The sequence below is a fragment of the Clostridium sp. 10cd* genome (genome assembly GCF_044336395.1).
Classification (GTDB): domain Bacteria; phylum Bacillota_I; class Bacilli_A; order Erysipelotrichales; family Erysipelotrichaceae; genus Clostridium_AQ; species Clostridium_AQ innocuum.
Window position 1 is genome coordinate 2935943 of sequence record NZ_CP172347.1, and the last position, 230686, is coordinate 3166628.

Annotated in this window: 236 protein-coding genes, 1 tRNA gene, 3 rRNA genes, 2 pseudogenes, 2 riboswitches and 1 other annotated feature (2 of these 245 cut by a window edge); of the genes and pseudogenes, 66 read left to right on the top strand and 176 right to left on the bottom strand. The window is 44.6% G+C overall.

The features are described from left to right. The 3 genes from leuA to ACG3M1_RS14560 form a co-directional block, all read right to left on the bottom strand. Window positions 1-625: the start of a 2-isopropylmalate synthase gene (gene leuA, locus ACG3M1_RS14550; protein ID WP_009271011.1), read on the bottom strand. It extends 1076 nt beyond the left edge of the window; 625 of the gene's 1701 nt are visible here — the first part of the coding sequence; the start codon lies at window positions 623-625; the stop codon falls past the left edge of the window. A gap of 45 nt (window positions 626-670) precedes the next feature. Further along, window positions 671-928 (bottom strand) — a binding site (T-box leader). Between the two features lie 165 nt (window positions 929-1093). Beyond that, window positions 1094-1813, bottom strand: a complete 720-nt coding sequence (deoC, locus tag ACG3M1_RS14555; RefSeq protein WP_009271012.1) for a deoxyribose-phosphate aldolase — start codon at window positions 1811-1813, stop codon at window positions 1094-1096. 144 nt (window positions 1814-1957) lie between these two features. After that, entirely contained in the window at window positions 1958-3598 is a 1641-nt protein-coding gene (locus tag ACG3M1_RS14560) for an AAA family ATPase (RefSeq protein ID WP_008817579.1), read from the bottom strand. A 145-nt stretch (window positions 3599-3743) separates the two neighbouring features. Between ACG3M1_RS14560 and ACG3M1_RS14565 the strand changes: the two genes are divergently transcribed. Beyond that, a complete protein-coding gene (locus ACG3M1_RS14565; RefSeq protein ID WP_008817580.1) occupies window positions 3744-4664 on the top strand; it encodes a class I mannose-6-phosphate isomerase in 921 nt (306 codons plus the stop codon). A 74-nt stretch (window positions 4665-4738) separates the two neighbouring features. Here ACG3M1_RS14565 and ACG3M1_RS14570 read toward each other — a convergent pair whose 3' ends face one another. The 15 genes from ACG3M1_RS14570 to hrcA all read right to left on the bottom strand — a co-directional run bounded on the left by ACG3M1_RS14570 (window position 4739) and on the right by hrcA (window position 19770). Further along, window positions 4739-5296: a GNAT family N-acetyltransferase gene (locus ACG3M1_RS14570; RefSeq protein WP_008817581.1), complete on the bottom strand. Its 558-nt coding sequence runs from the start codon at window positions 5294-5296 to the stop codon at window positions 4739-4741. Window positions 5297-5425: 129 nt separating this feature from the next. Beyond that, a complete protein-coding gene (locus tag ACG3M1_RS14575) occupies window positions 5426-5698 on the bottom strand; it encodes a PD-(D/E)XK nuclease domain-containing protein (RefSeq protein WP_009271013.1) in 273 nt (90 codons plus the stop codon). A gap of 111 nt (window positions 5699-5809) precedes the next feature. Beyond that, a complete protein-coding gene (locus ACG3M1_RS14580) occupies window positions 5810-6160 on the bottom strand; it encodes an AAA family ATPase (RefSeq protein WP_257269470.1) in 351 nt (116 codons plus the stop codon). Then, window positions 6054-6356 (bottom strand): AAA family ATPase, encoded by a 303-nt coding sequence (locus ACG3M1_RS14585; RefSeq protein ID WP_009271015.1) that lies wholly within the window; start codon window positions 6354-6356, stop codon window positions 6054-6056. Before ACG3M1_RS14585 ends, ACG3M1_RS14580 begins: the two co-directional genes overlap by 107 nt. Window positions 6357-6417: 61 nt before the next feature. After that, a complete protein-coding gene (locus tag ACG3M1_RS14590) occupies window positions 6418-7602 on the bottom strand; it encodes a HAMP domain-containing sensor histidine kinase (RefSeq protein ID WP_009271016.1) in 1185 nt (394 codons plus the stop codon). Then, a complete protein-coding gene (locus ACG3M1_RS14595; protein WP_009271017.1) occupies window positions 7586-8269 on the bottom strand; it encodes a response regulator transcription factor in 684 nt (227 codons plus the stop codon). Before ACG3M1_RS14595 ends, ACG3M1_RS14590 begins: the two co-directional genes overlap by 17 nt. A 15-nt stretch (window positions 8270-8284) precedes the next feature. Then, the gene (locus ACG3M1_RS14600) at window positions 8285-9046 is read right to left on the bottom strand and encodes an ABC transporter ATP-binding protein (protein WP_009271018.1); all 762 of its coding nucleotides are present in this window, start codon (window positions 9044-9046) and stop codon (window positions 8285-8287) included. 66 nt (window positions 9047-9112) lie between these two features. After that, entirely contained in the window at window positions 9113-11302 is a 2190-nt protein-coding gene (locus ACG3M1_RS14605; protein WP_395814279.1) for an ABC transporter permease, read from the bottom strand. Window positions 11303-12271: 969 nt separating this feature from the next. Beyond that, window positions 12272-12565, bottom strand: a complete 294-nt coding sequence (locus ACG3M1_RS14610; protein WP_009588085.1) for a zinc ribbon domain-containing protein — start codon at window positions 12563-12565, stop codon at window positions 12272-12274. A 5-nt stretch (window positions 12566-12570) separates the two neighbouring features. Beyond that, window positions 12571-13476 (bottom strand): RNA-guided endonuclease InsQ/TnpB family protein, encoded by a 906-nt coding sequence (locus ACG3M1_RS14615; RefSeq protein WP_257324534.1) that lies wholly within the window; start codon window positions 13474-13476, stop codon window positions 12571-12573. 433 nt (window positions 13477-13909) lie between these two features. Beyond that, entirely contained in the window at window positions 13910-15025 is a 1116-nt protein-coding gene (gene dnaJ / locus ACG3M1_RS14620; RefSeq protein ID WP_008817590.1) for a molecular chaperone DnaJ, read from the bottom strand. Between the two features lie 13 nt (window positions 15026-15038). After that, the gene (locus ACG3M1_RS14625; RefSeq protein ID WP_009588362.1) at window positions 15039-16232 is read right to left on the bottom strand and encodes a polysaccharide deacetylase family protein; all 1194 of its coding nucleotides are present in this window, start codon (window positions 16230-16232) and stop codon (window positions 15039-15041) included. A 55-nt stretch (window positions 16233-16287) separates the two neighbouring features. Next, window positions 16288-18102 carry a molecular chaperone DnaK gene (dnaK, locus tag ACG3M1_RS14630; RefSeq protein ID WP_008817592.1) on the bottom strand — a complete coding sequence of 605 codons (1815 nt, stop codon included), beginning with the start codon at window positions 18100-18102 and terminating at the stop codon, window positions 16288-16290. A 20-nt stretch (window positions 18103-18122) separates the two neighbouring features. After that, the gene (gene grpE, locus ACG3M1_RS14635) at window positions 18123-18743 is read right to left on the bottom strand and encodes a nucleotide exchange factor GrpE (RefSeq protein ID WP_008817593.1); all 621 of its coding nucleotides are present in this window, start codon (window positions 18741-18743) and stop codon (window positions 18123-18125) included. A gap of 10 nt (window positions 18744-18753) precedes the next feature. Then, a complete protein-coding gene (gene hrcA / locus ACG3M1_RS14640; protein ID WP_002610201.1) occupies window positions 18754-19770 on the bottom strand; it encodes a heat-inducible transcriptional repressor HrcA in 1017 nt (338 codons plus the stop codon). 278 nt (window positions 19771-20048) lie between these two features. Here hrcA and pgeF point away from each other — a divergent pair, with 278 nt between their 5' ends. Further along, the gene (gene pgeF / locus ACG3M1_RS14645; protein WP_395814282.1) at window positions 20049-20810 is read left to right on the top strand and encodes a peptidoglycan editing factor PgeF; all 762 of its coding nucleotides are present in this window, start codon (window positions 20049-20051) and stop codon (window positions 20808-20810) included. Window positions 20811-20896: 86 nt separating this feature from the next. Here pgeF and spo0A read toward each other — a convergent pair whose 3' ends face one another. Together spo0A and ACG3M1_RS14655 are read right to left on the bottom strand one after the other, a co-directional pair. Continuing rightward, the gene (spo0A, locus tag ACG3M1_RS14650; protein WP_002610197.1) at window positions 20897-21676 is read right to left on the bottom strand and encodes a sporulation transcription factor Spo0A; all 780 of its coding nucleotides are present in this window, start codon (window positions 21674-21676) and stop codon (window positions 20897-20899) included. A 102-nt stretch (window positions 21677-21778) separates the two neighbouring features. Then, a complete protein-coding gene (locus ACG3M1_RS14655) occupies window positions 21779-22588 on the bottom strand; it encodes a MerR family transcriptional regulator (protein WP_008817596.1) in 810 nt (269 codons plus the stop codon). A gap of 209 nt (window positions 22589-22797) precedes the next feature. Between ACG3M1_RS14655 and ACG3M1_RS14660 the strand changes: the two genes are divergently transcribed. Continuing rightward, complete coding sequence (locus ACG3M1_RS14660; RefSeq protein WP_161129064.1) at window positions 22798-24282, top strand: GntR family transcriptional regulator; 1485 nt, start codon at window positions 22798-22800, stop codon at window positions 24280-24282. A gap of 457 nt (window positions 24283-24739) precedes the next feature. Here the strand turns inward: ACG3M1_RS14660 and ACG3M1_RS14665 are convergent, their stop codons facing one another. Further along, window positions 24740-25933, bottom strand: coding sequence for a cation diffusion facilitator family transporter (locus ACG3M1_RS14665; protein WP_008817599.1), 1194 nt, complete (start codon window positions 25931-25933; stop codon window positions 24740-24742). A gap of 106 nt (window positions 25934-26039) precedes the next feature. On the opposite strand from ACG3M1_RS14665, the gene ACG3M1_RS14670 reads away from it, so the two are divergent. Together ACG3M1_RS14670 and ACG3M1_RS14675 are read left to right on the top strand one after the other, a co-directional pair. Then, the gene (locus ACG3M1_RS14670; protein ID WP_065531708.1) at window positions 26040-26933 is read left to right on the top strand and encodes a hypothetical protein; all 894 of its coding nucleotides are present in this window, start codon (window positions 26040-26042) and stop codon (window positions 26931-26933) included. 36 nt (window positions 26934-26969) lie between these two features. Next, complete coding sequence (locus ACG3M1_RS14675) at window positions 26970-27827, top strand: NAD(P)-dependent oxidoreductase (RefSeq protein WP_009271039.1); 858 nt, start codon at window positions 26970-26972, stop codon at window positions 27825-27827. A 361-nt stretch (window positions 27828-28188) separates the two neighbouring features. On the opposite strand, the gene ACG3M1_RS14680 is transcribed toward ACG3M1_RS14675, so the two are convergent. The 5 genes from ACG3M1_RS14680 to ACG3M1_RS14700 all read right to left on the bottom strand — a co-directional run bounded on the left by ACG3M1_RS14680 (window position 28189) and on the right by ACG3M1_RS14700 (window position 33748). Continuing rightward, window positions 28189-28866 (bottom strand): transaldolase family protein, encoded by a 678-nt coding sequence (locus ACG3M1_RS14680; protein WP_009271041.1) that lies wholly within the window; start codon window positions 28864-28866, stop codon window positions 28189-28191. Window positions 28867-28888: 22 nt separating this feature from the next. Then, window positions 28889-29833 carry a glycyl-radical enzyme activating protein gene (locus ACG3M1_RS14685; protein ID WP_395814285.1) on the bottom strand — a complete coding sequence of 315 codons (945 nt, stop codon included), beginning with the start codon at window positions 29831-29833 and terminating at the stop codon, window positions 28889-28891. Continuing rightward, window positions 29796-32141: a glycyl radical protein gene (locus ACG3M1_RS14690; protein WP_008728764.1), complete on the bottom strand. Its 2346-nt coding sequence runs from the start codon at window positions 32139-32141 to the stop codon at window positions 29796-29798. Before ACG3M1_RS14690 ends, ACG3M1_RS14685 begins: the two co-directional genes overlap by 38 nt. Window positions 32142-32272: 131 nt before the next feature. Continuing rightward, window positions 32273-33040 carry a DeoR/GlpR family DNA-binding transcription regulator gene (locus tag ACG3M1_RS14695; RefSeq protein WP_008817604.1) on the bottom strand — a complete coding sequence of 256 codons (768 nt, stop codon included), beginning with the start codon at window positions 33038-33040 and terminating at the stop codon, window positions 32273-32275. A 327-nt stretch (window positions 33041-33367) separates the two neighbouring features. Continuing rightward, on the bottom strand, window positions 33368-33748 hold the full coding sequence (locus ACG3M1_RS14700; protein ID WP_002610177.1) for a desulfoferrodoxin family protein: 381 nt from the start codon (window positions 33746-33748) through the stop codon (window positions 33368-33370). Window positions 33749-33900: 152 nt separating this feature from the next. Here ACG3M1_RS14700 and ACG3M1_RS14705 point away from each other — a divergent pair, with 152 nt between their 5' ends. After that, on the top strand, window positions 33901-34782 hold the full coding sequence (locus ACG3M1_RS14705; RefSeq protein WP_022300440.1) for an RluA family pseudouridine synthase: 882 nt from the start codon (window positions 33901-33903) through the stop codon (window positions 34780-34782). Window positions 34783-34794: 12 nt separating this feature from the next. Here ACG3M1_RS14705 and ACG3M1_RS14710 read toward each other — a convergent pair whose 3' ends face one another. After that, window positions 34795-36114 (bottom strand): sensor domain-containing diguanylate cyclase, encoded by a 1320-nt coding sequence (locus ACG3M1_RS14710; protein WP_022300441.1) that lies wholly within the window; start codon window positions 36112-36114, stop codon window positions 34795-34797. Window positions 36115-36418: 304 nt separating this feature from the next. Between ACG3M1_RS14710 and ACG3M1_RS14715 the strand changes: the two genes are divergently transcribed. Beyond that, a complete protein-coding gene (locus ACG3M1_RS14715; RefSeq protein ID WP_008817607.1) occupies window positions 36419-37741 on the top strand; it encodes a class II D-tagatose-bisphosphate aldolase, non-catalytic subunit in 1323 nt (440 codons plus the stop codon). Window positions 37742-38105: 364 nt separating this feature from the next. Here ACG3M1_RS14715 and ACG3M1_RS14720 read toward each other — a convergent pair whose 3' ends face one another. From ACG3M1_RS14720 to ACG3M1_RS14745, 6 genes are all read right to left on the bottom strand, one after another. Then, window positions 38106-39413, bottom strand: a complete 1308-nt coding sequence (locus tag ACG3M1_RS14720) for a patatin-like phospholipase family protein (RefSeq protein WP_009271045.1) — start codon at window positions 39411-39413, stop codon at window positions 38106-38108. A gap of 194 nt (window positions 39414-39607) precedes the next feature. Beyond that, window positions 39608-40045: a MarR family winged helix-turn-helix transcriptional regulator gene (locus ACG3M1_RS14725; RefSeq protein WP_002610167.1), complete on the bottom strand. Its 438-nt coding sequence runs from the start codon at window positions 40043-40045 to the stop codon at window positions 39608-39610. A 13-nt stretch (window positions 40046-40058) separates the two neighbouring features. Continuing rightward, a complete protein-coding gene (gene rplT / locus ACG3M1_RS14730; RefSeq protein WP_002610165.1) occupies window positions 40059-40421 on the bottom strand; it encodes a 50S ribosomal protein L20 in 363 nt (120 codons plus the stop codon). A 17-nt stretch (window positions 40422-40438) separates the two neighbouring features. Further along, entirely contained in the window at window positions 40439-40633 is a 195-nt protein-coding gene (gene rpmI / locus ACG3M1_RS14735; RefSeq protein WP_002610163.1) for a 50S ribosomal protein L35, read from the bottom strand. Between the two features lie 25 nt (window positions 40634-40658). Further along, window positions 40659-41219 (bottom strand): translation initiation factor IF-3, encoded by a 561-nt coding sequence (gene infC / locus ACG3M1_RS14740; protein WP_002610161.1) that lies wholly within the window; start codon window positions 41217-41219, stop codon window positions 40659-40661. Between the two features lie 178 nt (window positions 41220-41397). Then, the gene (locus ACG3M1_RS14745; protein WP_009271046.1) at window positions 41398-42546 is read right to left on the bottom strand and encodes a DUF6348 family protein; all 1149 of its coding nucleotides are present in this window, start codon (window positions 42544-42546) and stop codon (window positions 41398-41400) included. A gap of 419 nt (window positions 42547-42965) precedes the next feature. Between ACG3M1_RS14745 and ACG3M1_RS14750 the strand changes: the two genes are divergently transcribed. After that, window positions 42966-43316 carry a hypothetical protein gene (locus ACG3M1_RS14750; RefSeq protein ID WP_008817610.1) on the top strand — a complete coding sequence of 117 codons (351 nt, stop codon included), beginning with the start codon at window positions 42966-42968 and terminating at the stop codon, window positions 43314-43316. Between the two features lie 459 nt (window positions 43317-43775). Here the strand turns inward: ACG3M1_RS14750 and ACG3M1_RS14755 are convergent. The 7 genes from ACG3M1_RS14755 to rimO all read right to left on the bottom strand — a co-directional run bounded on the left by ACG3M1_RS14755 (window position 43776) and on the right by rimO (window position 50988). Continuing rightward, a tRNA-Lys gene (locus ACG3M1_RS14755) sits at window positions 43776-43851 on the bottom strand. A gap of 179 nt (window positions 43852-44030) precedes the next feature. Then, window positions 44031-44387, bottom strand: a complete 357-nt coding sequence (locus tag ACG3M1_RS14760) for a sporulation initiation factor Spo0A C-terminal domain-containing protein (protein WP_008817611.1) — start codon at window positions 44385-44387, stop codon at window positions 44031-44033. A gap of 594 nt (window positions 44388-44981) precedes the next feature. After that, window positions 44982-45872, bottom strand: a complete 891-nt coding sequence (locus tag ACG3M1_RS14765; RefSeq protein WP_008817612.1) for a glycoside hydrolase family 25 protein — start codon at window positions 45870-45872, stop codon at window positions 44982-44984. 74 nt (window positions 45873-45946) lie between these two features. Then, entirely contained in the window at window positions 45947-47812 is a 1866-nt protein-coding gene (locus ACG3M1_RS14770; RefSeq protein WP_224727393.1) for a GGDEF domain-containing phosphodiesterase, read from the bottom strand. Between the two features lie 207 nt (window positions 47813-48019). Beyond that, on the bottom strand, window positions 48020-48523 hold the full coding sequence (locus tag ACG3M1_RS14775) for a GNAT family N-acetyltransferase (RefSeq protein ID WP_008817614.1): 504 nt from the start codon (window positions 48521-48523) through the stop codon (window positions 48020-48022). Between the two features lie 681 nt (window positions 48524-49204). Next, entirely contained in the window at window positions 49205-49693 is a 489-nt protein-coding gene (locus tag ACG3M1_RS14780) for a DNA-deoxyinosine glycosylase (RefSeq protein ID WP_021420436.1), read from the bottom strand. Next, complete coding sequence (rimO, locus tag ACG3M1_RS14785) at window positions 49687-50988, bottom strand: 30S ribosomal protein S12 methylthiotransferase RimO (protein WP_008817616.1); 1302 nt, start codon at window positions 50986-50988, stop codon at window positions 49687-49689. Before rimO ends, ACG3M1_RS14780 begins: the two co-directional genes overlap by 7 nt. 150 nt (window positions 50989-51138) lie before the next feature. Here rimO and ACG3M1_RS14790 point away from each other — a divergent pair, with 150 nt between their 5' ends. The 6 genes from ACG3M1_RS14790 to ACG3M1_RS14815 all read left to right on the top strand — a co-directional run bounded on the left by ACG3M1_RS14790 (window position 51139) and on the right by ACG3M1_RS14815 (window position 55532). Continuing rightward, window positions 51139-52386, top strand: a complete 1248-nt coding sequence (locus tag ACG3M1_RS14790; RefSeq protein ID WP_008817617.1) for a hypothetical protein — start codon at window positions 51139-51141, stop codon at window positions 52384-52386. A gap of 159 nt (window positions 52387-52545) precedes the next feature. Continuing rightward, window positions 52546-52986: a DUF1307 domain-containing protein gene (locus ACG3M1_RS14795; RefSeq protein WP_008817618.1), complete on the top strand. Its 441-nt coding sequence runs from the start codon at window positions 52546-52548 to the stop codon at window positions 52984-52986. Between the two features lie 63 nt (window positions 52987-53049). Continuing rightward, window positions 53050-53514 carry a lipoprotein gene (locus ACG3M1_RS14800; RefSeq protein WP_008817619.1) on the top strand — a complete coding sequence of 155 codons (465 nt, stop codon included), beginning with the start codon at window positions 53050-53052 and terminating at the stop codon, window positions 53512-53514. 475 nt (window positions 53515-53989) lie between these two features. Beyond that, a complete protein-coding gene (locus ACG3M1_RS14805) occupies window positions 53990-54553 on the top strand; it encodes a hypothetical protein (protein WP_008817620.1) in 564 nt (187 codons plus the stop codon). Further along, window positions 54554-55021 carry a GGDEF domain-containing protein gene (locus ACG3M1_RS14810; RefSeq protein WP_074748679.1) on the top strand — a complete coding sequence of 156 codons (468 nt, stop codon included), beginning with the start codon at window positions 54554-54556 and terminating at the stop codon, window positions 55019-55021. It abuts the gene before it with no gap. Between the two features lie 55 nt (window positions 55022-55076). Continuing rightward, entirely contained in the window at window positions 55077-55532 is a 456-nt protein-coding gene (locus ACG3M1_RS14815) for a DUF1307 domain-containing protein (protein ID WP_009271052.1), read from the top strand. A gap of 343 nt (window positions 55533-55875) precedes the next feature. On the opposite strand, the gene ACG3M1_RS14820 is transcribed toward ACG3M1_RS14815, so the two are convergent. The 19 genes and pseudogenes from ACG3M1_RS14820 to ACG3M1_RS14910 form a co-directional block, all read right to left on the bottom strand. After that, window positions 55876-57060 carry a MalY/PatB family protein gene (locus ACG3M1_RS14820; RefSeq protein ID WP_009271053.1) on the bottom strand — a complete coding sequence of 395 codons (1185 nt, stop codon included), beginning with the start codon at window positions 57058-57060 and terminating at the stop codon, window positions 55876-55878. After that, entirely contained in the window at window positions 57050-58129 is a 1080-nt protein-coding gene (locus tag ACG3M1_RS14825; protein ID WP_021420439.1) for a M24 family metallopeptidase, read from the bottom strand. Before ACG3M1_RS14825 ends, ACG3M1_RS14820 begins: the two co-directional genes overlap by 11 nt. Before the next feature lie 100 nt (window positions 58130-58229). After that, window positions 58230-59564, bottom strand: a complete 1335-nt coding sequence (locus ACG3M1_RS14830; protein WP_008817625.1) for a PTS sugar transporter subunit IIC — start codon at window positions 59562-59564, stop codon at window positions 58230-58232. A 154-nt stretch (window positions 59565-59718) separates the two neighbouring features. Then, complete coding sequence (locus ACG3M1_RS14835; protein ID WP_002610128.1) at window positions 59719-60051, bottom strand: PTS sugar transporter subunit IIB; 333 nt, start codon at window positions 60049-60051, stop codon at window positions 59719-59721. A 1-nt stretch (window position 60052) separates the two neighbouring features. Then, window positions 60053-60376 (bottom strand): PTS lactose/cellobiose transporter subunit IIA, encoded by a 324-nt coding sequence (locus ACG3M1_RS14840; protein WP_021420440.1) that lies wholly within the window; start codon window positions 60374-60376, stop codon window positions 60053-60055. Between the two features lies 1 nt (window position 60377). Next, the gene (gene ypdE, locus ACG3M1_RS14845; protein WP_008817626.1) at window positions 60378-61424 is read right to left on the bottom strand and encodes an aminopeptidase; all 1047 of its coding nucleotides are present in this window, start codon (window positions 61422-61424) and stop codon (window positions 60378-60380) included. Between the two features lie 12 nt (window positions 61425-61436). Beyond that, complete coding sequence (locus tag ACG3M1_RS14850; RefSeq protein WP_008817627.1) at window positions 61437-63314, bottom strand: BglG family transcription antiterminator; 1878 nt, start codon at window positions 63312-63314, stop codon at window positions 61437-61439. Between the two features lie 187 nt (window positions 63315-63501). Then, window positions 63502-64455: a 3'-5' exoribonuclease YhaM family protein gene (locus tag ACG3M1_RS14855; protein ID WP_008817628.1), complete on the bottom strand. Its 954-nt coding sequence runs from the start codon at window positions 64453-64455 to the stop codon at window positions 63502-63504. After that, window positions 64445-66424, bottom strand: a complete 1980-nt coding sequence (locus tag ACG3M1_RS14860; RefSeq protein WP_008817629.1) for a glycosyltransferase — start codon at window positions 66422-66424, stop codon at window positions 64445-64447. The genes ACG3M1_RS14855 and ACG3M1_RS14860 overlap by 11 nt, the downstream gene beginning before the upstream one ends. Further along, a complete protein-coding gene (locus ACG3M1_RS14865) occupies window positions 66421-67494 on the bottom strand; it encodes a lysylphosphatidylglycerol synthase transmembrane domain-containing protein (RefSeq protein ID WP_008817630.1) in 1074 nt (357 codons plus the stop codon). Before ACG3M1_RS14865 ends, ACG3M1_RS14860 begins: the two co-directional genes overlap by 4 nt. 45 nt (window positions 67495-67539) lie before the next feature. Further along, a complete protein-coding gene (locus ACG3M1_RS14870) occupies window positions 67540-68592 on the bottom strand; it encodes a glycosyltransferase family 4 protein (RefSeq protein WP_008817631.1) in 1053 nt (350 codons plus the stop codon). 102 nt (window positions 68593-68694) lie between these two features. After that, window positions 68695-69201, bottom strand: coding sequence for a hypothetical protein (locus ACG3M1_RS14875; RefSeq protein ID WP_055201104.1), 507 nt, complete (start codon window positions 69199-69201; stop codon window positions 68695-68697). Window positions 69202-69260: 59 nt separating this feature from the next. Beyond that, a complete protein-coding gene (locus ACG3M1_RS14880; protein WP_242408133.1) occupies window positions 69261-70097 on the bottom strand; it encodes an inositol monophosphatase family protein in 837 nt (278 codons plus the stop codon). A 265-nt stretch (window positions 70098-70362) separates the two neighbouring features. Next, window positions 70363-70664, bottom strand: a pseudogene (locus tag ACG3M1_RS22845) (hypothetical protein); the annotation flags it as partial. 421 nt (window positions 70665-71085) lie between these two features. Beyond that, complete coding sequence (locus tag ACG3M1_RS14890) at window positions 71086-71832, bottom strand: amino acid ABC transporter ATP-binding protein (RefSeq protein ID WP_002610107.1); 747 nt, start codon at window positions 71830-71832, stop codon at window positions 71086-71088. Further along, entirely contained in the window at window positions 71825-72607 is a 783-nt protein-coding gene (locus ACG3M1_RS14895) for an amino acid ABC transporter permease (RefSeq protein ID WP_055201103.1), read from the bottom strand. The genes ACG3M1_RS14890 and ACG3M1_RS14895 overlap by 8 nt, the downstream gene beginning before the upstream one ends. 22 nt (window positions 72608-72629) lie before the next feature. Then, window positions 72630-73466 carry a transporter substrate-binding domain-containing protein gene (locus ACG3M1_RS14900; RefSeq protein ID WP_002610103.1) on the bottom strand — a complete coding sequence of 279 codons (837 nt, stop codon included), beginning with the start codon at window positions 73464-73466 and terminating at the stop codon, window positions 72630-72632. A gap of 119 nt (window positions 73467-73585) precedes the next feature. Then, a riboswitch (Lysine riboswitch) is annotated at window positions 73586-73751 on the bottom strand. Between the two features lie 57 nt (window positions 73752-73808). Next, complete coding sequence (locus ACG3M1_RS14905; RefSeq protein ID WP_008817635.1) at window positions 73809-74276, bottom strand: VanZ family protein; 468 nt, start codon at window positions 74274-74276, stop codon at window positions 73809-73811. 90 nt (window positions 74277-74366) lie between these two features. Further along, window positions 74367-75677, bottom strand: coding sequence for an immunoglobulin-like domain-containing protein (locus ACG3M1_RS14910; RefSeq protein ID WP_002610099.1), 1311 nt, complete (start codon window positions 75675-75677; stop codon window positions 74367-74369). Window positions 75678-75923: 246 nt separating this feature from the next. Here ACG3M1_RS14910 and ACG3M1_RS14915 point away from each other — a divergent pair, with 246 nt between their 5' ends. From ACG3M1_RS14915 to ACG3M1_RS14930, 4 genes are all read left to right on the top strand, one after another. Next, the gene (locus tag ACG3M1_RS14915; RefSeq protein WP_008817636.1) at window positions 75924-76103 is read left to right on the top strand and encodes a hypothetical protein; all 180 of its coding nucleotides are present in this window, start codon (window positions 75924-75926) and stop codon (window positions 76101-76103) included. Between the two features lie 20 nt (window positions 76104-76123). Then, entirely contained in the window at window positions 76124-76522 is a 399-nt protein-coding gene (locus ACG3M1_RS14920) for an AAA family ATPase (RefSeq protein WP_395814291.1), read from the top strand. 164 nt (window positions 76523-76686) lie between these two features. Continuing rightward, window positions 76687-76842 (top strand): hypothetical protein, encoded by a 156-nt coding sequence (locus tag ACG3M1_RS14925; protein ID WP_227761449.1) that lies wholly within the window; start codon window positions 76687-76689, stop codon window positions 76840-76842. Window positions 76843-76895: 53 nt separating this feature from the next. Further along, on the top strand, window positions 76896-77408 hold the full coding sequence (locus ACG3M1_RS14930) for a PD-(D/E)XK nuclease domain-containing protein (RefSeq protein ID WP_008817638.1): 513 nt from the start codon (window positions 76896-76898) through the stop codon (window positions 77406-77408). Between the two features lie 105 nt (window positions 77409-77513). Here the strand turns inward: ACG3M1_RS14930 and ACG3M1_RS14935 are convergent, their stop codons facing one another. From ACG3M1_RS14935 to ACG3M1_RS14960, 6 genes are all read right to left on the bottom strand, one after another. Next, window positions 77514-79121 (bottom strand): NAD(P)/FAD-dependent oxidoreductase, encoded by a 1608-nt coding sequence (locus ACG3M1_RS14935; protein ID WP_008817639.1) that lies wholly within the window; start codon window positions 79119-79121, stop codon window positions 77514-77516. Between the two features lie 14 nt (window positions 79122-79135). After that, window positions 79136-80182: an acyltransferase family protein gene (locus ACG3M1_RS14940; protein WP_008817640.1), complete on the bottom strand. Its 1047-nt coding sequence runs from the start codon at window positions 80180-80182 to the stop codon at window positions 79136-79138. 38 nt (window positions 80183-80220) lie between these two features. Continuing rightward, window positions 80221-81369 (bottom strand): alanine racemase, encoded by a 1149-nt coding sequence (alr, locus tag ACG3M1_RS14945; protein WP_021420451.1) that lies wholly within the window; start codon window positions 81367-81369, stop codon window positions 80221-80223. A 14-nt stretch (window positions 81370-81383) separates the two neighbouring features. Further along, window positions 81384-82451: a D-alanine--D-alanine ligase family protein gene (locus ACG3M1_RS14950; protein ID WP_008817642.1), complete on the bottom strand. Its 1068-nt coding sequence runs from the start codon at window positions 82449-82451 to the stop codon at window positions 81384-81386. A gap of 13 nt (window positions 82452-82464) precedes the next feature. Further along, a complete protein-coding gene (locus ACG3M1_RS14955) occupies window positions 82465-83853 on the bottom strand; it encodes a UDP-N-acetylmuramoyl-tripeptide--D-alanyl-D-alanine ligase (RefSeq protein ID WP_009588356.1) in 1389 nt (462 codons plus the stop codon). A 290-nt stretch (window positions 83854-84143) separates the two neighbouring features. After that, on the bottom strand, window positions 84144-84968 hold the full coding sequence (locus ACG3M1_RS14960; protein WP_008817644.1) for a MerR family transcriptional regulator: 825 nt from the start codon (window positions 84966-84968) through the stop codon (window positions 84144-84146). 77 nt (window positions 84969-85045) lie between these two features. Between ACG3M1_RS14960 and ACG3M1_RS14965 the strand changes: the two genes are divergently transcribed. Then, complete coding sequence (locus tag ACG3M1_RS14965; RefSeq protein WP_153810618.1) at window positions 85046-85216, top strand: hypothetical protein; 171 nt, start codon at window positions 85046-85048, stop codon at window positions 85214-85216. 46 nt (window positions 85217-85262) lie between these two features. On the opposite strand, the gene pepD is transcribed toward ACG3M1_RS14965, so the two are convergent. From pepD to ACG3M1_RS14980, 3 genes are all read right to left on the bottom strand, one after another. Further along, entirely contained in the window at window positions 85263-86696 is a 1434-nt protein-coding gene (gene pepD / locus ACG3M1_RS14970) for a beta-Ala-His dipeptidase (protein ID WP_009271066.1), read from the bottom strand. A gap of 112 nt (window positions 86697-86808) precedes the next feature. Next, window positions 86809-87360, bottom strand: coding sequence for a chromate transporter (locus ACG3M1_RS14975; RefSeq protein ID WP_008817646.1), 552 nt, complete (start codon window positions 87358-87360; stop codon window positions 86809-86811). Then, window positions 87357-87932, bottom strand: a complete 576-nt coding sequence (locus ACG3M1_RS14980; RefSeq protein ID WP_009271067.1) for a chromate transporter — start codon at window positions 87930-87932, stop codon at window positions 87357-87359. Before ACG3M1_RS14980 ends, ACG3M1_RS14975 begins: the two co-directional genes overlap by 4 nt. Window positions 87933-88013: 81 nt before the next feature. On the opposite strand from ACG3M1_RS14980, the gene ACG3M1_RS14985 reads away from it, so the two are divergent. Beyond that, on the top strand, window positions 88014-88901 hold the full coding sequence (locus ACG3M1_RS14985) for a LysR family transcriptional regulator (RefSeq protein WP_008817648.1): 888 nt from the start codon (window positions 88014-88016) through the stop codon (window positions 88899-88901). 321 nt (window positions 88902-89222) lie between these two features. On the opposite strand, the gene ACG3M1_RS14990 is transcribed toward ACG3M1_RS14985, so the two are convergent. The 14 genes and pseudogenes from ACG3M1_RS14990 to ACG3M1_RS15055 all read right to left on the bottom strand — a co-directional run bounded on the left by ACG3M1_RS14990 (window position 89223) and on the right by ACG3M1_RS15055 (window position 105357). Beyond that, on the bottom strand, window positions 89223-90380 hold the full coding sequence (locus ACG3M1_RS14990; protein WP_247230695.1) for an IS4 family transposase: 1158 nt from the start codon (window positions 90378-90380) through the stop codon (window positions 89223-89225). A gap of 360 nt (window positions 90381-90740) precedes the next feature. After that, window positions 90741-92372, bottom strand: coding sequence for an AAA family ATPase (locus tag ACG3M1_RS14995; protein ID WP_008817650.1), 1632 nt, complete (start codon window positions 92370-92372; stop codon window positions 90741-90743). Between the two features lie 363 nt (window positions 92373-92735). Next, entirely contained in the window at window positions 92736-94631 is a 1896-nt protein-coding gene (locus ACG3M1_RS15000) for an extracellular solute-binding protein (protein ID WP_008817651.1), read from the bottom strand. Continuing rightward, complete coding sequence (locus tag ACG3M1_RS15005) at window positions 94628-95476, bottom strand: ABC transporter permease (protein WP_002610062.1); 849 nt, start codon at window positions 95474-95476, stop codon at window positions 94628-94630. Before ACG3M1_RS15005 ends, ACG3M1_RS15000 begins: the two co-directional genes overlap by 4 nt. Window positions 95477-95987: 511 nt before the next feature. After that, a pseudogene (locus ACG3M1_RS15010) lies at window positions 95988-97055 on the bottom strand (ABC transporter ATP-binding protein); the annotation flags it as partial. Window positions 97056-97068: 13 nt separating this feature from the next. Continuing rightward, complete coding sequence (locus ACG3M1_RS15015) at window positions 97069-97602, bottom strand: helix-turn-helix domain-containing protein (protein ID WP_002610059.1); 534 nt, start codon at window positions 97600-97602, stop codon at window positions 97069-97071. 770 nt (window positions 97603-98372) lie between these two features. Next, on the bottom strand, window positions 98373-98663 hold the full coding sequence (locus ACG3M1_RS15020) for a hypothetical protein (protein ID WP_008817652.1): 291 nt from the start codon (window positions 98661-98663) through the stop codon (window positions 98373-98375). A gap of 71 nt (window positions 98664-98734) precedes the next feature. Then, the gene (locus tag ACG3M1_RS15025; RefSeq protein ID WP_002610057.1) at window positions 98735-99145 is read right to left on the bottom strand and encodes a winged helix-turn-helix transcriptional regulator; all 411 of its coding nucleotides are present in this window, start codon (window positions 99143-99145) and stop codon (window positions 98735-98737) included. Window positions 99146-99442: 297 nt separating this feature from the next. After that, window positions 99443-100534 carry an ArsR/SmtB family transcription factor gene (locus tag ACG3M1_RS15030; RefSeq protein WP_008817653.1) on the bottom strand — a complete coding sequence of 364 codons (1092 nt, stop codon included), beginning with the start codon at window positions 100532-100534 and terminating at the stop codon, window positions 99443-99445. Between the two features lie 19 nt (window positions 100535-100553). Then, window positions 100554-101786, bottom strand: a complete 1233-nt coding sequence (locus ACG3M1_RS15035) for an MFS transporter (protein ID WP_002610055.1) — start codon at window positions 101784-101786, stop codon at window positions 100554-100556. Window positions 101787-102008: 222 nt separating this feature from the next. Then, on the bottom strand, window positions 102009-102764 hold the full coding sequence (locus ACG3M1_RS15040) for an esterase family protein (RefSeq protein ID WP_009271071.1): 756 nt from the start codon (window positions 102762-102764) through the stop codon (window positions 102009-102011). A 35-nt stretch (window positions 102765-102799) separates the two neighbouring features. Continuing rightward, complete coding sequence (locus ACG3M1_RS15045; protein ID WP_008817655.1) at window positions 102800-103393, bottom strand: hypothetical protein; 594 nt, start codon at window positions 103391-103393, stop codon at window positions 102800-102802. Between the two features lie 47 nt (window positions 103394-103440). Then, on the bottom strand, window positions 103441-103698 hold the full coding sequence (locus ACG3M1_RS15050) for a hypothetical protein (RefSeq protein ID WP_008817656.1): 258 nt from the start codon (window positions 103696-103698) through the stop codon (window positions 103441-103443). A 345-nt stretch (window positions 103699-104043) separates the two neighbouring features. After that, the gene (locus ACG3M1_RS15055; protein WP_008817657.1) at window positions 104044-105357 is read right to left on the bottom strand and encodes a polysaccharide deacetylase family protein; all 1314 of its coding nucleotides are present in this window, start codon (window positions 105355-105357) and stop codon (window positions 104044-104046) included. A gap of 127 nt (window positions 105358-105484) precedes the next feature. Here ACG3M1_RS15055 and typA point away from each other — a divergent pair, with 127 nt between their 5' ends. Further along, entirely contained in the window at window positions 105485-107320 is a 1836-nt protein-coding gene (gene typA, locus ACG3M1_RS15060) for a translational GTPase TypA (RefSeq protein WP_008817658.1), read from the top strand. A 459-nt stretch (window positions 107321-107779) separates the two neighbouring features. Here the strand turns inward: typA and ACG3M1_RS15065 are convergent, their stop codons facing one another. Further along, the gene (locus ACG3M1_RS15065; protein ID WP_002610044.1) at window positions 107780-108172 is read right to left on the bottom strand and encodes a hypothetical protein; all 393 of its coding nucleotides are present in this window, start codon (window positions 108170-108172) and stop codon (window positions 107780-107782) included. A 362-nt stretch (window positions 108173-108534) separates the two neighbouring features. Then, a riboswitch (FMN riboswitch) is annotated at window positions 108535-108649 on the top strand. An 83-nt stretch (window positions 108650-108732) separates the two neighbouring features. Between ACG3M1_RS15065 and ACG3M1_RS15070 the strand changes: the two genes are divergently transcribed. Beyond that, window positions 108733-109347: an ECF transporter S component gene (locus ACG3M1_RS15070; RefSeq protein WP_009271074.1), complete on the top strand. Its 615-nt coding sequence runs from the start codon at window positions 108733-108735 to the stop codon at window positions 109345-109347. 108 nt (window positions 109348-109455) lie between these two features. Here the strand turns inward: ACG3M1_RS15070 and ACG3M1_RS15075 are convergent, their stop codons facing one another. The 9 genes from ACG3M1_RS15075 to spx all read right to left on the bottom strand — a co-directional run bounded on the left by ACG3M1_RS15075 (window position 109456) and on the right by spx (window position 119598). Further along, complete coding sequence (locus tag ACG3M1_RS15075) at window positions 109456-109935, bottom strand: GNAT family N-acetyltransferase (RefSeq protein ID WP_008817660.1); 480 nt, start codon at window positions 109933-109935, stop codon at window positions 109456-109458. A gap of 71 nt (window positions 109936-110006) precedes the next feature. Next, a complete protein-coding gene (locus ACG3M1_RS15080) occupies window positions 110007-110732 on the bottom strand; it encodes an ABC transporter permease (protein ID WP_008817661.1) in 726 nt (241 codons plus the stop codon). Then, window positions 110729-111337: an SOS response-associated peptidase family protein gene (locus ACG3M1_RS15085; protein ID WP_008817662.1), complete on the bottom strand. Its 609-nt coding sequence runs from the start codon at window positions 111335-111337 to the stop codon at window positions 110729-110731. The genes ACG3M1_RS15080 and ACG3M1_RS15085 overlap by 4 nt, the downstream gene beginning before the upstream one ends. Window positions 111338-111354: 17 nt before the next feature. After that, window positions 111355-112860: a tetratricopeptide repeat protein gene (locus tag ACG3M1_RS15090; protein ID WP_008817663.1), complete on the bottom strand. Its 1506-nt coding sequence runs from the start codon at window positions 112858-112860 to the stop codon at window positions 111355-111357. A 70-nt stretch (window positions 112861-112930) separates the two neighbouring features. Next, window positions 112931-113776 (bottom strand): putative manganese transporter, encoded by an 846-nt coding sequence (locus tag ACG3M1_RS15095; RefSeq protein WP_008817664.1) that lies wholly within the window; start codon window positions 113774-113776, stop codon window positions 112931-112933. Window positions 113777-113887: 111 nt separating this feature from the next. Next, window positions 113888-114001, bottom strand: a 5S ribosomal RNA gene (rrf, locus tag ACG3M1_RS15100). A 92-nt stretch (window positions 114002-114093) separates the two neighbouring features. After that, window positions 114094-117000: ribosomal RNA gene (locus ACG3M1_RS15105) — 23S ribosomal RNA — on the bottom strand. Window positions 117001-117236: 236 nt separating this feature from the next. After that, a 16S ribosomal RNA gene (locus tag ACG3M1_RS15110) occupies window positions 117237-118776 on the bottom strand. Together the 16S, 23S and 5S rRNA genes form the textbook arrangement of a ribosomal RNA operon. Window positions 118777-119166: 390 nt before the next feature. After that, entirely contained in the window at window positions 119167-119598 is a 432-nt protein-coding gene (spx, locus tag ACG3M1_RS15115) for a transcriptional regulator Spx (RefSeq protein WP_002610030.1), read from the bottom strand. A gap of 372 nt (window positions 119599-119970) precedes the next feature. Between spx and trpS the strand changes: the two genes are divergently transcribed. The 4 genes from trpS (at window position 119971) to ACG3M1_RS15135 (ending at window position 122801) form a co-directional block, all read left to right on the top strand. Further along, the gene (trpS, locus tag ACG3M1_RS15120; RefSeq protein ID WP_009270693.1) at window positions 119971-120957 is read left to right on the top strand and encodes a tryptophan--tRNA ligase; all 987 of its coding nucleotides are present in this window, start codon (window positions 119971-119973) and stop codon (window positions 120955-120957) included. Window positions 120958-121093: 136 nt separating this feature from the next. Then, window positions 121094-121807 carry an AAA family ATPase gene (locus ACG3M1_RS15125; RefSeq protein ID WP_008817666.1) on the top strand — a complete coding sequence of 238 codons (714 nt, stop codon included), beginning with the start codon at window positions 121094-121096 and terminating at the stop codon, window positions 121805-121807. A 50-nt stretch (window positions 121808-121857) separates the two neighbouring features. Then, complete coding sequence (locus ACG3M1_RS15130) at window positions 121858-122343, top strand: GNAT family N-acetyltransferase (RefSeq protein ID WP_009270694.1); 486 nt, start codon at window positions 121858-121860, stop codon at window positions 122341-122343. 128 nt (window positions 122344-122471) lie between these two features. Next, window positions 122472-122801 carry an ASCH domain-containing protein gene (locus ACG3M1_RS15135; protein WP_242406541.1) on the top strand — a complete coding sequence of 110 codons (330 nt, stop codon included), beginning with the start codon at window positions 122472-122474 and terminating at the stop codon, window positions 122799-122801. Between the two features lie 287 nt (window positions 122802-123088). Here the strand turns inward: ACG3M1_RS15135 and ACG3M1_RS15140 are convergent, their stop codons facing one another. The 5 genes from ACG3M1_RS15140 to ACG3M1_RS15160 form a co-directional block, all read right to left on the bottom strand. After that, the gene (locus tag ACG3M1_RS15140) at window positions 123089-123961 is read right to left on the bottom strand and encodes an undecaprenyl-diphosphate phosphatase (protein WP_008817670.1); all 873 of its coding nucleotides are present in this window, start codon (window positions 123959-123961) and stop codon (window positions 123089-123091) included. Window positions 123962-124116: 155 nt separating this feature from the next. Then, window positions 124117-125430 carry a UDP-N-acetylmuramoyl-L-alanine--D-glutamate ligase gene (gene murD / locus ACG3M1_RS15145; RefSeq protein ID WP_009588219.1) on the bottom strand — a complete coding sequence of 438 codons (1314 nt, stop codon included), beginning with the start codon at window positions 125428-125430 and terminating at the stop codon, window positions 124117-124119. A 1-nt stretch (window position 125431) separates the two neighbouring features. Beyond that, the gene (gene mraY, locus ACG3M1_RS15150) at window positions 125432-126394 is read right to left on the bottom strand and encodes a phospho-N-acetylmuramoyl-pentapeptide-transferase (protein ID WP_002610019.1); all 963 of its coding nucleotides are present in this window, start codon (window positions 126392-126394) and stop codon (window positions 125432-125434) included. Next, the gene (locus tag ACG3M1_RS15155; RefSeq protein ID WP_050783712.1) at window positions 126385-127809 is read right to left on the bottom strand and encodes a UDP-N-acetylmuramoyl-L-alanyl-D-glutamate--2,6-diaminopimelate ligase; all 1425 of its coding nucleotides are present in this window, start codon (window positions 127807-127809) and stop codon (window positions 126385-126387) included. The genes mraY and ACG3M1_RS15155 overlap by 10 nt, the downstream gene beginning before the upstream one ends. Continuing rightward, window positions 127793-129712, bottom strand: coding sequence for a penicillin-binding transpeptidase domain-containing protein (locus ACG3M1_RS15160; protein ID WP_002610016.1), 1920 nt, complete (start codon window positions 129710-129712; stop codon window positions 127793-127795). Before ACG3M1_RS15160 ends, ACG3M1_RS15155 begins: the two co-directional genes overlap by 17 nt. Before the next feature lie 229 nt (window positions 129713-129941). Here ACG3M1_RS15160 and ACG3M1_RS15165 point away from each other — a divergent pair, with 229 nt between their 5' ends. Together ACG3M1_RS15165 and ACG3M1_RS15170 are read left to right on the top strand one after the other, a co-directional pair. Further along, a complete protein-coding gene (locus ACG3M1_RS15165; protein ID WP_257363425.1) occupies window positions 129942-130832 on the top strand; it encodes a MerR family transcriptional regulator in 891 nt (296 codons plus the stop codon). 539 nt (window positions 130833-131371) lie between these two features. Further along, window positions 131372-131608, top strand: coding sequence for a hypothetical protein (locus ACG3M1_RS15170; RefSeq protein WP_035303444.1), 237 nt, complete (start codon window positions 131372-131374; stop codon window positions 131606-131608). A gap of 610 nt (window positions 131609-132218) precedes the next feature. On the opposite strand, the gene ACG3M1_RS15175 is transcribed toward ACG3M1_RS15170, so the two are convergent. The 24 genes from ACG3M1_RS15175 to ACG3M1_RS15290 all read right to left on the bottom strand — a co-directional run bounded on the left by ACG3M1_RS15175 (window position 132219) and on the right by ACG3M1_RS15290 (window position 158925). Next, window positions 132219-134123, bottom strand: coding sequence for an FtsX-like permease family protein (locus ACG3M1_RS15175; RefSeq protein ID WP_009270698.1), 1905 nt, complete (start codon window positions 134121-134123; stop codon window positions 132219-132221). Window position 134124: 1 nt separating this feature from the next. After that, window positions 134125-134874, bottom strand: coding sequence for an ABC transporter ATP-binding protein (locus ACG3M1_RS15180; RefSeq protein ID WP_009270699.1), 750 nt, complete (start codon window positions 134872-134874; stop codon window positions 134125-134127). 85 nt (window positions 134875-134959) lie between these two features. Further along, on the bottom strand, window positions 134960-135967 hold the full coding sequence (locus tag ACG3M1_RS15185; protein WP_008817676.1) for a sensor histidine kinase: 1008 nt from the start codon (window positions 135965-135967) through the stop codon (window positions 134960-134962). Then, window positions 135964-136632: a response regulator transcription factor gene (locus tag ACG3M1_RS15190; protein ID WP_008817677.1), complete on the bottom strand. Its 669-nt coding sequence runs from the start codon at window positions 136630-136632 to the stop codon at window positions 135964-135966. Before ACG3M1_RS15190 ends, ACG3M1_RS15185 begins: the two co-directional genes overlap by 4 nt. Window positions 136633-137171: 539 nt before the next feature. Then, window positions 137172-139340 (bottom strand): penicillin-binding protein, encoded by a 2169-nt coding sequence (locus ACG3M1_RS15195; protein WP_009270700.1) that lies wholly within the window; start codon window positions 139338-139340, stop codon window positions 137172-137174. A gap of 49 nt (window positions 139341-139389) precedes the next feature. Next, window positions 139390-141558, bottom strand: coding sequence for a penicillin-binding protein (locus tag ACG3M1_RS15200; RefSeq protein ID WP_142419913.1), 2169 nt, complete (start codon window positions 141556-141558; stop codon window positions 139390-139392). 15 nt (window positions 141559-141573) lie between these two features. Continuing rightward, window positions 141574-141885 (bottom strand): hypothetical protein, encoded by a 312-nt coding sequence (locus tag ACG3M1_RS15205; RefSeq protein WP_009588214.1) that lies wholly within the window; start codon window positions 141883-141885, stop codon window positions 141574-141576. Between the two features lie 5 nt (window positions 141886-141890). After that, on the bottom strand, window positions 141891-142826 hold the full coding sequence (gene rsmH, locus ACG3M1_RS15210) for a 16S rRNA (cytosine(1402)-N(4))-methyltransferase RsmH (protein ID WP_395814294.1): 936 nt from the start codon (window positions 142824-142826) through the stop codon (window positions 141891-141893). Next, complete coding sequence (gene mraZ, locus ACG3M1_RS15215) at window positions 142823-143254, bottom strand: division/cell wall cluster transcriptional repressor MraZ (RefSeq protein ID WP_008817682.1); 432 nt, start codon at window positions 143252-143254, stop codon at window positions 142823-142825. The genes rsmH and mraZ overlap by 4 nt, the downstream gene beginning before the upstream one ends. A 194-nt stretch (window positions 143255-143448) precedes the next feature. Continuing rightward, window positions 143449-144483: a GrpB family protein gene (locus ACG3M1_RS15220; RefSeq protein WP_008817683.1), complete on the bottom strand. Its 1035-nt coding sequence runs from the start codon at window positions 144481-144483 to the stop codon at window positions 143449-143451. Between the two features lie 177 nt (window positions 144484-144660). After that, window positions 144661-146244: a ClC family H(+)/Cl(-) exchange transporter gene (locus tag ACG3M1_RS15225; protein WP_008817684.1), complete on the bottom strand. Its 1584-nt coding sequence runs from the start codon at window positions 146242-146244 to the stop codon at window positions 144661-144663. 225 nt (window positions 146245-146469) lie between these two features. Continuing rightward, on the bottom strand, window positions 146470-150816 hold the full coding sequence (locus ACG3M1_RS15230; RefSeq protein WP_008817685.1) for a PolC-type DNA polymerase III: 4347 nt from the start codon (window positions 150814-150816) through the stop codon (window positions 146470-146472). Window positions 150817-150883: 67 nt separating this feature from the next. Continuing rightward, window positions 150884-151015, bottom strand: coding sequence for a hypothetical protein (locus tag ACG3M1_RS15235; protein ID WP_257319928.1), 132 nt, complete (start codon window positions 151013-151015; stop codon window positions 150884-150886). Window positions 151016-151196: 181 nt separating this feature from the next. Continuing rightward, window positions 151197-151589 (bottom strand): FMN-binding protein, encoded by a 393-nt coding sequence (locus ACG3M1_RS15240; RefSeq protein WP_009270702.1) that lies wholly within the window; start codon window positions 151587-151589, stop codon window positions 151197-151199. Continuing rightward, entirely contained in the window at window positions 151579-152070 is a 492-nt protein-coding gene (locus ACG3M1_RS15245) for a flavodoxin domain-containing protein (RefSeq protein ID WP_009270703.1), read from the bottom strand. Before ACG3M1_RS15245 ends, ACG3M1_RS15240 begins: the two co-directional genes overlap by 11 nt. A 90-nt stretch (window positions 152071-152160) precedes the next feature. Continuing rightward, window positions 152161-152778 (bottom strand): TetR/AcrR family transcriptional regulator, encoded by a 618-nt coding sequence (locus tag ACG3M1_RS15250; protein WP_008817688.1) that lies wholly within the window; start codon window positions 152776-152778, stop codon window positions 152161-152163. After that, window positions 152762-153418: a hypothetical protein gene (locus ACG3M1_RS15255; protein ID WP_008817689.1), complete on the bottom strand. Its 657-nt coding sequence runs from the start codon at window positions 153416-153418 to the stop codon at window positions 152762-152764. Before ACG3M1_RS15255 ends, ACG3M1_RS15250 begins: the two co-directional genes overlap by 17 nt. Continuing rightward, window positions 153406-153894, bottom strand: a complete 489-nt coding sequence (locus ACG3M1_RS15260) for a flavodoxin family protein (RefSeq protein ID WP_002609990.1) — start codon at window positions 153892-153894, stop codon at window positions 153406-153408. The genes ACG3M1_RS15255 and ACG3M1_RS15260 overlap by 13 nt, the downstream gene beginning before the upstream one ends. Window positions 153895-154192: 298 nt before the next feature. Continuing rightward, window positions 154193-155149: a sodium:calcium antiporter gene (locus ACG3M1_RS15265; RefSeq protein ID WP_008817690.1), complete on the bottom strand. Its 957-nt coding sequence runs from the start codon at window positions 155147-155149 to the stop codon at window positions 154193-154195. 60 nt (window positions 155150-155209) lie between these two features. After that, window positions 155210-156397 (bottom strand): MalY/PatB family protein, encoded by a 1188-nt coding sequence (locus ACG3M1_RS15270; protein ID WP_008817691.1) that lies wholly within the window; start codon window positions 156395-156397, stop codon window positions 155210-155212. A gap of 480 nt (window positions 156398-156877) precedes the next feature. Next, window positions 156878-157576, bottom strand: a complete 699-nt coding sequence (locus ACG3M1_RS15275) for an ABC transporter ATP-binding protein (RefSeq protein ID WP_008817692.1) — start codon at window positions 157574-157576, stop codon at window positions 156878-156880. Continuing rightward, window positions 157560-157928, bottom strand: a complete 369-nt coding sequence (locus ACG3M1_RS15280; RefSeq protein ID WP_002609983.1) for a GntR family transcriptional regulator — start codon at window positions 157926-157928, stop codon at window positions 157560-157562. Before ACG3M1_RS15280 ends, ACG3M1_RS15275 begins: the two co-directional genes overlap by 17 nt. A 17-nt stretch (window positions 157929-157945) precedes the next feature. Continuing rightward, entirely contained in the window at window positions 157946-158143 is a 198-nt protein-coding gene (locus tag ACG3M1_RS15285; protein ID WP_002609981.1) for a hypothetical protein, read from the bottom strand. Next, complete coding sequence (locus tag ACG3M1_RS15290; protein ID WP_002609979.1) at window positions 158143-158925, bottom strand: hypothetical protein; 783 nt, start codon at window positions 158923-158925, stop codon at window positions 158143-158145. The genes ACG3M1_RS15285 and ACG3M1_RS15290 overlap by 1 nt, the downstream gene beginning before the upstream one ends. A gap of 706 nt (window positions 158926-159631) precedes the next feature. Between ACG3M1_RS15290 and ACG3M1_RS15295 the strand changes: the two genes are divergently transcribed. Next, entirely contained in the window at window positions 159632-160912 is a 1281-nt protein-coding gene (locus ACG3M1_RS15295; protein ID WP_100933673.1) for a helix-turn-helix domain-containing protein, read from the top strand. 465 nt (window positions 160913-161377) lie between these two features. On the opposite strand, the gene ACG3M1_RS15300 is transcribed toward ACG3M1_RS15295, so the two are convergent. After that, window positions 161378-161983 carry a 4Fe-4S binding protein gene (locus ACG3M1_RS15300; protein WP_395814297.1) on the bottom strand — a complete coding sequence of 202 codons (606 nt, stop codon included), beginning with the start codon at window positions 161981-161983 and terminating at the stop codon, window positions 161378-161380. A 17-nt stretch (window positions 161984-162000) separates the two neighbouring features. Then, on the bottom strand, window positions 162001-163356 hold the full coding sequence (locus ACG3M1_RS15305; protein ID WP_224727402.1) for a putative bifunctional diguanylate cyclase/phosphodiesterase: 1356 nt from the start codon (window positions 163354-163356) through the stop codon (window positions 162001-162003). A gap of 431 nt (window positions 163357-163787) precedes the next feature. On the opposite strand from ACG3M1_RS15305, the gene ACG3M1_RS15310 reads away from it, so the two are divergent. The 18 genes from ACG3M1_RS15310 to ACG3M1_RS15395 all read left to right on the top strand — a co-directional run bounded on the left by ACG3M1_RS15310 (window position 163788) and on the right by ACG3M1_RS15395 (window position 182418). Then, window positions 163788-164678 carry a DUF6017 domain-containing protein gene (locus ACG3M1_RS15310; RefSeq protein WP_002610284.1) on the top strand — a complete coding sequence of 297 codons (891 nt, stop codon included), beginning with the start codon at window positions 163788-163790 and terminating at the stop codon, window positions 164676-164678. A gap of 19 nt (window positions 164679-164697) precedes the next feature. Next, on the top strand, window positions 164698-164916 hold the full coding sequence (locus ACG3M1_RS15315; RefSeq protein WP_002610290.1) for a DUF5348 domain-containing protein: 219 nt from the start codon (window positions 164698-164700) through the stop codon (window positions 164914-164916). Between the two features lie 82 nt (window positions 164917-164998). Further along, a complete protein-coding gene (locus tag ACG3M1_RS15320; protein WP_002610294.1) occupies window positions 164999-165475 on the top strand; it encodes a PcfB family protein in 477 nt (158 codons plus the stop codon). Further along, window positions 165472-167259, top strand: a complete 1788-nt coding sequence (locus tag ACG3M1_RS15325) for a VirD4-like conjugal transfer protein, CD1115 family (RefSeq protein WP_003529196.1) — start codon at window positions 165472-165474, stop codon at window positions 167257-167259. Before ACG3M1_RS15320 ends, ACG3M1_RS15325 begins: the two co-directional genes overlap by 4 nt. Beyond that, window positions 167252-167419: a hypothetical protein gene (locus ACG3M1_RS15330; protein WP_002610319.1), complete on the top strand. Its 168-nt coding sequence runs from the start codon at window positions 167252-167254 to the stop codon at window positions 167417-167419. Before ACG3M1_RS15325 ends, ACG3M1_RS15330 begins: the two co-directional genes overlap by 8 nt. Before the next feature lie 198 nt (window positions 167420-167617). Continuing rightward, a complete protein-coding gene (locus tag ACG3M1_RS15335; protein WP_002610321.1) occupies window positions 167618-167833 on the top strand; it encodes a Maff2 family mobile element protein in 216 nt (71 codons plus the stop codon). Window positions 167834-167849: 16 nt separating this feature from the next. Continuing rightward, window positions 167850-168719 (top strand): VirB6/TrbL-like conjugal transfer protein, CD1112 family, encoded by an 870-nt coding sequence (locus tag ACG3M1_RS15340; protein WP_003533371.1) that lies wholly within the window; start codon window positions 167850-167852, stop codon window positions 168717-168719. A 21-nt stretch (window positions 168720-168740) separates the two neighbouring features. Continuing rightward, on the top strand, window positions 168741-169145 hold the full coding sequence (locus ACG3M1_RS15345; protein WP_003529188.1) for a PrgI family protein: 405 nt from the start codon (window positions 168741-168743) through the stop codon (window positions 169143-169145). Next, window positions 169093-171528 (top strand): VirB4-like conjugal transfer ATPase, CD1110 family, encoded by a 2436-nt coding sequence (locus ACG3M1_RS15350; protein WP_002610325.1) that lies wholly within the window; start codon window positions 169093-169095, stop codon window positions 171526-171528. Before ACG3M1_RS15345 ends, ACG3M1_RS15350 begins: the two co-directional genes overlap by 53 nt. Window positions 171529-171577: 49 nt before the next feature. Next, window positions 171578-173614 (top strand): CHAP domain-containing protein, encoded by a 2037-nt coding sequence (locus ACG3M1_RS15355; protein WP_395815453.1) that lies wholly within the window; start codon window positions 171578-171580, stop codon window positions 173612-173614. A 32-nt stretch (window positions 173615-173646) separates the two neighbouring features. After that, window positions 173647-173904 carry a DUF4315 family protein gene (locus ACG3M1_RS15360; RefSeq protein WP_002610330.1) on the top strand — a complete coding sequence of 86 codons (258 nt, stop codon included), beginning with the start codon at window positions 173647-173649 and terminating at the stop codon, window positions 173902-173904. Then, window positions 173894-174622, top strand: coding sequence for a DUF4366 domain-containing protein (locus ACG3M1_RS15365; protein ID WP_002610332.1), 729 nt, complete (start codon window positions 173894-173896; stop codon window positions 174620-174622). The genes ACG3M1_RS15360 and ACG3M1_RS15365 overlap by 11 nt, the downstream gene beginning before the upstream one ends. Further along, window positions 174619-174807, top strand: coding sequence for a hypothetical protein (locus ACG3M1_RS15370; protein WP_002610333.1), 189 nt, complete (start codon window positions 174619-174621; stop codon window positions 174805-174807). The genes ACG3M1_RS15365 and ACG3M1_RS15370 overlap by 4 nt, the downstream gene beginning before the upstream one ends. A gap of 16 nt (window positions 174808-174823) precedes the next feature. Then, the gene (locus ACG3M1_RS15375) at window positions 174824-176914 is read left to right on the top strand and encodes a DNA topoisomerase 3 (protein WP_002610336.1); all 2091 of its coding nucleotides are present in this window, start codon (window positions 174824-174826) and stop codon (window positions 176912-176914) included. 154 nt (window positions 176915-177068) lie between these two features. After that, entirely contained in the window at window positions 177069-180902 is a 3834-nt protein-coding gene (locus tag ACG3M1_RS15380) for an antirestriction protein ArdA (protein ID WP_002610337.1), read from the top strand. A gap of 3 nt (window positions 180903-180905) precedes the next feature. Further along, complete coding sequence (locus ACG3M1_RS15385) at window positions 180906-181850, top strand: hypothetical protein (RefSeq protein ID WP_002610339.1); 945 nt, start codon at window positions 180906-180908, stop codon at window positions 181848-181850. A 2-nt stretch (window positions 181851-181852) separates the two neighbouring features. Beyond that, window positions 181853-182059 carry a transposon-transfer assisting family protein gene (locus ACG3M1_RS15390; protein WP_002610341.1) on the top strand — a complete coding sequence of 69 codons (207 nt, stop codon included), beginning with the start codon at window positions 181853-181855 and terminating at the stop codon, window positions 182057-182059. Continuing rightward, window positions 182056-182418 carry a cysteine-rich VLP domain-containing protein gene (locus ACG3M1_RS15395; protein WP_002610343.1) on the top strand — a complete coding sequence of 121 codons (363 nt, stop codon included), beginning with the start codon at window positions 182056-182058 and terminating at the stop codon, window positions 182416-182418. The genes ACG3M1_RS15390 and ACG3M1_RS15395 overlap by 4 nt, the downstream gene beginning before the upstream one ends. A 179-nt stretch (window positions 182419-182597) precedes the next feature. On the opposite strand, the gene ACG3M1_RS15400 is transcribed toward ACG3M1_RS15395, so the two are convergent. The 4 genes from ACG3M1_RS15400 to ACG3M1_RS15415 all read right to left on the bottom strand — a co-directional run bounded on the left by ACG3M1_RS15400 (window position 182598) and on the right by ACG3M1_RS15415 (window position 185103). After that, entirely contained in the window at window positions 182598-182855 is a 258-nt protein-coding gene (locus ACG3M1_RS15400) for a hypothetical protein (RefSeq protein WP_002610344.1), read from the bottom strand. A gap of 2 nt (window positions 182856-182857) precedes the next feature. Next, window positions 182858-184204 carry a relaxase/mobilization nuclease domain-containing protein gene (locus tag ACG3M1_RS15405; RefSeq protein WP_002610346.1) on the bottom strand — a complete coding sequence of 449 codons (1347 nt, stop codon included), beginning with the start codon at window positions 184202-184204 and terminating at the stop codon, window positions 182858-182860. Continuing rightward, window positions 184165-184494, bottom strand: a complete 330-nt coding sequence (locus tag ACG3M1_RS15410) for a plasmid mobilization protein (protein WP_002610348.1) — start codon at window positions 184492-184494, stop codon at window positions 184165-184167. Before ACG3M1_RS15410 ends, ACG3M1_RS15405 begins: the two co-directional genes overlap by 40 nt. 243 nt (window positions 184495-184737) lie before the next feature. After that, the gene (locus ACG3M1_RS15415) at window positions 184738-185103 is read right to left on the bottom strand and encodes a helix-turn-helix transcriptional regulator (RefSeq protein ID WP_002610350.1); all 366 of its coding nucleotides are present in this window, start codon (window positions 185101-185103) and stop codon (window positions 184738-184740) included. 154 nt (window positions 185104-185257) lie between these two features. Here ACG3M1_RS15415 and ACG3M1_RS15420 point away from each other — a divergent pair, with 154 nt between their 5' ends. The 16 genes from ACG3M1_RS15420 (at window position 185258) to ACG3M1_RS15495 (ending at window position 197474) form a co-directional block, all read left to right on the top strand. Further along, complete coding sequence (locus ACG3M1_RS15420; protein ID WP_003533355.1) at window positions 185258-185443, top strand: helix-turn-helix domain-containing protein; 186 nt, start codon at window positions 185258-185260, stop codon at window positions 185441-185443. Between the two features lie 105 nt (window positions 185444-185548). Beyond that, entirely contained in the window at window positions 185549-186331 is a 783-nt protein-coding gene (locus ACG3M1_RS15425; protein ID WP_002610352.1) for an ABC transporter ATP-binding protein, read from the top strand. Then, window positions 186321-188471: an ABC transporter permease gene (locus ACG3M1_RS15430; RefSeq protein WP_002610354.1), complete on the top strand. Its 2151-nt coding sequence runs from the start codon at window positions 186321-186323 to the stop codon at window positions 188469-188471. The genes ACG3M1_RS15425 and ACG3M1_RS15430 overlap by 11 nt, the downstream gene beginning before the upstream one ends. Before the next feature lie 16 nt (window positions 188472-188487). Next, window positions 188488-189192, top strand: coding sequence for a response regulator transcription factor (locus tag ACG3M1_RS15435; protein WP_002610355.1), 705 nt, complete (start codon window positions 188488-188490; stop codon window positions 189190-189192). Then, window positions 189189-190217: a sensor histidine kinase gene (locus ACG3M1_RS15440; protein ID WP_002610358.1), complete on the top strand. Its 1029-nt coding sequence runs from the start codon at window positions 189189-189191 to the stop codon at window positions 190215-190217. Before ACG3M1_RS15435 ends, ACG3M1_RS15440 begins: the two co-directional genes overlap by 4 nt. Before the next feature lie 22 nt (window positions 190218-190239). Continuing rightward, the gene (locus tag ACG3M1_RS15445) at window positions 190240-190737 is read left to right on the top strand and encodes a hypothetical protein (protein ID WP_002610362.1); all 498 of its coding nucleotides are present in this window, start codon (window positions 190240-190242) and stop codon (window positions 190735-190737) included. A gap of 492 nt (window positions 190738-191229) precedes the next feature. Further along, window positions 191230-191670 carry an RNA polymerase sigma factor gene (locus ACG3M1_RS15450; RefSeq protein WP_002610364.1) on the top strand — a complete coding sequence of 147 codons (441 nt, stop codon included), beginning with the start codon at window positions 191230-191232 and terminating at the stop codon, window positions 191668-191670. Continuing rightward, window positions 191654-191905, top strand: a complete 252-nt coding sequence (locus ACG3M1_RS15455; RefSeq protein ID WP_002610366.1) for a helix-turn-helix domain-containing protein — start codon at window positions 191654-191656, stop codon at window positions 191903-191905. The genes ACG3M1_RS15450 and ACG3M1_RS15455 overlap by 17 nt, the downstream gene beginning before the upstream one ends. A 409-nt stretch (window positions 191906-192314) precedes the next feature. Continuing rightward, a complete protein-coding gene (locus tag ACG3M1_RS15460) occupies window positions 192315-192518 on the top strand; it encodes an excisionase (protein ID WP_002610370.1) in 204 nt (67 codons plus the stop codon). Window positions 192519-192598: 80 nt separating this feature from the next. After that, entirely contained in the window at window positions 192599-193792 is a 1194-nt protein-coding gene (locus tag ACG3M1_RS15465) for a site-specific integrase (RefSeq protein ID WP_002610375.1), read from the top strand. Window positions 193793-194006: 214 nt separating this feature from the next. Further along, a complete protein-coding gene (locus ACG3M1_RS15470; protein ID WP_008787628.1) occupies window positions 194007-194432 on the top strand; it encodes a hypothetical protein in 426 nt (141 codons plus the stop codon). Window positions 194433-194463: 31 nt separating this feature from the next. Then, complete coding sequence (locus tag ACG3M1_RS15475; RefSeq protein ID WP_008787629.1) at window positions 194464-194688, top strand: hypothetical protein; 225 nt, start codon at window positions 194464-194466, stop codon at window positions 194686-194688. A 279-nt stretch (window positions 194689-194967) separates the two neighbouring features. Beyond that, complete coding sequence (locus ACG3M1_RS15480) at window positions 194968-195396, top strand: RNA polymerase sigma factor (RefSeq protein ID WP_008787630.1); 429 nt, start codon at window positions 194968-194970, stop codon at window positions 195394-195396. After that, window positions 195386-195628 (top strand): helix-turn-helix domain-containing protein, encoded by a 243-nt coding sequence (locus ACG3M1_RS15485; protein WP_008787631.1) that lies wholly within the window; start codon window positions 195386-195388, stop codon window positions 195626-195628. Before ACG3M1_RS15480 ends, ACG3M1_RS15485 begins: the two co-directional genes overlap by 11 nt. 374 nt (window positions 195629-196002) lie before the next feature. Continuing rightward, entirely contained in the window at window positions 196003-196206 is a 204-nt protein-coding gene (locus ACG3M1_RS15490; protein ID WP_004613735.1) for an excisionase, read from the top strand. 77 nt (window positions 196207-196283) lie between these two features. Continuing rightward, entirely contained in the window at window positions 196284-197474 is a 1191-nt protein-coding gene (locus ACG3M1_RS15495) for a site-specific integrase (RefSeq protein ID WP_009271880.1), read from the top strand. 162 nt (window positions 197475-197636) lie between these two features. Here the strand turns inward: ACG3M1_RS15495 and ACG3M1_RS15500 are convergent, their stop codons facing one another. The 3 genes from ACG3M1_RS15500 to ACG3M1_RS15510 all read right to left on the bottom strand — a co-directional run bounded on the left by ACG3M1_RS15500 (window position 197637) and on the right by ACG3M1_RS15510 (window position 199860). Beyond that, on the bottom strand, window positions 197637-198173 hold the full coding sequence (locus tag ACG3M1_RS15500) for a hypothetical protein (RefSeq protein ID WP_395814301.1): 537 nt from the start codon (window positions 198171-198173) through the stop codon (window positions 197637-197639). A gap of 1038 nt (window positions 198174-199211) precedes the next feature. Beyond that, on the bottom strand, window positions 199212-199592 hold the full coding sequence (locus ACG3M1_RS15505; RefSeq protein WP_008817696.1) for a hypothetical protein: 381 nt from the start codon (window positions 199590-199592) through the stop codon (window positions 199212-199214). Between the two features lie 25 nt (window positions 199593-199617). Next, a complete protein-coding gene (locus tag ACG3M1_RS15510) occupies window positions 199618-199860 on the bottom strand; it encodes a hypothetical protein (RefSeq protein WP_008817697.1) in 243 nt (80 codons plus the stop codon). Window positions 199861-200153: 293 nt separating this feature from the next. Between ACG3M1_RS15510 and ACG3M1_RS15515 the strand changes: the two genes are divergently transcribed. From ACG3M1_RS15515 to ACG3M1_RS15525, 3 genes are all read left to right on the top strand, one after another. Next, window positions 200154-200324: a hypothetical protein gene (locus tag ACG3M1_RS15515; protein ID WP_008817698.1), complete on the top strand. Its 171-nt coding sequence runs from the start codon at window positions 200154-200156 to the stop codon at window positions 200322-200324. Between the two features lie 6 nt (window positions 200325-200330). After that, window positions 200331-200834, top strand: coding sequence for a hypothetical protein (locus ACG3M1_RS15520; protein ID WP_008817699.1), 504 nt, complete (start codon window positions 200331-200333; stop codon window positions 200832-200834). A 277-nt stretch (window positions 200835-201111) separates the two neighbouring features. Further along, a complete protein-coding gene (locus ACG3M1_RS15525) occupies window positions 201112-201492 on the top strand; it encodes a hypothetical protein (protein ID WP_009270708.1) in 381 nt (126 codons plus the stop codon). 153 nt (window positions 201493-201645) lie between these two features. On the opposite strand, the gene ACG3M1_RS22850 is transcribed toward ACG3M1_RS15525, so the two are convergent. The 46 genes from ACG3M1_RS22850 to ACG3M1_RS15750 all read right to left on the bottom strand — a co-directional run. Continuing rightward, window positions 201646-201870, bottom strand: a complete 225-nt coding sequence (locus tag ACG3M1_RS22850) for a hypothetical protein (RefSeq protein ID WP_009270709.1) — start codon at window positions 201868-201870, stop codon at window positions 201646-201648. Window positions 201871-202940: 1070 nt separating this feature from the next. Next, entirely contained in the window at window positions 202941-203462 is a 522-nt protein-coding gene (locus ACG3M1_RS15530; protein WP_224727417.1) for a hypothetical protein, read from the bottom strand. Continuing rightward, window positions 203455-204168 (bottom strand): DUF3800 domain-containing protein, encoded by a 714-nt coding sequence (locus ACG3M1_RS15535; RefSeq protein ID WP_008818040.1) that lies wholly within the window; start codon window positions 204166-204168, stop codon window positions 203455-203457. Before ACG3M1_RS15535 ends, ACG3M1_RS15530 begins: the two co-directional genes overlap by 8 nt. 203 nt (window positions 204169-204371) lie before the next feature. Next, window positions 204372-205292, bottom strand: a complete 921-nt coding sequence (locus ACG3M1_RS15540; RefSeq protein ID WP_009270710.1) for an N-acetylmuramoyl-L-alanine amidase — start codon at window positions 205290-205292, stop codon at window positions 204372-204374. Beyond that, window positions 205292-205747, bottom strand: coding sequence for a phage holin family protein (locus tag ACG3M1_RS15545; RefSeq protein WP_002607677.1), 456 nt, complete (start codon window positions 205745-205747; stop codon window positions 205292-205294). The genes ACG3M1_RS15540 and ACG3M1_RS15545 overlap by 1 nt, the downstream gene beginning before the upstream one ends. A gap of 66 nt (window positions 205748-205813) precedes the next feature. Continuing rightward, entirely contained in the window at window positions 205814-205939 is a 126-nt protein-coding gene (locus ACG3M1_RS15550; protein WP_008817705.1) for a hypothetical protein, read from the bottom strand. Next, window positions 205939-206370 carry a hypothetical protein gene (locus tag ACG3M1_RS15555; RefSeq protein WP_009270711.1) on the bottom strand — a complete coding sequence of 144 codons (432 nt, stop codon included), beginning with the start codon at window positions 206368-206370 and terminating at the stop codon, window positions 205939-205941. The genes ACG3M1_RS15550 and ACG3M1_RS15555 overlap by 1 nt, the downstream gene beginning before the upstream one ends. An 18-nt stretch (window positions 206371-206388) precedes the next feature. Next, on the bottom strand, window positions 206389-207015 hold the full coding sequence (locus ACG3M1_RS15560; RefSeq protein ID WP_009270712.1) for a hypothetical protein: 627 nt from the start codon (window positions 207013-207015) through the stop codon (window positions 206389-206391). A gap of 17 nt (window positions 207016-207032) precedes the next feature. Continuing rightward, on the bottom strand, window positions 207033-207674 hold the full coding sequence (locus tag ACG3M1_RS15565; RefSeq protein ID WP_008728357.1) for a hypothetical protein: 642 nt from the start codon (window positions 207672-207674) through the stop codon (window positions 207033-207035). An 11-nt stretch (window positions 207675-207685) separates the two neighbouring features. Then, complete coding sequence (locus ACG3M1_RS15570; RefSeq protein ID WP_009270713.1) at window positions 207686-209386, bottom strand: phage tail spike protein; 1701 nt, start codon at window positions 209384-209386, stop codon at window positions 207686-207688. Between the two features lie 10 nt (window positions 209387-209396). Then, the gene (locus tag ACG3M1_RS15575; protein ID WP_009270714.1) at window positions 209397-210047 is read right to left on the bottom strand and encodes a hypothetical protein; all 651 of its coding nucleotides are present in this window, start codon (window positions 210045-210047) and stop codon (window positions 209397-209399) included. Between the two features lie 3 nt (window positions 210048-210050). Then, a complete protein-coding gene (locus tag ACG3M1_RS15580; RefSeq protein ID WP_009270715.1) occupies window positions 210051-212906 on the bottom strand; it encodes a phage tail tape measure protein in 2856 nt (951 codons plus the stop codon). Next, window positions 212903-213127, bottom strand: coding sequence for a hypothetical protein (locus tag ACG3M1_RS15585; RefSeq protein ID WP_050811600.1), 225 nt, complete (start codon window positions 213125-213127; stop codon window positions 212903-212905). The genes ACG3M1_RS15580 and ACG3M1_RS15585 overlap by 4 nt, the downstream gene beginning before the upstream one ends. An 89-nt stretch (window positions 213128-213216) precedes the next feature. Next, window positions 213217-213516 carry a hypothetical protein gene (locus ACG3M1_RS15590; RefSeq protein ID WP_009270716.1) on the bottom strand — a complete coding sequence of 100 codons (300 nt, stop codon included), beginning with the start codon at window positions 213514-213516 and terminating at the stop codon, window positions 213217-213219. After that, complete coding sequence (locus ACG3M1_RS15595) at window positions 213513-214079, bottom strand: hypothetical protein (protein ID WP_009270717.1); 567 nt, start codon at window positions 214077-214079, stop codon at window positions 213513-213515. Before ACG3M1_RS15595 ends, ACG3M1_RS15590 begins: the two co-directional genes overlap by 4 nt. A 3-nt stretch (window positions 214080-214082) precedes the next feature. Next, window positions 214083-214430: a hypothetical protein gene (locus tag ACG3M1_RS15600; protein WP_009270718.1), complete on the bottom strand. Its 348-nt coding sequence runs from the start codon at window positions 214428-214430 to the stop codon at window positions 214083-214085. Further along, the gene (locus ACG3M1_RS15605) at window positions 214430-214906 is read right to left on the bottom strand and encodes an HK97 gp10 family phage protein (protein ID WP_009270719.1); all 477 of its coding nucleotides are present in this window, start codon (window positions 214904-214906) and stop codon (window positions 214430-214432) included. The genes ACG3M1_RS15600 and ACG3M1_RS15605 overlap by 1 nt, the downstream gene beginning before the upstream one ends. Beyond that, complete coding sequence (locus tag ACG3M1_RS15610) at window positions 214899-215216, bottom strand: hypothetical protein (RefSeq protein ID WP_009270720.1); 318 nt, start codon at window positions 215214-215216, stop codon at window positions 214899-214901. Before ACG3M1_RS15610 ends, ACG3M1_RS15605 begins: the two co-directional genes overlap by 8 nt. After that, a complete protein-coding gene (locus tag ACG3M1_RS15615) occupies window positions 215213-215530 on the bottom strand; it encodes a hypothetical protein (RefSeq protein ID WP_009270721.1) in 318 nt (105 codons plus the stop codon). The genes ACG3M1_RS15610 and ACG3M1_RS15615 overlap by 4 nt, the downstream gene beginning before the upstream one ends. 30 nt (window positions 215531-215560) lie before the next feature. Beyond that, window positions 215561-216664: a major capsid protein gene (locus tag ACG3M1_RS15620; RefSeq protein WP_009270722.1), complete on the bottom strand. Its 1104-nt coding sequence runs from the start codon at window positions 216662-216664 to the stop codon at window positions 215561-215563. A 15-nt stretch (window positions 216665-216679) separates the two neighbouring features. Further along, the gene (locus ACG3M1_RS15625; protein ID WP_009270723.1) at window positions 216680-217243 is read right to left on the bottom strand and encodes a phage scaffolding protein; all 564 of its coding nucleotides are present in this window, start codon (window positions 217241-217243) and stop codon (window positions 216680-216682) included. Window positions 217244-217515: 272 nt separating this feature from the next. Continuing rightward, window positions 217516-217716 (bottom strand): hypothetical protein, encoded by a 201-nt coding sequence (locus ACG3M1_RS15630; RefSeq protein ID WP_009270724.1) that lies wholly within the window; start codon window positions 217714-217716, stop codon window positions 217516-217518. Next, a complete protein-coding gene (locus ACG3M1_RS15635; protein ID WP_009270725.1) occupies window positions 217706-218968 on the bottom strand; it encodes a minor capsid protein in 1263 nt (420 codons plus the stop codon). The genes ACG3M1_RS15630 and ACG3M1_RS15635 overlap by 11 nt, the downstream gene beginning before the upstream one ends. Next, window positions 218955-220397 carry a phage portal protein gene (locus tag ACG3M1_RS15640; protein WP_009270726.1) on the bottom strand — a complete coding sequence of 481 codons (1443 nt, stop codon included), beginning with the start codon at window positions 220395-220397 and terminating at the stop codon, window positions 218955-218957. The genes ACG3M1_RS15635 and ACG3M1_RS15640 overlap by 14 nt, the downstream gene beginning before the upstream one ends. Window positions 220398-220422: 25 nt before the next feature. Then, the gene (locus ACG3M1_RS15645; protein WP_009270727.1) at window positions 220423-221709 is read right to left on the bottom strand and encodes a PBSX family phage terminase large subunit; all 1287 of its coding nucleotides are present in this window, start codon (window positions 221707-221709) and stop codon (window positions 220423-220425) included. Then, the gene (locus ACG3M1_RS15650; RefSeq protein WP_009270728.1) at window positions 221693-222091 is read right to left on the bottom strand and encodes a terminase small subunit; all 399 of its coding nucleotides are present in this window, start codon (window positions 222089-222091) and stop codon (window positions 221693-221695) included. The genes ACG3M1_RS15645 and ACG3M1_RS15650 overlap by 17 nt, the downstream gene beginning before the upstream one ends. Beyond that, window positions 222088-222333, bottom strand: coding sequence for a hypothetical protein (locus tag ACG3M1_RS15655; RefSeq protein WP_009270729.1), 246 nt, complete (start codon window positions 222331-222333; stop codon window positions 222088-222090). The genes ACG3M1_RS15650 and ACG3M1_RS15655 overlap by 4 nt, the downstream gene beginning before the upstream one ends. 21 nt (window positions 222334-222354) lie before the next feature. Beyond that, on the bottom strand, window positions 222355-222747 hold the full coding sequence (locus ACG3M1_RS15660; protein WP_395814303.1) for a hypothetical protein: 393 nt from the start codon (window positions 222745-222747) through the stop codon (window positions 222355-222357). After that, the gene (locus ACG3M1_RS15665) at window positions 222744-223112 is read right to left on the bottom strand and encodes a hypothetical protein (RefSeq protein WP_009270731.1); all 369 of its coding nucleotides are present in this window, start codon (window positions 223110-223112) and stop codon (window positions 222744-222746) included. The genes ACG3M1_RS15660 and ACG3M1_RS15665 overlap by 4 nt, the downstream gene beginning before the upstream one ends. 148 nt (window positions 223113-223260) lie before the next feature. Beyond that, window positions 223261-223554 (bottom strand): hypothetical protein, encoded by a 294-nt coding sequence (locus ACG3M1_RS15670; protein WP_009270733.1) that lies wholly within the window; start codon window positions 223552-223554, stop codon window positions 223261-223263. Between the two features lie 535 nt (window positions 223555-224089). Further along, on the bottom strand, window positions 224090-224536 hold the full coding sequence (locus ACG3M1_RS15675) for a hypothetical protein (RefSeq protein ID WP_009270734.1): 447 nt from the start codon (window positions 224534-224536) through the stop codon (window positions 224090-224092). Then, on the bottom strand, window positions 224536-224688 hold the full coding sequence (locus ACG3M1_RS15680; protein WP_008815981.1) for a hypothetical protein: 153 nt from the start codon (window positions 224686-224688) through the stop codon (window positions 224536-224538). The genes ACG3M1_RS15675 and ACG3M1_RS15680 overlap by 1 nt, the downstream gene beginning before the upstream one ends. Before the next feature lie 186 nt (window positions 224689-224874). Then, a complete protein-coding gene (locus ACG3M1_RS15685; protein WP_009270735.1) occupies window positions 224875-225153 on the bottom strand; it encodes a hypothetical protein in 279 nt (92 codons plus the stop codon). Window positions 225154-225412: 259 nt separating this feature from the next. Next, a complete protein-coding gene (locus ACG3M1_RS15690; protein WP_008815985.1) occupies window positions 225413-225634 on the bottom strand; it encodes a hypothetical protein in 222 nt (73 codons plus the stop codon). Beyond that, entirely contained in the window at window positions 225612-225770 is a 159-nt protein-coding gene (locus ACG3M1_RS15695) for a hypothetical protein (RefSeq protein ID WP_008815986.1), read from the bottom strand. The genes ACG3M1_RS15690 and ACG3M1_RS15695 overlap by 23 nt, the downstream gene beginning before the upstream one ends. Then, window positions 225767-226951 (bottom strand): DnaB-like helicase C-terminal domain-containing protein, encoded by a 1185-nt coding sequence (locus ACG3M1_RS15700; RefSeq protein ID WP_008815987.1) that lies wholly within the window; start codon window positions 226949-226951, stop codon window positions 225767-225769. The genes ACG3M1_RS15695 and ACG3M1_RS15700 overlap by 4 nt, the downstream gene beginning before the upstream one ends. A gap of 219 nt (window positions 226952-227170) precedes the next feature. After that, window positions 227171-228052 (bottom strand): hypothetical protein, encoded by an 882-nt coding sequence (locus ACG3M1_RS15705; RefSeq protein ID WP_008815989.1) that lies wholly within the window; start codon window positions 228050-228052, stop codon window positions 227171-227173. Window positions 228053-228058: 6 nt separating this feature from the next. Further along, the gene (locus ACG3M1_RS15710; RefSeq protein WP_008815990.1) at window positions 228059-228412 is read right to left on the bottom strand and encodes a phage replisome organizer N-terminal domain-containing protein; all 354 of its coding nucleotides are present in this window, start codon (window positions 228410-228412) and stop codon (window positions 228059-228061) included. 3 nt (window positions 228413-228415) lie between these two features. Further along, window positions 228416-228700, bottom strand: a complete 285-nt coding sequence (locus ACG3M1_RS15715; protein WP_008815991.1) for a hypothetical protein — start codon at window positions 228698-228700, stop codon at window positions 228416-228418. Next, window positions 228690-229022 (bottom strand): hypothetical protein, encoded by a 333-nt coding sequence (locus ACG3M1_RS15720; RefSeq protein ID WP_009270736.1) that lies wholly within the window; start codon window positions 229020-229022, stop codon window positions 228690-228692. The genes ACG3M1_RS15715 and ACG3M1_RS15720 overlap by 11 nt, the downstream gene beginning before the upstream one ends. Next, entirely contained in the window at window positions 229010-229405 is a 396-nt protein-coding gene (locus ACG3M1_RS15725; protein ID WP_008815993.1) for a helix-turn-helix transcriptional regulator, read from the bottom strand. Before ACG3M1_RS15725 ends, ACG3M1_RS15720 begins: the two co-directional genes overlap by 13 nt. Before the next feature lie 49 nt (window positions 229406-229454). Further along, window positions 229455-229583, bottom strand: coding sequence for a hypothetical protein (locus ACG3M1_RS15730; RefSeq protein ID WP_009270737.1), 129 nt, complete (start codon window positions 229581-229583; stop codon window positions 229455-229457). Further along, complete coding sequence (locus ACG3M1_RS15735; RefSeq protein WP_009270738.1) at window positions 229580-230020, bottom strand: hypothetical protein; 441 nt, start codon at window positions 230018-230020, stop codon at window positions 229580-229582. Before ACG3M1_RS15735 ends, ACG3M1_RS15730 begins: the two co-directional genes overlap by 4 nt. Beyond that, entirely contained in the window at window positions 230007-230234 is a 228-nt protein-coding gene (locus ACG3M1_RS15740) for a hypothetical protein (RefSeq protein ID WP_008815996.1), read from the bottom strand. Before ACG3M1_RS15740 ends, ACG3M1_RS15735 begins: the two co-directional genes overlap by 14 nt. Then, on the bottom strand, window positions 230231-230554 hold the full coding sequence (locus tag ACG3M1_RS15745; RefSeq protein ID WP_008815997.1) for a hypothetical protein: 324 nt from the start codon (window positions 230552-230554) through the stop codon (window positions 230231-230233). The genes ACG3M1_RS15740 and ACG3M1_RS15745 overlap by 4 nt, the downstream gene beginning before the upstream one ends. Then, on the bottom strand, window positions 230547-230686 hold the 3' end of the coding sequence (locus tag ACG3M1_RS15750) for a hypothetical protein (protein ID WP_009270739.1). It continues 154 nt past the right edge of the window; only the last 140 of its 294 coding nucleotides appear in the window; the start codon falls outside the window, past its right edge; it ends in the stop codon at window positions 230547-230549. Before ACG3M1_RS15750 ends, ACG3M1_RS15745 begins: the two co-directional genes overlap by 8 nt.

Below are 230686 nucleotides of genomic sequence, written 5' to 3' on the forward strand. Positions count from 1 at the left end.
AATTGATGATGACCTTGTTGTCCGCAGTTGGCTGCCATATATCCAATACGGCATTGCAGACCTCCAGGGCATAGTCCACCTCTGTTCCGGTAAAGCTTTCCGGTGAGTATTCAAAGCGGTAATTGCCGCCGTCCTCTTCTGTCAGCTTCTTTAACAGCTTGGCCCCCTCCACAGCGATATTCAGAATTTCTTCCTTTGATTTTTTGAACACCTGCTCGCGCTGTGCCAGAGATGTGGAATTGTATAAATGAATCACCGCATTTTTTGCGCCCTTAACAGCTTCAAAGGTTCTGCGGATGATATGCTCTCTTGCCTGTGTCAGTACCTGAACCGTTACATCCTCCGGAATCAAATCCTCATCGATCAGCTTGCGCAGAAATTCAAATTCCGTCTGACTGGCTGCCGGAAAGCCGATTTCAATTTCCTTAAAGCCAACCTCTACAAGCAGCTGGAAAAACTCGATTTTTTCATCCAGACTCATCGGTATGATCAATGCCTGATTGCCATCCCGCAAATCCACGCTGCACCATTGGGGTGCTTTTTCTATATATTCTTTCCCTGCCCAGTCCATGCATGGCTCCGGTGGTAAAAAATACTGTCGTTTGTACTTCTGATATCCTTCCATCATCCTGTCCTCCTTTTTGTAACAAAAAAAACTTCCATCTCTATCCTAAGAGACGGAAGTTTATCACCAATTCCGCGGTACCACTCTTGTTGAATGATGAAAAGCATCATTCCCCTCACATATCCAGACTTCGAATATGTTCTCACGATAACGTGTGAGCAGACGGTAACGTTTACTGACATCGTGTGATGTGTTCAGGTTACAGCTTACGGGTGAGTGGATAAGATTTCTGCTCCGCTTTTCACCAGCCAGCGGCTCTCTACAGCAGAAGGTTCCTATGCTGGTCCCGATCCTTGCCTTTGGTTTTGTAGTCACTAACAAAAGGATATAGCATTTTTTGTAAATTGTCAATGTATTTCTGTAATTCCGTTACATTATTTTGTGAAAATATTTTCATATTTTTTTCATCACGGCTTGCTGTTTTATCACAGAAGACAGCTGTGCTCATATCATGGAACCACAGGGATACTAATATTCTTCCGGTATTGCGATATAACCGCTGTGCTTGAAGGCCTCCGTCTGCAGCTCCCTGACAATGGATACCCCTGCACTTGTCCCAATACGCAACGCTCCACTGGAAACCATTTTTTTGAATGTACGTGCATCCCGTATTCCTCCGGAGGCTTTTACCTTGACTGCGGTACCGACACACCTGCGCATCAGTGCCACATCCTCTGCAGTAGCTCCTGCGCTTCCAAAGCCGGTTGAGGTTTTCACAAAATCCGGTTTGACAGCCACCGCAATTTTACACATCTGTTTGATTTCATCCTTTGTCAGATAACAGGTTTCCAAAATGACCTTGCACAGCTTTCCATTGTTTCTGCATACCGTGACGATTTGCTGCATTTCCTCTTTTACATACTCCCAGTTTCCGGCCTTAACTTCCGTTAAATTGATCATGTAATCAATTTCATCCGCTCCGTTTTGTATGGCATCCTCCGCTTCAAACACCTTGGCAGCGATTGTTGTCTGTCCCAGCGGAAAGCCGATTGCAGCTCCCACATGAATATCACTGTCCCGTAAGTATTCCGCACATAATGCGGTTTGTGAGGAATTGATGGCAGCCATCGCGAAATGATATTCTCTGGCTTCCTTACACAGCTTTTCCATCTGTTTGCGTGTTGCATCTACCTTGACATAGGTATGATCAATCATCCTTGCCAGTTCTTCTACTGTCCATCGTTTCATAAGTATCTCCTATCCAGAAAAGTCCTGCCTTTTCTTATTGATATATCACACCCCTGTTGTTACCTAGAAGGAAGGGGGATCCTGTAGATGAAATGCTTACTTCAATGCGATATGCTGATTTCAATTCTTATAAATCTAAGCATTTTACTTCGCCAGCATAATTACGCAGGTTTTCTTATAAAAAGCAATCCCATATCCTATAATATCCGTATATCCTCTTTCCTGTAAACCATCGATATAGTTCATTTCCCTGATCTGATGACATGCTCTTTGTGCGGTTATTTCTATATCCTTTTCTTTTGTTGCAACCTTAACTTCAAGCACAAGTCCTCTTTTTTTCTTATAAGCCGGTAGTACCATGATATCACTACGGCCATTACCGGTTTCCTGATTGGATACGATTTGATAATCACTGAGCATACCGACCAACATTCCATGATAAAATTTTTCATCATAATCGAAATAGCTTATGGATTTAAACAATATGGTATTCAAAACTTCATTTGCGGTTTCCACATCTTCTTTCATGAATGCATCAACCAATGTTCTGCTCTTTGCTTTAACCTGCTCCTGAAACCATTCTTCAAATATCAAGGTATAGATTCGGTTGATTTCCTTATTCGGTATCATAAGCTGATATACTGCTTTATCTTTATCGACACACGCTATCGCTTTCAGATAGCCTGTGAACAGCAGAAAACTGTAAATGTTGTTTATCTGATCCATCTCACGATAGGTTAGTTCATATCTTACCGTTTGTGTAATCCTTCCACCAGATGTCAGCGTATCAAAATCCGTTCTCATTTGTGAATCGGCTTTCTGAATGTATTGATATATAATATCATTCCCACTCGTATTCGCCCAGAAAGATTCCGGTACATCATTTCCCTGCAGGATTTTCAGCACATATTTCAGTACGCTCCATGGATTGTATATCTCTTTGTTTCCAAACAGATAACCGTCATACCACTCTTTTACGGTTTGTCCATATGATTTTAAATGATAGTACTCTAAAAGCTTTAGTGTTTCTTCCGGTGTGAACCCAAAGCAGGTACTGGATGGTTCTTCCGTAATGGAATACACATTGAAATTATTTAATCCTGTGAAAATACTCTCTTTCGCAATTCTCAAGCATCCGGTAAGGATTCCCTTCTCCAGAGCATCATTTGTTTTTAAAGCAGCACTGAATATACCGCTTAAAAAGTCTGCCATTTCATCATAATATCCGTTTAAATATGCACTTTGTAATGGAACATCATATTCATCTATTAAAAGAATCACATTCTTATGGTAATGCTGCTTCAGGCATACACAAAGAAATTTTAATGCATTCTGTAAGTCCACATCACTCTGTGTGCGGCGTGAGTAAGCGACAAGCTGCTCTTTATCGAAGGTGCTTACTTCCTCACTATCGAGTAATTCCTTATTATTTCTGACAATCTCCTGAATCAGGATTGCGAACATTGCTTTTTGATTTTCGAAAGAGACTTGTTTCATATCTTTCAGAGTTATGAAGATGACCGGATACTGATTCTGATATCGTAGAATCTCTGCATCCTTTGTGATATGCAGACCATCAAAAAGATAAGCATTCTCCTTCTGCTTTAATGAGAAAAAATAATAAAGCATATTCATATTCAGAGTTTTACCAAAACGTCTGGGTCTTGTATATAATGCGACCTTTTCTTTGCACACATCCTTTATAAACAGTGTCTTATCTACATAATAATATTCACCATCAATCAATTCTTTAAAACTTTCAATGCCAATTGGTATATGCTTCATAGGTATCAGCTCCTGTAGCTATATTATATCACGGCAGCTGTGACAGATAAAAGAGAATTACGTTCTTTATGTTGGTACCACTATATTCTGATAGTGAGATATGCTACAATCACTGTAGATATGGAAAAGTTAGGAGGTTCTTGTTATGTATATTGTACGTCCCGTTACAATGGAAACCCTATGGGGAGATACACGTCTGCATGCCTATCAGGGAGATCGTGCTGCTCAGACGATTGGCTGTGTGTATACACTGAGTGGAATCGATGGAATCGACTGTGAAATTTATAATGAAAAGGAGGAAACAACCCTTCGCAGGGCAGTCAAGGAGAATCCTGCTGTCTTTGGTCTTGAAGATGGTGAGGAATTTCCTTTGATCATCGCTTTTGATTCCTGTGCACAGGATGTCAGCTTTCAGATTCATCCAACCGATACCTATGCAAAGGAGCAGCTGCAATTGCCCTATGGAAAAAGCGAGGCCTGGTATTTCATAGAGAAGCCAAGTGAGGGTTGGGTGTATGCCGAGAACAAAGCGGGTCATCGAGCAGCTGTTGAAGCTGCGCTGCAAAAGAGAGATTTTCATGGTGTCATTGATCACATACCCGTTTCTGAAAATGACCTTGTGTATATCCGAAGCGGCATGATGCATGCCCTTACCGCAGGGTCCTTGATCTATGAGATTCAACAGTCCACCAACATCACCTACCGCTTATATGATTATGAGCGAAAGGATATGCATGGTCATACAAGACCACTCCATGTGAAGGAAGCACTTGCGAATCTGGATTCCTCCCTGCATGTCCAAAAACAGAACTTTTCAGAAGGAAGCAGCTTCGACCAGCGGGAGTTCTCTTTGCGACACCTCACCTTATCCGGCAGCTATACGAATACATATTCCATCGCATCCGTGATATCCGTGGTTTCCGGCAGTCTTCAGGTAGATACCTTTACCGTGTTACGGGGTGGTAGTATCCTTGTTATGCCAGAGGAATGCATTCAGCTTACAGGAAGTGCAGAATGCATCATTGCGGCAGCCCATCCGTATTGGAGAGCGCAGGATCAGGAATGAAAGAAGCTACAAAAAACGTGTATATCAGAACTTTGGTTCCAGTATACACGTTTTCGTTTTTTATATTAGACCTCTTATAGCTTTCGCAGATAATAATTCTGATAAAGTGTGCCATCCCAGCCGACCAGCGACTCCTTTGATGGGGAAAATCCCATTTCCAGCAATACAGCCCTGCGTTTTTCTGCTTCCTGTACACATTTGGTTATAACCTGTGTACACTGAAACAAATCACGGATATGCGGCAGAATCAAAGAAAGGATCTCTTGAAGACAGGATTGTTCTTCATATTTGCTTAAAAGATCAAGACGCAGTACAGCTGTATTGTCATAGGCGTCATTCGCCGAACGTTTAAAAAGCTCCATCGTCCCGATTGCAGTCGAGGAAGTACAATCCAGAATACTCCAGCGAACAAACCCTTCTCTATGGTATTCCATAATCCAGTAATTGATTGCCTGTTCCATCCGTACTCTGCTCGTATAATAAAAATCATCTTCACAATTATCACAATTGCAAAGAGCAACTGTTTTTGGATCGCTGTATACCTTTAATAAATCATTCACATCACTCTGTTTTACGAATCGAATACGATAATTTTCATTTTGATAGATAGGACATTGTCTATATGGATTCATTGCATTCTCCTTTCTGTCACATAATTGTTATGCTTGTGACAAAACCATCATAACAAAAAAACTGCGACAGCGTTATGTCTCAGTTTTCATGAACTTCAGATTATTCACACATTGCATAGTAAATAAACATTATGGAAGTGCTACAATCAAACATGACTTCTTATAAAATGCAATTCCATATCCTACGATATCTGTATATTCTTTCTTTTGCAAACCCTTTAGATACTGCTTTTCCTTTATCTGCTCACATGCCTGAACTGCTGCATGTTCCATCTCTTCCTCTTTTGAGGCTACTTTTAATTCCAGCAGGAACCCCCGTTTCTTCTTATAGAACGGAAGCACCGCAAGATCGAACCTTCCCAACCCGGATTCCTGATTTGAAAGAATCTGATAGTTGTTCATTTGTTTTCAATGCTGCACTGAAGATACCGCCAAGAAAATCAGTCATTTCTTCATGATAAGCATTTAAATACGCATTTTGCAAAGGTACATTACGCCTTGGGCGGGCAGCGCCTATTCATCTATCAGAATAATTACTTTCTTCTGATAATGTTTATATAGACATTGACTTAAAAAGCGCAATCCATTTTTTAAGTCAGCAATGTTCACATCACCTTCCTGATAGCATATGAGAAGTTTTTTATCAATATCATCCAGTCGCTCACTTGTAAGTAAATCCTTATATTTACCTATCAGCTTCCGTATGATCACTTTGAAAATATCGATCTGATTTTGAAACCTGATTTCCTTCATATCCTTAAGTGTTATCAGGATAACCGGATACTGATTTTGATATTGCACTGCAATCTTGTTTTTGGTAATGTTTAACCCGTTGAAAAGGTACGCGTTTTCTTTTTGTTTGATTGAGAAAAAATAATAGAGCACGCCTGGGCGGGCAGCGCCTACTCATGTTCAACGTTTTCCCGAATCTTCGCGGTCTGGTATACAGAACAACTTTTTCTTTCAGTACATCCTGAATAAACATGGTTTTATCTATGTAATAATATTGATGATCGACCAATTCTTTAAAGTCTTCTACACCGATCGGCAAACGCTTCATGTCATCAGCTCCTTAATGGTATTATACCAAGTGATTGGAAAATCTCAATCCTGTTACTGGCCTATAATGTACCAAGCACAAGATGAAAGCTCACACTCCCCTGTTCCTGTGTCATAAAAATATCGCCATCCATTTTCTGCATCAGCTGCTTGCAGATATACAAGCCCAGACCGTTTCCTGCATGGCTGTTAACATTGTTTCCCCGATAAAAGCTTTGAAAGATAGCACCGGCATCACTTTGCTCAATATAGGAGCCGGAATTTTCTAGTTTCAGTATACTGTGATGATCTTCTTCATAAAAGGACACGTGAATCCATTTTCCATCTCCGTATTTCATCGCATTATCAACAATATTGCCAATAACTTCACGTAACCTTGTCAAGTCTGTATAGACCAGCTGATCCTTACAGGGGGATTGCTCATAGGATATCAGTGCCAGTTCAATGCGCTCTTGTTCCCGCCTCAGCAAGACTTCCACATCATGGAGATAGACCTCTTCCATATGTACATCAAAATCAAACAAATCTTCATTGCTCGTATGCATGATTTCCTTTACATACTGATCGATTTTATCACAATTTTCATACAGACGCTCACAGATCAGCTCTTCCGAATACAGGTGCTCCTTCATTGCGTCCGTATACAGGCGGATGTTGGAAAGCGGTGTCTTAATATCATGGGAAAGAGAGGCAATCATTGTCTGCTTTTCCTTCATCAGCGCTGTTTCTTTTTCCTCATGATGGCGCAGCTCCTCCTTCATCACATCAATTGCCCAGATGAATTTGCCGAAGAATCGATGCTTCTGCTGGGGCAGCTCATACGTGAAATCTCTGTTTTTCAAAGCTGTTGCCATAGCCTCCATATTATGAAAGGGCTGTATAATCTGCCGGCGGATATAGAATAGAAGATAGACAACAAGCAATATGACACCAAGCAGGGTGGTATTGATAATCCAGAAGATTGAGGACGGTATGCGCTGTACACGATAGGTAAAGCGATAGAAGCTGCCCTCCTGCTTTGCCGGAAGAAGCACACTTCTTGTACGGGAGCGGTCCATATAGGATTGCATGGAGGTCTTCTTCAGTTCAAGCAGTTCAACCTGAATTTTTGCCATGCGATTGATTTCTACCAGTGCTTCATCCGGGATTGTTTCATCCCGCAGCCATAAGAGTAGTCCGTTTAATCCTACCAGAAGCAGCAGAAGCAGTGCCGGGACAAGCACGGTCAGCCTATTCCATGCCTTCATAGCGGTAGCCTACTCCCCATACAGTAATCAGCCGCTTTGGATGACGCGGATCGGTTTCTATTTTTTCACGCAGTGTATTGACATGTGTCGTCAGCGTGGACAGCTCACTTTCAGAGGCATCAGTCCAGATTGCGGAAAATATATAGTCCTTACGCAGCGTTGTATGCCTTTTTCTCAGCAGCAGAACCAGCAACTCAAACTCCTTTACAGAGAGGGCCAGCTGCTTTCCTTTCAATGTCACATTTCGCCGCTCGATGTCTACCAGAAGATCATCGTCCTTCAGCACATTGCGCTCCTCCTGCATTTCATAGCCTCTTCTCAGCTGAGCTTTGATTTTAGCCAGCATAACAGCCATGGCAAAGGGCTTTTCCACATAATCATCCGCTCCCAGCTCATAGCCCAGCAATTGATCGCTTGTCTGCGTTCGTGCACTCATGATGATAATGGGAAGATTGCTGCTTTGTCTGGCCTGCGTACAAATGCGAAAGCCGTCCATATCCGGCAGCATGATATCAACGAGAAGAAGACGCACCTTCTCCTGCTGTAAGAGTGTAAGTGCGTCATCTCCCCGCTGTACACAGCGTGTCTGATATCCCTCATGCAGCAGAAACCGCTCTAATACATCCCGCAGTTCATCATTATCCTCAACAACAAGAATATCAATCATACACACGCCCCCCTTCTACCAGCCCTTTTCCATCAGCCAGTTGTATACCTTTTTTTCCCGTTCCTTCAACTCATCCGCATGCTTCAGCATACCGATATCGAGATTGCTTTCAATTTTCCCATCATTGATATAGCAGATGCGCTGTGCATAGGAAGCCACCTTCACATCATGGGTTACCATCAGAATCGTCGTTCCCTGCTCGTGTACCTTTGAAAACATATCCATGACTTCCTTCGCATTGGAGCTGTTTAACGCACCTGTAGGCTCATCCGCAAACAGAATCTGCGGCTGATTGATCATTGCTCTGGCGATACAGGCACGCTGCAGCTCTCCACCGCTTACTTCCTGAATGCTATGCCCTGCAATCGAGGTAATCTGAAATTTCCGCAGCAGCTCATCCGCATAGGCATTGATTTCCTTATGCTTTCTTTTCTTTGCCATATAGCCGGGAAGTATCACATTGTCATAGATGTTCAGATTGTTTAGAAAATGCATCTGCTGGAAGATAAAGCCCATTTCATGCAGGCGCAGCTTCGCCATTTCCATTTCATTATACCTGCTGATTTCTTTATGGTCAAATTCCACTGTTCCCGAGTTGATATGATCCATACCGCTGATGGTATACAGCAGGGTGGATTTACCGCTGCCGCTTGGTCCCATGACGGCGATGAATTCTCCTTTGTGAATGGAAAGATCCACATTGCGCAGGACATGATTCTGCTTTTTATTTACGACAAAGCTTTTGCATAGCTGTCTGACCTCTATTATTGTTTCCATACATATTCTCCTCCTTATGAATCACACCGCTGTATTTATATGCTTTTAATACGGTACCGAAAAATTTTATTCCTCACTCAAATCTTTAATATTCCATGCCGGTATGGTGCGATTGACAATCCATTGCGCTGTTATAGCGGACATGATGAACAGCAGCGGATACAGGACATACATATTGAGTCGAGCACTTCTCAGTTCTATGCTCCCCATACCCATGGATTCCATATACGTCTCCAGCAGTCCGTTCGCACAGAAGATGTGTAACAAAATTCCCAGCACTAGACCGCATAGTATCTGAATCATACAACGAGCAAACAGCCATTTGCGGATATTGCGTTTGGCATAGCCCATACTGCGCATCAGAGCAATCGCTTTTTTTGCACGCAGCATGTGCAGCTTGGAGAACAGTATTGTCAAAGCGAAGGTAATGACCAGAATGATCGTAATAATCAGATCCGACATCATGGTAATCTGCTGTGGCATATCTCCGCTGAAGGATTTCGTCATCTGCTTGCTGTCAATCAGCTTCAGACCCTTATACTCCTTTTTAATAGTTTCTGCGACCTGATGGCTGGTTAGCTCGTCCTGGGAAAGGTGAATCACCAGATAGCCGGTATATGCATACTCATATTCAATATCACCTGCGAGAATGTTGTTTCCCAGATTCATCATACTGCTGTAAATGCCGCTGATGAGGTAGGTATTTTTCTTTCCTTCGTATTCCATACTGATGGAGTCGCCGACAGTTTTTCCATAACGCTTTGCCAGTGTAGTGGAAAGTGCAAGCTCATTGGACAGCTTGGGAGCCTTGCCGTAATCAAAGGTGATTGTATTCCCATCGGCGCGTTTCATGAGGAAGACCGAGGTATTCAGACCATCATCGCTGAGAGATGCACTGGTCATGGTTTCAATATCAACGCGGATCTTCTCATCGTATACTTTCAAATCGTGGAGCACCATGGCACGCTTTTCTTCCAAATCCTTTACGCTGTTTCCCCCGTTTTGCTGGGAGTAGAGATCACCGATCGATATCTTCAGAATTTGCAAAAAAGTATCCTTCTGGAAGGCATCCTTAAGGGTTAGAGGGACGAGTACCAATACCATGCAGAAGGCATAGATAATGACCATCATGAGAAAGTGCTTTCTCTGTGCCATGAGATCGTTGAAGGCCAGAAATCTGTGAAGGCTATGAAGGCGGGTCTTGGCAAGTGTGAAGCGGGTGTGTTCCTTATAGGTCTCTCCTTCATTTCCTTTGCGGATGGCATCCATGGTGCTTTGTTTTTTTAGCTTTCGCAGTACAAGAGTCGTCACGGTATAGACAAGTGCCGGGATCAGGATAACAATGACCAGGGACAGATAGGTGCCTGTGTTCCCCGGCATAACAGGTACGACGCTGGCCTGCATGCTTTCCAGCAGCTCAGCAAACGGAATGGAGGCAAAGAACCCGATGATAACACCAATAAGCGTGATACTCATATATTTCATCAGATAGAGCGGCTTGATTTGAGAGTGCTGGAAGCCGATTGCTTTCATGATACCGATTTCTGCGTAGTTGCTTTCAATCTGAAAGAGGATGGTGAAACGAATGATGAGAAAGGACATGCATAGCAGAATGATGCCACTCATGAGAAGCATTGCACTGGTGCCGAGGCTGACTCCCATAAAGGAGAGTTCTGCAGTTTCTTTGTCTACGAGAATCGCATTGGGCAGGCCGGCCTTCTGCATGTCATATTCCAGCTGCTTTGTGTTTGGTCCGTCGTTCACCGAGAGTACCACAGCATGATCAATGTCCTGCGTGATATCATATTGAATTTGATAATCTGCAGGGTGCAGGATGATGCGTTTTTGTCCCATCATATCAGAGCCGTATACGGAATCACGTACAAAGCTGGTAATTTTATAGGTGTAGGTCCTGGTACCGCGCAAAATCTGGAAGGTGTCATTCAGCTGTAGATTCAGCTGATGCTTTATAGATAGCGGGATGCCGACCTCACCCGGTTGGATGTCCGGGGTTTTGTTGTTTTCATCGAATAGAAAATTATAGGTCTTTGGCAAGGTTGTCGCAAAGCAACCGGAGCTTTCCAGGTCGTTGGTACCATTGAAGCGCATAACACTCAGCGGCAGGGTGATAGCATGCTCGATTTGATATGCATCAATGTCTTTTGCTTTCATAAAGGCTCTGATTTTCTGTACATCTTTTTTTGTAATATTCATCATGGAAAAGTTATAGTCTGCCACCTTTCCCATATCGTCCATGAAGTAGGATATCTGGTTTTGTGATGAGTAGATCAGGGATATACTGGCACAGGACAGCATGGTGGATACGGCAAGGAATATCATTAACCATGAAGTTGGTCAGCTTGCCATGCAGCAGGTCGTTTTTTAGTAGTCGCAGCAACATTTTGATTACCTCTCATTTCTGTATGTTCAGTATATCGCAGGAATTCTAAAGAAATCCTAAAGTTGGATGAATTATGAGAGAACATGGGTATTATTATACAGGAATGTAGGGATGGATGCTATAAATATGGAAGATGTGATGATTTCAGAGGTTTGTAATTTATGTAAATTTCTGACAGAATAATCAAGCAAGCGGTCTAAAATCAGCATATGTTCAAAAGAAGAGGCAGATACGCTGATTAGGTATCTGCCTTCTTTGCTCTACATGATTTCTGTACATCCTAGTGCTATGGCATTAGTCATTCTATCTCATATTTACCTTCCTCTTCTATTTTCGGGAGTTACTATAATAGATAATTTAGGTAACGCCTTGGTATCAAACTGTTTTTCTTAAATATTTCTACTAGGTTGTTCTCGACTGTGCTACTTTTTTCACCATTCACACCTATTAGCATATAAATATAAGCTTCTGACTGTCTTCTATCTGATTACATATCAGTTCCAGTTAATTAATGTATATTTAACCCCTTCCATCATTTTACATTTATGGATTCAATTAATTTTATATCTTATATAAAGGGTATGCAAAGGCTTATCTCATTCCATTCTACACGTTGCTATTCTACTACAATAGGTTATTACAATCAATGAATTTATGCAAAAAAGTTCGAATTATTAGATTTTTATTTATTTTACAAAGTAATCATTTATCTCAAAACTGTCACGCTCAAAAATGTTAACGATTACAAAGTGAACTACCGCCAGCTAAAGAGCAAGCGGTTTCTAATGAATGCTTGCACATTCATCAAAACTTTTTGTTCGTGTTCAGATACACGTAACTGGTACGTTCACCGTACCTCTACTCCATCGCTCTCGCTTTGGCATACATGGATATACTTTTCGTATGATATTGCTTGCTCCATTGATATCGGCATTCATTAGAATGCCGTTTTTGCTTCTGTACAATCCTCGATTGATTCTTTTTCCTGTGAAGGTATGCGCTACATCGTTTCCATAGACTGGTATTTGATCCTCGTCAATGGAACTAGCCTTCGATTGTATTGCTTCTTCACAGACCACGACTCTGATTCCTGCCGCTTCTCCTTTGTATTTGATCATTTCGATCAGGTATGAAACGGTATCTGCACAAATGTCTGATTGTTCTTCTTCCCCATATGGATACGCTTCTTCCAACCCGCATTATTCCCTACGACGATAACTTCGATTCCTTCCTCCACACATAGATCTATTATTTTTCTTGATGCTTTGTGCAGGATATCCTTTACACGTCGATTTCGCTTTTCGCTGATACGTTTCATTCGTTTTGTTTGATGGATGCCTTTGCTATCCTTCTTTCCAGTTCTTAGCAGTGAGCGATAATGTGCAATCTGTTTGTTATAGAATTGATTGACTGCTTTTATTTCATTTCCTTTTATCAGCACAGGGTGGTGTCCACTCGTAAACGCAATCGCTGTCAGATTATCGACACCAATATCTATGCCGGCTACTCTGGTTGCCTCATGGATTGTAATCGTCGGTTCCTTGATTTCTATCTCGCATACGATTTCAAGCTTGATAGTATCTCCATTGGGAATCAGGCGTACTTCCTTCAGCTTCTGTTCATGCAGATCCATCTTACCAAGATCATATCGATCACGTACACACCCTGCCTGCAGCACTGCCTTGGGAAATTTTACATACCATCCATGCTTGTCTTTTCTCAGTTTGCATATCTGATTGGTAAAGATCAAGGGTTTATAACCGTCTTTATCTGCATATCGAGGGATATGGGGAATTGCTTCATATTTGTCTGGATGTGCTTTGTAATCCGCTAAAGCAGCAAAAAAGCTTTTCCAGTCACGATACAGCATATGCAAAACATTCTGATTTGCCTGTGCAGGAAGAGCACGGTAATCGATCTGGTCACGCAATTTAAAAAAACCATCCAGATGCTGCATGGAAACAAAGCGATGTTCATGATCAATGATGTGGATTGGTGTGCTATGATGCTTTTGACGTATGACATTCAATTCATCAACGACACCATTGAGTTCTTCCAGGACCTGTATCTCATGTGGAAAGCGATCCTCATTTGATTTGATGGAAGCACTGTACGCATTTCTTATATAGAACGAAGCAACGTTGTACAGATTTTTAGCACGATGCGTAAGAGCAGAAAAGCCGGGGGTTTTGCGGGTGATTAGCAGATAGGATACTAGAATATGTACGATATGATTTCATGTTGGAAACCCTCCTTTTGTTGACATCATTATACCACGAACGCAAGAGAAATTTAAGGAAAGCTTCGTGAAAAACAGCAAGAAAACAAGGATGAAAAGAAAGATGGCTGCATTCATCTCCCACCTGTTCATCGGCCACTGAGGTGGGGGTATTCTGCCTGCTTTTTAGATAAACAAAAAAGCGACAGCATTACTGAAATCAGTAACAACTGCCGCAATATTCTTATTTAAAAGCCTTCTTAAACTTATCAAACGGAGACTCATGAGACTTCTTATTGCGAATTTTCTCATACAGCTCCTTTTCATCGCGTGTAATCTTGGTAGGTACCTCCACCTTGACCTCGACATACTGATCACCCTGACCACCGCGGGAAGAGGCAGACTTGACACCCTTTCCTTTTAATCGGAACTGCTGCCCAAACTGTGTACCTGCCGGAATCGTCAGCTCCACATCACCGTAAACGGTCGGAACATCCACCTTACATCCAAGAATCGCATCCACAGCACTAATCGGCACTGTGATACGGATATCATTGCCGTCTCGTACAAACTGCTTGTGACGGCTCACCAGAATCTCGATATACAGATCGCCGTTCGGCCCGCCATTCACACCGCGCTCTCCCTTATTCGGTACACGCACCTGCTGACCAGACTGAATGCCTGCCGGAATCTTGATATCCAGCTTCACACGCTTATGCTCATAGCCCTTGCCATGGCACTTCGGACACTTGTTCACAATCGTCTTACCCGTTCCGTTACAGTCCGGGCACACCGACTGACTCTGGAACACGCCAAACGGCGTTCTCTGCTGAGTCGTTACCGTACCGGTACCATTACAATGCGGACACGATTTAATATCGGACTTGCTCTTCGCACCGCTTCCCATACACTCATCACACTGCTCATCAACCTCAATCGTAACTGTTTCCGTTTTTCCGAAAATAGCATCCATGAACTCGATGCGCATCTGCATGAAGCGGTCATTCCCCTTACGCGGTCCATTGCTTGCACGACGATTTCCACCGCCGCCAAAGCCTCCGCCGAAAAAGGAACCAAAGATATCTCCGAAATCCTCAAAACCGCCAAAGCCTCCGGCACCGCCGCCAAAATTGGCACCATCCATACCTGCATGACCGAATTGATCATATGTCGCTTTCTTCTGCGGATCACTCAGTACCTCATATGCTTCGTTTACTTCCTTGAACGATTCCTCAGCCCCCGGATCCTTATTGACATCCGGGTGATACTTTTTCGCCATCTTCCGATAGGCTCTTTTTATTTCATCATCGCTGGCACCCTTGCTGAGTCCCAGGACCTCATAATAATCTCGTTTGCTCATGTGGATCACCCTCCTAACTTTCCAGACTGTATATGAACTGCTGTATGTCTGCATCTCCGAAAATACGCACTCTCGGCAGCTGCAGCTTATCCATACCGGGTTCTATTTTACCATAATTTGTCGTAAAAGCCATATGCACACCTGCATCTTTCATAATCTGCAGTGCACTGTCTGTAACATCACCATACGGATAACAATACACATTGCCTCCGCCGATGATGGAAAATGACTTTTCTGTATCTGTGACACCCTCATCATGTGCCACACAGCGCAATGCACCGCCATGACCGCCTTCACAGCCGCCGGTATGCATGCCATAGGAATGCGACTGCAGCTCCATGCCGTTTTGCTTCATTTCCTGAAAGCTTTGTGGCAGCTTATCATCCTTCAGATGATTCCCGATCAGAAAGAGCGTTGCACTATCACCATATTTCTTCAGCAGCGGATATGCATATTTATATATGGAAGCTGTCCCATCATCAATCGTAATGGAAACACTGTTCTTCGGCAGCTGTACCTTTCCATCCAGAAAATTCTCCACATCCTGCATGCGCAGCGTCACATAGTTATGCTCCTTCAAATACTTCAGCTGTGCTTCAAAATCATTGACCTCCAGCCAGTTTCCATTTTTCGAGACCTCTCCATTTTCTTTGGAATAGAAATAGTGATACATGAAAACCGGAATCTGTTTTGCAATCGGCTCGCTGGTATTGTCGGCATGCCTTGTAGCTGCTACCGCGTATTTCGGAATATACACAAGGGCATTTCCCAGCTGCACACCATAACGATCCTCATCCTTTACATAAATAGGATAAGATGCCTTCCGTGTTACTTCCGCCAGCTTGTTTCCCGCTTCATTCTGAATAACATAGCTGTCTCTGGTGACGATATTTTCATTAAACGGCAGATACACACTGGCCTTTTTGACACTGTTTTCTTCTGTTTGCTCGGGTACCACATGATCAGTCAGGATGTAGCAGTCATCCGTTTGCAGCCTGAAATACTTTTCCTTCATGTTCTGCGCGCCTTGCTTGTCAAACTTCAGCACTGTCCCCTTAAAGATACGGCCAATCTCTCGGTATTCTCCATCCTTCTTTTCAAACAGCGGTGTTTCCTTTTCGACACGCACCGTTTGTGCATAATGCGAAGAGACATCAACAGCAGCCGTTTGCTCCTGCTTGGGATACATCCAATCGATGGCCAGCATCACACAACATACAAAACCTAGCGCAAGCACTAGGAATTGTAGTCGTTTCGTTTTCTTACTTCTTTTCTTCAAATTCAGCGTCTACAACGTTGTCATCGTTGTTTGCGTTGTTTGCACCTGCTCCTGCATTTGGATCCGCACTCTGCTGCTGGTACATCTGTGCACTAGCTGCCTGTGCAGCCTTTTCCAGTGCCTCCAGTTTTTCCTTTACAGCATCCATGTCATTTTCATCCAGGGATTTCTGCAGATCATCACGCAGCTTCTGTGTTTCTTCCTTCTGCTTCGCATCAATCTTATCACCGTTGTCAGCCAGCATGGAATCAATCTGAGCAATGAAGCCCTCTGCACGGTTACGCAGATCGATTTCTTCCTTGCGTTTTTCATCCTCAGCCTTGTGCTCCTCAGCCTCACGAACCATACGATCGATTTCCTCATCGCTCAGTCCGCTCGTATTCTGAATCGTGATAGACTGTTCCTTACCGGTACCCTTATCCTTTGCGGATACGTGCACGATACCGTTTACGTCAATATCAAAGGTAACTTCAATCTGAGGTACACCACGGCGAGCCGGAGCGATACCATCCAGCTTGAACATACCAAGCTCCTTATTGTCATTTGCCATCGGACGCTCACCCTGCAGAACACGGATATCTACAGCAGGCTGGTTGTCCGCAGCCGTTGAGAACACCTGAGATTTGCTAGTCGGAATGGTTGTGTTACGTGGAATCAGCACAGTCATGACACCACCCATTGTCTCGATACCAAGGCTCAATGGTGTAACATCCAGCAACAGAACATCCTTTACATCACCGGCGATAACACCACCCTGAATAGCGGCACCCATAGCAACGACTTCATCCGGATTTACGGATTTGTTTGGTTCCTTGCCCAGAACGCTCTTAACAGCTTCCTGTACAGCAGGAATACGGGTAGATCCACCGACCAGCAGTACCTGGTGAATATCATTTTTTGTCAGACCGGCATCGCGCAGTGCGTTTCTTACCGGTTCCATTGTACGCTCAACCAGAGATTTTGTCATTTCATCAAATTTTGCACGTGTCAGTGTAGCCTCAAAGTGCAGAGGTCCATCTGCTCCAGCAGAGATAAACGGCAGGGAAATCTGTGTCTGTACAACTCCGCTCAGATCCTTCTTCGCTTTTTCTCCAGCCTCTTTCAGACGCTGCATAGCCATGGTATCCTTGCGCAGGTCAACCCCGTTTTCCTTCTTGAAGGTATCAACCATCCAGTCAACAACAACGTTATCGAAGTCATCTCCACCTAATTTTGTATCACCGTTTGTGGACAGTACCTCAAAGGTTCCATCCGCAAGCTCCAGGATAGATACGTCAAACGTACCTCCACCTAAGTCATATACCAGAACCTTCTGTTCTTTTTCAGTTTTATCAATACCGTAAGCCAGAGCTGCAGCTGTCGGCTCATTGATGATACGCTCTACTTCCAGACCGGCGATTTTCCCTGCATCCTTGGTAGCCTGACGCTGGGAATCGTTGAAGTATGCAGGTACGGTGATAACTGCTTTCTCAATCTTTTCTCCAAGATAATCCTCGGCATAGGATTTCAGATACTGCAGAATCATCGCGCTGACTTCCTGCGGTGTATACTGCTTGCCTTCCAGTTCAACCTTTTCATTTGTACCCATCAGACGCTTGATTGAGCTGATGGTGTTCTTGTTTGTAACAACCTGACGCTTTGCGGCATCACCGACAATACGTTCACCGTTCTTGTATGCGACAACAGATGGTGTTGTACGGTTTCCTTCCGGATTTGTGATGACCTTGCATTCACCACCGTCCATAACGGACACACAGCTGTTTGTTGTTCCTAAGTCAATACCAATAATTTTACTCATAATCGTTATCCTCCTTTTATCTATTCGCTAACCTTTACAAGTGTTGCACGTAATACACGATCCTTCAGCATATATCCCTTTTGCAGGACCTCGATGACCATACCGCTTTCCACGCCATCCTTGGCCTCCTGCATCAGGGCCTGATGGAAGTTTGGATCAAACGGCTTGTCCAGCGCTTCGATTTCCTTTACACCCTCCTGATTCAGGATGTGTACCAGCTGCTGGTAAATCATCTCAAAGCCCTTGGCGTAGTTTTTGACATTCTGATCATCGACCTTGACATCCAGCGCACGCTCCAGGTTATCCAGAACCGGCAGGATTTCCATCGCAAAGCTTTGAATGCGGTACTTGCGCACATTGTCGCTTTCACTCTGCAGACGCTTCTTCAGATTTTCTGTATCTGCATACGCCTTGAAGTAGGCATTCTTGTTTGCTGCCGCCTCTTCCTTCAGCTTTACGATTTCTTCTTCCAGTTCCTCGATTTTTTTCTTCTTACCGAATTTTGCGGATTTCTTATCTTCCTTTTCCGCTTCCTTCGCATCCTTTTTCTCTGCCTTGGCAGCATCCTGCTCTGTCTTTGCTTCTTCGCTTTGCTCGGCAGCCTTTGCTTCCTCGTTTACAACTTCTTTTTCTTCCTGCATGATGACCTCCTTATCGATTTTCACTTCTGTATAAATCTTCGATTACTTTGCTCATATATTCCATAAGGGCAACGACACGGCTGTACTGCATGCGGGTAGGTCCCACGATCATCAGTTCCCCTTCTTCATCCTCGTTCAGCTTGAACTTGCTGGATACCACGGCAACATTATTGACCTGAATCAGTTCATTGTCACCGCCGATTTCAATGGCGACATCACCCTCGTGATTGGCCAGCTGGCGAAACAGACTGCTGTCCTCCAGCATCTTCATAAGCTCCTTCAGCTTTTCGATATCTGCGAATTCCGGCTGATACAGCATATTGCTCTGTCCGCTGCAGTATACATGGTCGGTTGCAAACCGCATGAATGCATTAACGAAGGCTTCAAACAGCACCTCGTGACGGGCAATATGGCTGGCCAGCAGCGGCTCAATCTGCTGCATGCGCTCCACCACCTCATTGATCGGTGTGCCGCTCAGCTTGTCATTGAGCAGATTACAGCAGGTTTTGATATCCTCAACGCTCACGGCCGTATTGAAGTGAAATGTCTTATTTTCCGTATGCCCGTGATCGGTGATGAAGACTGCAACCGCACTGGTGTCACTGAGTGGAAACAGCTGTATGTGCTGCAGTGTCTGGTAACGGCTTTCCGGCCCCAGCACCACGGAAGTCAGCGAGGTCATCTGAGATAGAATATCACAGCTTTTCTTAACGATTTCATCCATTGAATAATGACGCTCCTGAAATACAGCCTGCAGAGAATGCTTGACTCCATCATCCAGTTCACGCTCCATCAGATTTTCAACATAGAACCGATAACCGCGACTGCTTGGTATACGACCGCTGGAGGTATGTGTTTTCTCCAGCAGACCCAGATCCTCCAGTGCAGCCATCTCATTGCGAATGGTGGCACTGGAACAGTTGAAATCCAGCAGGTCCATCAGTTTCTTGGAACCGACAGGCTCGGCAGTCCGGGTGAACTCATCTACTATCGTTTTAAAGATCGCCGTCTGGCGTTTTGTAAGCATATGGTTCACTCCTTTCTAGCACTCAACCTCTATGTCTGCTAATAGTATATTCCAATATTTTAGCACTGTCAACACTTTAGTGCTAAAATCCATAAAAATTGTTATCAGTTTCTGGAAATATTAGGAAAGTGCTCTGTTTTGCCCAGCGTTGGAAAAATGCATATATTCACGCAAATGGATTGCCAAGAGCCGCAGCTTGCTATATACTTTTCCCAGGGCAAACCCGGATACTCACACATATACTATAAATATATAAGAAAGAAAGAAGGAATGATCATATGAATTATATACAATGGAACTACGAGGATGATTTGCTTGCAGGTACGACGCTGCGCGATTCATCCCTGCCGGAAAACAACAATATGGCACTGCACGCCTGTTTACGGAAAGAGGATGTTTTAAATAATCGTGATACTCTGTCAAAAGCACTCCATATAGCATCGTCACAGTGGACCTTTGCTATGCAGACGCACTCCGATCATATCCATGAGGTAACCGCCGCAGATGCCGGCAGAGGCTATCGTGTTTATGAGGAGGGGATTGCGGATTGTGATGCCCTTTACACAAAGGAAAGAAACATCGCAATCGGTGTCTTTCATGCAGATTGCGTGCCGGTACTTCTATATGACCCCTTTACCGGTATCATTGCCGCTATTCACAGTGGCTGGCAGGGAACCGTGCAGGAAATCACACGCAAAACCGTGACCCTGCTCATGCAGAAGGAGCATGTCGATCCTGCTCACCTGATGGCTTATATCGGTCCGGCTATCGCATATCGCAGCTTTGAAATCCAGCAGGATGTCATTGACCGCATCCGGGCAATGAGCTTTGACACCCATGACTATCTGACAATGCTGCCAAACGGCAGGGCAATCGCAGACAACAAAGGGCTGAATATGCAGATGCTGCTGAATCTCGGTGTTGAACGCGATCATATCACAGTGAATCCAAACGATACCTTTCTGAAAAACGATGCTTTTTTCAGCTATCGAAGAGAGCCTGCATGCGGAAGACACCTCAGCTTCATTCTACGCAAATAAATCCAAATAAAAAGGCGGAGTATTCTGATCATTTGAATAGTTGACCATTCCGCCTTTTTTTATTTCCGGATGCATTATGTGCATGTTCAGACACGTGTTTCCTCCATATGGATTTTGTCAGACAGCATTGCAATGAATTCGGAATTTGTAGGTTTGCTTCGTTCCATGGAAATCGTATAGCCGAAAATCTTATGTATCACATGTGCATTTCCGCGATTCCAGGCCACTTCGATTGCATGCCGTATACCACGCTCCACTCGGGAGGGTGTTGTCTGAAACTCCAGCGCAATCTTCGGATATAATGTTTTGGTAACCTTACCAAGCAGATCCATATCACGGTAGGTCTGCATAATTGCACAGCGTAGATACTGATACCCTTTCAGGTTTGCAGGAACTCCAAGCTCGTGCAGCAGCTCGGTGATCGTTCCCTCCAGATGCTGGTTCTGACTGCGTCCCAGCTTTTTCTGCAGTTCCTCATTCAATGAATAATCCGGCTGATAATTCCTGATGAAATGAATCTTGCGAATCAGATCAGGAATCTCATAGGGCTTCATCATGATGTAGTCGACACAATAGCGGTTGAACTCAGAAAGAATCATTTCACTGAGATATGAGGATATGCAGATAATATGATCCACCTGCAGCCTTCTGCTGCGTATTTCCTCTAATACATAAAACCCATCTTTCTTTGGCAGGATCATGTCCAACACCAGAACATGTACATGTTTCCCCTCCAGCTGTCGGATACATTCCTCACCATCGCTTGTCATTCCGGCCAGTTCAAATTCCTCAACGGAAGAAATGGCCCTTTCTAAAGCAGATAACTGATTTCTATTCTCATCTACTAAAAAAATCAAGCTCTTCATCTTTCATTCCTCCAACTACCTAGGCAGGAACCATCATAAACCCTAAAGTATTTTTAGAGTCAAGTATTTATTAAAAATATTTAAGAAAAACATTAAATTATTTTATATCACTCTCTTGTAAGGGACCCATATCATATGGCGCATCTGATAATGATGATTCTCGCAGGCACTGTACAAGACCTGAGACAGGATATCCCCGTCAAGCATCAGGTGTTGTGCCTCCATAAACTGCAGCAGCTTTTCCTTTTCCTGCAGAATCGTATGCTGGGCATCCGCTTCAAAGCAGTAGGCAAGAGCCGGACATTCGGCATACTGTCTTACCACATCATTTATCCGAATACCGATGAAATCCCCAATCGTCTCGTACATACAAAAGCCGTAATCAAAGTGCTCCTGTCCGCTGATAAAATCCTTGGCACAGATTCGTGCACTCAGAAACTGAAGCTCGCTGCTTTTCGACCACATCCTGAGCTCCTCATTCAGGGATGCATCATCCGCTAAAATCACATCATCCTGCATATAGGAAATGCGATACAGGGCAGGTCTTGTTACAAACTGTATGGCATGCTGTGCACGTTCTGCCAGCGCAATGCATTCCAAAGAAAGATGAATGCTGTGAAGACGAAGACTCATCGACACACTTTCCTGCAGCAGCTCCTTCTCCTTTTGTTCCATCAGCTCAAGAAACATATCATTTCCCCTGCTTTCAAACAAATCCATCAGCTCATACAGTGTAAAGCCAAGCTTCTGATACTTCTGCATATTCAGAAGATGGTTGATTTGTGAAGCATCGAAATAACGGTAATTGGATACACTGTCCTTATGCGGCACGATGAGCCCTTTACGTTCGTAGTACCGCAAAGCTTCCGTGCTGAGACCCAGCAGTCTGGCAGCCTCTCCGATTTTGTACATAAAAAAAACTCCTCCCTTTTCCATTCTTCACAAACAATACTCTTTCCAAATCTGCATACGTATGCATATAGGTCTTTTCTATTTTAGTATACTTTTGTGCTGCGTGCAACCTTATTACCGTCTTATTTTAGATTTTATGGAAAGAACGGATTGCTTCTGTATAAATTTCCATGCTATACTAGGATTAACATTTCCCTGGAGGATCCATTTTGAAAGGACAAACATTCTACAGCAGTCTCTACGATTCGCTTACATCCTTGATCATAACGAGGCGGCTTCCCTATGGGAGCCGTCTTCCATCCGCTAAACAGCTGTGCAGCACATATCAGGTAGGAATACGTACCGTACAGGACGTCCTGCGCGATATGCGGGATGCCGGCTATATTTCTTTAGAGGCACGCAAGCGTGCACAGGTGATCTGGCAGCCCTCACAGGCGCACGATGAGCAGACGGATTTCTATATTCTGCATACACACCGGCAGATGATTGACGTTTTGGAAAGCATGCGTCTGTGCCTGCCTCCCCTCTGCAGCGGGTTGTGCGATTTACTGCAGGAAAAGGATATCCGCCATTTATATAAAATGCTGTCGACGCTGGAGGATAATAAAAATCTGGAAAAACGCCGACTGCTGATCCGGGATTTTAATGTGTATCTGCTGCAGCGTTATCATAATGATATGATTCTCGATTTGTATCTGACGACCTTTTCCTATATTGAATATCCCCTGTTGTATCATACAGATCTGTTTTCCTCCTATCATGGCACTCTGAAGCACGATTATGAGCAGCTGCTTGCCGCCTATACAGATAAAAACCGCCGCTTTGTATATGATTTTTATGATCACACGATCTGCTACACCATACAGCGCATCCGTGAGCACGCAGCGCAGATACAGCTTTGCGGCAACCACTGTATACCGGAAGCAGCCCCCTTTTTCTGGCAGCCGAAGCATTCTCATGATTATGTTTACACACTTGTCTTCCGGGATATTATTCGCAGCATCGCCTGCAAAACCTATGCCGATCAGCAGCTGCTGCCGCCCATAGAGCAGCTGTCCAGAACCTATCAGGTATCCTACGCAACGATTCGCAAGGTTTTGAAGCAGCTGAATGATATCGGGCTCGCAAAGACCTATAACGGACTGGGGACCCTTATTCAGCTGAATAAGGGGGTTGCACATGCACATCTGGAGGACAGTACAATGATACGTGACGCCGTAAAATTCATCGGGGCTGTACAGTTTATCACCATCACGATCGGCCGCTGCTGCCTGGAATATTTCGACCAGCTGCTCGTGCTTGCCCCTGTTATGGAGGAGCGGATTAAAAAACGGCATTATGATGGCGTCGGTTTCCTTGATGCCCTGCTGGTGATCCTTCCCAAGGCCAATCTGAAACAGATTCTGCAGGAGTTTCGCAGCATTTTGTCATGGGGCTTTTATTTCACACTGCTGCAGCTGGATGAACAACTGGTCGATCTATATTACAAGCGCTGTGAGGAAGCGGTTGGCTTTCTGGTGAAACGGGATGCCGCCGGCTATTGCCGCTGTATACAGCAGGTCTACATGCAGCTGTTCCATATCATCATCCATTGTGCCAAACGCATCGGCATCCGTCAATGTGATGCCATTCAGCTGCCCGATATCGATTCCCTTCCTCTGCAGGAAACAAAGAATGTCTGCGCTAACCCTTGACTCCTGATGAAAAGACGGCTGCTTTCTGCAATAAGAATGGTAGCGTGCGATTCTCACACCATGTCGGTATGACTGAATGCTGCAGCTTCGTAGGAAAACAGATATGGAAGGAAGTGCTTTCCGTCAGGGAAAGCTTTATCGGCAACTCTTTTCCATGGTGACCATATGCGCTTGTGGATAACCGCCTGTACAGAAAAATAACATCGGATTATAAAAAACCTGCAAAACCATATCCACGGGTTTTCTGTGCAGATTACCGGCACTTTCCTATCAGGGATTTCCTGCTATGGGTATGCAGGCATAGACAAATTCCTTTATTGACTGGCTCAACAGGAATACATCAAAATCCTCCGGAGTCCGGTGGATATTTTCTATATTCTATTGAATGCGCCTATAAGCTGTCCTGCTTCCCTGCTGTATCTGTATCAGGATAGAAAAGGATTTCTTGTTGCAGATTTCAGGCAGATTCCTGTGAATGGTGGGTCGTATAGGCACGATCAAAGGTAACAACCAGATAGTAATGATCGCCCTTACGCTCCCGGATCCGCTGTGCAAGGGCATCCAGAATCTGCTGATTACTCATCTTAATATGGAAGGGCACGACAACATCGAAAATCATATTCGTATGGGTTTCTCCCGGAACGATACGGAAATCGTGCATGCTCAGGTCTTCATCAATTTCCTTTACGATTGCTGCTGTCAGTGTTCGCAGCTCGTTGGTCAGCGGATCGTCAATATTGATGGGATCCATGTGGATAACCATCTCCAGTCCCATATTCTCCTGAAAGTCGCGTTCGATATTATCGATCATATCATGAGATTTCAGTACATCTTCCTTATAATCCACCTCCACATGCACAGATGCAAAGGTACGGTGCGCACCATAATCGTGGATCATGAGATCATGCATACCCAGCACTCCATCATAGCTGTTAATCTTATCTTGAATCTGTTTCACCAGATCCTCATCCGGAGCCTGTCCCAGCAGCTCATCCAGCGCCGATTTAATGATGCCTCCACCTGCCATCAAAATAAAGATGGCAACAACAACCCCCATATAGCCGTCCAGATTAAAATGAATAATAGGAGAGAGCACTGTGGAAACAAGAACAGCTCCCGTCGCCATAACATCACTGATGGAATCTGCAGCAGTCGCCTCCATTATACTGGACTTCAAAAGCCTCCCGTATTTCTTATTATAGCTGTACATCCACAGCTTTACGGAAATGGAAAACAGAAGAATAATCACACTCAACCAGCTGAAGGACACTGCCTCCGGTTGAAGAATCTTATGAAAGCTGGTGCGGATCAGCTCAAAGCCAAGCAGCAGGATGGCTACAGCAACGATCATTGATGCAATACATTCGTAGCGCGCATGACCAAAGGGATGCTTTTCATCTGCCGGCTTGCTTGACAGCTTAAAGCTGAGCAGGGAAATCACAGAGCTTCCGGCATCGGAAAGGTTGTTGACAGCGTCTGCCGTTATGGACACACTGCGTGCCAGGGTACCGGCCAGAAATTTAAACAGAAACAAAATCACATTGTTTGCAATCCCCACCGTGCTTGTAAGGTTTCCATATGCCTTTCGCACAGCAGGATCTTCCAGCTCGTTATAGTTGTGTATCATTTTTTTCGCAAGATAATTTATCATTATATCACCCACTTCTTTTATGAATATCTAGTTTAACACATTTCACCAAAATGGGAAAGATTTACATGAAAGTTTTCGTTTCATCATATAGTATATCGGTGATAACATGAAAAAATTCACGGGCTTTCTGCTGTTTGGTCTTCTCTTATTGACACTTGGCTTTGGAACCCTGACGCTGCAAAGTGCACAAAACGCACTTTCCATCTGGTTTGAAAAGCTGGTTCCCTCCATGTTTTTATCTATGGTTCTGGTTCGTCTCCTCTATAAGGAGCATGCGTTTGACCATCTTCCCTCTCTAGGTCTGCCTGCTTTGCTGGGGATGGATCAGGGGGCATGGAATCTGGTTTTATGCACGATGTTCCTTGGCTTTCCCACCGGCTCTGTCTTTGTGGATGAAGCCGTACGGGATGGTGTCCTTTCCCGGCAGGATGCAGCACGCCTGCTGTATTGCTGCTGTTTTCCTACACCGGGCTTTGTCATTATCTCCTGTGGTATCGTCTTTTTCAAATCTCTGCACATCGGCATGCTGCTGTTTGCTTTGCAGCTGCTCAGCGGTCTGCTGTTGCTGCTGTTCACCCGCAGACACACGATTCATACCTTTCCTGCAGCTGTTGCTTCCTCACAATCCTTTATGCGGAATCTTAGCAGTGCAGTTACGGAAAGTGGAATTTCTCTCTATATGATCGGGGGATATCTGATGCTTTTTATGAGTGTTACCGCTGTGCTGTTTTCCTTTCTTCCGGAATTTCCTGCGCTTATCATACGCAGTCTTGCGGAGTTTTCCAGCGGCATCGTTTTGATCAACGTCACACCGTTTTCCACTATGCAGAGATTACTCCTTACCAGCTTTCTGCTTGGGTTTGCAGGCTTCTGTGTACATATGCAGATCATGAGTATGGTGGAACAGGTTCCTCTGCGTTATCCCGTCTTTCTGCTTTACCGGATTCTGCAGGGAATGATTTCTGTCCTTCTGCTGATCCTTTGCGTGCAGTTTCTATAATCTTCCTGTATAATAATACAAAAGGAAGGTGATCATATGAAGATTGCATGGATTGGCTGCGGCGTGATGGGGACCAGCATGCTGCTGAACCTGAAAAAGGGCGGTCATACGGTGAGTGCCTATAACCGCACCTATGAGAAGGCCGCTCCCCTGCTCGAGCAGGGAATCCGGGTGGAGCGTACCATTCGGGATTGTGTAAGTGATGCGGATGTTGTCTGTACCATGGTCGGTTACCCAAAGGATGTGGAAGAAATCTATGAGGGGGATGACGGTATCTTTGCACATGCCAAAGCGCATGCCGTACTGATTGATTTTACAACCTCTTCGCCCGCGCTGGCAAAAAAGCTGTACACAGCAGCAAAGGCAAAGGGATATGCCATGCTGGACGCTCCGGTATCCGGTGGTGACAGCGGGGCAAAAGCCGCATCCCTGTCTATTATGACTGGCGGGGATGAAGAAGTGTTCGAACAAATGCGTCCGCTATTCTCCCTATTGGGGACGGGAATTCAGTATATGGGAGAAGCAGGGAGTGGTCAGCATACAAAGGCCTGCAATCAGATTGCCGTGGCAGGCGCTGTGGCAGCGATGAGTGAAGCACTGGTATATGCAAGAGCGGTCGGACTGGATGAGCAGAAGATGCTTACCGCTATCGCCAAAGGAGCTGCAGGCAGCTGGCAAATCGACAATACCGCACCGCGTGTTCTCGCAAACGACTTCGCTCCCGGCTTTTATATCAAGCATTTTATTAAGGATATGCACATTGTTCAGCAGGAGATGGAGCAGCAGGACGTCCATCTGGATATGCTGGAGGCTGTCTGCAATATGTACGAAGCACTGGCAGGCATAGGAGAGGAAAACAACGGTACACAGGCACTGGTGCATTATTATAAATAAATATGAGATGCTGTGACAATTTGGCTAGAATCCTGACGTCACAGCTTTCTATAATATCACGTTTATCGAACATTTACTCAATCAGACTTAAGCTGAAACAGAGTTTCTAAAAATGTATATTGTGCTTACGCATTTTTATGGCTATGTCAAAAATTTTCTGGAATTTGTAATGGCATACATGACTGTAATGCGCTATTCACCGGATGCCATGGAGCAATGTAAGCAATCGATCTGCATCCTATTCATATTTATCCGTGCTTTTGAGGTATGGCAAAAAAAACACGCTTACTCTCTGTTTGAGTGCGTGTTTTTTTATTATCTATGCTAATCAGTTGTGCAGCACCCTTCAGATGGGCGCCTTTTAGATGTTCAGCATGGTGTTGCCCTCACCACACAGCTCCTCGAAATCTCTGGTGAACGCATCCACTGCCAGAACGGCGGCATCGACCTTAATCAGACCTTCGATCACATCCGGAGCAATCGTACTTGCACCAAGACCATACTTGGCAAGCTCCAGTACCTGCTGTGAATTTTTGAAGCTGGCCGCAATCACCTCGGTCTTTAAACCGGCATGCTTCAGCATATCGTGGATATCCTTGGCAACCTGTACGCCATTATAGCCCAGATTATCAATACGGTTTACATACGGTGCCACATAGGCAGCCCCTGCCATACCGGCAAGATAGCCCTGCATCTGGTTATAGATTGCCGTTCCGGTGATGTTTGCACCCTCTGCATGCAGCAGCTTCATCGCCTTCAGACCTTCCCTGACTACCGGAATCTTGATATAGGTGTTCTTTCCCAGCACCTCCTGAATTTTATGGGCTTCCACAACCATATCCTCAGCTTTCGCACTTACGACCTGTACATGCAGATCGCCGTCCGCACCGATAAATTCACGAATTTCCTTCAATACATCGTATGGATTTCTTCCTGTTTTTTTCAGGATTGTCGGATTGCATGTAACTCCCGTAATCGGAAAATACTCGTAAGCCTTTTTGATTTCCTGAATGTCTGCGTTGTCAATTAAAATTTTCATCTCTATGTCCTCCCTGATTTTTTTATTCTATAATCAAATTGCGGATACCCTGATCCCTTGCAATCCGATAGAATGACTCCATTGCTTCCTTTGTATATAGCTTCGGATTCTCGTCAAAACAATATTCCATATCCAGATAATCATACTTCGCCTTTGCCAGCGGATTATAATTCAGCAGTTCATAACGCACACCTTTATAGCATTGCTGCAGAAACTGTGCTATGGCCGTAATATTTTCACTGCGTGCCGTCATTTCCGGAATCAGCGGTGTGCGGATGATCACACGATCACGAAGCTCCTCAGTGCACAGCAGATAGCGGATATTTTCCAGAATCTGTGCATTCTCCACTCCAGTATAGGCTTTATGCACCGCACGGTCAAATATTTTCAAATCCGCATAAATATGATCCAGATAGGGCAGCAGCTGCCGCAGCGTATCCTGCGGTGCATACAGGGATGTTTCTATCGTTGTATGTATCCCCTCTGCCTTACATGCCTTTAGAATTTCCAGTGCGAAGTCCGCCTGCAGCAGTGGCTCACCTCCGGATAGGGTAACCCCTCCGCCATAGCGGAAAAACGCACGGTCTTTTTTTACTTCCCGCAGGATATCCGAAACATCATAGCAGGACGCATCATAGCGCAGCGCACCTGTCGGACAGATATCAATCAGACCTTCCCAGTCCTCAACAGCATCCCGCACAAGCTTTATTCGCCCATCCTGCATAGAAACACCGCCATGGATGGCTGCTGCCGCACAGCTTCCACAATGCATACATTTCGTTTCCATATAGAGAAGCTGCAAAACCGGATGCAGTCCCTCTGGATTCTGGCACCATGCGCAGCGCAGCGGGCAGCCCTTGAGAAAAATCGTTGTCCGGATTCCTTCTCCATCATGCGTAGCGAAGCGCTTGATGTCAAACACATAGCCGCTAGATGCCTTCATAGCTCGTTCTGGCAATGATTTCATTTTGCAGCTCCTGTGCCAGCTCCACAAAATATGCCGTATAGCCGGCAACGCGCACGGTTAAGGATGCATACTGCTCGGGATGCTTCTGAGCAGCCAGCAGATCCTCTTTACGCACAACATTAAACTGGATATGCGGTATTCTCAAATCGACGAAGGTTCGTAAGAAACCGGCAAACTTATCAATGCCCTGCTCATTCTGAAAAAATTCCGGCAGAAATTTCATATTCAGAAGACCGCCGTTGGTCGTGCAGTCACAGGACAGACGGGATACCGATTTCAAAACGGCAGTAGGCCCATGCAAATCTCTTCCATATACTGCAGACATACCGCCATCCGCAAGCGGTGTACCGGCCAGTCTGCCATCTGCACTCGCACCGACATGCTCTCCCATCGGCACATGGGCGCTTACGGTATACATACCGGTATGATATGGTCCCTTGCGGTAATTGGTAAAGGAGCGCAGCTTATCACGGAATGCCGATGCCCACTTCGCCCCCAGCATATCCACCCATTCCACATCGTTGCCATACTTGTCCACCTTGTTCAAAAGACGCTGCCGCAGCATTTCATCCTGTGCAAAATTATGCTCCAGTGCATACTGCAGAGCTTCTCCTGTTACGCTTTTCCTATCATAGACCAGAGCCTTGATCGCCGCCAGAGAATCGGCCAGATTGGCAACCTGGATCATCTGTATACCGCTCAGATTATAATGAGCACCTCCACGTGTCACATCCATTCCCTGTTCCATGCAGTCATCGATAACGCTGGATAAAAACGGTGAGGGAAGGATGTCAATATGCGCCTTTTCCACCTCTTCACAGGCCGGAATCATGCGCTGCAGAAAATGATCAATCATGGCATCAAATGCACTTTCCAGCTCCTCATAGCTTTCATACGTATCCAGACCGCCCAGATCCGGCCCCAGCTGCTGATTGGTAAGCAGACATCTGCCATGATGCAGCGTCAGCTCCAGCACCTTGTTCAGATTGAACATTGCAGCATCGCTCCAGCCCAGATTATTCCCCTGCGTCGTCAGCTCAACACAGCCGACAATGGCATAATCCATTGCATCCTGATGGGAAATCCCCAGCTTCTCCAGTTCAGCTATAATTGCTTCATCATTGAAAAACTGCGGCATACCGCTTCCCTTTGCCACGACGCGAACAGCCTTCTTTAAAAGAGCATCCCCTGTTCCCCTGTGCAGGCGCACAGACAGATTGGGCTGCGGCAGGCCGATGTGCTCCTGTGCCAGCAAAAACAGAAAGCTCAGCTCATTGCATACATCCTCACCATGGACATCCTGTCCGCCGACAGCGATATTGAAGCCGATTGGAAAGCCGGCAAAGTACTTTGCGCTGTTTTTATTACGCAGATAGACGATCTGATTGAATTTCAGCCACAGGCATTCAATGATATCCAGCGCTCTTTGCGCATCCAGACGTCCAAGCTCCCTGTCCTTGCGATAATACGGATACAGTATTTCATCCAGACGTCCGGGAGAGAAGCTGGAGGCATTGCTTTCCATATGCAGGACGACAAACAGAATCCACATGGACTGTACCGCCTCATGAAACGTTTCAGCCGGCCGTTTGGACAGCGCCTTACAGATTTCTGCCGTCTCTATCATATCCTGCTTCCAGTCCGGATGCTGCTTTGCTTCCTTTTGCAATTCATCATGATACCGCATCAGAAAGCGGCATACACCATCCATCACAAGAAGAATGCTTTCATAGAAGGGTCTTTGCTCCTCCTTACAGTCCAGCAGGTGCTGCTGTGCCTCCTCTTTCAAGCCGGCCGGTCCCTTTTCCAGCCATTCACGGACATTGGGGCAGATATGTCCCTGTGCATGATCCTTCTGATTGATTTTTACAACCGTTGACAGGGCACTGATTTCTTTTCCATAACGCTTTTTCAGCACATCCTCCAATGATTTCCCCTTCCAGTACGGTTTGATGACCTCGCGAAATGTCTGCACATCCTCAGGACGTACAAGAAACTTATCCTGCGGACGTGTCGGCAGCGTCTCCAGCTCCTGATCCACCCAGGAAATACCGCTTTCTGGAAATACCACCCCATAGCGTACCCCCTTTGTCCGGTTTCCTACAATCAGCTCCTGTGGCTCGATTCCGATTTCCAGCTCGCACAGAGCATCATGGAGTGCATATGCACGTTTTAAAATGACCGGCTCCTCTTCATGCCTCTGGTAGGCTCTGGTAATGATCATCGCCTGTTCCATACTCACATAACGCGGCTGGGACAGCATACGTTCCTTTAGAAGATCGATTCGAGCAGTTTTTTTCAGTTCCATGGCAGATACCTCCGTTTACATCTTCATTATAATATGCTTTTACCGGTTGTCAACACTTTTATTATTATTTCTTATTACTTTTTATCAAACAATAGAAAAAAATAAAAAAAGCCGGGATACCATTTCCCGACCTATTCTGCCAGCTGTATACATAGCTGCATGTTTTTCATCAGCTTTTCATTTTCCCTGTCCAGCTTATGATCCGTTATGATCCCGGTGAATTCATCCGCTCCAGCATAGCGGTAATTGCCGATCTGCATGAATTTATCCGATTCACATACCATAAACGCCTGCTTACTGCTGGACAGGATCGCACGCTTTGTCGCCCCGTCATTGGCCATATAGGTATATACGCTGTTATCGTGTACATCAATACCGACAACACCCAGAAAGGATATGTCGAATCGGAATTTCATTATTTGCTCCATTGCCAGACTCCCCACAAAGCCGTCCCTGCCATAATCGAATTCTCCACCGATGAAAATCACAGGAAGACTGCTGTCTGCCAGTATGGATACAACCTCCAGCATATTGGTAACGATCGTTGCCTGCTTCTCCCGTTCCACCAGCTCCCTGGCCACCCGTATATTGACGGTGGAGATGTCCAGAAAGACCACATCTCCTTCCTGAATCAGATCCACAGCGGCTTTTGCGATACCGCGCTTCTCCTCCTGATTCACATCCTTGCGCTGCGCCGCAATCTTGCGATGAATATTCTCACGAATCAGCACAGCACCTCCGTATGCCTTTTTCAGCAGTCCCTTTGCTTCCAATGCGCTGAGGTCTTTACGAATCAAGTCCTCACTAACGGAAAACCGCTCACTCAGCTCCTTGACCTTTACCTTTCCATTGGCATGCAGCTCCTCCATAATGGCACTCTGCCGCTCCTCTACAAACATGTGATCGACCTCCTGTTTTTCAATAGTATACCATAGTTTTCATGAATTCTTCGTTTTTCATAAGAAATTGTACGCACAAAGAAAGGGCAGCCATATTGTGATCAACGATGCAAAATGTCTCGGTTGTCCTCGCTGCATCGCTTGCATATACCGGTAGGCCGTACCCTGAACTGGCAGCTGCCTGAATTCTCACGCACAAGAGCACTCATTCTTCAACTATGGATTCATCCTCCACGGAAACCCTCCAGGTGCTTATGTAATGCTTTCCTTATTTATACAAAGTGATAAAAAAAGAAGCACGATCCGGTGCTCCTTATTCTGTATAGGTTATGCCTCGATGTCAGTCTTCCATAAACCGTGCAGGTTGCAGTATTCATATACATGCACTTTCCCCTTGTAATCACCAAGCGGGAAGACACCCTCCGGTTTTTCACCGGGCTTCAGGTTTTTACGCATAATGTTGTCTCCGGCCTCAACCAGAATCATTGTGATATAGTGCTCTGCAAGCATCGGATGCTCCATGGAACCAACCTTTACATGCAGATTTCCATCTGCGATTTCAGCAACCGGAACATGTTTTTCCAGTGCGCCGTCTGTCGTATTTGCCTTTAATTCATCCATTGGCTTTCCGCAGCACATTACCGGAACTCCTTTGTCCTCGATCATTTCAACGATGTTGCCGCATACTGAGCATTTTAATAATTTCATGTTTATTTCCTCCTTGTTTTATGTTATCTTCATAGTAGCGTTTGCTGCTATGGATCATCCTTTACAACCAGTTCCTCCTGGCTCAATGCCAGTATAGCATGACCCATATAGGAAATTCTATTCATTTGACCGAAAAATTATGAGGTGATTTTATGAAAATCGAATTGAAAAACAATATACTGCAACTACGCGGCATTTCCTTTTCGGATACCGATGCTGTTTTCGCATATTTCCATACCGCAAAAAAGAAACGCTATGAATATTATCAAACAAACCGTGTTTCCATAAATAACCGCATCATCCACGGCAATCATATGCTGCAGGAGCAGGATACCGTACGCATCTTTCTTGCGATGGAGGAAGATACGATAGAGCCCTGGTACGAGGATTTGGAGATACTGTTTGAGGATGAACTCTTTTGCATCGTGAATAAGCCTGCGAATCTTCTGGTACACAGTGACGGTATCGAACATGCACACACCGTCTGTAATCTGGTCAAGGCACATTATCTTCTGGAGGGACACAATACCTGTGTTCGCCCGCTTCACCGCCTGGATTACGAAACCAGCGGAGCCATGATATTCTGCAAAGTTCCCTTTCTGCAGCCACTGCTTGATGCCATGCTGAAAAACAAGCAGATCTATCGGGAGTATGAGGCATTTGCCAGGGGATACATTGCACAGAAGCACTGCACCATCACCCGGGGAATCGCCAGAGATCGACACGATGCGCGAAAGATGCGCATATCCGAGCATGGCAAGAGTGCCAGAACCGATGTGTTTGTAAAGCAGAACTTCACGGATTTCACATGGATTCGCTGCCGGCTGTATACCGGGCGAACGCATCAGATCCGTGTCCATCTGGCCGCAATACAGCACCCCCTGCTCAGTGATCCGCTATATGGAATCCGCGACAGCAGATGTCCCCGCCTCGCACTGCACGCCTGTCGTGTAAGCATCCCTCACCCCCTTTCCAACGATATGCTGCGCGTGGAATGCCCGCTTCCGCAGGATCTTCGCCAGCTACTGGATTAGATTAGGCCTGACTCACTTTAAAACACATACCTTATTGCGCCCGGCCAGCTTTGCCTTATAGACACTGCGGTCGGCTCTTTTTAATGCATCCTGATAATCATGATCACTCTTATAATAATACGCTGCACCGATAGACAGGGTCACCTGCACACGGTTGCCGTCGAAAATAAAATCTGAGCTTTCAATCAGACGGCGCAGACGCTCGATATAGGCATAGATATTTTCCTTGCTGATTCCGCTGCAGATGAGCAGAAATTCATCACCGCCCCAGCGAAACAGCATGTCACTGCTTCGAATTTCCTTCTCGATCTGTTCACAGACATGGCGCAGAACATAGTCTCCCATATCATGTCCATAGCGGTCATTGACCTTCTTAAAATCATCCACATCGAAAAATATGATGGTATAAAAATCCTCCCCGTTCTGAAATTTCTGAAACGTGGAGACCAGCGTCATATCGCCGCTTCGCCGGTTAAAACAGCCGATGAGCGGATCCCTGCTGGCGCTTGTTTTCAAAAGCTCCTTTTCCGTTATATCATTCATAGTGCCGAGTACGACCTTGATATTGCCGTTTTTATCCGGTAATCCCTTGAAATTCGTCTCAAAAATCAAATCGAAACTGGTTTGAATATTCTTCAGATGAATGACCGCATGCTCCGATAACGCCTTTCGCTCGATACGTTCCAGCAGGACCGGCATCTGGTGTATCTGCAGCAGCTCATTCAGCTGCTCCACCGTATACGAACGCATGGGAAGTCCCAGCTTGTCGCACAAAGACTGATTCGCGGAAAACTCTCTTTTTCCGACATCGTATTCCCATATATACATATTGGCCATGCTCAGCAGTAAATCGAATTTCTCCTGCTCATGCAGAACACGCTCGATTCGCTCCTCCATCGCCCGTACAGACCTCGTAACACCGATGATATGCAGATTGCCGTTGATCCAGTATGCATGAGCTCCAACCTCATAAAACCGGATTTCACCGCTCCTGCATTCGCGCTGATAGGAAAAATACTCCTTTTCACTTTCTCCCAGCATGATGCGATGCACAGCTTCCTTGATTCGCTTATGGTCCTGCGCATTAACTCCCTGCATAAGCATGCGAAAGGAATTGATGATTACGCGTCCGTCCTGACAGGTTATACTTACCATCTGTGTCAATGGATCAAACTCCCATATATTTTTGCAGGACAGCTGTAACAGTGTACGGTATCTGTCATCCTTATTCTCCGGTTTTTCTTCATCTTTCTGTTTTGTCTGCCGTTCATCCAGCTGCTTCAACAGAATGCGAATCTGATGGAGGAGAAATTGTTCCTGTTCGTCAAGCATCATCCCCACCGACCTTTCTTGTATACGATTTGTTCGCTCATCTCACTATAGTATATCACACCGGAATCACAAAAGAACACCTTTTCAGATAAAGTATTTCTAAATTTCCACTTACTTTTCTATTTTCATTTTTCCTGATTTATCATAGCTGATTTCTGTATTCTTTTCTGTCGTTTTTGCGCGTTTAAAATATCTCTGTTTGTATTTTTGTACAAAACTTTTATACAAACTAGCATTCCGTTTCACTTCCGTTTACTTTCCCTCGTTTCGTGCTATAATTTTAATATATAAGGAGGGTTTTGAAATGCCACAAGCTAATCCATTAAAACAGATTGTTGTTAAACAGAAGGAAGGAAAACCGGTTGGAATTTATTCCTGCTGCAGTGCGAATGACTACGTTATCGAGGCTGCACTGGAATGTGTAAAACGCGATGATTCCTGCGTACTGATTGAGGCAACAGCCAATCAGGTTGACCAGAACGGCGGTTACACCGGAATGACACCCAAAGACTTCCGTGAATTCGTATTAAAGAAAGCAAAGGCGATCGGTGTGGATGAAAGCCGTATATTCCTGGGAGGAGATCATCTGGGTCCTCTGACCTTTGCCGCTTTACCGGAAAAGGAAGCGATGGAAAAGGCAGAAGAGCTGGTACGCTGCTATGTAGCTGCCGGATTTACAAAAATTCATATAGATACAAGCATGAAGGTTGCGGATGATGATCCAAACATTCGTCTGAGTGACGCGGTTATCGCAAAACGCGGTGCGCATCTGGCACGCATCTGTGAGGAAACCTATCAGGAGCTGCTGAAGCAGAATCCAAATGCCGTACGCCCGGTATACATCGTGGGAAGTGAGGTACCGATTCCAGGAGGCGCACAGGAAGAGGGTGCCGGTATGCAGGTTACCCGTGTTGAAGATTTCAAGGCTACTGTCAAAACCTTTGAAGAGGCCTTTGCGGCTGAAGGGCTTAAGGAAACCTGGAAGGATGTTATGGGTGTTGTTGTACAACCGGGTGTCGAGGAAAAGGATGACGGATGTACCGAGTATGACCGCAGCAAGGCCAGGGATCTGATGGCATCCATCAAGGAGTATCCAAACCTTATTTTTGAAGGGCACTCCACAGATTATCAGACAAAATTCAAGCTGCGCGAGCTGATCGAGGATGGTGTCGGTATCCTGAAGGTTGGCCCGGGGCTGACCTATGCCATGCGGGAAGCACTGTTCGCACTCGCAAACATCGAAACGGCCGTATATCATGGAAAAGAAGAAGCGCTCAGCAACTTTATCGATGTTCTGGAAGAAGCGATGATGGAGGAGCCGAAGAACTGGAAAAAGCACTATCACGGAGATGACAATGCCCTGTGGTTCAAGCGTAAATACAGCTTCTCTGACCGCAGCCGCTATTATATGCCAAATCCTAATGTTGCCGCAGCCAAGGATAAGCTGATTGCCAATCTGCGTAAGAGCGGTATTCCTTTGAGCGTACTGTCCCAGTTCATGCCGATTCAGTATACAAAGGTTCGCGAGGGACATTTGGAAAATGATCCGGAGGCACTGATCAGGGATCGCATCATAAACACGATTGACGAATACCTGTACGCAACGCATCAGGAAACATTATTCTAAAAACGGAAGTGGAATTACAATATTAAGGATAAAAGAAGCAATTGCAGGTTAAAAAGACAGGCGCTGGATATCATTCATATCCACACCTGTCTCTTTTTGCTTTCTCCCTGACCTTCTTCCTGTTTGCACAGCTTTCAGGAAAGGGCAGGCAGTTTCCATATGGGTGTATAACGGGTTCCTTATATATGCGGTTGCGTAAGGAAAGCCTGCAGGCGTTTTTTCACAAATGAGAGGCAGCTTTTGTGAAAAAGAAGCAAATCGCCTTGCATGGCTGCGTTAGCAGCGTATATCCGCAGTAGCTTGAAATATACAATCGGACTATGAGTTGCATCATAGGCTGTACGGAAAACGCAAACTGCCCATATCAAGAAAGTCTGTATCCCTTCCCCTTATCGACCAGCTGTTCCAGCGCGAACAGAAGATACGCCATAACAAAGGAATCATTCATAAGAAGTGCGACCGCCTCCAGCTCCTTGCGGCTTGCAGCTCCCGCAGTCCGCATATAATAATAGATGGAGCATATGATTTCCTTTGTGCTCTGCTCCTTTAAAGACGCTGCGGCATCCAGCAGATGCAAGGAGTCACGGTCAGCCCGTTCTGCGATACTCACATGCTTCTGTGCACAGGCAAGCACCTGCTCTGCAAATTTCGGAAAGCTCCAGATGCCGATATCATCTATTTGAAATGCCAGGGCAGTCATTTCCAGCATACGTAAGAACGGCCAGTCATACTCCTGAAAATGAGAAAAGCTGGCAATCATTTGATGGTGGAATGCCTTTTTTACGAGCCTGCTCATATAGCGGCGGTCCACCAGATCATCTATCTGTTCCAGCTGCATGTGGATTCGTTCCTCAAACGCGATGATGTGCGCCTTGTCCTGTAGAGAAAAGGTATAAATACTTCCCAGACAGCAATCGAATTTCTTTAGGGTGTCCTGATATCCACGCTCCATATTGTGGTGAATCCGCACCTGATCAAACAGCAGAAAGCTGCCAAGGGATACCTGCGGCTCAATGTAAATCACATCCTTCTGCGGCCGGTGTATTTTCCTTTTTCCCACAGACTTCAAATCAACCGCCACGATTTGCTGAGCTCCCATGCTGCGTGCCAGCTCAATGGGAACGTTGTCATAATAGCCGCCGTCGACGAAATGCTCCCCCTCGATTTCCTTCATGGGAAATGCAGGAAAGCAGGAGGCAGAGGCAATGATGTAATCCAGCGCCGTATCCCTGCTCATATCTCGGCGATAGACCGGCTGTGGCTGCTTTTTCGTGACATTCACACACATGCAGGCATACTCGATATCCGAAGAGAAAAAGCGCTCCGCATCAAAGTAATGCTGCAGCTTGTTCACAAAGGGGGTGATATCCGCTCCCCTGTTTTTCACATAGCTTTTCAACAGTGTCTTATACTTTCCCTTTTGTGACATCAACAGCTCGATATCCATATCCAGATTCACACCATTGGCAATTATGTCATCGACAGACAGCTGCTCCCACAGCTCTAAGCATCGCTCAAACTGCTTCTGCACATACATGGCACCAATCATCGCACCGATACTGGTTCCCGTTACAATATCAAAGGAAATTCCCAGCTCATCCAGAGCCCTCCAGACCCCCAGCTCATAGGCACCCTTACTGCCTCCTCCACCTAGCACAAGTGCACGTTTCATCTGCATCCTCCTCTCATCGCATACCGTTATCTTCACCTTTAACCTTCATAGCTTTTCATGCTTTCGCTTTGATACCACATAATGCCGCTGCTTTCCCGCGCCTACAGCATCCGTTCTTTCCTGTACCTTTTGTCCCTATTATAGCACCATTCCCCTGCCTGCATACAGAAAAAGCCTGCTAACAAGAACAGGCTTTAGTATTTTCCTTTAAAAAATTCCATTAGATTACGCAGTGACTGAATCAGCTCCACCTCTTTATCAAGCTCAAGCTCATTCAACAGACGCTCAATCATTTCCTCATGGAAGCGATTATGAATGTCCAGGATACTCACTGCCTTTTCGGTAAGCTTCAGACGCACGATTCTCTTGTCCCGCTCATCCTTAACACGCTCTACATATCCTTTTTTCACAAGCTTGGAAGTTGAAACGGTCAGTGTCCCCTGTGTTACCATCAAACGCTTGGCAATCGCGGACATCATATTGGATTCACTCTTTTCGATTGCTTCCAGAATATGTACCTCGGTCATGGACAGCTTTACTCCCTGATCGCGGAGATTTTTCTCCTCAATCAAGAGAATGTAGTTGAACAGATCTACCAGAAGTTCATTCAAAGTATGACGTGTGTCATCCATAAAGCTTCCTCAATTAAGCTTTTTCTAATGCTGACTTAGCAGTTTCTACGATTTTTGTAAAGCCCTTAGGATCGTGAATAGCGATCTCACTCAGCATTTTACGATTGATCGTAACGTTAGCCAGCTTCAGGCCGTGCATCAGCTTGGAATAAGAAATCTCATTCATTCTGGCAGCTGCATTGATACGTGCGATCCACAGCTTACGCATGTTGCGCTTCAGATCCTTACGGTCATTATATGCATATTTGAAAGAGTGCATAACCTGCTCATGAGCAGTCTTATACAGAATGTGCTTTGCACCATAGTATCCTTTCGCTAACTTTAATACTTTTTTTCTTCTCTGACGTGTTGTATATCCACCTTTTACTCTTGCCATCTCATATTCCTCCTATATTATTTCACTAACATCTCTTTGATACGCTTGTAGTCTGTACTGTGTACCGTACCGGATTTTCTTAAATGACGTTTCTGTTTCTGTGTTTTACCATGGAAACGGTGAGAAGTATATGCATGACTTCTTTTCAGCTTTCCAGATCCAGTCTGTTTAACTCGTTTCGCTAATCCTCTATGTGATTTCATCTTTGGCATAAGTAGTACCTCCTATAATTTATATCTATTTTTTCTTCGGTGCCAAAACGCATGACATCGTGTTACCTTCCAGAATTGGTCTCTTTTCGATAATCGCGATATCTGAGATTTCCTCTGTGAAGCTATTCATAATCTTTTTTCCAACTTCCAGTCTCGTAATCAGTCTTCCTCTGAAGCGCATGTCCACCTTGACCTTCATGCCGTCCTCAATCCATTTGCGTGCATGACGCATTTTTGTATCAAAGTCATGCTTGTCGATAACCGGGGACAGACGAATCGGCTTGATTTCTGTAACATGCTGTTTCTTTTTGGCTTCCTTCGCTTTTTTCTGCTGTTCAAAACGATAACGGCCGTAATCCAGCACCTTACATACCGGCGGTTGCCCTTTCGGAGCCACACACAGCAGATCCAATTCCTGTCTGTATGCAATTTCCAGAGCCTCACGACGCATCTTGATTCCAAGCTTGTCTCCATTGGCATCAATCACCATGACTTCCTTGAAGCGGATTTTTTCATTTACCAGATCGTCGTTTACGTTGTTAGGAATAACTTTCTTGTTTATAATAGACACCTCCAATGTTGCCATAAGAAAAGCGGGTACTCATATGCACCCGCTCAAATATCTCATCAACAATTTCGTCTTTTCGATATGTTGTAGCTTTTACCTATGCCTTCGGACATCAGGTGAGAAGGGGTGCTTCTAACTTTCCACTAACTTTTCTGCTTGGTTATCATATCACAGTTAAAGACCTGTGTCAAGGATATTAACGCATGATATAATCATTTCTGGCATAATAGCCGATTCCCGGTATCATGAGCTCATCCAGAGCATCCCCGTTGTCCATCGCTTTTTGGATAGCCCGGGCATTTGCACTGAAGCTGATCACGTTTTCGACAATGCTGCGATTTACATGATCCCTTTTCAAATGCTCCATAACCGTTTCTTCGATATAGGAGAAGGATTGCAGCTGACTCTGATACAGCTCCCGCGTTTTCTGATCCTTCTGAATCAGAAACAGACGTGCTCCGTATTCAACCTTCGGATATGCATATTTACAATAGATTTCCGGAACGAAGGAAAAGATTTCATATGCCAGGGAATCATCCTTGCATAAACGAATCAGCTGTTCACGCAGCTTTCTGTGCTCCTCCTTGCTTCCGCATTTCTCATACCATTTGATAGCCTTACGCGTATACTGACGGATGTTGTCCCCTGTGAAATCCGAGGGTTCATAGCTGCGTTCCTCCTGAATAAGCAGAAAGTTCTGCTTTTCCGTATGATAGCTTCCGATACAGTCCCAGTTTTGTGCATAGGGCAGAAGCAGCTCACTCAGCTCACTGTCTTCCCTGCCGTTGATTCGTACCTCGCACAATACTTTGCTACGGGTTTTGGATGCAAACACCTTGATCCAGTATGCCTTCTTATTGCCAAGACGCAGCTGCAGCTTCTGCTTCAGCATTTCCCAGAAGTCCTGCTCTATCAGACCTTCCCGCTTTCCGATGCCGTGTATCTCATTCCTGTACACCTGAAAGTAATGACGAAGCTGGGTAAAGCCGAAAACAGTTTCCTCCGCCTTTCCCTGCAGAGCCCGCAGATACAGCTGCAGGGTATGCCGGTAAAAATCCTCACATGCCAATGTAACCGCCTCCTGCGCATTTGAACCGCTTGCTGCTACAGATTCCAGAATGGCATCATCCAGCCATTCATGGTGGAGCTGAAAAACGATCTGTGCCACATTATGCTCAACCGATATCACGTCTGCATATATATAGATATCCTGTGCTTCCAGCACAAAGGCATCATCAAGAATCTGTCCTTCCTCACACATATGCTCCAACTGTTCCAGCACTAGTGCATGAAAATCAATCGATTCCTCTGCTGTGTTTTTATGTTTTTTTCTTCGAAATACCATAGACACCATCTTCCTTTTATTGTCATTGTAGATTGTAAACATTATATAACAAATTTCAGTTTCTTTCCACCTTCCCTTATCGGATACCGTCAGTTTCACATAATTGTTTTTTCTATGTTTACCTTTCTGTTCTATCACCTAAAGGAAATAATCGTATCGTTAGATTCATCTGTATCTGTAGGAACCACTTACACAACTGCTGCCTATCCGGAAACCTGCAGTATTATAAAGAGTCTCGCTTGAAAAAGCTTTACCTTTACTATATAAGGGCAGGCAAACACAGATCACCTGCATGGGACTTTCACCTGAAGCATAACATGATCTGCACATCCAATAAATTATTTTCATGAACAGGTGTATCAGCTATTTACATAAACAGCAGTATAACCTTTGCATAGTTTATATCGGAGGTGAGTGAAATGACAGGTGCGTTAACAGTTGAGGCTATGGAAGCAAATGGTTCTCCCGTCAATGCGGCAGCTGTACGAGTGTATGGAAGAACAGAGGATACTTCCACATTTATTATGTGCTGTTATACCGATGAAAATGGTTTAAGTGAACCGATTTTTCTTCCTGCCCCAAACAGCATACATTCCATGCAAAGCAATCCGCAGGTATGTCCCTACGCAGCGTATGATGTACATGTTACGAAGGATGATTACGATAAAGAAGTAATTAACGGTGTACAGATATTTCCTGACACGACTTCATCCTTGCGTGTAATTATGCAATGCTGTAATGGCAGACCGCCAAAGACAAACACGATTTAATCGAACACCATAAATTATACGACTATGAATAAACAAAAGGTAAAAAGATTCCCTATCCCCCGAGGAATGGCGTAGGTTATCATACGATAGGATTTCTGTAGCACTGAGATACAGCCATAATGGATAACACGCCGGTAGCTGTGAGAGCTTCGCAATCCAGGAAATGAAAGCCAAGCTCAAAGCTATAGCGTGTAAGCGAAGGAAAATGGTTACAGGAAAGCTAGATTTTCAGTCTTCCCATAACCTCGGATATATGCAGGGTTCCTTGATTCAGGGCATCCTGTTATCCGTGCTTTCAGCATTCGAGCATCCTAGCCCGTAACGTTTTGAGCATTGTTTCATCCAAAATGTAAGAGGGATGTGCTGAATCCGGAAAACAACAAAACTGATTTCATAAAATATTAAAAATATACAATAAAGGCTTTCCTCGAAATTGAAGAAAGCCTTTCAAATTTACAATGGTGACCCCTCAGGGAATCGAACCCTGGACCCACTGATTAAGAGTCAGTTGCTCTGCCAGCTGAGCTAAGGAGTCATTTGTAACTTGCTCAATTATAATACCAAATGATTTGGATAATTGCAATACCTAAATTGCAGAAAAATGCATTTTTTTCATTCTTTTTTTAGAAAAGAGCGAAATTCATAGAAAAATATATCAAAATTCCTCATTTTATCATGTAAATTCCTTTACAGCATTGCAATTAAGAACTTTTATCATCCCACCTGCTCCGCAGATCTAATATATTTTAATGACATTTCTATGAATTCCCGCAATGTCGGCTGTCTGTAATGCAGGGTATGCAGTACCTTCTGCAGCATGACACGATCTCCGGATAATAGGGTTGCCAGAAGTACATGCTCCAGTTCTTCCTCCACATGCGCCACAGTCGTTTTATGCTTGTTCGCAACCACCACATATAAGCATTTTATGATACTGCCAAGCAGGTCCGGTTGTTCATAGACGCTCATAATTGCCGTATGTAAAAAGCTGTAGCCTGCAGTGTAATCGGGAACTCCCATACGATTCAGCAATTCGGATACTCTTGTATTCAGATTCACTATCCCATTCATGTTTACATCCCTCCCAAAATCTATAGTGTACATACGGTCCAGCTTTGGCAGAGTCTATATATGTCGAATTTCATAAAATATCTGCATGCCGCCCTTCCTGTGTTGCCGCATATCCTGCCTTTCTGATGAGGGTATGGAAATCTCTGCCTCTTATTCCATTATTCGACAGACAACGACACTGTGTGTGATGTCTGTGTGATTATAATGATACCGTTGCCGCCCTGATATAGAAAGATACCTAGGCAGTATTTTGCGGCATGGTCACCCTGCGGTGACTTTTTTTATTATGTATACGTTATACCATCACGATATCCTATCCATGCCCCTTTGTATACATTCATACAGCTATAAAAAAGCGCTGCCATCTGAACAGGCTTCCCTTACGACCAGCGCCGTACACAGGCATGGACAGATGCCTCTTTCAAAGCGGTTCACATCCTGCCACAGCCAGCATTCAGGGCAGTCATTCATCCATATCGATACCTTGCAGCGCCGCCATTTATCAATACACGGATTACTGAAAATCTGCTATCATCCGGAGGTATCGCAGGAAAAGGGATGCTGCAATCAACATCCCCTGCCTAATACATCGAACTAATATCCACTTGGTCGTGTCGGTTCATCATCAATTGCACGATCATTTGTCCATCCGGTACCATCATTGATCAAATACGGATGCTCAGCTCCTTTTATAATACGTGTGATGATACCCTCTTTTACAGCCAGAAGTCTTCTGGGATACCAGTTTCCACCATTTGCCTGTGTCCACAAGCCGGTATAGGTTACCGGAGTTCCAACCTTATACTTCGGATTCTTTGACGGATTCGGTTTTGGATCCGGCTTCGGCTGATCGGGTGCCTTGCCATAGCCGTTCAGTCCTTTTTCCTTCATAATGGCCGGATAATCCTTATATGCATAGTCCAGATCCATTCTGCCATTATAGCCGTGAATGGAGCCGTCACTGGTAAACTGCCACATTCCGTACAGCTTACGGTAGGTATTTACACTGGCCCATTGTGCCACCCATTTATCAAAGCGATCCAGGCGGGATGAATTGATATGGTTTGTAAGCCAGTCCAGGTTAGCATAGATACCGGCATAAAAGCCGGCTTTTTCCAATTCCCGACAGGTATAATAGCAGGTTTCCACATTCATGGCATCACTGACTCCGTTACGCCGTTTCCAACCGTCCGCATCCTCCATATCTATATAGCATGGATAGCTCGGTTTGCAGGTTTTACACAATCTGATGAAGCCGGAAGCCTCCTCCCTCATCTGTGCATCATTGGCAACATAGGAATAATGATAGAGTCCATAGGGCATTTTGACACGCTCACATTCCCGTACATTCCTTCGAAACTGCTTATCTTCTTCAAAATGTCCCCAGCTGGAACGGATGATGGCAAATTCTATCCCGCCCTTTTTTATCGCATCCCAATCCAGTATGCCATTATGCTCGGATACGTCAATTCCAAGTCTTCGCATACACACACCTCCTTTCTCTTTCATACTACGCATTTTAAAAGCACCTGTACAGGCGTTCGCCAAAAGAAAAGATGTCACCCGGACATCTCCTCCTGTTTCTGTATCAGCAACTTGTAAACCTGCTCCTGCGGAAGTGGCGCTGCGTAGTAATATCCCTGAATATAGCGGCAGGCACAGTCTCTCACAAAGGCAGCCTGTTCCTCATTCTCAACACCCTCCACCAGCAAAAGCTGATGCACCTCATGAAAAGCCTCACACATTTTGCGCAGAACGACAGCACCTTCAGTAGACACCATCGCTTTCCAAAGCAGGCTCTTATCAATTTTGATCGTTTGTATCGGCAGGCTGAGTACATTGGATATATTGGAATACCCTGTTCCAAAATCATCCAGAAGAAATTCAATTCCCTGCTTGCGCATACGCTGAATAAAAGCAATGATCATATGGTAATCCCTGCTCAGCATACTCTCCGTGATCTCAATCTGCAGCATATGTGCCGGTATTTTATATTCCTCTATAATCTTCAGAATGTTATTTCCGAGATCCTGCTGTAAAAACATGACGGCAGAGAAATTAACACTGATGCTTTTCAGGGTTGTAGCGGTATGCTGCAGCTGCTGCAGAAATAAACAGGTCTTTCGCAGCACCTGATATGTGATTTCTGTAATCAATCCGTTTTCCTCAGCAAGTGGTATAAACTCATCCGGACCAAGCTGCCCCAAATCATGCGGCGGCAGACGAAGCAGTGCCTCCGCCTTTGTATATGCCTGTTCCTTTACATCGTAAATCGGCTGGTAAACCACGATAAAGCTGTCCTCCCGGATACATTGTCGTAAAAGCTCAAGCACCCGCTCATTCCGATGGAGTCGTTCGATCATATCTGCAGTGCAGACGCAGGTTCTGTTTTCTTCTGAACGCTTGGCCAGCATGACGGCATATTCCAGACCCTTAATGATTTCATCCTTATCGCGGTTATGCGCCTCGACATGCAGAATGCCTATGCCATACTGTATCCGAAAATCAAAATTCTCAACAGACCATGACTGCTGCATACGCGCAATCAGCTGCGTATGGCACTGCCTGCATGTTTCTGCATCCTTACAGACAATCGCAAATTCATCACCGCTGAAGCGAAAAACACGTACTGCCGGCAGCTCCTTTTCAAGGAAGGCACAGATTCTCATCAACAAAACATCCCCGGCTTTCTGAGAAAAGTGATCATTGATAAAGCGAAAGCCCTTCAGCGACAGCACCATCATGGAATATGGGTCTGTATCCTTCATGCGGATTTCCAAAAGACGGTTGAATTCCTGACGGTTTAAGATACCGGTCAGCGGATCTGTAAACAGCTGCTTGTTCTGCAAATACAGATATATAATCAGCAGCGCACTTGTTGCGGCAGTTCCGGTAAGGATATAATTTGGATACAGAAGCTGAAACAGGATGACGGCTGCAGAAAGCACCGGGAAGAAATTCAGAATGATAAAAACAGCGGTATCCAGATTGCGGCGCTTGGAAATCGTAAAGAATACAGAAAATAATACATAGATATAAAAGACGATGTAGGTCAGAGATACCCAGGATCCCCGCACATAGCCAGCTATCGGATCCAGCGTAAACAGCAGATGCGTCAGCGGATTGCTCGGCAGACACAGCAGATAGAACAGAGCCGGTATCCCTGCAAACAGAATATGCTTTTTGAGCTTATCCGCGTCCTGTTCAAACACAGTAGTCAATGTATAAATAAAATATACAACCCCCATAAGCGGAGTGGACATATAATTCAGATGTAGCAGCACCTGATTGATGAGATACGTTGAAGCGGAAAGCTGTGTCAGCAGCAGCGTTGACAGGATATTTGTCAGAATGGAGAGATAGGTTATCAAAAGACAGGCGCGAAAGGCCTGGTTTTTCGCGAGGGAAGCAGATTTCCCTTCCATGAATATACCATAATGATGTTGAGCATGATGACAGATACACACACTGCCGAAATATCCCATTCCATAAATTATCACCTATGTAGATATTGTATCACATAACCATCACAAAGGGCTATGCAGGATGGACATCAAATGTGAAAAAGATGAAAAAAAGGCATTGATCGGCAGCTTTTTTCTTAACATCATCACTGTAAAGAGCGTGGTTTTCTATTTTCCGTCGTCAAGCTCCAGCTGGAGGATGTAGTCATCCATAATAAAGCCTTGTCCGATATCCGTCTGCACAGAGTCGATATCCTTGAAGCCCTTCGCACGGTATACATCCAGACTGTGCTGATTGAATTTGTTGCAGGTCAGATAAATGGCTTTTTTATCCTGCTCCCTCGCAAAGGAAATTGCCCGCTTCAGCAGGATACTGGACAGCCCCTTTCCTCTGGCCTTCTTATGCAGATACAGCTTGCTCAGAAACAGACGATCCTTTTCCGGCTTCACACCGCAGAATCCGATCATAGCACCCTCCTCATAAGCCAGAAAATAGGTGTAGTTCTCCTCCTCGATTGCTTTTTTCAATACCGGATAGCTCTGGAATTTCTCAACCATATAATCAATCTGTTCCTTTGAAATGATGGCTGTAAAATACTCATGCCAGATTTCTGTGGCAAGTGCTGCCAATGCACGGATATCCGCATCGCAGCTGCAGATACGCAGTTCCATATACATTCCTCCCTTGTTTTTTACCATTATAGAGCAAGGCTTACGGTTTGTAAATGTATTTTCGATATGCCAATACGACACTCAGGCAGCCGTCGTTCCCTTTTCAATGCGCTTTTTCCAAGAGAAAGCAGAACCCTTTGCCCGGATCATCATCCATATACAAAGAGTTGTGCATTATACAAAGCATAACAGGGCTCTTGATTTTTATGTTCTGGTTTTCCTTACGGTATCACAGCTTTATGATTTCTTTAGGATATATCAGTAAATAGATAGGATGCTTTTATGCATAGACAGCACCTGAAGCGTCTGCTGTACTTTTTTCCTGCAGGTTACGCTAACTGTCAGTCAAAGCCTCTCTGTAACAGACGTTTCACTTTTTTTTACCGTACCTGGAAACTGCATGGATAAAAACGCCCTTTACATTCTTGGAATGCATTATGCAAAGAAATAACACAGCGGTGAGGTATGGTTCTTTCTTACTTTAGGGTGTTTGCAAAAGGGAGACTTCCATACGATTGATAACTACAATCGTATGGAAGTCCCCCTATGTTAAATTAACCCACAATCGAGAAAAAACCTGAGATATCATTTGCGTTGTTTTGCAGCATACTTCCCCTGTATGCGTGGTTGATGTACAGGATCGTTCCATATGCACGAGCTCTTTGATGCTTGCCTGTCTCCTCACATATCACCCTCATGTTCCATCAGAGCCTGCTTCCACTGCGCAAACAGAACCTCCTCACGGATACTGCGATTTGCATTGCTCGTACTCGGCAGATAGCTGCAGGGCAAAGCGATATTCGGAAAATGCTTCTGATACAGTTCATAGGCTTTTCTGCCGTTGCAGATCACCCTGTGCAGGGTTGGGTACACCGCTGTCAGGTGTGCGATATCATTTACCCTTTCCTTGCGGATTGCACTGTCCAAACTGCCCTCTCGCTCACATTCTCCAATCACATCCCAAAGCAGAATGTGCTGCTGAAACAGAATTTCCTTTTTCTGAGCATAGGTATCAATCGGCATTTCAAATACCGCATGCAGAATCTTCCAGAAGCGGTTGTGGGCAAATCCGTAATATTCCTGCTTATCCAGAGAAGTCACACTGGGCATAGAACCCAGAATCATGAGTCTTGGCTTTTCCGGGATGATGGGATCAAAGCCCTTCAGCACACTTCCACACCCTTGAAGTCATGGGGCAGTGCCTCAGTGATCCGCACCTTAACAAAGCTGCCGAATTCGATAAAGCGCTCACTTTTAAACATCACAATGCCGTCCACCTCATCCGGTGCAGAGCTGGCCCCGCGTCCGCGATACACGCCGGTAAGACCTTCCTGATCCTCAACAAGAACCTCAATGATCTCACCTACCATACGTCTCTGATTCTCCAGTGATATTTCCTCCTGACGCTTCATCAGCTGCGCCAGACGCGCTTCCTTTACATCCTCGTCCACGGCCCCATCCATAGAATAGGCAGGGGTGTCCTCCTCCGGGGAATAGGGAAAGGCTCCCATACGGTCCCAGTGGATATCCTCTACAAACTGCATAAGCTCGCTGAAATCTGCTTCCTCCTCTGTCGGGAATCCGACAATAAAGGTTGTACGCAGGGTTGGGTAGGAAAAGGTTTCCCGAATCTTCTTCACCAGAGTGGCAACATCTTCTCTGCTTCCTCTTCGATTCATCAGCTGCAGCATGCGATTGGAAGCGTGCTGCATTGGAATATCAAAATATGGCAGCACCTTTGGCAGCTTTGCCATTCCCTCAATCAGCCGGGCATCGATTTCATCCGGATACATATACAGAATACGGATCCAGTGGAAGCCTTCGATTTCATGCAGCTGCTGCAAGAGATCAAGCAGTGCTCTTCTGCCATACAGATCGACGCCGTATTTTGTCGTATCCTGTGCAATCACCACCAGCTCCCTGACACCGCGCTGCGCCAGCTGTTTCGCCTCTTCCACCAGCTGCTCGATGGGAAAGGACACATTATCCCCGCGAATCAGCGGAATCGCACAATAGGTACAGTGATTGCTGCAGCCCTCGGCAATTTTCAGATATGCCGTCCACGGCTTGCTGGACACCTTCCGCTCACATTTGTCATAGCTTACCAGATCATGCCCGTCCAGCAGCTTTGGTAAGAGTTCATGCAGGTGCGGATATTCGCGAATACTGATCACTGCATCAATTTCCGGGATATCCTGCTCCAGCTGTTCCTTATAACGCTGTGCCAGACAGCCGACAACAATCAGCTTTCTGCACCTGTGCTTTTTATACTCCGCCATCTGAAAAATCGTCTGAATGGCCTCTTCCTTTGCGGAATTGATAAATCCGCACGTATTGATAATGATTGCCTCTGCCTCATCCGCATTGTGAACGAGCTCATGGCCGCCGCTATTGATCATACCCATCATTTTTTCACTGTCTACCAGATTTTTACTGCAGCCCAGTGATATAAACCCAATTTTCATATAAAACACCTCGATTATTACTATACCATGAAGACCGGCTTCATGAAAGCCGCAAATTATGTAAAATTTTGTTATTGTCATGCTGGAATCATATAAATTCTTTCCGTTCTCTGGTATAATTATATACAGACTATCACAGGGAGGTAACGTATGTACGGACGAGTGGAAATCGATGATGAAACGAAAAAGAAGCTGTCGCTTCTATTAAAATATTATCGCAAAAAAGCAAATCTGAACCAGCGTGACTTCATCACTTACAACGGGGCAACGATCTGTTCTGCCGATACCTACAGTAAAATAGAAAATTGTAAAATCATTAAAAGCAATTCCATCTATCATTATCTGCTGGTACAGATTCATGCTGAACTCAATCTTCCTTCCAGTTGGTGGGAGCCCTGGAGCACCTGTTTTCAGGAGCTGCTGGAGCTGGTGACGCGCTATGACCTTGCAGGACTGGCAGAGCGGTGTGCCGCCCTTTTCGCACAGCTCCGGGAAAAAACCGATATCTTTGCGGTTGAGTATCGAGAACTGCTGATGCTGATGGCTTCCTATTATGAACACTGCAGCGAAATGAGTGAGGAGCAGTTTCATAAATATATGGAGCTGCTTCCTATCTTTGATGTGAGCATACAGGAGATTTTAAAGGATATGCTTTATACATATACCGTACACAGACACCGTGATGCCAGAAAAAACGGTGCTGTCTTCACCCGCCTGCACATGGCGGAAAGCACCTCGCTGCTCAATATATTGAACCGCAGCTATCAGGCCTATTATGAGGAACGCTTTCTGGACTGCTTCCGGGATTCCCTGTATCTGGAGCAGACATTTTTGAAGCAGGGTAATTACAACCGTCTGCTGGATGTATACGATGCCATTGTCCTTCTGTATGCAGATGTACAAAAGGATGCGGCCAATCATGAATATGTCGAAAAGCTCTTTGCCATTGTTAACGAGCATCCTGAACAGCTGCACCGCAATAAATATCTGCAAAGCCTGTATCAATGCGGGATGCTGTATTATGAAATAGGACAATATGAAAAAGCATGCGACTATTTCTGTGAGCTGGCAAAGCAGGACGACTACCATTTTCTGCCGGCAGCACTGCTTGCCTGTATTCTCTGCGAGCAGCTAGAGCGTGTAATCCCTCCTGAAATATTACAGGAGCCGCGCTATCCCGAGCGTTTTCCGAAGCATGTGACCGCTTACCATCAATACTGCCTATTCAAGCAGAAGGAACGAGATCCCTTTCAGCGGGAGGAGTATTTTTTGAAGTATGTGCTGCCCCAAATATCCAATGAGGATCAACTGATTTGGGAGCCTGCCTGCAGAGAGCTGGAACAGCTGATCCGATCCACACGCCATTATCACCTGAAAAAACGCATACAAAGCAGTTGAATTCAGAAATTATACAATTTTATACCGAATATCTGACAAAAATCACATATTTTTTCTAAATTTCAAATTTGTAATCTTTTCTTCTTTATTTCATGATATAATTTCTACATACAGGATACGTTTATCCTGTGCAATCAATCATTTGATAGGGAGGACAATATGAAAAAATTACTTTGCGCTGCATTTGCCGTACTGGTATTAGCAGGATGCTCCGGCGGAGCAAAAACAGAAACAAAGACCTGTTCAATGGAACAGAGCGGTATGAAAATGGATGCCACTTTCACCGCTGAGGATGATAAAATCACTAAAACCTCAGTAAAGGTTACCATGGATCTTTCCGCTGCCGGTCTTGGAGACACTGAGCTGACAGATGATCAGAAAAAACAGCTGGAAACTGCTGTATTAAGCCAGTTGGGTGTTGAAGAAGGAAAAGGTGTCAATGTCAGTGCTGAATTCAAGGACAAGAATATCATCGCAACCGTTGACGTTGATATGAAAGACGGAGATTCAGCTACATTGAAGAAGCTGGGATTCGGTGGAGAAGCAAGTCTGTCCAAGACGCTGGAAGAAGCAAAAGACGGCGGAGCTACTTGTAAATAATCTTTGAAACTCAGGGCTAAGCTCTGAGTTTTGCCATTATAATCTGAAGGAAGGGAAAATACAATGAAGAAATTATTATGTGCTGCTTTTGCGGTTGCCATGCTGGCAGGCTGCTCCGGCGGTAAAGAAGAAACAAAAACAATGACCTGTACGGCAGAACAGAAATCCAATGGTTCCACCATTTCACAGACAATCAAGTTTGACTATCAGGGTGACAACATCACCAAGCAGGATCAGAAAACAGTGATTACTGCACCGGATAAAAAAACCTATGAAGCAATGCTGCCGACACTGAAAAGTGCTTCTCTGGAAAGCAAGGCAAAGGGTGTTGAAGGCATGAGCTATAGTCTGACGGAGGATAAGGACAAATTCTCAATTACGGAATCCATTGTTTTTGATATCAAAGAAATCGATCCGAAGGACTACGGTACCTTTACCAACCAGAAGCTGAGCGGTAAAAAAATGGTAATGGATCTGGAAAAGACAAAAGAAAACATCGAAAAAAGCGGATTAACCTGTAAAAAATAATCAGTCCATGACATGATACACGCTGAAGAGCTCTCTGTTGGAGAGCTTTTTTTATTTTTCTTCATCCAAATCCATGAGAAATAGAAAAGACTGTATCAGTAAGGTGGATTTTCAACCTAACTGCACATTGATCCGTCCTTTTATTTTCTTATCCCGCCTGAATAATTCTGAAAAGGCAACATTTTTAGTCGAACTTATAGAATATATCTGCTTTTCCCTATCATAAAGTGATATAATTACAATATCAAAAATCATAAGATATACGAACAGACAGCGTGTCCTTTGGCTATCTCAGATGTATCGCGCAATGCAGCACTGCCTAAATCGACGGCTATCAGGCAAACAGGCTCCATAAGGGAGTCTGCCGCAGCAGAATCCCATACACAGCACTGTTTTTTCGGCTATTCACAAAGCGGTGTAATGCAGTATAGAAGCTTGCTTCACGGCAGGAATGAAAAGACAGGAGGTTTACAGTATGCCAATGAAACTTAATGAAAATAATTACAGCTATTATATTTACCGCAATCTGATATGTCTGGCAATCCTTCTGCATTTCGGCTATACATTGCTTATGGGAATTCTGCATTATGGCGTCCCTCTTCTCTATAATATCTGCAGTGTGCTGTTTTACATCGGTATGCTTTTGCTGGTCATGAAAAAAAAGCGATATGCGCTGGCCGTTTCCCTGATTCATTTGGAAACCATCTGCTTTGTTGTGTTACACACTGTGCTGTTTGGCTGGAACGCTTCCTTCTTTCTCTTTCTGATCGCAATGGCTTCTCTTGTGTATTTCTGTCCCTACCGCAGTCCCTACATCCCCTATCTGTTTTCCATCCTGCATATGCTCACCTTTTTTCTATTGCATGAACAAATACAGGGAACGATGTTCTCTTCTCTGCCGGCTGCTTCCTTACAGCTGCTATTTCTCTGCAACAGCTTTGGTTCATTTCTCACAATCCTTTATGTTGCCTATGTTTCCAATGCCAGTGCCGATATTGGAAAAGAGGTTTTAAAAAAGCAGAATGAAAGTCTTTTGTAGATTGCTAATTACGATTCCCTCACAGGGCTGTACAACCGTACTTATTTGAAAAAAACAGCATCCCAGCTGTGCCTTGAGAATTGCTGTCTTGCAATTGGCGATATTGATGATTTCAAGCGGATCAATGACACCTATGGTCATTTGTGCGGGGATGCCATATTAAAGCAGCTCGCTGAGCATATGCGAACCAGACTGGATCCCGCAATCTTTATCTGCCGCTGGGGCGGTGAGGAATTTGTCTTCCTTTTTCATGATATCAGGGAGCAGGATGCACTGCAGCAGCTGCAGGATTTCTGTCACTGGATGAATCACACAGAATTTCAATACGGCGAACAAAATATCCCAGTCACCATGACATTCGGCATCTGCTGTCATCAGCGGCTTTCTCTGGATGAGTTAATCAATAAAGCCGATCAGCTCCTGTACCAGGGGAAACAAAAAGGGAAGCACACAGTCGTAAGCGGGTAAAGCTGCTGCATGAAGCAATGATCCCTGTACCATAATACCAATAGGAGTGGATGCTATGAGAAAACAGATCCTGTTGATAAGTCTATTGCTTCTGTTAAGTGGCTGTTCGAAAAAAGCAGAAGCAGGCATAAGTAAAACGACATGCCGGGGAACCCTGATGGATACCTTTATTGAAACAACCATGGATTCAGAAAATCAACGAATTTCAACACAGAGCATACAGCTGCATACAGACCATCGTACACTAGGCTATAACAAGCAGCAGGCACAGGCCTGTGTTAAACAGTACCAGAAAGATTATGCAAATATCAGGGGCTTGACCTATCAGGCATCCGTGACAGATAAAGAAATGAAGCAGCTGCTCGTTCTAAAGCTGACGGACATTGACACCGCACAGCTGAAAAAGCTGGATTTCATCCAGACCTTAGAAGACGCTGTATTCGATGTACATACCGCGGTAGTCGTTTATGAACAGCAGGGACTTACCTGCAGTACGAAGCCGGCGGCATAACGCCAGGGTATCCAAGGATACGGCTAACGCACAGTCTGTATTCCTTGTACGAAGCATACAGCCTTCATAAGGCACCGGCATTGCTTTCGGCAATACGTGATAAAGAAAGTAAATCAGCAATAAAATCCTTTGTTTTCCCTTATAAGGATACGGTGATTAAACAGACCGTTTCAAACACAACTGCTTTTTTCTATTCCCGCTGATTCCTTTCCTGCCCCTGTTTTATGCTTATATTATACAGCAGTTCTTTTCTGCCAAAATCATCGATATGAAAAAGATCAGACGATGTATCTGACCCTTTCTGCTGCCTATTCCGGCAGCTTTTTTATGTTGTAATTTCCTTTTATTCCCATGCTTCCCATGTTACAGCGATACGGCGCAGCGCCTCCTGCAGAATCGACTTCTGTGTTCCGATATTCAGGCGCACCCAGCCATAGCCGTCCTGCACAAAATAGCTGCCGACAACCATGGATACATTTGCCCTGATAAAGAAGGCACGCATTTCATCCTCATCCGCAAACACGGAACGCATATCGATCCATGCCAGAAAGCTGGAATCGCTTTTCATGACCTTAGCCTGCGGCATGTGCTGTGCAAACCAGTCATAGACCATGGTGAAATTCTCCCCGATATATGCAGTCAGCTGATCCAGCCATTCCTCTGAATCATTATAAGCCGCAATGATGGCAGGAACAGCATATACATGCGGACTGGTCACATAGACCTTTTGTAAATATGCCAGCAGGCGTTCCCGAATCTGCTTATTCTTAACGATGATGTAGGAGGATTTTAAACCACCCAGATTAAAGCCCTTGTTTGGGGATACACACATAATCGATGCATCCGCAATATCCTCATGCGCATTCCACAGCGTGGTAAAGCTTTCCCGATCAAAAATCACATCACGGTGTATTTCATCACAGACCAGCAGAACATCATGCTTCAGACACAGTGCACTGAGCTGATGCAGCTCCTCCTTCGTCCAGACGCGTCCGCTTGGATTTTGCGGTGAACAGAAGATAAACAGCTTGACATTCTCTTCGACCATCTGATGCTCCATCTCTTCAAAATCAAGATAATAGCGCATATTTTCCAGCTTTAGGGAATTGCAGATCAAACGACAGCCGCCGCGCTCTACCGCTTCAGCGAAGGGATCATAGGCAGGGGTGTTGATCATAACAGCATCTCCCTCGTTACAGAAGCACTGTACGATATAATGCAGAGTGCCGCAGGTTCCAAAGGTCAGCTTGATCCATTCCTTTTTAATATCCACATGAAAACGGCGCTTGTTCCAGTCAATCAGCGCATCATAATATGCATCATACGTATACGTATAGCCATAATCTCCCAAAGCGGCACGCTCTATCATCGCCTGCTTGATTGCCGGTGCACATTCAAAATCCAGATCGGCAAGATCCATAGGAATCGCATCCTCATTTAAACCGAATTTTTCCTTCAAAATGGTATTGTCCCATTTTCTGCATTTTCCAAGCTTTCGATTGATTACATGATCAAAATCATACTTCATATCCGTTACCCTCCAAAATAATGAGTTCCTTTGTTGTGGCATTCAATGGGACACCACGGCCGTTTTCGATAAGGACATCATCCTCAATTCGCACACCGCCAAGTCCCGGAACATAGATACCCGGCTCACAGGACATGATCATGCCTTCCTCCAGCACGGTGTCACTGCCGGCATTCAGCAGTGGAAGCTCTCCATCTCCCATGCCGATGCCATGCCCCAGACCATGCGTGAAATACGGACCATAGCCATGCCCCTGAATGATGCCGCGCACATAGCTGTCCACATCGTTTCCTCTTATACCGGCTTTGATAAAGTCAACACCCGCACACTGTGCTTCCAGCACGATATCATAGATTTTCTTCAGCTCCGGCTTTGGTTCCTGAATACACACCGTTCTGGTCATATCGGACTGGTAGCCCTGATAGGTGATACCGAAGTCGATCGTGATGAATTCATGGGCTTCAAAGGTTTTTTCACTCGGACGCCCATGCGGCATGCTGCCGCGGACACCGCTTGCGACAATCGTATCAAATGCCATGGCACTGGCTCCGTTTTTGATTGCCAGATACTGCAGCAGTGCACTGACCTCCGTTTCCTTCATCCCGATGCGAATCGTGGAAATCGTTTCCTGAAAGATCGCATCCGTGATTTCACATGCCTTACGTACCAGCGCGATTTCCTGGGCATCCTTACAGCGGCGTGCCTCCTCCAGTTCATGCTCCAGAAGCACGGTTTTCAACCCGTATTCCTGCATGCTCAGATATTCCTTCACGAGAACCTGTTGCGCTTCTATCCCAATGCGGGCATGGCTTCCCAGAAGCCGGACCACCTCATCCAGATAGCTGTTGCCCTGTTCATGCACCACCGGGATAAAGCCGCTTGTTGTTTCTCTTGCTTCATTGCTGTAACGCCCGTCCATAATCTGATACAGCTCATCTCTTGTCACCAGCACCTTGACGCCGCTTCCGGTTAAGGCACCGAGATAGCGCTTGTTGGAACGGCTTTTGATCAAGATGGCGTCGATTTGTTTTTCCTCCAGAATGGAGCGAATTTTTTGGATTCTCTGCATACTGCTTCCTCCTTTTTATGAGATACCTCTGCACCTGCATTTCTCTTTTTGCGCAGCTGTATGGAAAGCGGCACCCGCAAACGGATGCCGCTGGCTATTGCTAGAAATCAAGATCCAGATCGTTCAGTAAAGCCTCCTCATCATCCGAGAAGATGTTTTTTGCCTCCTCTGCTTTCTTCGCTCTTGCTTCTTCCTCACGCAGCTCCTGACGCTCCATGATTTTAAAGAATGGCAGATAGAGCAGAATTGCCAGAATCAGCTGTGCACCGCAGGCCAGGATCACTCTCCAGTCACCGTTTGTCAGGAATCCCTCCAGGAAGACACCGACATAAGGCGGATCGAAGAACGGCTTGTCCAGCAGACCGTAGTGCATCAAAAACATTGGCATGGTACCGATGATGGCACCACCGAAGACGAATGGGATAAACATTATCGGATTCAGAATAATCGGAGCACCGAAGAGAATCGGTTCATTGATACCGAACAGTGACGGGAACAATGCGACCTGCCCGATTTTACGATAGCGCTTGGATTTGGACAGCATGCATGCCACAACGCATCCGATGGTGATACCGGCACCGGTGAATCCAAAGAACGCACTGGAGGTACCTGCCGTATAAAAGTGTGGCAGAGGTTCTCCGGCCTGTCTTGCGATGATGTTTTCCGCAATGAAGGTAGCCATGATCGGACGTGTAATCGGTCCGAAAACAGATGAATGGATACCGAAGAAGAAAATCAGACAGATCATGAAGTGCAGGAACAAGACTGCCCACGGGTTGTCCATGGAACCAACCAGCGGTGCCAGAAACTGTGTCAGAATCTGCGGAGGCAGTGCTCCGAAAATCTGCTGGGAGAAGAAGCGTACAGCGATGAAGGTTCCGGCAACGATGATGGTTGTAGGAATCAGCTCAAAGGATTTGGATACGAAGTCCGGTACCCCCTCCGGCATGCGGACCGTCAGATTCTTTTCCTTACAGAAGCGATACAGCTCCGTAGCAGCCATACCGACCAGCATGGCACAGAACAGACCCTTTGCACCGAAGTTGGTGATGCTGATACCGCCCTCTACGTTTTCAGCAGCCACAAACAGGAAAGCAAAGGTGGACAGAGTGATACAGCCCGGAATATACAGCTTGTAGTGATTCCCCAGATTGTATGCAATACACATCGTTACATATACACTCATCATACCGATGGATAGGGTAACCGGCAGGTCAAGCAGCTCCGCATTGTTCAAAATGAACTGACTGAATGCGTTATTTTCTCCAATCATGTTTGGTAAAGCGGGGATGATGGCGAAGAAGCTCCCCAGAATCGTAAATGGTGTCATGGCCACCATGGATGCCTTAATGGCACTCAGATGACGCTGTTTATCTACTTTTTGAGCAATTGGCATCAGCCATTTGTTCATAAAGGCCTCAAATTTATTAAACATACTAGGTTCCTTTCTATTTATTTATGCTGTCTTCACAGGACACGCGAGCGGGATTCCTGAAAGTATACCCCTGCTCATTCATCTCACAGTCTGATTGAACAATACAAGACTGACTGCAAATGAAGCATAGTCTTTTATAATTCCAAATCAGGGATTACTTTCCCATTTCGTGTTTCTTGCGTGTAACCAGAGCGAGCTTCAATACGGTGGCTCCGTCCATCTGTCCGTATACATCCTTGTCAATGACTGCAAACGGCACGTTTTTCGGTTTGCATACAGCCTCGATGAAGTCAATCTTATGCGATACCTGCGGTCCGACCAGAACCACGTCCCAGTTATCGATTTCCTCCTCCAGAGAGTCTGCGGGAATCGCCGTAAATTTAAAATCCTCTTCGTTCAGCTTCGCGCTTTCCTTTACGACCTTTTTCATGTTCTGCATCAGCATATTGGTGGAAAAGCCACCTGCACAGCATAATAAAATTCTCATGTCAGTTTCCTCCTTCTTTTGCTTCAAATACATCTACCAGCGACTCAATGACGTCTCTTGCCAGCTGGCTGGTCATATAATGATCCTGCGCATGAACCATGAGCAGTGACAGCTCCGGCTTTTCAGCCTCCGGATCCATTTCCGACTGGATCAGCTTGGTCTGGATTTTGTGTGCCTCCAGATCGATTTTTCTGCTTTCCTCAAGCAGTGCGCGAGCTCCCTCATAATCGCTTTCCTTTACCTTGCGAAGGGCTTCAAACGCCTTCCCCTTACTGTCACCGGCAGCGGAAATGATACCGATGATCTGCTGTTCTAATTCTGTCATGCTAGACTCCTTTCAAAAAATTTATTGATGCACGATACGCTGCTTCGTCAAAATTGACAATCAGCTCTGTAAAGATGTCGATGGCGTCCGCAATATCCTGCAGATGTGCAATCGAATAGGCACAGTGTCCATAACGCACAGGCAGGCAGCTGACAGCGGTCGGTTTACCATCCCTACTCTTGTGAGCCTCGCCGCCATCGGTTCCTCCTCCATTGAACATATCCAGCTGCAGTGGCTTATGCAATGTATTTGCCGTGTCCTTGATACGACGAATCAGGGCACGATTGGGAGCAAGTGTGCGATCGAAGTTTGTCAGCATCATCCCCTTGCCAATCTGGCGCTGATTGGTATGATTGCGAACAAATTCATCGTTAAAGCAGGCAACATCGATTGGAAATACCACATCCGGATTCACCCTGTATACAGCGGTTTTTGCCCCGCGTATTCCGACCTCCTCACTGGAGGTGCCCACCATGTAAACGGTATTGGGATGATCAATGCCTTGCAGCCGTTTTAATACCTCCCCCATAATGAAGCAGCCCAGACGGTCATCAAACGCCTTTCCTGCCACAACATCCGCTAAGGCGAAGTGCTCAAATTCTGTCGTATATGTCACCATATCCCCGACCTGAATGCCCAGATCATAGACCTCCTGTGCAGTCTGTGCCCCCAGATCCACATAGACTTTGGTGGCGGCGTTGCTCTCATAGGTTGCCTGGATGATACCGTGAATCTTCTTACCATCCTCTGTCGTAATACGTACCTTCTGCATAAACTGTGCCAGCGGCTTTACACCGCCCACACTCATCAGCATGACCTGCCCCATATCGGATATACTGCGCACGATGAAGCCAACCTCATCGATATGAGCGCACAGCATGATCTTCGGCCCCCTGTTCCCCTTTTTGAAGATAATACTGCCAAGATGATCCGTGGAAACTTCATCGGCATACTCCTTCAGCTCCGCAACCAGAACATCCCGTACCTCCTGCTCATTGGATGCGATGCCGTCCGCATTTGACAGCTTTTCTAAAAATTGTATATTCATAGAGTCCCTCCTTTAAAATTTCAGATGCGATATGCATTTCATGAAATCCTCATACGATTCTGCACGCCGCAGCTTTTCAATCAGTGCCGTATCGCTCATAACCTCAAACAATACTCTAGTTATATTCTGATGCAGCTTTAAATCCCCCTTCTCCAGATCGACCAGAAAGATGACCTGAACCGGCAGCTTATGTACCGATGCTTCCTGCTTCACAATGCCCACCGACAAAATATTTCCTCTGCCGCACATCTCCAGGGGATGCGGAATCGCAATACCATTGTTATACACGGTGGACAATACTTCCTCACGCTGTTTCACGGAAGCCGCATAGCCCGGATCACAATATCCCTCCTGTTCCAGCTTTGCAGCCATACAGGAAACCATGTCCGCATAGCTTCCTTCCTGAAAGATGTGGAATGCATTTTTGCGAAACAGGGAGGTGAAGGAGCGCTCCTGCAGGACAAGGGATGCATCTGTTTCCAGCATATTCTTGATTTTCTGAATATCCGCATCATCCAGCAGCTCCTTGATGAGAACAATGGGAACATCAAAGACTTCATCCAGCTTTTTAATGGTGAAGATGATATCCGGCTCATAGGAGCGAACCTCATCCAGCTCCAGCAAGGAGAAGGTTTCAATATTGCTGGAGGAAAAGATCGTTTCCAGCTTCAGCTTGATCAGAAAGGCACTTCCACCACCGCTGGAACAGATGATGGCAATGCGGTGATACAGATTCAGCTTGTGATGCAGCTCCTTTTCCATATGGGCGGCAAAGTGTGTTGCGATGAATCCGATTTCATCCTGTGTGGTCTTCACATGATATTTTTCCTCCAGCATACCGGCAAAGCGGATACAGATATTGAAAATCACCGGATACTTCACACTGATTTCGTGAACAAGCGGATTGGAGAAGGAAATGCTTTGATGCAGCCGGTCCAGCAGCAGGGATACATGCGCCAGAAGGCTCTTTTTAAATTCCACATCGGCATTGAACTGGGTATGATACTGTTCATCGGCATCCTGCAGAAAGATCTCGATATCCTGAATCAGACCCTCATCATACAGATAGACATCACTCGGCTTTGTCTTTTGCTTCAGATAATTGCCGATATCACAGATATCACCGCTGCTCAGCGTCACCTGATAGATTTCCTGAATCACATCTGCCAGCTCGACTGCCATCTGCTTATGGACACTGCTGTCTATCACCCCTCCAGCGGATTCAATGCCCTTTTCCGCCAGAAGCACGCTGACCTTCAGGAACAGGTCGATTTTTTTCAGCTCGATATAATTGGTGTTCAGCCGGTACTGCTTCAGCAGGGCAATCAGCCGCTTTTCCAAATGCTGTATGTGCTGCTGGGACAGATAATGATCCATGGTCTTCTTCATATAAAGATTGTCTTTTTCCTGCAGCTCCAGCAGATACAGCTTGCGCATCATGCCCTCACACGATAAGCTGATGCCGTAATGGGCTTTTTTAATCAGGGAAATGCTGTGCTCAAACAATGCCTTTTCTACCTTGGCCATATCAACCTTAATGATGGATTTGCTGACTGCCAGTGTGTCGGCGATTGTTTCCTGCGTAATATAGTCACTTTGCAGAAGCAGCAGAGCGATGATGGTGTCAACACGCTCCTTGCTGCTGATGGCCATACTGTCTTCATCGCTTTGCATATACTGTTTGAATTTCTGCGGTGCCGTGATTTCCAGATAGTAGCCGAAGCGCCGCTTCAGATGGATGCGAAAGCCGTTTCGCTCACCATCCTGCATCAGATATTTGATATCATTGCTGATGGTTCTGGTCGATACCTGCAGCTGTCTGGAGAAATGCTCCAGACTGCAATACTGATCTGCATGCATGAGCTCTTCCAGTATTCGTTTTTCTCTCATTTGGCTGTTTCCTCCTTTCCTATGGTTGGGATTGCTGGCGCTTATGTGAAAGCGTTATCAGCTTGCATGGTTAGTATATCGAAAGTTTCTAAAAATAAAAAGATTAACTATTTCACAAGAAACATGAAAAATTTATCCACAAACTGGAAAAGTGCCGAAAAAAAGCGGTAAATAAGCGCTTTTGCGTCTATTTACCGTCTGAATTTTTGTATCTGCTTTTATAAAACGAACGATTTTCCAATGCAAATACTCGTTGTGTGAACTCTCCGGCCTGTACCGGCTCCAATGCCTTGTGCAGCGTATTCATGCGTGCATCAATGTTATCGATCATATGCAGCATTTCTGCCTCCGGTATCATCGGCAGCACAGGGGAACCGTATTCATACACCCCATGATGGGATAAAATCATATGGCGAAGCAGCATGGCTTCCTCACAATCCTCCAGCCCCAGCTGCTCTGCTTTGGCCAGTACCTCAGCCTGCATAATGGAAATATGTCCCAGCAGCTTTCCCTGTGTGGTGTATTCACTGACAATGGCACCACTCAGCTCCACAGTCTTTCCTACATCGTGCAGGATGACACCGCTGTACAGCAGATCTCTGTCCAGCATCGGGTACAGATGACACAGCTGCTCTGCCAGCTGCAGCATCCCCAGTACATGCGTTGCGAGTCCGGCATAGAAATCATGGTGATTTCGTGTCGCCGCAGGATATTCAAAGAAATCCTTTTCATGATCCTTCAATATTCCGCATACCAGCTGCTTCATGACCGTATTTTCAATTTCATCGATATAAAGCTGGATGGTTTCATGCAATGCCTGCTGGGAATACGGTCCTTCCTTTACATAATCGGAAATATCCGCAGCTTCCTCCAGCTCCTTCATCTGCTGCACACGAAACTGCAGCTGCTTTTGATGACACAGCACATCCCCGCTCATTTCCACCAGCATACCGGGTTGAAATTTATGCAGCAGCTCCTCGCTTACATTCCAGTATTTCGCATCAATGCTGCCGCTTTTATCCTGAAACACAAAGGACAGGTACGGTGCTCCCTTTGCTGTTACACCGCGGTTCATACTGATAATCAGCGCTGTCAGCTCTCCCTTGTATCCGTCGTATAAATCTTTAATTTTATTGCTCATCACGCCACTCCATTTCATTTAGATGGTTCATGATATCCTCATGCAGAAAGCCCTTCTGCATGCAGTATACCAGAACCTTGTTTTTCAGCGGCTGCCCGCTCAGCTTGCGGCTGTATGTACGGATTGCCTTGGCAATCGTCTTGTTCAGCGCTTCACTGTCATCCTCTTCTTCAAAATTCAAGCGCTCCGAGGTACTTCTGGCGATATCACTGTCAAAGCCAAGCGATACCAGCTTTTGTACGATGGTCTGCTTTTTCATTTTTCTGGATTTATCCTTAATGGTTGCCATCAGCTTTTCTGCCATTTTCAAGGCACGCAGACGCTCCTCCTCATCATCCAGACCGGACAATGCCTCATCGACATCCTCCGCAGATATTCCTTTATTGATCAGGGTCCGCCGTATATTCCCCTTGCCGCTCAGAGAAAACTGCATCTTTTCGATTTTCTGCTGCATATACAGGTTATCATTGATATAACCCTTTTCCTCCAGCTCACTTAACAAGCCCTCCACATCCTCAACGGATAAGCCCGGCTGCCGATGCAGCCAGGTGCCCATTTCCTTGCGGGTATAGTCGCGCATGCGAAGCTTGCGGATCGCTCCGCGATAGGCCTCCAGCACAATTTCCTTCCGCTGAAAATGCGCAACGGTGTAGCGGTCAAGCATTGTATGCAGACGGATTTTATAGGTGAAGTAATCATCCAGATCTATCAGAAGCTTCTGCGGCTGATCCTCCTTGTCGTTCTGCACATAGATGCGCACATAATCATCCAGCGTTTTGATTTTGATAACCTCGTAGGCATCCTCAAAGTCATTGATTGCCTGATAATATACACTGAGCACCTTGGAATAAAACACTCTGGAATCGTATTTGACGATTTTGCTCAGCGCACGCCGGGAAAAGGCCTTTCGCTCCTCGGCACTCCGGTGCATGAAGTCCGTCAGCTTCTCTGCAAATTCCTGCGGTGTTTCAAACAGAAAGCCGCTGTCCTCCTCGATGACGAGATCCTTTAACACATCATCATAGCGGGCGAAGACCGGTAATCCGCACGCCAGTGCTTCAATATAGGTCATCCCCTGCGTTTCCGTCAGGGATGCAGATACAAAGCAGTCCGCACACGCATAATAGGCCGGTATTTCCTCCGGTAGCTTTTTGTCTGTAAAAATCACCTGCCGCTCCAGATGATGGCGCTGCACCAGCTTCTGCAGCTCCTCCAGCTGCGGTCCTCCCCCGACAATCATCAGCTTGATTTTCGTATCACTTACATAGCGAAAGCCCTCGATGGGAATCTCAATGCTTTTTTCCTGTGCAATCCGGCCGACAAACACGATCAGGCGTTCATCCTCCTGAATACCGTATTGTCTGCGGATTTCCTGCACCCGGGCAGGATCGATATTATCCGGATGAAATTTCTCAAAATTCAGTCCGGTCGGTATGACATAGATCGGTGTCTTCACCCCGTACTTCAACAGCGTTTCCTTCGTTTTTTCACTTGGTGAAATCACTGCCTGCGCACTGTCGGATATCGAACGGGAAAAGGTGGAGACCACCTTCTTCGTCACCTTATCCACCTCGTCGATTTCAAAACGGTTTACATAATGCGTATAATCCTCATACATTGTATGATAGGTTGTCACAACTGGGATATTCAGATATTTTGCAACGATACGGCCAAACATGCCCACACCGAACTCCGTATGCACATGAATCAAATCCAGCTGCATTTTCCTGATTTCATCACGGGCACTGAAATGATAGGGTGTAGACAGCTTATAGCCGTACAGCCATTTCAGCTCGAGTCCGGGAAGCCGCAGTACATTGCCTTCCTTTTTCATCGTCATTGCCTTGTGATTGGTGATGACATAAACGTCATGTCCGTTTTTCTCCAGCTCCCTTTGCAGGGTTACAATGCTGGAAACCACACCGTTGATATCCGGTGTATACGTATCGGTAAAAAGCCCGATTCTCATGAATCCACCTCCCTGATGTCTTTCGGTTTCTTCCGTCTTCCATATTTTTCATCATCGTAGGTTCGTTTCAAATGCAGAAACACAAATGCCCCTACCAGAATTACAATGTGATACGTGGAAAATCTCCACAGGATCATAATACCGCTGGCCTTGAGTCCGCCGACCAGATATTTGAACAGCTGTACGAATACCAGCTCGGTACCGCCACTTGCCCCAGGTATCGGAATAAATGCATTTGTCATCAGCACGAAGCTGGCCAGCGCCAGACAATCCACGAACTTATCCAGCCCCAGATTCAGGTTCAGCGCATAGGCGATGAAAAACGGCAGGGAAAACTGAACCGTCATACGAATCACATTCCACAGCACGGTTTTGCATATGATTTTCTTTTCGTGCTTCATTTCCTTGATTTCTTTGGTAAAGCCTTCAACCTGAATGGTCCAGGCGGCAAGTGTCTTTTCCTTGTTTTTCACGATATGCAGCTTCGCCAGCAGCGTCACGGCATGCCCGCTCAGTTTTACATAGACACGTGGAAACAGCGCCATCGTCCACAGGATACTGATGACACATACATTTACGATATAGCCGATCAGAATCCCCAGAAACGCCGGCCCAATAATCGTCATGTAATGCGTATAGCGCAAAAGAAACAGAATCGTGACATAGACCATCATCGTCGTCTGATAAACGATAAAATCCGCCCACAGAATACTCGCTCCGTCACTGTATTTGATTCCCTGCTTTTTAAATACGTACGCCTGACCGAACTGTCCGCCCGTGGCACTTGGTGTAATCCCGCTGAAAAACGTTCCGACAAGCGCATTGCTCAGCCCCTGCCGGTACGTGTAGTCCTTTTTGTAACGCCGGGCAAAAATCATGATGATCTGCCCTAAAATCATGACATAGATCATTCCCCAAAGGAAAATGATAAGCAGCCAGTACCAGGAGATACTGCTGATGAGATGCATGATTTCGTGATAGTTATCCTTCAGTGCAAACCACAGAGAAACAGCGGTCAGTCCGATGATGACTACAAAATTTAAGATATAACTCCGTAATGAACTTTTCATGAACCCTCAACTGCCTTCCTGCCAAAGCGCGAACGCTGCGCTTCTCTACCCCCGTTTGCGTTCCTGCAGCTCCTCATATACACGCGTATAAAATTCCTTCCAGATGCTGAGCACATTCTCCTTGGAATAATATTCGCTGATATAGGCACTGTCAGCTGCACAGCGCGCATAATAGGCCGGATCCTCATGCAGCCTTCGAATCAATTCGGCAAAGCTGTCATTATCATCGGCCATCTGATATTTCTTAAATAAGATATCCTCATACAGCTCCAAAGAGCGCAGAACCATTGGTCTGTGCAAATTGACCGCCTCCAGTATCGCCATTGGAAACAGCTCATTATAGGATGGCATAAACAGCACATCCGCCATATTGTAAATATCATTCATATCACTTCTCGGGATAATGCCTGGAAACTGTACGTTTGCCGGCGGATTCTCCACAACCTTCTTCAGCTCCTCATAGCCGTCTGTAATTTTTCCAAACGAAAAGCCTCCGCACCAGACAAAGCGCACATCCGGCAGCTTTTTCGCAACGTCAACAAAGTCCAGAACGCCCTTTCGTGTCTGTACCTGTCCGACACCGATGACAACAAAATCATCCGCTTTGATCCCATACTGCTCACGGATGGCATTGCGCTGCTCCACCGGCTTCACATGAAACTGCTCCTTGGATACATAATTCGGAATATAGATCATCTTCTCCCGGGCAATTCCATATTTCTCCAGCTCCTTCATAAAAATCGGATTTACAACGATCAGATAATCCGCTGTTTTATAGAAGCTGATCACATATTTTTTAAACACCGAAAACAGTGCCTTGGGTAACTGGATACTCCCATTCAGCGTATCCGGTAGAAAATGCACATAGCATACATTGGCATTTTTATTATTCTTCATCTTCAGATAATTCTGCGGATCAATGGTATGAGAATGAATGATATCAGCCTTCTTTCCGCTGTTGATTTCAACGGTAAACAGATCACTCGCACCTTCCTTAACCAGATTTACCTGCTCCAGATAGGCACTCCCCACACCCTGTCCTTCCACCTTGTCGGCACTGGACAGCATATTGATTACGATTTTCTTATCCAAATCCATTCCTCCGCTTCCTGTTCACATGGTTTTCATAACCACCTTAAATTATTATACCATAAACCTGTAGACGTTGAAACTCATAATGCAAGTATTACAAGTTTGTAACTAAGAGCATTCCTTTAAAACCTGCAGATGCAGCAGAGCAGCAAGGTGCAGACAGGCACGGCGAAGCCTTCGATTCAGCGTGCTTTCCACAATGTCTCCCTGATGGCGCAATACCAGCTCCCGTTTCAGGCCTCGCACGTATACATCCAGCAGCAGCTCCTTTTCCTGCTCCTCCAGCTGTAGAATTCCCTGTAAGAGAACATAGGCCCGCTGGTCCTGCTCCATCACCTTTTCCCTTGCTCTTCGCTGACGCTCCATCGCGTCCAGCACGGGATCCCTATGTACATATCCGCTGTTTCTCGATGTCTGGACAATGCTGCGGGTATAGTTCAGATAATCACTTAGTTCATCCTCCACCTGCAGCTGTACACAATCCTCTCCATACAGCACGCTGTGCAGACGCAGCGAGGCCGTATACTGCTTCAAAAACAAAAGCTGGCGTTTCATATTGCGAATTGTCTGTGCTTCATCGACACAGGGCTCATAAAAAAATTCAGTCTCCTTCATCCGTTTACCTCCTATATATTCTTATATACGAATGAAAAGTACCGAATTCCTAAATTTTATTAAAATATTTGATTTTTTTCAAAAATACTGAAGACGATTTCCTTTTGTCGTCCATGGGAAGCCCAGCGTGCTGCATTGCCAGCATAGTCATAGGCGTGTCCATTTTCCAGCTTGGATAGGATTGCCCCGAGCAGAATATCGCGAATATTGCGGGTATCGGAGAAATAAGCAAGTGCTTCCCCTCTCATACAGACAAGAATGGCATCGGGACAGCCCAGCTCCTGTTCACTGTCATCAACGACCTGAAATCCGCGCTCCCAAAGCTGCTGTACGATATCCTGTGACAGACGGCTGTTTTTGTATACGACAGAGGGTGTATTGTCGCATTGTACAGACAGCACTTCGCCATCAGCCGCCGTACACTGCTTCAGCCGATGATATACCCGGCAGCCAACCCCTTCCACATACGTGTACATGATATCACGCTTTGGAAAATAGACAATAGCCAGACGGACATCCTGCTCATGAAGAATGGCACTGCAGATCGACCAGGTATCCTTCTGGTGCAAATAGTCCAGAGTTCCATCGATCGGATCCAGTACAAGCGTATAATCATAGTCCTGTTTCAAAAAACAGGTGCGGCTTACCGTATCCTCCTCCACATCCAGACTCAGTACAGCCTGATATTCCGGTAACAGAGACTGCAACAGAATTTCCTGAACAATTTCATCGGCTCTGGTTTTGGCTTCCCGCATACGCAGATGGCGTTCATCCTCATCCTCCACCACTTCCACCTGTTTGCCCTCATTGACAATGGTTGCCTGCATCATGTTCGCAACAATGCCGGCAGTTCGTACAGCACAAAACAGGCATTCATACAATTTTTGATAGTTCATTTTTTCTCCCTTCTCCATGACTTATCATCTTATAATTCAGCGTTCAAAGCTATATTTTCATGATTCTGTATGCAGTTCAGTATACTATCGCTTATCGTAAAAAACAAGTCCTCGCGAATGATTGATTTACAATTCGTCCCATCATCTGCTTATCATCGCAGAGGTGGGAGACTTCTGTCTGTTATGAATTACATACAGAAAAGAGCTGAGACTGCACAGCCCCTTTGATTATGCTTGTTATAGCTTTTCAGGATAGATGTAGGGACTACAGAATCGCAGGTCGAATATCATCTTCAACATCCAGTATATTCATAGCGTCCATTGCACTGACATTGATTCTCTGCACCAGTTTTTTACATGTAGAAATGTTGCTTCCACTTTCCCTTCTACCTTGCCTTCAGCTTTTCCCTGTAATAAGCTCTGTTCAATACCTCTTTGTTCTATGAAATCACGAAAGTTACACATATCCATAACCTCCTGATCTATCTCCTTCTCCATCAGTATACCATACGTCCTTTGTAATTGTTCCTTTTTATCCTCTACTGCGGAATTTTTTATAGACAAAATCTATAATAGCATATAGAGGTACACCTGCTGCTTCGTTTCATACGCAGGAACGGATGCAACAAACACAAGGCAGTCCTTACCGCAGACAAGCGGTGTTCAGCTGTAAGCTACTTAATCATTGTAAAGAATGAACGAAAGCATAAGAAAAAACGCTTCTAGCAAGCGGTTGATCTACTGAAAGGCCGGAGCCTTTGCGGATGGATACCATGTGAATGGGTTGTAGTATTTATATAGTTATTCATATACCAGCCTCTCCTTTTTTGTATCTACAGTGTAGCACAAAACCTACCAAACATAAGAAAATAAAATATACATACTTGAAAAGAGCAGACGATTCTTTTTCATTAGGTGCACAGGATTTTGAAAACCGCAGACATATGATAAAGAGTGTCCTTTATCATAAGATAAAAAAAGCCAGCCGCTAGGACTGACTGCTGATACGGTAACGCTTTAAGAATTCTTTGGTACGCTCCTGCCTTGGATGCTCAAACAGCTGCTGTGGAGTACCCTCCTCTGCAATCACACCCTTGTCCATAAATACGACACGGGAGCTGATATCATGAGCAAACTGCATCTCATGGGTCACGACGATCATCGTCAGACCTTCTCTGGCCAGATCCTTCATCACATCCAGAACATCGCCAACCATTTCAGGGTCCAGTGCACTCGTCGGCTCATCAAACAGCAGAACCTCCGGCTCCATGCACAGGGCACGGGCGATGGCTACACGCTGCTTCTGTCCGCCGGACAGCTGCATGGCACTCGCATTCGCAAAGGACTCCATACCAACCTTTTTCAGGAACAGCATCGCCTTTTCCTTCGCATCCGCCTTGCTTCGCTTCAATACCTTGATCTGTCCGAGCATACAGTTTTCCAGCACACTTTTATTATTAAACAGATTGAAGGACTGAAACACCATACCAACATGCGTTCGATGTTCATTGATATTGATTTCACCCTTCAGAATATCCTTGTCATGATACAGGATTTCTCCGGCATCCGGAGTTTCCAGCAGATTGATGCAGCGAAGCAGCGTGGACTTGCCGCTTCCACTGGAGCCGATAATGGTAATAACCTCACCCTTGTCACAATGAAAATCAATGTCATTCAAAACCTCCAGCGAACCAAAATGCTTTTTCAGATGCTTGATTTCTATGATGCTATTCATATACTTCACTCACCCTTTCTACCGGTACGCTCTGAGAAGACGGCCCGGATGATCTCGGCATATTCATGCGCCCCTCAACAAAGGAGAGAAGCTGGGTTGCCAGTGTCGTCAGCATTAGATACAGAATAGCCGCTACGATAAAGGTCGGTACATACAGCATCAGACTTCCTGCAACGGAGCTGGACTGGAAATACAGTTCAATCACACCGATGACATTCAGCATGGAGCTGTCCTTGATATTGACAATAAATTCATTTCCGATCGAAGGGAAGGAATTACGAATCGCCTGAGGTAAGATAATGCTCATCATCGTCTGTGTGGAGGTCATCCCCAGACTGCGGGCTGCCTCATTCTGTCCCTTGTCAATCGACTGGATACCGGCACGGATGATTTCTGCCATATATGCCCCTGTATTGATGGAAATAATCGTAATACCGGCAGTTACCGGTGACCAGTTCAGTACCGGACGAAGACCGTGATAGATGATCAGCGCCTGTACCATCATCGGTGTTCCACGAAAAATCCATACATACAGACCGACAAAGCCGTGCAGTATCTTTTTAATTATGCGGGATACCGGTGCATCGCGCTCTTCTATACGCACAGCACGGATACCTCCCAACAGCAAACCGATCAGTAATCCGATCAGTGTACCGCACACCGCCAGAAGCAGTGTTATCTTAATCCCATACCAGAACAGCGGAATGTTGTCCTGAAAAATCCACCAGGCCTGGGCAAACATCCCATCCGGTTTTGCGGATGCTACTATCATCATGGTAATCTCCTATTCTGTTTTGTTATTCTGTTTTCGGCTGACTCTCTCTTGCTTCCTTCATCCACTGATCTCTTGTTTCCTTGGAAATTCCATCCAGTGATTTCTGTACAGCATTGAACAGCTCGGAATCACGGCTTCCCTCTTTCAGACCGACAGATACGGACGTGTCAATATCAAAGCCCTTGCCCTTCGCAAAGTGAACGATCGTTAAATCCTTATTCGCTTCCACGGCCCCCTCGGCAACCGGAAGCTCTGCTGTAATGCCATCCACTTCCTTGTTCTGCAGGGAGAGGATCATTTCCGGATACGTTGCCTTTGGTGTCGCATGCTTTACACCCTTGATCTGATCGATAATCGTATCATAGTTCGTGCTCTTCTGTCCGATGATGGTCTTACCCTTGAACTGCTGGATATCATTGAATTTCGCAGCCTTGTCCCCCTTGCGTACAATCATAACCATTTCGGATTCATAGTACGGGGATGTGAAGTCAATTCCGTTTTCACGTGTTTCATCCTTTGTCATACCGGCAATAATCGCATCGATTTCACCGGATTCCAAAGCCGGCTGCAGGCCGTCCCAGGATACCTTTTTGATGACGATCTCACGATCGAGATCCTTTGCAATCTGACGTGCAACACGTACATCATAACCGTCACAGAAGCCGGCACCGCCAATGGAAACACTCGTTTTCGTCTGTTCCTTCGTCTGCCAGTTAAACGGCGCATAATTGCACTCCATACCAACCGTAAAGGTTTCCTTTCCTGTATTCTTTGAAACATTCTTGTCGTCATCACTGCTGCCGCATCCAGTCAAAAGCAGTGTCATGGCAAAAGCTGCCGTTACTAATTTTTTCTTCATAAATAGTCCCTCTTTCTTTTTTTCTTTTCACATATACCGCCTGTGTATACACCATCGGTGAAATACCATGGAATAACAAAAAAGCCGTGCTATTACACGACTCTCACACATAAAGCAGAGTTGTTAATAGCTCCTCTTCTTAACGAAGGAGTGCCATGAGTATTTCCCATGACCCCAGAAGTGCATCCGCCAATGCAGCCTCTTCGGCGATGATTACCTTTCAAAGCTATCCCGGTCTGCCGACTCCAGCTTTTACTCTGACGCATCGCTGCCTCTATACGATTTTTCTGTCTTATATACTTTAGCTTAAATCCCGACATTTGTCAATGGCCCCTGAATATTTCATGAAAGTTTTTCAGTTTCTTTCATTTTCCGTCTGCGCTTCAGATATAGAATAAGAGCAAGCAGAACCAGCCCGAGGGCACCACCTGCCGTATCAATCAAAACATCCTTGAGCTGTCCGCTTCTGCCAGGGACAAACAGCTGATGAAATTCATCCGTTGCCGCATAGGCAGCCGTAGCCGCCAGTGCCAGAAGCAGCCATGGCTCCTTTTTGTATTCCCGTATCGTAAGACCAAATAAAATGGCCAGTACCGCATATTCACTCATATGTGCCGCCTTGCGTACCAGAAAGCTTGTCATATCCCGAATGATTTCATTCCTCATGATATCCAGAGAGAATACAGCATCCAGAAGGTGCACAAAGAAATCGCTCATTTCCTGAGAATCATCCGCAACCTGTGCGGAGAACCAGAAAATTACAAGCATCCAGATAATGCACAGGATGGCATAGCAGTGTTTCTTTTTCATGCATATCACCCTGTGCATCATTATAGAATAAGATCGGTAAAAATACCAGTATATTTTTACCTCAGCATCATGTTTATGGATAGAGTCGTATCATTTCTCCTGAGCATCCGATGGTATGGTATCCACGGTTTTAAAGTCATAGCCAAGATCCTTCATATTTTTGATAAAGGTATCCATCGCTTCATAATTCCCCTTATTGCTCGGATGCAGCAGATAAATCGCCCCCTCATGGTAATGCTCCATCATCGTCTTCAATGCCTCACTCCCCGAAACATCACTCGCATAATCGTAATAGGCATGACTCCAGAAATAATTGCTGTAGCCAAGGTCCTTTACCAGCTTCATCGCACGCTCACTGCTGCCGCCCTTCGGAAAACGGAAAACCTTTTTCATCGGCTGCCCGGTAACCTCCATATACGTTTTTTCTGTCTCCGTAATCTCTGCAACAAATTTATCGATGCTGGAGGCATTCGCCAGTGTTGTCATATCGTAATGATGCCAGCTGTGATTTCCGATTACATTGCCATCCTGAACAAGCTGCCGGATGAAATCTGCTTCTGTTTTGATATAATTTCTGGTCAAAAAATAGGTTGCCTGCACATCATTCTTTTTCAGGACCTCCGCAATCTGCTTGATATAGGTGATATCATTGCCGCCCTCATCAAAGGTCAGATAAATTACTTTTTCTTTCGGTCCCTGATAATAGGAATCGTATTTCTTTAACAGCTTTTCATCCTTGGCACCTGTTGTCCGCTGATGATCCTTGCTTTTATTAAACCACCATTCCTCCATGGTGTTGTCATAGCTGTCATGATCATAATACAGCTTTGTATTCGTTGGATCAGCACATACCTGAACACTGCGCTTTACACTTGTGGTATTGCCGCTGGCATCCTTTGCCGTATAGGTCAGCGTATACGTACCCTGTTTTTTCATATTTACACTGCCTTTTCGTTCCACGCTTTTGCTTACATCCCCGTCATAATTATCACTCGCCTGATAGCCCGGCTCCTGAAAGCTTCCATTTTCAAACACTCGGATAGACGAGCCGCCCTTCAAATTGATCTTCGGCGGTGTCGTATCAATGACATTGACCTTGCGCTCCACTGTTTTCTGATATTTATCAAAGGTATAGGTCAGCGTATAGGTCCCCAGCTTCTTCGTATTCAGATTCCCCTCTACCTTTACCTCATCACTGTAATCGGAGAAACGAAACCTTGCCCGGGCCCCCGGATCCTGAAAGCTGGTATTCACTTCCATCTCCATCGTCTTTGCACCGTTTAATGCCAATAGCGGCGTAAACAGTCCGCTGAAAAACAGCAGCTTTATCAGCAGGGCCGCCACCATGACCCCAATCAATCCCATAATTCCATATATAATATTCTTGCAGCGTCTGCTCACATGCATCACCTCTACACTAACGATATGATATGCAGCCGTGATTTATGCCGTATACAGGTATTGGATAACAATACTTATAGCAGCTGTTTCTTTGACAAATCCAGTCCCATACATTTGTAAGGAAACACACATGCAATATAGGAAAGCATCTAAAACTACATCCTGTAGCTGATGAAAAATATCCGCTCCGCATACTGTATTCTGTAAATAACCATGAAATAATAAAACATATGGCAGGTGATGAGCATGAAGAAAATCCCCATTGGGTTGAAGGATTACCGCAAGCTGAAGGAAGAGAACTATTATGTCGTGGATAAGAGTCTGATGATTTATGGATCGGGGCAGCGAAGTCACCTTAATCACACGGCCAAGGCGCTTTCACCGAAATATTGCCATACCTTTGGTATCCGACAAGAGGCACGCTAGTAGCGGGAAAAACAATCAATATGAGTAGGCGCCTGCCCTCCCATGGCGTGCTGGCAGAATTTTTTGATGTCACAAAGGATTCACGGAACATTTTCAAAGACACTGCCATTATGCAAACAGAATATACAAGGGATATCAATTCATATCCGACTATTTTTCTATCCTTCGCAGATGCAAAGGGTGATAAGGATAATATCGTCATGCAGATGAAGCTCCAACTGTTAAAGGAATATAAAAAAAATGAGCAGGTACTTGAACATATCGATCGGTTTGAAAAGCCCGGATTTGATTTAGTTATGGATGGTATGTCCCATTTACAGGATGGCTCTTTACAGGCAGTTGTAAATGCTATCAGCTTTCTGATGACAAAATGCCATCAATATTACGGAAAACAGGTAATGCTGTTCATAGACGAATAGGCGCCTGCCCGCCCATGGCGTGACGGGTACAATATGGGAGGCATCGACATCTACACTGCTAGTGGGCAGAGCCTAATCCATGGTCAGTTATAAATTACCTGGATAGAAAGCAGTTAATTCCTTTCTGGGTGAATACCAGTTCAAATAAAATGATAAAAGCTGCTATGCGTGAGTGTGATAAAACCTTCAAAGAAGGATATGAAGAGCTGATCGAACGTGGGACAGTCACAGCTTTGGTTAATTATGAAGCTTCGTTCTACGAAATCAAAAATACCAGCAGCCTTTGGGGATTGTTTGCGCCTCAGGCAGGCAGTGCCTGAACGCCGGTTACCTGACAACAAAAACTACGCTGGATGCGTTAGAAGGCAGATATGTGTTAAGAATACCAAACAAGGAAATAAAAAGAGAATTCCAATCACTGACAGCCTATTATTTTCATACAGACGAAAGCAGTGTAACTATGCTGCTGGAGGATCTGTTACAAGGAAATCTGGAGAAGTTCGCCTTACGCTATCAAGCCATATTGGAGGATACTGCCAGCTATTATGACCTTGTGAATAAAAACTCCTATCAGGCCCATTGGCCCGCAGTGCGTACGTTACTTTTAGGTATGCTTATGCCTTTAGAAAACAGCTATAAGATCATCAGCAATCGTGAAAAGGGGCAGGGCAGATTTGATATCTGTTTAGAAAGCAGAAAGCAGGACAAACCATCCTTTCTTTTTGAATTGAAGTATACAAAGGATGATTCTGTAAATCTTAAGAAACTGGCCATGCAGGGATATGAACAGATCCTTGCTAAGCAATATGATCATGGCTTGCATCATGTGATACGAATCAGGCTTGCCCATCGCGGCAAACAGGTGGAATTATACACAGAGAAATAATCTGTAATAACACGTAAAAACGCAGTCTGAGAGCAGACTGCGTTTTTTACTTATATCATGAATCTCTATCATGAGAATACTTCCTTCATACTTATGTCTACAAATTCAATCACAAGCAGCTTCATTTGTATAATGAAACATTGCAATAATCTGCTCTGCACATCGGATACCGTCAATTGCCGCTGAAACGATTCCACCGGCATATCCCGCTCCTTCTCCGCAGGGATACAGTCCGGAAACGGATAGACTCTGCAAATCCTCTTTCCCTCGTTCCAGGCGAACGGGGGAGCTGCTTCTTGTCTCCACTCCGGTCAAAACAGCATCTCCCATCGCAAAGCCCTTCAGTTTATGATCCATAGCAGTGATTGCCTCTTCCATTGCGCTTGTCACATAAGCAGGAAGCACCTCATGCAGATCACAGGGAGTTACACCCAGTGCATAGCTTGGCTGAACACTGCCCATCGCTGTGCTTGCACGATGCTTCAGAAAATCTTCAACCCGCTGTGCAGGTGCACGATATGCTCCACCGCCAAGTACAAACGCTTTCTTTTCCAATGCCTCCTGATAGGCGATTCCATCCAGTGCATGCTCCCCATAATCCTCCGGACGTATCTGTACAAGCAGCGCACTGTTGGCATTTTCCCGGTCACGGGCATGTTCACTCATTCCATTGACGACCACACCGCCTTCCATGGAAGTGGATGGAACGACGCTTCCCCCCGGACACATGCAGAAGGTATAGACGCCACGGCCGTTGGATGCGGTATGTGTTAATCTGTATTCTGCCGCAGAAAGCCGCGGATGTCCGCAAAGCGTCTTATACTGCGCTTCGTTGATCAGCGTCTGTGGATGCTCAATTCTGGCACCGATTGCAAACGCCTTGGGTTGCATGGTCACACCGCGCGCATGCAGCAGCCGGTAGGTATCCCGGGCGCTGTGTCCAATGGATAAAATTAACTGATCCACCGGTATTTCCTCATCGTTGACAACAATCCCGCGCAGTTCCCCCTGTTCAATTATCAAATCCTGCAGGCAGCTTGAAAAGCGCACCTCTCCACCCAGCGCTATGATTTCCTCGCGCAGGCGCTTCACAATGTCACGCAGCAGATCTGTTCCGATATGCGGATGTGCCGTATACAGTATATCCTGTGGCGCACCAAAGCGGACAAGCTCCTCCAGAACCTTATGTACACGCAGATCCTTGGAGCGGGTAGTCAGCTTTCCATCGGAAAACGTACCGGCTCCCCCCTCACCAAACTGCACATTGCTCTGCGGGTCCAGCTTACCGTTTTGCCAGAAATCCTCTACACTCCTGACTCGATCCTCCACACACTGTCCGCGTTCAATAACAAGCGGATAGTAGCCCATCTGTGCCAGCAGCAGCGCCGCAAACATACCGGCAGGACCAAAGCCGACAACTACGGGACGATGCGTTAAGCCGATGACACCCTTTTTCGGATATGCATAATGGTACTCCTGCACGCGACTGACATCCTTAAAGTGCTTTCTAAGCACCTGCTCCTCATGCTTTACTCTGCAATCAATGCAATATGTAAAATGCACATCCTTCGCCCTGCGAGCATCCAGACTCTCCCGATAGATTCTCCATGATAGCAGGTCTTCACTGGAGATATGGAGTTTGTTTATAATTTTATCCGGCAGCTGATCCAGTGATTCTGAAAGTGTCAGCTTGATTTGTTGTATACGCAGCATGATATTCCTCCTATTCAGGCATAAAGATGCTTTAAAAACTTAACTTTTCTGGAACATATAATTATAATGCAGGACATAATGAGCGTCAGCAGCATAACAAGTCCGTAAACAGCCAGAGAATTCATCAGCGGCCATACCCGAAGCAGCAGATTAACAAACATAATATGCATGACATAAATCAGCAGTGATAAAACACGCAGTGTCTTGTATACCTTGCTTTGCGGCAGATGAATACGAAGCAATCCCAGAAACAGAAAGAACATACATGGCAGCAGCATGGCATACATACTTGTCAATTCATGCATGAAGCCGTTATCTTTCAGTGCGAAGCATTCCGCAAACAGCAGTCCGGCGCTGAGCAGGAATCCCAGCAGTACCTGCCAGTTTTTCAGGTACAGTGTCCGCTGTGCAAACAGGGCCCCCATAGCGATAAACATCACGCCGAAGAACAGGCCGTTGCGTGTTGTGGAAAATACCTGCAGATATGCCTGATATACGCTTTGTATCCCAGGAATCTGCATCAGATAACCACCGTAAACATTACCAGCCATGCCGATCAGATACAGGAGAAATCCAAAAAGAATCGTTTTGCCAAGACCCAGCTTAAACAGGCAGATGTAAACAACAGGCACTGCAACCAGCAGCGCAGGCAGAAACCAGAGGTGGTAAAAGCTTCCGGTAAAAAAGAAATCACGAACGTACAGCAGCACACTGTTTACGGTAATACCATCCTGCCCCTTCAACAGCAGATAGGTAAAGGGCAGATACAGAATGGTCCAGATGATATAGATTTTACAGAGCCTCCACAGATAGTGCTTCAGCTGTGCTTTGTTTTCGTAATCATTGTATTCGCGTTTGAAATCCAGCTTACGGAAAAACAGAAAGCCGCTCGCCACAAAGAAGAACGGTACCGCCAGTCTGGCCAGAATCTGTACAAGGATAAAGTTGCCGGTGGCATCCACATCCAGCAGCGGCCCGGTGTGAATGCAGACCACCAGAAATGCACTTATGAATTTTGCAACATCCAGCGCGTAGTAAGTTTTTCGTTCCACGTTAATCATCCATCCCTTCTCTTGAAAAATAGCCACACCTGCTGTGGCTATTTGTATATTCTCGGTACCCGCTGTGAAATCCAGCAGAGTGTTTCATTGTTTATGGTATGTGCAAGTCTGCTGAGCTCATCAACGGAAAGAACCTCATCACCGTCACACCCGATCAGAGTAGCGACATCGCCTTCACTCACACCATCAAGTCCGGTGATATCCACCATCATCTGATCCATACAGATATTGCCGATAATGGGAACACGCCTGCCATGCAGCAGCACACAGGCTCCCTGATTGGATACACTGCGCGGAAAGCCATCCGCATATCCGACAGCCAGTGTTGCCACCCTCGTACAGACTTCCGCCTTGAAATGACGGCCGTAGCTGACCGTAACACCGGGCTGGATATCCTTTACCAGGGAAACATTTGCCTTCCATTCCATGATGGGCTGAAACTGCGGTGCCGTGCGAATTGCCAGTGCATCATCGCTGGTAACTCCCATCCATAATAGACCCGGACGTACATAATCATAATGCAGGTTCGGATAATTTAAAATTCCATAGCTGTTCTGCAGATGCGTTGTACCGGGGTCAATCCCTTCTGCACGCAAATCCGCCAGAACACGTTCAAACAACGCAATCTGGTGATTGGTGAAGGCACAATTTTCCTCATCCAGACAGTCACTGACACTGAAGTGGGAGAAAATACCGCAGACATCCAGATACTCCAGACGGTACAGCGCTTTGATATCCTCGATATGATATGCATGATCCTGTGCAATAATACCGATTCTGGACATACCGGTATCCACCTTGGCATGTGCTTTGACAACAACATTCTGCTCTTTAGCATATGCGTTCAGCTTTTCTGCATACTCCTTTGATACCAGCGTCTGGATCAGGGAAGCCTCATTCAGATAATGAAAATGAACAGGCGGCGTATACCCCAGCACCAGAATCGGACTTTGGATGCCGTTTTCACGCAGTCGAACGCCTTCGTCAACACTGCTTACTCCAAAAAAGTCAATCCCCTGCTGTTCCATCATTCGGGAGCATTCCACATCGCCGTGCCCATAGCCGTTCGCTTTGACGATTGCCATAATCTTGCTTGTAGAGGGAATCAGCTTCTGTACTTCCTTTATGTTATGTGAGATCCTGTTCAGATCAATTTCCAGCCAGGAACGCGTATTGCTCTTCAGCACATTTTCCACCTTCTTCATTCTTCCATTGCCAGTGCAACAAGCTTGTCAATCAGTTCCGGAAACGGAATACCGGCCTCCTTCATCATAGTCGGATAACGGGAGGTGTCGGTAAAGCCCGGAATGGTATTGACTTCATTCAATATGATGGTATCCTCCGGTGTCACAAACATATCAACACGGGTCATTCCCTTGCAGTTCATGGCACGATATGCCTTTTTTGCGATTTCTCTTGCTTCCTCAAACAGCTTCGGACTGATTCGTGCCGGACAGTAGATATGGGAATCCACCATCTCATATTTCCCCTCATAATCGAAGAAAGGCGCAGCTGTTTCGATTTCATCCACACTGCCCGCAAAAAGCTCCTTGTTTCCCATCACAGCTACTCCGATTTCAAAGCCCTCAATGGTTGTTTCCAAAATAACCTTGCCCTTGCCGTCATGATAGAAGGCATCCTTCATCGCTTCCTCAAAGCCGTCAAAGGACTCCATCCTGTGAATTCCAAAGCTGCTTCCGGCATTGGCCGGCTTGATGAAAATCGGAAGTCCCAGCGTTTCCTTCGCATGCTCGTATACTTTGCGATAATCCAAATCATCCGCCTCATATACGCATACAAACGGCGCACATGATATACCGGCATGCTCCATGACGATATGTGCCATTTCCTTATCCATACAGATCGCACTGCTCATGTGCCCGCAGCCGACGTATGGGATGCCACTCAGCTCAAACAAGCCCTGAATCGTTCCGTCCTCTCCGTTTTTTCCATGCAGAATCGGGAAGATGCAATCCACCTCAATGCGTGTAAAGGTTCCATCCGCATGCAGCTTCAAAAAGCCCCTGCAGCCTTCACTGCTGGACAATACACACGGTGTACAGTGCTCCTCACACAGCCAGGTATCATGCTCGATACCATCCACATCACCATCATATGCATACCATTTCCCATCCTTGCTGATTCCGATGAAAATAAGCTCATAGTGCTCTTTATTGATTTTGTGAATCAGACTTCCCGCAGAATGCAGGGATACCGGGTATTCACTTGACTTTCCTCCGAATATAATCGCTAATTTTATCTTTTCCATATATATGTACTCCTTACTGTTGTTCCTTTACCAGTTCATCCACCACTTCATCCAGCTTCATTCCGCGGCTTCCCTTCACCAGCAGCATGCATTCCTTATGCATATAGGGTCTCAGGTAGTTCAAAAGCTCTTCCTTATCTGTAAAATGACGCACCAGTGTATGCTCCATATTATCTCTAGCCCCCTGTGCAATATAACATGCCATGTCTCCGATTGTGAGAACCTCCTGCAAATGATAGCTGCTGATATCCTTACCCAGTGTGTAATGAATCATATCACTCGTTTCTCCAAGCTCCAGCATATCGCCCAGCACCGCCAGTTTATAGGGTATGTCAAATTCCTCCATGGTATCCACCGCAGCCAAGGCACTCTGCGGATTGGATTTATAGGAATCATTCAAAATCAGACACTGATTCACCCTGACAAGCTCATTGCGCAGTCCGGTCTTCTCCACGCTTGCAAAGCCCTGCGCTATTTCTTCCTCATCCAGTCCAAGTGCCCTTGCAGCGATCCATGCCGCTGTGGCATTCATCGCCTGATGCTTTCCAATCATGTCCAGGTGGTACACCTGATCTTTGATGGAAAAACACAGACCGTCTGGCAGCTGACGCACCTGATGCACGACTACATCATTTTGCTCATCCTTACCAAACGTACGGATTTTAATGCAGCCCGGTATCTGTTTTTCAATGGCGGCATTGCGCAGAAGCTGCTGATCTCCATTATAAATCAGCAATCCATGCTCCCCAAGCCCCTCTGTAATCTCCATCTTCGCTCTGGCTATATTCTCCATGGTTCCAAGGTTTTCCAGATGTGCAGTACCGACATTGGAAATAATAGCGATATCCGGACGCACGATCTGTGTCAGAAAGGAAAGCTCCTGCAGATTCTCCATTCCCATTTCCACAACCGCAGCCTCACAGTTTTCCGACAAAGAAAGAAGTGTTAACGGTACACCGATTTCATTATTGTAGTTTCCAAGTGTTTTCTGCGTAATAAAATGCTTTGCAAGTACGGAGGCAAGGATATCCTTCGTACTCGTTTTTCCATTGCTGCCGGTAACTCCGACAACCTTCATATTTAGTTGATCACGATAAGCCTTAGCCAGCTGCTGCAAAGCTGCTGTTGTATCATCTACTAGAATGACGACAATCTCCTTGGGAGGATTCGCTTCCCTTCGTTCCCACAAGACAGCCCTCGCACCGTTATCAATGGCCTGCTGCACATAGGCATGCCCGTTGTTGTTCGCTCCATGAATCGGTATATACAGGTTTCCCTCTACCACCTTTCTGGAGTCAATGCAGACACCCTGTATTTTTTCCTCAATATCTGCATTTTCTATGTAATCCGCATCCAGCATGCGGATAATAGCGTCTATCGATCGGATAATCATATGGTTCATCCCTTCTGTTTCCTATTTTCCTAAGCGCTTCTATTCTCATGAAACGAAATAGGACTATATACACGCTAAATATTATATCATAAGCATCAGAAGTTGAAGCAAAGAATTTCGTAAAATTCATCAGCTTACGTAAATCGTAAGAATGTAAGCCTTTAACGAACTACACGGCAAAAAAAAACCACCGGAGTCAACACTGCAGCACCGTGGTTTATGAAACAGGGTATTGTGAGAATGGAATCACCCTGCACGCTTTTTTATACCGGCATCCACCCTGTAAAATGCACAGCTGCCTAGCGCTTCATGATCGGAGAATAGATTTCAGTGATATTCTCTTCCATATCTGCCACCTCATCCGGATGCGTGATGTAGACATCATACGGCGGAAGCCGATAGGTATAGCCTTCCGTTTCCATCCATTCCTGATGCCTTGCATAGACGGAAGGAATCTGGTGATAGCTTCCTCTGCATACGGTGCGGATACACAGCCCCGGTGAGAAATCACGCGTACCCGTAACCCGCTCCTTTACCGGAATTGCAAATTCCATATCGAAGCCTTCATCCTGATACTCCTTGCTGTGATATATGGAAAGCGGCGCCTTGCAGATGGTCAGCCGTCCTTTGCGAATTTTTTCAAACAGCGGCTCATAAAAAGAAATAAAGCCCTTTGCACAGTCCTCCATATTTACCATGCGCCGTGTCGATAAAAGAAACATCTCCGGTTCCTCGACCAGCTGTATATCTATATCATCCAGATATGACATGATCATCTCTTCTTTCTGCACTGTCGCTACATCCGCTTCCAGCTCATGAAGAGTCTGCTGCATCCAGAGTATCTGCTCCTGCAATACTTTGCGATGGGAAAGCAGGGCATTTTGCAATAGCTTTGATTCTCCCTGCTCCTCCCATTTCAGCAGTGTACGGATTTCATCCAGTGAAAAGCCGTATGTCTTCATGCGGTTGATAAACAGCATATTCTTCAGCTGTTCGATGGCATAATAGCGGTATCCGCTTTCTGCCTTGATACAGATCGGATTCAAAAGATCAATCGTTTCATAGTATCGTAGCGTTTTGGTGGAAACCTTGCATATTTTGGAAAACTCACCGATTGTCAGCATATTTATTCCTCCTGTTAACCTTTATATTAAACCCTTACCCCGGGGACAAGTCAACCCGCAAAATACGTGCTCACTGAATGGATGAGATGCAGATCTGCCATGCGGATGCACAGATAAGACGCGATTACGTTGTGTTCCCCAAGCCTGCAATCATCGTTATCGTCTGCTGTATGAAAAAGGAAAGCCGGTTATCCTATAGACAGCCACAGCTTTCCTTTTCTACTGGTAAAACAGAATTATATGCTTGATATCAGATTCACCTAACCGGTAGGTCAAAATAACGCATATCTTATCTTACAGCTCCTCCAGATAAGCCCTTAAAAGTGTAAAGGTCGCATCGAAGGATGCCAGATCCAGCGCTTCCTGCGGTGTATGAATATCCTGCATCTTCGGTCCCATGGTAACGATATCCATATCCTCATCCATGGCTTTGAAAACACCGCATTCCAGACCACCATGCACAGCCACCAGCTGCAGCTCTTTTCCCAGCACCTTTTGACATACTGCTTTCAGGCATTCACGCATAGGAGAATCCGCACGATAGCTCCATGCCGGATATCTTGCCTCATGCTCGCTGTGAAAGCCGAATACCTCCGCAAGTGCATCCATCTCCATCGCCAGTGTATCCACATAGGATTCCATAGCTCCGCGTAAGGAAGCGTTGATGATGATTGCCTCCTCTTGCGTTGTCACAACACCGATGTTGCTGGACGCTGTACTCAGTCCTTCAATGCTCATGGAATGATGACGCAGACCGTTTGGCAGTGTCATCAAAAGCGTGATCACCTCTTCACTGTCTTCAATGCATAAGACACCGTCACAAGCCACTTCCTTTACAGCGACGTCAACACCGGCATCACTGAACTCCAGCTCCTTAGCAAAGATGGTTTTCATTTCCTGTACACAGGCCGCAACTGTTTCCAAATCCGCCTGACACACAAATGCCGCAGATGCTTCCCGAGGAATCGCATTGTCCTTGATCCCCCCCTGTATCCAGCTCAGCTGTACACCATACCGTCGGTTCAGCGTGAACAAGACCCGTGCCAGCAGCTTATTCGCATTCCCATGCTCCTTGTCGATTTCTCCGCCGGAATGTCCGCCGTGAAGTCCGAACACATCAATCTGATAGCCGTTTCCATCATGCGGCACCAGAATGCGTTCCTTTTGCATAATGACATTCACACCCCCTGCACTTGTTGTACAGGTGGCATTTTCTCCGCCATCATCCAGATTGATCATTCGCTTTGCCTGAAAATATTCCTTTTTCAGTGCCATGGCACCAAAGAGTCCCACCTCTTCCTGTACTGTAAACACGCATTCCAGAGGCGGGTGCTTTGCATCCGGATCGCTGAGCAGAGCCAGCATATAGGCAACACCGACGCCGTCATCTGCGCCAAGTGTTGTTCCTCTTGCCTTTAGAAAGCCGTCTTCAATATACAGCTTCAGTGCATCCTTTTCAAAATCAAAATCCGTATCCTTGTTCTTTTCGCATACCATATCCGTATGTGCCTGTAGCAGCACAGGGGCATGATCCTCATAGCCGGCTGAAGCATCTTTATAGATGATGACATTATACAGTTCATCCTGTATCCATTTCAGTCCGTGTTCCTTTGCAAACGCCACCAGATACGCACTGTATGCCTGCTCATGATAAGAGCCGTGCGGAATTGCCGTCATTTCTTCAAAATACTTCTGATGAGCCTTTTCATGATTCAAAATATGTTCCATAGATTACCTCCGTATGTTCCCTGCTATTGTACCACATTTCATGAAGAAAACTCTATTTCACACCCTAAAAAGCCCTGATTTTTAAAACGGCATAGAACTGCTGAAACTAGAGCTACTGATAGATCCATACGCCAAGCAGACCGGACAGCAGCATCAATGCAATCGGATTGATTTTCCATTTTCTGCTGATCCATAGCACGATGGTAAAGATAGCGACTGCCGCAGGCTGCAAAGAGGACAGCTTCAAATCCCCGTTTTTGAAAAACGCGATTGCAAGCAGAATCAGTGCAGCGGACATGATCAGCCCCAGCGAGGCTGCCTTCAGGCCCTTCAGTATTTCCATGAAAAAGACGGAGGAAGAAAACCGCTGAAAGATATGATAGAGCACATAGGAAATAAGCACGCCCATACAAATGCAGCCAATGGTGGCTGCCAGTGCTCCGCTGACACCGGCTACCCGCATACCGACAAAGGTCGAGGTATTGACAGCCAGAGGCCCCGGCGTCATTTGAGAAATGGTTATGATATCCGTAAATTCCCGCATGCTCAGCCAGTGATTGGACAGCACCACCTGATCACGAATCATCGGGATGATGGCATAACCGCCACCAATGCTGAACAATCCGATACGGAAAAATGCAAAGAACAGCTGCAGCAGCTTCATATTCGCACACTCCTTCTCTTACAGTAAACACGCATCACACAAAGCAGCGCACTGGCGATGATAAGGATCGCCACGTTGATCTGAAAAAAATAATTCAGCATGCAGACAAGCGGTGTCATGAGTGTAAAAAAGAATTCCTTTTCCTTACAAATCAGTGCGTACATATCCACAATCAAATCCACGATCAGCGCTGCCACACCAGCCTCCATTCCATGCAGGACAGCCTGTACGACCGTATTGTTTTGAATAACGGCATATAGCGTTGAAACTACCGCCAGAATCACTAACGGCGGTAAAATCGCAGCGATACAGCTGATGATCATTCCGCTTACCCCTTTGACACGATAGCCTGCCAGGGCACTCATGTTAATTGCAATCGCACCTGGTGAGGATTGTGCAATCGCCGCAATCTTCATGAGCTCATCCTCGTCAAAATAGGCTTTTTTCTCCACATAATATTTTCGTATCATCGGTATCACCACATAGCCTCCGCCAAAGGTAAAGGTGCTGATAAATACATTGATACTAAACAGCCAGACAATATCTTTATAGCTTTTCATTTTTATCACCATGTTTATGATAGCATTTGACACCGGATACATAAAATTATATTATTTTATAAGATAGATAACCAAATGGTTATGGAGGTGGACATGGATATACGCAGATTCCGAATTTTTCAGGCAGTGGCTCAGGAAAAAAGCTTCACAAAAGCAGCACAGAAGCTGTATATGACGCAGCCTGCCGTATCCAAAGCAATTCATGAGCTGGAGGAAGAACTGCAGCTTCCTTTATTTGAACGGTTTCCAAAGAAGACGATTATGACGCCGGTTGGTGAACAGTTTCTCCAGCAGGTACAGCAGCTGCTGCAGCTATATGACAGCATGAAACAGGATGCTGCTTTGTTACAGGAAGCCTCCATATTACAAATCGGCTCCAGTATTACGATTGCCAATGAGCTGCTTTGTCCGCTGATGAAGCAGTTGCAACAGGCTTACCCGAAGCTGCAAATCCGTGTCACAGTAGCAAGTACCTCAGCGATTCTGGAACAGCTGCAGCAGCATGCGATTGATATTGCGTTTCTGGAGGGTGTCATACAGCAGGATTCTCTAATTGTCCAGCCGCTTTCCTTCTACCAGCTCAAGGCAGTCTGCAGTCCGGATTTTCTTGTCCATCATACGGTAGACAAGCTGAATACCCTGGCAGAGCTTCCTCTTCTCTTACGGGAAAAAGGAAGTGCAATCCGCGAAACCTTTGACAGCTTTATGCTATTGCACGATCTATGTCCGCAAGCCGCTTGGACATCGACCAATTCCACAGTTTTGATGAAGGGGGCGCAGGAGGGCTTTGGAATCGCCATATTGCCGGAGCGAATGGTAAGAAAAAAACTGAAGCAGGGAGAATTATGTGAAATCCAATTGCCGCAGCTAAAGCTTATGAATGTCAATCATATTGTCTATAAGAAGCATAAGCATCTCAATGCCCCTATGCGTGAGCTGTTGAAGCTAGCAGAAAAACAGGAAGCTTATCAATATCATTAAGTTAAGAGGATGAAAACAAACAGGATGCGGTTTTATTTTATCTCATTCTGATAGGATTAAGAGTATTCTGAAAAAAATGCATGACAAAAAGAAGATTTTTCAAGCAATTTATAAACTTTTGAGTTATAATTATATCGTATTAAGAAAAGCGGTAGTTGAAACATACTAGCGTTTGTGATTTCATAAGCCTCTTACATTTTCGATTTTGGCGGATTGGTAAGATATCTTGTGAAATGAGATTTTCAAGATCAGGCGGGTGACCGCCTTTTCTTTTATAATGCTGGATAAAATAGCGACAATGATGTATCGCCATTTTTTTGTTTATCGCATAAGAATACTTTTTTTCTTACCCTTTCCCTTTGGCTTTTTATTTATTATATGATGAGCCATAATAAAAGATATATTATACAGTATCATCCTTGCCCAAATCTCCTGTTGGATGCTTTCTCGTTTTTTCGCATGAACAGCACACAGATCCGCTGAAAATTTAAGGTCACGGAACGATAATTCTATACCCCATCGAGTATTGTATATTTCTTTTATTTCATCCTTACTAAATTCATCCCGGCTTAAATTTGTGATGATGGATTCATATTCTTCACTACCATCCAGCTTAAATCGAACTACACGGAAATGAAGTACATACTCAGGATTATGTTCATCAATAAAATCAAACGTAGATGTAGTAGATAAGAAACGATATTTCTCTGGTTGAGATTTTATATCTTTGGTCTGTTTTCTTGTCAATGTGATATGTAAATCCAAATCAAATTCTTCATCTGGCAGATTGAATTTTCTTAAAAGACTGGAAATCGAGTGTATATCTTTCACACGTATCAGGAAGGACTTACCCGACTGTATGATATGTGCCATAGTATTCCAGGTTGCATAATTTCTATCTGCGATAAAAATAGCATTATCATCGTGAAAACGTTCAACTATTTTCCACATGGCTTCGACCTCGTTCTTACTATGAATCCCTTGAACGATCGTATCTAAATAACGATGGTTTAAAACATCATAGCTGACATTAAGATGAAAAGCAGATAGAAATTTTCCTTTCGATGCACTTTTATGTAACGTATCGGGATCACTAAAATCAAGTGGTATTTGCATTTCAGACCCATCGACCGCAATAAGATGATAGCCCTTATATAAATTATCAGGTGGAAATGCTTTATTCAGTTCATTCAAAATATATTGAAAAACACGTGAAGAAATTTTAGAACGTGCCTGGACAAGTGCAGAGGCAGTTGGGGTGTTATTTGAGTAATGGAAAAAATCAAGTAGTTCTTCCCGGATAGGCTTACCCGCCATTGATAAGATGAATGAAACAGTATCTTTAAAAGATAGCTTTCTAGATTTACGAGTGAAATCAGAACTTTCATGTGTGACAAAATGTTGATCATATTTCAAACGATCCGCCTTATTTAAAATCTTATCCAAAGAATTGAAAAGTGTTTTATGGATAGAGATCATACCACAATCCCCTCAATTCTTTTATCAGATATGAAGGTAGAACAAGCATTGAAATTATTACTAAGGATCATATAAGATCACCTCCTACACCTTACAAAAGCGCGAAGTGTAACGGAGCGCACGATTTTTCTGATTTTGTCAAGCCTAAATAAAAAAGACACCTATACTTTTTGTATAAATGTCTCTCATCTATTTTTCTTTAACTTAATGACATTGGGAAGCTTATATGTAAATTTTACAATATAATACCTGATTGTCATTTAGACATACTTCCTTTCATCAATGATGGTTTTCCATTTTCCGGCAATAAAAGCTCGATTATTTAGAAACCTCTATATCAAAAGCAAAAGGACTGCATAATCAGTCCCTTTGTACGTACATTCTTGCCTGTTTCCCACAATGCGCCAGTCCTATTTTTATCACCTTCTGCATAGGATAGCCATATTGCTTTTCTGTAATCTGGATACATGCCTGATGTGCTAAATCCTGTAAACCTTTGCTTACATCCTTCGTATATTTTAATTCAATGATGATGGATGGATCTTCTGCATTCCTGTTTTTTAAACAAATATCGAATCTTCCCTCTCCCTGTTCCCGATTACTGATAATCTCATAACGGTTATCTAAACGTATGAGCATTCCCAGTAACAGCGTTTGATATGAATTTTCATTAATTAAATCGAAATAGCTCATTGTTTTCATCAGTATTTTCTGATAACCGTCTAAAAATGCATCCCAATTCTGTTGAAGGAATTTATCTAGTAAAATATCCAGACTATTCTCGTCTATATGAAGATAATGTGCTGTAAGCGAACTAAATTCGCTTACAATTTCTTTATTTGGTATCCGTAGTATATATTTCCCCAATAGTGGATCAACAACTTTTTCCACTGTTAAATAACCGGCATTCACAAATAATCCCCACAGACTGCTTGTTTCTCTGATTTCAAAAAAGGAAGTTTCAAAATTAACGAGAGTATTCACAGTTTCTGTTCTTATCAGCTCTTCATATCCATCTTTGAAAGATGCCTCGCAGTCCTGCATCGCTGATTTTATCATTTTGTTTGAACTGGTATTCACCCAGTAAGGGATAAGCTCCCCACGATTGACATAATTAATAATCGACCAGGGATTGTAAATATCAATTCCTCCCATATTGTAGCCATCATACATCTGTCGCACTGCATCGTCATATACAAAACCATAGGCTTCCAGCAGTTCCTTAACCTCTTGTTTCGTAAAACCAAAATATTCAGCATATTCTCGATCCTTAACGGTACATACAAGCGGATTATTCAAATCAGAGAAAATATTCTCTTTCGCAACCCGCTGAATACCTGTGAGCATGGCATACTGCAAATCATTGCTTGTTTTCAATGAAGTGTGCAGCATGGATGCAAGTCCACCACGTAATTCATCATAAAAACCAAGAGCATGCGCTTCGATAAACGGTGTATCATACTCATCGATAAACAGCATAACCTTTTTTCCATAATACTGATGGCACTTTAACATCAGAAAGCTAATGGCATTTGTTAATTTATCTAAACTGACATTTTCCTCCTCCATCAGTCCTGTGGATATCCGCTCAAGCTTTACCCTCTCAAATGTCCTTAATTCCTCATAGACATGTGCATACGTGTCATATGCCGTCATTAGCTGGCTTTTGATCTGATAAATAATGTTCTCCTTTGAACCTTTCGCATCCGCAAATGTTAGAAAAATCGTAGGATACCTATTTATTTCATCCGCTGTAGATGTATGCATGACAGCAGTATCTTTGAATATCTCTCTGGAGTCTTTCGTAATATCAAAAAACTCCGCAAGCATACTCATATTGATTGTTTTTCCAAAGCGCCTAGGCCTTGTGATTAACGTAACCTCACTGCCCCGATCCATATATTCCTTTATCATAAGGCTTTTATCTACAACATAATAGTTTTCATCCTTCAGCTTTTTATAATCCTTTAGCCCGATTGGAATCCTCTTCATAACATCACCTGCCATTTTCTTTATTATACCATAGAAATATCAAATCCAGTCCTTCACAGCATGAAAACATAAGGAATCACAGAAATCATCCTTTGTAGGATTCAGCCTACATAATTAAAAATATCAATAGCGTATCCTCTACATCTATTGATATTTTTATTCATAATCATCTTTTGTATAGAACTTATTTTGTGACAAACAATTTATCATTTATAACATGTAGGAAATAGAATCTCTTTTTATCCAGCATATCTAAAAATCGCCACTGCAATTCTTAAAAATGCAGTACAGATAACACAACCATCACGGCGACGACCATAAGTATCAGAATGCGATAGATTGCTTTTTTCATGAATTCCACCTCTATTTCGCTATTTTCACCTTAGTCCAGTAATCAGAAATCAGCTTCTTCGTCTTTTCATTATATTCAAAGATCTCGTCCTTCGGATACCCGACACGCGGCATATACGCATTGTTTCCATAAAATTCGCCATCCTTGCCGCTCAGCTCATCCAATACCTCGCCATTGCTTGAAGCATAGCCGACAAACAATGAATTTTTCATACTCTGCTCATATTCCAGAACAAAGTTGATATATTCATTTGCCAGCTTCGGATTTTTGGCATCCTTTGGAATTACCATGGCATCACTCCACAGATTGGTTCCTTCCTTCGGCATGAAATATTCCATATCCTCATTCTCTGACAGTATGAAGGCTGCATCACCGCTGTATACCAGGGCCAAATCCTTATTGCCGTTGATCATCGCATCGATGACCTCATCTGTCACGATTTCCGGATCCATCGTGGATACGGCTTTCACCAGCCACTCATAGGCCGCATGCAGCTCCTTTTCGCTGGAGGTATTCATGGAATAGCCCAGTGCCTTAAGAGCCATCATGAAGCTGTCGCGTTCCGAATCATACAGATACAGTCTTCCCTTGTATTTTGTATCCTGGAAAATATTGAAGCCCTCTTTTTCCAGATCGGCTTTTGCCACGTTGTTTTTATTATAGACAATACCGACCGTACCCCAGAAATACGGTGCGGAATACGTGTTATCAGGGTCATAGGACAGTCCCTTGACACCGTCTGCCAGCACTGCCAGATTCGTAACAACACCTTTATCCAGCGGCTGCAGCTTTTCTTCCTTGATCAGACGCTCAATCATATAATCACTCGGTACGAGAACATCATAGCTTTCGCCCCCCTGCAGCTTGGTATACATCAGCTCATTGGAATCAAAGGTATCGTAAATCACCTTTACCCCATACTGCTTTTCAAAAGCCGCATTGACATCCGGATCCATATATTCTCCCCAGTTGTACACCTTCAGCGTATCGCTGCCATATTTCGCAATGGCATCCTCTGTCGAGGTGCTGCCGACACCGCCCTTTAAAGCGAATAAAAGTCCTCCAATCACCAGTACAAAGCACATACCGACAATGCCGCTGACCTTATAGGAAATCGGCTTATTGTTGCGGGCTGCCTTCTCACGCACCAAAGGAACAATGTTCACAATGAGCAGCGTAATGGTAATCATAATGACAATCAGTGTGGATAAGGAGTTGATGCTCGGATTGATCCGCTTACTCATCGTCCAAACCAGTGTGGAAATATTTTTCACTCCGTTGCCGGTCACAAAATATGAGATAATGAAATCATCAAAGGACATCGTAAAGGCAATGAGCGCACCGGATACCACTCCCGGCATGATCTGTGGAACAATGACCTTCCACATTGCCTGCGTCGGTCTTGCGCCCAGATCCATAGCCGCCTCTGCCAGGTTGGGATCCAGCCCGCGAAGCTTCGGCATGACACTTAAGATCACATACGGCGTACAAAATGCGATATGTGCCAGCAGCATGGTCAAAAAGCCCTTTTCCATATGCAGGGACACATAAAACAGCATCAGTCCCACCGCAGTAACGATTTCCGGATTCATGATAGGAAGATCGTTGATCTGCTGTACAACCTCCCGCACGATACGGCGCGATTTGCTCAGCCCGATGGCGGTAATCGTTCCGACAATCGTGGATACAAACGTCGCCACCACCGCGGTAACCAGTGTATAATAGATGGCCTCCATCATATTGCGGTCATTGAACATCTTGTGATACCACTGCAGGGAGAAGCCGTCAAAGCTTGTCAGGGAGCGGCTGCCGTTGAAGGAAAAAATCAACATATATAATATTGGAAAGTAGAAGAACACCATCACACAGCCGAGGATGAGTCTTCTGGAAAGCTTGCTGTTTTTCATTGCACATTCCCTCCCCGTTTTGCACGGACGCTGTCATCTCCCTTATCCAGACGCCGTGTTACATACATACTGATCATGATAATCACTGCCATGATCATGGAAATGGCACTTCCGAAATTCCACTCACCTACCGTAATAAACTGATTTTCAATGACATTTCCAATCATCATGTAGCCGCCGCCACCCATCAGCTTGGGAATGACAAAGCTGGACACTGATGGCAGAAACACAAGCGTAATCCCGGATATCACACCGGGCAGTGATAAGGGAAAGGTGATCTTACGAAACCGTTCCACGCGGTTTGCGCCAAGATCATTTGCCGCATCCAGCAGCGAGCGGTCCATTTTCGCCAGTGAGGATTCAATCTGCAGAATCATAAACGGTATAAAGTTGTATACCATTCCAAGCACCACGGCACCATCCGTATACAGCAGCTTCGCAGGCTCCATACCGAAGTAGGTCAGAATGTGATTGATCAGCCCGTTATCTGCCAGAATACCAATCCATGCGTACGTACGCACCAGCATGTTGATCCACATCGGCAATGTAACAAGCAGAATCAGAAGATTGCGCTTGCTGGACTGGGATATTGCATATGCTACCGGATACCCGATCAGCACACACAATACCGTTGTCATTAAGGCAATCCTGAGGGAAAGCCACAGCGTTTTTAAGAAATCAGGGTCTGTAAAGAATTTTTTGAAATGCTCCAGTGTAAACTGCAGCGTTGCCACATCATTTCCCTGCTTCGTAAAGGCATATACGATAATCAGAAGCATGGGAATAACGATCATGGCAGTAATCCATATGATATACGGATATGTTAATCGCTTAAAGGTCTTCATATCAGTATCCCATCTTGCTCATGACATGGATATCCTCCGGATAGAAGCTCAGACCCACTTCGGCTCCTTCCTCGGCAATATCCGTTGTATGAACCTTAAATTCCCTACCCTGTGTGGAGAAGGTTACCTGATAGGTTCCCGCAGTAATATTATCCGGATCAAAATCATAATCCACATCGGAAATTTCCACATCGCTTTCATCACTCAGCTTCCAGCTCTGTGCATTTGCCCAGGTTTTCAAATCGGTATCAATGGCTGCACTCTCCTTCAGCTCGTCCACGGTTTTAAAGAAATTGAAGGCGGAAATCGCTTCGTTCGCCTTTGGATTCTCCACGTATTTCTGCTGCACCACAAACACCTTGATGGATACACTCGTTCCGGAGCTTGTGGAGAAGGTAACCGGATACGTACCGATCTCCTCCGGTATATCATATTCAATTTTATTGATGGAAATATACTCATCATCCTGCGGGCTCCATGCCTGTGCATCCGCACGGGCGATGATTTCCGCATCGTTGAGCTCCTTCACATCCTCGATATCCACATAGAAGTCATTGGCGGAAATACGCTCTTTGGCATCACTGCTGGAAACGTCGTGCTCCTCCGTTACATTCATCATGACACTAACAGTGGTTCCCGGAACGGTTTCCACCATGATTTCATAATGCACACCCTTAAACAGCACACTTTTCACGATACCTGTCATTTTGCCGTCCTCTTCCTTCACGATATCCAAATCCTCCGGACGTATGACGACATCCACCTTTTCGTTTTTCTTAAAGCCGAAATCCACGCAGTCAAAGCTGATATCATCAAACATCACCTTGTAATCATCCAGCATGACGCCCGGTATGATATTGCTTTCCCCGATAAAATTCGCAACATAGCGGTTCTCCGGCTCATTGTAAATATCCGTCGGTGTTCCTACCTGCTGTATTTCGCCATCCTTCATGACCACGATTTTATCCGACATCGTCAAGGCCTCTTCCTGATCATGGGTTACATAGATAAAGGTGATGCCAACCTCCTGCTGAATCTTCTTCAGCTCGTACTGCATTTCCTTACGCAGCTTCAGATCCAGTGCACCAAGCGGCTCATCCAGAAGCAGCACCTTCGGTTCATTCACCAGAGCACGCGCAATTGCGATACGCTGCTGCTGTCCCCCAGATAACAAGGTGACATCCTTTTTCTCATAGCCCTCAAGACCGATCAGCTTCAGCATCTTCAGCACCTTCTGCTCAATGACATCCTTACTCATCTTCTTGATTTTCAAGCCGAACGCAATATTGTCATATACATTCATATGCGGAAACAGTGCGTATTTCTGAAATACCGTATTCAGCTCCCGTTTATAAGGAGGCACATCCGTGATATCCTCCCCGTCGAAAATCACATGCCCCTCGCTTTGATTCAGAAATCCCCCGAGAATTCGCAAAAGTGTTGTTTTCCCGCATCCGCTGGGTCCCAGCAGTGTCACAAATTCATTCTCATAAATATCGAGATTGATTCCCTTCAGCACCAGTGTACCGTCAAAGTCCTTTACGATATTCTGAAACTGTATCAGCTTTTTCTCTTCCATTGCTTACGCCTCCTTAAAACAGCGGCGGTGTGGTGATCCACAATACCCGCGCCTCATTCTTTCCGTTGTTTTTCAAATAATGCCGGTATTTCCCGTTAATATAAAAGGTTTCCCCCTTTTTTACAGGATATTCCTTATCGCCGTTCACCAGCGTGATCCTGCCCTCCAGCACGTAGCCGAATTCCTCCCCGTCATGCGGGTCAAATTCCTTGCTGCTGCCCTGTGGGGACAGCTCCAGCAAAATCGGCTCCATTTCATTTTTCTGCGCATTCGGTACGATCCAGTGGATACAATACTCCTCATGCTCATCCACGAAATAATCCTCCTTTTTAAAGACGACCTTGTTCTCCTTGCTGTCTTTAAAAAAAGACGCCAGGTCGGTACCCAGCGCCTCTAAAATATCCTCCAGAGTGGAAACGGAAGGGGAGGTAAGGTTACGTTCAACCTGCGATAAAAAGCCCTTCGTTAATTCACTCCGCGACGCGAGTTCCTCCAAAGTAAGATTGTTCTGTGTTCGCAACTGCCTTATCTTCTGCCCGATATCCATACATACCTCCCTTTGTTTAGTAATACTAAACTTTCCGTATGATATTTGAAACAGGATGATTATATCATAAAACCGGACATATGCAATACCCTGTATGAAAAAAGTTTAATATTTTAAACTTTTTGTTTAATAGAATAACAAAACCAAAAAGTTTCCATTGGTAAACAGGAAAAATTCCGGTTTAATCACATATTTTCACATAATTTACATATCTTTTAACTATATCTTTTTATTATAGTAACTGTGGGCAAAGATATTCTTCGCCTAGATAGAAAATAACTCCCCTAATTATTTTCTATACATTCTATCCCCTTAATAATTTATTGTATTAAGAAAAAAGGCGTATCCCTAGCGCCTTTTTTCTTGTTTCAGCCTTTGCATAAAGGCATATTGCCATTCTATTCATCACAAGCTATGCGGCATTCTCTATACGAAAAGACCGCATTTTGATACAGCAGACATATCCTCCCCCATACAAACACATAATTCATATGCAAAGGGGGATCACCTGCTATGTTAATCGCTTACATCCTAAAAACATGTATCATGCTTATGCAAATATAAACTTTTCATTAACTTGGATTTTTCTGCCGCTATGAGCTTTACAAACACGGTGCCTTCCCTCTATAATGTTACTGTTGCCGCCTGTAAAGAAAGATACCTAGGCAGTATTTTTGCGGCATGCCACCAATGGGTGGCTTTTTTTATCTCATGAAGAAAGAGTTGAGCATCCTGCTTTACATGCAGGGCAAAGGCACTGTACGGATACTTCACCATAAGGGAAACTGCATAAGCAATTCGTCCTGAAGCTGTCTGAATTCCTTCTCAGTGAGCATACCGCTGTTTCTTCTAGCCTCCAGAATGCGGCGCTCATACTGCATAACCTCCTCATCCAGAAGCTTTTGGTCATTGGCATATTTCCCAAACCGGCAGACCCTCGCATATTCCTGTCGATGTGCCTTCCAGATTTTTGAGCGATACATGGGATCCCCCTCCCACAGTCTGCTTTGAAACCGATACCGTTTTTTTTCCATGAAATCCGGAAATGACAGATAAGCCATACAATCACCTCAATGCTAGTATAGACTATATTGTTACATAATATATGTCACAATAAAAAAACTGCAGAGCTTTATGCATTCTGCAGCGTTTCAGCATCGGATTCTGATGCTACCTCCACCCGTTCGATATAGCCCTCCTGTATCAGAATCTCCTCCATATGATAATCCATCATGATACCGATACCGACATCCATCATTTTTCGCAGACACTTCAAAAGCATTGCTCCGCGGTTTGTCAGCGCATATTCAATCATGGTCGGCTTTTTATGAACATGGACAATCCGGGAAACAAGTCCCAGGGCAATCAGCTCATCCAGTTGCTCCATGATTTCTTTTTTCAGCATGGAAGGGATGGCTTTACACAGCTCCTCCAGCCGTTTTTTGCGTTTTTCCATTTCCCAAAGCACCAATGCCTTTTCCCGCTCCTGCGCGATATCCACACTCAGGGTCAGCGGGTCTTTATATGCAGTTACCTTCATCATCAACACCTCTTGCGTACATCCTATCAGAAACATGCAGTTTGTGCAACAATGCCTCTGCAACTTGACACTTTTTAGGAAAAAACGGCTTTACATACAAAAAATGGAAAAAGCCGGTTAAGGGGTTCCGGCTTTTCCAAAAATTATGTTATTTAAGGGGATAGAAAATTGTATGAATTATCATTAGGGAGAATGATGAGTACATACAAGCAAGGTTAACTTCCCTGCTCGTGTAATAGTATATGATATTTATTTGGATAAAAAATGTTTGAAATACGTGAAAATATGTGAAGCATTTTACTAGGAATTAGACAGCAGCTTCTGCTTTGTCATCTCCAGAAATTCCTCCAGATATTCCCGGTTCAGAGAATAGTACAGGCGGTTGTTTTCCTTGCGGAATTTAATGAATCCGGCATTCATCAAAGCCTGCATATGATAGCTGATGGTTGGGGTTGTGAGCTGCAGCTCCTTGGCAATCTGCGCCCCATAGGCACATTGCCGGGATACATAGCACAAAATTTCAAACTTGCTTTTATCACTGAGCAGCTTCAGACTGGTGCAGATGGTATCCACAGACATGCCCGCCTTCTTATATTTCAGAAGAGACAGTATATCCAGCCCCCAGATGAGGGTTGCCTTTCCATGCTCATTCAGATCCTGTGTCAGAAAGGACAGGGAACGAAAACCCGAAAAGGCTGGCAGGATCAACAGCTCCTCGGATTTGAACAGAACCTCGTCCAGCTTCATGCCGGTAAGCTCACTCAGTTCTTTCAGCAGTTCCTCATGATTCTCTATCATATCCTCAAACTGCCTTGCTGCCTCAGCATATTCCTTCTGATACCGGTCCAGCACTGCAAGCAGCTTAATAAAAAGCTCCTCCCATCGATCCAGTACGGCCGTCATATCCTGTGCCTTCATCAACAGCTCCCATTTATCCTCAGCTGATAGTGAGGTGGCATTGAGATCCTGCAGAAGAACCGCATCCTCCACATTTTTATAATCCTTATCTTCATCGAAATTGCTGATATACGCACGGATCAGACAGAGGCGGTCTTTCTCGCAGACCCTGCGCAGCCTCTGCAGCTGCAGCTTCCAGTCTGTTTCCTCCATATCCAGATAACTGATGAAAAAGCTGCGAAAAGGAGTGACTTTCCCGTTTTTCTTATCTTCAAACAAAAGTGACAAATCTTTATAGTCCTGCAGAAATACAGCATCCACCTCGGAACGAATATCGGTCAAAACGTCGATATGAGACTGGATACGTTTCTCCTCCTCAATCGGCAGATGCTCTCCCCGCAAGGTCTCCTCATAGCGTTCCTTTCTGAGGCAGTCCTCCAGTAGCTCACAGCATTCCAGCATAGGCTGAAAATGGTTTTTAAACAGGATTTTCACTCTCGCCAACTCCTTTACATTACAGATTTTTCAACTGTTTCAGGAATATCATACCAGTAAACACCACGAAAGTAAACAAAGCAAAGGATGCGAAAATTACAGGGAGAGACACATACAGACAGACAACGCTCATTGCAAAGGAGGTCAGCGGAGTAGCAATGGTTGCCGAAGCATTAAAGATGGCACTGACTCTGGCTAGATAGCACTGCTCCACATGCTTCATAAAGGATATCGTAACGATGTTCATCAGAATAGCGATACAGAACCCGAACAGGAAGGCAGCTACTGCCATTGTGCAATAAATCACCACGGTACCCTGCAGATGTGCAATCTGCGTCAGCGCCAGATAATAAAATCCGGTGGAAACACCGCCAGTTAACAGCAGCGGCCGGTTGCGCATATGCTTGTGCAGATACGGATATACGAAGGATCCGATGCCCATACCGACGGAAAGAGCCAAAGAGGATACGGATAATAAATCCGCCCCCTGATGCAGAATTCCGCTGATATAAGGAGCCTGAAAGGAATTATACGGTACCAGAAGCATATTCATCAGCATTGCACAGGCGCAGATGACGATTAACAGCGGCATGCCCTTTACATAACGAAAGCCTTCCTTCAACAGGTATATACTTTTGTGGATATCCACTTCTGCTTTCTCTGTTATTTCCTTGCTGTGAATACAGCAGATGATGAGTGCAGAGAGGAAGAAGGAGGCCACATCAAACAGAATTGCACCCGACAGTCCGATTGCCGCAATCAGGATACCGCCCATCCCTGTACCGATGAGTTCACAGATTCGGGATGAGGATTGAGAAAAGGAAAGACCGAAATCATAATATTCACGTTCAAGAATCAGTGGCGTAAAGGCTGTGGATGCCGGATTGCGAAAGGATTCCAGTGTGTTGTTCAAAAACGTGATCAGCAGCAGCATCCACGGCTGCAGAGCTGACAGCATATACAATACGGCAATGCCTGCTGTAAGGATTCCCCGTAAAATGTCACAAGCAATCATGATGTTCTTTTTCTCCATACGCTCCACGATCGCTCCTGCGAAGGGCTGAACGAGCACATTTGGTATCATATTCACACCCAGCATAATCGCAGACCAGCTTGCGGAGCCTGTGAGTTCAAATATCAGCCAGGTGAATGCAATCATATCGATGGAGTCACCAAACCGGTTGATAAAATTCGCTCCCGTCATTTTCATAAACTCTCTCTGTTTGAAAATCTGTCGATAACCTTGTTCCATATATATCTATCTCCTTTATTAGATGAATATATAATACAATATAGATAGATAATTGTCAATCAGTATATTAGACATACATCTAATATATAAATATTTACAAGGATGCTCTGCAACAACCAGACTTGCAGATAAACCATATACATATGCGGTATCCGGATGTAGATGCACTAGGCTTTCTATTTGCGGCAGTCTTCCGAAAAAAAAGACCTGATGAACAGGTCCCTATACCATAAACTGCAAAAAATAATCAATTTGTTTTTTCCACCAGTACCAGTCATGGGATACATCATATCCCCAGAAATCGATCCAGACATCAATATGCTTGTCAGCAAATATCGCCTCCATCTGATGCATGCTGTTTTCCATTTCCTGTTCCCAGGCCCCCTGTCCGCAGCATAAGACGATTTCCGAATTGCGATACAGCTCCATATACGGATGATCCTGCGGCATATTCGGCAGATAATCACTCGGTGAATTGCGATAGGTTAGCTCGTCATGATAATCATGAAAGAAATAATCGGCATGATACAAGCCGCTCATTGCCAGCACCCGATTGAATAAATCCGGTCTTCGCAGGAAGAAGTTCAATGCATGAAAGGCTCCCAGACTGCAGCCGCAGGTCATCATATCGTGCGGCTCTTTTCCGCTGTTCGCATAGGTGCTGATTTCCTGAATGCGGGGGATCAGTTCATCGATGATGTAATGATAATAGCGCTCATGCTGCTCCATACGTTCTCTTGGATTTCCGTCGACATTGCTCCATGTTTCATTATCAATGCTGTCACAGCAGAAAAACTGAATTCTGCCGGCATCCACATACTCATGTGCAGCATCAATCATTCCAAAGTTTTCAAAATCATAAAACCGTCCGTTCTGGGCAGGAAATACCAGACAGGGAATGCCTGTGTGTCCATACACCTTAAATTCCATATCCCGATTCAGCTCATGACTCAATTCCTTATAATACTCCACGTTCATAAAGATACCCTCCTTCTTCTTGCGCCATCATCACTTCATTTTTTTTGAGCACTCGCACGCTCCATCTCTTCGCACATTCCATCCGCCCACAGCTGGTAGATATCTGGGTATTCCTTCAGCAATACACATCGATCTGCCCCGCTACGTATGTCCAAAAGCTCCCAATGCCCCTGCCGCTTCCATATCAGCATATGCAGGAAGCCGCAGCTCCACTCATCAGCACACAATTTTGCGCATGCCTCTTGCGCAAACACAGTCAGCTCTTTTTCTTCCTCTTTCGAAATCCGATACTGTTTTCCCCCGGAAAGACGCCCTGCGGCTGTTGCGCGTGAAGCACCTGTATGATCCAGCAAAGCCTCCCATATATAAAGACTTCCCTCCATCTTTGGCACCAGCAGCTGTTGACATCCATACTTCCATGCATCCGCAAGCTTCTTGGCATCCTCGTATGCATACAGCTGTTCCTTCTGTACGTTATACAGTGCGCCATGCTTCTGTGCAAATAACAGCTCCTGTGCCTGCGGAAGAGATAACGCCCGTCTTGCCGGAGTGACTGTACACCACATGCCCGGATCCACGCACGCCGTGTCCCGCTGCCCAGAAATCGCTGAACATTGGAAACCGTACATCCGCTCTCCACATGAAAATTCGTACGCAGCCGTGCATCGAAAAACAGTCATCCTTCCTGAAAGGATTCCATACCGTTTAACCGCCCATAGCGATATGTGAAAAACGCTGCTGCCCGCAATGCTGCATCATAGGATTGATATTGTTGTATTTGTATGTAGTCCTGCAACGCATGCCTGACCTCGATCCGCAATTCCTCATACGGTTCATAACCGATTCCCAGGGTATTGATACCGTTCAGCTTCAATCGATCACAAAAGTTCCAGTTTGTCGCAGGAAATTGCGGGGATAGGATAAGAAAATTCATACATTCCCAGCTTTCTCTTTTGATTATTATACCATATAAAAAGCAATTTTGAAAGACATGTATTTTTTTCTTTCTGAAACAGAATGAAAAGAAGGTCAGCTTTTTTCTGATCTTCCTCCTGCCTCCTGCTGATAAGGTGATACAGAAATCGCATCCGCCTATACACAGGGACTGTCGCAGGCACTCATTGATAACTTCTGTAACAGTCCTGTCATCATAACGGCATATGGTTACTGGTTTCCTGATTTTCCCTCCAGCCTGTAGCCGGTGCCTCTCTCTACAGCCCAGCTGTCTACGTAAATAACCGCCGTCATCATACTGCCCATGCATATTTCTCTGCAGCCCTCAGGAATGGCGGATATGCCTGCTGTACGTATACAGATCAGACACGGTCACCAGCTGATACCCCTGCTCCTGCAGCCTTGGCACCAGCTCCTGCACAGCAGAGGCTGTAGAGGCGTATAAATCATGCATCAGGATAATGTCTCCGTCCTGTACCTGCTTGAGAAGCCGTTCCACCACAACCTTTGCATCACGATCATGCCAATCCCTCGTATCCAGTGACCAGGTGACGATACGTTTTCCCTTTGCACAGTCCATAACCGTTTTATTCTTACTGCCGTAAGGCGGCCGTATGACATCCGGATAGCGATGTGTGATATCATAAATGGATTCCTGCGTCGCAATGATTTCCTCCTCGATGTTTTCCTTTGACAGCGTCGTCAGCTGCTTGTGTGAATACGTATGATTTCCGATTTCATTCCCCTCCAGCACCATGCGCTGCAGAATATCCGGAAAATTATCCGCATTGCTGCCAAGGACAAAGAAGGTCGCATTTGCACCATACTCCTTTAAAGCATCCAAAATCGCAGGTGTATAGCGCTTGCTCGGTCCGTCGTCAAAGGTGAGGGCGATCATTGGTTTATTCGGATCGATATTCTTGATGGGCTCATTGAGAATATCCTCATAGGGGACGATTGTCTGCTGTGCTTCATTCTTTAAATCTACGGCATCCCCGAGGCTGTCATAGCCGCATTCAAACGTGGCCGCCTCATCAAACAGGGTTTTTTGTGGAAAGTAGAATACCATACGGTCCTTTTTCAATACAAAACGGTCGAAGTTATCCTCTACTGCGGAAATATGGGTGCGAAAACGGTCATTATCGCATTCCTTGGGAAAGCGTTTCTGAAAATAGTCAGATGCTTTTGCGGAAAGGAGCTGTATCCTATCCGCGTCAAAAATATCGTATAGATGAAGAAAATCCTGTTTCTTTGTATCGTATACGATCGTTTCCACATACTCCTGCTTCTGATAAATGCATTGATAGATGGCAAGCTTTACCGAAACATATCGATCATCCTTATAAAAGGATTGCCAGGTTATATTGAATTCCGCCTTGCGTTTTTCCTTATACGGCTTCACCGCCTCCAGAAAATGCTTTTGATAGGTATCCACCGTATCCTTGATTTTCTTGTCCAGCTTTGCAATGTCTGTTTTCGGATACATGATGCTTTCCAAATAGGTATCCTTATATTGGATATCCTGCACGGTCGTTCCAATTTCCTGATTCGGATTCTTATTCTCATCCAGCTTCTCACATCTGCAGCCGCAAAGCAGCAGCAGACAAAGGAAAGGGCATACAATACGTCTAACATTCATGAATTATCACCTGCTCCTTCAAGTATATGGAAAAACAGGCGAAAATAATGCATTATTCTGCGAAAAAAATTGTAATTCAGGCGATTTCGTATTATCATTATAGTTGGTCTAAAAGGTGGAATTAAATATGAATGAAAAAGAAAAGATTATAAATATCGCGGTCATTGCCCACGTCGATGCAGGAAAGTCTACTCTGGTAGATGCCTTCCTTCGTCAGAGTGATGTATTTCGCAGCAATGAAGAAGTTGTCGACTGTGTTATGGACAGCAATGATCTGGAACGGGAACGTGGTATCACCATCTATTCCAAAAACTGCAGTGTTATCCATGATGGTGTTAAAATCAATATTGTAGATACTCCGGGCCATGCGGATTTCTCCAGTGAAGTAGAGCGTATCATTAAGACCGTTGATGCCGTTATTCTGCTGGTGGATTCCAGTGAGGGCCCGATGCCGCAGACGCGCTTTGTATTAAGCAAGTCTCTGGAGATGGGGCTTCGCCCGATTCTGTTAATCAACAAGATTGACAAAAAGGACGCCCGTCCACAGGAGGTTGTGGATGAGGTGTATGAGTTGTTTTTGGATTTGAATGCAACGGATGCACAGCTTGACTTCCCGATTTTATACGGTGTGGCCAAGCAGGGAATCGTTCAGTATGATATGGATACACCAAGTGATTCCATTGAACCGCTGTTCAAGACGATTCTGAAGCATTGTGAAGCCTATCCGGATTTGGATGAGGAGCCTTTGCAGATGCAGATCAGTGCGCTGGCCTACGATGAGTATATCGGGCGTCTGGGCATCGGACGTATTTATCAGGGTGTGCTGAATGCACAGCAAAGCGTTGTAATCTGTGATTCGTTTGGACATGAGCGTACCAATACAACCTCACAGGTCTTTGTCTACCGTGGATTGAGCCGTGTTTCTGTAAAAGAAGCGAGAAGCGGTGATATCGTTGTGGTAGCCGGTATTCCGGATATCATGATCGGAGAAACCCTGTGTGAAAAGGATCATGTCATGCCGCTGGAAAGCATTCATGTGGAAGAGCCTACCCTGAGCATGAACTTTATCGTCAACAAATCTCCGTTCGCCGGAAAGAGCGGGAAATATGTAACCTCACGTAATCTGAAGGAGCGTCTGGAAAAGGAGCTGGAGGTCAATGTCGGACTGAAGGTGGAGCCGACAGACAGCGGAGACTGCTTCAAGGTCAGCGGCCGCGGAGAATTACATATCTCTGTTTTGCTGGAGCAGATGCGCCGGGAAGGCTATGAGGTAGCCGTAAGCAAGCCAGAGGTTATTCTGCACAAGGATGAAAACGGAAAGACGGTAGAGCCTGTGGAGGAAGTTGTTGCACTGGCTCCGGAAGAATACAGCGGAACAATCATCAATAAGCTGAACCTGCGAAAGGGCGTCATGGTGGACATGGTGGAAGAAAACGGCTATTGCCGTATCACCTATGAGGCACCGACAAGAGGATTACTCGGATACCGCAGCGAGTTCATCAATGATACACGCGGAGAGGGTACCTTGGTTCGCCGTATCAAGGGATATACGCCTTATAAGGGAGAAATCACACAGCGTGCAAACGGTGCCATGATCTCCACAGAAACCGGAGGAGCTATGACCTATGCCCTTTGGAATCTGCAGGAGCGCGGTTCCCTGTTTATTTCTCCACAGACCGAGGTCTATGAGGGAATGATCATCGGCGAATCCGCTAGAAACGTTGACATGGATGTCAATCCGTTGAAAAACAAAAAGCTGACAGCGATTCGTTCCAGTGGAAATGATGAGGCAATGCGTCTGACGCCGCCAAGAGACATGACGCTGGAGGAAGCTCTGGAATGGATCAATGATGATGAGCTGGTGGAAATCACACCGGACAGCATCCGTCTTCGCAAGAAGGGGCTGAAGCCGCATGAGCGCCGTCAGTATTATCGTGAAAGAGTATCCGATGAAGTAAAATAAACAAACAGAAAACGCCAGCATCTGGCGTTTTTTTATGATGCTTTCTGCGGCTTGCGAATACCGGACGATGCATCCAGCCTTATACAGATCCGAACAGTCTGAAAGAGAAACAGCGCTGCTGAACGCGAATACCACCAGAGGAAAGCTGCACGGTTCTTCCTTGGTCATGGGAAATAAAGCCTGAATCATAGGTATGGACCCCGGCTTACTAGGCTTTTTCTGTGCGTTCACTAATAAGAATAAAATTGGAAGAACCATGGAAACTCTGTTGATGTACCTAAAAAGGCTTTATCATAGGTTGAGGGACGCGAGGGTAGGCTGGATGTAGAGAGCTCAGACTAATCACGCAGGTGTGAATAAGCAGAGAAATGGCTGTTTCTCCCATGAACAAGAAGCTTCCCTCGGGAATCTGCCTGTATGAAAAAAACTGCCGTGAGTATGTTCCTTCGGCAGTAACTGTTACGTACGCTTGTCAAACTTTGTTTTACATTTCGGGCAGGTAATCGTAATTGTACCCCTCCCCTTCGGAACACGCAAACGCTGCTTACAGTTGGGACAGTTGTAATACTTATGTGTCTTGCGATCCTGAAATTCGCGTTTCTTTGTTCTCCATTTATTCTGAATCGGGTAGATCCACCCCATAAATTTCGCATTTTCCTGTGAGCGCTTATATGTATTTCTGCTCAAAATACGAAACCAGCACCATACGATCAGCAGCAGCGCCACATAGCCGATATATGGGATACGGAAAGCAGTGCCCAGAATCGTGATTACAAAATACAGAATCAATAACGCAAAAGACAGCTGATCCACACCGTATCTCCCGCGCATAAAATTCTGAAACCATTTCATATTTCAAAACTCCCTTCGATTGTGACATATTATATCACGTTCCCTTTCCAATTTCCAGCCTGTCGGAATTTTACGACAATATCACACAAAAAGCCCATGTTTTACCAGCTTCCCGCAGGAATTGCACAGCAATCGGAGATTGCGCCTATAGCCCACTGTGTGGAAGATGATATACAGCGTTGTGTAGTGTGAAAAGTAAACAGATGTATAACAACACAGGATATAACCGTCTTTCTCTCAATTGCTTTTTTTTACTGAGGGCTCATAAAAAGCTGACAACAGTAAGACGGAAATTACTGACATATAGTTTATGGAGCGTTTGTGTTGACGGAATGAGAAAAGACTGCTATGATATACTCGACAAAAAACTTCAGGGTCGGGTGAAATTCCCAATCGGCGGTATACCCCGCAAGCCATAAGGCAGAACCGTGTGAAACTCCGGTGGCGACAGTATAGTCTGGATGAAAGAAGTTAAGTTTTTTTCGATATGTCCCTAAAGGTTTTTGTTGAAAACCTTTTTTCTTTTGAAAAAAGGCTGACACAGACAGGAGGAATCGTATATGTCAGCATATGTTTCAACAAAAAGCAGGATGAGTGTACAAACCATCGCCAAAATCAGTATTCTGGGAGCACTGGCCTTTCTGGTCATGATGTTTGAAATCCCCCTTCCCTTTGCGCCTGATTTTTATAAGCTTGGCTTCGATGAGGTTATCGTATTGATTGGAGGATTTGCTCTTGGCCCCTGGGCAGCCGTCTGCATTGAAGCTCTGAAAATCGCATTGAATCTGCTCATCGGAGGAACCATTACGATGGGCGTCGGAGAGCTTACCAACTTTCTGATTGGTCTTTCCTTTGTACTTCCGGCCACAATCATCTATCAAAGGGATAAAACGAGAAAGCATGCCCTGTTCGGTCTGATTGCAGGAACGATCTGTATGACGATACTGGGAGGACTTCTGAATTATTTCGTAATGCTGCCGGCTTATTCCTATTTTATGAACCTGCCACTGGATCGCATTATCGAATTTGGCCATGCAGTAAATCCAAACATTAACGGATTGCTTGCACTGGTGCTGATGGCAACCACCCCATTCAATGTGTTAAAGGGTGTCCTGTGCAGCATTGTTGTCTTCTTATCTTATAAAAAGGTATCCCCGGTTATAAAGAAACAGTAACAAGCATCCGCTCGGTCTGAATTCAGATAAAGCGGATGCTTTTTTTATTATGCAAGCCATACCCTGATGGAAAGCAGCTGCTATCGATTCATGTATCAAGGGATTACTTCATCCTTTCCAACATACCAAAGGCCTACTCCTCATGCTTTTTGATGATCTTTTTGAAGTTGAGCTGGCGCTTCTCACGCACATAGCCCCTTGCTTCATAAAAGGCATGTGCCCCTGTACGTACTCGCCGGAAACAAGACGAATCATACAGACATTCTGATTTTCTGCCCATCGCTCTACCTCCGCAAGCAGCCTGCTTCCAATTCCCTGCTGCTGGTAATCCGGATGTACTGCAATTCCCAAAATATCTATCATTGGCGCTGCATACAGAATATCATAATCCTGTGCATGCACATAGCCGATAAGCTCCCGCTTTCTTTCAGCCACCACAAGGAGATGCTGCGGCATGTGTAACAGACGACGCAGCTGCTTTTGTGTATCTGACAGCGAACAGTCATAGCCTAGCACATCAGCATTCAAACACTGTAATGCAGCCGCATCCTCCTGCCGTGCAGGCCGCAGTTGAATGTGATCCTTCATGATATTTCTCCTTCCCGTTTTTATCATTGCATAGCTTCAATTCCTAAAGAAAATATTCTCAAAGCAATTCTTCAGACCTTTTGTCTGCCTGCGAAATGAAGCAGAGCATCCATAAGCAGCAAGATCAGTATAATCCATCCGGTCCATGCAAAGACACCGGTCATATCCGAGGTCAGCCTGCATAAATTCATCTGCCGTCCGATCCCCATCGGTACCTGCCCCATGATTTCCGACATGACACCCACCTTAAAGGTCAGCGAAATCCCGTTGGATAACGATGCCTGTATAGAGGAAGAAAGCAGCGGCAGATAGACACGGCGCAGCAAATACCAGCGACTCTCCGGATATAGCTGAACGACTCGCTTCAGGTTTTCATCCATATGCTGCAGACCACTGTACAGACTGCTGTATATCGTTGGGAAAATGATGAGAAAGCTGACGATTGCCGCACTGCTCTCCGAGCCGAACCATAATAGGATAACGATGATATAGGAAATATTGGGAACACTGCGGGTCAGCAGCAGGATTGGATAAAACAAATCATGAAAGGCAGGAATGCGGTAGGATAGGAATGCACAACCCCCGGCCATTACAAATGCCGCCAATAGTCCGCCCCATGAGCGAAGCAGCGTCACCAGTGTACTCTGATAAAATGCCGCAGACTGCAGCTGCGCTCCCATCAGCTTCAAAACATCGAGGGGATAGGGAATGATAAAATCATTATCCATCCAGACAGCCAGCAGCCACCAGAGAAGAAACAGCAGAAACGCCGATGACAAAATTCTGGCCTGCCTCATCGCTCATCCTCATCAAACAGTGACAGCTGGCTGTTTTTAGCCGGTACAGGTGCTTTCCTGGTATCCACTGCCGTAAATGTCAGTCGTTCGTTATCTACCTGAAATTCCAGTTCGTCCTGCAGATACAGCGGAATCTGATCCTCGAGCATCAGAATGGGAGTACGATCATGGATATCCTTCATTTGTCTAACGGATTCCCCTGTCACAATCACGAATTCCTTATGCTCATTATAAATTCCTGCCAGATAAAACAGAGGAGCATCCTCGCGCTGGATCAGTATTTTCTGCTTCTGCTTTCCTTCCTTCACCCATTCATAAAATCCGTTGCAGGGAATCAGACATTTCTTAGAAAGCATGGGGCGAAAGGTCTTTTTCTTTTCAATACCTTCACTTCTTGCATTGATCAGCTTACCATACGGTCCCTCAATTCCCCATTTCATCACATCCAGCGAAAACTCATCCTGTCCGTTGACGAGTACCAGTGCCTGATTGCCGGGAAATACTTCCTCTCTGGCAAACTCAAACAGCGCCTGCTGCTCGATTTTATGCTTCAGCCTTGCGAATGCAGGCAGCTCTCGTAATTCAAAAAAATATCTTCCGCACATATGCAAGCCTCCTGTCCTTATGCTTTTTCGTTTCGTTCCTCCAGCAGTCCTTCAAGCTGTGTAATCTCTTTTTTTATCCAATTTTCATTATAGCCCTGTTCCAGGGCTTTCTGATAATGCTCCAGAGCCTGCGCATATTTCTGTTTTTCCGTATACAGCTCCCCAAACGCGGAATGCAGCCAGCCGTCATCCCTTCCCAGCTGACGAGCTTCCAAAAGAAATGATAAGGCCGCATCCAGTTGATTCAGCCGCAGATTACACCACCCCAGCATGGAACAGTTTAACGGATTCTTCGGTTCCAGATCATAGGCCTTTTTAAAGCAGCGAATCGCTTCTTTATAGTCTTCCAGCTGTGTATAATTCCAGCCCAGCTCGCTGAAATTCCAGGCTTCACCTCCGAAGCGCTCAATCCGCTTCTTCAAAACAGCAATGGCTTTCTCCCCCTGAGAGCTTCTTCCCAGATTCCACGCATACAGATCCTGCATTTCCCTGCCTTCCTCTCCATGCTGCAGACAGAACTCACAGGCTGCAATAGCCTTAACATGGTCATGCAGATCACTGTAGCATCGGGCATAATGAAACATCAGCCAAAGATCATCCTTTTTTACTTCACTGGCTCGCTCCAGATATTGAAGCTTTTTTGTCCAGTCCTGCTGCTTATGCGCAATCCAGACCATTTCCTGATAGATCCAATAGGTATCCGTTTCCTTCTGCAATGCCTTTTCAAAGTACTCCAGAGCCGTGTTATACTGCTCATCCGATTCCCTGATACGTTGCAGGGAACGATACACATCTCCCAGCAGCGTTCGCTCGCTTGTATCATCTCTTCCAAGCTCCAAAGCCTTTAAAAGATGCAAAAGTGCCTCCTGCGGTTCATTCTTCTGGAAATAAGCAAATCCAAGCTCAAATTCCCTCCAGTCCTGGTAATGCTCATGTTGAATCTCCTGCAGGATTTGGATCTCCTTATCATATTCCCCACAGGCCTTGTAAAACCTCGCCAGATCAAAGCGTGCATCCTCATCCGGCAGGATACGGTAGCTCCTCACATAGTATTCCTCAGCTGTTTCCTTGTCACCAAGCCCGTAATATGCCTCGGCAGCCTGCGAAAGCAGCCAGACATTTCGTTCATCATCCAGCAAGCCGTTTTCAAAATATGTAATTGCGTCTTTTAGAATGCCCAGCTCCTTATAACACCAGCCAATCTCACCATGCAGCCAGGGCTCATCAAAGCCAAGCTGCAAAGCCTTCAGCAAAGCATCCAGTCCATCCCTGATATTCCCCTGCCGATCCAGTGAAAAGCCCAGCTGAGAATATATCCAACCATCCTCCGGGAAATAAACAAGCCCTTTTCGCAGAAATACCTCCGCCTCCTGATAGCGCTCCATATGATTCAGAATCCATCCCATATTCCCATAATAAAAAGGCTCCTCACTCGCGTACAGCTTGTGCTTCTCCAGCAGTATACGTGCATCGTCCAGCCTGTTTTCCTCGATCAGCTGTGTAAATTCTTCCTTATAATCCATAGTCTGCACCCCTTTGCACCTATTATACTATACTTTCGTACTGAAAAAAAGAAGACCATGCTTCCATGGCCTAAAACAGCTGCAATACAATCCCACTTGTGATTGCTGTCACAAAGAGAATGGCAAAGATGCGCAGGATATCCTTTTTGTTGTCATACATACGAAGCAGCACCAGCAGTCCAAGTCCTGCACTGGTAATCAGTCCGGCGGTTAGTGCCCCAAAGGACAGCACACCGTCCATAAACAGCTGTGCCAGAATCACACTGGCTGCACAATTGGGAATAAATCCTGCCAGAGCCGCAAGCATTGGCTGCAGATAAGAGCCCTGTGCCAATATGGTACGCAGTGTATCCTCCCCAATGTAGTAAATGAAAACAGACAATGCAAAATTTACAGCAAAGACAAAAATAAAGATTTTAATGGTACGAATCATAGCAATATAGACGATGGAATGATGTTCCTCCACACTCTCTTTCTCACACTCCGCATGAATATCATGCAGCGGATGGTTTTCCTTTAACCGGTGTCCGCGTACAAGCAAATCTACAATATATCCAACCAGTACTGCGATAACAAGCTTTACTGCGATAACAGAGAATAGGACATTGATTTGCTTCGGCTGTGCGACCAGAATCGGAATAGCCTCATCACTGGTTGAAATAAAAACAGCCAGTAAGGTTCCAAGTGAAATGGAACGGTTCATATACAAACCGCTTGCCAGCACAGAAAAGCCGCATTGCGGCACAATGCCTAAGATACCACCAATCAGCGGTCCCAGAGCTCTTGCGGATTCCAGCCGCTTCTGGAAACGGTCATTGCTTTTATGTTCCAGGTACTCCATAAGTAGATACGTCAGAAATAAAAACGGTATCATTGGTAACGCATCATGGAATACATCCTGTAGTACATCCTGCATAAAACTCCTCCTTCACATACTAGAGAATTTTACCATTCTTTCGAATTTTATACCAGCAAAACAATCATTCGTCAACGATTAAAAAAGACCCATCAAAAGATGAGTCAGATTACCTGGCAGCGTGCTATCTTCACTGGAGCCAGTCCAGATATTGTCGCCGCTGATATGCTTAACTTCTGTGTTCGGGATGAGAACAGGTGTGTCCACATCGCTATCGCCACCAGATCACTTTGAGGTCCATACCACTCCGGGTATGCTTCGCTATCCCTCAAAACTGAATAACAGTTGACAGTTTCTTTTTGTACCATCTGGTACGTGTGATTAAGTCCTCGACCTATTAGTATCAGTCAACTCCATGTATCGCTACACTTCCATCTCTGACCTATCCACCTCGTCGTCTTCAAGGGGTCTTACTTCGTTATACGAATGGGAGATCTCATCTTGGAGTAGGCTTCGCGCTTAGATGCTTTCAGCGCTTATCCCTTCCCTACTTAGCTACCCAGCTATGCTCCTGGCGGAACAACTGGTGCACCAGCGGTAGGTCCATCCCGGTCCTCTCGTACTAAGGACAGCTCTCCTCAGATCTCCAACGCCCACAACAGATAGGGACCGAACTGTCTCACGACGTTCTGAACCCAGCTCGCGTACCGCTTTAATGGGCGGACAGCCCAACCCTTGGAACCGAATTCAGCTCCAGGATGCGATGAGCCGACATCGAGGTGCCAAACCTCGCCGTCGATGTGAACTCTTGGGCGAGATCAGCCTGTTATCCCCAGGGTAGCTTTTATCCGTTGAGCGACGGCCCTTCCATTCGGCACCGCCGGATCACTAATCCCGACTTTCGTCCCTGTTCGACTTGTTTGTCTCACAGTCAAGCACGCTTCTGCATTTGCACTCGTCGATTGATTTCCATCCAATCTGAGCGTACCTTTGGGCGCCTCCGTTACTCTTTAGGAGGCGACCGCCCCAGTCAAACTGCCCACCTGACACGGTCCCTCACCCAGTTCATGGGTGCAGGTTAGAACTTCAATCAAACAAGAGTGGTATCCCAACAGCGGCTCCTCGTATACTGGCGTACACGTCTCTTCGCCTCCCACCTATCCTGTACATCTTTGATCAAAATTCAATATCAGGCTACAGTAAAGCTCCATGGGGTCTTTCCGTCTAGTTGCGGGTAACCTGCATTTTCACAGGTACTAAGATTTCACCGAGTCTGCTGCCGAGACAGCGCCCAAATCGTTACGCCTTTCGTGCGGGTCAGAACTTACCTGACAAGGAATTTCGCTACCTTAGGACCGTTATAGTTACGGCCGCCGTTCACTGGGGCTTCAATTCATTGCTTCTCCTTGCGGATGACAAATCCTCTTAACCTTCCAGCACCGGGCAGGCGTCACCCCCTATACTTCGTCTTGCGACTTTGCAGAGAGCTGTGTTTTAGTTAAACAGTCGCTTGGGCCTCTTCACTGCGGCTCTCTTTTACAAGAGCACTCCTTATCGCTAACTTACGGAGTCATTTTGCCGAGTTCCTTGGCAACAGTTCTCTCGCTCACCTCAGGATTCTCTCCTTGCCCACCTGTGTCGGTTTTGGTACGGGCCGCTATGGAATTATCACTAGAAACTTTTCTTGGAAGCTGGCATCATGTGCTTCAGTACTTGTCCGAGGACGTTCCCTTACCTGTCACATCTTACATCCCGCTGACGCATTTCACTGTCAGCCTGCTATATGCTTCGACCACAATCCGTTCAGTGGCTCACACTAGCCTTCTCCGTCATTCCTTCATTTCCATCGCGGGTACAGGAATATCTGCCTGTTTTCCATCCACTACGCCTTTCGGCCTCGCGTTAGGTCCCGACTTACCCAGGGCGGACGAACCTTCCCCTGGAATCCTTGGGCTATCGGTGTGTAGGATTCTCACCTACATCTCGCTACTCACACCGGCATTCTCTCTTCCATGCTCTCCACCGCTCCTTACGGTACGGCTTCTACGTGCATGCAACGCTCCCCTACCACTCAACTCTGAAGTTGAATCCGCAGCTTCGGTAGTATGCTTAGCCCCGGTACATTTTCGGCGCAGGGTCACTCGACTAGTGAGCTGTTACGCACTCTTTGAAGGATGGCTGCTTCTGAGCCAACCTCCTAGTTGTCTGTGCATCCCCACATCCTTTTCCACTTAGCATACATTTTGGGACCTTAACTGACGGTCTGGGCTGTTTCCCTTTTGACCATGGACCTTATCACCCACAGTCTGACTGCCGAGTACGTCATCATGGCATTCGGAGTTTGATTATACTCAGTACCCCGGGATGGGGCCATCGTACATTCAGTGCTCTACCTCCATGCGACTCTGCCTCGACGCTAGCCCTAAAGCTATTTCGGGGAGAACCAGCTATATCCGTGTTCGATTGGAATTTCTCCCCTAGCCACAACTCATCCGCCAACTTTTCAACGGGGGTCGGTTCGGTCCTCCATTCAGTTTCACCTGAACTTCAACCTGGTCATGGCTAGATCACACGGTTTCGGGTCTACATCATCGTACTGTCGCCCTATTAAGACTCGCTTTCGCTTCGGCTCCGTATCTTCTACTTAACCTCGCACGATAACGTAACTCGCCGGTTCATTCTACAAAAGGCACGCCATCACCCTTTAACGGGCTCTGACTTCTTGTAAGCATACGGTTTCAGGTTCTATTTCACTCCGCTCCCGCGGTTCTTTTCACCTTTCCCTCACGGTACTGGTCCACTATCGGTCACTTGGGTATATTTAGCCTTGACGGATGGTCCCGCCTGCTTCCGACAAGATTTCTCGTGTCTCGCCGTACTCAGGATACCACTAGGCTTCACATTGCTTTCAGTTACGGGACTTGCACCCTCTCCGGTCGGCCTTTCAATGCCGTTCTCTTAGCCATGCTCTTGCCATTTCGTGGTCCTACAACCCCAGATCAAGATCTGGTTTGGGCTCCTCCGCGTTCGCTCGCCGCTACTTACGGAATCATTCTTATTTTCTTTTCCTCCGGATACTTAGATGTTTCAGTTCTCCGGGTACCTCCCTCATGAGCTATGTATTCACTCATGGGTGACAGCTCATTACTGCTGCCGGGTTTCCCCATTCGGATATCGACGGATCTTTGTGTACGTACCACTCCCCGTCGCGTTTCGCCGTTTGTTGCGTCCTTCTTCAGTTCCAAGTGCCTAGGCATCCACCGTACGCCCTTATTCACTTAATCACGATTAAGTTTTAAAGCGTTCATTTCTTTGCTTAGGTTTTTGCTTGAGTTTCTGTTTTTGTTTAACTATCTACTCGTGAATATCTATGTTGTTTACAACTTTCGTTATAGACCTTCATATGTCTTCTGTTATTCAGTTTTCAAAGATCGACTTCTTTTCGTTTGGAAGATCAGTCTTCCAAAACTGAACAGGAAATGTTCGATAACTCTTTACTTCTTTTGTACTTTCTCCTTAGAAAGGAGGTGATCCATCCCCACGTTCCCGTAGGGATACCTTGTTACGACTTAACCCCAGTCATCGGTCCTACCTTCGACGGCTCACTCCTTACGGTTATGCCACCGGCTTCGGGTATTACTGACTCCCATGGTTTGACGGGCGGTGTGTACAAGGCCCGAGAACGTATTCACCGCAGCATGCTGATCTGCGATTACTAGCGATTCCGACTTCATGAAGTCGAGTTGCAGACTTCAATCCGAACTGAGACGACCTTTATGAGATTCGCTTCACATCACTGTGTCGCTGCTCTTTGTGGTCGCCATTGTAGTACGTGTGTAGCCCAGGCCATAAGGGGCATGATGATTTGACGTCATCCCCACCTTCCTCCGGTTTGTCACCGGCAGTCTCGCATGAGTCCCCAACTTGATGCTGGTAACATGCGACAAGGGTTGCGCTCGTTGCGGGACTTAACCCAACATCTCACGACACGAGCTGACGACAACCATGCACCACCTGTGTGATCCATAATTATCCCCCTATCTCTAGGGTATTTGTTTCCATGTCAAGGCCTGGTAAGGTTCTTCGCGTTGCTTCGAATTAAACCACATACTCCACCGCTTGTGCGGGCCCCCGTCAATTCCTTTGAGTTTCACACTTGCGTGCATACTCCCCAGGCGGAGAACTTATTGCGTTAACTGCAGCACTGAATTCCTCCAACACTTAGTTCTCATCGTTTACGGCGTGGACTACTAGGGTATCTAATCCTATTTGCTCCCCACGCTTTCGTGCCTCAGTGTCAGTTACAGACCAGGCGACCGCCTTCGCCACTGGTGTTCCTCCATATATCTACGCATTTTACCGCTACACATGGAATTCCATCGCCCTCTTCTGCACTCCAGCATACCAGTTTCCATAGCTTACAATGGTTGAGCCATTGCCTTTTACTACAGACTTAGTACGCCACCTACGCACCCTTTACGCCCAATGATTCCGGATAACGCTTGCCACCTACGTATTACCGCGGCTGCTGGCACGTAGTTAGCCGTGGCTTTCTGGTAAGCTACCGTCACTCCCATAGCATTTCCTCTATGAGCCGTTCTTCACTTACAACAGAGCTTTACGATCCGAAGACCTTCTTCACTCACGCGGCATTGCTCGTTCAGGGTTTCCCCCATTGACGAAAATTCCCTACTGCTGCCTCCCGTAGGAGTTTGGGCCGTGTCTCAGTCCCAATGTGGCCGTTTACCCTCTCAGGCCGGCTACGCATCATCGCCTTGGTGGGCCGTTACCTCACCAACTAGCTAATGCGCCGCAGGTCCATCCATGTTCACGCCTTGATGGGCGCTTTAATATACTGAGCATGCGCTCTGTATACCTATCCGGTTTTAGCTACCGTTTCCAGCAGTTATCCCGGACACATGGGCAGGTTACCTACGTGTTACTCACCCGTTCGCCACTAAGTCTCTTTGGAAGCAAGCTTCCTCGAAACTTCGTTCGACTTGCATGTATTAGGCATGCCGCCAGCGTTCATCCTGAGCCAGGATCAAACTCTCCATTTGATTTAGCTCTAACGCATGACTTGCGTTTGAATTTCATTTTAGTTATCGTTATACCGAGAATATTGTTTTCTCAAATAATTGACGTTTCCTGTTCAGTTTTCAAAGACCGAAATTTCTATTTCGTGCGCCCTTGTTTCTCATCAGCGCTCGTATATAATACAACGAATCATACCCTGTGTCAACGATAAAATTCACTTTTTTCATCTTTTTTTTAACATTATCAATCGTAAACGGTTACATCCTTTGTTTACAGCTGTTTCTCTATTCTATAGGAGCTTTTCCATCTCCGTTTATAAAATAAAATGCGATGAAAGGTAATAAAAAGCTGTGACAACCTGCCTGAAGACAGTCTGTCACAGCTCTTTTAGTTGCTTCCATTTTGTAAAGCTCTTATGCTTCCTCGCGAACCCTGCCGCAGATCGGATAGTTTGCACAGCTTGGATTACATGCCTGCTGTGCGGTAAGCCGCAGCTTCGCCGGAACAAGTGCCGTGATTTCATCATCGTCATATCCGACAACGAAGCTCTTCTCATTGATCATAATCGGACGCTTCAGAATGGATGGATTTTTCTGTATTATATCCACCAGCTCCTTGATAGAGATATCATCCAAATCTCTATGCAGCTCCTGAAACGCCTTGGAACGCGTGGATATGATATCCTCTGTACCATTCTCTGTTCTCTGCAAAAGGTATTTGATTTCATCCTCCTTCAGCAGTGTTGTAAAAATATTCTTTTCAATGTATTTCATATCATTGTCTTTTAACCATTGTTTCGCTTTTCTACAGCTAGCACACCCAGGCGAAGTATATAAAATAATCATCTTCTCTGCCTCCTTCACATATATCTATTATAATTCATTGTATTTTAATAGGAAAGCAATTTTTGCAGATTTTGCTTTTTTCCTTGTTTTTCATATTTGATAATAGTATGATAATAAGGAATCAGAAATGCAGAGATGAAGATATAGTAGTTTTACGGCAGTTCCTCAACAGAGAGCTGATATATGGTGCAAGTCAGCAGGAGCCTGTAAAATGAATTGGGTCTTTGGAGCATGTTCCTGCGGGAACCGTAAAAGCCTTTAACGTTACAGGCAAGTGATTCCCTTGTGCGAAAAGCAATGGAATAAGTCGGGTGGTACCACGCTGTCAGCGTCCCTACATGGTACTTTTTTTATTTTATGGAGGTGTTTTATATGAAAAGAATGCTAAGCGGCATCAAACCAACCGGGCGTTTAACACTCGGAAACTATATCGGAGCCATACGGAATTTCGTAGCTTATCAGGACGATTATGAAATGTATGTCTTCATTGCGAATATGCATGCAATCACGGTTCCACAGGAGCGTGCAGAGCTGAAAAAGAACACAAAGGATTTAATTGCCCTGTACCTGGCTGCCGGACTGGATCCAAAAAAAGCTACCATCTTTTTACAGAGCGATGTGCATGAACATGCGGAGCTTGGATGGATAATGACCTGCAATTCCTATATGGGCGAGCTGCAGCGAATGACACAGTATAAGGATAAGACCGCAAAGGGTGAAACAGGTATTACCGCAGGACTGTTTACGTATCCTTCTTTGATGGCTGCGGATATCCTGCTGTATGATGCGGATTATGTACCGGTAGGTCTGGATCAGAAGCAGCATGTGGAGCTGACCAGAAATCTGGCAGAGCGCTTCAACAACCGTTATGGTGATACCTTTGTCATTCCGGAACCGCTTGTCAGTAAGGTAGGTGCAAAAATTTATTCCCTGCAGGATCCTACAAAGAAGATGTCCAAATCTGAGGAAAATCCAAAGGGTACCATTGATCTGCTGGATGAACCGGCAGTAGCACGAAAGAAAATTATGTCTGCAGTTACTGATTCATTGGGTATCATTCAGTATGACCCCGAACATCAACCGGGTGTTTCCAATCTGTTAACTATCTTATCATCCTTGAATGGGGAAAGCATCGAAAGCATTGTTGAGCGCTATAAAGGTAAGGGCTATGGCGATTTCAAGAAGGAGGTCGGCGCTGCAGTCTTTGATTTCCTGAGTGAGCTGCAGGCAAAGTACAAAGAGATTCTCTCCAGCGGTATGGTGGAAAAGGTTATTACAGAAGGAAATGAAAAAGCAAGACACAGTGCGCACAAAAAGCTGATGAAGGTCAAGAAAAAAGTTGGTTTCCAGCTATTTTAAATAAACGCATTGCTTATAATTTTTCAATTGTTCGAATAAGAAGCATTCCCCGTAATGCTTCTTTTCTCTTCCAGCAGCTTATTTGCTGGTTTTCCTGCTAATGTATGATATGATACATATAGAAGGAGGGGGTTGTATGCATAGCTTATTTCTACGCGAAGTATCAATAGATTGGGATGCTGTTAGCGACTATACGCAACATATTGCGGCACTGCACTCCTTTGACCGGCTAATCTTTCAAAAACAGATTACCTTTTTTACAGGAGAAAACGGCTCCGGCAAATCAACGCTTCTGGAGGCGATTGCTGTTGCTTATGGTTTTAATCCGGAGGGTGGTACCAAAAACTACCGTTTTTATACAAAGGATACGCATTCCTCCCTGCACGAGGGGATTCATTTAAGCCGCGGTTTCTGTCAGCCCTCCTGTTCTTATTTTTTACGGGCGGAAAGTTTTTATAATCTTGCGACCAAGGCTGAGGAGTATGCGTCCATCTATCAGGGAAGAGAACTGCATTCCTGTTCCCATGGTGAGAGCTTTCTATCCTTTATACAAAGCTTTCGGGACATCGGCTTGTTTTTACTGGATGAGCCGGAGGCCGCATTGTCCCCACAGCGCCAGCTGACCCTGCTGATACAGCTGTCAACGATGGCTTGGGAGGGCTCACAGTTTCTCATTGCAACAAACTCTCCGATTTTGCTTGGTATTCCCAATGCACAGATTTTAAGCTTTGATGATGGAATCATTGAAGAAATCACCTATGAGCAGACCGCATCCTATCAGATCACCGAAATGTTTATCAATAACCGTGAGTATATGCTCGACAAGCTGTTACGGGAAAACGAGAAATAAAAAGCGATGAATACAAAACAAGCTGCTACCATACAGCAAAGGAGATGTTGATGATAACACTACGCAAGGTTGACAAACGCAATATCTGGTCCATTGTTCGGCTGAAGGTGCATGATGAACAGCAAAGCTTTGTGGCAACCAATACAGAGAGCATGCTGCAGGCATATACAACGATGACAGAAGGTGGTGTTGCTTTGCCGTTTGGCATCTACGATGAGGAAAGTCTGATTGGTTTTGTCATGTTTGGCTACGGACGACAGGAAGAAAGTGATCCACCGATCGCACAGAATAATTATTCCATTTGGCGGTTTATGATTGATAAAGCCTGGCAGGGAAAAGGACTAGGCAAGCAGGCGCTGCAGACTGCCATTGATTTTGTAAAAACGATGCCCTGTGGTAAAGCAGAGTTCGTATGGCTTTCCTATGAGGCAGAGAATACAGCTGCCCGTGCCTTATATTATGCAGCAGGCTTTCGTGAAAACAACGAGCTGTGTGACGGTGAAACCGTAGCCGTTTTGCGGCTAAAGGAAGCATAGCAGTATGGAAATACAGAAATTTTGGGAATCCTTTCTGAAAGAGGCGCAAGCTTCCCTTTACCACCACGTATCAGGAAGCCTTTCATTTTGAACTGACACAAACGCTTGCGGACAGCCTGCTAAAGCTGGTGCTTGATAACATAAAAAGAGCGACTGCAAGCAGCTTCTATGCATATGAAATACAGCAGGAACGGCTGCCGCAGGTCAATGACTTCAATATTCTGACCGACTGGGCAGGCACTCCCTTCTGTGTGATCAAAACCACAGCCGTTACGATCCTTCCCTTCCATAAGATAACCTTCGCGCTGTGTTTGCGGGAGGGTGAGGACGATACACTGGAATCGTGGCAGAAAACCCATCCTTCCTTTTTCACAAAGGAAGGAAATGCTTTGGGCTATTCGTTTTCTGAGGATATGCCGGTTGTATTCGAGGATTTTGAGGTCGTCTACAGGCGATAGAGAAAAGGGATGCGTCTTTTTGAGGGTTCATTCTCTATTGCTGGTAAACTTAAACAGGGAGATATCAACACGATTGTATTTATCAATAGATTGAGATCTCCCTTTTTCAAACAGACGAAAGTAAGAAAGAACCCTTTTGAGAAGCATCCTTCTCTATGTACATTATCGTCGCACGGCTTCTGTTTGAGAATAGCATGAGCTGGAAACAAGCCATATCAGCGTCAGATATATTATGCATAACAAACAAGGCAGAAGCTGAAACAGCCTCTGCCCTGTATACGATTGGATTAAATTGCACTTAAATTTAATACGCCGAGGAAGTAACAGATCAGCACTGCAACACCTACAACGATTCGATAATATCCGAAGATTTTGAAATCATGGTTGCGGATATAATTCATCAGGAAGCGGATGGCAAACATGGATACCACAAATGCGATAATGCTTGCGACAACGAGCAGTGCAATATTTCCCCCGCTCATGGAGAATCCGTAATGCATGAAGTATTTTAGGAATTTTAATCCGCTGGCACCCGCCATGGCAGGAATTGCCATAAAGAAGGAAAACTCACTGGCCGCAAAACGGGAACACCCCAGAATGGAAGCTCCTAAAATGGTTGCCCCACTCCGTGAGGTTCCGGGAACCAGAGCCGCAATCAGCTGGAACAAACCAATCAGAAAGGCCGTTTGATAGGTGATTTCACCAACCCTACGGTATTTGGGATGATGCTTGGTGCTTTCCAGTACAATAAATCCGATACCGAATACGATCAGTGCAATTGCCACAACAATGGCATTGTTCATATACTTTTCAACATAGTCATTCAGAAAGATTCCGATAATACCGGGAATGGAGGCTACAAGAACATGAAACCACAAATCCCATGTGGAACGTTTTTCACTGATGGATTTTCTTGATGAAAATGGATTCAGCTTATGAAAATACAAAACGCAGACTGCCAGAATGGACCCCAGCTGGATAACAACCAGAAACAATCCCCAGAATGCAAATTCCGGAGTATCCGGTTTGGCCAGTGATGAGCTCATCGGAAAGAAGCTGTTGAACAGAATCATATGCCCGGTGCTGCTGACAGGAAGCCATTCCGTAATCCCCTGAATGATTCCCAGCAGAACCGCTTTTATCATATCAAATAGAAACATAGTGTAATCTCCTTTTTTTCATTCTTTACCATTGTAAACCACACGGAGGTAAAGCACAACCTTTCCCCTTGAAAAAACAATAACAATTGTGTAAGAAATAAGCTTTTTTCAGGACCAAAACAGCTAGGGCGTATGCATAAGCTCCTTTTTCAGACCTATGCCTGCAGCCACTTTCTTACCATTTCCTTAAACAGGGCACCGCGCACCTCATAGTTTGGAAACTGGTCATAGCTCGAGCATGCCGGTGACAGCAGGACGATATCCTGTTCCTTACTGTTCGCAACTGCCGCATCCAGTGCCTCCTGCATGGTTTCCACAACCTGAACACAGGAGAAGATATCCTGAAACTGCGGTCCGGTTTCTCCAAAAGCCACACACAGCTTGACGCGTTCATCATACTGCTTCAAATCTTCAAAGCTGATGCCCTTGTCATGCCCGCCGGCAAGCAGAATGATGTTTTTATCAAAGGAGTTCAATGCCGCAGCAACCGCATGGGTATTGGTTGCCTTGGAGTCATTGTAAAATTTTACACCGTTTTTCTCTCCGATATATTCCAGACGATGCTCCACCGGCGAAAAGGCGGCAATCGCCTTTTGAATATCAGAAACGGATACGCCCAGCTTATAGGCCATGCAGGATGCAATCATGGCATTGGACAGATTATAGTCGCCGACGACATGAAAGTTTTTTTCTTCAAACAGCGCAAGCTCATGCAGATATACCGTACCGTCTTTACGATACAAATCAACATCCTGACGTGTCAGGGAAAAATCAATCACTTTACATGGAATATGCTGCGCATACTGCATGACGGTTGCATCATCCACATTGCGCAGGAACCAGTCATCCTCTGTACAGTTCTCATAAATGCGCATTTTGCTTTCATAATAGGATTCCACACTCGGCATATAGTCCAGATGATCCGGTGCGAGGTTGCATACCACGCTGACATGCGGCGCAAAGTGTTCAATGCCCAGCAGCTGAAAATTACTCAGCTCCAAGGCGACATCCTTTTCTTCATCTTCATAAGCAAGCGCAAGCTCACTCAGCGGCCAGCCGATGTTGCCGGCTACGATTGCCTTATGGTTATATTTCAGCATTTCATACAGCATGGTGGTGATGGTTGTTTTTCCATTCGTCCCCGTCACAGCACCATACTTGAATTTTGTCGCATACCGGTAGCCGATTTCCACCTCTGTCAGAATCTTCACCTTGTGCTCCACAAAGTAGCGGACAAAGGGAACCGTGTATTTGATCCCCGGATTTTTCACAACGAAGGCATAGTTTTCGCGCTTTAGTTCTTCCGGATGTCCCTTTTCAAACACATGAATGCCCAGGGTCTGCAGCTCTTCCAGCTCACGGATCGCATTCATATCCGTAATCGTAACATCATAGCCATGCCGCTGTAACAGCTTTGCGACCGCAACACCGCTTTTTGCGGCTCCAATTACCAGTACATGTTCCTTCATATTACATTACCCCCAGCCATAAGCCAAGTGCCGCAAGGACAACACCGATGCTCCAGAACATCAGCACCACCTGTGTTTCCTTCATACCGCCCAGCTCGAAATGATGATGCAGCGGTGCCATCCGAAACACCCGCTTCTTTGTCGCCTTATAGCTTGTTACCTGAATGACGACAGACAGCAGCTCCATGACGAAGACACCGCCGATCACCACCAGCAGCAGCTCCTGCTTTAAAATCATGGCGCTTGCCGCAAGCAGACCGCCGATTGCCAGGGAGCCGGTATCCCCCATAAAGATTTTAGCCGGATGCACATTAAAGCGCAGATACCCAAGCAGCGAACCGCATACCGCCAAAAGCAGCATTGCCAGATCCTTATTTCCCTGCAGCAGGGCAAATATCACAAAGGGCGCAATCGCAATGATGGAGGTTCCGGCACACAGGCCATCCAGACCATCCGTCAGATTGACGGCATTGGATTCACAGGTGAACATAAAGAAGATCAGTACAAAATACAGAATTCCCAGCTCCAGTGAAATATGAACAACCGGAAGAATCAGCGTCGTTTCCGCAATGGAGCGGTAGAACAGATAAAATACGACCGCCAGCACGGACTGCATCAGAAACTTCACAGATGGTTTCAGACCGTCATTGTTCTTTTTCACGACGATCAGGAAATCATCAATGAATCCGATGAGGGCATAGCCCAGATAAGCCAGTACACAGATCAGCATTTCCCCTGAGAAAAAAGCCTTGTAGTCCAGAACCAGCATAACCAGAATCGGGACACTTACAAATACCAGTCCTCCCATCGTCGGGGTTCCCGTTTTCGCCATATGGCTCTGCGGTCCTTCCTTGCGGATGCTCTGTCCGAATTTAATTTTATGTAGAAACGGAATGAGCAGCGGCATTACCACCAGGGTTGCCACCAGACTGATTCCGAATGCAAGCAGATATTTTATTTCCAAAGTAGTTCCTCCTTAGCTAGACGTTCCTTTACGCAGGATCGATCAGAAAAGGGATATTCTTGTCCGAAAGCCGTGATGGTTTCCTCGCTCCCTTTTCCAGCGATTATTATTATATCACTATTTTGTGCTACTTTGATAGTATGTTTTATCGCAAAGTAGCGATTTTCGAAGACTGCTGCGTTGGGAAAGCTCTCACATTTCATGTCGGCAAGGATACGGTCTACACTTTCCCCTCTTGGATTATCACTCGTGAAAACGGCAAGATCACTGTATTTTGCGGCAATGGCAGCCATGGCAGGACGCTTGGTGCGATCCCGTTCTCCTCCACACCCCAAGATGGTCAGAATCCTTCCTTTTTTTACAGAATTGGCAAAGACCAGCAGCTCTTCGACCGCGGCTGCAGTATGTGCATAGTCGATCCAGATGGTGAATCCGCCAACCTCCATAACCTCCATGCGACCGCTGACCGGCAGCAGCTTCTCACAATCCTTACGCAAGCGCTCATAGGAAAAGCCCAGTCGATGGACAACCACAATTGCCTCTGCCAGATTGTATACGTTCACCATACCCAGCAAACGGGCATGAAAATCATAGCCCTGCAGGCGAAAGGAAAGGTCATGATCACTAAGTTCCACATGATGCAGCGGAAAATGTGCTGCCTGCATACCGATGCTGATACAGGCATGCTGGGCAAGGTTGACCAGCTCCTGCATATAGCTGAGGTCACTGTTGTACACAATGGTTCCCTGCGGCTTCAGATAGCGGCGCAGCTTGAATTTGGTATAGCGGTAATGCACTCTGGTCAGGTGATAATCCAGATGATCCTGTGTGATATTCGTATATACGATATCATCAAAATGCAGAAAGCTGATGCGGTTTTGATCAATGGCATGTGAGCTGACCTCCATGACAACATGGGTAATCTTCTCATCGTGCGCTCTCCTGAAATAGTTTGCCAGCTGAAAACAGCCCGGAGTGGTGTTGTGAATTTCAATGACCTCATCCGGATAGCGTACACTCCCGGTGCCGATCTGCAGAACCCGGCATCCTTCCATCTTCAGCAGCTGGGAGATGATGCTGGCAACACTTGTTTTTCCATTGGTTCCCGTAATGCCGATCACATGCAGACGGGTACATAAATCCCCATAGTACAGCTCCAGCAATGCCTGTGTAATGCGCTCTACATGCGGTGTGTAGTAGACATGCTGCATAGGCAGCATCTGATCGCACAGCACCACTGCCCCCTTGTCCAGCGCCTCCTGTAAAAACGCCGCTCCATCATATAGGCTTCCTTTGCGGCAGACAAAGAGCCAGTCCTTTTTTACGTCGCGGGTATCATCACTGATTCCCTGCAGGATACGCGCATCCTCACAGTCGATATGCAGCAGTGCAAACAACTCATTTAACCTTATCATTTCCAAGATAAATCCAAACCTCCCCTCCCTCAGCACTGAGTGTGGTGCCTGCTTCCGGCATCTGTTCCATTACCGTATCGCCGCTGCCGATAAAGGTAAAGGTGACACCCTCCTGCGCTACATCCTTTTTCTTCTTTCCTCTAAAATCCTGCACCTTGATATTTTCCGTTTCCGGCCAGACCAGCTTCTTCGGAATCTGTTCCTCCGCCTTTTTCACGCCGAGATAGGGCAGAATATCCTCATAGCAGGCCTTTGCGACCGGCGCAATGACCGTTCCACCGTACAGTACGTCATTCTGCGGACTGTCTGCCGCAATATACAGCACGATCTGCGGATCATCAATCGGTGCCGCACTCAGAAAGGACAGAATGTAGTTACTGGTGGAATACACACCGTTTTCCGCAATCTGTGCCGTACCGGTCTTACCACCGATTTTATAGCCCTCGGTATATGCCGGCTTACCGCCGCCGTTGGCGACAACACTTTCCAATGCATAGCGCATCTTCTTGCTGGTATCCTCACTGATCACCTTGCGTTTTGCTGTCGGCTTATATTCCAGTATTGCATCATGGGTAATCGGGTCGTTGATGCTTTTGGTGATATACGGCGTATACAGGGTTCCGCCGTTGATGATGGCAGAGAAAGCGGTAACCAGCTGAATCGGTGTGACACTCAGCCCCTGTCCAAATGCAACCGTCGCCTGTTCCAGCTCTCCCATCGCACTTTTCTTAAACATGATGCCCTTGCTTTCTCCGGGCAGATCAATGCCCGTTTTTTCACCGAAGCCGAATTTTTTTACAAAGTCATATTCATTGTCCAGTCCCATACGCCTCGATATTTCCACAAAGCCGGGATTGGAGGAATTTTCCAGCACCTGCAGGAAGGTCTGCTGCCCATGACCTCCCGCCTTCCAGGATTTGATACGGGCACCGCCGACCATTTCATAGCCGCGGTCGTAATACGTATCCTTAAACATATCAAACAGCTTCAGCTCCAATGCAGAAGCGAAGGTTACGGATTTAAAGGTGGAGCCGGGCTCATAGCTCTTCCAGATTGGCAGATTGCGGTTATATACATCACTGGAATAATCCTTGTAATGATTCGGATCGAAGTCAGGCTTACTGACCATGGCCAGAATTTCCCCGGTATTCGGATTCATCGCCAGAGCCAGTGCGGATTTCGGCTTATAGCGCTTGACCAGATTGTTCAGCTCCCGCTCCACGATATCCTGAATATTGGAATCAATGGTCAACTGTACATCCATCCCTCTGCCCGGTGCCTCATAGCTTTCCTTATATAATTCAACATTATGCCCCTTGGCATCAAACGGGATATTCAAAGCACCGCTTTTCGCAGACAAAATATCATTATACTGCAGCTCCAGACCTGCCAACCCCTGATTATCGATACCGGTAAATCCCAGCACCTGTGCAAGATAGTTATTATTCGGATAGTTGCGCAGGGAATCCTGCACCAGATAAACGCCTGGTAAATCCATCGCCTCCAGCTTGCGCGCCTTATCATCGCTGATCAAACGTCCCTCCGGCTGCAGCTTCTGGGTGCTGACATGCTTGGTGATGGTAGACAGGATTTTTTTCTTATCCGCCTGTAATACATCTGCCAGCTGCTGGGCTGTCTTGTCGGCATCCTGTATCTGGGCAGGTACGACCATCACCGATGTACTTGGAATATCATGTGCCAGAACATTTCCGTTTTTATCCAGAATGGAGCCGCGCAGACCCGCTACGGTAAAGTCACGCTCCCACAGGCTCAGGGCTTTTTCCATAATATCGGTATGATGAAAGATCTGTTCATAACCGAGCTTGCCCAGTATACAGCAAAAAATAAGAATGCAGCAGAGAAAGATAGTGGATATTCTCGTTTTGACCTTTCCTCGAATCATACCGGATCACCTCAATCCATCGTATGAAATCAAGTTCGGTTTTATGATGGAAATCATGCGCAAGCCCTGGCTTCATTCCTAGGATTCCCTTTTTGCAGCAGTGCTCAGTAAATAATATTTTTTTGTTGACTCTCACGCTGCGTGATACTGTATGATGAAAGAGAAGATATGGTAAGCATTGGCGCGCGCAAAGTAAAATGACTTACGTATCGAAGACAGGAGTGGTACCATGAAAACAGTGAAAGAGGTCGCAGCGCTGACAGGCATCAGTGTCAGGACCCTGCAATATTATGATGAAATCGGCGTATTCAAACCAACGTCACTTACGGAAGCAGGCTATCGCCTGTATGATGAGGAAGCATTGAAAACCCTGCAGCAGATTCTGCTCTTTCGGGAGCTGGATTTTCCGCTGAAGGAAATCAAACGCATTATGACACAGAAGGAATACGATCAGGAAGAAGCATTTCAGAAGCAGAAGGCTTTGCTGATCAAGCGGCGGGATCGGTTAGATCGTCTGCTATCGCTGCTCGATAAATTAGAGAAGGGAGAATCCTGTATGGAATTTGAAGATTTTAAGCTGCAGAGCTACCTGCAGCTGCTGGAGCAATTTAAAGCTGAGCATACCGAGGAAATTATGCAGCAGTGGGGCAGCATTGCCGCCTTTGATGACATTATCGCCCATATACGCGAGCATGAAGCGGATATCGCAAAAACCGCAGTTGAATACTATGGAAGCACTGCGGCGTATACTGATGCCATGAAGTACAATCTGGAGCATTTTTCAGAGATTATGGAAAAGCTGGAACATATCAGGCAGCAGAATTATGGAAAACGTAATCAACAGCTCATGGAGAAACTGCTGCAGGATACCACACGTGACCCCGCATCCGCACAGGTGCAGCAGATCATTTACGACATGCAGCATCTGATACCGGAAGAGGAAGCCTGTGGCAGTAATCCAGGTATGCATCAGCAAAAGCTGCTGATTGACAGCTACCTGCACAATGAAGCGTTGATACAGCAGACGGATCAGCGCTATGGCAGGGGAGCATCCAGATTCATGGGAAAAGCGTTGCGCATCTATTTTGACAAGGAGGATGCGGCAAAAAAACAGAGATGAAGAAACAGGCAATGAGAAAGGCAAAGGAATGCATAAAAGCCACAGGAACTAACAAAAGCCCTGTGGCTTTTATGCATTCTTTAATCAAACAACGTATGCAAGCAAGACTGCAATATGCAAATGGCTGTGCTGGATGACGATATCGCGGATTCCTCTGCATGGGAACACAGCTATTGGAATAACAAAAAGAATGTGTAGAGAATATCCGAATCGTGTCGGTGCAGATGCTGATTATGAGGAGAAGAAGCATTCTTAAGGATGCGCAAGGGTATACGCAAACATCATTTCTCAGAACTTCATGCGTTGTATTGCAGTGACAGAACCGGCAGTGAATGCAGAGCTGTTGCAGCATAGGAAAATGAATAAATTAGCTTTATCACCTGTTTTTTTATGATATGATATAGGTGATAGAAGAACCATTCCAAGGAGGCGCATACTATGAAAATAACAGCTGCTACAACCGCAAATCTAATGGCGATCACCGTGTTTGCTCCCTGTGAAAACGATACTTGTATATTCAGCTGAAAACAAACTCAACCGTGAGAAATAACAAACAAGCAACACAAAGAAAAAAGCCATTAGCTGCCAAGGATGAGCAAGAGAAACTAATAAAAGAAAAATTTACTGAGGAGGAGGTAAAAGAGCTGTTAAAGGAAGGATTCACCATGGAACAAATAGCATATGTGGCAAAAGATAAAATAAAAGGTGATAAACAGTGCAGAATCATAGGTATAATTTTTGATATCCTTACATGGTTTATTCCGGTTTTTAAATAAGCTAAGCCAGGACACCCGCATGAAATATACCAAAGAGGCTGTTGTTCCAATGCCGGTTATACAACCGTGCTCGTAAAGAAAAGCATGTAAATGATGTACCCCTACGATAATTTGATATCCATTATTTTTAAGGAAGCTTATGTAAGCTTCCTTTTGCGTGCAAGAAGTAAAGCAGCGCGATCATGTTATCCTCTGCTTTTATCTTCCGGATACTTTCTTTATAAGGACATGCTTAAGAGGCATGTGGCATCCTCGTTCGATACATACCACAAGCAGGCAAACGGTTAAGAAATCACACTCTGGGAAGCACCTTTGGTATAGGGGCTCCTGCTCCAGTCAACGGGTTGTGGGAATATGGCGAAACTGTATGGTAAGCTTACACATAATTCTTCACATCCCTATTCCAAAGAAGCTCTTTCTATCCTTGTTCAAGCTGCCCGATTTGAGATTGAAGACAGCCCTGTATACGACTTTTCCTTATGAGTCATAGGTTATCAATTTCTATGCACAGGGTATCCTGACTTTGAATTATGCACACTGGATACACAGCATGCATTAACCGGAATACTTTTTTACGTATACCGTTCCAGCTGTATTTTCATGCGTATCCTTACCTCTGTTTTTCATCCGCAAGTCCGCAGCGTTTTTCATACATCTGTACAGAAATAAGATACAGCATCAGATCGAACAGGAAGACAACCGCCAGAGTTAAAAGATTGATCGGCAGCAGTGTTTTTGTTCGCATAACCCGTTCAATGGCATGAATGATGAACACACTGGAAATAGCTGTCAGCAGCAGCGGCATGATATAGGTGAAGCCCAATTCCCTGTGGATGGCTTTTTTCATGTCTTGTTTCGATATGCCGATATTTTTCAGAATCTGACAGCGGCCATAATCATCATCCGCATCGTTGCAGGTTTTCATAAAGATCACACCACCGCAGGAAACGACGAAGACTAGAAACATGAAGACGCAGGCAGCGTACATAACGCGGACAAATGCCAGATCATCATTTTCGGGATCGACCCCCATAGCTGAAATCTGTTCATCACACAGCGGTGCCAATGTCTTGCGAAGCTCTTTGATATCGACGGCGGTATCCATCTGCACCATTTGCATATGCATATATTGTGTTTTTTCATTGATAACAACCTGATAGTCCTCATCATTCAGAATGATGAAGTTCATATTGTTTTGCATGATTCCAAAATAATACTCCTCACTCTTTTCCTGAATGTGGATAGAGCGTCGAGGAAAGGGAACGATATCCTCTACCTCATCAGCCATGGAAATCAGATATTTCTTTGATAGACAAAGACCGTTTCCCGGCTTCGGTTCCCTGGCGAACACCTGTTTATGAATGCTTTTACAATATGTCTCATAGTCTGTATAGGAAAGCACCATATCTGTATAGATCAGATGGTTTTCATCCTCATAGGTATACGGAAAGCCCTGCAGCACTGCCTGATATTCCATGTTTCCAAAAGCCGCTGCGGCTTTGTTAAGGTCTTCTGTCGGAATGGGCTGTGTACTGAGCAGAATATAGGAGAATTGTCCTTCCCCTGCCGCCATGGCGTCATAGCGCTGCTTAAAGGCCAGCCCTGCATTCAGAGCACTGACGGAGCACAGCATCATAATGGTTACGATAGCATAGGTACGATAATTTTTCTTTACGCGAAACACCAGATTGTTGATCCATAATGTCCGCTGCTTTCGATAAAGAAAACCCTTTTTGATGGAAAGCTGCTGTAAAAGATAGGGAAACAGCGAACGATACAGGCCGTATACACCGGCAATGACCAGAACAACAGCAAGCAGCATATAGCTGAAGCTGTCCATTTCCCCAATCTGCATAGCACAGAAGTATCCGCCAATCAGCAGGATGGAAAAGAGAAGAGAAGAAAGCAAAGCACGAAGCCCTGTTGCCCTTACCACCTCACGCTGACGGGTTGCCTCCAGCATATCCCTGATGCTTGTCTTTATGATAGAAAAATACCCTTTTATGGCAAGTAGCAAATATAAAATGAGAAAGGCTGCGGCACATTGCAGAGCGGATACGAAGGAAAACTGCATGGAAATATCCGCTTCCATACCACTCAGCTGAAAAAACAGCATGGCAAACAGCTTAAAGAATACAACACCTGCACCAATACCGGTCAATACGGCACTCAAAGCAGCCAACAGCATTTCCAGCGTAAACATACGGGAGATTTCTTTCTGATCCAGTCCCATGAAAATAAAGGTCCCCATTTCCTTCTTCCGCAAATTCAAAAACACGTTGGTCGCATACCAGAGAAAGCAGAAGACGAAAAACAGCAGCACGACAATCATAGAGACCAGAATCATATCACTGAACTCCTGATTCTTTTTTCCCATGATTTCCAGCAGTCCGGAATCCATTAAGGCAAGAAAGTCATACAGGATAAAGGCGCTGAAGGAAAGAGACAGAATATAGGACAGATAGAACCGGATATTGCGTTTGAAATTCGCAATACTCAGACGCAGTATCTGCATGTTAGTCACCTCCCATGGAAGCGAGCAGCTGCAGGATGCGCTCATAGAATACCGAACGCTCTGCATCCGCATGAAGCGTTGTAAATATCTCTCCATCCTTCAGTATAAACACCTTGCGGGCGTAGCTGGCACTGAAGGCATCGTGTGTGACCATCAGAATCGTCGCATTGCGCTCCTCGTTGATTTCCTTCAGGCTGCATAAAAGCTCACGGCTGCTTTTGGAATCCAGTGCACCCGTCGGTTCATCCGCAAACACGATGCGGGGATTGCGAATCAGTGCACGTGCAGCGGCTCCACGCTGCTTTTGACCTCCGCTTAGCTGATGCGGATACTTTTCCAAATGCCCCTCCAGATGAAACAGCCCTGCCATTTCCTGCACACGCTGCTGTATGTTTTTTGCCTTCTCGTTGGATAATGAAAGCGGCAGGGCAATATTGTCCATCAGCGTCATATTATCCAGTAGATTGTAATCCTGAAAGATAAAGCCGATGTGTTCCTTTCGAAGCTTTGCCAGCTTTTCATTGCGAATGGCTGTCAGCTCCTGTCCATCCAGTATAATGCTGCCCTGTGTCGGCTTGTCGATCGTACTCAGCAGATTCAAAAGCGTACTCTTCCCCGCCCCGCTGGGACCCATAACCGCGATGAAATCCCCTTCCTCAATATCCAGTGACAGATTATTCAGTACTGTCGTTCTTACCTCTTTTTTTCCATAGATTTTCGACAGATTTCTTATTTTCATGATTTCATTCATCTTCAGATTCCTCCTTACAGGTTAAGCATACCATGCCCGTGATAGTAAAATCCTTACCACAGGATGACAGTTTTTATACATAACCTTACAAATCTGTCAGATGAAAAAAATCGCCGTCATGGGAAAAGGTAATCTGTATATCCGTATAGTCCTGTTCACGAGAGGTGATGGTAACCGTATGTCCCAAAAGGTCTGCAATCTTGCGCACAAAATACAGACCCATCCCCGTCGAACGATAGGCACCATTGCGTTGATTTCTTCCCGTATACCCCCGTTCAAACACCGCTGAAAGCTCCTCCTGACGAATTCCAATGCCATTATCTCGAACGTGCAGAACAGCATATTCCCTTACTTCACAGAAAAAGGTAAGCACGGGGTGCTCTTTGTGGTATTTGACAGCATTGGATATCAGCTGATCCAGCATATAGACAAGCCATTGTTCATCACTGAGGACAAGGATATCCACAGAATCCTCGATTTGAATTTCAAAGCCCTCGTGAATCAGAAAATAGGAAGCATTTTTCACAGCGCTTTGAATGGCTTTTTTCAATTCTATTTTCATAATGCTGCGATCCCCTGCCGGCATCCAGGCTTTGGCGGTGCACAGCATCATATGCAGCTGACGCTCCATTTTCTCCAGCTGCTTTTGCATATCCTTCTGCAAGGCGGCATCGGTATTTCGCTCATTCATCATTCGCAGGGCAGCCAGCGGCAGCTTTATTTCATGCGACCAGCGAGATATGTAGTCCTGCAGCTCCTGCTGCTGCATATAATGCTCCTTTTGTTCCCTGAGGTATTCCTGCTCATTATGTGCAAGCACCGTTTGCAGTTCTCCGGTATCATCCAGCTCCTCACTCAGTACATAGGAGGCTGTCTGCATCGCGTTTTGCCAACCTTCTGTCTTTTTTAACCATCGATACCAATCGGACACCGTACACACTCCAATCACCACGAGCAGCATGAAATCCGCATAAAGCAGTTCGGACAGCTCCATTTTTACAGAGGAAAGCCAGAGAAAATACAGATGGTAAATGATCAGCAACGCTAACAGGATACAAATGCATAAACGCCTGTCCTTCAGCCAGCCCTTCATATCAGCAGATACCCCTGTTTCTTGCGTGTCTGTATCAAATCCTCATCACTGTACAACCGCAGCTTTGCCTTTAAGCGTGAAATGCCGGTAGTCAAGGAGCCATCCGATATAAATTCATCCGTACTCCAAATCTGCATCATCAGCTCCTCACGGCTTACGATACTGCCACGGTTTCGAGCAAGAATCTGCAAAATCTTATGCTCTGTCCTGGTCAGCACAATCTCCTGTGAACCATACTGCAGCACTCCTTTGTCAAGATCGTAGCAAAGAGATTCATGCAGTACAATTACGGTATGTCCGACATATTCATAGCTCCTTCGCAAAAGCGCCTGCAGCTTCGCCATCAGCAGGGGTAAAGAGAAGGGCTTTTGCAGATAATCATCGCCACCGCTCATCATCGCCATAATTTTATCCTGATCCTGATCCCTGCTGGATATGAACAAAATTGGAAGCATGGAACATCTGCGGATGGTTTCACACCAGTAAAAGCCGTCATAGTATGGGAGATTGATATCCAGCAACAGAAGGTCCGGCTTCAGCTGTGCTAGCGTTTCTGCGATTTGCTGGAAATCCTGCACGGTATCCACGGTAAAGTCCCAGCGTGTGCAGGCCATTTGTATTTCTCTTGCCAATGCCTCATCATCCTCGGCTATCAGAATTTTCATACGATTCCTTCTTTCTCTTCTTTAGCGTATTTTCTTTTCTTTATTATACCTGAAGAACACGATCGGGTATCTATCAGTTTTGTCATGTAACCGGTAAACACCGCAGTGCTGCCATGCTGTGTAAGGTTGTATTTTCAGGAGTTTCACATCCCTTCAGCGAGCAATTCCACCAGTATCTCGTCGTCATATTTTTGCACGTGCAGCTGATGAAAAAAGAAGAACAGCACATCTATCAGCTTCTATCGCCTTCTAAAGTACGTATAACAGTTAAAACAAAGAAAAGGTGAATTTCCTATCAGGCTGTAAAGCATCATCGGAAATGTATAAAAAAGAAGATGACAAGCATTCGCTTTGTATCATCCTCTTATTCATCCAAGTTTCATGACTCGCTGTCCCAAGTACGCACTCCTGCTATCATAATCATTTTATAGGATTGTAAAGTCTTATTCCATATTACATTTTTCCTGCTTTATCGGGAGGCCTTGTGTATTCCCTGCTTTCATCCTGTATCCGCCGCTATCCGCTCTTTGACACTCGCATTAATTCATTGTCACCTGAATCACAGTATCCTTATTGATCGCCTTTCCTGCTTTTATATTCTGCGAAGCAACCATTCCGGTTCCATCCATTTCCACAGCGATATGTGTCAGCTTCCAGAATGCGGTGATGTCCTTTTTCGTCCAGCCTGTCATATCCGGCATCGTTAAGCGGCCGCCATTACTGAGAAGGAATACTCTCTGATTGGAAATGATGGTTTCCTTTGGCTGTGGAAACTGTTCCATAACCTCACTGCCATCCCCGATGATAATCTGCTCCGTATGCGTGTCCTTCAGCTTATCCAATGCATAGGAAAGTGAATGATTTCTCAGTACGGGCATTTGCGTTTCTCTGAAACCCTTATATGCTTTCTCTTCATTCAGGGACGCTTTATCGGTAGTGATGTTGGCTGCGACCAACGCTGAGCGCATGACCTCTTTCGCAGGTTCTCTGTCATAGTTCAGATAATCACTCGCCTGAAATGCATAGTAGACCATCACCTTGGGATTCTTTGCAGGAGCTGCCATCATAATGGAATTCGTATACAGACTGCGATCATAGCCTTGCTTGCCATACACCTGTCCGGTACCGGTCTTCGCTATGATATCCACATCCTCCATCCGGTACATTCTTGCCGTTCCATCCTTATCATCCACAACCCGCTTCATCAGCTTTTGTATATAGGCGCTTGTTTTTTCTGAAATCGGCTTCCCCACCGCCTTTGGTTCATATTGCTTCACGACGGTTCCGTTGGAACGCTCGATGCGATCCACCACATAGGGCCGCATCATGGTGCCGTCATTGAAAATAGCAGAAAACGCCTGTGCCATCTGTAAAGCATTGACATTGATTGCCTGTCCAAAGCCGGTGGAAAGCTTTTCCAATGCATAGGTAAACTGCATTTCTCCGGGCTTATTGCTGAGATAAGGGGTATCCACCGATTTCAGAAAGCCGAATTTTTCAAGATATTCCTTATAGATCGATGGCTCCATATAGCTTGCCAGTAGCTCACAGATACCGATGTTGCTCGATAACACAAAGCCCTTGTCAAAGCTGATCGTCCCGTGCTTGTATTGCTCGGCATCATAGATTGCCTGATCATTCGCATTATTCGTACGATGGATGTTTCCCTTGCTGTCCTCCACAAAATGATACACATCACTGTCAAAGGTTTTGTTATAGGGATAATGTCCGCTGTCTACCGCCGCTGCGTAGGTGATGCCCTTCATGACAGACCCCGGCTCATATAAAAAATCAGAAGGAAGATCCACATAATCCTTAATATCATCCCGGCTGTTCAGATTAAAGGACGGTGAGGAAGCCCAGCCCAAAATCTTACCGGTTTTTACCTCCATGACAATTCCCCAGCCGCGAACACCGCCGCTTGTCTTCTTTACACTTTTATCCAGTGAGCTCTGCAGGGTCAGCTGCACATTGCGATCCAGTGTCAATACGACATTATCGCCATCCTTCGCATAGGCCTTTGTATATTCTGTACCCGGCAGTGGGTTGCCATCCGCATCCTTCTGATATTCCTTACTGCCATTGGTACCACTCAGCTCCTCATACAGCGCTGCTTCCAGACCGATTTGTCCGGTGATTTTCTTTTTTGCTTCATCATATTGTGCAAAGCCAAGCAGATGCGAGGCAAAGACACTGTTGGGATAGGTTCTTTTCACACTGCTCTGAAATTCTATGCCCGGCAGCTTTAAGGCTGCTATACTTTCCTTGACACTGTTGGAAAGATATTTCCCCTTTTCTCCGAATTCGGTCTGATACATATTCGAATCTCTGGCATCCTGCAGCTTTTTACGAAGAAAGGCCTCCTCCAGACCGAGCTTGGGTGCAAGCAGCCTTGCTGTTTTATCAATGTCCTGCACATAAGCGGGTCGATTACCGATATCCTTTCTGGTCTTGCTTAGAACAGCAATGATTGTATATGTATCCTCATCCTTTGCAAGAATTTCTCCGCTGCGGTCCAGAATGCTTCCCCTTTTGGCCTTTAAAACCTCGGTTTTTACGATATCGCCATCCTTATATTCTTTAACATTCATTCCGGTACGAAAATGTCTGGCGGAGGTCATGGTATATAAAACATTGGATAAAATTAACAGCGTAATGCATCCCATAGCCATCATCATCATTACCAGTGTTCGGTTGCTTCTCTTCATCTACACTCCCCCTTTACAGGAAATGGCCCCTTAACAGGTGCCACTTCCACTATTCCATCTTAACTTTAATAACGGTATCCTTATTGATTGATTTTCCCGTTTTGATATTCTGTGAGGTCACCCTGCCGGTACCGCTCATTTCAACCTCGATATGCGTCAGCTCCCAGAATGCGGTGATATCCTTCTTTGTCCAGCCTTTCATATCCGGCATGGTGATTTTGGAGCCATCTGTCAGAATAAAGACATTCTGATTGGATATAATGGTTTCTCCCACCTTCGGATACTGCTTGATAACACTGGAGCCGTTTCCGATGATGACCTGACTGGTTGCGGTTCCCTCCAGCTTTTCCTTCGCATAGTCAAGAGAATGATTCAATAAAGAAGGCATATCGGACTGCTTAAAATCCTTATATGTTTTCTGTCCATTATTCGATTCCCCGTCACTGGTGATGTTTGCCGCTACCAGAGCAGAGCGCATGACTTCCTTCATCGGCTCTCTGTCATAGCTGAGAATATCACTTGCCTGAAATGCATAATACACCATGACCTTCGGATCATCCGCCGGTGCCGCCATCATGACAGAGTTGGTGTACAGGCTGCCGTCATAGCCGTTTTTCCCCGCAACCTCGCCGGTTCCTGTCTTGGCAATGATTTCCACATCATTCATTTTATAGGGAGCTGCCGTACCATCCTTATCATATACGACCCGTTTCATCAGCTTTTGCATATACTTGCTTGTTTTCTCTGAAATCGGCTGACCTGCTATCGTTGTGTCATACTGCTTTACAATCTTGCCATTCGCATTTTCAATACGGTCGACAACAAACGGCTCCACCATTTTCCCATCATTGAAGATTGCGGAATACGCCTGTACCATCTGCAGGGCATTAACACTGATTGCCTGTCCAAAGCCGGTGGAGAGCTTCTCCGATGCATAATTAAAGAAAATCGTACCGCCTCTATTATTTAAGAATGGCGAATTCACCGGCTTCAAAAAACCAAATTTATCAAGATATTCCTTATAGATTGAGGGATCCATATACTTTGTCAAAAGCTCACAGATTCCAATGTTGCTGGACAATACAAAGCCCTTATCAAAGGTAACCGTGCCGTGATTCTTACCCAATGCATCATATATAGTTAAATCCGAATTACTTGTTCGATAGATTTTCCCCTTGGAGTCCTCCACGAAATGGAAGGCTCCGGAATCAAAGGTCTCATTATACGGATACTTCCCGCTGTCGATGGCCGCAGAATACGTTATCCCCTTCATAACAGACCCCGGTTCATACAGATAGTCTGATGGAAGGTCTATGTAATCCTTCATATCCCGTTTATTCAAATCAAAGGAAGGAGAGGATGCCCAACCGAGGATTTTCCCTGTTTCCACCTCCATGACAATGCCCCAGCCACGGACTCCGCCTGCTGTTTTTTTCACACTCTTATCCAGTGAATTCTGCAGGGTCTGCTGGACATTGCGATCCAGTGTTAAAACGACATTGTTCCCATCCGTCGCATAGGTCTTCGTATATTTGGTACCCGGCAACAGGTTTCCGTCTGCATCCTGCTGATACACCTCCAGACCGTCCTTACCGCTTAGATATTTATTTAACGCAGACTCCAGCCCCATTTTGCCAACCATTGTATTCTTTTCTTCATCAAACTGCGCATAGCCGATCAGATGAGAAGCAAATACGCTGGATGGATAATACCGTTTTACCGATTCTTCAAAGGAAATACCCGGCAGCTCCAGCGCCTCGATGCTCTCCTTTACCTCCTTGGTAAGATTTTTCCCCTTATCCCCGAGCTCTGTCTGATACTGATTGTTTTTTTGTGCCCTTGTCAGTGTATCAACAATATCCTTCTCGTCCATGCCCAGCTTCGGGGCAAGCAGTCTGGCCGTCTTGGTGATATCCTGTACATAGGCAGGCTTGTTGCCGATTCCCTTACGATTCTTGTTCAGGTATGCAATCAGCTTGTAGGTATCCTCATCCTGCGCAATTACCTCGCCGTTCCGATCATAAATCGTACCGCGCTTTGCCTTCAGGACATTGCTGCTGGAAATGTCGGGATCCTTGTATTCCTTTACATTGGTACCGGTACGCAGATGCTTCTGTGTCACCATAGTAAAAAGGACATTGGATAAAATAACTACCCCAATGATCCCTATCATCAACAGCATATATATTAATGTTCGATTACTTCTTTTCGGGTTCATATCATCACGCCTTTGTTATTTCTTTTCATCTTTATCTACAACAACAACGTTGTCCTGATTCGTTTTGATCCCCTCTTTTTCAGCCATTCCAAGTACGCGGTCGCGATCCTCCAGCTTTGTGATATCCGCCTCCAGATTTGCCACGTCCTCTTTTAATGTGTTTGCCTTCTGCTCGCTTTCCTGTGCCTTCAGCTGAAGCGTTATGTTATAGGATTTCAGTGCAAACTTGGCACCGAAGTATCCGAAAATCGACAGTGTTAAAAGCAGTGTCGCAAGTCCTTCTATACGCAGTCTTCTTTTTCTTTTCACTATTTTCGCCTTCGCCATGTTCATCACCTGATCCTTTCTATACATCTTAGCTTTGCGGAATGAGAGCGCATATTTTCCCTCAGCTCCTCTTCCGTAGCGGTTATCGGCTTTTTATTGAGAAGCCGATACGGTGCAGCTTCCATATCCTGCGGCAGGATCGGAATGCGCTTATCATATTGCTTCGGCTTGCTGCAGGAGGCAAAGGTATCCTTTACGATCCGATCCTCCAGCGACTGAAAGCTGATGACACACAGCCTTCCTCCGACATGGAGAAGCTCCAGTGCATCCCGCAGCACCAGCTGCAGCTCCCCCAGCTCATCATTCACGGCAATACGAATTGCCTGAAACACCTTTTTTGCCGGGTGTCCCTTCTTATTCAGCACCTTCGCAGGCAGTGCGGATTTAATGACATCCACCAACGCAAAGGTTGTTTCAATCGGTTTTACTACTCTTGCTTTTTCAATTTTTCTGGCAATCTGCTTCGCAAAGCTTTCCTCACCAAACTGAAAAAAGATGCGTACAAGCTCCTGGTACTCCCACTCGTTCACCACCTGATAGGCACTGAGCTTCTGGCTCTGATCCATCCGCATATCCAGCGGTGCATCAAAGCGGTAGCTGAAACCGCGCTGTGCTTCATCAAACTGCGGTGAAGATACGCCCAGATCCAGAACCATACCATCGATGCCGGTAACGCCGCGTGCTGTTAATTCACGCTTCAGATTTGAAAAATTACTATGTATCAGGGTTACATTATTGCCAATCTGCGCAAGCCGTTCCCTGGATTCCTCGATAGCAGAGGCATCACGGTCAAAGGCATATAAATGCCCCTGCGGTATCCGTGCGAGTATTTCCGCGCTGTGACCGCCTCGTCCCAGCGTACCGTCCACGTAGATTCCATCGCTATGAATTGCCAGATTGTCAATGCTCTCCTGCAGTAATACGCTGTAGTGTTTCATCATATCATAAACTCCGTTAAGCTCTCGGCTATGTCTTCAAAGGCGTCGTTTGCTTCCTCATCCACCGGCTCCCAGCGTTCTCTGGACCAGATTTCCACGTGATTGGCAGCACCGATCACCATGCATTCCTTCACAAGCTCTGCCAGCTTCACAAGGGGAGAGGGAATCAGTACACGACCCTGTGCATCAATTTCACATTCAGCGGCCTTGCTTGTCATCATTCGGACAAACATACGGGCATCCTTCTTCGTTGAAGGCAGCTTCATCAGCTGCTCATAGATGGTCTCCCACTGCTCTTTTGTGTAAACAGCCAGACAGCCGTCCAGCCCGCGTGTGATGATGACATGATCTCCCAGCTCCTCACGAAACTTTGCAGGAATGATGATACGCCCTTTTTTATCAATATTATGTGCGTATTCACCCATGAACATGCCCTTCACCTCCACTATCTACCACTTTCTGCTACTTTATACCACCATTATACCCTCTGGCTATGGTTTTGTACATAAAGAATTAAAAAAATTAAGGATTTTATCCTGCCGGGTTCGACGGATTTTCCTTAATTTTCCAGTTATGTGACGTATATGGAAGAAATGCATCAAAAGCTGCGTTCTCTGCGATTTCCTCACTTGATGATGAATTTATCAGAAAGCTCTGCACGGGCCAGTTTTGTAATTTCCTCAATACATTCTGTTTTTGCCTGTGTATATCCATCCCGATCTCTGCGATAGGTCTGTGCCAGTTCTTTTTTCAAGGCTGCATATTTGCGACACACCGCATCATGGGTACGCAGATACTCACAGAAATAAAGCTCTCCCCATGCTGCAGGATAGCGTACATGCAGATGATATACCTTCTCCGTAAATCCAAGGGCCGTGTAGCCTTTATTGAAGCATAGGATATCCCCCTGCTCCTCCTGTTTTCTCGACATCAGTATCCAGCCGTCCCGTGTAAGCGTTTCGATCAGCTTCTGCGGATGGCGGGTATCCGTTTCCAGCAGAATATCCACACAGGGCTTTGCTTCCAGTCCTTTCACCGCTGTACTTCCGATATGGGACATCCTTACAATGGAGGCTTTCAGCAGCTCCTGAAGGTGAAGACGCTGCGCATCATACCATGCTGTATATTGCTCATTATACGGTCGTATGACAATCGGAAACAGTTCCCAGAGCTGTTCCAGAGAAAGCTTCTGCAGTTCCGTTGCATCCTGATTATCTGTACGATTGAAATCAGACTTCTGTAATCGGTACAGAAGAGGGGTCTTTGCTATGGCAGGATGTTCCTGCTCATATTCGATTCTTTGAAAGCCCAGCTGAACAAGATTTTCCTGCAGCTGCTGCTCCTTTGCATCCACCTCCATCATCACCTGCTTGATATCCCAGCGATACAGGACGTAGAACAGCAGCATATACACATACTGTCGATGCAGCAGTGCAAAATCCTTTCCGATATTCGCCAGCCGCATTGCGATCGTCACCGTGCGTGCAGACTGAAGCGTCACCTGCATATAGCCGGCATAAATGGTATCCAGCAGCAGATACAGCTGCAAAGTGCTGTTCATTAGATTTTCCTGCAGCTGAGGTACACAGGTTGTATCACATACAGGAATACTTCCTTCCGCTTTGCTGCAGATGGTAAGATTTTTATAAACCAGCTTCATAAACGCCTCCATTTTCTTCCTTCACAAGCATATGTCTTTCCCCTGCTTCCAGATTGCGCTACTTTCATAATTCTCTTGCATACAGGAACAAGCTGTATGATTTTCTTAGGAGTTCTCCTGTTCATCTGTCTCATGAACCAGCTGTATACCGTATTCCTTCTGCTTCCATACGCTTCTTTATTCCAGCTTTGAGCTGCAGCATTTTTCCAGCTGATGCTGAATATAGGGGGCATCCTCATCATCCAGTAAGGCGATTAGCTTATCCCCGGTATGCAGCACAGTACTTCCTTTCGGCAGAAGCTCCTTCCCCTGCCGCTCAATGCTGATCAGCAGGCACTTATTCGGCCACTTCACATCGCATATTGCCTGATCACAGACCGGACTTCCCAGCTCTACAACGGCTTCCACCAGATGGCGCTCTCCATGGAAGGCAGAAAGATTCACACCGTTTTTCACAAGGAGATTGTGCAGCAAGCTTTCATAAATCGGCTCACAGTTCAACAGACTGGCGCACAGATAGCTGATCAGCGATACCACCGCCAGTGGCAGAAGATTCGTCAAGGTACCACTCATCTCTGCTATCAGAATGATTCCGGTGATCGGTGCGCGAACGATAGCGGCAAATGCCCCTGCCATCGCCATAATGATTATATTATTCATATAGCCGGCAGAGAAGCCGAACACCTGTACGGCGATATTCCCGAAAATTGCCCCGGTAAAGCTGCCAAGGACAAGCAGCGGGAAGAAAATACCGCCCGGGGCTCCGGAGCCGAAGCTGATAAGGGAGAACGCAAATTTCACTGCCAGCAAAAGAAACAGTGTGCGAAGCATCATGACAGGATTCTCACTGAGCATTTCGATCATCGCATGTCCGCTGCCAAGCACATCGCTCAGACACAGGGCAAGCACACCGGACAGCAGCATTGCCACCATCACACCGTAATGCCGCAGACCGCTTTTTGCAAACAGTGCCTGCACCTTCATCGTGGATTTGTTGTACAGTACTCCAAACAAGCCGCAGACGATTCCCAGCAGAATCAGCATCCAGTAATAGCCAAGCGGAAAGGTGTTCAGGACTTCAAAATGAAATGCCGGAGCCAGACCGAACACATTGCGGGATAGAAAATCTCCGCTCACACTCGCACACATGACGGAAATCAATACCGACACGCTGAAATTTTTATGAATCTCCTCCAGTGCAAACATCACACCGGCAAGGGGTGCGTTAAATGCTGCAGCCAGTCCTGCCGCAGCCCCGCAGGTCAAAAGCAGACGCTCTTCCATCTTTACGCGGTGAAACAGCTTCGCAATCGCTTTTCCTGCCATCGCTCCCAGCTGTATGCTGGGGCCTTCTCTTCCCAGAGACAGACCGCCGAAGGCACACAGCGTTCCGCCAATCACCTTCGCAGGCAGCACACGCGTCCACTGCTGGTCGATAAAAGACATGATTTCTCCTTCCACCTGCGGAATTCCGCTACCGGAGATCAACGGCTCCGCCTTCAAGAGCTGCGCAACCAGAAATCCCAGTATGAGCAGAAAAGCAAACCACAACACAATATGCGTCCAGTCGGTGCGGATAAATGCAACCGCAGCCGCAACAAAATCCTCCGCGTAGCCCAGAATGATGCGATACAGCACGGCAATCAGACCGGCACAAAGACCGGCCGCAAGCCCTTCTCCAATCAATACATATTTAAAATTTCCTGCACTATGCAGAATATGAAGCGTACTTCCATGTTTTCTCTCTTTCACAAATCTCATCCTTCTTTCTCTAAAATTATAGCATTCGTATCTCCCTTTTACAAATCACTTCCCGTTGCCACACGATTCTTATACGGCCGAAGCCGTCAGCAGTCACACCGTTCAGCCTGTACAGTTGCAATTTACGATTCAATGCTCTTTTATAAGGGCGAAGAAAAACAGGCATATGCCTGTTCATCCTACAACACGGAAGTGCTGTTTTGCGAGTCAAGGATTCCTTAACGCTTAAAAGGAAAACAGAGACATCTGATTTTCATCCTGCATTCCCTCCAGAACTCCCATACTCTCCATCTTCTTCACCAGTGTTCCGCTCAATGCCGTACGCCGCTGTAAATCCTCCTTGGAAAGGAAGGCTCCCTGCTTTCGTGCCTCCACAACCGTATCCGCAACGTTCTCGCCAAGTCCGTCGATGCTGGTAAACGGCGGAATGATGTAGTTCGCATTCTCTGGATCGACGATAAACTCACGGGATGCCGAGCGCATGATATCAATATTGGTAAAGTAATAGCCCCGCAGGTTCATTTCCAGAGCAAGCTCCAGCGTATTGAAGGTATCCTTATCCTTTTTGGAAACATCCTTTTTCGTTTCATTATTTTTCAGCATATCGCTGATTTCCTGCATCCGGCGCCGTATTGCCTGTTCTCCCTTAATCATCGTTTCAATATCATAGGCATCACAGCGAATCGAGAAGAACATGCAGTAATACACCTGCGGACGATGCACCTTGAACCATGCGATACGAATCGCCATCATAACATAGGCTGTCGCATGTGCCTTCGGGAACATATACTTAATTTTCAGACAGGAATCAATATACCAGTCCTCCACACCGTTGGCCTTCATTTCCGGAATCCATTCATCCTTCAAGCCCTTCCCCTTACGCACACTCTCCATGATGGTAAAGGCAAGCTTCGGCCGCAGTCCCTTGTGCAGCAGATAGACCATGATATCATCTCGACATCCGATGACACTCTTCAGCGTACACGTTCCGTTGTCGATCAGATCCTTCGCATTTCCCAGCCAGACATCAGTACCATGGCTCAGACCGGATATTTTCAAAAGCTCATCAAAGGTGGTCGGGCGCGTCAGCTCCAGTATACCGCGCACAAACGGCGTTCCAAACTCCGGTAATCCGGCGGCTCCGGTTTCCTCACAGGATTTACTCGTATCAATCTTCAGGGCATCCACCTTGGAGAAGACACTCATCGTTTCCGGGTCATTCATCGGAATCGTCGTCGGATCAATCCCGCTCATCCGCTCCAGCATCTTCATTGCGGTCGGATCGACATGTCCCAGAATATCAAATTTCAAAACATTATCATGGATATCGTGGAATTCAAAGTGGGTGGTCTTCCACTCCGCATACGGGTTGTTGGCAGGGTATTGTACCGGTGTAAAATCATGAACATCCAAATCCAGCGGAATGACGATAATACCACCCGGATGCTGCCCGGTCGTACGCTTCACTCCCTCACAGCCCTTCGCCAGATGCAGGACCTGTGCATTTCGCATACTGCCTTCAATGCCCATTTCCTCCTCATATCCCTTCACATAACCAAACGCTGTCTGCGTCGCAACGGTACCGATCGTTCCTGCACGGTACACATGATCATCCCCGAACACCTCTTTTGTATAGGCGTGGGCATTGGGCTGATAATCACCGGAGAAGTTCAAATCGATATCGGGAACCTTATCCCCTTCAAAGCCAAGGAAGGTTTCAAACGGAATATCGTGTCCGTCCCCTCGTATGGTTTCTCCACAGTTTGGACAGATGATATCCGGCAGATCAAAGCCATCTGCCACGCTTCCGTCCGTATAAAATTTCACATAATGACACTTCGGACATACATAATGCGGTGCAAGCGGGTTAACCTCGGTTATTTCCGACATCGTCGCAACAAAGCTGGAGCCGACCGATCCACGAGAGCCTACCAGGTACCCGTCATTCAGACTCTTTTTAACCAGCAGATGGGAAATATAGTAAACAACGTAGAAGCCGTGTCCGATGATACTTGCAAGCTCCTTTTCCAGGCGCTTTTCCACGATTTCGGGAAGCACCGGTCCGTATTTTTTATGAGCATTTTCATAACAGATATCCGTAAGCTTCTGATCAGAGCCCTCGATATCCGGCGGATACAGACGATCCTTGACAGGCTTCACTTCCCCGATCATATCGGCAATCCGTTTGGTGTTTTTAATAACCATATCATAGGCGCGCTGTTCTCCCAGCCATGCGAATTCCTTCAGCATCTCCTTCGTTGTACGGAAGTGCTGGTCCGGCGCCTTGAATTTCCGACGCTTTTCCTGATTGTAGATATAGAGAGGATGACGGACACCGCCAATCGCCTGTGAGGAAATATAAATATCACGAATCATTTTCTCACCGGGCTGTACATAATGACAGTCTCCGCTGGCAACCAGAAGCTTATCCAGCTTATCGGCTGCATTCACAATGGATGTCAGAATTTCCTTTAACCGCTCCATACTGGAAATGGAATCACGTTCCACAAGGTGGCGGTAGTTTTCCAGCGGCTGCAGCTCTATGTAATCATAAAACTGCATAACCTCCTCCAGTGTCTGTTCATTGCGGGTCTGTGCCATGTCAAACACTTCGCCGTTCAGACAGCTGGAGCCAATGAGCAGATTGCCGTTGATACGCCGCTTTTCAATTTCGCTTCGCAAAATTCTAGGCTCCGCTACGATATTGTTTGTACTTTTACTGCTGTAGGCAAGATAGCTGGTATGGGAAAGCGTCACCAGCTCAAACAGCTCCTTCAGTCCCGCCATATTTTTCGCCAGTATCGTCACATGCTTGACACGCACCTTGCGAAAGCTCTCAGCTGTCTGCATATCCTGAAGCTCCTGCAGGTTTTTGATATGCTTCAAATCGTTCAGCATATTCATATAGGTCTGCGCAAGAACCTCCGCATCATAATCGGCACGGTGAGCAACATCCTCATCGTATCGAATGCCATAGGAACGGGCAATCTGCCCCAGCCGATAGCCCTTACGGTCCGCCTGCATGCTTCTGGCAAGATCCAGTGTATCAATCACAGGATTCATGATTGGGGGACGTCCGATTCTTGCCAGCTCATCGTTTAGAAAGTTATAGTCAAAGGTCGCATTATGTGCCACCAGGATACTGTCCCCGATAAAGTCGAGAATCTCATCTATGCTGTCCGCAAAGGATTTCGCATTCTTCATATGCTCTTCCGTAATACCGGTCAGCTCCGTGGTAAAGGCACTCAGCGCCACCGGCGGCTTGATAAACAGCTGCAGACTCTTTATACAGGCACGATCCTTAACGATCTGCCCGCCGAATTCGATAATGTGATCAAAACGGCTGGATAGACCGGTTGTTTCAAGGTCAAATACGCAATAGGTCCCCTTTTCCAGTTCAATGTCCTGAATATTACGAACAATCTGCAGTGCAGGATCCACCATATTCATTTCCAGACCGTAAATCATTTTAAACGGTGTTTCTCTGCCCTTATTGATCGCCTCCACCTTATGCTGTGCCTTTGGAAAGGCCTGTACGACAAGATGATCAGTAATGGCGATGGCATCCATTCCCCACGCATTCGCCTGATCGATGTATTCTTCAATATTGCAGACACCGTCCATTTCCGAAAGCTTGGTATGCACATGCAGCTCCACACGTTTTTCCTCTGCTTCATCCACACGCTTTACTTCCGCAACCTTTTCAATCACGTCCGGCATAAAGACAAGCTCCCGGGTATAGGCATCGTATTCCGCCTTACCATAGGCTACGACACAGTCTCCGTTCTTTATTTCCGCCAGTACTTCCTTTGTGACGGCACCGCGTTCAAACCGCTTCATGATGATGGCATCGTCGTCATCCCCGATCCACAGCATCTGGATATCACGTCCATTGCGCAGCGTTCGTGTTTCCGTTTCAAAGATCTTACCATGGATACGGATGCCATGGCATTCCTCTGTAATATCATGAATGGAAAACGGCACATACTGGTCCAGTCCCTTTTTCCCCTTCGGCTTAAAATTATAGCTTTTCTTTTCCTCATACACCTTCACCGGCTTCGCTGCCGCCTCACTTTTCACTGTGACCGTCGGAATCGGTGCGGATTTTTTCATTTCCTCAACATGAATTTCCAGCTGAAAGCCGCAGCGCTCCAGAAATTCCTGCAGCAAATGCTTATTCTGGATCGCCCGGTCGCGTTCCTGCTCATCCAGAATCTGATAGACAAGATATTTCTGTTCATTGATGGTCGGCAGTGATTCATGAAATATTTTCAGCTGCATATGCCGGGAGACAAAGCGTTCGATATAGCTGGATACCTCCAGCAGCTCCGCTTCGGCCTTTTCAGCTGTGATATGTAAATCCACACTGCAGCGTGTCAGCTTTGTTAAACGCATACAGAAAACATCCCATACCTGAAACGGCAGTGGCTTCGGCAGAGAGATTTCCATTTTGATAACATTGGACTTCTTCATATATACCGGCTTCATGGTAAAGGTACCCTGTTCAAAATACTCCAGATCCGGATTGTTCTGTTCCATTTTTCTCACTAAATCAATCAGTTTCAGTTCCATTGAATCCCTCTTTTCCGCTCCTTATATGATAGCATATTTCGCCCCTTTGAAAAAGTAAAATTATCGCTCATTTTCCGGATGTGTCATATTCAAACCACGCGCGACCATTTTGTTCACGGCGCATGCGATGTTCAGCTGACGCTCCCTTTTTACTGCGTATATCCGCTGCGCTTTTCACAACATCTTCCGCAGGCTGCAAAAAGCAATCCTCATGTGCCGTAATGGATCAGGCGCAAGATTTTTCTTCCCTGCACATAAAAAGGATACATCCCGTCGTTTTCGGATGTATCCGTATATCGCTGTTTAAGCAGTTAGCCGCACTGGCTCATCCCAATCGGACTTTGCGTTCCCCATTCACTGGTGGAATGCGGAAGGCTGCTTTACTGCGGCAGAGCCGCCTTTTTCAGTGCATTCTGTGCCGCCATGCGAATTGCTCTGCTGGATATGGTGGCAGAGGAAACATCATCGACAACCGTACTGTTTTGCTTTTGAATATCTTCAAGAATACGCTCAGCATCTTTCCCCATACCGTTATCGTGCTGAAGCAGTTCAATTCTCTGTATGGCAGCATTCTGAATCCGCAGCCGCAGCCGTACCTGCACCAGACCAGTCTGACATTCTCCCTCATAGCTGCCATCCTGCAGACGGTTCATATCCACGGCTTCAAATGCGAGCGCATCACTTTGCTGCTTCGTCTGATAGAACTGATAAGCAATCCCTCCCGCGCCAAGAAGAATCAGTACCACCAGAGCCTTGATGAGCTTACGCTTCATGAGTCTGCCCTGCAATGACACTGTCAATCGTATCCCAGCGCAGGCGGTCTACAAGTACAGCGTCTTTATCCTCATACAGATGTTCCTGCTTATTCACCATGCGGATGATTTTTCTTTCCAGAAAGCCCAGCTTCTGAAAGTCCAGTCTGCCGCCGATATTCACAGAAAAGGCAAGCTGCCGATAACATGCTTCTCCCAGATTTTCTGTGATGATTTTTTCCGGTGCAGCATCGCTCATACCGCACAGCAGCATACCGACGCTTTTCCCTGCCAGCTCCTTCGTATTTGCACGAATGCAGGCAAGCAGCTGCTTTGCCAGCCTGCCGGCATAAATGCTTCCAACACATACAATGCGCTCATAGCCTTCCCACGACAGTGCAGGGTCTGCTTCCTGTAAATCTGCGCAAAGCTTTTGCTGCAGATACGCTGCCACCTCTTTCCCGGTGCCATGCTTACTTTTATAAATAATCAGTGTTTTCATTTGTTCTCCATTCCCCTGCTTTCTGCAGGCTGCCTCATAGATCGTGATACTGTCTCTGTCATATGCCTGCGTTTCTGACTGCTCTGCTTCCTATGCTGTTTCATGCGGTCGCAGAGATGCCATGATCAAATCCAGCACTTCCTCAATGACCTTATCCCGGTATGCAGGCACCGGCTGTTCTATGAGGATACGCTCCAAAAGACCGTATACACAGCACCAGATGCCTTGTGCGCGAAGCTCTACCTGCTCCACACTGAACTCGCCGCATGCTATGCCTTCCTCCAGACAGGTGCACAGCATAGCAATACTTTTTCGATGCTGGCGCAGATTTTCCTGCAAAATTGCAGTCTGCTTTTGTACGGAAGGAAGCTTGCTCTGCATGACGACCTGATAAAGCAGCGGATCCTCCAGCATCCCTCTAACATAACCAAACAACGTGGCTCGCAGTTGGGCAGCGGGAGATTTTTCAGATGCCATGGTCTGCTGTATGATGCACAGGATATGTTGATATCCCTCCTGTACGACCGCAAGCATCAGCTCCTCCTTCCCGGAAAAATAATGATAAATAATACCGGGTGTCTGCTGTATCATCGCCGCTATTTTACGAATGCTTAAAGCCTCCATTCCCTGCGTTTCCATGATTTCTCTGGCTGCACGCATGATAAGCGCCCTGCGTGATGCTATCTGTTCCTCATCCTTTACGCGCATGCTTCTCCTCCTTTGCATAAAAGCAGATATGGCGGTCTGCTTTGATTTTCTTTTGCTGCTTGTGAATCGTATGATTCATTTTCAAACACATCAGACGGGCTACAAAGCCTGGGATTTTCATTTCCGCCTGCTTTGAAAGCAAGCTGTCAACTTTCGTTTTATGCTGTATACAGGCAATCAGCTTCTGCAGGCAATGCTCCACCGGTACCGCATTGGGAAGACGCTTCAATGTAACACCGTCAATGATTGCCCCTCCCCCGATAACCAAGCCGCCCATCCAGCGCAGCTGCATCGCCTTTGCAAACAGCTCGATATTGCCGATACAGCAGTGATGCGTATGAGTGTATGGCATTCCACCCTGTGCGATTGCATATACATATTTGTTTCTCGACAGCTCTGCCTGATGCAGCTTAGCCAGTACCTCTACTGCATCCCCCGGGATAGCGTTCACATAACAGGGAGTGATAAAAATCCATGTATCTGCCAGCCCTGCAGCTTCCAGAAAGCTGTCCCATGCAGCCTCGATATCCAGACAGCTCCACAGCTGCGTCTGCTCACCGAGCTGTTCCTGCATAAGTCTTCCCAACAGGGCACTGGTTCCAAGCCTGCGCGGACTCAGATTCAAAATCAGTATGGACATAGTGCTGCCTCCTCACCAATATACTGTACACGCATGAGCGTACCCCCGGTAATACCATGGATCTCCTCCAGCCATTCCTCAAACAATGCCAGCTCCTGTGGCGTCGCCTCTCCGTAAAGAAGAAATTCGATTTCACGCAGCGGTATTTTCCATCCCTTCTTGGTCAGCTCCCTGTTTTTTACGGTATATTCCGGATAGCCAAGCACCGCCATACGATCCAAAATGCGCTTGCACTTCGGACTGCAGCACCCAAAGCTCTGCCGGCATATGAAGACCAGCTTTTCACATTGCGCGATTTTGGGATACAGCATCTGCATATCATCCGCAACTGCACATTCACCACCATGATGTATGCGACGTTCACAGGCTCCACATCCCATACAGCCCTGCAGCTTCAACTCTCTGACATCCACTGTCTCCATCCCCAATTCATCGCAAAACGCATATTCCGTATCATTCAATCGTAATGTTCTCACAGTCATCACCTCTTAATAAATTAAACACTGTTTAATTTATGTTTATCTTATCGTATCCCGGTCATTCTGTCAAGATGGTTTCAGTAGATTAACAAAGCCATTGTCTGTCATTCCTATCCACCACGATCTGCATAACCGTACAAAAAATGAATGTATAAATGCATATTCGAAAAACAGGCAGGATGATAAATATACAGAAAAAAAGATCAGGTACATGATAAAGACGAACCTGATCCTCCTGATTATTCTATTTTCAAAGCATAAAAAACATAGAAACAGCCATACCCTCCGCTATTTATTACATGGACAGTAAAATGCTTGTGACATAAGAGCCGAGTATCGCCACACTCGCCAACAGAACCAGGGCGCGATGCTTCTTTCCATATATAACCACCAGTGTACAGACCATGGAAAACGCACCAAAGCCGAGCAGATTCATTACCTGCGGTTCATTGACATAAATGCTTCCCTGCGTAAAGAGAACATCCGCAAAGCAGAGTATGATAAAATTGAACAGGTTACTGCCGACGATATTACCGAAGGATGCATTGAAATTTCCAATCCGTACCAGATTGACAGAAGCACTCAGCTCCGGCAGTGAGGTAGCCACTCCCAGGAAGATTGCCCCGGCAACCGTAGCCCCCAGCTGCAGCTCCTCCGCAAGGCGGTCCGTTACCGTTGTCAGCAGGATACTTACGATAACAAGTCCCACACTGTAACAGATAAACCGAACAGCAATCTGCCTTACACTCAGCGAGATATACACTTCCTCCTCCACATCACCGCTGTCATCATTCCCCATGAATTTCACATTTACCGCATACACAAGCAGAATGAGAACGGACATCAGGTTAACCTTCAGAAAACTGAACCCAACCTCCTTCGGCATCATGATGGCCGCAAATACAAGGGCATACATGACCAGACCGAACCACAGCGTCTTGCTGTGTGATTTTGACAGTGTGGCTCTTTGATAACGGCGGGATGTAAACAGCATCAGTCCTCCAATGACACAGAGATTGAAGATATTGCTACCCAGCACATTTCCCTGTACCAGATCCGGCTGATCCAGTGCCAGAACCGCAGTCAGAGATGTAAATAATTCAGGCAGAGAGGTCACAGCCGCAAGCATGACACCTCCTATAAACGCACCGGACAGATTTGTTTTCTTATCCAGACAATCAACGTAATACGACAGACGTACAGACAAAAACACCACCAGTGCCGCCAATACGATATATTCAAGATACAGCATACCATTTTCCTTTCCTTTTCCAGCAGCCTCCCTCGCAGAAAGCAGCTGCTCTTTTTCTATTTATTCTATAGCTTCCCCCGACACCGCTTTGACAAACCGGCGCATGCATTCTTCAATCAGAGAACGCGGTGCAGCCATATTGATACGCTCAAAGCCCTTTCCCTGTGCACCGAACAGATAGCCTTCATCCAAAATCAGAGACTGCTGTCGCATCCGCTTCTCGAGCTGCCTCTCGTCAGGACAGTACGCACGGACATCCACCCACAACAGATAGGTTCCTTCGCAGGGGGAAACAACAGCCTGCGGAAGCTCTTTTTCCAGATAGTCACATGCATAGCGAATATTCTGATCGATATAGGAATTCACCTGATTCAACCAGTCTTCACTTTCATTATATGCCGCCTTCGTTGCCGCTAATGCAAAGGAATTGCAGCTGTTCAAAGACAGTCGGTTTCCGACAAACTCCTTCCAGCGCTGCTGATATTCCGGCTTTGTGATGATGATATTACTGTTTTGCAGACCTGCCAGATTAAAGCTTTTGCTGGGCGCTGTACAGACGATGATTTCATCCTTATATTCCGGAACCAGCGTATGTAACGGGATATGATGAATTCCCTCCCGTATCAGATCACAGTGAATTTCATCACTGATGATCCATTTTCCATAGATATGCGCAAGATCAGCCACCTGCTGCAGCTCTTCTTTTGACCATACCCGGCCTACCGGATTATGCGGAGAACACAAAATCATTCCCTTTACCTCATCCGCAGCCAGCTTTTCCTCTAAATCCGCAAAGTCAATCGTGTAGACTCCATCCGTAATGCACAGGGGACTTTCCACAACACAGCGCCTGGTTGCCAGAATCTTATTGCGAAACGGATAATATACCGGCGGCTGAATCAGTATGCTGTCACCCTCCTCACTCAGAATTTCCAAAAGATAGGCGATAGCTGGAACGACTCCCCCTGCATAAAAGATGGAATCTGCCGCAATCGTCCATTGAAAGCGACGCTGAAACCATCCAGTTACACTGTTTCTGTATGCATCATCAAAGCCGCAGGAGTATCCGTAAATCTGCTCCTCCACACGACGGTGCAGGGCCTCCTGTATCTCTGTGCTGCAGGGAAAATCCATGTCCGCCACCCATAGAGGCAGCACCGTCTGTTCATCACTGCAAGCAAAGGGCTTATCCCATTTGATACATCCGGTTCCCGTTCTCGACAGAACCGTATCAAAATCATATTTCATATGTACCTCCCAAACAAGATCAATTCATGTACTCATATACTGCATTATTATATCGTGTTTAAAAGCCCTTGAACAGAGAAAATACTGTGGATTTTCCCACTTTTTCGAAGCTGTGTCTGCAATGCTGTGCAAACAATCGCATACTGAAGGATGTTTTGAAGTTTTATAATTGCATGATGCCTTCATCGTACCCTCTTCTTCATATACAGCAATGCAGGACAATCGCATAATGTGCTAAGCTTTTTGCCTGTGTATACTGCTTGTACGAGCCATGGTCCAATAACCTACCGTGCCTTCCATGTGATACACAACCGTATATGCCCGATAATGCATACGGGCATAGTCACCGCTTCAGACATAGCTGCTGTACACATTATATACAGGCAGTTCGCAAAATAAAAAAAGATTCCCATTTCACTGAACGAAAAGCGCAGATGGAAATCTCCTTGATACCTGTATGGTTGAAAAGCAAGCAACTATTTAGTAACGGAATTCTTCACGGAACAGTTCATCAATGGATTTTCCTGTTTCCTGACGCACATCCTCGACTTCACTGTTCAAGACAATCTGTCCGTTTTTGATGAAGACAACTGTACTGAAGATACGTTCGATATCCGCAATCAGATGCGTTGCAATAAGAATCGTCTGCTCCGGAGAATAATTTTCCAGAATTGTATCCAGAATCACTTCCCTTGCGGCCGGATCGACACCGCCAATCGGCTCATCCAGTACGATGATTTTTGCCTTGCGACTCATTACCAGAGCCAGCTGAAACTTTTCCTTTGTCCCCTTAGACATCGTCTTGATGCGCATTCCATCATCAATTTGAAAACGCCGCATAATCGTCAGGCATTTATCCAGATCAAAATCCGCATACATATCGACAAAAATAGCCAGTGCATCCTTCACCTTCATCCAGTCTGAGAAATACGGCTCATCCGGCAGATAGGACACCATCGCCTTCGTCTCTGCCCCGATGCATGTTCCATCGATTTTTACGACACCGTCATAATCCTTCAGCAGTCCGGTCATAACCTTTAAAAGCGTTGTCTTTCCACTTCCGTTAGGACCGAGCAGACCGATGATCTGCCCTCCCTCAAAAACCATATCCACATTATGCAGGGCCTGCTTTTTCCCATAGGCTTTGCTAAGCCCGCTTATTTCAATCAGCTTTTCCATTGTGCAACCTCTCTTCCACTGTGGCGATGATGGCTTCATCATCACATCCGTATTGACGTATTTCTTCAATAAACATGTCTGTTTTTCTACAGATTACATCTTCCTTTAGTTTCCGTATCATTTCTGTATCGTTGCAGATAAATCTGCCACTCGTGCGTTCACTCGCCACTAGACCGCTGCGCTCCAGTTCACTCAGCGCACGCTGTACCGTATTCGGATTGACACCAAATTCCACAGCCAGTTCACGGACAGAAGGAATTTTCTGAGAAGGCTGATATACATCTGTAACGATCCATCGCTTTATTTCATCCATAATCTGCAGATAGATCGGCATCTTGGAATCAAAATTCATGCAGGTTCACTTCCTTCCTAATACTCTCCGTTTTTCATTCGTTTCACTGTTTGCAGTACTGCTATGATGATAATTCCCAGCAGCAGTGCTCCTACAATATAGATTGGCCATCCGATTCTGAAATAATCCAGCAGCAGATATCCGGTAAATACATACCAGAACGAGAATAGCAGAATAATCAGTATGATCAGTGCTCTCTCCTTCAGGTCATTCATCATTCTATTTCCAGTTTATGATCCAGGATATATTTGCTTCCGAAGAAGAACAGGCTGAGAAGCAGCAGGGATTTCACAATCATAATGCCCACACCTGCCATGAACTGGTATTCCACCTGCATTCCCATAAACATCCCCATGATTGTGCCGGCAAAATCATCGGAGGCAAGATGAAACGGAGCAAGCAATATCCGATCAAACACAAAGCTGAGTATCCAGGATATCAGAATATAAAGCAGAATGGCAACTGCCGTGCGATATCGCGGTACATAGGTGGTATGCGTTATATTCATAACCAGATAGACCAAGGCCACGGATTCTGCCGTACCGACAATCATATAGAACAGATACAGCAGGGAATCCACTGCAATCACGGTGCTGAAGAATTGCTGCAGCGTCTCTGTAATTGCTGAAAAATCAAAACCGCTGACACGCAGACCGATAATCAGCATCGACAGAAACAGGACAAACACGGAAACAATGATCCAGAACACCGCACTCAGAATTTTTGTCAACAGCAGCTGTGTGCTTGTGACAGGCAGGGTATGCGTCAGATACGAATTCCTGGAGAACATCGAATTGCTGTAATTCTTAATAATGACGACAACACACATGATGAACATAACCACACTCATGATAATATAGACAATTGCTGCAATGTTGGTTATCATTCCCTCATTCCTAGGATTCATCAGAAGTGCCGCCACCATGACGATGGCATATAAAACAAGAAAGCTTCGATATGAGCATTTCAGCTCATGCTTGCATAATTTCCAGAACATATAATTCCTCCCTCGTAAATGGTTTGTGTATCACTGTATTAACCATCTAATACAACAGTACAGTATTGAGAAAGAATTGTCAAGCAATACATAAAAATATTAATCGAAATTAAGGTCGCCAGCAATCACTTCCCATATAAACAAGTCCTATCCTGCTGTATACTTCTTCCATCATGGCTATTTATAGGACAACCGATACAGGGCAGTCAGACAGGGATACACATTTGGATAGTCTGCTAATAGAAAAGATCAGGTGCATTATTTTCTACAAGCCTGTACACTTGATTCTTTTCCCTCTGCTAATACTGCAGCTTACCGTTCTCGATCCGGATAGCTCTGAACGATTCCTATTTTTTATAAAAGGCGAACGGACAGGCGAATCCCCCTGCAAACGAAAAAAGTCATCCTTTCGGATGACTGCCGCTTCCTTTGCCTAGGTATCTCTTTCTATTTGAAATAACAGCGGCGATAGTAATATCATAGCACATTATCACACAGATGTCACATATATCAGGAAAAAACCTGATTTTGCTGAAGTGAAAAGTTAAATTCCACTTTCAAAGTAGCTAAGTAGAAAAGACTCTTACACAACAATCTAGTTGAATTTACACTTACAATTGCATTTAGTCTTTCATATATCCTTTTTTATATCTATGATGAAGGTAACCGCTGGTTATTATCATACACATTACAAAGGGTGATGAATATGGCAACGAACAAAAACAAACATCTGACTCAGGACGATCGCAATGTCATCGCGATCGGCATCGTTAATGGTTCTTCTAAAAAAGCTATTGCTGATAATCTAGGCAAAGATAAATCTACGATAGGTAAGGAAATCCGTGCTCACCGTTATCTCTCTCATAAATCTACACTTTCTCTAGAATGTGAGAACTATGCTCACTGTAAGTTTAAGAGAAAGAATTGTACTGTCAACTGCCCTGATTATTCTAAGTTCCGCTGCAAACGCAGAGATCGTACTCCGGGAGCTTGTAATGGCTGTGAGAAACTGAAAAGCTGCCGCTTTGATAAATACCTCTATAAACCTACGATCGCCTATGAGGAATACCGTAGCGAACTCGTTGAGTCTCGAACCGGAATCAATCTGACCTCATCAGAAGCTGTAGAGCTAGGCAATACCATCAAGCCTCTTATATTAAAAGGTCATTCACCTTATCAGATCATAGCTGCACATCCCGAACTTGGAATCAGTGAGAAGACACTCTACAACTATATTGAACAAGGTGTATTCGAATGTGTTGGCATTGCTAATATTGACCTTCGTATAAAAGTCAAAAGAAAAATGACCGCTAAGAAGAAGACGATCTATAAAAAACGACAAGACCGTAAATTCCTTGTTGGACGGCTTTACACAGATTACCAATCCTATGTTGAGTCTGAGGAAATCACTCACATTTTACAAATGGATACAGTCTACAATGACATTTCCAATGGACCGTTTATCCAGACTTTCAAATTCATCAAATATGGGCTCCTGTTTGCTGTATATCACGACACGAAGACTGCTGCAGATATGGTTGACGGACTAGCTGTTCTTGATTCCATCCTTGGAAAAAGCCTGTTTGAACAGGAAGCTCATATAACACTCACCGATCGCGGAGGTGAATTTACTGATGCTGAGCATATGGAAAAAAGAGACGATGGTACCAGAAGGACACGAGTCTTCTATTGCGACCCTATGCAGTCCGGGCAGAAAGGAAGCCTGGAAAATATGCATCGTGAATTACGTTATATATTGCCTAACGAAGTAGACTTACGCAGTATCGGCCTGACCGATCAGACTTCCTTGAATGTAGCCATCTCACATATCAATTCCAGTGCCAAGGAACATTTGAATGGAAAATCCCCATTTGAGCTATGTGAGTTCATGTGTCCGGAATTAGCGCAGAAACTTTATGAATTTGGTCTACAGAAAATAGATAAGGACGAAGTGATACTTCGTCCAAGCGTATTGACTCATAAGTAACAAACAGATGATATAAAGAATGATAAGAGCAGCGGCAAAGAACAGTTATTTATAGTGTAACTATAAAATAGAAGTGGAATTTAGTTATACATAGGCATAATGGAGCCTATTTTCAGTGCGCTTATTCATTTTATCTATCATTCGCACAATGACCACTTTCTTCACATTTTTACTTACTTCTACCTATTTGAAACCCTTTCTAACGCTATATTTATGCTCTGTATAGACTTTTGTAGAAGAAAGTTCCACATTTTTTATTCGCCTTTTGAAAGTGGAATTTAACTTTTCACTTCAGCAAAACCTGATTTTTTTAAGAATAATCTGCTGTTATCCGTGCTTAATGAATCAGAACAGCAGTAAATGATGAAACCGCTTCATTGCTGCATGACAACTACATTTTTCTTAACCCTGATTCTCATGCAAATTCACACATTTTTCTCATTGCAACAGAAACAGGAGTTGCCTTTATCTTCTGATGATCGCATGAACAGGACAAACCTCTGCGCACAGACCGCAATGCAGGCAATTGTTCTGCCGGATATGGCAGGGTTCCCCACACACAATGCACTGCTGCGGGCAATGACGAATACAGCTTCCGCATTGGATACAGCTCTCCTGTATCATAAACCCCTTTTTCGGCATCGATGCTTCTCCGATTGTAAAATATCGGCGTTCGATCGGCTGTCTTCCAAGATCAAAGAATTCAAGCTGTGCATCACAAACCACAAAGGCATCCAGTATGCTGAACGAATTACCGGGATAGACGTCCTTCATAGACGGGTTTTCATCAAAAATACGATGAATCCAATACTCCTGCTGTGACAGACGAATCGAGCACCCCTGCAGGCGCACCATCTGATACACGCTGTTCATTCCGGTAATCGCAATTTGCGGATGCTGAAGCAGCTGCCTGTGAAAATCCTTCCCTCTTGAAGTACAGAAATACAGCTTATCACCCTCTACAAGCATAACATCAATGATTCTGACCTGCGGATTCCCCTGTTCATCAACGCTCGCAAAGGAAACATCCTTTATCTCACGCAGAATTTGCAAACAATCCCCAGCCTGCATATGCAATCCTCCTGTCTTCAAACCGGACATACCGTTACCGCTTCTTGTGCGCAAAGAGGAAACAACTGCAACAGCAGCTTTTCATATTCCTTTTGCGGCATTGGCTTATAGTAAACATAGCCCTGAATATAATCACAGCGCATATGCTTTAGAATTTCAATCTGTCCCCTGGTTTCAATCCCCTCTGCCACTGTTTTCACACCAAACTGCCGTACAAGCTGAATGATGCTTTCAACCAGCAGCCGATCCTTTTCCTCTGTCTCCAGATTATGGAAAAACAGCGCATCAATTTTCAATACATCCACATTCAGATTTTTAAACATTCCCAGAGAAGAATAGCCCTTCCCGAAATCATCAATGGAGCATGCAAAGCCACAGGAATGCAGCTGATCCACAATGGAGGTCAGCCTCTCCCAGTTGTCAAACATGACGGATTCTGTAAATTCAATTTCCAGCAGGCCGTCGGGAATGGCATAGCTCTTTTTTATGCCTGCATAGGTCTCTACAAAATCCATATTGCAGAACTGCAGACGTGAAACATTGATAGATACGGGAAGCACCGGCTTACCCTCATCCAGAAGCTTTCGCAACCACACACAAACGGATTCGAATACATATTGATCCAGCTGAGGGATGGTACGATTTTTTTCAAAGGCAGGGATAAACTGATCCGGCATCAGCAACGTACCCTTTTGCGTACGCCAGCGCACCAGTGCTTCCGAGCCTGCAATCTCTGCGGTTCGCATACAAACCTTCGGCTGGTAAAACACTTCAAACTGGCGGCTACTCAAAGCTTCCTCCATACCGCTTTCTATCGACTTTTCTTCCAGTAAATGCTGCCGGATGCTTTCATCATAAAAGCAGTAATTGTTTAATTCATGTCCGTTTTTTACCATTTTTCTCGCAAAATTGGCACGGTTCAGCAATTCATTCAGATTCAGCTTTTCATCGACATCCTCCAGACAGCAGATACCGCAGCTAATACTGAGCGCCTGTCTGTCAAGATGAGAGCGCATATAGTCACGAATAGCAGCATCCACGGCAGACTGCCGTTTTGTCAGCTCAGCTCTGCTGTTATAATGACGGAGAATGATAAAATTATCCGCATTGATGCGTCCTACCAGCTCATCATGCTCCTTATCCTTTATCAGCAGCGCCGCATAGTGTTTTAACAGATTGTCTCCGTTCGCATAACCGAAAACATCATTGATATATTTGAAATCCGAAAAATCCACATAGAACAGTGCGTATTTAAACTTCGTATTGCTTTTCATAAGCTGTTCTGCGCTTGTGATGAAATACTCAAGTGTATAGGCTTTGGTTAGGGTGTCTCTTCCCGCCGTATCCTTCAGCTGTCTGTTTGTGGTTTCCAAACGGAGTATTTTACGAATATTTGTTATAAAATTTTGATTATCCCGAAAAACCCTTGAAATACAAGCACATTCGCAGGATTTCAGATTGATTTTACTACCAATTTACTACTTTTAACGGATTGCGCCTTGATATGCCGGAACATCTTGCGAGCATGAAACAACCCAATACAAACGCGACGCACTGGCGGCGCGGCACGTCGGCAATCACACAATTTCATATAGCACCGCACTGGCGGCGTTACCTTATCCCAACCGGGAAACAAGGAACGCCGCTATTTTTTTACCCTCATGTTACGCAGTAGGGGCAAAAAGAGTCTTGCTACACAAGGCTTTGCGGGTACGGTTTTCACAGGGTAAGGGATTGATACCTAAACCCTTAAAATCGCTGTTCTACCGCGTAACAAATATGCAGCAAAGGAGTTGATGAAGCTATGGCAGTTTTCCGCGTGGAGAGAAACACAGGATATACGGTTATGAGCAACCACCATTTACGCAACAAAGAACTTTCCCTAAAGGCAAAAGGGCTGTTATCGCAAATGCTGTCCTTGCCGGAGGATTGGGACTATACCCTTGCGGGACTGTCCTATATCAACCGGGAAAAAATCGACGCTATCCGCGAAGCTGTCCGGGAGCTTGAAAGAGCCGGATATATTCAGCGTTCAAGGGAGCGCGACGAGAAAGGACGCTTGCGGGGAACTGATTACATCATCTATGAGCAGCCGCCTAACTTGGATTTACCTACATTGGAAAATCCAACATTGGAAAATCCTACGCAGGAAAAACCTACGTTGGAAAATCCAATGCAATTAAATAAAGATATACAAAAGACTGACTTACCAAAAAAAGAAAAATCAAATACGGATTTATCAAGTAACCATTCCATTCCTATCCTTTCCCCTAACCCCTCTCCTTTGAGGGAAGAAACGGCAGAGCCGGAACGGAAAGGAACGGAAGCGGCAGACGCATACAGCGTGTATGAGGAAATCATCAAGGACAATATCGAGTATGAGCATTTTATCAAGCATACCAACATTGACAGGGAACGCTTGGACGAGATTGTGTCCCTTATCCTTGAAACTGTCTGCACCAAACGAAAGACAATTCGTATCGCCGGGGACGATTATCCGGCAGAGCTTGTCAAAGCAAAGTTTATGAAGCTGAACAGCAGCCACATTGAATTTGTCTTTGACTGCATGAAAGAGAACACCACGAAAATCCGTAACATCAAGCAATATCTGAAAGCGGTACTTTTCAACGCGCCCAACACCATTGACAGCTATTACACCGCCCTTGTCAACCACGATATGTACGGCGGCTATTAAAAAACAGGAGGATTTTAATATGACACAGAAAACAGGAGCTTTGATTTTTGATGAAACGGCAGACCGTTACGACATTCGCTTTGACCTTAACGACTACTACGGAGGATTGCATTGTGGGGATTGCCTTGAAGTGTTTGTACGCGGCAAATGGAAGCCGACCCGCATGGAGTACGGGGACAACTGGTATCTTGTCGGTGTGAGGGCTTCGGATTTGAACGGGCTGCGGGTGCGTATCTAAAGGCGGCATGAAAAATGTACGCCTTATTTTTATGCCCCGAAGCGGCACACCACCCTAACCAAACTATGAAAGGAGGGATTTCATGCAAGATGAAGTCAATGAAAAAGTCGTGTCTTTAGCAATCAAAACATCTAAGCTGACCGCCGAAGTGCTGCAAAAGGCTATGAAAGCCCTGCTTGCCAAAGGCAAAGGGCAGCTAACCAAAGCCCCGCATGGGAAAATCACTATGCGGCAGCTTATGAAGCAGGGAGAAAAGGTTTCCAACATTGAGATTACCGACCAAAATATCAAAGCCTTTGACCCTATCGCAAGGAAAAGCGGGCTTGATTACAACGTCAAGAAGATTGAGAACGGCAAGCCGCCGACCTATCTTGTGTCTTTTAAGGGCAAGGATATTGACGTTATGACCGAAGCGTTCCGGGAATTTACCGCAAAGAAATTAGGCAGGGATAAAAAGCCCTCTATCCGCAAGCTGCTTTCCACTCTGAAAGACAAGGCGGCAGCTCTGAACGCACAGAAGGACAAAGTGAAGAAAAAGGACAGGGAGGTATCGCTATGAAGCCGGAACTTAAAAAGCTGCTTATCCTAAATGCCCCCTATCTGCTCTTTGTCTATCTCTTTGACAAAATCGGACAAGCGGTACGCCTTGCGCCGGGGGCTGACCTTTCCGGCAAGGTGCTTTCCCTTGCAGACGGCTTTTCCGCTGCCTTTGCAACCCCGCTTCCGAGCCTTGCCCCTATGGATTTGCTTATCGGTATTGTGGGGGCTGTCCTTATCCGGCTTATGGTGTACTTCAAAGGCAAGAACGCGAAGAAATACCGAAAAGGTATCGAATACGGTTCAGCCCGTTGGGGCAACGCCGAAGATATAAAGCCCTATACCGACCCGGTATTTCAAAATAACGTGCTTCTGACACAGACGGAACGGCTTACCATGAACAGCCGCCCGAAGCAGCCGAAGTATGCAAGGAATAAAAATATCCTTGTTATCGGGGGAAGCGGCAGCGGCAAGACGAGATTTTTTGTGAAGCCCAACTTAATGCAAATGCACTCAAGCTACGTTGTAACTGACCCGAAAGGTACGGTTTTAGTCGAGTGTGGGAAGCTCTTACAGCGCGGCGGGTATCGGATAAAGGTGCTGAACACGATAAATTTTAAGAAATCCATGCGTTATAATCCCTTTGCCTATATCCGCAGCGAAAAAGACATTTTGAAACTGGTAAATACCTTGATTGCCAACACCAAAGGGGACGGGGAAAAAGCCGGGGAGGATTTTTGGGTAAAATCGGAACGGCTCTTTTACTGCGCCCTTATCGGCTACATTTGGTACGAAGCCCCGGAGGAAGAAAAGAACTTCACGACGCTGCTTGAAATGATAAATGCCAGTGAAGCCCGCGAGGACGACCCGGAATTTCAGTCCCCCGTTGACCTCATGTTTGAACGGTTGGAGGAAAAAGACCCGGAACACTTTGCCGTCCGGCAGTACAAGAAATTCCTGTTATCTGCGGGAAAGACACGAAGCTCTATTCTCATTTCCTGCGGTGCGCGGCTTGCCCCTTTTGACATTAAGGAGCTGCGCGACCTTATGGAAACCGACGAAATGGAGCTTGACACCATAGGCGACCGCAAGACCGCCCTGTTTGTTATCATCAGCGACACCGACGATACTTTTAACTTTGTCGTGAGTATTCTTTACACGCAGCTTTTCAATCTGCTTTGCGACAAGGCAGATGATGAATACGGCGGCAGGCTGCCCGTCCATGTGCGCTGTCTGTTAGACGAGTTTGCAAATATCGGGCAGATACCGAAGTTTGAAAAGCTCATAGCCACCATACGAAGCCGGGAAATCTCCGCGTCGATTATCTTACAGTCGCAAAGCCAGTTAAAGGCAATCTATAAGGACAACGCCGATACCATAGTCGGCAACTGCGACACCACCCTTTTCTTGGGCGGCAAGGAGAAAACCACCCTCAAAGAAATGTCGGAAATCTTGGGGAAAGAAACCATTGACAGCTTCAACACTTCCGAGAACCGGGGGCGCGAGGTATCGCATGGGCTGAACTATCAGAAGTTAGGCAAGCAGCTTATGACGGAAGATGAAATAGCGGTTATGGACGGCGGGAAATGTATTTTACAGCTACGAGGGGTGCGCCCGTTCTTCTCTGATAAGTACGACATTACAAAGCACCCCAACTATAAATATCTTTCCGACTATGACAAGAAAAATACTTTTGATATGGAAAAGCATTTAAGGCGCAGACCCGCCCTTGTGAAGCCGGACGAAGTATTTGACTACTACGAAATCAGCGAAAGCGATTTGCAGGAGGACACCGACCATGAATAGACGTATCAGAAAGAAAAAGGACAAGAAAATCACAGAAGCCATAAACGGGCTTGTTTCGATTGCTGAACGACGGGAACAGCAGCGGCAGGCTGCTATCCGGCAGTTTGTGAAACGGTGTGAAGCCCTGTATGAGCAGCAGCGAAAAGAAAGGAGGAATTGACGCAGTAACAAAGAAAAAGACAACTTGCATGATACGCGCCCCTACAAAAATTCCTATCGCCCACACTGACAACTGAATACCGCCGCGCAGCAGACATTTAGGCAGCGCGGGGACTTATGACCGCGGCAGTTTGAAAACTGACCGCCGTTTTTTATGCCCTTTTACGGGCAAGCCGCATTTGCGGCAGAAAGGAGTTTTATGGAATTTTTCAACAGCGCAATCGGCGTATTACAGACTTTGGTTATCGCTCTTGGAGCAGGACTTGGCATTTGGGGCGTTATCAATCTCTTGGAGGGCTACGGAAATGATAATCCGGGCGCAAAATCACAGGGCATTAAGCAGCTCATGGCGGGCGGCGGCGTTGCCCTTATCGGCACTATCCTTGTACCTCTGCTTTCCGGCTTGTTCGGTTAAGCGCGGGTAGCTGCCTATGCAGAGCATACTTGACGCGATTAACGAATGGATAAAGGAAATCCTTATCGGAGCGATAAACGGTAATCTGTCAACTATGTTCGGGGACGTAAACGAAAAAGTCGGGACTATCGCAAACGAGGTAGGACAGACCCCGCAGGGTTGGAACGCAAATATTTTCAGCATGATACAGACCCTTTCTGAAAATGTAATCGTTCCGATTGCGGGGCTTGTCATTACCTATGTCCTATGCTACGAGCTAATCAGCATGGTAACGGAAAAGAACAATATGCACGACATAGACACATTCATGTTCTTTAAGTGGATATTCAAAGCCTTTGTCGCGGTGTTTATCGTAACCAACACGTTCAACATCACAATGGCGGTCTTTGATATGGCGCAGCATATCGTTTCCGGCGCAGCGGGGGTTATCGGCGGCGATACGAATATCGACGTTGCCGAAGCCCTTGCCGCCATGCAGGAGGGGCTTGAAGATATGGAAATCCCCGAACTGCTCTTACTTGTGCTTGAAACAAGCCTTGTAAGCCTTTGCATGAAAATCATGTCCGTACTGATAACCGTTATCCTCTACGGCAGAATGATAGAGATTTACCTTTACTGTTCGGTATCGCCTATTCCATTTGCGACCATGACCAACAGAGAATGGGGACAGATTGGAAACAACTACCTAAAAGGGCTGTTCGCTCTTGGTTTTCAAGGCTTCCTCATTATGATATGTGTCGGTATTTACGCCGTACTGGTAAACGATATGATAATCGCAGACAATCTGCACAGCGCGGTATTTTCCCTTGCCGCCTATACGGTTATCCTCTGTTTTTCCCTGTTCAAATCCGGCACACTGGCAAAATCCATATTCAACGCCCACTAAGGGCAGAAAGGAGGTATTTTCTTGGCGTATGTACCTGTACCCAAAGACCTTTCCAAAGTCAAAACAAAAGTCGCTTTCAATCTGACAAAGCGGCAAATCGTTTGTTTTGCGGCGGCTCTCTTAATCGGACTGCCGCTGTTTTTTTTGCTCAAAGGCAGCGCAGGGACAAACCTTGCGGCTATGGCGATGATTGTCGTCATGCTCCCCTGTTTCCTGCTTGCCATGTATGAAAAACATGGGCAGCCCCTTGAAGTGGTGGTAAGAAATGTCGTTCAGACAAAGTTTACCCGCCCAAAGGAGCGACCTTACAGAACCGAAAACCTATACGCTGTCTTGGAAAAGCAGCGAAAACTTGAAAAGGAGGTATCAGCGATTGTCAAAAGGACAAACAAAAAAGACGCGGGAAGCCGCAGGAAACAGGCGTAAGCTGACCCGCGCCGAAAAGAAACAGATTGCCGAAGCTATCCGAAAGGCAAAGGGGGACGGCAAAGCCCGCACCGCACAGCAGACCATTCCTTACCTTGCCATGTACCCGGACGGTATCTGCAAGGTTACGGAAAAGAGATATTCAAAGTGCGTCGTGTTCGAGGACATCAATTATCAGCTTGCACAGGCAGACGATAAGACCGCCATTTTTGAAAACTGGTGCGATTTCCTCAACTACTTTGACGCGAGCGTGAGCGTGCAGCTTTCTTTCATCAATCAAGGGACGCAGCGGGAACAGGCAGAAAAAGCTATCACTATCCCGGCACAGGAGGACGCTTTTAACTCTATCCGCACCGAGTATTCGGATATGCTGAAAAATCAGCTTAGTAAAGGCAACAACGGGCTTGTGAAGCACAAATACATTACCTTTACCGTTGAAGCCGATAACAAGGCGGCTGCAAAATCAAGACTTTCCCGTATCGAAACCGACGTGTTTAACAATTTCAAGGTGCTTGGCGTAACCGCCCGCCCCTTATCCGGCTATGAACGCTTAAAGGTGCTGCATGGGGTATTCCACCCGGAGGGCGAGCCGTTCTCCTTTTCCTTTGACTGGCTTACCCCGTCGGGGCTGTCTACAAAGGATTTTATCGCCCCGTCCTCTTTCCGTTTTGGCGAGGGCAGATATTTCCGCATGGGGAAGAAAATCGGCGCGGCGAGCTTCCTTGAAATCCTTGCGCCGGAGCTTAACGACCGTATGCTTGCCGACATACTGGACTTGGAAACAGGGGTAATCGTCAATTTACATATCCGCAGTATCGACCAGTCGGAAGCAATCAAGACCATTAAGCGCAAAATCACAGACCTTGACAAGATGAAGATTGAGGAACAGAAAAAAGCGGTTAGAAGCGGCTATGACATGGATATAATCCCGTCCGACCTTGCCACCTTTGGCAGCGAAGCAAAGAACTTGTTGCAGGACTTACAGAGCCGCAACGAGCGAATGTTTCTCCTTACGTTCCTTGTGGTAAACATGGCAGACACGAAGCGGAAACTGGAAAATGATATTTTCGCTGCGGCGGGTATCGCACAGAAATACAACTGCCGCCTGACACGCCTTGACTATCAGCAGGAAGCAGGGCTTTTATCCAGTGTGCCGATTGGGGAAAACCTTATCCCGATACAACGGGGGCTTACCACATCAAGCACCGCTATTTTCATTCCCTTTATCACGCAGGAGCTTTTTCAGACGGGGCAAGCCCTGTACTATGGCTTGAACGCCCTTTCTAACAACATGATACTCTGCGACAGAAAGCAGCTCAAAAATCCCAACGGGCTTATATTGGGAACGCCGGGAAGCGGAAAATCTTTTGCGGCAAAAAGGGAAATGACAAATGCTTTCCTCATTACCGACGACGACATTATCATCTGCGACCCGGAAGCCGAGTATTTTTCCCTTGTGCAGCGTCTTAATGGGCAAGTGATACGTCTTTCCCCTACGGGCAGGGGCATTGACGGCAAGCCCCAGTATGTAAACCCTATGGACATAAACCTTAATTACAGCGAGGACGACAACCCCCTTGCGCTGAAAAGTGATTTTATCCTTTCCCTTTGCGAGCTTGTTATCGGAGGCAAGGAGGGTTTGCAGCCTGTCGATAAGACCGTCATTGACAGGGCTGTAAGAAATGTGTACCGCCCGTTCCTTGCAGACCCCGACCCGGCAAAAATGCCTATCTTGGGCGACCTTTACGACGAGCTGTTAAGACAGCCGGAGCCGGAAGCTGCCCGTATCGCGGCGGCATTGGAGCTGTATGTTTCCGGCAGCCTTAACGTATTCAACCACAGAACCAACGTGGAACTTTCTAACCGCCTTGTCTGCTTTGATATAAAGCAGCTTGGAAAGCAGCTTAAAAAGTTAGGTATGCTCATTGTGCAAGACCAGACATGGAACAGGGTAACGATAAACCGGGCAGAGAAAAAGGCGACCCGCTACTATATGGACGAATTTCACTTGCTCTTAAAAGAGGAACAGACCGCCGCTTACAGCGTGGAGATTTGGAAGCGTTTCCGTAAATGGGGCGGTATCCCAACAGCCATTACGCAGAACGTCAAAGACCTTTTGGCAAGCCGCGAGGTGGAAAATATCTTTGAGAACAGCGATTTTGTCCTCATGCTCAATCAAGCGCAGGGCGACCGTACTATCCTTGCAAAGCAGCTTAATATTTCCCCGCAGCAGATGAAGTATGTTACCCACACCGAAGCGGGCGAGGGGCTTATCTTCTATGGAAATGTGGTGCTGCCTTTTGTAGACCGCTTCCCGAAAGATACCGAGCTTTACAGGGTAATGACAACGAAGCCGGAGGAAGTTTCCGAAAGCGGAAAGTGAGGTGCAGACCATGAAGCAATATAAATCCCGCGATAAAATCACACAGAAAATGACCCGCGACGGGCTTATTGAGGTAAACGAAACACAGCAGACCGCCGAGCGTATCAGTAAACGGGAACAGGACGCGGATTTTCAAAAGTCCCCGGAGCAGCAAGCGGCGCAGGACGGGACGCAGCTTCAAGGTGTAGCGTCCCAAACTTCCCCGTTACCCCACGCACCGGGAGCTTCCCCCGCAAGGGACACCGCCACAGCAGAGCGCGTTATGGAGCATATCGAAGCAGCACAGACCCGCAGAGCCATTAAAAAAGCGGTACATAAAGCACAGGAGGAAGTTACCGTACAAACAACATCTTCCCGCTTGCAGTTTACCGAGGAAGAACTTGCCGTCCCGGAACTGGAATGCTATATTGAGAAATCAAACAAAGCCGCTGACCGACTGGACGCAGCAAAGGCAGCTATCCCGAAGCAAAAGAAACTGGTTAAGGAGCGCACCTTTGACGAAGCCGCAGGAAAGGCAAAGACCCGACTTCACTTTGAAGAACAGGAAAAACCGATACCCGGCGGCAAAAAAGGAAACCCGCTGTCCCGCCCCGCACAGGAAGCAGGGATTTTCGTCCACAACAAGATACATTCCGTTGAAAAGGACAATTCCGGCGTTGAGGGGGCGCATAAATCGGAGGAACTTGCCGAGCGCGGCGCGAAATACGGGGCGCGGAAGTTAAAACAGGGCTACCGCAGCCATAAGCTGAAACCTTACCGGGAAGCGGCAAAGGCAGAAAAGGCAGCATTTAAGGCAAACGTCAACTTCCAGTATCACAAAACCCTGCACGACAACCCGCAGCTTACTTCTAACCCGCTTTCCCGTTTCATGCAGAAACAGCAGATAAAACGCCAGTATGCAAAGGCGGCAAAGAAAGGAGGGGCAAAAGCCGCAGCGGAAGCCACAAGAAAGACGGCGAAGAAAACCGCCGAGGAAACGAGGAAAGCCGCCGCATTTGCGGCAAGACACCCGGCGGGCATTTTGATTGCAGTTGCCGCGCTGCTTCTCTTTATTATGATTTCCGCAGGGCTGTCCTCTTGCGGGGCTATGTTTTCGGGCTTGACAAACGGGGTGCTTGGCACTTCCTACACATCCGAGGACAGCGACCTTGTGGCAGTTGAAAACAACTATGCCGCATTGGAAAACGGGCTGCAAAGTGAGATTGACAATATCGAAAGCACCCACCCCGGCTATGATGAATACCGCTACGACCTTGACAGTATCGGGCATAACCCCCACGAACTTGCGTCTTATTTGACCGCCCTCTTGCAGAGCTACACCCCGCAGAGCGCACAGGCAGAGCTTGAACGTATCTTTTCCATGCAGTACACCTTGACGCTGACCGAGGAAGTGGAAATACGCTACCGCACCGAAACAAGTACCGACCCGGAAACCGGGGAAACCACCACCGAGGAAGTCCCTTATGAGTATTACATCTTGAATGTGAAACTGACAAATAAGCTGATTTCCGAGCTTGCGGAGGAACTTCTTACGCCACAGCAGCTTGAAATGTTTCATGTGTACTTGGAAACAAGCGGCAACAAACCGCTGATTTTTGGCGGCGGTTCTCCCGACGGAAGCCCGTCTGAGGATTTAAGCGGCGTGGAGTTTGTAAACGGTACGCGCCCCGGAAATCAAGAGCTTATGGAACTTGCAAAACAGCAAGTCGGAAACGTGGGCGGCTACCCTTACTGGTCTTGGTACGGCTTTAACAGCCGCGTGGAATGGTGCGCCTGTTTTGTATCATGGTGCTACAATCAAGCCGGAAAAAGCGAACCCCGATTTGCGGGCTGCGAATGGCAGGGTGTCCCTTGGTTTCAGTCAAGGGGACAATGGGGCGCACGCGGCTATGAGAATATCGCACCGGGCGACGCAATCTTTTTCGATTGGGATTTAGACGGTGTTGCCGACCATGTGGGGCTTGTGCTTGGCAGGGACGGCAGCCGCGTCTATACCGTTGAGGGCAATTCCGGCGACGCTTGCAAGATAAAGAGCTATGACCTTAACTATCAATGTATCAAAGGCTACGGGCTGATGAACTGGTAAAGCAGCCCAAAAAAAGAAAGGAGAAATGACCTATGGCAAACAATAAAATCGACCGTATCAATAAGGAAATCGCAAAGACCCGCGAGAAAATCACAGAGTATCAGAACAAGTTAAAAGGACTGGAAGCGCAGAAAACCGAAGCGGAAAACCTTGAAATCGTGCAGCTTGTACGAGCTATGCGTCTGACCCCGCAGGAACTGAACGCTATGCTGTCCGGCGGCGGTATTCCCGGCATGACTGCCGCACCCGCAGAAGAAAACGAACAGGAGGAAAATGCAGATGAAGAATAAACTGAAAAAGACCATGACTGCCCTTTGTGCCGCCCTTATCCTTATGGGCGGTTTTTCTGTCCCTGCCTATGCACAGGGCGCAGCCACAGAGCCGCCCGCCGGGGACGCGACCAACGACAGTAATGTAGTTGTGGAGGAAAAAGAGGAAACGCCGCCCCTTACCCCAAAGGGAAACGCTACACTGGTTGACGATTACGGCGGCAATAAGCAACTTATCACTGTTACCACCAAAGGCGGCAACTATTTCTATATCCTCATTGACCGCGCCGCCGAGGGCGAACAGACCGTACATTTCCTAAATCAAGTGGACGAAGCCGACCTTATGGCACTGACCGAAAACGGCGAAGCTGCCAAAAAGCCGGAAATCTGTAACTGTACGGAAAAATGCGAAGTCGGAAAGGTAAACACGTCCTGCCCGGTATGTGTTACCAGTATGACAGGCTGCACAGGCAAAGAACCTACCCCAACACCAACGGAGCAGCCGGAAGAACTGAAAGAAAAAGGCGGCAATCCCGGTGTGGTGCTTGCCTTAGTCCTCTTTGCCCTGCTTGGTGGCGGCGCAGCGTTCTACTACTTTAAGTTTCTAAAGCCGAAGCAGAATGTAAAGGGCGATACCGACCTTGAAGATTTTGAATTTGAGGACTACGACGAGGACGAGCCGGAAGCAGATACCGGGGAAACTCCCGAAGATGAAGAAACGGAGGAAGAAACCCTATGACCCTGTTTACCAACAATCCCTTTGAAAAGATGATGATACAGAAACCGAACGGGCGGCGTGATAATGCGCCGCCTGTTCCTTATCCCCCTGCTTGTGCTTCCTGCCCTTACAAGGGACAGTCCCCTTGTGTGGGGTACTGTCTGAAACAGGTACAGGAGAAAAAGAAAACCGAGCCGGAACGCTGAAAGGAGGAACTTATATTTGATTTTAGTTATCGCAGAAAAGCCCAGTGTGGCACAGACAATCGCTGCCGTACTGGGGGCAAAGGAAAAGAAAGACGGATTTCTCACAGGAAGCGGCTATATCGTTTCTTGGTGCGTGGGACATTTGGTAGGGCTTGCGGAAGCTGCCACCTACGGGGAACAATATAAAAAGTGGAGCTATGACAGCTTACCGATTTTGCCGCAGGAATGGAAGTACACCGTTGCTTCTGACAAGGAAAAGCAATTCAAAACCCTAAAAGAGCTTATGCACCGGGCAGACGTTTCCGAAGTCGTCAATGCCTGCGACGCGGGGCGCGAGGGCGAACTCATTTTCCGCTTTGTCTATGAAATGGCGGGCTGCAAGAAACCTATGCGCCGCCTTTGGATTTCTTCTATGGAGGACAGCGCAATCAAAGAGGGCTTTTCCCGTCTGAAGAACGGCGAGGAATACGACGCGCTCTTTGCTTCCGCATTGTGCAGGGCAAAGGCTGACTGGTTAATCGGTATCAATGCCACCCGCCTTTTCTCTGTCCTTTACAATCATACCTTGAACGTGGGACGCGTACAGACCCCGACCTTAAAAATGCTTGTTGACCGGGACGCAGCGATTACCACATTTAAGAAAGAAAAATACTACCATGTGCGCCTTGTCTTATCCGGCGCGGAAGCTGCAAGCGAAAAACTATCTGACCGTTCCGAAGCTGACAAGCTGAAAGCTGCTTGCGAAGTGTCAAAAGCAGTCTGTGCTTCCCTTGTGAAAGAGAAAAAGACCGCAGCCCCGCCGAAGCTCTTTGACCTTACTTCTTTACAGAGGGAAGCAAACCGCCTGTTCGGTTATACCGCAAAGCAGACCCTTGACCTTGCACAATCTCTGTATGAAAAAAGACTTCTTACTTATCCGAGAACAGACAGCGCATTTCTGACCGACGACATGAGCGACACAGCGGCGGGCATTATCAAGCTGCTTTGTGGGAAATTTTCTTTTATGGCGGGAAAAGACTTCACGCCGGAGCTTGGAAAGGTGCTGAACAGTAAAAAGGTATCAGACCACCATGCCATTATCCCGACTATGGAGCTTGCAAAGACCGACCTTGCCACGCTGCCGGAAAGCGAAAGGAATATCCTTACCCTTGCCGGGGCGCGTCTGCTCATGGCGACCGCTGCACCGCATACCTTTGAAGCGGTTACAGCAGTTTTTGAATGTGCCGGACAGTCTTTTATCGCAAGGGGAAAAACGGTGCTGTCCGACGGGTGGAAAGAGATTGACCGAAGATACAGGGCAGCCTTAAAGAACAAGCCCGAAACGGACGACGCAGACAGTGACACAGAAAAGACCCTGCCGCCATTTACCGAGGGACAGACCTTTGAAAATCCGACGGCAAAGGTAACGGAGCATGACACAACACCGCCAAAACCTCACAACGAAGCGTCGCTGCTCTCTGCTATGGAGCGCGCCGGAAGTGAGGACACCGACCCGGACGCAGAACGCAAAGGGCTTGGAACTCCCGCCACCCGCGCCGCCGTCATTGAAAAACTGGTAAAGGGCGGCTTTGTGGAGCGAAAAGGCAAGCAGCTACTTCCCACAAAGGACGGTATCAATCTTGTGTGTGTCCTGCCGGACACCTTGACAAGCCCGCAGCTTACCGCAGAATGGGAAAACAATCTGACGCAGATTGCCAAAGGCAAGGCAGACCCCGCCGCATTTATGGAGGGTATCGAGGATATGGCGCGGGAACTGGTAAAGACCTATCCGTTTCTTTCTGATGATAAAGCGCAGATGTTCAAGCCGGAACGGGAAGCGTTGGGAAGCTGCCCCCGCTGCGGTTCTCCTGTCTATGAGGGAAAGAAAAACTACTATTGCAGCAATAAGGAATGTAGCTTTACCATGTGGAAAAATGACCGTTTCTTTGAAGAACGAAAAGTAACCTTTACCCCCAAAATTGCCGCTGCACTCTTACAATCCGGCAAAGTAAATGTGAAAAAGCTCTATTCCCCAAAGACGGGCAAAACCTACGACGGAACTATCGTATTGGCTGATACAGGCGGGAAATATGTCAACTACCGCATTGAACTGTCGAAGAAGAAATAACTGAATAGCAAGCATAGGAAAAGAGTACCCTTTTCCGTAAAATCCCTGCTTTCTCTACCGAGAACGGCGGGGATTTTTGCTTGTTGGGAAGTTTCCCAAACCCTCTGTTTTATGGAGGGTTTTACCCTCTGAAACCGAAGAAAGGAGGTTACACATGGCAAGTTTACGGGACACCGTAAAGGACTATCAAGAAGAATTAAGGGACGGTATCGCTTGGGTGGCGTTTTGGAAAACGGGACGTTCTTGGAACGCCGAATATTTCCACCTTGAAATGAGCGACTACATTTACCCGGAGGACAGAAGCCGCATGGAAGAAATCAAACAGGCTGACCCTGCCGCCGTTGTGGTAAACGGCTATTATTCCGGCTATCTTGGCGAGGATATGAACCTTGACGAGCTGACCGCCGGGGTGCGCCGCCACTACGAAAACGGATATAGCAATATCGGGGAATTTATCGAAGCCCACGACGACAGGCTGCCGCCGGAGCTTATCGAGGAAGCAAGAGCCGCCGCCCACGCTGCGGGGCTTCCTTTCTCTGAAAAAGCCTACCGGGACGGCGAAGAACCCGACCCCTATATTTTTGACGGGAGCATGAGCATGGAGGACTACGAACTTATGCACCGTATGATTGAAAACGAAAGGAGCGAACGCATGGTAGAAACGATTTTAAGCGGGTATCTTTCTAATCTTGGAAAGTACACCGAGGGCAGACCTGCGGGCGAATGGGTATCATTCCCCACGACTGCCGAGCATTTGAAAGAAGTCTTTGACCGTATCGGGATAGACGGCAAAAACTACGGGGAGCTGCATATCACAGAATACCAGTCCTCTATTGCAGGACTGGCAGGAAAATTGACCGAGCTTGAAAGCCTTGACGAACTGAACTATTTGAGCGAACTTTTGAAAATGCAGTTTGACGACGACCGGGAAAAATTTGTTGCAGCTATGGAATACGGCGACCATACAAGGGACTTGCAGGATATTATCAACCTTGCACAAAACCTTGATTGTTACTGGCTTTACCCGTCCGTACAGAGTGAGGAAGATTACGGGCATTATCTGATTGAAGAACTGGACGAGTTGGAGCTGCCCGAAGAAGCAAAAAAATATTTCATGTATGAGGAATACGGGCGGGACGCTGCTATCAATGACGGGGGCAGCTTTACCGAGCAGGGCTATATCTACAATAACCGCAACACCTTTACACAGTGGTACGACGGGCGCGACGTGCCGGAGGAATACCGGGTAACGCCGCAGCCGCCAGTACAGGAAAAGGAACAGGCAGACCTTGACGCTTCCGCAGCCATACAAACCGCCGCCACAGAGCAGCCCCCGGTTCTCCCGATTATCCTATCTTCTGAAAAGCCCGCCGATAAAATGAAAGAGATTACCGACCGACTGGAACAGGGAATTTTAGGACTGTATGAAAGCGACCGTTACGCCGATTATCTGCGTACCATGTCAAAATTCCATGATTACAGCCTTAACAATACAATCCTTATCGCCATGCAGGGCGGCAATCTTGTGAAAGGCTATAAACAATGGGAAAAGGAATTTGACCGCCATGTAAAGCCCGGAGAAAAAGCTATCAAGATACTTGCACCGTCCCCGTTTACCGTCAAGAAGCAGGTGGAAAAAATCGACCCGGACACCCAAAAGCCTGTTTTCGATAAGGACGGAAAACCTGTTACCGAAGAAAAAGAAATCAAGATACCCGCTTTTCGTGTAGTATCTGTCTTTGATATTTCACAGACCGAGGGAAAAGAACTTCCTGCCCTTACCTATGAGCTTACGGGCAACGTGGAACAATACAAGGATTTTTTCGCTGCCCTTGAAAAGACTTCCCCGTTTGCTATGGGATTTGAAGCACTAAGCGGCGGCGTAAAAGGACGCTGCAATTATGAGGAAAAGCGTATCTTCATCAACGAGGGCATGGACGAATTGCAGAATATCAAGACCGCAATCCATGAAATCGCCCACGCCACGCTGCATGATACCGCCCTTGCCATGCCGGAACGCCCCGACCGCCGCACCCGCGAGGTACAGGCGGAAAGCGTCGCCTATGCGGTCTGCCAACATTACGGGCTTGATACGTCGGACTATTCTTTTGGGTATATCGCCGGGTGGAGCAGCGGAAAAGAACTTGCAGAACTGAAAGGCTCTCTTGAAACAATCCGCAGCACCGCCGCAAATCTGATTGATACCATAGACGGACATTTTGCAGAAATCCAAAAGGCACAGGATAAGGAACAGACCACCGAACAGGCACAGCCCGCACAGGAAGCCGCCAAACAGCCCGAAACAAAAGCAGCCGCGCCGGAGCTTCCCGAAGAAACAGCCCCGGTACAGGAAAAAGAAGCACAGCCGGAACAGGCTGCACCCGCCGCCCCTTATTATACTATCAATGAAGCTGCCGCCAAACGTGCAAAGGATATGAACAGTTTTTCCGATTATAAGCAAGGCAGCGCGACGGCTGAATACAGGCACTATGTAGATGAAGCCGTACAACTTGCAGAAAGGCAGAAACAGCGGGTAGACCCGATGTACCATGAGAAAATCGACAGCCTGCTTGACACCTATGCCCGGAAACTGGCGGCGAACATGAATAAAGGCTATGAGATTGACGCGCGTGTTCCCTCTATCCTGATTGCGGGCGGCTCTAACTTCCCCACAAGGAAGAAAGAAAAGCAGAACGCAGCCCGCGACAGCAATTACCGGGAATGGCAGGACATACAAGGGCTTCTTGATAAAATCCGCAGTACCGGCATGGGCGGTATCAGCGCAGACGACCCGCAGGCAGTACAGAAGTTAGAAAAGAAACTGGAAAGCCTTGAAAAATCACAGGAAACCATGAAAGCCGTAAACGCCTACTACCGCAAGCATAAGACCCTTGACGGCTGCCCGCATTTACCGCCGGAGGAACTGGAAAAATTGAAAGCAGACATGGCGAGCAGTTGGCATTTGGAGGACAAGCCCTTTGCGACTTGGGCGTTATCCAACAACAGCGCAGAAATCCGGCGCGTGAAAGACCGTATCAAATCCCTTTCACAGCAAAAAGAAATCGGTTTTGTAGGTTGGGAATTTGACGGCGGCAAGGTGGAAGCAAACACCGAAGCGAACCGACTGCAAATCTTCTTTGAGGATAAGCCGGACGAAGCCACGCGGGAAGCCTTAAAAAGTAATGGCTTCCGTTGGTCGCCAAAAGCCGGGGCATGGCAGCGGCAGCTTACCAGTAACGCCTACTATGCGGCTGATTATGTGAAAGCGATTGCTCCCCTTACCGGGGAAAAGCCTACCGAGTTACAGCGGGCGCATATCCGGCAGCAAAAGGTAGCTGCACAGGAACAACCCGCACAGGAGCAGCCGGAGCAGGAAGCCCCACAGGACAAAGACACCTTTTCCATTTATCAGATAAAAGGCGGGGACGAAACAAGGGACTTGCGTTTTGAGCCTTACGACCGTCTGATTGCCGCCGGACACCGGGTAGACCCGAAAAACTATGCCCTTGTCTATTCCGCACCTCTTACGCCGGGGACTTCCCTTGAAGATATTTACACCCGCTTTAATATCGACCACCCGAAAGATTTTAAGGGACACAGCCTTTCTGTTTCCGACGTAGTGGTGCTTCATCAGAACGGGCAGGACACCGCCCACTATGTAGACAGCTTCGGTTATAAGAAAGTGCCGGAATTTTTGCAGCCGGAAAACTATCTGAAAACTGCCGAGCAGACCACCGAGCAAAACTACAACATGATTGACGGGCAGATAAACAACACCCCGACCGTCGCAGAATTGGAAGCAAAGGTAAAGACAGGAGAAACCATTTCCCTTGTTGACCTTGCGGAAACTGTCAAGGCTGACAAGGAACGTGGCAAGGCAGCAAAAACGGAAAAGAAGCCCTCTATCCGGGCGCAGCTTAAAGCAGCGAAAGAACAGACACCGAAGAAACAGGCAAAACAGAAAACACAGGATTTGGAAAGGAGCTGACGCATGAATAAGTTTGAAAACGTGGATATTTTCGCTTCTCTTGACGCTATCATGCGGCAGAATACAGGATTTTTCCAAAGTGATTTTGACATTGACAAGGAGATTATCGCAAAAGCAGCGGCAAGCCCTAACAGAGAGGATAAGACGCTGCTATGGTTTTGCCGCCCGTCCGGGACGCATTGTTTTAAGGAGCGCGACGTGTTCCTAAAGGATACCGCCGCCCACAATACATGGTGTTTTTACAAAGAGCAGACCTGCGACTGCGTTCTTGCCTATGCCGTCGAGCTGACGGGCAGGGAGCGCGGGAAAATCAAAGGCAATCTTTATGAGCTTGACTATGCAAGGCAGTATGAGCGCGTTAAGGACAATGCGCTTGCCGCCGACACAGTCAAGTTGATTTATGAGCATGGGACAAGGGAGATACCCGCCGGACAGCATTTTAACGGAAATCCCGATACTTCTTTAGGGAAGTTTGAACACTTTGAAGCAGTACCCAACGACCCGGACGCGCTACAATTCCTTTTACGGGAAGAAAAGCAAAAACGGGATAAACTGACACCGGGCGACTTCAAGGAACATACCGCCGCCCTGCGTGCTGGGCTGATTGAAGCCGAAGCGCGGCGCATTGTGCAGGAAATGAAGCGCAGGGACACGCCCAATAGCCCTAATAGGACACATTTCATGGTGGAGCTGTCCCCGACATTTATGCAGCTTGCGTCCTCTAAGGACACCGACCGTCTGTTTTCCATGTTGCCCTATAAGACACTTTCCTTTTCCAAAATCGAGGGCAGACATGGAACATACGCCTTGATTGATAAAAATGAAAACCGGGGCACAGATATTCGCAGGGTGCGCCCCTCAATCCGGGCGCAGCTTGCCGCTGACAAAAGAAAAGCCGCCCCGAAAAAGGCGGCTGTAAAATCAAAAAATCACGAATTGGAGGTATGAGCATGATTAGACTGACAGTTGAAGAAACAAACCTGTTGAGCATTTACAATGAGGACGGCAAACGTGGGCTTACAGAAAACATCAACGCTGCGCTGCCGTTCATGGACGAGGATATGCGGGAACTGGCGAAACGCACCCTTGCGAAAATCGCACCTCTGACAGAAAATGAGTATGCGGAGCTTGCTATTTTCGCCGCTGATGAGGTATGACCGGGATAAAGCGGCTTACACCACCCCAAAGCCGGAAAGTCAACAGCCTTATAAAAAAGGAGTGCTGCAACTGCGATAACGGACACTGTATTTTACTGGACGACGGGGAGGAATGTGTCTGCCCGCAGCTTATTTCCTATTCGCTTCTTTGCAAATGGTTTCAGACCGCCGTATTGCCCCTTGATAAGCTGCTGTATGCAGAGCTTTTCAAGACCGAGGATAAAAAGCGTTGTACCGAGTGCGGAACTTCTTTTGCGTCCACCTCTAACAGCGTCAAATACTGCCCGGACTGCCGGAAGCGTATTACCCGCAGACAGGCAGCGGAGCGCATGAGAAAACGGCGCGCCCTTGTTACGTAGTAGGGGCAAAAAAAGCCTTGATTTACGGGGCTTTCAGTGCTTGAAAATGACGCGGCAAGGGTTTTATACCTTATCCCCTAAAAATGACGTTCTATTGCGTAACAGATACCAAAAACGCACCTACATAAAACAGGGCGCGGACAGTCTTTTGTTGGCTGTCTGCGCCCTGTTCTTTTACTTTATTCGTGCAGTTCTTCTATATCCTTTATTCGGTTTTCCAATAGGATATACAGCTCTCCATTCTCTCCCCTTATAACCAGAGTATCATTTTCATCGGAATAAGTTCCATATTCCACACATTCTATATATCCGATAAGTGTATTTCCGTCCTCAAAAGTAATTTGGATTTTACTGTCTGCGTTAATATAAGTTTCTACGCCATAACTGCCATTTTCTAATGTTATTCTGTAACATGGTGTAATACCAACCATTTTCATAATTATTCCCGTTCCTTTCCTTTCTTCCGTTCCGGCTCTTTGCCTTGCCGCAAAATATTGTCTATGTTCTGTTTGATAACGTCGTATTCCTTGACCTGTTTTTTCAGCTTGCCATAATCAGCGTAAAGGGCTTCTTTTTGCGCTTGTAGTTTCCCGTATTCTTCCTGCATGGCGGCAAGATTGGGGAGTTTAGTAACGCCCGCCGCTTTCAGTGTCTTTACTGCCGCTTCATGGAGTATCAGACTGCTTTCCTGCTTTGCCCGGTATGCGTCCTTATCCTTTGCCCTGCGGTATGCTTCATAGACAGGTTTTGTCTTTTGGTAGGTAGTAACGTGCTTCATCAGCACCGCCATATCTGCAAGACGCTTTTCCACGCTCTTTAATGCGTCTGCTGTCTTTTCATTTTCCGCATTTACTTCCTCAATCCGGCTGACTAAATCTGCGTACTGCTCAATCTTATGTTCTGTCAAGAAATTCATAGTCTTTGCAGCCAGTTTCAGATTATGGATTTTCGCCCACTGTTCATAGCCCCGGCTCTCTTGTGCCTTGATACTGTTTTCAATGTCAATAAGCAGCGATACGCCGCGCTGCTCTTTGGGAGCTTTCGCTGCCTTTGTGCGTTTGCCCTCTATCCGTTCTCTTATGGCTTCCTCTGTATAATCTGTACCGAGAGTTTTCAGACGGGTAAAGCGTTCCTGTCCGGGAGCGCGGCAGGAGATATATTTTCCCGGCTTTATCTCATAACCCGCTGCCTGTAACCGCTGCAACAATTCTTCAAAACTTGCTACTTGGGGGATAAGCGTATCAACGGCAATTTTCAGCTTGCCTTTCCAACTTGTACCGACCTTTTCCGCTTGATATTCTGCATAGCTTTTTCCCTTGCTGCCTTTGCCCGGAACGACAACAGACAGCCCGTTTTCCCGGCACAGCTTATCGCTCATGTTCCGTATGCCGTAGTAACTGCGCTTATTGGAATTGTACTTATGGTAGTCAACAAAATTGACCGCACAAAAAATGATATGGTTATGGATATGCCCTTTGTCTATGTGGGTAGTTAAGACGTATTCATGCTGTCCCTTTGTTACCGCGTCGGCAAGCTGCTTTCCGATTTCGTGGGCTTTCTCATAATCTACTTCTCCCGGCTCAAAGGACTGTATCAAATGGTGGGCGAGATTGTTTCCCTTATCTATGGCTTGTGCAAGCGTAAATCCAAACTCAATATCTGCCGTTTCATAGCTGCACCCAAAGGAGGACACAAGCATTTTCCCGTCTGTTTTATCCGGGTTTTGGATATAGTCAAGGGCTTTGCTCAACGTGCTTTTAATAGGCTTAATCTTTGTAACCGCCATATCTCCGCAAGCACCCCCTTTATTTCCTCTATGTCCTCTTGGTAAACGCTGCCTGTCGCATTGACACGCTTTGCAATCTGATTGATGTTGACCCCGATTTTCTGTATCTCTGCTGTCATGCCTTTTATATCGCTATGGTCTGTCTGAATGATATACCCGTCAATGGCAATCTTGCGAAGATACGCCGCCATGTTCCGGGTAGGGACAAGCTTCATTTTCTGTTCAATCAATGCCCTTTCTTCCTCTGTTACATAGAATTTGATTTGTATTTTTCTTTTGCGTCCGTTCATGCAATCGCTCCTTTCCATTCCGAGGGTTTGGGACACTTCCCAACAAGCAATTTTCAACCGACGCACCGCAGGACGGGAGGGCGAAAATACGGAAAAGGGTACTCTTTTCCTATGCTTGCTACGAAACTTTATCCCTTACTACCTACAACACCGGGAACGGCAAATTTGACGAACTTTCCCAAAAGAAAAACGCCGCAATCTGCGACGTTTCAATCACTCTATATAAACAAAAACGAGAGAACTTTATTCCCCCGTTTCGTCGTTGTTGGCTTCCTCTATTCCTTTTGCAGTAGCAGACAGGATTTTCAAATCTTTTTCGCTCATACCGTCAAGCATAGTATCGAGCTGACGGCGGCGCGTGGATTTCTCCTGTTCCCGTTCCGGGAAAAAGAACTGGTCTACTGATACATCAAGCAGGGTTACAAGCTCATATAAAATCTGTAAACTTGGGTGCTGCCCGCTGTTCTCAATGGACGCGATATATCGGGGCGCAATATTCAGCGTATCGGCTAACTGATTGCGTGATATTCCCTTTGCTTTTCTTGCTGCTTTAATGGCTTGCCCGAAAGCCTTAAAATCAAATTTTTCTTTGTTCTGCTTCATAGTCATTTCACCCAACTACATTGTATATTTCATCTTCCTTTCGAGATATGATTACACACAGCACATTATTGACTGAAATAGAGCATATCATATACTTGATATTATTCGGCTATCCGAGTATAATTATACTGGTAAAATTTGAGGAAAGGGCGTTTTGATTATGGAATATATGTCTTGTCCCGAAGCGGCAAAGAAATGGGGAATTTCTGAAAGACGAGTACAGATACTTTGTAGCGAAAATCGCATACCGGGCGTTTCAAAACTGGGGTATATGTGGCTGATACCAAAAAACGCGGAAAAACCTTTTGATATGAGAAAGAAACAACATAAAATGCAGATACAATAAACAAACAAATAAACCTTACAACAACTGTAAGTGGTGTGGTTGCTTCTTATGCAGTAAAATTATATTCGTAAGATAAGCGTAAGCAAAAAATGTGAGGTGTGAGATATGAATGATACAAAAAAACTATTAGAAGTACGCGACTTGCACAAAGCATATTCCAAAGAGGGGGTTCCAACAAAAGCACTAAACGGAATTACCTTTGATGTTCTGAATGGCGAATATTTGGGAATTATGGGAGCCAGCGGTTCTGGAAAAACAACATTGTTGAATTGTATTGCTACGGTCATTAAACCAACCTCTGGACAAATTTTACTTTCAGGTGCCAATATAAGCTCTTTTGATGGCACGAAGTTGGCTGAATATCGTGGCAACAAGATTGGTTATCTATTTCAAGATTTTGCTTTACTTGATAATCTAACTGGTAAAGAAAATATTATATTGCCTTTATCAATTCATAATATTGACATTGTTACAGCGGAAAAAAAGCTAAAAGATATAGCAGATTTTCTTGGAATTACAGACGTTCTTTCTAAATTTCCGTCACAAATGTCGGGCGGTCAAAAACAACGCGTAGCTGCTGCACGTAGTTTGATTTCTGACCCCGATATTATTTTGGCTGATGAACCTACAGGTGCATTAGATACAAAATCAGCACGTTTACTCATGGAGAAGTTACAGGAAATCAATCTTAGGCGTGGACGCACAATCCTAATGGTCACGCATGACCCTAACGCCGCGAGTTTCTGTTCTCGTATTTTGTTCATTCAAGACGGTGTTATTTTCCATGAGTTACGTCGTAAAATTCCAAATGAAACACAGGAAGATTTTTATGCACGTATTTTACAAGTGATGGCTCAAATGGGGGGAGGAAGTGCAAATGTTCTTTAATCTCACATGGCGAAACGCCAAACGGAGCCGTAGCGAAAACCTAATTTATTTTCTGACAATGATAACAGCCGTAGCAATGTTTTATATAGTGCTTTCTCTTGGACAACAGGACGTAATACGTTTTTTAAGTGAAATTGAGAGCGACGCAGTAGAACGGTTGCTTACTAATCTTTTACCGACGGTTTATCTTTGTGCTTTATTATTTGTGTTCTTTCTCGTAGTATTTGCAAACAAATATCAACTTGAATGTCGTAGTCGAGAACTGGGGCTTTATTTGATGTTTGGAATGACAAAGATTAAATTATTTATTCAAATAATGACAGAGGGGCTAATCACGTCGTTTTTAGCTCTTTTAGGAGGGCTTGTATGCGGTGGCTTTTTATCCGAAGCTATAAGTCTTACAACCGCGCGTTTAGTAGGGCATGGTATCATTACACACCAATTAAGTTTTTCTGTAAGTGCCGCTATTTTCACATCGTTAGGCTTCTTGATTATTCAGTTTGTAGCATTGTTTGTTCTATGCGGAAAGCTGTTCCGTAAAGAGCTACATCAACTTGTTTATGGAGAGATGGCGAAAAAGCAACGCACAGGGAATCCATATGTAAGTTTCGTATCGTTTGCTATAGGCACCGTAATTTTGCTTGTCGCGTACTGGATTGTTGTAGAGCATTTTATGGCTGCGAGTGGGGCAATGCTGCTTATTGCCGTTTTACTTGGAATTATCGGAACAATTCTATTTATTCGAGGACTTGCAAGAATTTTGAGTATATGGGCAGCTTCTATAAAACACAAAGCCACAAGAGGACTTTATGTATTTACTTTACGGCAGTTGCATGAAAATGTCGTTAATAAATATATTTCAATCAGCGTAGCGTCCATTCTGATGATGCTTACTATTATGTTAATTACCGACGGCTCAGTGCGCATAATGTCATATGGAAGTGAATTGACACGAGGTACTTCTGTTTATGACTTTACTGTAATGGGCAACGACCAAATTGTTGAGAAGTATCTTTCCAACGAACAAATTCGTCCTTATGTATCAAATCTGAACCGTATGGAAATAGGAAATATAAAATCCACTGCTTCGGATGGGATAAGTTCTCCTGTTGATTGGTCGAAATTTAGGAAACAAATCGTGCAGCATTTACCTCAAGATGTAGTAGACCCTGCCACACAAGAAGATGGTATGTATAGTTTTGGCTCCGACCAACCTGCTGCCTTAAACCTTTTAGGTCTTATTGATACTGGTAGTTCTTCTCCTTATTTGCTTCCTGTATCTTCCTATAATCGGTTATTGGATGCCGCGGGAGAAAAACAGATTAGCCTTGGGAACAATGAAGTTGTCTATTATCTCAACCCAGATTTTTTAGGTAATGCTCAAGATGAAACGGTTACACTGTTAAATCAAATTGCAGCAGACGCACAGGCGAATAATGAAGCGTTGCTTTCTATCAACGAAAGACCATTTTATCTTGTTCCCTCTGTACCGATGAAAGGGTTGACCGCAGATGAAAATATCAAGATTATAACTGCATTGATTGTTTCAGATGAGATATATTCAGAATTTGTAAATTCAGACACTTGTATGGTTTATTGGAACTTTTGTATTCCTAATGAACTTGTTGAAACAAAAGGTTTAATGTTACCGATTATGGAAGCTCGTGATTTGTTAAAACCATCTGGTCTATATTACGAAAGCTATCTTAATAATTTTGGGCGACAATTATTTTATGTTATTTCCGGAAGTTATACAACACTATACATGGGATTTATGTTTTTGATTATTGCGTGTGCATTACTTGCCCTGCAATTCTTGACGCAAATGCAAACTACAAAATCAAGGTATCTAACACTCTCTATTTTAGGAGCACGACGTGAACAAATTAAGCGTTCTATCAACCAACAAGTATTATGGTATTTCCTGCTTCCTCTTATATTAGCGTGTATCAGCGGAGCAGTAGGGATATATGCCATGCAGCTATATTTATATTCAGGAGCGGCACACCTTGAACAGTCCTATCCTCTTTTAATTGCTATGGCTGTTATTGTTGTTCTTGTTATGGTAATTTACGGTGTGGCTGTTGCTCGAACAGCTAATCGTGAAATAGGAAAGCTCAATTACAAGCCCAATTCTTAACAGGCTTATAAATATTATGGGAAAGGAGGCGGACATATTGGCAAAGATAGTTGTGGTTGAAGATGATGTTTATATGCGAGAAGAACTGTTGAACTTATTAGAAAAATCGGGATATGATACGATTGGATTATCGGATTTTGAAAACGCAGTATCAGAAATAGCAGCATATTTTCCCGACTTAATTTTGCTTGACATCAATCTTCCCTTTCGTTCGGGTTTTGAAATATGTAAAGAGTTGAAAGCTAAACAGATTGGTACGGTACTCGTATTGACTGCAAGAGATAAATTGCAGGACGAACTGCACGCATTAGACTTGGGGGCTGATGACTATTTAACAAAACCTTGTAATATGTCACGTTTACTTGCCCGAATTAAAAATCTTCTTCGACGTAAAGAAGAACAGGTACAGCAAGGGTTACTTGATGGAGGTGGTTTTTTACTTGACCCGAATACCTTTACAATTTATGTAGGGAATAGCTCTTACCTTATGCCACCGAACGAAGGAAAAATATTACTTGCTCTCTTGAAAAATAGCCCTAAGATTGTTTCTAAAAAAGAATTATGCATTAGACTATGGGGAACAGAAGAATTTATAGACGAAAATGCATTACAAGTAAATTTTACTCGGCTGCGAAAAACGCTTCGTGAATTTGGTCTTGAAGAACGTATAGAAACAGTGCGCGGTCAAGGCTACCGCTTGAAAGAGCAGGTGCGCTTATGAATAAGTTGAAAATACTTTTAATCTATATTTCCTCTAACCGGGTATGGATTATTACACTTGCCTGTTTGGACTTGTTCTTTATATTTCTTGCTTGGTTGGCTAACCCTGATTATTTTATAAATTATGCTGCATTGATAATTTTTGTGTCATTTGCCGCACTTGCTATTCCTCTTGCTATATCAATCAGAAAACGTAACAAGGCAGACGCTATTTTTCGGCGTTTTCTATTAGAGCCGGACGATACCAACGAATACTTACTGTGTGAAGCTGTTCCCGCTGTAATACGCCCTCTTATCTGTGAATTGGGAAAACATTTGAGGACGCAGCAAGAATATATCAACGAACAGAAAATTACAGTTACAGACTATGAACACTATGTTGAAAATTGGGTGCATGAAATCAAAAAACCACTATCCCTTATGACCTTGCTACTGGATAATCGAAAAGATGAAATGTCCCCTTTGGTTCATACTCGTATGCTTTATGTACGCGACCATACCCGACAGGATATAGAACAAATTCTATACTTTTCAAGGCTTGGGGCTACACATAAGGATTACTCTTTTGAGTCGCTTTCAATTCTTGGAACTTGCCGTGAAGCAGTTGAAGATAATTTAACGCTTCTTGAAGAAGCCGGATTTTCTATTGAATATACCGAAAACGATTATCAAGTGATTTCTGACAAAAAAGGTCTGATGTTCATTTTAGGACAGATAATCAGTAATAGTGTGAAATATGTGGGAAACAACCTTGCCCCACGGCTCATATTTTCCATAGCTGATAGTATGAATAGTGAACAGATTTCTTTATCTATCAAAGACAACGGCACAAGCATACCATTGTCTGACTTACCCTTTGTTTTCGACAAGGGGTTTACCGGAGATACGGGCAGTTACCTTAGTCGTTCTACAGGTATGGGCTTATACCTTGTTCAGAAAATGGCAACTGACTTATTTATCACGGTGGAGCTTAAAAACAATTCATACGGTGGAACAACCGTAACCTTGACGTTTCCAAAAGTGTAACGTCTATTTGGGAGGTAGTGAAATGCAGTTACAGAATGAAATAGTAAAAAAGCACACGCCAATAAAAAGCTTGCTCATTGATTGGTTAATTATATTTGGAACGTATCTTTTTATCCGCATATTCTTTGCCCTCTTTGGGCTTCATCAGAATATTGTCCTCTTGGGCTGTTGCCTTGCGATATTGCCCTATCTTTTTGGGGCGTTATATTTACAGAAATCCCACAAGCAATGTCAATTATGGCTTGCTGCATTGGCTATTTTAATACCGTCGGTCGTTGAAAAAGCAGCAATATATTTATTTGGTGCGTACTTATACAATTTAAGACCGATAAATGTTGTAGGAGTTATGGAAGCGATTAAGAGTAACGCACCATATACAAACTTCATTAAAAATCAATCAGCACAGAATTTAATAAATCTATCATATTTTAATTGGACATATATTCTATGCAGTATAGCTATTTCTGTTTTGGTTATCCTGCTTTTACATAAGACAAAACAAAAAAGTAATAAAGGATAATGAGAAATTTTTGAAATTGACATAGTATAGAACATCTGCCGGACGACGGCAAAGAAAAAAAGCCGTCGCAACGCAGACAGGTTTTCACGCGCCTATTCTATTTCGGCGGCTTTGATTTTCAGAGCCGCCGTTTCTTTTTATCTATCTAAATTCTAACGATAACTCTCCTACTAGATAAAGACATGGCGGTATCAAGGAGGTATCGTCATGTCCTTTTTCCTATGCCCTAATAGACTGTTATCAAAAAAAGCCATTACCCGCCAACGGGTTATTCTGGCTACATAGATGAACTCACAAATCATACATATACTTTTGATAATTCCTTTGCGCCTGTCTGCAATTTGCAGACGGGCGCATTTTGTATTTTATCAAAAAACTTTTTCAAAAAATTTCTAAAACCAACGTCCATTTTGAAGTGCGTTGGTTTGAGGGTTTACGAAAGGGGACATTTCAAACTCCACCGCTTTCGCGGCAGCGAAAGGAGGTGAGAACATGAACGAGCCTATTCGTACCCAATGGCAAATCCGTTGTGCTTTTAACGGCTTTTGCAAACTGGCGTTGAAGCGAGAAGCTATGAATGCCCACAGGGACACAAAGCAGCGACAATTACGCGAGGTTACTTTTTCTGACCTGTCGCCACTGGAAGAAAAACAGCTCTACGTCTGCGACGAGTATTTTGCAGATGATGAAGCAGAACAGTCTTTCGTTGTCGGCGGCAAAGAAATTACTGCGAAGCTGCTTGCCGAAGCCCTGCACAGTTTGCCGGAAGAAAAGCGGGAAACCGTACTGCTGTATTATTTCTTTGACATGAGCGAACGCGAGATTGCAAAGTTTTGTAATCTGTCAAGGACAACGGTACAGTCCCGCCGGACAAGCTCAATGAAGCTGTTAAAACGCTATTTGGAGGAAAAAGCCTATGACTGCACAGATTAGTAAATCAGAACAGGACGAACGCGGCTTGTTGCCTTACCCGGTAATCATAGCCGCTACTAAGGGCGACCCGGAAGCTATGAACATTGTCGTACAGCATTACGAAAGCTACATAGCGTCCCTGTCTATGCGAAAGCTGCGTGATGAGCGCGGAAATATCTATTGGGGCATAGATGAGGATATACGCGACCGCTTGCGTTCGCGTCTTATGCGGGCTGTCCTTTCATTCAAGGTTTGAGATAACCACAAGCAGCGTCCCCCTTTCCGCTGCCTGTTGACTTGACCTTACTTGCTCTTTGACAAAGAAAGCGACGCAAGATAACGGCGACGCAGTATAGGGCAAATCGGATACGTCCTTTTTGCGTTGAGCCATACGGCAGGTGCGCCATGACGCTTTTCTTCTATTGGAGAAAGTCGAGCGACCACCACCACGCCGGGGAACAAGTGTAGCGGCTTGTGGGCGACGACACGCACTAAGGGTAGACAAGCCTTTATAGCCATAGTCCGAGCGTTAAAAGCGTCGCAGGCATTGGGTAGAGCTGCCTTAACGGGCAGGGGTGGAACTCCCGCGAGGTTGTGCTAACAGCCGTCCGATTAAAGCCCCTTTTACTATTCACTTTTCCTAATATTGAAAGGGGGACGATACTATGAGTAACGCCGACGTGCCTATTTGGGAAAAATACACGCTTACGATAGATGAAGCAGCTAAATACTTCCGTATCGGAGAAAACAAGCTGCGTAAATTAGCCGAGGAAAATCCTGCCGCCGGGTGGGTTATTATGAACGGCAACCGTATTCAAATCAAGCGCAAACAGTTTGAAAAAATGATTGATACCATAGACACAATCTGATAGTGAAATTGAGCCTTGAATGTGCTATAATGGGATAAGCATATCAAGGCTCTTTCCGTCTTGGAAAGGAGCATTGAAAAATGTCAAAGAAAAGACGTGACAGCAAAAATCGAGTTTTGCGGTCGGGAGAGAGCCAGAGAAAAGACGGAAGATATGCTTACAAATATATAGATACCTTTGGTAATCCGCAGTTTGTGTATGCGTGGAAGTTAGTACCTACGGACAAGACCCCTGCCGGAAAGCGTGAGGATATATCCCTACGAGAAAAGGTAAAAGAGATACAGAAAGACCTTGACGACGGGATAGACACCATAGGCAAGAAAATGACGGTCTGCCAACTTTATGCAAAGCAGATACGCCACCGGGGAAATGTAAGGTACAATACGAAAAACGGACGCAAGCGGCTGATGAAGCTACTGGAAGAAGATAAACTTGGGGGCTGCCCGATTGACAGCGTGAAGCTGTCCGACGCGAAAGAATGGGCAATCCGCATGAAAGAAAAAGGAATTTCCTATAAGACTATCAGTAATGACAAGCGTTCCTTGAAAGCTGCCTTTTACACAGCGATACAGGACGATTGCATAAGGAAAAATCCTTTTGACTTCCAGTTAAACACTGTCATTGAAGATGATACAGAACCAAAGGTTCCGCTAACACCAGCGCAGGAAGAAAGTTTTTTGTCCTTTGCTCAAAATGACAAAGTTTATCAGAAGTATTATGACGAGCTTATTATTTTGCTTGGGACAGGGCTTCGTATCTCTGAACTTTGCGGGCTGACCGATACTGACATTAACTTTGAGAATAGGATAATCAATGTAGACCACCAACTTTTAAGAAGTGCGGAAACAGGATATTACATTGAAACACCAAAAACGAAAAGCGGTATTCGTCAAATTCCAATGAGCGAAAAAGTATATGAAGCATTTAACCGAGTGCTGAAACGGCGCAGGGGTGCAAAAGCTGTTACTATTGACGGTTACAGCAACTTCCTTTTCCTCAACCGGGACGGCTACCCGAAAACAGCTACCAATTATGACGGTATGTTTAGGGGGCTTGCAAAGAAGTACAACAAGTACCATGAGGAAGCTCTACCGAAAGTAATGACACCGCACACCTTACGTCATACGTTCTGTACCAACATGGCAAATGCCGGAATGAACCCGAAAGCATTACAGTACATTATGGGACATTCCAACATTACTATGACGCTGAACTATTACGCACACGCTACTTTCGACAGCGCAAAAGCTGAAATGCTGCGGATAGCAGCTTAGTAGTAAATCAAGGTTTTACTACTTCTTTACTACTTTTGAAAGCAAAAACCTAAGCGGATATAAAAATATATGTGAGTTTCTTCCGATACGAAAAATGCCGGAAAAGCCTGTAAATACGGGCTATACCGGCATATAAGAACTTCTAAAAAGATAATCAAAATTCATATCTAATTTTAATACAGAAAATGTAGTCTTTTGAAAGGTGGAATTAACAATGAAGAAAAAATTATCATTTATCATTGAGATTATTATAGGTATAATCTTTATATGTTTTGGATATTTCGTTATTGATACTGATTATTACGCTACACTTTTTTACGCAATGGGGTTCGGTTTAGCTTTTGCTTCTGGTGTTCAATTATTGAAAATTTGTTATTATGAAATGCCAAAAAATAAAGAAAAATTACAAAATATAAATAGAGAAAATCACATCAATAATGTTGATGAAAGAAAAATATTTTTAAGAATGAAAGCTGGTTCTTTAGTATATCAGTTAATGACTTTCGTGTACTTGTTTGTTGCTTTTGTACTTGCGTTACTTCATATTGAAGCATGGATTATAGGCATTATATTTGGTTTATTCCTACTGCAAACATTTTTAGGGATTATTCTATATAAGCATTTTGAAAAACATTTCTAAAACATTCAGTAAATTGTGACGAGGTAATACTATGATAGGACTTAAAAAACGAGATATTAAAAAAGCATTGAAAGCTGGTGCAAAAGCTGGCGGTGTGTCATTAGCTGATGTTCGAGCTGATATTGAAGCGACGATTGATGAAGCTATGAACAGCACCGACCCAGAAGTGCAGGAGAATTTCAGAAAGTATTTTGGAAATAAACGCCCTACTCCAGAAGAATATATTTACAAGATTACAAAAAAGACAAAAGTTTAATAGAAATCAAGTGCTGTAAGGGGGCTTGTGTCATGGAAAGTTTTAAGCATAATCTTATACGGTCATACACTACCTAACAGCATTTTATTAACAACTGAATATCTCACAGCTTTAATAGCTCGTACAGACTATATGTTTTGTGCGGGCTTTTTTTGTACCCGAAAAAATTTTTTCATTTTTTTTCAAAATCATGCAACAAATCACACCTTGCTGTACAGATATGGTGCGGAAAGAGGGATAAACACTTTTCACGTCATAACGGAAAGGGGGTGTGATGATATGAAACCGTCGGACTTCCAAAAGACAATACAATGTCAATTTGACTGCAAGCTCAAACGTGTAGTGAAAGGCATTGTCCGTAATTATCGCAAAGAATTAAAGCGACGAAGAAATAAGGAAATTTCCTATTGTGAACTTCCAGAAATCGTCGTAGAAAAGCTGGCAGTCTGGGACGAATACGAAAGCGATTATACCGCCTTTGATGTATGTGGTATTGAGGTTCGTGTCCTTGATGATGATTTAGCAGAAGCGATTAAGTATCTGTCTGAAAAAGACAGAGAAATCTTGTTGATGTATTTCTTCTTAGGCATGAGCGATACAGAAATCGGCGACAGATTAAAGATTAACCGTTCAACGTCGTTCCGCAGTAGGAAGAACTCACTTGAAGAAATCAAGAAAAAATTAAAGGAGAACATGAATGATGAATAACACACGCCCGTCATTTTACCTTATTTCGTCGGCTGTGGACGGCAACGTAAATGCGATTGAAAAGATACTGGCGTTGTATGACCCGTACATATCAAAATGTTGTTTGCGTCCGTTCTACGACAAATATGGTAATGTCTGCATAGTCGTAGACATGGAATTAAAAGGACGTATCAGAGAAGCACTTATCAAAATGATTTTGGACTTTGATATTCCTTTAGAAACCGAAGAATAACAAGCAGTAACCGCAGAGCATGATTTGTTCAATCCCCTCTTTCCTGCTCTGCCCCTGCTTTTACATGAAAGCAACACGCTTTCGCCACAGCTCTTTGACAACTGAATAAAGCAGACAGATACGTTTGTGAGATAGCGAGCCACGGGGACTGTACGCCACGACCTTTTCAAAAGAAAGCGAGCGACCCACGCAGTGATCCGAGAGCGACTGTTGGAAAAGTCGTTTTGCCACGACCTATCCTCACAGAATAATGATACGTCCGCATGGTGCGGTTCTGCCCACAAGAATGGGAATAGTTGAGATACTAACGGAGCTTTCCAAAGCCGTCTGCCTGCTTGTAAAAAATGACACACAGTAAAGGGGGTGCATAGATTATGAACAATACTGATGTGCCTATCTGGGAAAAATATACGCTGACGATTGAAGAAGCGTCCAAATACTTCCGCATTGGCGAAAAGAAATTGCGTAAATTAGCCGAAGAAAATATTGACGCTGGCTGGGTTATCGTGAACGGTAACCGTATTCAGATTAAGCGAAAACAATTTGAAAAAATCATAGATACATTGGACGAAATCTAATGTCATTGAGCCGTAGATATGGTATAATAAATATAGCGTATCACGGCTCATTCCATGACGGAAAGGAGCTTTACACTATGTCTAATGTAAAACGAAAAGACGGTAAAAATCGCAATTTGCGTAATGGAGAGAGCCAGCGAAAAGACGGAAGATACGTTTATAAATATACCGATATATACGGAAAGCCACAATTTGTCTATTCTTGGAAACTTGTACCGACAGACAAGACACCTGCTGGAAAGCGTGATGATATATCGTTGAGGGAAAAAGAAGCACAGATAAAAAAAGACCTTAACGACGGTATCGACACAGTCGGCGGTAAAATGACAGTCTGCCAGCTCTACGACAAGAAGAACAGCCAAAGAAAGAACATCAAAAGGGCTACTGAAAAAGGACGACAGTATCTTATGAACGCTCTGAAAAACGACCCGTTGGGTATGAGGGCGATTGATACTGTGAAGCAATCGGACGCTAAAGAATGGGCTATCAGAATGAGTGAAAAAGGATATGCCTATAAAACGATTGATAACTATAAGCGTTCCTTGAAAGCGTCATTTTACATGGCGATACAAGACGACTGTATCAGAAAGAACCCGTTTGAATTTAAGCTAAGTGATGTTCTGGAAGATGATACGGAGCAGAAAGTTATCCTTACACCAGAGCAGGAAGAACGCCTGCTTGCCTTTATGGAAAAGGACAAGATTTACAGCAAGTATTATGATGAGGTTGTGCTTCTGCTGGAAACGGGACTTCGTATTTCTGAATTTTGCGGACTGACGACGCATATTGATATGCAGAACAGAATACTCAATATAGACCACCAGCTATTGAAAGATAGCGAAATAGGCTACTATATTGAAACACCAAAGACCAAAAACGGAAAACGGGAACTTCCATTGACAGAACGGGCTTATCAAGCAATCCAAAGAATACTAAAGAGCAGAGGAAAAGCACAACCGCTGATTGTAGGTGGTTACAGCAATTTCCTATTCTTAAACCGTGAGGGCTTGCCTAAAGTTGCAGGAAACTATGAGGGTATGGTGCGAGGATTGATTAAGAAATATAACAAGTATCACACGGATAAGTTACCGAACATCACACCACATTCATTCAGGCATACTTATTGTACGAATATGGCAAATAGAGGAATGAACCCAAACACCCTGCAATATCTCATGGGACACGCTAACATAACCATGACACTTGGCTATTACGCACACGGTACATTTCAATCTGCAAAAGCGGAACTGGAAAGACTGGCTTGTTAATATCGGAGCTTATATTTACTACTCATTTACTACTTTTGGTTGCATTTTCATGCTGGTAAATGCCAGCTTATGCAAGGTATCTTCCAAAAAGAAAATACCGATAAAGCCCTAAAATACGGGATATATCGGCATTTACCAACTTATGAAAAGATAATCAGAAATTTAGTAAGTTTTTATTTTAAAAATAAAAACCCATAAAGCGAGTACACTCAAAAACATGATTATATCCAGAAGCATCAGGCGCTTTGCATGCTGCTCGGTAAAGGATTCCGCAGCGAAGACCATATCATTGGTTGTCTGAAAGAAATCCTCACTATCCTGTAGCAGCTGTTGCTTCACGTTTTGATCATTCCTGCTTGTTCTGACAGCATAGATTTGCTGTTTCAGCTGTTCCCACGCTTCCTTTGTTTGATGCAGCTCGTCAAGATAGTCAGCATCGTCCGGCAAAGGCAGGTCATAAGCACCGCGTCCGGTACAAAGGCTGTTCACAATATCATCAATGTACACTATCAAGTCATCCCCATGAATATCATTAAGCTCCATTTTCACGAGTTTCTGAGAAGCTCCGCGCACGATTCCGGTATAATTGATCAGGCGTCCATGTCGCTGGACACGATATATGGAATTGATGGTGACTCCGCCAAGTAGTATAAGACATAAAAAAATTCCGAGCAGAGAAAACAACCAGCCTTTTTTCATAAGGTACCTTCTTTCATGTAGTTCAACAGCTGCAGGAATGAAGGTAGAGCTATGCCGCTGCTTCGTATCATGACAGAATACAACATAATCGAAACGGGCTGATTGCAAACCTGCATATGTAATTTATAACACCATTATATACGCTTTCTGCGTGTTAATCAATGTAAGAGCTACCATTCTATTACAATTCGGAAAGGGACTGTGTAAGAAAAGTGTACACCTTTCACATATGGATCGTTTTTTATGGTCGCTGTCTATGGTGATTACCGCACAGCTTCTCACGCAGGCTACAACCTCCTCTGTTCCCCCATATATCGTTAGCTATCGCGTATAAAACACCTCGCCCCGCAATATTTGCCCATCATGAGGAATCCCCTGTCGAAAACCGGAAAGTGAACGGATAACATCCCAGCTCCTCCGCCGCTGAATAAGAGCAGCCTATTCGAATCAAGGCACCTTCCCCGCAGAGCATAGAAAAAACCACTCATTTCTGAGTGGTTACATTTCGTCAAATGGTGGTCCCGGTCGGAATCGTACAACTTTTAACCATTCATACGTATTCATATACGATAAATAGCTGTCATACGCTATCATCCATTGCATATAGAACACACTTTTTTAAATTTTTTCGTCATTTTTTCGTCATTTTTTCGTCATTTTTTCGTCATTTTTTCGTCATAAGAAGCGTTCCATGCTAACCTTATCCCATTCACCATGCTTGGCAAATGGGATTAACTGCGAACGAAATTCATCCGTAGTTGATGACTAATAAGGGTTTTCCCATTCAACATGAATGAAGAATGGAAATATCGCTCCGGTACCAAGGGACTTTAAGTCGTCCAGTAAAAAACGCCATCCGAATTTCGTACAGCGTTCTGAACTATGTCTGTTTTCCAGTTGCAGTTAATTTGTTGCTGTCGCTCTAATACAGCCGACGAATTTCATCGCTTGTAAAAGAATACAAGATATCTGGATATCTTTGGATGACTATATATAAAAAACAGGGTGTGAAAACTTTTGCACTTCTGTTTATGATGTTTATTCCTTTATCACCTTTCTAACACTTGATACAGTGCTTGCAGTATTCCTTTCAAAAAGTGTGCATCCCTTACTTTTCATTTCAGATAGCAAATCTTTTATAGGGTATGATGTTTGTTCTATAAAAGGAGGTTTCCCTTGTCTCACTAATTCCAAAGTTTCCTCTGTGGACAAATTAACATCCAAACCTAAGTATTGATATAGTTTGAATTTACTTATTATATAGAGATAGCATTCATTTGTTGGTTTGCTTTTTATCGCTCGTGCAAAATCTCCAAAATGGCCTGCTCTGATACAAATACGAACAGTCTGTGCATCTAAGCCTAATAATTCTCCCGCCGCTTCAACAGACAAAATACATGGGCTTGTTTTCTTTGACATATTAGCTCCTTTTTTTCAATAGATACTATTTATATCTGTCTCTATCAATACCGAATCTTTTACAGAATATATCTGTAGGGACTATCAATTTACCGATATTTGGCATCCGCTTAGGGTCAATAAGTAAATCTCCATTAGCATCTTTTTCATTTAACAAATCATGTATAATCTTATATGCTTGGCTCTTTTTACAGACATCACCTAATACATACATAATACCTTTATAATCTAAAAACGGACATTCTAAAGGACTTCTCTTTTCTTGCATACACTTTACCTCCAACACAATGATACCATATATTTTTTAAAAGCTTAAAGATTTATTTACAGATAACGGTAATATATTATTGCTAATCTATTTACAAAAAATAGTGATGTTATCATGAATAATAAGGTGAAGCTATGTCTCCAATGCATAAATACTGAAATCGTTTTCTTAAGAAACCTTAAATATAGTTGATTTTTTATAGAGATTTGTTAAATTAGTTATATAAAGCAAAGGGGTGGGAACATAGTAATAACATAATTCTAATAGACATAAAAGCGAAGAAAGGAGGTTACATGAGTAAAGACAATAAGATGGCAGTTGTGTGTTTGGTGGGAGCTGCTTTATTAATTATTTTAAATGTTTTATATAGACTATCTTTTGTAAACAACTATGTTGCTTTATTGTTTACAATACTAATTTTCATAATTGTATTTTATATCAATCATAAAATAAAAGGGAGATAAATAAAAATGAAAAAAATCTTTATATCTATGTTGCTGATATTATCTGCAACACCAATTTTTAATGTAAAGGCTGATACCAATTCGACAGAATCTTGTGGTATTGATCAATCTGTAGTTGAAGAAAAATACAAAAATCAAGATAATGAGCTAGTTGAGAAATATGAAGATAATGTTGAAGTAATATATAAATCTGATAATAGCATCGTAATTAGGGACTACGCAAACCAATTTAATGCAGAAACACCTAAATTTCGCTCAGGTGGTCTACTTAAAAAAATCGCTTATTTTATAATTACTGCTGCTGGTCATTGTGGTGGGGTACAATACCTTACAAATAATAAGGTGGATGTATGTAGAATCGCATTAAGAGCTTTGGGAACAACAAAGAAACCTAATGCAAAATATTTATTAACAGGAAAATATATTTCTGGACGTATCCCTGGCTGTGAGCCTATACATTCAGGTCCATGTAATAGAGGTTACTGGGAATACCGGGTTGTAAAACTATAGTGATATGACAGGCGATAATCAAATCGCCTTTTTTAAGTATAACATGCCCCTCACACTTGAAAAGACCACCCATAGGTGGTCAATACCGCAAGTTAGATACTGCCTAGATATCAACCTTAGTGTGTGGTGCGGTATAACTATAAAGACCAATATGCATAATTAAATTTATTATTTTCATAGTAATAAATAAAAATATCTATATAGATAACAGGTTACTATATATTTTTAATGACACATCGCAATCGCCTTTGCATAGTTTATATCGGAGGTGAGTGAAATGACAGGCACATTAACAATTGAAACTATGGAAGCAAACGGTGCTCCTGTTAATCAGGCAGCTATAAGAGTGTATGAGAGAACAGACAGTGCTTCTAAATTTATAATGGGATGTTATACCGATGAAAAGGGGCTAAGTGAACCTATTACTCTCCCTACCCCAGACAGCACACATTCCTTGCATAGCATTCCACAGACATGTCCTTATGCACAATATGATGTACAAGTTATAAAAGATGATTTTGATAAAGAAATAATCAACGGTGTACAGATATTTCCTAACACAAATTCCACTTTGACCGTTATTATGCAATGCTGTAATGGCAGGACACCAAAGACAAACACAATCGATATAGAGCATCACGAATTATATGATAAATGAATTGATACAAACAATGCTACTCTCCAATGTGGAGAGTAGCAAATTGGCTATTCATATACAGACTCTTAAATTACATTTTTACTGATGCAATCACAAATACACAGTTAAAAGCTAAATCAGAGTGAACAAATATACATTAAGTTTTAGTGCAAGTTACCAATTAGATCCGCACCGGGCATTTCTCATGCAGCGTACAAATTGTCGTGCACAGCGATTTTCTCTACAGTGTTGACGCATTGTACTGCGAGCTACTCGTTCTGCTTCGTTCAATGCGTTTGTGCCGAAATCATCATCGCATCTACGGTTTCTATCACACTCGAATCTGTCAAAATCATAATCGTTAAAGTCATAAGCATTACATTCACATCTGTTACACATATATATTTCCTCCTTACGTGTTATTGAGATACATCTGCGTATCTCAATATATGATATGGAGGAATTAGATGCCTAATTAGGCTTATTATAATACTTATTGATAAAAGATTAAACGTTTGATAACCGTTAATAAAAAAACCACCATTAAGGTGGTCAAGTGCCGCAAAATACTGCCTAGGTATCTCTTTCTTTTTAATGGGCGGCAACGTAATCATTATATAGTTTATATGAACATTTGTAAATACGTTATGAATATTTTAGTGTTATTAAGCAAGATAATAAAAAAGTTCGGATAAATCCGAACTTCGCCAAAGATAGTGGCCGCCTTTGTTCAATACCTAGGCAATATTCAACAGGCGAAAATATTCTATCATATATATTTTTAATTTCAAGTATTTTGTTTTTTCTAAACTTTTTTTGTGTTTTAACATATATTATAATGAGTGATAGTTATTACTCACACCTCTAATTCTAAGTATTGAAAAGAGTTACACGTTGACGCTCTTTTCTTTATGCCATACCTACATTTAATCAACATTTCATTTGCTTGCAGATTTAAAAAGCCGGTATACACCGGCCTGACTCTCTGTGGGAAAATATTGGGGTATTTCCGAAAGGGGTAGAGAGCCAATAAAAGTATATTACATATTCACATGTATGTAAACTCTAATTATTTAATTTTTCTTAATTTTAATTCGATAATAAAAAGCCGGCTTATAGCCGGCTTTTGTCCCATTGTCACTGCATAAACTGTATGAAAGAGTGACTACGAAATTATATAGCATTTCTTCAAAAATTGCAAATCATTATCGTAGTAAAACATTGGAAGTTCCATATTTAACAAAAAAGGCTACTCTCTGGTGTGGAGAGTAGTTAAATCTGAAGGTATATAATATCTTAATTCTAATAAAAAATCAACAAAGATTATGTGATTTTGCAAAAATTTATTGATTTTTTTTGATTTTATCTTATAATATGTATGTGGATATAATCCATTTATGCTCATCTACCGTGATGTAGAAGGAGTTTCTGATTACGTCATTTAATTTATTAAATGGCGTTTTTTGTTTTTATATATCGCTATATTCTGCCTTATTATCTTCATATTTTTTAATATAATAGCTCTTTTTATTATAATCAACATAAAAACTTGAAATAATTAAATAATATTCTGTACGTTTCTCTATAACTAATAGAAAATTCTCATTCTCTAAATAAAAATGAATACGATCACTACCTTTATATTTTTCTATCCAAATCAAAATACCAGCACAACTCTCAATATTCACACCACAACACTTGCATCTACCAACATTTTCAATCATTTTCCTTATCCATCTAATTCTTTCGCACCTTTTAAAGTCAGGTTGCCTAAAAGTATTTTTGTCATATTTTCTATGCGTTAAGTGATAGAAACTTTCCTCTCTTTCTTTATACATCGGATGATGCCTAAGTTTAACTGGTTTACCTTTAAGTTGTAATTCGCCATTATTTAGTAAATCCTCCTTATAAATATTATATATCTTTTCAAGATACATTTTATATTGTCCGCCTTCATAAGGCTCTAGTAAATCTGAATAGCATTTAGTCATAAAAATCAGCACTCCAGATAAGATAATTAAATTTAAAGTCCGTATAATAGCTACTTTTCGTTAAAGAATATCCGCTTTTCCCTTTTATTAATTCTATTATTTTTAGTTTGCTTTCGCTATACTTATGCCCCTCTATAAAATTTCTATTTACATACCCAATAGCACCGATTATTATATCGGTTAATTGCATTATTTCTACTTCATTAGAGCGTATTGGTTGTACTTTTGATATCATTTTATGCTGAAAATCACAAAATGTGTTACAGCAAACATCATGTAGTTTGTTTGCTTTTTTATTTGAAAATACATCTTTAATATCTATATAAATATTGTACGTACTCCCTTTCAAAAAAATATTCTTCAACATAGTATAATAAATTTTATAATACCAATCATCATGGGTTTGTGAATATTTTTTATGATTCAGATTAGTTTTATCTGCTATCACTGCTCTAAAATGTAAATCATTATTGCTGAAAAAATATTCAATCAATGCACGATAAACGTTAAAATTACTATTGGATATTTTCACCCATTTAAGTTCACCGTTTTTAGGTAGCCCATATCGTTCTTTTATGCTATAGATATCTTTATTAATTTTTTTTACCATCTTTTTAGGGCAATAAACAGCTCCAATAACCATAACATTACTGTTGTCATGTTCTAAATGACAGCTTTCATCACAATAAACATTATATTCAACCATTTCTTCTCCTCCTTACCTTTTACTGCAAAACAAAATTATTTATTTTGCTTGAAATTATAGAATAATTATACATCACTGTTTATTATAATTCATTTTTTATTATTTGGCATTGTAAATGTAATTTTTTATTTTCATTAAAATGAAAATAATCATCAAAAAAAGTCCCTACCTCTCAGTCAAGAGAAGTAGGGTTATTTCATATATTAGACTTCACGCAGTGGACCAGCATACAACCAGATTTTACGACCTCCGACATTTGCCTGCACTGAATTTGTAGGTTTATCCACCGCAAGCACCTTAAATTTCTTGTCACATTTCCAGTAATCACCTACGCTAAAAACTTGTGACTTTGTTTTCTTACCGTTCTTATCGCATTTGGTAAGTGGTCCCGCCTGAATGGAGTTACCGCCGTTCCCGGTCATCTCCTCGCACCAGATGCTATCCATGTTGGCCAATACCTGGTCTACGCTATGCACTCCTGGAATTGTGAAGTATTCTCCAACATGTAGGATCTGATCAGGCTGTGCTGGTTTCGCAGGCTTGGAAGGTTTCTTATGTTCTGCAGGCTTATTACCTGGCTTCTGCTCTGTGCTATTTGCTTTCAACTGGAAACCTTCTGCAATGCCGTCTACAATGCCCTGTGCGACGGATTCTTTGCTTGCCTGGTATTCGGCCATATCAGCCTTGTTGTCGATAAAGCAGGTCTCTAATAATGCTGAGCTGATGCCTAAACACTTGCATGTATAAATCACCAGCCAGTTTGTCACCTTGACGCCGGAGCCACCACGCTTCACGAAGTGCTTTCCCAAATTGTTCATGATGGACTGTTCTACATCGGTATACTGCTCACTGTCTGTTACAAAGATTTCTGTTCCGTGTCCGGATCCATTAAATGCATTGAAATGTACTTCCAGCACATAATCGTACTTACTGATTTTGAATGTACCGTTCTGTACATCATAGAATGCGCTGCGGTTTACGTTGTACACATCCACAGTTGCATACTTTCTAAGCTTCGGTACAATTAGGTTGACCAGCTCTCTAGTCAAATTTACTTCTTTGTATCCGCAGCCGGAAGCTCCTTGATCGCCTGCACCATGCCCTGCAATAAGCAAAATCTTCATTATTCTTCGTCCTCGCTTTCTTTGTTAATAAGTTTGTCGGCAACAGCTAAGCCGTTGCTCAAAATTTTTGGTACGTTGAATCCAGCTTCAACAAAGTTTTCACAGATGGAACGTGCTTCATTCACAATCAAACTGGCCAGCACGAACCATCCAAGCAGTGTTGTAATCTGCAAGTCTACACCGATTATCTCACCGATTTCGATCAAGCCCGCTGCAACCATAAATGCAAACGTGATCATGATCCAGTATCCAATCTTTTTAAGTACTCCTTGCCAACCCTTTACTGAATTTTCTTTTTTCATGATTCTTGACTTCATCCAACCTGTTACCCAGTCTGCTATATTAAGTGCAAGGAACAACGCAAACAGATACCAGTGTTCTCCGAATATCACGCTGATAACTGCTATAACAGTGCCCACAAATGCGTTGTAGTTGTCTGTGATTGTTTGTGCCATATGTTTCATATACCTCATCTCTTTCCGCCATTCTTGGCAATATGTAGGGCGTTTTACCCTCTTATACTACTTCGTTAATTCTTCGTGACCTATCTCAACCAGAATTTTTTTCACTCCGGCTTCTAGCGCTTTGGGGACATCAGCAAAATCAAGCTTTCCATCTAAGATACGATATACCAGAAAATTTTCCATTATGCTTTACCTCCTGCCGCCATCAGTATCAAATCTTGAACTGCCTGTGCAGTCACCTCTTGCTTAAGTTTCAATTCTTCCAGCATACTTTCTGCTGTTTCTTTATATAAAGATAAGAAAGCGACTTCACCATAATCAGCTGCTTTTACAACTTCCCCATCACCGCCATATTCAACTGGCGATACCTCATAATGCAAATCTAATGATACGTAGCTGTCTAAAACCACATATCCATCACAGACAGTTAGTGTTTCACCTGTTGCGGTTTCTACACATAATGTCTCAACATTTTCCTTTTTTGAGAATTCAGAATGAATCTCTTTTAGTGATCTATCAGCAATGAAAGCAAGTTTCACATGATTATCTCCGACATTGAATCCGTCTGTGATCAGCTGATATCTACTGCCATTTTTCAGTTTAATAAATTCCATATCTTAATGCTCCTTTCGTTAGATAGTAGATTTTCCTGTTATATATGTAAGGTGTATGTTGACGCCAACATCCTTTACTATTTTTTCAAGAGGGGAAAACAAAATAGTTCCATCCTGTTTAATATTTATCTTTGCGATAATTTTTGTACTACCTACGATTTCATAGAAATTTAGATCTACTGTCGGGCGAAAAGCTTCCGGAATCATCGACGGCGTAGCTATCGTAGTCTCTCCGTTCGCTGCCAATTCCTTTTGCATATAACCAGCACACTTTAAATAAATAACTTTCCCACTTCTATACATATTGGCCGGAGGAAGATATACCGAATTAGTTAATTGAACAGTGTTTCCGTTTAATTCTGTTTTTATATCATCGAATTTCTTTTTACAATATCCGGCACTAGGTACTTTTGCATTGGATGTTGAATCCGTCGTAACGATATCGCTAGGTGTTAATGGGACAGGTATTGCATAAGGTAAACTATTCCAAGGTGTTACTCCATCCCCCATTTTCATTTTAACGATTCCCTTTCCAACACCTGCATTCGGTATTTCATAACCGATTTCGCGTTCTTTCAAAACCATATTTGATTGTTCCCATTGTGCCTTTGTTCCAGCACGTGGTCTTATTGTATAAAATGGCATTTCTCATTCTCCTCTCTTTAAATCGGATATCCACCGTTTACATCAATGTCTTCTTCGCTCGCTTGTGTGAACGGGTCACCGCCGTCCATATCGAATGTTTCAAGCTGCAGTGCTGATATAGCATCATAACATTGTGCTACCGCATTTTTTACATCCTTTTGAGATTCGTTAGTTTGGTCTATCAAATCATCTAATTTCTCTTTGCTTTTTTCAAAATAAGGATCAACAGTACTCGTATACCATGATTTCATAGCACTTAATACTTCTCTTTGCCAATATTCTTCCGGTGGAGAAACTGCAGCTTTGATTTTGTTGGATACATCTACTTGTAGAGCTAATCTGTTAGATGTGATAACGATTTTATTTTCGTCAATCGCTGCCAAAGACAAATATACATCGCCTTCGTTTTCAAACACCCCATCAGGCAACAAAATGTATGTCCCATCATCTTTTTCCTGTAGAGGACATACGATCGGCATATCTGATTTCCAACTAGTACAGTAACCAGATAACACCATTCCCTTAAATGGATTTGTTTCCGATGTGTCTTTAATAAGCTTAATAAAAAGATTGGCCGAGTGCTGATAACCTACAAGACTGTTTCCGTCAAGCATTATCTCTCTACCAATCTGTTTAATTTGTGTTACTACTATATCCATTCAATCACCTCCTATCCACGTACCTTGTCATTTACATATCTCATGGCATCTGTAGAAATACCCATCAAACTGATATACCTGTCCCTTGATGTGCCATTTCCCATATCTATATGTACTTTTACAAACTTTGCAGGGTCATACGGCGATATTACATAATCATATCGCCACGTATGGGAATGCAATCCAGAAATAACATTTTTCATAATAACGTAATCAGCGGAAGTAATCGTCCCACTTCGATCTATGTCTAAATAATCATATTCTGCATCAGTCAAAGTGATTTGACCAAGAATGAACTGTTTTATTTTTTCAGTATCTGCAGAGGTATAATTGGGTATGTTTGCAGTATAAGAAGCAGTCAGTCCTTCTGAATTTAAAGACCATCCACCGATATGACCTGATTGTGATTCTATCGAGCCATTCATAACCAGCTTTTTAGAATTCTGATCCACATAGAGTACAAGGCTGTTGTTACCATCGTATACCTTGATTCCACCATTCTTTATTGTCAGACCAAGGATATCTATAATCACCTGCATAGTCTGCATGGAGTTACCGTTGTTTATCGCCTTCGATATAAGCGCAACGATCTGGTCTTCCTGCAATTTCAACTGAGCTTCTCCTAGCCCTTTTGCAATCAACTCAATGCTTTCAGAATTGTTCCGGATAGTCGTTTCTTTCTTATATCCATCCTGCGTAAGTTCGGTCACGTTTTCCTGCATCTGGTTTATCATATCCGTTATTTTACGAGGTTCATTAGACAGTGTAATCGTATTGTTCGACCTTTCTTCATCCAGTAGGTACTTTCGGATTTTTACGATACGGTGTGGTACATCGATGCCTCTGACAGGATCAATGATACAATGCGCTGTCTCTCGAATTTTCACCTTCAAGTCTTTGTACTTATCATCTACCGCGGCAAGGTCTATCATATTGATTGTGTATGATCCAACCGGTGCTGCCAACTCCTGCAGCTTCTTCCTTCCGTCCGCCAGAAGGCTTTCCTTGTTCGTGTATCGCCCATCTATCCATGAGGTCACTATCGGCTTGCCTTTGTAGCCCTGCAGGTCGATATACGGCTTCCCGTCGTTTATATCGGAAAATGTCAAATCATCAGCACCGTAGCAGTAAAGCCTTGTGACAAGCCCTGTGCTACTTTCCTTATATGTGTGGTCCTTCATGTTTAACTCTGGAGTTACATACAATCCGGTGTCTATAGAAGCGTATGGATCTATCACAGTAACGACCTTGCTCAAACAATCAAAATCATACTGCACATCATATACCACCTTGCAGCGCATCAGTACATCGTACCCGTTGCATTTTTCCTTATCCGGTGTGCGTCTGATCGTTCTGACCTCTTCGCCGGTTACCGTCCACCCTGAAGGCTTGATATAATTCAATACATCGCCTATGTTTTTTGTCTGCAGTGCAGCAATATCTGCTGTTTTCAGATAATACGATGCCTTCCAATCATCCATATCCAGTTCGCAGGTAATCGTGGCCTGCGTGATCAGCTTGTTTACACCCTTGATAAGATAGAGGTTATCCTCTGTCCTTACTTCTGCCTCGGTCTTTAAATACGTAAATAACTCTGAATCTGGCGGAACATCAAAAGAGAGCGTTTCTTCGCCCTCTTCGTCCTTTTCTACATATGCGTTCGTGGCTACTGTGATAGGCAGCCATCCGTCTTGTGTCTTGACACTTAACATATGTCACCTCCTATAGATATACTGGGCTGTAATACATCACCACATCAGCGTTTGTGTTACTCACCGTGATGATGTGGTCGCCCGGTCCCAAACTGGGAAACTTGGTAAACATTGCATCAGAATATTTGTTTTTACCATCTTCTGTTATGAGCATACTCTCACCATCCAGGATTATCTTCTTAGCGGTATGGATATTACGTATCGTATATCCTCCTACTGTGATCTCTCCATTGTAATGGGGGGTTATCTCATAGCGGATACCGGCTTTATACGCTCCTTTAATCGTTATCATATTATCGGTACGTGTTAGATTAAAGCACCGCTCTGAACCTTTCTTTATGACGGATAAAGGGTATGTTATCTCGTAATTACAAGCACCCAAGTGTTTTACTTCTGGTTGGCCAGATAAAATGCAATCGTATCGGTAACCATCTTCTATGTCAATCATAGAGCGTTGTCTCAATTCCTGCAAGAAACGCCCTGGGTTGTCATCGTTATCAAACACAATAACAAGATTCATTGGTTTTGGTTCGATTGATTCAGAAATCATCGTATGCCGGTAGTCTGTAGATTTTATGGTTCGTGAAAGAGAAGGAGGCATATATGTGAATGAAACAAATATACCGCCGTACATTTCCAGTCGTTTTTCATTTATCCTCATATCCTACCTCCATCCGAGCTCTTCCGAAATGTCATTCACAGTGGCGTGCGCAAACTCTTTTCCATTGATATAAAGAGGTACATTAAGCGTAACGGCACCAGCGTTCCCCTTACCATAGATTTTCTGAGCTGTATATTCCTCGTTTTCCTTTGCGGTAAGCACACGTTCGCCTTTATGCAACCGCGCATTGTATCCATCATAAGGGACATAATCAAAACCCGTCGCGTATTGTGAAACCCACTTGCCAGCTTGGTTTGTAGGTCTTTCATAAACCTTGGAATACTTCTCAACATAATTAGTTGTAACAGTAACTTCCTTATCTTCTGGATTCCACCGGTCCCAATGTCCAAACATTTTTGTCCATTTTGAGACAACTTCACCTGTTGAGATATCCACCTTATCTGCTAATTCAGAATGAGCAGACATAAGTTTATCAATACCTTCTTTTTTTGTCTTTTTAGCCGCCTCTACGGATTTTTCGTATTCTTCGTTTGCGCTCTTTATGATTTCTTCTGCTTTTTCTTTGTATTTTCCACCTTCAATAGTTTTTAATTCTTCAGCTTGTCGCACAAGTTCATCACGCTTTCTACCAGCTGATTTTACGGATTCTTTTTCAAGTTTATTCATTTCTTTAATGGCATTACCTGCCATTTCTGCAGTGATACGAGTGCTGCTAGAATTTAATCTATTTAATATGACTTCTTGTTCAGCCTTATTACTCGACATAGCTTCTACTGCCTCAGTTTTCATCTGATCGTAGAGTTGATCAATACGTTCCTGTTGACTCTTTGTAATCTTACCACCATTATCTTTAATTTCCTTGTAAATACCTGTTATTTGATCTTTCAGGTATTTTGTTTTATCAATCCTGCCCTTGTATCCATCGTTAACTGTTTTCATAATCTCTTTTTGTTCTTCAGAAGTTATTGCAGTGGTAGAATCAAACATTTGTTGATATCTGCTGACAGTTCCTTCTTTTTGTTTTTCAATAGAAGATGTCACTTTATTTGCCATGTCATCAACTTTTCCCGATATCTTTCCGACGCTTTCATCTGTTACTTTTGTAATACCCGTATACATATCCATAGAGAATTGTTGTGCATCGTTTGAAAGTTTAAGATACGATGACAGTTGTTTTTCTGTTTCTTCACTAATTCTAACCGTATGAGCTCCTACAGCGTTTCCAGCCTTATCATAATCAATAACAGTACGGTCAGCGAATAAGTCAATACTAGGAATTACATCTTGTTGCAAATTATCGTATACTGCTTTGCCCGCTAGAGCTAAGCCGCCAATTGCCGCCACAGCCCCTGCCGCAGGCAGTACCAAACCACCAAGTGTGGATACAACACCGGTTAATGCAGTAGTGCCACCAGCAGCTGCAGTTGTCATCCCTGCAGCACCAGCTGTAACTTTCGCCAAACCGCCTGCTGCTGTAGCTCCAGCAGGTGCTAACTTTGATAGTAGCCCACCAAATTTTCCAATAAGACCGCTGCTAGATGCCAGCGAAGATCCCAACTTCCCTATGAGTGGAATGCCTTTGCCTATAAGTTTCGTTGCTCCGGATACAGCAGGTGCCAATTTCGTAAAACCTGTTACTAGAGAACCAGTGATTTTCAGCAATGGACCAAACGCAGCAACCAGAGCTCCTACCTTCACGATAAGCTCCATCGTTTCCGGTTTCATCTTCCCTATTTTCTCCGCAACCTTACCGATGAGGTCAGCGGCCTTTTCCAGCATTGGAGCCATAGCATCTCCTAGCTTCGTAAGTGAGTTCTTAGCTTTGTTCAGTGAATTGCTGAACTTCGCACCAGTGGTTTCATTAACACGCTTGAATGCTTCATCTGTTGCACCTGTAGCATCCTGCATTTTTTTTAATTTCTCAGTGAATACATCATGCTGTGCTCCGCTCAATGCCAGAGCCAAGGTCTGACCTTCGATTGAACCGATATAAGATTGTAATGGTTTGCCACTATCTTTTGCTGCCTTTGTGATGATGTCGATAGTGCCTTGCAGACCTTTTCCCTTGATCATAGCTTCGCCATTTTCGTAGCCGTATTTTTTCATGAGTTCCGCCATACTGTCTGTAGGTGCCATCAATGCCTGGAGGACACCACGCAGCTGTGTAGATACCTCTGCTGCGTTTCCAGTTACGCCGGTAGCTGTGGCCATAACGCCGAATAATTCTTCCTGGCTTACATTCAACTGCTTTGTTAAAGGCACTACTCTTCCGATTGATCCAGCCAACTCCGGGAATGTCGTCTGTCCCAATTTCGCAGTAAGGAAAGCAAGGTCAGAAACCTTCTGGTTCGCGGCTGCCGAAGTATCGCCATATCCCTTCGTTACCGCTGATAAAAGGTTGATACTGTCAGTTACCTCTGCATTACCGGCTTTCGCTCCTTTTGATGCGATTTCCAATATCTTTGCACTGTCTGCGGTATCGCCAAACGCTGAAACGACCTGATATAAGCCATCGCTGATATTGCTTGTAGCCAATCCTGTATCATTGGATATCTTATAAACATTCTGTTTCAGCTCTTCCGTTCTTTTATTGACCTGTTCTACTGAACCATCCAATAATGTTGACACAAGTCCCATGTTTTTAGATAGATCCATGCTCAGCTTCCCTGCAGCAGTTCCTGCAGCAAGCAGGGGAACTGTAAGTAATTTCGTAGCCTGCCCTCCTACTTTTGACATGTTCTGTCCTACTTTAGCAGTGGATTCAAGCTTCTTTGATACATCCTTTGCCTGAACTACTGCCTCCGCTTTGACACTTTCCATGTCTTTTTTGAAGTTTGCAATGTCAACTTTGATTTTTGTAATCAGAGGTGCCAGTTCAAGGCCTCCCATTAAGCTCATGTCATGACACCTCCTTTGAATGCATGTACTGCTTGCAAGTCTGCAGAAGTCGTCTGCAGTCTGATCAAATCTTTCATGAATTTTCTGCCTGCTTCTGAACGCATATTGTTATACATCCACGCATCTTTTCGATAGAGCAGGAAAAGGCTATACGGCTGCTCCATGACTTCATCAAATGATAGTCTGGTATAATCACTAATAGCTTTCAACTCACCGCTCATAGTTTGATACTTGCCCTCCCACTCCTCCGTACTGAAATACTTTTGAATGATTGCATCGCGTATCACAGGATCAGATGGGAGTGGGATTGCTAGTTTGGGTCGTTCAATGCTTTACGTGGAAGCAGGACACATTCTCTGTAGATTCTGGAGATTGCCCCAGCAGGAAGGTCATATACATCCTTCTCTGTGAACTGTTTGCCACCGGTGTTCTTATTCAGAAGCCACAAAACCATTTTCAGTTCGTCTTGCTGTGTCGTATCTTCGTTCGCCTCATACTCAGCAACTTTCTTCATATCACGATAGGAAAGTTCTGGAAGCTTGACTAATTCCCCTTTGATGAGGAAATCTACCGTTCTGTTGGCATATGCTGATAAATCAATTGGTTTCATTCTGTTCCTCCTTCTTCCGGTGTTACCGGTGCATCTTCCATTTCTTCTTCAAACTCACATAGCCAGTCTTTCTTTTTAGCTATTGCATTCAGCTGTGCGTCAATCGTCAATTCCTTCTGACTGAATTCCAACGAGAACCCATTTCCGCCCTGTGCAATGGCGGTAAAGCGCAATTTCTTGCCACCTTTTTTAGTGTGTACGAATCGCACCAACACTGTTTTTAAATCTTTGTTACCACCAAATACGAGCGTTCGTGTCTTCTTTTCTTTATTCTCTGTAAAAACCGCTGTGGAAAGCAACGCAAGCTTAGCCAGCGACCAGCTAATGATACCGGTTTTGATTGCCATGTCTTCACCGATTACAAACCTTGCAACGATTTTTCCGAACCAGTCCTTTACATCGTATATCTCGGGTTTGTATTCCAAGGAAAACCCGCCGGAGCAATGTCCTACATTGTGCTCATCTGTTTCGATTTCTGCATGTACCGGAATTTCTGTTCCATTAAACTCATACATATACAGCTCGCCAGCGCCTAGCAGAATTTCTTGTGTTTTTTCTTCCATATCTTACCTCCATAGTAAATTGAAAAGAGTGGGATATTCCCACATGTTTGTTTCTGAATTGAACAACCATCCACCGCCGGAAACCTGTGCTCTTACAGCATAGTCTCCCATAACGATAGATGGTTGCTGTTCATCTGTATTCAATGCCTGAATGACCTTATCACGAATTTCCAAACACTCTTCCATGTTCCCACTGATCACCCTTACTTCCAACTGACACTCCTTCACAGCCCCCTCGTTATAAGGCGATATCTTGTAAGTCATAGCAGGGAAAGGACCGTAAGTAAACGCCGGAGATACATCCATGCCTGTGATGTGTTCCAGATACTCTCTGATTGCATATTCGATCATCACTTACCTCCCAGCACTTTCAGCACTTTAGCCTTGTTTTCGTCCCTTGCAGGTTCTAAAAAAGACCGTGGCTTCATGCCATCAGTCTTATAAAACTTCTTTCCCTTTTTCCCATACACAATGACCACCTTCCCTTCAAACGTCGGCCGTTTCGTTCCGGCGTATTCATCTACAGGAACATACCACGGTGTCTTTCTACCATCTCCATCTTTTGCATGAACGCCGGTTCCTTTTTCGATATATGGCGCATAATCCAAATTACTGTAGATACGCCCTGTGATGTCTTTCGCAGTCACTGAAACATCATGAGTTATTGAAGCTCTCAAATGACCGTAATCCACTATATCAGCACAGTTTATTTTAGCTGCACGTTCAATAATAAGACAGCCACGTTCAACATTATGCTCCATCTCTTTAAGCATCTGCAAGGTGACGTTGTCAACAGACTGGCAAAATTCCCTGTTATCATCATCCATAAAGGTCAATCCTTTTCAGTATGAGCGTAGTCTGTCTTCCAGAAGTGTCAAAATCCTGTACCTCATAATGCTGCGTGTCTATGTCAATGCGGTATTCTTTGCCCACATCAAAATCCTTAGACATCGTGATGCCGTTGTGCGTACTGTCCTGGTATTTGACCGTGTTTATATTTTTGTAGCTGCTGTTTTTGTAAACAGCCACCATGATACCCCCAATCGGCACATAATCATCCGTTTTTGCGCCAGATTTTCCTTTTTTTGTTTTATTGACAAGCAGAGTCGCTGGTAACATATCTGTAAATATGCTCATGGTAGACTCCTGTACTTTCTCAATGCTCGGCGGATAGATTTTGGTATGTCTCCGCTGTATGTTTCGCTTGTTCCGGCTTTTGAACTGCTCGATAGACCTTCATTTCCAGTAAGAATGAGCCTATAAACACATAAATCAGAGACTGGCGTAACTATCTTTTCATCGATGTCGCCTTCACGATAATTTATATAATCTAAAGCGTCATTAATGGCATCATTTACTGTATCATCAACATATGGCTGATCAATGTTTTTGATATGCGGTTTAAAACTCAATTTTGTTGCAACCTTTTGTTTCAGCTCTTTCTGATCCATGATTCCCCTCCTTTGGAAAAGAGGGAATGGTTACCCTCTTGAAATAATACGTGCGATTGGGATAGCTTTGTGGCTGATATACTTGCTTCCTCCGGCAGAGCTGTCATTTACTAAAGACCAGTTTTTACCGTCGGCCATTTCCTCATTGGTAGGGGATAAAGATGCCTGCTGTTTCTTAAGGTAAGAAATTCCGTTTACCGCCACGGCTGTACGTTTACGGCTAATCAGCGTGTCTTCTCCACCATTGACCTTCGCCTCGCGTACCATTTCATATGGATGTTTTACGCTTAACGGCTGGAAGGAGATCGCTTTGTCACCCAGCACGTAAGTTGTATACTTTGTATATTCCTCTGTAGCGGGTACATATCCTTCCTCTCCCTCATTTCCCTGTGCCTCCTTTGCAGGGACGGTTTCGCTAGGCATGGAATCATCAATAATAACTAATTTCCCATTCCATGTCCCCATTCCGAGGTCACGCTCAACACCGCTTGCGTCCGTATATTTAAGGTATGCAATCAGCTTGAGATTTTCCAGATTCGTAGAAACAGAGCTGTGCATGATAACAAGCTTAAAGATATCCTTGTTGTCACCACAAGCCCTCTGCATTGTGTCATTCAGCGATGTTGGACCAACTTTCGCAGCTTCGTCGGATTTTTCTGAAATATCGTTTGTGTGCGCTGTGATAAACTCTGTGTTTTTTGCTCCGGTCATAGAGTAAACGCCTTTCAGAATAGCTAGGATACTATCCTGGTCTTTGTCATTCCAGAATTTCATGATTTTGGTACGAACGTTTGCCATGAAATCGACACCACCGGTAATCTCGTAAGAGAAATCCTTTTCCGTCCATCCGTGCATGCGGCCAAATGTAAATACACCCTGTTCAAATGTGGTTGTAGTTGAAGTTGTTACATCAGTTTTACCGTCATAGTTATCTGGGTCACCCTCCAGATTGCCATAAAATGGAATGATACCGTATGCGGTATTGGTCTGATTGCCAAACAGATCCAGCAGGCGCTGGTCCTTTGTAATTGCTCCTGATTCCAGTAGTTTGTTACGCTTTACATCAGGAATGGCATTCATGTATTTTCCGAATGCCTCTTCATTGAAAATCTTAGCATCAAATTGTGTAGTCATATATCATCTTCCTTTCTATTCGCCGTTTTCCAGCTGATTAACAAAATCTTCGTAAGACATATCCTCTGGCTTTTTATCTGGATCATCACCTTCTGGCGGTGTCTTCCCGGTTTTTGTCTTAAACATATCTTTGTATGTTTCTTTCAGGCTTTTAACCTGGTCTTCCAATCCTTCAACAGAGCCGTCTTCTTTGATTTTCAGCTTTGTTCGGTCAATTTTTCCTGACATCAAGTCCGGATGAATTGCCTCCTCCAATGCTTTTTCGATTGCTGCATCAAACTTCATATTAGCGATTTCGGCATCATATTCCTTCTTTGCCTTTTTGTTCGCTTCCTGAGCAGCCTCCAACTGATTTTTTAGGTCTTCGACAGAACCGGCTTTTTTCAAATCCTCCAGCTGTTTGTCACGAGCTTTAACGTCCTTGGTGAGCTGTTCCTTAGCATCGACAACAGTGTTGTACTCATCTTTGGACACAACATTGTCCGGCGCCTGTTTGTTGATTTCTTTGATTGCTTCAGTGAGATTCAGTTTTCCATCTTCTCCTATGTGCTTTTCAATGATTTTTTTTATCCATTCCATATATAACCTCCATAGCATTTATATACCGCTCGCGTGCGGTTTGTAGGTCTGCCTATACCCGGCAGTCGATAAAATAAAAACACGGCTCTCCGTGTCATTTCAGATGATTGCAAAAATACGGCAGTTTCCGCTGTGGCGGGTCCTTCATATAGGTCACCTCTCTTTCAGTCTTTCCACAAAAAATGCAGGTCCGCTGTATCTTCTGCGTCCTGCACTTCAATCTGTTATCACAGTATTCATCCTGTATCATTTCTGCATAAGCATGTTGGCATCTATTCCCTATCTTTTTCCAACTCATCGTATTGCTCTTGTGTGATTTTTCCAGCCACAAGCAATTTATCATGCCTATCTTTCCTCATGATTTTAGCAAGCCGCTTGTCTTCATCGGTAAGTTCAACTTTCCCTATAACTTTAGGCATCAAGGGTTCGTATAGCTTCATTCTATTGTACTCATCAATGTTTTTATTGCTCATTTTTATCAACCTCCACAAGATCAATATATGTTTTTCCGTTTAACTTTTCTATGTTGACAGATTCAAATTCCGTATCTCGCATAAACAAAATTTCATTTTCCTCAGGATTGACACTTCTTATATCTCTCCCGTTTTTTGAGTAAATCGTTATCTGTACTTCTCCATCTTCATTATATACCTCATTCATTGAAGATGAAACATATTCTTTGTATTTAACTTTGTTTCCTACCTCATGCATTTCTATAAATTTTTTTCTGTCTTCATCGTGCAGAAAGTTAAGTGACCGGTTTACTACTCCTTGTATAGCAGGTATTTTGTATAAGGCTTTATCAAGGCTATTGATCCACTTTTTATCACTCTCTGATAGATCATACCCATTTCTCAACTTATCGTTCAGCACATAAGCATCCGGGCTTACATATTTGACGATTGCAGCATTCTCAGCTTCCGTCAATTTTGGTGTTTCATCATCCAACACTGGAAGCCATGTACATCTGCATCCTGTGTGGCACGGAAGAATTGGCGCTTTATCGATATCGTATTCTTTCTCATGGTTCGCACCGCATATCTTACAAGTGCGTTCATCCTCAGCAGCCCACCACTGCACCTTTTTGACACCTGCATCTTTGTAACCGCGCAATGCACTTCGGTTCATGTAATTTATCGTTTCAGTGCGTACGAGGCGATGCGCTACATTAAAAGATTTCTGCATGACGTTTGACAACTGAACAGCTGTTTCTGTAACTGTCTTCCCAGTCGCTATGAAATTGTTGATAACACCATTCATATTACGTTCCAGAACACCCATGTCATTCCACAGTCTTTCACTGAAAAACGAACCGTGCCAAGGTGATCGTAGCATTTGCTCCATTTCTTTTTTGTTGGGAAAGGAAAAATTATCAATCCCTAGCGATTCCATGACATTTTTATAAACTGCCCTTCCTGCAGTCTTCATGCGTGAGGTCTGCGACTTTTCGATGGATGTACCAAGTTTTTCTATTTCCTGAAATATAGCCCCTTGCTGGCCAAGCAGCTTGTTAAATCGGTATTGCTGTGTTCGTGTAAGCTCCCCAGTCTTTTCGGCTTCTTCAGCCAACGCATATAGCTCTCGTTTGATGCTGGATGAAGTCTTTTCATACATTCTCAGCAAATCGCGATTTTGCTCTTCTACATTATTGTAAGTCCTCCACGTTTCCTTAGCTATCCGGTTTTCCCAATATTCACTATTCTGATATAGTTTACTCTTCGCCATCTTCTGCGCCTAAAGGCACTCTATCCTGAAACGAATGTCCTTCACTTTCCATCAGTTCTTTTTCTTTTTCCACATCATCAACATATGGATGGTTGGTTAAATATGTATTTTGGGAAATATTAGCACTGGAAGCGTTAAGATTGTTAATCTTCTCGGTTTCGTTTATCTTCATATCAAGATTAAACGTGATGCTTATTTCTTCTGTGTGCTTCGCATCCAGGAAGGAATCTATGAAATACAGTAAGTCTTCAAAGGCAAATGTCACATGCATCACCATTGCATCAGCTTTCAAATTCAGTCCAGAATACATAAATTTGAGAGCCACACCGGATGGGGCGTTGCCAAATTTATCCAAATCCTTGATTACTCCCTGCCCTGAATCAATGATATCTCTTTTAAGCTGCTCATAATGCTCTCTGAGCGCCGTTATATCCATAGTGGGCGTAAGTGTCGTTACGCCTGAATTATCGTCCTCGTCGTCTGCATCAAGCACGAGAGCACGCTTTTCGTTGATATCGCTTAAGAATTTTTCAAGATTATCACCTTTATATCCCTTAAGGATAAAGATAAGATTTTTTGTTTCTTCCACGTAGTTTGCAGCTTCGCTCCGTGATTTATCATAGTTATCAATAAGCGACTTAACGAATTTGATATCCGGTAATTCAATATCGTTATTTTTCACCGGTATCCAGGGCACTTTCCCCCAACTACACCACTCTTTTCCGTTTTTAAAGTGAACCACGGTGTTACCTGCATCATCAACGTTCTTTGCCATATCCAGAATATAGTCTTCGCCTTCTCTCACTCTGCACACATATCCATCAGCTGTCCACGTTTCCACGTGAGTTCTGTATTTCTTTACGCCGCCGTCATAGTAGACTGTATCATAGATATAATGCATAGCCTTTAGTTCTTCATGATTATTGTCTGTCCACTCTGGTAAGCACTTACTGGCAGGGACAAGCATAATTTTAAATTTGCCTTGCTCATCAACGTATGGATGCCACCACGCTATGCCATGATTACTGGCAGCGTATCCAGAACGCATCAAGAAATGTTTAAATCGCTTGCCGAGTACATCCTGCACACTTTTTAGATAGACCTTATCCTTACAATCGAGCGTATATTCCTTCGCAAATATGTATGCTACTTTTTCGTCCACCATGTTTTTGTAGGATGCATGTGCGAGCTTATTGTTGGCTTTGTTTTTTTCTGGCACTGTCTTGCCGTCAACAACACGCTCCATTTTACGTTTTTTTATATCGTTATCTACTGCATAATAACGGTCGCCGATATACATCCACTCACGTCTTTTACTGTTGAGAAATTCAGACACCAACTCTTTTAAGTGATCCTCGTAACGTTCTTTGTCTTTCATTGCCATTCTTGCTGCTTTCACTCCCTTCCGGATTTTTCTAACGATTCCCAACGTATCACCTCCAAAATAAAAAGGTCTATAGCGACCTCATACCTACATGCTTTTTTAAATCTGATACCTCATAATCATCCAACGCATACCAAATGGCTGATAATGTGTGAGGGTCAATATTGAACTCATCTTCGATAATCTCACCATCTTTATCTACTTTAAAGGTAAGCTCCTGCAGTTCATCAACTGTGTTGTGGCATTCATCTGAGCATATGATTTTTTTAAATCGTTTTACCTTTTTAGTGTATACGTATCGTGAACCGCTGAATTTTTTGCATTTCTTCATACGGATTCCCTTTTGCTTATAATACTTGATTGCCTTAGGCTCTGCGTTATCTGATTTAATGAGCTCCCCAGATTCGGCAAACTCTTTTATATCCTCGAATATTTCAGGGTCTGTTTTATCCCTTGAATAATACTCCCAGTAAATATACAAAATCTTGTTTTCATGGTCTATTGCCAGTCGTAATAATGCGTTGTACGAGGTAACGAAGCCAAAGTCCATACCATTTTTGAACATGGGGTCGTGTATCTGTTGTATGAGATCCATTACTTCTTCATGTGGTTTTGTTTCAAATTGTGGAAATACTCTCTTTCCGTTGGTTCCGAACATCCCCCTGCGTGCTATCCTGTATAAATCTGGATCATGGCTTTTTAAGTCGTCCAACTGCTCGATGTAATCATCCGGAACAAAGTAATTATCATCAACCGTACTATGGTGATAGTATATCTTTCCCTTACGGATAATCCGCTTCTCATAAAGTTCTTTGTCACTCAAATAGAAGAAGTGTTCTTTTTTATCCTCAAAGAAATACTTATAGCACCAGTTTGCCTTGCTAACTGGGTTTGTCGATAGGATGATGTGGTTACTCAAAGAAGGATGTCTCAGACGTCCTGTAATCTCCTTGAAGCCTTCATATTTAACTTCTGAGCATTCTTCTATCCAGACAATCGAAACACCGTTCAGAGACTTCAGCTTAGCTGGTTTATCCATTCCCTTGAAAATGATTTTGCTCCCGTTTTTGAATTTTACTTGCATTGGCGAAGCAGTAAAGCTCATCAAATGATCAACGCCCATGTTCTCTGCTATTTCTTGCAATAAATCATAGCAAGATTCACGGATAGTTTCAAACACTTCTCGTACAACTAAAGCCTTGCGTTTTTCTGCCAGAAGTTTGCTGAGAAGTTTAACTCCCACGTGATAACTTTTCGACGAACCGTATCCGCCGACCAGAAAATAAAATTTGCTTTCCCAGTCGTTTACAAAGTTGATGAAGTGGTCGTTTAACGCAACGTTAATCTGCTTTGTCATTTTCTGCACTTGCTGGTGTGAAAGTGATATTTATGTCCATGTCGTTATCGCCCGCAACCTTCTCCAGCCGTTTCATTAGCTCTTTTCCAGCATCTAACCTTTCTTTCAGCGCTGCGTCCAATCCAAACTGGTCCTTTTCAACTCCACGCATGACCGCAGTATAAAACTCCATGACTTCTTTAATGTCAGCGATTTTCTTATCTTCGACCTTTTTCATGACCTTTTTCATATATTCTTGGACGCTAACGTTTGTTAACAGACGAGCAGCACCAGCTCTTGCTCCTTTAGGGCTATATCCCGCTTTTATGTACGCATCAGTTTGTGAAAGGTTATCCTTACACAGATACAGCACAAATGCCTTTTGTTTCTCACTTATTTTCACGAGCTATCATCCCTTAATAAATCAGCAAGGAATTGTACCACGTCTAACGCTTTATCAAAGTAATAGCTATCTTTCTGCTTTTCTCCATCTGCATCCATGTATGTTGTAAATACTGTATACTTTGTGCATATGCAATCGTATTTATCAGAATAGAATTGTGACCTATTGATACAATACACTTTGCCTTTGGCTTTTAATGCCTTCTGCAACTTGTTTATTAAGGTATTTATATTATTGCTCATTAGATCACTCTCCTTTCTTTTTTATGTCGCTGGCTTAATCAAATACCCTGCCCCCTGTGCAACTATATCAGCATCTGCATACTTTAATCTTTGTTTTACGATACTATCATAAGCTGCCATTATCTTAGGCATCTGTATTGCCATCCAGTCTATCATTTCTTCATTAACGGCCCATGCCTCGTGTGCAGCGCTGCTCTGGTCCATACCAGATTCAAACAAAAAGGCGTGTATCAGTTCGTGTCTCAATACATGCCTCTGCATTTCTTTCAGATTATCTGTTTTATATTCCGCCGGAACGTCTTCTTGTTCGCTGATGCGAATTTCTGTGGTATAGAAATCTGTTTCTCCGCCTCTGCCATCAAGGGAAGGAATATATTTGATTTTGTATACTGTACCTAACACATTTACCTTCATTTCAGATTTTCCTTTATGAAGTTGTTTATCATCTTTGCAATTTCTTTGTCAGATATGGTTAAAGGTATCTCTATGCGACATGGCTGTGCATATACAGGCTCTTTATCACACATGATTGACAATGCCAGCTCCAAACCATTATATAGGCCCTGGTTATAATCGTCATAGCCACCTTTTAAACTGCATTCCTGAATCTTGTGTGCCTCCTCCAGTGATTTGATTGCTGCACCTATATTCATATGTGCTCTGCGCTCCTTTTCCAAGAGGTGTTCAGCCTCTCTTAGCTTATTTGTCAATCTATATATTTCTCGCTCATTATTCCATTTCACATCTCTTAAATGCCTTATTTCTTGTCTTAACTCCATTTTTTATCCCTCCTGCTGCTGCATATAGCAGCACTCTCGTTGCGTCTGCGCGTGTTTTCCTTGTCTAGTGCCTTACGTTCTGCCTTGTACCATTCGCACGCTCCGTGGCATCCTGGATGGCGTTTAGGGCAGTCTTTACATACTGTAATCATCCTCTAGTACCTCGTATGTTTTTTTTGAAGATATCCGGCTTGCATGGATAAAACTCCCCATGAACACCCTTAATGATGTAATCACCGATTTCAGCGATATGCTCACCTTCCAGAGTTCTAATGATTAGCCCACCCTTTACTTTATCGTGATTGATATAAAATGTATCTCCGTAAGCGGTCATAAATTCATTTTGTTTTTGATAACCTGTCAAGAAATCAAACATTTCTCTATGATTTTTGCCTGTCCACTGTAATACATCCACTACAACCGGTTTCTTTCTTGCTTTCATGTATATCATTCCTTTCTGGTAAAATAAAAAGCACGTTTTCTCCTGTATCCCTTATAACGGGCAGTTCTACGTGCTTTGTTTAACAGGCGTTCGGTTAATAGCATACGTCTATGCATCCTTAGCCTCTATAGAGTTATCTGTGCCACATTGTTAAGAGGTGCGATAACTACGTTTTAATTTTAAAGCGCCCTTTTCAGACGCTTTACGCTGGTAAGTCCGCTTAGGATTCCTTACCGCTTTTTCTTTTGGTTATTCCGCCACCAGGGCAACCAATATATCTAACAGGTATTCTCATTAGTATGAGGTCCTTCCCTGTTTTGATATTTTTTTAATTGTGACATACCGCCGTTAAGCCGTACCTACCCACGCATATGCCACTGGCGATTATTTGTACGAACAATCACCTTTAGGAAAGGTTGTTTAGCGATGCGTGCGTACACTTACATCGCAGGCCGTTTTTTTGAACAAGAAGTATCTTCCTGTTCTTTCCATGCTATCATAATATCACGGAAAACCCTTTACTCAGTAAAGACTTTTATTTTTTCAACTGGCTTAGGACTGCTCTATTCATATCTGAATACATAGTAGGCTTACTTCGATTATGATTATACGCTATATCATCATGCTTTTTGTTTCTATCAATGTAACACTCTGTAATCATGTCGACCACCTCACCGTCAGCAATATTATTCAGCACTTTGTTAACAATCACTGTGTCGTACAGTAATGCAGCTCTCTCCAATAAAAGCTCATCCTTCTTTTCAACCAGATAGTGATCCCATACATGACTTGGGTCACCGGCATTCTCCATGATGACATCCTTCATCACGACTGAGCTTACTCCATACATGTCATTCATTATCTCATCATACTTCAACCGATTCGCTTCTATCTTAGACAAGTTTCTATGATAGTTCCGGCATTTGTTATAAAAGTCCTTGCAGATTTCTTTATCTTTCCGCTTCTCTTTCTTCGATTTCATCAATACACCTCTTCCAGATACTGCTGCAGCTCCTCTGCTGTGTAGAATAACAATAGGAGATTGGCTTCATGCAGAACATAAGCATCATAACCATTCACCCTTACTTTGTCGATTTCCACTTTATACTTTTTGGACAATGTCGTATACCTCATTCATTTCCCTCCTGTTCATCGCTCCATACAGGTTCGACATAAACAGCACCACCACATCCATAATGGTCAAGGCAGCATATTTTTATATACAGCACCAACAGCCTAGTCAGAAAGCTATTCGGATTTCTGACTACATAGCTTTTTGATATTTGATTTTCGTTATCGTCCTCCGCATAAATACGATATTTAATCACCATCATCACTCCAGTCTAACGATTGCCCACACTTATGACAGAAATTCAAACTATTCACGTTACACTTATTGGCAATGACTGTCTTACATTTCGGGCAGTATGTATGACCTGCTGCGTGCTTAGCAGGTTTGATTCCTGATGCACGTTCAACTAATGGTTCCAGTGTCTCCAAGCGCTTGATATTCTCTTTGCAATTTTTTTCTATTTCACATGCTGGCTCATATTTCAGTACGCTCCATAATTCGCCATATGCTTTCTGATAATCATTCATTCAGACTGTCCACCAACTGCTTCCTGATAGATTCTATCTCTTTCTTGATGTATGCCGGTTCCTGATCATTCCAATTCAGCATATCGAGCATGTCATGTCGAATCGTGATAGCATACCCTGGACCATAACCATAGCTGAACCAGAAATTGATTTCTTTGTAAGGTGTCTTTTTGTACGCTCTCAGCTCACCACTCTGGTTTCTCGCTGATAGCCTGCAGCGTATAATTCTTCTAAATCCCTTAACTTCGCTTGTAGAGCTTTACGCTCCTGCTCGCTCATTTTCTTTTTCATTCTTCGCCTTCTTTCGATTAAACGGACACCAGTGTGGTGCCTGTGAAATGATGGGTATATCCGGATGCCCATAACATATAAAATCATTTTCTGTATATTTGCGTGCACTCATATGGTCGCAATAATACATCATGCGGCCTTTATGCTCACCGTGAGTTTCGAAGTATTTACAATTTACACACTTCTTCATTCAGATTCCCTCGTTGTGATACAACTAGAAACTCTATAAGAGCTTCTTTTATAACTTCTGAAGGTGTTTCCTCCAGTTTACTTATTTCAGCCGTAGAGGGCTTCTTTAACACCTCATACACTTCCCATTGATTCATGGTCTTACCTCACTAATGACCTGATTATTCTTATTGTAGGTGATAGGGATATAGCCTGTTGGCCCACTTCGGTTCTTTTCCAACACTAGAGAATAACCGTCATCATCCTGCCATACGAACAGAATCTTGCTCGCGCTCTGTTCGATTTCTCCACTATCCCGCAGCATTGACAGTTTTGGTTTTCCTGATGTTTTAGTGGCATCACGGTTCAGCTGACATAATCCTATGATCGTACAGTTATAATCTAAGCTGATCTTGCGTAGCTCCTTTGCAATTTCTGTCATACGTTCATATGAGTTTCTTGCTCGAGAACCAATAAGCCCAATGTGATCAATAATTACAATGATATGCCTTTTCCCATCATGACTGGCGACCATCGACCGGATAGAATCTATAGACTGGCTCTTGTCAACAACCTCGATAGAACGCTGTGCTATTGAATTGACAGCTCTATTCACATCATTTACCTCTATCTCTGACATTCTTTTGTATGATGCTATGTAGTTTTGGTCAAGTCCGCAGTTAATGGATATCAGCCTCTGATGAAGCTCTTGCGGGACCATTTCCAGATTGAAATACAGGCAATCATATCTCCATGACAGATCATTCAACAGGTTCAATGCGAATCCAGATTTACCTGAACCAGTCGCACCTGCGATAACCATAAAATCATTTTCTTTCAGCCTCAATAAAGAGCCCAACTGCTGATATTTCTTGAAGTAGATGCTTTTCTTATCATCTCTGCATGATTCTAAAAGCTTCTCTGAATCCAGTTTGTAAGACTCTGCAGTATCTAATGTGCATACTTTCTGATATACTGCGTTGTATTCGTCCAAGCTGATACTGTGTTCTTTCAGTTTATCTGATATCTCAACTATTTTACGCTCCTTGAATTTATCAATCACAACACGCTGTATACGCTTGAAATTTTTTATATCTCCTGAATAAGGGATGTCTGAGCACCTTGCATAAAGGTCGATATCAAATCCTGGATAATCGAGCAATGCTTCAATCGTTATGAAGCCGTTTTTCTTGTAGTAATCAAGCATAGCCTTGAAAATGTTTTGATATGGTCCTACAAAATGTTCCGGTTCTAAGATAGAAACTGCAAATAACTCATTGTAGACAGAAAGCATACCGATTGCTGTTGCTTGCGCTTCAATCATTGAGCTGGTGTTCATAAGATTTTCTCCAATCAACCGTTATTAGATTGCATGGAAGCGGGGGTTTCTCATTCTCCGCAATCCACGCATTTAATTTCTTCATGACTTTCTTGTAGTCCTGATCATGCATAATACTGTACCAAGCCTTACAGACTTCTTTAAGGTTTCTACCATACATGAAATTAGGATAAATATTCAGAATCGTATTTATGACCTGTGTCATCTCTTCTTTCGTCATTACCAATCACCCGCCTTTATTTCTCTTGATGAAGATGTAATAAATTCATCAACTTCATCATTCCATCGTTCTCCATTCAACCATGTAGTAGGATAAGGGATATACTGACCATTATTTTTTAACCAGTCAGCTGATGTGACCTGTCTTTCTAAACCATCCATGATGGACTGATAGACCTGTTCGTTTTTACAAACACTGAGGAATTTTATATGAGACTTTTTCTTGTCTCTTTTTTTAGGATATGCTTTCCAAAATTCATTGAATGCATGTTCTCTATCGAATGCATTTTCCAATATCACACCACTATTTTGAGTATCACAATCAGACATACTTTGCGCAATTTGCGCATAAGTATTTAAAGTATTATATTCTTTTATATTATTCGTTGTTGCCCTTTTGTGTGCCCTCAGCATTGATTCAGGTGTGTCCTCCTGTGTGCCCTTCATACATTCAGATGCATTCATTTTATTGATAAACAAGGGATTTTTATCACATTTGAGGTGTGCCTCTTGCTGTGCCCTATTTTCATTTTGAGGTGTGCCTTTTTGTGTGCCCTGTTTTTCGTCGCAATTTTGGTATTTATCATAGTTCAATACGACGATAATGCTGTTCATTTTTGCCGGTTTATAGATGATAGCTTCTGCCTTTTCCAAGCGTGATAACCCACCTCTTACCTGTTTATCCGTGAGTCCTGTTTCATGTGACAATCTGCGAATCGATGTTAAAAATGTGCCACGTTTTATCAGTGTGCCATGACTCTCTTTATCCCTCCAATTCGCCTTTATAAGGCAGTGGATGAACAATACTTTTGCCGACACATCTGTATACCATTCACATCGTCCAAATTTACGGAACAGGTATACATAGGATCCGTTTTCCATAATGCATCACCTTTTCAAAAGGAGTTTTCTATCGACTAGATTTTTAAACTCTTTGATTTGAATTTCTCTTGTATCCATGACAGTGATTAGACCAGCTTCTGACAACAATTTGATAGATTTTTTTACAATATGCAACCGAGTGCTTGTAATTTCTGCTAATTTCTTCTCATCATACGGTATTAGTGAGTCACCAATATAACGGACAAGCACCCCTTGATTTCGTAATGATTTTAGACATAATTTGAGATAAAACAGGCAGCATTCTTTTCCATCTTTTTGCTCTTCTATCCATGAAATAGCATCATCCTGAAAGAAGTCTTCCTTTAATTTTATCCAGTAGTATCGTTTTGTTTCTGCCATCTATTACTCCTGTGAAAGCGCGTATTTGATATGCTTTTCTTCTGCTTGCATTTCTGCCAGATGGTGAACCAGAGTGTTTATGTTCTCTTCCATCTTCGTAGCTATCTCTACCGTTTTCGCATACATATCCTCACGGCCGTATAAGTCAGCCATGAAGTCTGTAGCAAAGTCGATATGAATATCCTTGCCTGCTTTAATGCTGTATCCCTGTTCGTATTTTGTACCATCGTCAAATAATTCCACGCCGATACGCACAGTGTTATTGCTGTAGTCTAAATTAAGCTTCATTTCTCTTTCCCTCCCTGATGATGTCGTTTCTTTCATCTGATTCAAATTCCGCTTCCTCACCGTTTGTGAACCAGTTTACGTTATAATCGGATATTTCTATCCAGTGCATCTTAACGCCTTGCTGTGAGTCTGTTTCGGGCCATCCTGGACGTGTTTCATACCGTACCATCATTTGTTCGTTAGTAATCGCCAATACGACACATTCCAAAGGAAGCCACATGCTCCCGTTATAATACAGAAAATAGATTGGTGTTTCGCAGCTCATGATATCCAATAGGAACTCTGAGCCGACTTTAGCTATGCTTTCACTTACTCTATACATAAGAATGCCTCCTTAAATGCTGAAAACTCTGCTTCCGGTGCTAACAATTCTGCAATTCTTTCTAGTGTCGCATCATCCAGCCTTCTACAGTAGCGTTCTACCATCCAATAGGTAAATACATTCACTCCCACTTTATGCGCTGTATCGCGCAGGGAAAGCCCCTGAATGAGTCGTTTTCTTTTTAAAATCGGATATGTGTTCTTTCGCTCAATATCTAAAACATTTTCAATATTAAAAATCAGACAGATTTGTGTGATAGTAGCGATTTCAAATTCACCAGTATTTTCTTCCAACGCTTTGTACTGCTTCCTAGTGATACCCAATAATTTAGCCATTGATTTTCTAGAGATACCGAACTCTTTTCTTCTCTGCTTGATTGTCATACCTTCCATCCTTTCATCTGCATCTGTAATGATATGTCATACAATTCTTTCAAATCGCCATCAGATAATTCAAGCATCGTTCTGTTGATCCACTTGATACGGTCTTCTCTGGTAGCTGGCTTGTAGTCCTTGCTTTTGCGATACTTTCATTCAATGCGTTTATCTGCTCATTCGTCATGCCTGATAACTCCCTTCTGTTTCCGGAATCCCCATAGCTTTTCCATAACCCAAGTAAAAGGCAAGGTCAAATATATCCATTGGATCCATAGCACCATCTAAAATCTCCAGTGCTTCATCCAGCGTGCAATCGTTTTCGGGTAAGACATGAGCCTTAACTTTAGCTGCATATTTGCGTAAGCCATTGTTGAGGTTCTCTACCTTTGCATCGTCAGATAAGTTTGTAGATGCTTCTGATTCAATCAGTTTACAGATAGCACAAGCAAAACCATCCTCTCTTGCTGCTCTAACATCGTCAGCAAGGCGATATACAAGTTCGTCATTCTGCTCTCGTGTTAAAGGTAGATTTCTAATAAATTCACTCGTCGCTTTGAACTGCTGCTTGATTTTCTCATTGTATTCTGGAAGTTCAATAATGACATCATCAATATTTTGCATTGGGCACCTCCATAATCAACTCTTGATATTTGTTTCTTAGACGATCAAGCGCATCGCGCTGGATATTCAAAACTGAATAAAGGGCTTCGTCAATAGTTTCCTCGTTATTGTATAAATAGCCTTTGATGCCATCCTTCACTACCATTAAAAGCGATATGGACATTTTCAAAGTAATGATTTCATCCTCTAAGTCAAGTATTTCAATTTTCTTCATGATCGCAGCTCCTTAGGAGTCACCTGAACAAAATAATCATCCGGGTCTTCTCCATTTTTTCGTAATTCTTCTCTTGAATCCTCAATTCTCGCGATTAGTTCATCCTGTGTTTCCCCGGTGATTTCCATCATGTCCTGCAGGCTGAAATATTCATGTTCACCAGTTACATTGGAAAACGCCATTCTTAAACCGTTGTAAATCATTGTGTAAGAGAATCCGTGTTTCTCGCCATCTTTGATAAGCCCACTAATTTTCAAACGAGTATAACCATACTTACCGTACTTGGAAAGCAGCTTATCAAGCACCTCATTTCTAGTCATGTAGTACCTCCTGATGCAATGATTTCTCATGTATGCATCGTCTTATAACATTCTGCATTGCAGATTTGATTTCGCTGTATCTCTCATATGCTATCGCCTTCCCATCATTAAAGGAGAGCTCCATGTTTACAT

Bases quoted from the DNA above. Each gene is read 5' to 3' on its own strand.
- deoC (WP_009271012.1), bottom strand. From the start codon at position 1,813: ATGAAACGATGGACAGTAGAAGAACTGGCAAGGATGATTGATCATACC.
- ACG3M1_RS14560 (WP_008817579.1), bottom strand. From the start codon at position 3,598: ATGAAGCATATACCAATTGGCATTGAAAGTTTTAAAGAATTGATTGAT.
- ACG3M1_RS14565 (WP_008817580.1), top strand. From the start codon at position 3,744: ATGTATATTGTACGTCCCGTTACAATGGAAACCCTATGGGGAGATACA.
- ACG3M1_RS14570 (WP_008817581.1), bottom strand. From the start codon at position 5,296: ATGAATCCATATAGACAATGTCCTATCTATCAAAATGAAAATTATCGT.
- ACG3M1_RS14575 (WP_009271013.1), bottom strand. From the start codon at position 5,698: ATGAACAACTATCAGATTCTTTCAAATCAGGAATCCGGGTTGGGAAGG.
- ACG3M1_RS14585 (WP_009271015.1), bottom strand. From the start codon at position 6,356: ATGAAGCGTTTGCCGATCGGTGTAGAAGACTTTAAAGAATTGGTCGAT.
- ACG3M1_RS14590 (WP_009271016.1), bottom strand. From the start codon at position 7,602: ATGAAGGCATGGAATAGGCTGACCGTGCTTGTCCCGGCACTGCTTCTG.
- ACG3M1_RS14595 (WP_009271017.1), bottom strand. From the start codon at position 8,269: ATGATTGATATTCTTGTTGTTGAGGATAATGATGAACTGCGGGATGTA.
- ACG3M1_RS14600 (WP_009271018.1), bottom strand. From the start codon at position 9,046: ATGGAAACAATAATAGAGGTCAGACAGCTATGCAAAAGCTTTGTCGTA.
- ACG3M1_RS14605 (WP_395814279.1), bottom strand. From the start codon at position 11,302: ATGGACGATATGGGAAAGGTGGCAGACTATAACTTTTCCATGATGAAT.
- ACG3M1_RS14610 (WP_009588085.1), bottom strand. From the start codon at position 12,565: ATGATCAAATACAAAGGAGAAGCGGCAGGAATCAGAGTCGTGGTCTGT.
- dnaJ (WP_008817590.1), bottom strand. From the start codon at position 15,025: ATGAGCAAACGAGATTATTATGAGGTCCTGGGACTCAGCAAGGGTGCC.
- ACG3M1_RS14625 (WP_009588362.1), bottom strand. From the start codon at position 16,232: ATGCTGGCCATCGATTGGATGTATCCCAAGCAGGAGCAAACGGCTGCT.
- dnaK (WP_008817592.1), bottom strand. From the start codon at position 18,102: ATGAGTAAAATTATTGGTATTGACTTAGGAACAACAAACAGCTGTGTG.
- grpE (WP_008817593.1), bottom strand. From the start codon at position 18,743: ATGCAGGAAGAAAAAGAAGTTGTAAACGAGGAAGCAAAGGCTGCCGAG.
- hrcA (WP_002610201.1), bottom strand. From the start codon at position 19,770: ATGCTTACAAAACGCCAGACGGCGATCTTTAAAACGATAGTAGATGAG.
- pgeF (WP_395814282.1), top strand. From the start codon at position 20,049: ATGAATTATATACAATGGAACTACGAGGATGATTTGCTTGCAGGTACG.
- spo0A (WP_002610197.1), bottom strand. From the start codon at position 21,676: ATGAAGAGCTTGATTTTTTTAGTAGATGAGAATAGAAATCAGTTATCT.
- ACG3M1_RS14655 (WP_008817596.1), bottom strand. From the start codon at position 22,588: ATGTACAAAATCGGAGAGGCTGCCAGACTGCTGGGTCTCAGCACGGAA.
- ACG3M1_RS14665 (WP_008817599.1), bottom strand. From the start codon at position 25,933: ATGATAAATTATCTTGCGAAAAAAATGATACACAACTATAACGAGCTG.
- ACG3M1_RS14670 (WP_065531708.1), top strand. From the start codon at position 26,040: ATGAAAAAATTCACGGGCTTTCTGCTGTTTGGTCTTCTCTTATTGACA.
- ACG3M1_RS14675 (WP_009271039.1), top strand. From the start codon at position 26,970: ATGAAGATTGCATGGATTGGCTGCGGCGTGATGGGGACCAGCATGCTG.
- ACG3M1_RS14680 (WP_009271041.1), bottom strand. From the start codon at position 28,866: ATGAAAATTTTAATTGACAACGCAGACATTCAGGAAATCAAAAAGGCT.
- ACG3M1_RS14685 (WP_395814285.1), bottom strand. From the start codon at position 29,833: ATGAAATCATTGCCAGAACGAGCTATGAAGGCATCTAGCGGCTATGTG.
- ACG3M1_RS14690 (WP_008728764.1), bottom strand. From the start codon at position 32,141: ATGGAACTGAAAAAAACTGCTCGAATCGATCTTCTAAAGGAACGTATG.
- ACG3M1_RS14695 (WP_008817604.1), bottom strand. From the start codon at position 33,040: ATGTTTGTAGAGGAGCGGCAGAGTGCCATTATGGAGGAGCTGCATGCC.
- ACG3M1_RS14700 (WP_002610177.1), bottom strand. From the start codon at position 33,748: ATGAAATTATTAAAATGCTCAGTATGCGGCAACATCGTTGAAATGATC.
- ACG3M1_RS14705 (WP_022300440.1), top strand. From the start codon at position 33,901: ATGAAAATCGAATTGAAAAACAATATACTGCAACTACGCGGCATTTCC.
- ACG3M1_RS14710 (WP_022300441.1), bottom strand. From the start codon at position 36,114: ATGCTTGACGAACAGGAACAATTTCTCCTCCATCAGATTCGCATTCTG.
- ACG3M1_RS14715 (WP_008817607.1), top strand. From the start codon at position 36,419: ATGCCACAAGCTAATCCATTAAAACAGATTGTTGTTAAACAGAAGGAA.
- ACG3M1_RS14720 (WP_009271045.1), bottom strand. From the start codon at position 39,413: ATGAAACGTGCACTTGTGCTAGGTGGAGGAGGCAGTAAGGGTGCCTAT.
- ACG3M1_RS14725 (WP_002610167.1), bottom strand. From the start codon at position 40,045: ATGGATGACACACGTCATACTTTGAATGAACTTCTGGTAGATCTGTTC.
- rplT (WP_002610165.1), bottom strand. From the start codon at position 40,421: ATGGCAAGAGTAAAAGGTGGATATACAACACGTCAGAGAAGAAAAAAA.
- rpmI (WP_002610163.1), bottom strand. From the start codon at position 40,633: ATGCCAAAGATGAAATCACATAGAGGATTAGCGAAACGAGTTAAACAG.
- infC (WP_002610161.1), bottom strand. From the start codon at position 41,219: ATGGCAACATTGGAGGTGTCTATTATAAACAAGAAAGTTATTCCTAAC.
- ACG3M1_RS14745 (WP_009271046.1), bottom strand. From the start codon at position 42,546: ATGGTATTTCGAAGAAAAAAACATAAAAACACAGCAGAGGAATCGATT.
- ACG3M1_RS14750 (WP_008817610.1), top strand. From the start codon at position 42,966: ATGACAGGTGCGTTAACAGTTGAGGCTATGGAAGCAAATGGTTCTCCC.
- ACG3M1_RS14760 (WP_008817611.1), bottom strand. From the start codon at position 44,387: ATGAATGGGATAGTGAATCTGAATACAAGAGTATCCGAATTGCTGAAT.
- ACG3M1_RS14765 (WP_008817612.1), bottom strand. From the start codon at position 45,872: ATGCGAAGACTTGGAATTGACGTATCCGAGCATAATGGCATACTGGAT.
- ACG3M1_RS14770 (WP_224727393.1), bottom strand. From the start codon at position 47,812: ATGGAAGGGAAATCTGCTTCCCTCGCGAAAAACCAGGCCTTTCGCGCC.
- ACG3M1_RS14775 (WP_008817614.1), bottom strand. From the start codon at position 48,523: ATGGAACTGCGTATCTGCAGCTGCGATGCGGATATCCGTGCATTGGCA.
- rimO (WP_008817616.1), bottom strand. From the start codon at position 50,988: ATGAAAATTGGGTTTATATCACTGGGCTGCAGTAAAAATCTGGTAGAC.
- ACG3M1_RS14790 (WP_008817617.1), top strand. From the start codon at position 51,139: ATGTACGGACGAGTGGAAATCGATGATGAAACGAAAAAGAAGCTGTCG.
- ACG3M1_RS14795 (WP_008817618.1), top strand. From the start codon at position 52,546: ATGAAAAAATTACTTTGCGCTGCATTTGCCGTACTGGTATTAGCAGGA.
- ACG3M1_RS14800 (WP_008817619.1), top strand. From the start codon at position 53,050: ATGAAGAAATTATTATGTGCTGCTTTTGCGGTTGCCATGCTGGCAGGC.
- ACG3M1_RS14805 (WP_008817620.1), top strand. From the start codon at position 53,990: ATGCCAATGAAACTTAATGAAAATAATTACAGCTATTATATTTACCGC.
- ACG3M1_RS14815 (WP_009271052.1), top strand. From the start codon at position 55,077: ATGAGAAAACAGATCCTGTTGATAAGTCTATTGCTTCTGTTAAGTGGC.
- ACG3M1_RS14820 (WP_009271053.1), bottom strand. From the start codon at position 57,060: ATGAAGTATGATTTTGATCATGTAATCAATCGAAAGCTTGGAAAATGC.
- ACG3M1_RS14825 (WP_021420439.1), bottom strand. From the start codon at position 58,129: ATGCAGAGAATCCAAAAAATTCGCTCCATTCTGGAGGAAAAACAAATC.
- ACG3M1_RS14830 (WP_008817625.1), bottom strand. From the start codon at position 59,564: ATGTTTAATAAATTTGAGGCCTTTATGAACAAATGGCTGATGCCAATT.
- ACG3M1_RS14835 (WP_002610128.1), bottom strand. From the start codon at position 60,051: ATGAGAATTTTATTATGCTGTGCAGGTGGCTTTTCCACCAATATGCTG.
- ACG3M1_RS14840 (WP_021420440.1), bottom strand. From the start codon at position 60,376: ATGACAGAATTAGAACAGCAGATCATCGGTATCATTTCCGCTGCCGGT.
- ypdE (WP_008817626.1), bottom strand. From the start codon at position 61,424: ATGAATATACAATTTTTAGAAAAGCTGTCAAATGCGGACGGCATCGCA.
- ACG3M1_RS14850 (WP_008817627.1), bottom strand. From the start codon at position 63,314: ATGAGAGAAAAACGAATACTGGAAGAGCTCATGCATGCAGATCAGTAT.
- ACG3M1_RS14855 (WP_008817628.1), bottom strand. From the start codon at position 64,455: ATGAGCAATAAAATTAAAGATTTATACGACGGATACAAGGGAGAGCTG.
- ACG3M1_RS14860 (WP_008817629.1), bottom strand. From the start codon at position 66,424: ATGAGAATCGGGCTTTTTACCGATACGTATACACCGGATATCAACGGT.
- ACG3M1_RS14865 (WP_008817630.1), bottom strand. From the start codon at position 67,494: ATGAAAAGTTCATTACGGAGTTATATCTTAAATTTTGTAGTCATCATC.
- ACG3M1_RS14870 (WP_008817631.1), bottom strand. From the start codon at position 68,592: ATGGATTTGGATAAGAAAATCGTAATCAATATGCTGTCCAGTGCCGAC.
- ACG3M1_RS14875 (WP_055201104.1), bottom strand. From the start codon at position 69,201: ATGAAGGAGACTGAATTTTTTTATGAGCCCTGTGTCGATGAAGCACAG.
- ACG3M1_RS14880 (WP_242408133.1), bottom strand. From the start codon at position 70,097: ATGAACTATCAAAAATTGTATGAATGCCTGTTTTGTGCTGTACGAACT.
- ACG3M1_RS14890 (WP_002610107.1), bottom strand. From the start codon at position 71,832: ATGAATAGCATCATAGAAATCAAGCATCTGAAAAAGCATTTTGGTTCG.
- ACG3M1_RS14895 (WP_055201103.1), bottom strand. From the start codon at position 72,607: ATGATGATAGTAGCATCCGCAAAACCGGATGGGATGTTTGCCCAGGCC.
- ACG3M1_RS14900 (WP_002610103.1), bottom strand. From the start codon at position 73,466: ATGAAGAAAAAATTAGTAACGGCAGCTTTTGCCATGACACTGCTTTTG.
- ACG3M1_RS14905 (WP_008817635.1), bottom strand. From the start codon at position 74,276: ATGAAAAAGAAACACTGCTATGCCATCCTGTGCATTATCTGGATGCTT.
- ACG3M1_RS14915 (WP_008817636.1), top strand. From the start codon at position 75,924: ATGAAGAAAATCCCCATTGGGTTGAAGGATTACCGCAAGCTGAAGGAA.
- ACG3M1_RS14920 (WP_395814291.1), top strand. From the start codon at position 76,124: ATGAGTAGGCGCCTGCCCTCCCATGGCGTGCTGGCAGAATTTTTTGAT.
- ACG3M1_RS14925 (WP_227761449.1), top strand. From the start codon at position 76,687: ATGCGTGAGTGTGATAAAACCTTCAAAGAAGGATATGAAGAGCTGATC.
- ACG3M1_RS14935 (WP_008817639.1), bottom strand. From the start codon at position 79,121: ATGCTGCGTATACAACAAATCAAGCTGACACTTTCAGAATCACTGGAT.
- ACG3M1_RS14940 (WP_008817640.1), bottom strand. From the start codon at position 80,182: ATGATTAACGTGGAACGAAAAACTTACTACGCGCTGGATGTTGCAAAA.
- ACG3M1_RS14950 (WP_008817642.1), bottom strand. From the start codon at position 82,451: ATGGAAAAGATAAAATTAGCGATTATATTCGGAGGAAAGTCAAGTGAA.
- ACG3M1_RS14955 (WP_009588356.1), bottom strand. From the start codon at position 83,853: ATGAACCATATGATTATCCGATCGATAGACGCTATTATCCGCATGCTG.
- ACG3M1_RS14960 (WP_008817644.1), bottom strand. From the start codon at position 84,968: ATGCTGACAATCGGTGAGTTTTCCAAAATATGCAAGGTTTCCACCAAA.
- ACG3M1_RS14965 (WP_153810618.1), top strand. From the start codon at position 85,046: ATGGATGAGATGCAGATCTGCCATGCGGATGCACAGATAAGACGCGAT.
- pepD (WP_009271066.1), bottom strand. From the start codon at position 86,696: ATGGAACATATTTTGAATCATGAAAAGGCTCATCAGAAGTATTTTGAA.
- ACG3M1_RS14975 (WP_008817646.1), bottom strand. From the start codon at position 87,360: ATGAAGCTGCTGCAGCTGTTCTTTGCATTTTTCCGTATCGGATTGTTC.
- ACG3M1_RS14980 (WP_009271067.1), bottom strand. From the start codon at position 87,932: ATGGTGATAAAAATGAAAAGCTATAAAGATATTGTCTGGCTGTTTAGT.
- ACG3M1_RS14985 (WP_008817648.1), top strand. From the start codon at position 88,014: ATGGATATACGCAGATTCCGAATTTTTCAGGCAGTGGCTCAGGAAAAA.
- ACG3M1_RS14990 (WP_247230695.1), bottom strand. From the start codon at position 90,380: ATGATCTCTATCCATAAAACACTTTTCAATTCTTTGGATAAGATTTTA.
- ACG3M1_RS14995 (WP_008817650.1), bottom strand. From the start codon at position 92,372: ATGAAGAGGATTCCAATCGGGCTAAAGGATTATAAAAAGCTGAAGGAT.
- ACG3M1_RS15000 (WP_008817651.1), bottom strand. From the start codon at position 94,631: ATGAAAAACAGCAAGCTTTCCAGAAGACTCATCCTCGGCTGTGTGATG.
- ACG3M1_RS15005 (WP_002610062.1), bottom strand. From the start codon at position 95,476: ATGAAGACCTTTAAGCGATTAACATATCCGTATATCATATGGATTACT.
- ACG3M1_RS15015 (WP_002610059.1), bottom strand. From the start codon at position 97,602: ATGGATATCGGGCAGAAGATAAGGCAGTTGCGAACACAGAACAATCTT.
- ACG3M1_RS15020 (WP_008817652.1), bottom strand. From the start codon at position 98,663: ATGGCTTATCTGTCATTTCCGGATTTCATGGAAAAAAAACGGTATCGG.
- ACG3M1_RS15025 (WP_002610057.1), bottom strand. From the start codon at position 99,145: ATGATGAAGGTAACTGCATATAAAGACCCGCTGACCCTGAGTGTGGAT.
- ACG3M1_RS15035 (WP_002610055.1), bottom strand. From the start codon at position 101,786: ATGGAACAAGGTTATCGACAGATTTTCAAACAGAGAGAGTTTATGAAA.
- ACG3M1_RS15040 (WP_009271071.1), bottom strand. From the start codon at position 102,764: ATGAACGTGGAGTATTATAAGGAATTGAGTCATGAGCTGAATCGGGAT.
- ACG3M1_RS15045 (WP_008817655.1), bottom strand. From the start codon at position 103,393: ATGTACGGTTTCCAATGTTCAGCGATTTCTGGGCAGCGGGACACGGCG.
- ACG3M1_RS15050 (WP_008817656.1), bottom strand. From the start codon at position 103,698: ATGAATTTTCTTATCCTATCCCCGCAATTTCCTGCGACAAACTGGAAC.
- ACG3M1_RS15055 (WP_008817657.1), bottom strand. From the start codon at position 105,357: ATGAATGTTAGACGTATTGTATGCCCTTTCCTTTGTCTGCTGCTGCTT.
- typA (WP_008817658.1), top strand. From the start codon at position 105,485: ATGAATGAAAAAGAAAAGATTATAAATATCGCGGTCATTGCCCACGTC.
- ACG3M1_RS15065 (WP_002610044.1), bottom strand. From the start codon at position 108,172: ATGAAATGGTTTCAGAATTTTATGCGCGGGAGATACGGTGTGGATCAG.
- ACG3M1_RS15070 (WP_009271074.1), top strand. From the start codon at position 108,733: ATGTCAGCATATGTTTCAACAAAAAGCAGGATGAGTGTACAAACCATC.
- ACG3M1_RS15075 (WP_008817660.1), bottom strand. From the start codon at position 109,935: ATGAAGGATCACATTCAACTGCGGCCTGCACGGCAGGAGGATGCGGCT.
- ACG3M1_RS15080 (WP_008817661.1), bottom strand. From the start codon at position 110,732: ATGAGGCAGGCCAGAATTTTGTCATCGGCGTTTCTGCTGTTTCTTCTC.
- ACG3M1_RS15085 (WP_008817662.1), bottom strand. From the start codon at position 111,337: ATGTGCGGAAGATATTTTTTTGAATTACGAGAGCTGCCTGCATTCGCA.
- ACG3M1_RS15090 (WP_008817663.1), bottom strand. From the start codon at position 112,860: ATGGATTATAAGGAAGAATTTACACAGCTGATCGAGGAAAACAGGCTG.
- ACG3M1_RS15095 (WP_008817664.1), bottom strand. From the start codon at position 113,776: ATGCAGGATGTACTACAGGATGTATTCCATGATGCGTTACCAATGATA.
- spx (WP_002610030.1), bottom strand. From the start codon at position 119,598: ATGATTATTTTATATACTTCGCCTGGGTGTGCTAGCTGTAGAAAAGCG.
- trpS (WP_009270693.1), top strand. From the start codon at position 119,971: ATGAAAAGAATGCTAAGCGGCATCAAACCAACCGGGCGTTTAACACTC.
- ACG3M1_RS15125 (WP_008817666.1), top strand. From the start codon at position 121,094: ATGCATAGCTTATTTCTACGCGAAGTATCAATAGATTGGGATGCTGTT.
- ACG3M1_RS15130 (WP_009270694.1), top strand. From the start codon at position 121,858: ATGATAACACTACGCAAGGTTGACAAACGCAATATCTGGTCCATTGTT.
- ACG3M1_RS15140 (WP_008817670.1), bottom strand. From the start codon at position 123,961: ATGTTTCTATTTGATATGATAAAAGCGGTTCTGCTGGGAATCATTCAG.
- murD (WP_009588219.1), bottom strand. From the start codon at position 125,430: ATGAAGGAACATGTACTGGTAATTGGAGCCGCAAAAAGCGGTGTTGCG.
- ACG3M1_RS15155 (WP_050783712.1), bottom strand. From the start codon at position 127,809: ATGATAAGGTTAAATGAGTTGTTTGCACTGCTGCATATCGACTGTGAG.
- ACG3M1_RS15160 (WP_002610016.1), bottom strand. From the start codon at position 129,712: ATGATTCGAGGAAAGGTCAAAACGAGAATATCCACTATCTTTCTCTGC.
- ACG3M1_RS15165 (WP_257363425.1), top strand. From the start codon at position 129,942: ATGAAAACAGTGAAAGAGGTCGCAGCGCTGACAGGCATCAGTGTCAGG.
- ACG3M1_RS15175 (WP_009270698.1), bottom strand. From the start codon at position 134,123: ATGCAGATACTGCGTCTGAGTATTGCGAATTTCAAACGCAATATCCGG.
- ACG3M1_RS15180 (WP_009270699.1), bottom strand. From the start codon at position 134,874: ATGAATGAAATCATGAAAATAAGAAATCTGTCGAAAATCTATGGAAAA.
- ACG3M1_RS15185 (WP_008817676.1), bottom strand. From the start codon at position 135,967: ATGAAGGGCTGGCTGAAGGACAGGCGTTTATGCATTTGTATCCTGTTA.
- ACG3M1_RS15190 (WP_008817677.1), bottom strand. From the start codon at position 136,632: ATGAAAATTCTGATAGCCGAGGATGATGAGGCATTGGCAAGAGAAATA.
- ACG3M1_RS15195 (WP_009270700.1), bottom strand. From the start codon at position 139,340: ATGAAGAGAAGCAACCGAACACTGGTAATGATGATGATGGCTATGGGA.
- ACG3M1_RS15200 (WP_142419913.1), bottom strand. From the start codon at position 141,558: ATGAACCCGAAAAGAAGTAATCGAACATTAATATATATGCTGTTGATG.
- ACG3M1_RS15205 (WP_009588214.1), bottom strand. From the start codon at position 141,885: ATGGCGAAGGCGAAAATAGTGAAAAGAAAAAGAAGACTGCGTATAGAA.
- rsmH (WP_395814294.1), bottom strand. From the start codon at position 142,826: ATGATGAAACACTACAGCGTATTACTGCAGGAGAGCATTGACAATCTG.
- mraZ (WP_008817682.1), bottom strand. From the start codon at position 143,254: ATGTTCATGGGTGAATACGCACATAATATTGATAAAAAAGGGCGTATC.
- ACG3M1_RS15220 (WP_008817683.1), bottom strand. From the start codon at position 144,483: ATGAAGCTGGTTTATAAAAATCTTACCATCTGCAGCAAAGCGGAAGGA.
- ACG3M1_RS15225 (WP_008817684.1), bottom strand. From the start codon at position 146,244: ATGAGATTTGTGAAAGAGAGAAAACATGGAAGTACGCTTCATATTCTG.
- ACG3M1_RS15230 (WP_008817685.1), bottom strand. From the start codon at position 150,816: ATGGAACTGAAACTGATTGATTTAGTGAGAAAAATGGAACAGAACAAT.
- ACG3M1_RS15240 (WP_009270702.1), bottom strand. From the start codon at position 151,589: ATGAAGCGTAAGCTCATCAAGGCTCTGGTGGTACTGATTCTTCTTGGC.
- ACG3M1_RS15245 (WP_009270703.1), bottom strand. From the start codon at position 152,070: ATGAAAACACTGATTATTTATAAAAGTAAGCATGGCACCGGGAAAGAG.
- ACG3M1_RS15250 (WP_008817688.1), bottom strand. From the start codon at position 152,778: ATGCGCGTAAAGGATGAGGAACAGATAGCATCACGCAGGGCGCTTATC.
- ACG3M1_RS15255 (WP_008817689.1), bottom strand. From the start codon at position 153,418: ATGTCCATACTGATTTTGAATCTGAGTCCGCGCAGGCTTGGAACCAGT.
- ACG3M1_RS15265 (WP_008817690.1), bottom strand. From the start codon at position 155,149: ATGCTGTATCTTGAATATATCGTATTGGCGGCACTGGTGGTGTTTTTG.
- ACG3M1_RS15270 (WP_008817691.1), bottom strand. From the start codon at position 156,397: ATGAAATATGATTTTGATACGGTTCTGTCGAGAACGGGAACCGGATGT.
- ACG3M1_RS15275 (WP_008817692.1), bottom strand. From the start codon at position 157,576: ATGGAAAAGCTGATTGAAATAAGCGGGCTTAGCAAAGCCTATGGGAAA.
- ACG3M1_RS15280 (WP_002609983.1), bottom strand. From the start codon at position 157,928: ATGAATTTTGATTCCAAGATGCCGATCTATCTGCAGATTATGGATGAA.
- ACG3M1_RS15285 (WP_002609981.1), bottom strand. From the start codon at position 158,143: ATGAATGACCTGAAGGAGAGAGCACTGATCATACTGATTATTCTGCTA.
- ACG3M1_RS15290 (WP_002609979.1), bottom strand. From the start codon at position 158,925: ATGTTCTGGAAATTATGCAAGCATGAGCTGAAATGCTCATATCGAAGC.
- ACG3M1_RS15295 (WP_100933673.1), top strand. From the start codon at position 159,632: ATGGCAACGAACAAAAACAAACATCTGACTCAGGACGATCGCAATGTC.
- ACG3M1_RS15300 (WP_395814297.1), bottom strand. From the start codon at position 161,983: ATGCAGGCTGGGGATTGTTTGCAAATTCTGCGTGAGATAAAGGATGTT.
- ACG3M1_RS15310 (WP_002610284.1), top strand. From the start codon at position 163,788: ATGGCAGTTTTCCGCGTGGAGAGAAACACAGGATATACGGTTATGAGC.
- ACG3M1_RS15315 (WP_002610290.1), top strand. From the start codon at position 164,698: ATGACACAGAAAACAGGAGCTTTGATTTTTGATGAAACGGCAGACCGT.
- ACG3M1_RS15320 (WP_002610294.1), top strand. From the start codon at position 164,999: ATGCAAGATGAAGTCAATGAAAAAGTCGTGTCTTTAGCAATCAAAACA.
- ACG3M1_RS15325 (WP_003529196.1), top strand. From the start codon at position 165,472: ATGAAGCCGGAACTTAAAAAGCTGCTTATCCTAAATGCCCCCTATCTG.
- ACG3M1_RS15330 (WP_002610319.1), top strand. From the start codon at position 167,252: ATGAATAGACGTATCAGAAAGAAAAAGGACAAGAAAATCACAGAAGCC.
- ACG3M1_RS15335 (WP_002610321.1), top strand. From the start codon at position 167,618: ATGGAATTTTTCAACAGCGCAATCGGCGTATTACAGACTTTGGTTATC.
- ACG3M1_RS15340 (WP_003533371.1), top strand. From the start codon at position 167,850: ATGCAGAGCATACTTGACGCGATTAACGAATGGATAAAGGAAATCCTT.
- ACG3M1_RS15355 (WP_395815453.1), top strand. From the start codon at position 171,578: ATGACCCGCGACGGGCTTATTGAGGTAAACGAAACACAGCAGACCGCC.
- ACG3M1_RS15360 (WP_002610330.1), top strand. From the start codon at position 173,647: ATGGCAAACAATAAAATCGACCGTATCAATAAGGAAATCGCAAAGACC.
- ACG3M1_RS15365 (WP_002610332.1), top strand. From the start codon at position 173,894: ATGAAGAATAAACTGAAAAAGACCATGACTGCCCTTTGTGCCGCCCTT.
- ACG3M1_RS15370 (WP_002610333.1), top strand. From the start codon at position 174,619: ATGACCCTGTTTACCAACAATCCCTTTGAAAAGATGATGATACAGAAA.
- ACG3M1_RS15380 (WP_002610337.1), top strand. From the start codon at position 177,069: ATGGCAAGTTTACGGGACACCGTAAAGGACTATCAAGAAGAATTAAGG.
- ACG3M1_RS15385 (WP_002610339.1), top strand. From the start codon at position 180,906: ATGAATAAGTTTGAAAACGTGGATATTTTCGCTTCTCTTGACGCTATC.
- ACG3M1_RS15390 (WP_002610341.1), top strand. From the start codon at position 181,853: ATGATTAGACTGACAGTTGAAGAAACAAACCTGTTGAGCATTTACAAT.
- ACG3M1_RS15395 (WP_002610343.1), top strand. From the start codon at position 182,056: ATGACCGGGATAAAGCGGCTTACACCACCCCAAAGCCGGAAAGTCAAC.
- ACG3M1_RS15400 (WP_002610344.1), bottom strand. From the start codon at position 182,855: ATGAAAATGGTTGGTATTACACCATGTTACAGAATAACATTAGAAAAT.
- ACG3M1_RS15405 (WP_002610346.1), bottom strand. From the start codon at position 184,204: ATGGCGGTTACAAAGATTAAGCCTATTAAAAGCACGTTGAGCAAAGCC.
- ACG3M1_RS15410 (WP_002610348.1), bottom strand. From the start codon at position 184,494: ATGAACGGACGCAAAAGAAAAATACAAATCAAATTCTATGTAACAGAG.
- ACG3M1_RS15415 (WP_002610350.1), bottom strand. From the start codon at position 185,103: ATGACTATGAAGCAGAACAAAGAAAAATTTGATTTTAAGGCTTTCGGG.
- ACG3M1_RS15420 (WP_003533355.1), top strand. From the start codon at position 185,258: ATGGAATATATGTCTTGTCCCGAAGCGGCAAAGAAATGGGGAATTTCT.
- ACG3M1_RS15425 (WP_002610352.1), top strand. From the start codon at position 185,549: ATGAATGATACAAAAAAACTATTAGAAGTACGCGACTTGCACAAAGCA.
- ACG3M1_RS15430 (WP_002610354.1), top strand. From the start codon at position 186,321: ATGTTCTTTAATCTCACATGGCGAAACGCCAAACGGAGCCGTAGCGAA.
- ACG3M1_RS15435 (WP_002610355.1), top strand. From the start codon at position 188,488: ATGGGAAAGGAGGCGGACATATTGGCAAAGATAGTTGTGGTTGAAGAT.
- ACG3M1_RS15440 (WP_002610358.1), top strand. From the start codon at position 189,189: ATGAATAAGTTGAAAATACTTTTAATCTATATTTCCTCTAACCGGGTA.
- ACG3M1_RS15445 (WP_002610362.1), top strand. From the start codon at position 190,240: ATGCAGTTACAGAATGAAATAGTAAAAAAGCACACGCCAATAAAAAGC.
- ACG3M1_RS15450 (WP_002610364.1), top strand. From the start codon at position 191,230: ATGAACGAGCCTATTCGTACCCAATGGCAAATCCGTTGTGCTTTTAAC.
- ACG3M1_RS15455 (WP_002610366.1), top strand. From the start codon at position 191,654: ATGACTGCACAGATTAGTAAATCAGAACAGGACGAACGCGGCTTGTTG.
- ACG3M1_RS15460 (WP_002610370.1), top strand. From the start codon at position 192,315: ATGAGTAACGCCGACGTGCCTATTTGGGAAAAATACACGCTTACGATA.
- ACG3M1_RS15465 (WP_002610375.1), top strand. From the start codon at position 192,599: ATGTCAAAGAAAAGACGTGACAGCAAAAATCGAGTTTTGCGGTCGGGA.
- ACG3M1_RS15470 (WP_008787628.1), top strand. From the start codon at position 194,007: ATGAAGAAAAAATTATCATTTATCATTGAGATTATTATAGGTATAATC.
- ACG3M1_RS15475 (WP_008787629.1), top strand. From the start codon at position 194,464: ATGATAGGACTTAAAAAACGAGATATTAAAAAAGCATTGAAAGCTGGT.
- ACG3M1_RS15480 (WP_008787630.1), top strand. From the start codon at position 194,968: ATGAAACCGTCGGACTTCCAAAAGACAATACAATGTCAATTTGACTGC.
- ACG3M1_RS15485 (WP_008787631.1), top strand. From the start codon at position 195,386: ATGATGAATAACACACGCCCGTCATTTTACCTTATTTCGTCGGCTGTG.
- ACG3M1_RS15490 (WP_004613735.1), top strand. From the start codon at position 196,003: ATGAACAATACTGATGTGCCTATCTGGGAAAAATATACGCTGACGATT.
- ACG3M1_RS15495 (WP_009271880.1), top strand. From the start codon at position 196,284: ATGTCTAATGTAAAACGAAAAGACGGTAAAAATCGCAATTTGCGTAAT.
- ACG3M1_RS15500 (WP_395814301.1), bottom strand. From the start codon at position 198,173: ATGAAAAAAGGCTGGTTGTTTTCTCTGCTCGGAATTTTTTTATGTCTT.
- ACG3M1_RS15505 (WP_008817696.1), bottom strand. From the start codon at position 199,592: ATGTCAAAGAAAACAAGCCCATGTATTTTGTCTGTTGAAGCGGCGGGA.
- ACG3M1_RS15510 (WP_008817697.1), bottom strand. From the start codon at position 199,860: ATGCAAGAAAAGAGAAGTCCTTTAGAATGTCCGTTTTTAGATTATAAA.
- ACG3M1_RS15515 (WP_008817698.1), top strand. From the start codon at position 200,154: ATGAGTAAAGACAATAAGATGGCAGTTGTGTGTTTGGTGGGAGCTGCT.
- ACG3M1_RS15520 (WP_008817699.1), top strand. From the start codon at position 200,331: ATGAAAAAAATCTTTATATCTATGTTGCTGATATTATCTGCAACACCA.
- ACG3M1_RS15525 (WP_009270708.1), top strand. From the start codon at position 201,112: ATGACAGGCACATTAACAATTGAAACTATGGAAGCAAACGGTGCTCCT.
- ACG3M1_RS22850 (WP_009270709.1), bottom strand. From the start codon at position 201,870: ATGTGTAACAGATGTGAATGTAATGCTTATGACTTTAACGATTATGAT.
- ACG3M1_RS15530 (WP_224727417.1), bottom strand. From the start codon at position 203,462: ATGACTAAATGCTATTCAGATTTACTAGAGCCTTATGAAGGCGGACAA.
- ACG3M1_RS15535 (WP_008818040.1), bottom strand. From the start codon at position 204,168: ATGGTTGAATATAATGTTTATTGTGATGAAAGCTGTCATTTAGAACAT.
- ACG3M1_RS15540 (WP_009270710.1), bottom strand. From the start codon at position 205,292: ATGAAGATTTTGCTTATTGCAGGGCATGGTGCAGGCGATCAAGGAGCT.
- ACG3M1_RS15545 (WP_002607677.1), bottom strand. From the start codon at position 205,747: ATGGCACAAACAATCACAGACAACTACAACGCATTTGTGGGCACTGTT.
- ACG3M1_RS15550 (WP_008817705.1), bottom strand. From the start codon at position 205,939: ATGGAAAATTTTCTGGTATATCGTATCTTAGATGGAAAGCTTGATTTT.
- ACG3M1_RS15555 (WP_009270711.1), bottom strand. From the start codon at position 206,370: ATGGAATTTATTAAACTGAAAAATGGCAGTAGATATCAGCTGATCACA.
- ACG3M1_RS15560 (WP_009270712.1), bottom strand. From the start codon at position 207,015: ATGCCATTTTATACAATAAGACCACGTGCTGGAACAAAGGCACAATGG.
- ACG3M1_RS15565 (WP_008728357.1), bottom strand. From the start codon at position 207,674: ATGGATATAGTAGTAACACAAATTAAACAGATTGGTAGAGAGATAATG.
- ACG3M1_RS15570 (WP_009270713.1), bottom strand. From the start codon at position 209,386: ATGTTAAGTGTCAAGACACAAGACGGATGGCTGCCTATCACAGTAGCC.
- ACG3M1_RS15575 (WP_009270714.1), bottom strand. From the start codon at position 210,047: ATGAGGATAAATGAAAAACGACTGGAAATGTACGGCGGTATATTTGTT.
- ACG3M1_RS15580 (WP_009270715.1), bottom strand. From the start codon at position 212,906: ATGAGCTTAATGGGAGGCCTTGAACTGGCACCTCTGATTACAAAAATC.
- ACG3M1_RS15585 (WP_050811600.1), bottom strand. From the start codon at position 213,127: ATGAGCGGTGAGTTGAAAGCTATTAGTGATTATACCAGACTATCATTT.
- ACG3M1_RS15590 (WP_009270716.1), bottom strand. From the start codon at position 213,516: ATGAAACCAATTGATTTATCAGCATATGCCAACAGAACGGTAGATTTC.
- ACG3M1_RS15595 (WP_009270717.1), bottom strand. From the start codon at position 214,079: ATGGAAGAAAAAACACAAGAAATTCTGCTAGGCGCTGGCGAGCTGTAT.
- ACG3M1_RS15600 (WP_009270718.1), bottom strand. From the start codon at position 214,430: ATGATCGAATATGCAATCAGAGAGTATCTGGAACACATCACAGGCATG.
- ACG3M1_RS15605 (WP_009270719.1), bottom strand. From the start codon at position 214,906: ATGGATGATGATAACAGGGAATTTTGCCAGTCTGTTGACAACGTCACC.
- ACG3M1_RS15610 (WP_009270720.1), bottom strand. From the start codon at position 215,216: ATGAGCATATTTACAGATATGTTACCAGCGACTCTGCTTGTCAATAAA.
- ACG3M1_RS15615 (WP_009270721.1), bottom strand. From the start codon at position 215,530: ATGGATCAGAAAGAGCTGAAACAAAAGGTTGCAACAAAATTGAGTTTT.
- ACG3M1_RS15620 (WP_009270722.1), bottom strand. From the start codon at position 216,664: ATGACTACACAATTTGATGCTAAGATTTTCAATGAAGAGGCATTCGGA.
- ACG3M1_RS15625 (WP_009270723.1), bottom strand. From the start codon at position 217,243: ATGGAATGGATAAAAAAAATCATTGAAAAGCACATAGGAGAAGATGGA.
- ACG3M1_RS15630 (WP_009270724.1), bottom strand. From the start codon at position 217,716: ATGAGCAATAAAAACATTGATGAGTACAATAGAATGAAGCTATACGAA.
- ACG3M1_RS15635 (WP_009270725.1), bottom strand. From the start codon at position 218,968: ATGGCGAAGAGTAAACTATATCAGAATAGTGAATATTGGGAAAACCGG.
- ACG3M1_RS15645 (WP_009270727.1), bottom strand. From the start codon at position 221,709: ATGACAAAGCAGATTAACGTTGCGTTAAACGACCACTTCATCAACTTT.
- ACG3M1_RS15655 (WP_009270729.1), bottom strand. From the start codon at position 222,333: ATGAGCAATAATATAAATACCTTAATAAACAAGTTGCAGAAGGCATTA.
- ACG3M1_RS15660 (WP_395814303.1), bottom strand. From the start codon at position 222,747: ATGAAGGTAAATGTGTTAGGTACAGTATACAAAATCAAATATATTCCT.
- ACG3M1_RS15665 (WP_009270731.1), bottom strand. From the start codon at position 223,112: ATGGAGTTAAGACAAGAAATAAGGCATTTAAGAGATGTGAAATGGAAT.
- ACG3M1_RS15670 (WP_009270733.1), bottom strand. From the start codon at position 223,554: ATGAAAGCAAGAAAGAAACCGGTTGTAGTGGATGTATTACAGTGGACA.
- ACG3M1_RS15675 (WP_009270734.1), bottom strand. From the start codon at position 224,536: ATGAAATCGAAGAAAGAGAAGCGGAAAGATAAAGAAATCTGCAAGGAC.
- ACG3M1_RS15680 (WP_008815981.1), bottom strand. From the start codon at position 224,688: ATGAGGTATACGACATTGTCCAAAAAGTATAAAGTGGAAATCGACAAA.
- ACG3M1_RS15685 (WP_009270735.1), bottom strand. From the start codon at position 225,153: ATGAATGATTATCAGAAAGCATATGGCGAATTATGGAGCGTACTGAAA.
- ACG3M1_RS15690 (WP_008815985.1), bottom strand. From the start codon at position 225,634: ATGAAGAAGTGTGTAAATTGTAAATACTTCGAAACTCACGGTGAGCAT.
- ACG3M1_RS15695 (WP_008815986.1), bottom strand. From the start codon at position 225,770: ATGAATCAATGGGAAGTGTATGAGGTGTTAAAGAAGCCCTCTACGGCT.
- ACG3M1_RS15700 (WP_008815987.1), bottom strand. From the start codon at position 226,951: ATGAACACCAGCTCAATGATTGAAGCGCAAGCAACAGCAATCGGTATG.
- ACG3M1_RS15705 (WP_008815989.1), bottom strand. From the start codon at position 228,052: ATGGAAAACGGATCCTATGTATACCTGTTCCGTAAATTTGGACGATGT.
- ACG3M1_RS15710 (WP_008815990.1), bottom strand. From the start codon at position 228,412: ATGGCAGAAACAAAACGATACTACTGGATAAAATTAAAGGAAGACTTC.
- ACG3M1_RS15715 (WP_008815991.1), bottom strand. From the start codon at position 228,700: ATGAAGCTTAATTTAGACTACAGCAATAACACTGTGCGTATCGGCGTG.
- ACG3M1_RS15720 (WP_009270736.1), bottom strand. From the start codon at position 229,022: ATGTATAGAGTAAGTGAAAGCATAGCTAAAGTCGGCTCAGAGTTCCTA.
- ACG3M1_RS15725 (WP_008815993.1), bottom strand. From the start codon at position 229,405: ATGACAATCAAGCAGAGAAGAAAAGAGTTCGGTATCTCTAGAAAATCA.
- ACG3M1_RS15730 (WP_009270737.1), bottom strand. From the start codon at position 229,583: ATGACGAATGAGCAGATAAACGCATTGAATGAAAGTATCGCAAAAGCA.
- ACG3M1_RS15735 (WP_009270738.1), bottom strand. From the start codon at position 230,020: ATGCAAAATATTGATGATGTCATTATTGAACTTCCAGAATACAATGAG.
- ACG3M1_RS15740 (WP_008815996.1), bottom strand. From the start codon at position 230,234: ATGAAGAAAATTGAAATACTTGACTTAGAGGATGAAATCATTACTTTG.
- ACG3M1_RS15745 (WP_008815997.1), bottom strand. From the start codon at position 230,554: ATGACTAGAAATGAGGTGCTTGATAAGCTGCTTTCCAAGTACGGTAAG.